This window comes from Flagellimonas lutimaris (assembly GCF_003581615.1).
GTDB lineage: Bacteria > Bacteroidota > Bacteroidia > Flavobacteriales > Flavobacteriaceae > Flagellimonas > Flagellimonas lutimaris.
Genome location: NZ_QXFH01000064.1, coordinates 1 through 202,500, shown reverse-complemented (window position 1 = coordinate 202,500; position 202,500 = coordinate 1). Strand labels below are relative to the sequence as shown.

General features: G+C 40.5%; 165 protein-coding genes, 4 tRNA genes, 2 rRNA genes and 1 pseudogene (1 of these 172 only partly in view). 103 read left to right on the top strand and 69 right to left on the bottom strand.

What is annotated here, in order from left to right; genetic code table 11:
* From D2V08_RS03180 to D2V08_RS03150, 7 genes are all read right to left on the bottom strand, one after another.
* Window positions 1-804 (bottom strand): 23S ribosomal RNA (locus D2V08_RS03180) (it extends 2,016 nt beyond the left edge of the window).
* Window positions 805-974: 170 nt separating this feature from the next.
* Window positions 975-1,051 (bottom strand) — tRNA-Ala (locus tag D2V08_RS03175).
* Window positions 1,052-1,151: 100 nt separating this feature from the next.
* Window positions 1,152-1,225 (bottom strand) — tRNA-Ile (locus D2V08_RS03170).
* 108 nt (window positions 1,226-1,333) lie between these two features.
* Window positions 1,334-2,859, bottom strand: a 16S ribosomal RNA gene (locus D2V08_RS03165).
* Together the 16S and 23S rRNA genes with 2 tRNA genes alongside form the textbook arrangement of a ribosomal RNA operon.
* Before the next feature lie 304 nt (window positions 2,860-3,163).
* Entirely contained in the window at window positions 3,164-5,161 is a 1,998-nt protein-coding gene (locus D2V08_RS03160) for a putative porin (protein WP_245980476.1), read from the bottom strand.
* Window positions 5,162-5,343: 182 nt separating this feature from the next.
* Complete coding sequence (locus tag D2V08_RS03155) at window positions 5,344-6,762, bottom strand: hypothetical protein (protein ID WP_119606654.1); 1,419 nt, start codon at window positions 6,760-6,762, stop codon at window positions 5,344-5,346.
* Window positions 6,763-6,773: 11 nt separating this feature from the next.
* Entirely contained in the window at window positions 6,774-9,587 is a 2,814-nt protein-coding gene (locus D2V08_RS03150) for a TonB-dependent receptor domain-containing protein (protein WP_119606653.1), read from the bottom strand.
* A gap of 234 nt (window positions 9,588-9,821) precedes the next feature.
* Here D2V08_RS03150 and rnhB point away from each other — a divergent pair, with 234 nt between their 5' ends.
* Window positions 9,822-10,418, top strand: coding sequence for a ribonuclease HII (rnhB, locus tag D2V08_RS03145; RefSeq protein WP_119606652.1), 597 nt, complete (start codon window positions 9,822-9,824; stop codon window positions 10,416-10,418).
* A 29-nt stretch (window positions 10,419-10,447) separates the two neighbouring features.
* Entirely contained in the window at window positions 10,448-12,904 is a 2,457-nt protein-coding gene (locus tag D2V08_RS03140) for a ribonuclease HII (RefSeq protein WP_119606651.1), read from the top strand.
* A gap of 52 nt (window positions 12,905-12,956) precedes the next feature.
* On the opposite strand, the gene D2V08_RS03135 is transcribed toward D2V08_RS03140, so the two are convergent.
* The 7 genes from D2V08_RS03135 to D2V08_RS03105 all read right to left on the bottom strand — a co-directional run bounded on the left by D2V08_RS03135 (window position 12,957) and on the right by D2V08_RS03105 (window position 19,355).
* The gene (locus D2V08_RS03135) at window positions 12,957-13,643 is read right to left on the bottom strand and encodes a hypothetical protein (protein ID WP_119606650.1); all 687 of its coding nucleotides are present in this window, start codon (window positions 13,641-13,643) and stop codon (window positions 12,957-12,959) included.
* A 196-nt stretch (window positions 13,644-13,839) separates the two neighbouring features.
* A complete protein-coding gene (locus tag D2V08_RS03130) occupies window positions 13,840-14,733 on the bottom strand; it encodes a hypothetical protein (protein ID WP_119606649.1) in 894 nt (297 codons plus the stop codon).
* Window positions 14,734-15,077: 344 nt separating this feature from the next.
* On the bottom strand, window positions 15,078-16,781 hold the full coding sequence (locus D2V08_RS03125) for a serine hydrolase domain-containing protein (RefSeq protein WP_147374058.1): 1,704 nt from the start codon (window positions 16,779-16,781) through the stop codon (window positions 15,078-15,080).
* Between the two features lie 103 nt (window positions 16,782-16,884).
* Complete coding sequence (locus D2V08_RS03120) at window positions 16,885-17,421, bottom strand: helix-turn-helix domain-containing protein (RefSeq protein ID WP_119606647.1); 537 nt, start codon at window positions 17,419-17,421, stop codon at window positions 16,885-16,887.
* 165 nt (window positions 17,422-17,586) lie between these two features.
* Window positions 17,587-18,303 carry a lipoyl(octanoyl) transferase LipB gene (gene lipB / locus D2V08_RS03115; protein WP_119606646.1) on the bottom strand — a complete coding sequence of 239 codons (717 nt, stop codon included), beginning with the start codon at window positions 18,301-18,303 and terminating at the stop codon, window positions 17,587-17,589.
* 32 nt (window positions 18,304-18,335) lie between these two features.
* On the bottom strand, window positions 18,336-19,073 hold the full coding sequence (locus tag D2V08_RS03110) for a hypothetical protein (protein WP_119606645.1): 738 nt from the start codon (window positions 19,071-19,073) through the stop codon (window positions 18,336-18,338).
* Window positions 19,074-19,199: 126 nt separating this feature from the next.
* Window positions 19,200-19,355, bottom strand: coding sequence for a YqaE/Pmp3 family membrane protein (locus D2V08_RS03105; protein WP_090291467.1), 156 nt, complete (start codon window positions 19,353-19,355; stop codon window positions 19,200-19,202).
* Window positions 19,356-19,447: 92 nt separating this feature from the next.
* On the opposite strand from D2V08_RS03105, the gene D2V08_RS03100 reads away from it, so the two are divergent.
* The 5 genes and pseudogenes from D2V08_RS03100 (at window position 19,448) to D2V08_RS03080 (ending at window position 27,446) form a co-directional block, all read left to right on the top strand.
* On the top strand, window positions 19,448-20,491 hold the full coding sequence (locus D2V08_RS03100; protein WP_147374057.1) for a response regulator transcription factor: 1,044 nt from the start codon (window positions 19,448-19,450) through the stop codon (window positions 20,489-20,491).
* Window positions 20,492-20,590: 99 nt separating this feature from the next.
* Complete coding sequence (locus tag D2V08_RS03095; RefSeq protein ID WP_119606643.1) at window positions 20,591-21,133, top strand: thioredoxin family protein; 543 nt, start codon at window positions 20,591-20,593, stop codon at window positions 21,131-21,133.
* A gap of 65 nt (window positions 21,134-21,198) precedes the next feature.
* A complete protein-coding gene (gene lysS / locus D2V08_RS03090; protein WP_119606663.1) occupies window positions 21,199-22,890 on the top strand; it encodes a lysine--tRNA ligase in 1,692 nt (563 codons plus the stop codon).
* A gap of 160 nt (window positions 22,891-23,050) precedes the next feature.
* Window positions 23,051-25,920: pseudogene (locus D2V08_RS03085) on the top strand (TonB-dependent receptor).
* A gap of 95 nt (window positions 25,921-26,015) precedes the next feature.
* Window positions 26,016-27,446 (top strand): SLC13 family permease, encoded by a 1,431-nt coding sequence (locus tag D2V08_RS03080; RefSeq protein WP_119606642.1) that lies wholly within the window; start codon window positions 26,016-26,018, stop codon window positions 27,444-27,446.
* Between the two features lie 428 nt (window positions 27,447-27,874).
* Here the strand turns inward: D2V08_RS03080 and D2V08_RS03075 are convergent, their stop codons facing one another.
* Window positions 27,875-28,597, bottom strand: a complete 723-nt coding sequence (locus D2V08_RS03075) for a hypothetical protein (protein ID WP_147374056.1) — start codon at window positions 28,595-28,597, stop codon at window positions 27,875-27,877.
* A gap of 265 nt (window positions 28,598-28,862) precedes the next feature.
* Here D2V08_RS03075 and D2V08_RS03070 point away from each other — a divergent pair, with 265 nt between their 5' ends.
* The 7 genes from D2V08_RS03070 (at window position 28,863) to D2V08_RS17190 (ending at window position 35,214) form a co-directional block, all read left to right on the top strand.
* Window positions 28,863-31,364, top strand: coding sequence for a zinc-dependent metalloprotease (locus D2V08_RS03070; protein WP_119606640.1), 2,502 nt, complete (start codon window positions 28,863-28,865; stop codon window positions 31,362-31,364).
* A gap of 162 nt (window positions 31,365-31,526) precedes the next feature.
* Window positions 31,527-31,718: a hypothetical protein gene (locus D2V08_RS03065; RefSeq protein WP_119606639.1), complete on the top strand. Its 192-nt coding sequence runs from the start codon at window positions 31,527-31,529 to the stop codon at window positions 31,716-31,718.
* A 109-nt stretch (window positions 31,719-31,827) separates the two neighbouring features.
* Window positions 31,828-32,277, top strand: a complete 450-nt coding sequence (locus D2V08_RS03060) for a DUF4890 domain-containing protein (RefSeq protein ID WP_119606638.1) — start codon at window positions 31,828-31,830, stop codon at window positions 32,275-32,277.
* A gap of 139 nt (window positions 32,278-32,416) precedes the next feature.
* Window positions 32,417-33,016: a transcriptional regulator gene (locus D2V08_RS03055; protein ID WP_119606637.1), complete on the top strand. Its 600-nt coding sequence runs from the start codon at window positions 32,417-32,419 to the stop codon at window positions 33,014-33,016.
* Entirely contained in the window at window positions 33,013-33,744 is a 732-nt protein-coding gene (locus D2V08_RS03050; RefSeq protein WP_119606636.1) for a DUF3307 domain-containing protein, read from the top strand. Before D2V08_RS03055 ends, D2V08_RS03050 begins: the two co-directional genes overlap by 4 nt.
* A 318-nt stretch (window positions 33,745-34,062) precedes the next feature.
* Entirely contained in the window at window positions 34,063-34,488 is a 426-nt protein-coding gene (locus tag D2V08_RS03045) for an arsenate reductase family protein (protein WP_245980475.1), read from the top strand.
* A 390-nt stretch (window positions 34,489-34,878) separates the two neighbouring features.
* Window positions 34,879-35,214 carry a hypothetical protein gene (locus D2V08_RS17190; protein ID WP_147374055.1) on the top strand — a complete coding sequence of 112 codons (336 nt, stop codon included), beginning with the start codon at window positions 34,879-34,881 and terminating at the stop codon, window positions 35,212-35,214.
* Here D2V08_RS17190 and D2V08_RS03040 read toward each other — a convergent pair.
* The 5 genes from D2V08_RS03040 to D2V08_RS03015 form a co-directional block, all read right to left on the bottom strand.
* Window positions 35,164-35,403 carry a GIY-YIG nuclease family protein gene (locus D2V08_RS03040; RefSeq protein ID WP_119606635.1) on the bottom strand — a complete coding sequence of 80 codons (240 nt, stop codon included), beginning with the start codon at window positions 35,401-35,403 and terminating at the stop codon, window positions 35,164-35,166. The genes D2V08_RS17190 and D2V08_RS03040 overlap by 51 nt on opposite strands.
* 64 nt (window positions 35,404-35,467) lie before the next feature.
* On the bottom strand, window positions 35,468-36,745 hold the full coding sequence (hemL, locus tag D2V08_RS03035; RefSeq protein ID WP_119606634.1) for a glutamate-1-semialdehyde 2,1-aminomutase: 1,278 nt from the start codon (window positions 36,743-36,745) through the stop codon (window positions 35,468-35,470).
* A 428-nt stretch (window positions 36,746-37,173) separates the two neighbouring features.
* On the bottom strand, window positions 37,174-38,010 hold the full coding sequence (locus D2V08_RS03025) for a glucosaminidase domain-containing protein (RefSeq protein ID WP_119606632.1): 837 nt from the start codon (window positions 38,008-38,010) through the stop codon (window positions 37,174-37,176).
* Window positions 38,007-38,885 carry a 1-aminocyclopropane-1-carboxylate deaminase/D-cysteine desulfhydrase gene (locus D2V08_RS03020; protein WP_182835475.1) on the bottom strand — a complete coding sequence of 293 codons (879 nt, stop codon included), beginning with the start codon at window positions 38,883-38,885 and terminating at the stop codon, window positions 38,007-38,009. The genes D2V08_RS03025 and D2V08_RS03020 overlap by 4 nt, the downstream gene beginning before the upstream one ends.
* A gap of 36 nt (window positions 38,886-38,921) precedes the next feature.
* The gene (locus D2V08_RS03015) at window positions 38,922-39,251 is read right to left on the bottom strand and encodes a hypothetical protein (RefSeq protein WP_119606630.1); all 330 of its coding nucleotides are present in this window, start codon (window positions 39,249-39,251) and stop codon (window positions 38,922-38,924) included.
* 175 nt (window positions 39,252-39,426) lie between these two features.
* On the opposite strand from D2V08_RS03015, the gene D2V08_RS17280 reads away from it, so the two are divergent.
* From D2V08_RS17280 to D2V08_RS03005, 3 genes are all read left to right on the top strand, one after another.
* Window positions 39,427-39,588: a C1orf53 family protein gene (locus D2V08_RS17280; RefSeq protein WP_182835471.1), complete on the top strand. Its 162-nt coding sequence runs from the start codon at window positions 39,427-39,429 to the stop codon at window positions 39,586-39,588.
* Window positions 39,589-39,647: 59 nt separating this feature from the next.
* Window positions 39,648-40,223, top strand: coding sequence for a DUF4136 domain-containing protein (locus D2V08_RS03010; RefSeq protein WP_119606629.1), 576 nt, complete (start codon window positions 39,648-39,650; stop codon window positions 40,221-40,223).
* 101 nt (window positions 40,224-40,324) lie between these two features.
* On the top strand, window positions 40,325-42,076 hold the full coding sequence (locus D2V08_RS03005; RefSeq protein WP_119606628.1) for an aromatic amino acid hydroxylase: 1,752 nt from the start codon (window positions 40,325-40,327) through the stop codon (window positions 42,074-42,076).
* On the opposite strand, the gene D2V08_RS03000 is transcribed toward D2V08_RS03005, so the two are convergent.
* Genes D2V08_RS03000 through alaS form a run of 4 tightly spaced genes read right to left on the bottom strand, consistent with a single transcriptional unit; the run spans window position 42,073 to window position 47,989 of the window.
* Complete coding sequence (locus D2V08_RS03000) at window positions 42,073-43,755, bottom strand: M1 family aminopeptidase (protein WP_119606627.1); 1,683 nt, start codon at window positions 43,753-43,755, stop codon at window positions 42,073-42,075. The two genes, D2V08_RS03005 and D2V08_RS03000, sit on opposite strands and share 4 nt — an antisense overlap.
* Before the next feature lie 59 nt (window positions 43,756-43,814).
* Window positions 43,815-44,429, bottom strand: coding sequence for a DUF4230 domain-containing protein (locus tag D2V08_RS02995; RefSeq protein WP_119606626.1), 615 nt, complete (start codon window positions 44,427-44,429; stop codon window positions 43,815-43,817).
* Entirely contained in the window at window positions 44,430-45,377 is a 948-nt protein-coding gene (locus D2V08_RS02990; RefSeq protein WP_119606625.1) for a GSCFA domain-containing protein, read from the bottom strand. It lies immediately after the preceding gene.
* Window positions 45,377-47,989, bottom strand: a complete 2,613-nt coding sequence (gene alaS / locus D2V08_RS02985) for an alanine--tRNA ligase (protein WP_119606624.1) — start codon at window positions 47,987-47,989, stop codon at window positions 45,377-45,379. Before alaS ends, D2V08_RS02990 begins: the two co-directional genes overlap by 1 nt.
* 104 nt (window positions 47,990-48,093) lie before the next feature.
* Here alaS and D2V08_RS02980 point away from each other — a divergent pair, with 104 nt between their 5' ends.
* The 8 genes from D2V08_RS02980 (at window position 48,094) to pbpC (ending at window position 59,907) form a co-directional block, all read left to right on the top strand.
* Window positions 48,094-49,071 carry a M23 family metallopeptidase gene (locus D2V08_RS02980; protein ID WP_119606623.1) on the top strand — a complete coding sequence of 326 codons (978 nt, stop codon included), beginning with the start codon at window positions 48,094-48,096 and terminating at the stop codon, window positions 49,069-49,071.
* On the top strand, window positions 49,071-49,400 hold the full coding sequence (locus D2V08_RS02975) for a MerR family transcriptional regulator (RefSeq protein WP_100816308.1): 330 nt from the start codon (window positions 49,071-49,073) through the stop codon (window positions 49,398-49,400). Before D2V08_RS02980 ends, D2V08_RS02975 begins: the two co-directional genes overlap by 1 nt.
* Before the next feature lie 19 nt (window positions 49,401-49,419).
* Window positions 49,420-50,019 (top strand): LemA family protein, encoded by a 600-nt coding sequence (locus tag D2V08_RS02970; protein ID WP_119606622.1) that lies wholly within the window; start codon window positions 49,420-49,422, stop codon window positions 50,017-50,019.
* A 3-nt stretch (window positions 50,020-50,022) separates the two neighbouring features.
* Window positions 50,023-50,460: a TPM domain-containing protein gene (locus D2V08_RS02965; RefSeq protein ID WP_119606621.1), complete on the top strand. Its 438-nt coding sequence runs from the start codon at window positions 50,023-50,025 to the stop codon at window positions 50,458-50,460.
* Window positions 50,441-51,229 (top strand): TPM domain-containing protein, encoded by a 789-nt coding sequence (locus tag D2V08_RS02960; protein WP_119606620.1) that lies wholly within the window; start codon window positions 50,441-50,443, stop codon window positions 51,227-51,229. The genes D2V08_RS02965 and D2V08_RS02960 overlap by 20 nt, the downstream gene beginning before the upstream one ends.
* Window positions 51,230-51,283: 54 nt before the next feature.
* Window positions 51,284-51,775, top strand: a complete 492-nt coding sequence (locus tag D2V08_RS02955; protein ID WP_119606619.1) for a hypothetical protein — start codon at window positions 51,284-51,286, stop codon at window positions 51,773-51,775.
* Between the two features lie 191 nt (window positions 51,776-51,966).
* Entirely contained in the window at window positions 51,967-57,528 is a 5,562-nt protein-coding gene (locus tag D2V08_RS02950) for an alpha-2-macroglobulin family protein (protein WP_119606618.1), read from the top strand.
* A gap of 6 nt (window positions 57,529-57,534) precedes the next feature.
* Window positions 57,535-59,907: a penicillin-binding protein 1C gene (pbpC, locus tag D2V08_RS02945; RefSeq protein WP_119606617.1), complete on the top strand. Its 2,373-nt coding sequence runs from the start codon at window positions 57,535-57,537 to the stop codon at window positions 59,905-59,907.
* On the opposite strand, the gene der is transcribed toward pbpC, so the two are convergent.
* Complete coding sequence (der, locus tag D2V08_RS02940) at window positions 59,908-61,209, bottom strand: ribosome biogenesis GTPase Der (RefSeq protein WP_119606616.1); 1,302 nt, start codon at window positions 61,207-61,209, stop codon at window positions 59,908-59,910.
* Between the two features lie 76 nt (window positions 61,210-61,285).
* Here der and D2V08_RS02935 point away from each other — a divergent pair, with 76 nt between their 5' ends.
* Window positions 61,286-61,801, top strand: coding sequence for a GTP-binding protein (locus tag D2V08_RS02935; protein ID WP_119606615.1), 516 nt, complete (start codon window positions 61,286-61,288; stop codon window positions 61,799-61,801).
* Here the strand turns inward: D2V08_RS02935 and era are convergent.
* Together era and D2V08_RS02925 are read right to left on the bottom strand one after the other, a co-directional pair.
* Window positions 61,798-62,679: a GTPase Era gene (gene era / locus D2V08_RS02930; protein ID WP_119606661.1), complete on the bottom strand. Its 882-nt coding sequence runs from the start codon at window positions 62,677-62,679 to the stop codon at window positions 61,798-61,800. The two genes, D2V08_RS02935 and era, sit on opposite strands and share 4 nt — an antisense overlap.
* Entirely contained in the window at window positions 62,669-64,033 is a 1,365-nt protein-coding gene (locus D2V08_RS02925) for an alanine/glycine:cation symporter family protein (protein WP_119606614.1), read from the bottom strand. The genes era and D2V08_RS02925 overlap by 11 nt, the downstream gene beginning before the upstream one ends.
* Before the next feature lie 113 nt (window positions 64,034-64,146).
* Here D2V08_RS02925 and D2V08_RS02920 point away from each other — a divergent pair.
* From D2V08_RS02920 to D2V08_RS02875, 9 genes are all read left to right on the top strand, one after another.
* A tRNA-Met gene (locus D2V08_RS02920) sits at window positions 64,147-64,219 on the top strand.
* Window positions 64,220-64,891: 672 nt separating this feature from the next.
* Entirely contained in the window at window positions 64,892-65,734 is an 843-nt protein-coding gene (locus D2V08_RS02915) for a DUF4412 domain-containing protein (RefSeq protein WP_119606613.1), read from the top strand.
* 486 nt (window positions 65,735-66,220) lie between these two features.
* Window positions 66,221-67,741, top strand: coding sequence for a helix-turn-helix domain-containing protein (locus tag D2V08_RS02910; protein WP_119606612.1), 1,521 nt, complete (start codon window positions 66,221-66,223; stop codon window positions 67,739-67,741).
* A gap of 74 nt (window positions 67,742-67,815) precedes the next feature.
* On the top strand, window positions 67,816-68,301 hold the full coding sequence (locus tag D2V08_RS02905) for a helix-turn-helix domain-containing protein (RefSeq protein WP_119606611.1): 486 nt from the start codon (window positions 67,816-67,818) through the stop codon (window positions 68,299-68,301).
* A 370-nt stretch (window positions 68,302-68,671) separates the two neighbouring features.
* Window positions 68,672-71,914 (top strand): SusC/RagA family TonB-linked outer membrane protein, encoded by a 3,243-nt coding sequence (locus D2V08_RS02900; protein ID WP_119606610.1) that lies wholly within the window; start codon window positions 68,672-68,674, stop codon window positions 71,912-71,914.
* 30 nt (window positions 71,915-71,944) lie between these two features.
* Window positions 71,945-73,660 carry a SusD/RagB family nutrient-binding outer membrane lipoprotein gene (locus D2V08_RS02895; protein WP_119606609.1) on the top strand — a complete coding sequence of 572 codons (1,716 nt, stop codon included), beginning with the start codon at window positions 71,945-71,947 and terminating at the stop codon, window positions 73,658-73,660.
* A 23-nt stretch (window positions 73,661-73,683) separates the two neighbouring features.
* Complete coding sequence (locus D2V08_RS02890) at window positions 73,684-74,481, top strand: hypothetical protein (protein ID WP_119606608.1); 798 nt, start codon at window positions 73,684-73,686, stop codon at window positions 74,479-74,481.
* A 327-nt stretch (window positions 74,482-74,808) separates the two neighbouring features.
* Window positions 74,809-76,026 carry an MFS transporter gene (locus D2V08_RS02880; RefSeq protein ID WP_245980474.1) on the top strand — a complete coding sequence of 406 codons (1,218 nt, stop codon included), beginning with the start codon at window positions 74,809-74,811 and terminating at the stop codon, window positions 76,024-76,026.
* Window positions 76,027-76,121: 95 nt separating this feature from the next.
* Window positions 76,122-76,952, top strand: coding sequence for a glycoside hydrolase family 16 protein (locus tag D2V08_RS02875; RefSeq protein ID WP_245980473.1), 831 nt, complete (start codon window positions 76,122-76,124; stop codon window positions 76,950-76,952).
* Window positions 76,953-76,963: 11 nt separating this feature from the next.
* Here D2V08_RS02875 and D2V08_RS02870 read toward each other — a convergent pair whose 3' ends face one another.
* From D2V08_RS02870 to D2V08_RS02845, 6 genes are all read right to left on the bottom strand, one after another.
* A complete protein-coding gene (locus D2V08_RS02870) occupies window positions 76,964-77,146 on the bottom strand; it encodes a CPXCG motif-containing cysteine-rich protein (protein ID WP_119606604.1) in 183 nt (60 codons plus the stop codon).
* Between the two features lie 2 nt (window positions 77,147-77,148).
* Window positions 77,149-78,474 carry a TolC family protein gene (locus tag D2V08_RS02865; RefSeq protein WP_119606603.1) on the bottom strand — a complete coding sequence of 442 codons (1,326 nt, stop codon included), beginning with the start codon at window positions 78,472-78,474 and terminating at the stop codon, window positions 77,149-77,151.
* Entirely contained in the window at window positions 78,474-81,764 is a 3,291-nt protein-coding gene (locus tag D2V08_RS02860; protein WP_119606602.1) for an efflux RND transporter permease subunit, read from the bottom strand. Before D2V08_RS02860 ends, D2V08_RS02865 begins: the two co-directional genes overlap by 1 nt.
* 12 nt (window positions 81,765-81,776) lie before the next feature.
* Window positions 81,777-82,898 (bottom strand): efflux RND transporter periplasmic adaptor subunit, encoded by a 1,122-nt coding sequence (locus D2V08_RS02855; RefSeq protein WP_119606601.1) that lies wholly within the window; start codon window positions 82,896-82,898, stop codon window positions 81,777-81,779.
* 147 nt (window positions 82,899-83,045) lie between these two features.
* On the bottom strand, window positions 83,046-83,933 hold the full coding sequence (locus D2V08_RS02850; RefSeq protein WP_119606600.1) for a leucine-rich repeat domain-containing protein: 888 nt from the start codon (window positions 83,931-83,933) through the stop codon (window positions 83,046-83,048).
* Between the two features lie 137 nt (window positions 83,934-84,070).
* Complete coding sequence (locus D2V08_RS02845) at window positions 84,071-85,984, bottom strand: ABC-F family ATP-binding cassette domain-containing protein (protein ID WP_119606599.1); 1,914 nt, start codon at window positions 85,982-85,984, stop codon at window positions 84,071-84,073.
* Between the two features lie 65 nt (window positions 85,985-86,049).
* Here D2V08_RS02845 and D2V08_RS02840 point away from each other — a divergent pair, with 65 nt between their 5' ends.
* Window positions 86,050-86,451, top strand: coding sequence for a DUF983 domain-containing protein (locus tag D2V08_RS02840; protein WP_119606598.1), 402 nt, complete (start codon window positions 86,050-86,052; stop codon window positions 86,449-86,451).
* On the opposite strand, the gene D2V08_RS02835 is transcribed toward D2V08_RS02840, so the two are convergent.
* The 7 genes from D2V08_RS02835 to topA all read right to left on the bottom strand — a co-directional run bounded on the left by D2V08_RS02835 (window position 86,448) and on the right by topA (window position 96,086).
* The gene (locus D2V08_RS02835; protein WP_119606597.1) at window positions 86,448-87,503 is read right to left on the bottom strand and encodes an NAD(P)/FAD-dependent oxidoreductase; all 1,056 of its coding nucleotides are present in this window, start codon (window positions 87,501-87,503) and stop codon (window positions 86,448-86,450) included. The two genes, D2V08_RS02840 and D2V08_RS02835, sit on opposite strands and share 4 nt — an antisense overlap.
* A gap of 119 nt (window positions 87,504-87,622) precedes the next feature.
* Entirely contained in the window at window positions 87,623-88,525 is a 903-nt protein-coding gene (porN, locus tag D2V08_RS02830) for a type IX secretion system ring subunit PorN/GldN (protein WP_119606596.1), read from the bottom strand.
* Between the two features lie 26 nt (window positions 88,526-88,551).
* Window positions 88,552-90,132 carry a type IX secretion system motor protein PorM/GldM gene (gene porM / locus D2V08_RS02825; RefSeq protein WP_119606595.1) on the bottom strand — a complete coding sequence of 527 codons (1,581 nt, stop codon included), beginning with the start codon at window positions 90,130-90,132 and terminating at the stop codon, window positions 88,552-88,554.
* A gap of 67 nt (window positions 90,133-90,199) precedes the next feature.
* Window positions 90,200-90,856, bottom strand: a complete 657-nt coding sequence (gene porL / locus D2V08_RS02820; protein WP_119606594.1) for a type IX secretion system motor protein PorL/GldL — start codon at window positions 90,854-90,856, stop codon at window positions 90,200-90,202.
* Window positions 90,857-90,942: 86 nt separating this feature from the next.
* Window positions 90,943-92,319, bottom strand: a complete 1,377-nt coding sequence (gene porK, locus D2V08_RS02815; protein WP_119606593.1) for a T9SS ring complex lipoprotein PorK/GldK — start codon at window positions 92,317-92,319, stop codon at window positions 90,943-90,945.
* A 121-nt stretch (window positions 92,320-92,440) separates the two neighbouring features.
* Window positions 92,441-93,598, bottom strand: a complete 1,158-nt coding sequence (locus D2V08_RS02810; RefSeq protein WP_119606592.1) for a formimidoylglutamase — start codon at window positions 93,596-93,598, stop codon at window positions 92,441-92,443.
* Window position 93,599: 1 nt separating this feature from the next.
* Window positions 93,600-96,086: a type I DNA topoisomerase gene (gene topA / locus D2V08_RS02805; protein ID WP_119606591.1), complete on the bottom strand. Its 2,487-nt coding sequence runs from the start codon at window positions 96,084-96,086 to the stop codon at window positions 93,600-93,602.
* 185 nt (window positions 96,087-96,271) lie between these two features.
* Here topA and D2V08_RS02800 point away from each other — a divergent pair, with 185 nt between their 5' ends.
* Window positions 96,272-99,409 (top strand): WD40/YVTN/BNR-like repeat-containing protein, encoded by a 3,138-nt coding sequence (locus D2V08_RS02800; RefSeq protein WP_119606590.1) that lies wholly within the window; start codon window positions 96,272-96,274, stop codon window positions 99,407-99,409.
* A gap of 62 nt (window positions 99,410-99,471) precedes the next feature.
* Here the strand turns inward: D2V08_RS02800 and D2V08_RS02795 are convergent, their stop codons facing one another.
* On the bottom strand, window positions 99,472-100,200 hold the full coding sequence (locus D2V08_RS02795; protein ID WP_119606589.1) for a hypothetical protein: 729 nt from the start codon (window positions 100,198-100,200) through the stop codon (window positions 99,472-99,474).
* 149 nt (window positions 100,201-100,349) lie between these two features.
* Here D2V08_RS02795 and miaB point away from each other — a divergent pair, with 149 nt between their 5' ends.
* The 7 genes from miaB (at window position 100,350) to groL (ending at window position 107,077) form a co-directional block, all read left to right on the top strand.
* Window positions 100,350-101,795: a tRNA (N6-isopentenyl adenosine(37)-C2)-methylthiotransferase MiaB gene (miaB, locus tag D2V08_RS02790; RefSeq protein WP_119606660.1), complete on the top strand. Its 1,446-nt coding sequence runs from the start codon at window positions 100,350-100,352 to the stop codon at window positions 101,793-101,795.
* A 97-nt stretch (window positions 101,796-101,892) separates the two neighbouring features.
* Window positions 101,893-103,173, top strand: coding sequence for a sigma-54 interaction domain-containing protein (locus tag D2V08_RS02785; protein ID WP_119606588.1), 1,281 nt, complete (start codon window positions 101,893-101,895; stop codon window positions 103,171-103,173).
* An 18-nt stretch (window positions 103,174-103,191) separates the two neighbouring features.
* Window positions 103,192-103,713, top strand: a complete 522-nt coding sequence (locus D2V08_RS02780) for an LptE family protein (RefSeq protein WP_439108267.1) — start codon at window positions 103,192-103,194, stop codon at window positions 103,711-103,713.
* Window positions 103,714-103,719: 6 nt separating this feature from the next.
* The gene (locus D2V08_RS02775; RefSeq protein WP_119606587.1) at window positions 103,720-104,637 is read left to right on the top strand and encodes a DUF8458 domain-containing protein; all 918 of its coding nucleotides are present in this window, start codon (window positions 103,720-103,722) and stop codon (window positions 104,635-104,637) included.
* Window positions 104,634-104,996 (top strand): preprotein translocase subunit SecG, encoded by a 363-nt coding sequence (gene secG, locus D2V08_RS02770; protein ID WP_119606586.1) that lies wholly within the window; start codon window positions 104,634-104,636, stop codon window positions 104,994-104,996. Before D2V08_RS02775 ends, secG begins: the two co-directional genes overlap by 4 nt.
* A 144-nt stretch (window positions 104,997-105,140) precedes the next feature.
* Window positions 105,141-105,419, top strand: a complete 279-nt coding sequence (locus D2V08_RS02765) for a co-chaperone GroES (protein ID WP_100816345.1) — start codon at window positions 105,141-105,143, stop codon at window positions 105,417-105,419.
* Window positions 105,420-105,442: 23 nt separating this feature from the next.
* Window positions 105,443-107,077 (top strand): chaperonin GroEL, encoded by a 1,635-nt coding sequence (gene groL, locus D2V08_RS02760; protein ID WP_100816346.1) that lies wholly within the window; start codon window positions 105,443-105,445, stop codon window positions 107,075-107,077.
* Window positions 107,078-107,356: 279 nt separating this feature from the next.
* Here groL and D2V08_RS02755 read toward each other — a convergent pair whose 3' ends face one another.
* From D2V08_RS02755 to D2V08_RS02720, 8 genes are all read right to left on the bottom strand, one after another.
* Window positions 107,357-109,090, bottom strand: a complete 1,734-nt coding sequence (locus tag D2V08_RS02755) for an efflux RND transporter periplasmic adaptor subunit (RefSeq protein WP_119606585.1) — start codon at window positions 109,088-109,090, stop codon at window positions 107,357-107,359.
* A gap of 4 nt (window positions 109,091-109,094) precedes the next feature.
* On the bottom strand, window positions 109,095-109,802 hold the full coding sequence (locus D2V08_RS02750; protein ID WP_119606658.1) for a hypothetical protein: 708 nt from the start codon (window positions 109,800-109,802) through the stop codon (window positions 109,095-109,097).
* 7 nt (window positions 109,803-109,809) lie between these two features.
* The gene (locus D2V08_RS02745) at window positions 109,810-112,308 is read right to left on the bottom strand and encodes a heavy metal translocating P-type ATPase (RefSeq protein WP_119606584.1); all 2,499 of its coding nucleotides are present in this window, start codon (window positions 112,306-112,308) and stop codon (window positions 109,810-109,812) included.
* 67 nt (window positions 112,309-112,375) lie between these two features.
* Window positions 112,376-112,927 carry a helix-turn-helix domain-containing protein gene (locus tag D2V08_RS02740; RefSeq protein WP_119606583.1) on the bottom strand — a complete coding sequence of 184 codons (552 nt, stop codon included), beginning with the start codon at window positions 112,925-112,927 and terminating at the stop codon, window positions 112,376-112,378.
* 23 nt (window positions 112,928-112,950) lie between these two features.
* The gene (locus D2V08_RS02735) at window positions 112,951-113,307 is read right to left on the bottom strand and encodes a heavy metal-binding domain-containing protein (RefSeq protein WP_147374054.1); all 357 of its coding nucleotides are present in this window, start codon (window positions 113,305-113,307) and stop codon (window positions 112,951-112,953) included.
* A gap of 16 nt (window positions 113,308-113,323) precedes the next feature.
* Window positions 113,324-114,544: a TolC family protein gene (locus D2V08_RS02730; RefSeq protein WP_119606581.1), complete on the bottom strand. Its 1,221-nt coding sequence runs from the start codon at window positions 114,542-114,544 to the stop codon at window positions 113,324-113,326.
* Complete coding sequence (locus D2V08_RS02725) at window positions 114,541-118,281, bottom strand: efflux RND transporter permease subunit (RefSeq protein ID WP_119606580.1); 3,741 nt, start codon at window positions 118,279-118,281, stop codon at window positions 114,541-114,543. Before D2V08_RS02725 ends, D2V08_RS02730 begins: the two co-directional genes overlap by 4 nt.
* Before the next feature lie 92 nt (window positions 118,282-118,373).
* On the bottom strand, window positions 118,374-118,766 hold the full coding sequence (locus tag D2V08_RS02720) for an HYC_CC_PP family protein (RefSeq protein WP_119606579.1): 393 nt from the start codon (window positions 118,764-118,766) through the stop codon (window positions 118,374-118,376).
* A gap of 133 nt (window positions 118,767-118,899) precedes the next feature.
* On the opposite strand from D2V08_RS02720, the gene D2V08_RS02715 reads away from it, so the two are divergent.
* The 7 genes from D2V08_RS02715 to rodA all read left to right on the top strand — a co-directional run bounded on the left by D2V08_RS02715 (window position 118,900) and on the right by rodA (window position 126,636).
* Window positions 118,900-119,352 carry an XrtF-associated fRMsr-like GAF protein gene (locus D2V08_RS02715; RefSeq protein WP_119606578.1) on the top strand — a complete coding sequence of 151 codons (453 nt, stop codon included), beginning with the start codon at window positions 118,900-118,902 and terminating at the stop codon, window positions 119,350-119,352.
* Window positions 119,353-119,445: 93 nt separating this feature from the next.
* Window positions 119,446-120,975, top strand: coding sequence for a bifunctional phosphoribosylaminoimidazolecarboxamide formyltransferase/IMP cyclohydrolase (purH, locus tag D2V08_RS02710; protein ID WP_119606577.1), 1,530 nt, complete (start codon window positions 119,446-119,448; stop codon window positions 120,973-120,975).
* Window positions 120,976-121,030: 55 nt separating this feature from the next.
* Window positions 121,031-122,059 (top strand): rod shape-determining protein, encoded by a 1,029-nt coding sequence (locus D2V08_RS02705; RefSeq protein WP_119606576.1) that lies wholly within the window; start codon window positions 121,031-121,033, stop codon window positions 122,057-122,059.
* Window positions 122,060-122,124: 65 nt separating this feature from the next.
* Entirely contained in the window at window positions 122,125-122,937 is an 813-nt protein-coding gene (gene mreC / locus D2V08_RS02700; protein WP_119606575.1) for a rod shape-determining protein MreC, read from the top strand.
* Window positions 122,934-123,440 carry a rod shape-determining protein MreD gene (locus D2V08_RS02695; RefSeq protein ID WP_119606574.1) on the top strand — a complete coding sequence of 169 codons (507 nt, stop codon included), beginning with the start codon at window positions 122,934-122,936 and terminating at the stop codon, window positions 123,438-123,440. Before mreC ends, D2V08_RS02695 begins: the two co-directional genes overlap by 4 nt.
* Before the next feature lie 54 nt (window positions 123,441-123,494).
* Window positions 123,495-125,363 (top strand): peptidoglycan D,D-transpeptidase FtsI family protein, encoded by a 1,869-nt coding sequence (locus tag D2V08_RS02690; protein WP_119606573.1) that lies wholly within the window; start codon window positions 123,495-123,497, stop codon window positions 125,361-125,363.
* Window positions 125,353-126,636 (top strand): rod shape-determining protein RodA, encoded by a 1,284-nt coding sequence (gene rodA, locus D2V08_RS02685; RefSeq protein WP_119606572.1) that lies wholly within the window; start codon window positions 125,353-125,355, stop codon window positions 126,634-126,636. The genes D2V08_RS02690 and rodA overlap by 11 nt, the downstream gene beginning before the upstream one ends.
* Here the strand turns inward: rodA and D2V08_RS02680 are convergent.
* Together D2V08_RS02680 and D2V08_RS02675 are read right to left on the bottom strand one after the other, a co-directional pair.
* Window positions 126,633-127,430 (bottom strand): DNA/RNA non-specific endonuclease, encoded by a 798-nt coding sequence (locus D2V08_RS02680; RefSeq protein ID WP_119606571.1) that lies wholly within the window; start codon window positions 127,428-127,430, stop codon window positions 126,633-126,635. The genes rodA and D2V08_RS02680 overlap by 4 nt on opposite strands.
* 101 nt (window positions 127,431-127,531) lie before the next feature.
* On the bottom strand, window positions 127,532-129,706 hold the full coding sequence (locus D2V08_RS02675; protein WP_119606657.1) for a carboxy terminal-processing peptidase: 2,175 nt from the start codon (window positions 129,704-129,706) through the stop codon (window positions 127,532-127,534).
* 206 nt (window positions 129,707-129,912) lie between these two features.
* On the opposite strand from D2V08_RS02675, the gene surE reads away from it, so the two are divergent.
* Genes surE through D2V08_RS02640 form a run of 7 tightly spaced genes read left to right on the top strand, consistent with a single transcriptional unit; the run spans window position 129,913 to window position 134,607 of the window.
* Window positions 129,913-130,692 carry a 5'/3'-nucleotidase SurE gene (gene surE, locus D2V08_RS02670; protein ID WP_119606570.1) on the top strand — a complete coding sequence of 260 codons (780 nt, stop codon included), beginning with the start codon at window positions 129,913-129,915 and terminating at the stop codon, window positions 130,690-130,692.
* Entirely contained in the window at window positions 130,682-130,969 is a 288-nt protein-coding gene (locus D2V08_RS02665; RefSeq protein ID WP_119606569.1) for a hypothetical protein, read from the top strand. Before surE ends, D2V08_RS02665 begins: the two co-directional genes overlap by 11 nt.
* Window positions 130,970-130,981: 12 nt before the next feature.
* The gene (gene lpxB, locus D2V08_RS02660) at window positions 130,982-132,094 is read left to right on the top strand and encodes a lipid-A-disaccharide synthase (protein ID WP_119606568.1); all 1,113 of its coding nucleotides are present in this window, start codon (window positions 130,982-130,984) and stop codon (window positions 132,092-132,094) included.
* A 33-nt stretch (window positions 132,095-132,127) separates the two neighbouring features.
* Window positions 132,128-132,673: a C40 family peptidase gene (locus tag D2V08_RS02655; RefSeq protein ID WP_119606567.1), complete on the top strand. Its 546-nt coding sequence runs from the start codon at window positions 132,128-132,130 to the stop codon at window positions 132,671-132,673.
* A gap of 19 nt (window positions 132,674-132,692) precedes the next feature.
* Window positions 132,693-133,412 (top strand): DUF4131 domain-containing protein, encoded by a 720-nt coding sequence (locus tag D2V08_RS02650; protein ID WP_182835470.1) that lies wholly within the window; start codon window positions 132,693-132,695, stop codon window positions 133,410-133,412.
* Window positions 133,358-133,678 carry a ComEC/Rec2 family competence protein gene (locus D2V08_RS17550; RefSeq protein WP_245980480.1) on the top strand — a complete coding sequence of 107 codons (321 nt, stop codon included), beginning with the start codon at window positions 133,358-133,360 and terminating at the stop codon, window positions 133,676-133,678. Before D2V08_RS02650 ends, D2V08_RS17550 begins: the two co-directional genes overlap by 55 nt.
* Window positions 133,657-134,607, top strand: coding sequence for a ComEC/Rec2 family competence protein (locus D2V08_RS02640; protein WP_119606564.1), 951 nt, complete (start codon window positions 133,657-133,659; stop codon window positions 134,605-134,607). Before D2V08_RS17550 ends, D2V08_RS02640 begins: the two co-directional genes overlap by 22 nt.
* A 35-nt stretch (window positions 134,608-134,642) precedes the next feature.
* Here the strand turns inward: D2V08_RS02640 and D2V08_RS02635 are convergent, their stop codons facing one another.
* Both D2V08_RS02635 and D2V08_RS02630 read right to left on the bottom strand, forming a co-directional pair.
* Window positions 134,643-136,178 carry a peptide MFS transporter gene (locus D2V08_RS02635; protein WP_119606563.1) on the bottom strand — a complete coding sequence of 512 codons (1,536 nt, stop codon included), beginning with the start codon at window positions 136,176-136,178 and terminating at the stop codon, window positions 134,643-134,645.
* A 24-nt stretch (window positions 136,179-136,202) separates the two neighbouring features.
* Complete coding sequence (locus D2V08_RS02630) at window positions 136,203-138,362, bottom strand: S9 family peptidase (protein ID WP_119606562.1); 2,160 nt, start codon at window positions 138,360-138,362, stop codon at window positions 136,203-136,205.
* Between the two features lie 176 nt (window positions 138,363-138,538).
* On the opposite strand from D2V08_RS02630, the gene D2V08_RS02625 reads away from it, so the two are divergent.
* The 4 genes from D2V08_RS02625 (at window position 138,539) to D2V08_RS02610 (ending at window position 141,479) form a co-directional block, all read left to right on the top strand.
* Window positions 138,539-139,855 carry a hydroxymethylglutaryl-CoA reductase, degradative gene (locus D2V08_RS02625; RefSeq protein ID WP_119606561.1) on the top strand — a complete coding sequence of 439 codons (1,317 nt, stop codon included), beginning with the start codon at window positions 138,539-138,541 and terminating at the stop codon, window positions 139,853-139,855.
* Entirely contained in the window at window positions 139,855-140,763 is a 909-nt protein-coding gene (locus tag D2V08_RS02620; RefSeq protein WP_119606560.1) for a GYDIA family GHMP kinase, read from the top strand. Before D2V08_RS02625 ends, D2V08_RS02620 begins: the two co-directional genes overlap by 1 nt.
* Before the next feature lie 133 nt (window positions 140,764-140,896).
* Window positions 140,897-141,262: a hypothetical protein gene (locus D2V08_RS02615; protein ID WP_119606559.1), complete on the top strand. Its 366-nt coding sequence runs from the start codon at window positions 140,897-140,899 to the stop codon at window positions 141,260-141,262.
* Between the two features lie 25 nt (window positions 141,263-141,287).
* Window positions 141,288-141,479 carry a hypothetical protein gene (locus D2V08_RS02610; RefSeq protein WP_119606558.1) on the top strand — a complete coding sequence of 64 codons (192 nt, stop codon included), beginning with the start codon at window positions 141,288-141,290 and terminating at the stop codon, window positions 141,477-141,479.
* 67 nt (window positions 141,480-141,546) lie between these two features.
* On the opposite strand, the gene D2V08_RS02605 is transcribed toward D2V08_RS02610, so the two are convergent.
* From D2V08_RS02605 to D2V08_RS02575, 7 genes are all read right to left on the bottom strand, one after another.
* Window positions 141,547-143,667, bottom strand: a complete 2,121-nt coding sequence (locus tag D2V08_RS02605; protein ID WP_119606557.1) for a peptidylprolyl isomerase — start codon at window positions 143,665-143,667, stop codon at window positions 141,547-141,549.
* Between the two features lie 84 nt (window positions 143,668-143,751).
* Window positions 143,752-144,981 (bottom strand): hemolysin family protein, encoded by a 1,230-nt coding sequence (locus tag D2V08_RS02600; protein WP_500683413.1) that lies wholly within the window; start codon window positions 144,979-144,981, stop codon window positions 143,752-143,754.
* A gap of 62 nt (window positions 144,982-145,043) precedes the next feature.
* Window positions 145,044-145,247, bottom strand: a complete 204-nt coding sequence (locus D2V08_RS02595; protein WP_119606555.1) for a hypothetical protein — start codon at window positions 145,245-145,247, stop codon at window positions 145,044-145,046.
* Window positions 145,240-145,848: an LPS export ABC transporter periplasmic protein LptC gene (gene lptC, locus D2V08_RS02590; protein ID WP_119606554.1), complete on the bottom strand. Its 609-nt coding sequence runs from the start codon at window positions 145,846-145,848 to the stop codon at window positions 145,240-145,242. Before lptC ends, D2V08_RS02595 begins: the two co-directional genes overlap by 8 nt.
* 1 nt (window position 145,849) lies before the next feature.
* Window positions 145,850-147,220 carry a tetratricopeptide repeat protein gene (locus D2V08_RS02585; protein ID WP_119606553.1) on the bottom strand — a complete coding sequence of 457 codons (1,371 nt, stop codon included), beginning with the start codon at window positions 147,218-147,220 and terminating at the stop codon, window positions 145,850-145,852.
* 103 nt (window positions 147,221-147,323) lie between these two features.
* The gene (bamG, locus tag D2V08_RS02580; protein ID WP_119606552.1) at window positions 147,324-148,589 is read right to left on the bottom strand and encodes a BamG family beta-barrel-assembly machinery protein; all 1,266 of its coding nucleotides are present in this window, start codon (window positions 148,587-148,589) and stop codon (window positions 147,324-147,326) included.
* A complete protein-coding gene (locus D2V08_RS02575) occupies window positions 148,590-149,318 on the bottom strand; it encodes a type III pantothenate kinase (RefSeq protein ID WP_119606551.1) in 729 nt (242 codons plus the stop codon).
* A gap of 102 nt (window positions 149,319-149,420) precedes the next feature.
* Here D2V08_RS02575 and D2V08_RS02570 point away from each other — a divergent pair.
* Window positions 149,421-149,493 (top strand) — tRNA-Phe (locus D2V08_RS02570).
* Window positions 149,494-149,792: 299 nt separating this feature from the next.
* Here D2V08_RS02570 and D2V08_RS02565 read toward each other — a convergent pair.
* Window positions 149,793-150,326 (bottom strand): SRPBCC family protein, encoded by a 534-nt coding sequence (locus D2V08_RS02565; protein WP_147374053.1) that lies wholly within the window; start codon window positions 150,324-150,326, stop codon window positions 149,793-149,795.
* 119 nt (window positions 150,327-150,445) lie between these two features.
* Window positions 150,446-150,682, bottom strand: coding sequence for a helix-turn-helix domain-containing protein (locus tag D2V08_RS02560; RefSeq protein ID WP_119606549.1), 237 nt, complete (start codon window positions 150,680-150,682; stop codon window positions 150,446-150,448).
* 267 nt (window positions 150,683-150,949) lie between these two features.
* On the opposite strand from D2V08_RS02560, the gene D2V08_RS02555 reads away from it, so the two are divergent.
* A complete protein-coding gene (locus D2V08_RS02555) occupies window positions 150,950-151,240 on the top strand; it encodes a hypothetical protein (protein ID WP_119606548.1) in 291 nt (96 codons plus the stop codon).
* 14 nt (window positions 151,241-151,254) lie between these two features.
* Here the strand turns inward: D2V08_RS02555 and D2V08_RS02550 are convergent, their stop codons facing one another.
* Window positions 151,255-152,292, bottom strand: a complete 1,038-nt coding sequence (locus tag D2V08_RS02550) for a helix-turn-helix domain-containing protein (protein WP_119606547.1) — start codon at window positions 152,290-152,292, stop codon at window positions 151,255-151,257.
* A 198-nt stretch (window positions 152,293-152,490) separates the two neighbouring features.
* On the opposite strand from D2V08_RS02550, the gene D2V08_RS02545 reads away from it, so the two are divergent.
* The 6 genes from D2V08_RS02545 (at window position 152,491) to D2V08_RS02520 (ending at window position 156,601) form a co-directional block, all read left to right on the top strand.
* On the top strand, window positions 152,491-153,162 hold the full coding sequence (locus D2V08_RS02545) for an SOS response-associated peptidase family protein (RefSeq protein ID WP_119606546.1): 672 nt from the start codon (window positions 152,491-152,493) through the stop codon (window positions 153,160-153,162).
* A gap of 182 nt (window positions 153,163-153,344) precedes the next feature.
* Window positions 153,345-153,506 (top strand): DUF1328 family protein, encoded by a 162-nt coding sequence (locus tag D2V08_RS02540; protein ID WP_119606545.1) that lies wholly within the window; start codon window positions 153,345-153,347, stop codon window positions 153,504-153,506.
* A 46-nt stretch (window positions 153,507-153,552) separates the two neighbouring features.
* Window positions 153,553-153,792, top strand: coding sequence for a hypothetical protein (locus D2V08_RS02535; protein WP_119606544.1), 240 nt, complete (start codon window positions 153,553-153,555; stop codon window positions 153,790-153,792).
* 140 nt (window positions 153,793-153,932) lie between these two features.
* Window positions 153,933-155,354, top strand: coding sequence for a cardiolipin synthase (gene cls / locus D2V08_RS02530; protein ID WP_119606543.1), 1,422 nt, complete (start codon window positions 153,933-153,935; stop codon window positions 155,352-155,354).
* A gap of 93 nt (window positions 155,355-155,447) precedes the next feature.
* On the top strand, window positions 155,448-155,912 hold the full coding sequence (locus tag D2V08_RS02525) for a hypothetical protein (protein ID WP_119606542.1): 465 nt from the start codon (window positions 155,448-155,450) through the stop codon (window positions 155,910-155,912).
* 122 nt (window positions 155,913-156,034) lie between these two features.
* Window positions 156,035-156,601 (top strand): hypothetical protein, encoded by a 567-nt coding sequence (locus tag D2V08_RS02520; protein ID WP_245980478.1) that lies wholly within the window; start codon window positions 156,035-156,037, stop codon window positions 156,599-156,601.
* Here D2V08_RS02520 and D2V08_RS02515 read toward each other — a convergent pair.
* Both D2V08_RS02515 and D2V08_RS02510 read right to left on the bottom strand, forming a co-directional pair.
* On the bottom strand, window positions 156,596-158,119 hold the full coding sequence (locus D2V08_RS02515; protein ID WP_119606540.1) for a GH3 family acyl-acid amido synthetase: 1,524 nt from the start codon (window positions 158,117-158,119) through the stop codon (window positions 156,596-156,598). The two genes, D2V08_RS02520 and D2V08_RS02515, sit on opposite strands and share 6 nt — an antisense overlap.
* Window positions 158,120-158,210: 91 nt before the next feature.
* Window positions 158,211-158,498, bottom strand: coding sequence for a hypothetical protein (locus D2V08_RS02510; RefSeq protein ID WP_182835468.1), 288 nt, complete (start codon window positions 158,496-158,498; stop codon window positions 158,211-158,213).
* A 307-nt stretch (window positions 158,499-158,805) separates the two neighbouring features.
* Between D2V08_RS02510 and D2V08_RS02505 the strand changes: the two genes are divergently transcribed.
* Complete coding sequence (locus tag D2V08_RS02505) at window positions 158,806-159,033, top strand: hypothetical protein (RefSeq protein WP_119606538.1); 228 nt, start codon at window positions 158,806-158,808, stop codon at window positions 159,031-159,033.
* A 486-nt stretch (window positions 159,034-159,519) separates the two neighbouring features.
* Here the strand turns inward: D2V08_RS02505 and D2V08_RS02500 are convergent, their stop codons facing one another.
* Together D2V08_RS02500 and D2V08_RS02495 are read right to left on the bottom strand one after the other, a co-directional pair.
* Window positions 159,520-161,052: a pyruvate kinase gene (locus tag D2V08_RS02500; RefSeq protein ID WP_182835467.1), complete on the bottom strand. Its 1,533-nt coding sequence runs from the start codon at window positions 161,050-161,052 to the stop codon at window positions 159,520-159,522.
* A gap of 71 nt (window positions 161,053-161,123) precedes the next feature.
* On the bottom strand, window positions 161,124-162,671 hold the full coding sequence (locus tag D2V08_RS02495) for a glycoside hydrolase family 32 protein (RefSeq protein WP_119606536.1): 1,548 nt from the start codon (window positions 162,669-162,671) through the stop codon (window positions 161,124-161,126).
* Window positions 162,672-162,973: 302 nt separating this feature from the next.
* Between D2V08_RS02495 and D2V08_RS02490 the strand changes: the two genes are divergently transcribed.
* The 4 genes from D2V08_RS02490 (at window position 162,974) to arsM (ending at window position 167,600) form a co-directional block, all read left to right on the top strand.
* A complete protein-coding gene (locus tag D2V08_RS02490; protein ID WP_119606535.1) occupies window positions 162,974-165,019 on the top strand; it encodes a response regulator in 2,046 nt (681 codons plus the stop codon).
* 192 nt (window positions 165,020-165,211) lie between these two features.
* Window positions 165,212-165,820 carry a TIGR04282 family arsenosugar biosynthesis glycosyltransferase gene (locus D2V08_RS02485; protein WP_119606534.1) on the top strand — a complete coding sequence of 203 codons (609 nt, stop codon included), beginning with the start codon at window positions 165,212-165,214 and terminating at the stop codon, window positions 165,818-165,820.
* A gap of 2 nt (window positions 165,821-165,822) precedes the next feature.
* Window positions 165,823-166,638 (top strand): purine-nucleoside phosphorylase, encoded by an 816-nt coding sequence (locus D2V08_RS02480; RefSeq protein WP_119606533.1) that lies wholly within the window; start codon window positions 165,823-165,825, stop codon window positions 166,636-166,638.
* Window positions 166,635-167,600: an arsenosugar biosynthesis arsenite methyltransferase ArsM gene (gene arsM, locus D2V08_RS02475; protein ID WP_119606532.1), complete on the top strand. Its 966-nt coding sequence runs from the start codon at window positions 166,635-166,637 to the stop codon at window positions 167,598-167,600. Before D2V08_RS02480 ends, arsM begins: the two co-directional genes overlap by 4 nt.
* A 16-nt stretch (window positions 167,601-167,616) precedes the next feature.
* Here arsM and D2V08_RS02470 read toward each other — a convergent pair whose 3' ends face one another.
* Both D2V08_RS02470 and D2V08_RS02465 read right to left on the bottom strand, forming a co-directional pair.
* Entirely contained in the window at window positions 167,617-168,549 is a 933-nt protein-coding gene (locus D2V08_RS02470) for an N-acetylmuramoyl-L-alanine amidase (RefSeq protein WP_119606531.1), read from the bottom strand.
* A gap of 100 nt (window positions 168,550-168,649) precedes the next feature.
* Window positions 168,650-169,663, bottom strand: coding sequence for a glycoside hydrolase family 113 (locus D2V08_RS02465; protein WP_119606530.1), 1,014 nt, complete (start codon window positions 169,661-169,663; stop codon window positions 168,650-168,652).
* 128 nt (window positions 169,664-169,791) lie between these two features.
* Here D2V08_RS02465 and D2V08_RS02460 point away from each other — a divergent pair, with 128 nt between their 5' ends.
* The 28 genes from D2V08_RS02460 to D2V08_RS02325 all read left to right on the top strand — a co-directional run bounded on the left by D2V08_RS02460 (window position 169,792) and on the right by D2V08_RS02325 (window position 202,165).
* Window positions 169,792-171,141 carry an NAD(P)/FAD-dependent oxidoreductase gene (locus D2V08_RS02460; RefSeq protein WP_119606529.1) on the top strand — a complete coding sequence of 450 codons (1,350 nt, stop codon included), beginning with the start codon at window positions 169,792-169,794 and terminating at the stop codon, window positions 171,139-171,141.
* Between the two features lie 9 nt (window positions 171,142-171,150).
* Window positions 171,151-172,755 (top strand): 4Fe-4S binding protein, encoded by a 1,605-nt coding sequence (locus tag D2V08_RS02455; RefSeq protein WP_119606528.1) that lies wholly within the window; start codon window positions 171,151-171,153, stop codon window positions 172,753-172,755.
* 89 nt (window positions 172,756-172,844) lie between these two features.
* Window positions 172,845-173,534: a glycosyltransferase family 2 protein gene (locus D2V08_RS02450; protein ID WP_119606527.1), complete on the top strand. Its 690-nt coding sequence runs from the start codon at window positions 172,845-172,847 to the stop codon at window positions 173,532-173,534.
* Window positions 173,534-175,018, top strand: coding sequence for a cellulose synthase family protein (locus D2V08_RS02445; protein ID WP_119606526.1), 1,485 nt, complete (start codon window positions 173,534-173,536; stop codon window positions 175,016-175,018). Before D2V08_RS02450 ends, D2V08_RS02445 begins: the two co-directional genes overlap by 1 nt.
* Before the next feature lie 9 nt (window positions 175,019-175,027).
* Window positions 175,028-176,380 (top strand): polyprenol phosphomannose-dependent alpha 1,6 mannosyltransferase MptB, encoded by a 1,353-nt coding sequence (gene mptB, locus D2V08_RS02440; protein ID WP_119606525.1) that lies wholly within the window; start codon window positions 175,028-175,030, stop codon window positions 176,378-176,380.
* Between the two features lie 221 nt (window positions 176,381-176,601).
* Window positions 176,602-177,216 (top strand): GNAT family N-acetyltransferase, encoded by a 615-nt coding sequence (locus tag D2V08_RS02435; protein WP_119606524.1) that lies wholly within the window; start codon window positions 176,602-176,604, stop codon window positions 177,214-177,216.
* Between the two features lie 62 nt (window positions 177,217-177,278).
* Window positions 177,279-178,466, top strand: coding sequence for an argininosuccinate synthase (argG, locus tag D2V08_RS02430; protein ID WP_119606523.1), 1,188 nt, complete (start codon window positions 177,279-177,281; stop codon window positions 178,464-178,466).
* Entirely contained in the window at window positions 178,463-179,437 is a 975-nt protein-coding gene (argC, locus tag D2V08_RS02425) for an N-acetyl-gamma-glutamyl-phosphate reductase (protein ID WP_119606522.1), read from the top strand. The genes argG and argC overlap by 4 nt, the downstream gene beginning before the upstream one ends.
* Before the next feature lie 102 nt (window positions 179,438-179,539).
* Window positions 179,540-180,334: a pyrroline-5-carboxylate reductase gene (gene proC, locus D2V08_RS02420; RefSeq protein WP_119606521.1), complete on the top strand. Its 795-nt coding sequence runs from the start codon at window positions 179,540-179,542 to the stop codon at window positions 180,332-180,334.
* A 2-nt stretch (window positions 180,335-180,336) separates the two neighbouring features.
* Entirely contained in the window at window positions 180,337-181,461 is a 1,125-nt protein-coding gene (locus D2V08_RS02415) for an aspartate aminotransferase family protein (RefSeq protein ID WP_119606520.1), read from the top strand.
* Window positions 181,461-182,399, top strand: coding sequence for a Rossmann-fold NAD(P)-binding domain-containing protein (locus D2V08_RS02410; protein ID WP_119606519.1), 939 nt, complete (start codon window positions 181,461-181,463; stop codon window positions 182,397-182,399). Before D2V08_RS02415 ends, D2V08_RS02410 begins: the two co-directional genes overlap by 1 nt.
* Window positions 182,396-183,142, top strand: a complete 747-nt coding sequence (locus D2V08_RS02405; RefSeq protein WP_119606518.1) for an SDR family NAD(P)-dependent oxidoreductase — start codon at window positions 182,396-182,398, stop codon at window positions 183,140-183,142. The genes D2V08_RS02410 and D2V08_RS02405 overlap by 4 nt, the downstream gene beginning before the upstream one ends.
* Window position 183,143: 1 nt before the next feature.
* Entirely contained in the window at window positions 183,144-183,923 is a 780-nt protein-coding gene (gene argB / locus D2V08_RS02400; protein ID WP_119606517.1) for an acetylglutamate kinase, read from the top strand.
* Window positions 183,920-184,987 (top strand): M20 family metallo-hydrolase, encoded by a 1,068-nt coding sequence (locus D2V08_RS02395; protein ID WP_182835466.1) that lies wholly within the window; start codon window positions 183,920-183,922, stop codon window positions 184,985-184,987. The genes argB and D2V08_RS02395 overlap by 4 nt, the downstream gene beginning before the upstream one ends.
* Before the next feature lie 103 nt (window positions 184,988-185,090).
* Window positions 185,091-186,374 carry an argininosuccinate lyase gene (gene argH, locus D2V08_RS02390; RefSeq protein ID WP_119606516.1) on the top strand — a complete coding sequence of 428 codons (1,284 nt, stop codon included), beginning with the start codon at window positions 185,091-185,093 and terminating at the stop codon, window positions 186,372-186,374.
* A 50-nt stretch (window positions 186,375-186,424) separates the two neighbouring features.
* Complete coding sequence (locus D2V08_RS02385; protein WP_119606515.1) at window positions 186,425-188,020, top strand: M1 family metallopeptidase; 1,596 nt, start codon at window positions 186,425-186,427, stop codon at window positions 188,018-188,020.
* A 12-nt stretch (window positions 188,021-188,032) separates the two neighbouring features.
* A complete protein-coding gene (locus D2V08_RS02380; RefSeq protein ID WP_119606514.1) occupies window positions 188,033-188,833 on the top strand; it encodes a helix-turn-helix domain-containing protein in 801 nt (266 codons plus the stop codon).
* A 71-nt stretch (window positions 188,834-188,904) separates the two neighbouring features.
* Entirely contained in the window at window positions 188,905-190,560 is a 1,656-nt protein-coding gene (locus D2V08_RS02375; RefSeq protein WP_182835465.1) for a serine hydrolase domain-containing protein, read from the top strand.
* Between the two features lie 227 nt (window positions 190,561-190,787).
* Complete coding sequence (locus D2V08_RS02370; protein ID WP_119606512.1) at window positions 190,788-191,918, top strand: NAD(P)/FAD-dependent oxidoreductase; 1,131 nt, start codon at window positions 190,788-190,790, stop codon at window positions 191,916-191,918.
* A complete protein-coding gene (locus D2V08_RS02365; RefSeq protein ID WP_119606511.1) occupies window positions 191,918-192,628 on the top strand; it encodes a methyltransferase domain-containing protein in 711 nt (236 codons plus the stop codon). Before D2V08_RS02370 ends, D2V08_RS02365 begins: the two co-directional genes overlap by 1 nt.
* Window positions 192,629-192,712: 84 nt before the next feature.
* Window positions 192,713-193,765 (top strand): type III polyketide synthase, encoded by a 1,053-nt coding sequence (locus D2V08_RS02360; RefSeq protein ID WP_119606510.1) that lies wholly within the window; start codon window positions 192,713-192,715, stop codon window positions 193,763-193,765.
* 1 nt (window position 193,766) lies between these two features.
* Window positions 193,767-194,561 carry an SDR family oxidoreductase gene (locus D2V08_RS02355; protein WP_119606509.1) on the top strand — a complete coding sequence of 265 codons (795 nt, stop codon included), beginning with the start codon at window positions 193,767-193,769 and terminating at the stop codon, window positions 194,559-194,561.
* A 1-nt stretch (window position 194,562) separates the two neighbouring features.
* Window positions 194,563-195,000: a 3-hydroxyacyl-ACP dehydratase FabZ family protein gene (locus D2V08_RS02350; RefSeq protein WP_119606508.1), complete on the top strand. Its 438-nt coding sequence runs from the start codon at window positions 194,563-194,565 to the stop codon at window positions 194,998-195,000.
* Window positions 195,001-195,278: 278 nt separating this feature from the next.
* Window positions 195,279-197,516: a TonB-dependent receptor gene (locus tag D2V08_RS02345; RefSeq protein WP_147374052.1), complete on the top strand. Its 2,238-nt coding sequence runs from the start codon at window positions 195,279-195,281 to the stop codon at window positions 197,514-197,516.
* A 160-nt stretch (window positions 197,517-197,676) separates the two neighbouring features.
* Complete coding sequence (locus tag D2V08_RS02340; RefSeq protein ID WP_119606506.1) at window positions 197,677-198,951, top strand: beta-ketoacyl-[acyl-carrier-protein] synthase family protein; 1,275 nt, start codon at window positions 197,677-197,679, stop codon at window positions 198,949-198,951.
* A gap of 17 nt (window positions 198,952-198,968) precedes the next feature.
* Entirely contained in the window at window positions 198,969-199,220 is a 252-nt protein-coding gene (locus D2V08_RS02335; RefSeq protein ID WP_119606505.1) for an acyl carrier protein, read from the top strand.
* Window positions 199,220-199,762 carry a 4'-phosphopantetheinyl transferase family protein gene (locus D2V08_RS02330; RefSeq protein ID WP_119606504.1) on the top strand — a complete coding sequence of 181 codons (543 nt, stop codon included), beginning with the start codon at window positions 199,220-199,222 and terminating at the stop codon, window positions 199,760-199,762. The genes D2V08_RS02335 and D2V08_RS02330 overlap by 1 nt, the downstream gene beginning before the upstream one ends.
* A 213-nt stretch (window positions 199,763-199,975) precedes the next feature.
* On the top strand, window positions 199,976-202,165 hold the full coding sequence (locus D2V08_RS02325; RefSeq protein WP_119606503.1) for a DUF5916 domain-containing protein: 2,190 nt from the start codon (window positions 199,976-199,978) through the stop codon (window positions 202,163-202,165).
* Window positions 202,166-202,500 lie beyond the last annotated feature (335 nt).

Here is a 202,500-nt window from a genome sequence, read left to right as displayed (position 1 = left end):
CTACCCACAGGTCATCCCAAGACTTTTCAACGTCAACGGGTTCGGTCCTCCACTATGTGTTACCACAGCTTCAACCTGCCCATGGGTAGATCGCACGGTTTCGCGTCTACTACTACCGACTATGGCGCCCTGTTCAGACTCGCTTTCGCTACGGCTGCGCACCATAAGTGCTTAACCTTGCCGGTAAAAGTAACTCGTAGGCTCATTATGCAAAAGGCACGCCGTCACCAATAAATTGGCTCCGACCGCTTGTAGGCGTATGGTTTCAGGGTCTATTTCACTCCGTTATTCACGGTTCTTTTCACCTTTCCCTCACGGTACTGGTTCACTATCGGTCTCCCAGGAGTATTTAGCCTTGGCGGATGGTCCCGCCGGATTCACACAGGGTTTCACGTGCCCCGCGCTACTCAGGATACCACTATCTTTAACGCTCCTTGCCTGTACCGGGCTATCACCGTCTACGGCCCCTCTTTCCAAAGGGTTCCAGTTCGTCGCGCAAAGAACATTGTGGTCCTACAACCCCGTTATTGCCGGAACAACAACGGTTTGGGCCAGTCCGATTTCGCTCGCCGCTACTCTCGGAATCACTCTTGTTTTCTCTTCCTCCGTCTACTTAGATGTTTCAGTTCAACGGGTTCGCCCACCTTACGGTGTGACTGGCCTTCAACCAGCCGGGTTGCCCCATTCGGACACCCACGGATCAATGCTCATGTGCAGCTCCCCGTGGATTTTCGCAGCTTATCACGTCCTTCATCGCCTCTGAGAGCCTAGGCATTCCCCATACGCCCTTCTTTTGCTTGTCGCACCTGTACCTAAGTACAAATGCCCTCTCGTAATCCTTATATATTCTATTCTACTTCGTGTTTCTTCTTTGACTTCGCAATTACGGTAAAACCGTATCGCTCCGTCCCAATATGTCAATGAACTTTCTGGCACATCGCCTCCGATACAAGATCGGCGGACGACTTTTGCCGTGGTGGAGAATATCGGAGTCGAACCGATGACCTCCTGCGTGCAAGGCAGGCGCTCTAGCCAGCTGAGCTAATCCCCCATTATCAGTTGTCAGTTAACAGTTATCAGTTAACAGTACTATATAACGGTAACCCAACACCTAGAATTTCCTTATTTCAATACCCAATGAACTTCTTTCGTAGTCTCAGGCAGACTCGAACTGCCGACCTCTACATTATCAGTGTAGCGCTCTAACCAGCTGAGCTATGAGACTGTCTTGGCCTTAATTTGCCTGTATATCAAAAAACATATTATAAACGACAGCGCAGAGATAAAACCATCTCGTGCGGGACAAGGATATTCCGGACATCTCTTTCTCTAGAAAGGAGGTGTTCCAGCCGCACCTTCCGGTACGGCTACCTTGTTACGACTTAGCCCTAGTTACCGATTTTGCCCTAGGCCGCTCCTTGCGGTGACGGACTTCAGGCACTCCCGGCTTCCATGGCTTGACGGGCGGTGTGTACAAGGCCCGGGAACGTATTCACCGGATCATGGCTGATATCCGATTACTAGCGATTCCAGCTTCACGGGGTCGAGTTGCAGACCCCGATCCGAACTGTGACCGGTTTTGTAGATCCGCGCCCCCTTGCGGGGTGGCTTCCCTCTGTACCGGCCATTGTAGCACGTGTGTAGCCCAGGACGTAAGGGCCGTGATGATTTGACGTCGTCCCCACCTTCCTCACGGTTTGCACCGGCAGTCCCGTTAGAGTCCCCATCTTTACATGCTGGCAACTAACGGTAGGGGTTGCGCTCGTTATAGGACTTAACCTGACACCTCACGGCACGAGCTGACGACAACCATGCAGCACCTTGCAGGCAGTCCGAAGAAAGGGGTGTCTCCACCCCATGCAGCCTGCATTTAAGCCCTGGTAAGGTTCCTCGCGTATCATCGAATTAAACCACATGCTCCACCGCTTGTGCGGGCCCCCGTCAATTCCTTTGAGTTTCATTCTTGCGAACGTACTCCCCAGGTGGGATACTTATCACTTTCGCTTGGCCACGGAGACCGAAGTCCCCACAGCTAGTATCCATCGTTTACGGCGTGGACTACCGGGGTATCTAATCCCGTTCGCTACCCACGCTTTCGTCCATCAGCGTCAGTACATGGTTGGTCACCTGCCTTCGCGATCGGTGTTCTATGTGATATCTATGCATTTCACCGCTACACCACATGTTCCGGCAACCCCACCATGACTCAAGACCTGCAGTATCAAAGGCAATTTTATGGTTGAGCCACAAACTTTCACCCCTGACTTACAGGCCCGCCTACGGACCCTTTAAACCCAATGATTCCGGATAACGCTCGGACCCTCCGTATTACCGCGGCTGCTGGCACGGAGTTAGCCGGTCCTTATTCTTACGGTACCGTCAGACACCTACACGTAGGTGCGTTTCTTCCCGTATAAAAGCAGTTTACAACCCATAGGGCCGTCATCCTGCACGCGGCATGGCTGGATCAGGCTCCCGCCCATTGTCCAATATTCCTCACTGCTGCCTCCCGTAGGAGTCTGGTCCGTGTCTCAGTACCAGTGTGGGGGATCCCCCTCTCAGGGCCCCTAACCATCGCTGCCTTGGTAAGCCGTTACCTCACCAACTAACTAATGGTACGCATGGCCATCCCTGTCCGATAAATCTTTAATCACCTTATCATGCGATAAAACGATACCATGGGGCATTAATCCAAGTTTCCCTGGGCTATTCCCCTGACAGGGGCAGGTTCCATACGCGTTCCGCACCCGTGCGCCGGTCGTCATCAAAAAAGCAAGCTTTTCTATGTTACCCCTCGACTTGCATGTGTTAGGCCTGCCGCTAGCGTTCATCCTGAGCCAGGATCAAACTCTTCATTGTATTTCCTTGAATGTCTGTCCGACACCCGGAAATCCGAGTCCCCGCATCAAAATGGTTTATTCTTAATTCTACGCTGTCGTTACAATATGTATATGAACTTCTTTACTTTTTTTAAACTCAAAAGGACTCTCTTCTCATCAAATCCCCTCTCGTTAACGCCCTGCCTTATCAGCTAAGCGGGTGCAAATATACGCACCTTATTTTCTTCCCGCAAAATGTTTTTCAATATTTTTTTTGAAAAAAAATCAATTAATTTATAAGTGCTTGTTTTTCAGGTTTTCCTTTCTTTTGTCCTTAACAAATTTTATGAAAAGAAATTCCAGACCAACCCAAATCGGATTACAAAATCGCGATACGGATAATTTGGTGCCGAGTAATAATTAGGTTCTGAAAACATGGAATTCAAGTGCTCCGCTTTTAAATAAATTCTGGTTTGCCTTACTTTGGCATTTATAAAAAAGTCCAATAAAGGATATCCACCAAACTCTTCATTGTTTTGAATAAAGAATTCACCCAATAATGGATTATACGCATTCATATTATAAGAAGTAAAGTATTTAAAGGTAATCCCTGTTTGTATAAACATAGCCTTCTTAAAAACATCACTAGAAAAATACAAGGTGTTTCTCGTAACCACTTGTGGAAGATTGAGCACTTGATTATCCTGAGTAACCTCCTGATACATTACCGTATTCATCAACGCCCATTTGCGATACCTAAGTTCCTTTTCATATTTTACCTTTAGGTGATTTATGGTTCCTGATTCTTGAAATGGTCGTACGAATGCAGTTTCCTGCCCCAAACCTATTTCTTCTTCCGTTGCGGTAGAAGCAAAGTAACTATAATTATCAACGGCACTATACTCCGCCTGCAACTGGCCAAAATTTTTCGAATCGAAGCCAAATTTGATACTTTGTGTCCGAACTTTTTCGAAAGTGTTGTTGTTTTGCCAATTAAAATTTCGATAATCGCTTTGATAAAGTAAAAAATTAAAGTCTGGCATGCGCGAAGACACATGTATACCCCCCGTTACAGCATTGTTGTCATTTAGGCTATACTTGGCAAGGGCATTAAAATTATTACCTGTTAGCTCTCCAGAAACGGTATAATTTACATTTCCTTCCAGATGCAGCGGACCTATTGTATTTGCATAAGTACCCCCAACAGATATTTCCTCTCCTTCTAATTTATTTTGAATAGTATTTTCCTCAGTAATTAGCAGACTATTAAAAAAATAATTATAGTTAAATAGACTTATGTTACCCGACAAGCTACCTAAAGTCCTGTTCGAGAATTCAACACTTCCTTTATTGAACATGGTTTTTAGCCTAGCCCGGTCTTCGATTGGAATTAAAAACGGGTTTTGCCCAAAGGCATCATTCTGGGCCGACTGGTTAAAGTCATAAATCTTGGATTCATAACTAAACTCATGCCCTATGGTCAAAGTGGTCGGATTATTATCAATTGAGTCCTTTTTATGATTGACCAATTTATATCGATGATCGAAGAAATAGCGTTTTCCTAAGATTCTATTATTGGCATTTGTATACAACAAATCTATTTTTGCCCTATCCTGAAAATCTGGCAAATCGCCCTCAAATTGATTTCTATCGAACAGCCCCCCACTTTCTTCACTTTCCATTTCTTGAGCCGCTATATGTCCCCTAATCTGATATCGTCCGTTTTGACCGATGTAATTGAAAGTCGCCCTGAATTTTCCATCTTGGGCTTCTTCATACCTATATTTTCCTAAAGACCTAAAGCCATTATAGGCTATAGACGCATTGAACCTTTTGGAGACGTTAAATGTTAACAAAGCATCCAAGAACTGCCCTTGCTCCATTGTGGTCTTAAACATCAGCTCCGTCATCGGCGTAGGAACATTGTAATAATGAACATCTTCCTTTTCGAAATAACCAGGGTGCTTTGCAGTTGCACCAATTCGCGGATAATAGGGTGCATTGGAAAAGCTTTTACCAAGCTCGTTATAAGGTTGCCCCATGTTAGCAAAAGGCATTAGTTCAAAATCATCTTCACGGATATAGTTGTACTTATATTCCTTTTTGATTGTTAAGGTAGTGTCCAAAAATGTAGTATCTCTGGAATAAGAAACTATTTTATAATCGCGGATACTTACAGAATCCTTTTTGTTGCTATTTGAATCCTTTCTTTTACCCATTTGCTTTTGGGCAATAGAATCCTTCGGAATGGAATCTTTGGATTTCATAAAAAGAGAATCCTTTGACTTAGACTTTAAGGAATCCACCTCTTTTGTTGGCGGCAGCGAATCTTGCTGTGCCATTATTGGTTGATTAAGTAAAAGAAGTAGGGCAACAAATAAAAATCTCATTCCATGATATTGGTTGGGCAAAGGTAAAAGTTTTGTTACTAAAGAAATGTGAAAAGTTAAGACATAAAAAAAACCCCTGCATTATGCAGGGGTTTTACTTGAGAAATAATATTCTATAGAATTATTTTGAAATCTTATTCAAAAGGGACTACAGCATCAGAGCTTTTGTTATCCACCAAGATATCATTTAAATCAATGGCCGTGGTTGCCACACCTGAACCAGGTGTATAATCAATAGCATCCAAATCAGCTACAACCGCAGCAATAAACGGAGGGATTACAGGAACTGTTCCCAGGTCACCTTCATTGATACTCTCATTTAATAAGATTTCGTTTTCATCGATAACCAGCTTCACGCCCATATCAACGAACCTAAGACCTTCAGCAATAAATACTTCTTGTCTTGTTCTGTACAATAGGGATAGTCCAGCGTCGTCATCCTGCATTGCAGCAACATCATCGGCCGTTAGTGAAGTTCCAGAAACTGAAGGAACATCAATTTCACCAGATTGACGATCTAATACCAATCCAGGTCTTCCATTAACAACAATATCAGAGCTATCAGGTCTCGAACCCTCTTCCACTTGACTTCTTTGCTCAATGGCGTCATCAATTGTTCTTATTTCCCTTGTATCTATTAGATCCAACAACGAAGTCAAATTAATCCTCGCAGCAACAATATCATTGTCAGCAAGATTAGCTTCGGCCAAAATCAGATATGCTTCTTCAGCTTTTAGGTAATGCACTGGTGCATCTTGAGAAGTATCCAAAAATGAATACTTTGGGTCAAGAAAGTCCAAGGTTGGCAATGGCTGCAAGTCATCAAACGTCGCTCTTTCATACAACGCGTTCTCAAAAATGTTTGAAGGACCGTTTGCTTCATCGAACAATACAAATCTATCAAAATCACCGCTCAAGGACAAAGCGCTAGTAGCAGCAGCTACAGCTTCACTTTTGTTGCCCAAGTAGTAGTTAGCTCTCGCTTTGGCCAAATGATACTCTGGTTTAGCGCTTATTGCAATGGCAGCGTCAAACGCAGCAATTGCGTTTTGATAGTGTTGTGCCGAAGCAACAGGGACACCTACTGGTTCCGCTGGCAAAGCAGAAAAATACATAGCAGAAAACAAATAGGATAATCCTTCAAAATAGTTGAATTCCGCCTCAGTGGCTGCGTCATAGTTAGGATCACCAGGACCTACCTCGCTCAATCCAAAAATAGCCAATTCCCTAAGGCGCTGAATCTGTCTTTGGGTATCCCTCATATCTGGATCGGTAATTTGAATTTCCAAACCATCCATAAACTGGTTGAAGAAAGTCTGAGTATTTACGTAGTTATCAGATCCCAGCTCAGACAGAACCAAAGTTTCATTAAACACGTTTGCCAACTGTCTTTCCAACCCAGAAAGCCAAATACCAGCCGAGTTTGGTTGACCCACAACCGATGACTCTGAAAGATTGGGGTTTTCTACATCTTTAAAATCCACAACATCACCAAAATCGCCTGTACAGCTTATGGCCAGTATGGTTAAAGAAAATATAATTAATTTTTTCATCATTATTTTTTTTAAAATTCAAATCTTAGTGAAGCAACATAAGTCCTTGGTGCAGATTCTGTACCATAAGCAAAACCGCCACTAGCAAAACCATTTTGAGCAGATATACCAGAACCTGTAGTTTCTGGATCAAAAGTACCTGCCGTCCAGTTAAATGGATTAGTAACAGTAACTCCAAAACGGATATTACTGAACAATGGTTTAGCAATATCACCAAAGTTGTAAGAGGCACCAATGTTTCTCACTTTAAGGAAATCATTGTCAAAAACAAAGAAATTCACATAGTTAAAAGGAGAGGTTGTACCGATAAGTTCTTCCGGAATACCAGTATCATCTGTTCCTCTTAAGTGTCTCAATAGGAAACTTAAATCTGTAATCTTTCCACCAAACTGATAATCAGCAGTAGCAAACAAATTGAAGTCACCCCATGTGTAGTTAAGCCCCATTGAACCAAAGTTCGGAGCAAAAGTATCTCCAAGAGCCGTATTTGGCTCAAAAGCATAAGTGCCATCATCCTGAAGCACAGCTGCAGTACCTCTAAGATAACCTAAGCTCTGTCCTTCTTCCACAACAGAACCTAGTACTGTAAATCCACCCACAACAAATGCCGGAGCTCCTCCAGCATCGGTCACCAAGTTATCGTTGGTGTTATAAGATAAATTAACACTCAAGCTATGCTTTTCGGTTTGAATTGGAGTGGCCGTCAAGGCAAACTCGTAACCTTTGTTTTCCACCTCACCGATGTTTTGGATTTGGTTCAACTGTCCACTGGATGGTGGAGATTGAGGTGTAAACAGAGCATCTTCGGTAGTACCAATATATCTAGTACCGCTCAAGAACAATCTGTTGCTAAAGAATCCTAGTTCGATTCCAAACTCCGTTGTCTTAACTCTCTCGGACACCAATTCGTCGTTACCTGGGTTATCAAAGGTAAACGAAGGTCCCCCTAAGAAAGGGTTCTGTGCAAACGTTCTATCTTGCTCAAAAGGCTGTGCAAAATTGGTAGCCTCACCATAGTTAGCTCTAAACTTAACCGTTGAAAGAAAATCCCTTATTCCTGATTCCCTGTAAAAGTCATGATCGCTCAAGTTATAGGTAATACCAACTTTAGGCAAAAACAATGGGTCTGTATTAGATCCAGAAGCGGTGTTTCTATCCAATCTACCACCAAATTCAAGGAAGGCAACATCATAAATACCAATGTTTTCCAAGAAATAAAGTCCATAGTTGGCATTCTCCAGAACAAAATCAGAAAAAGCTTGCTCAGAGAAGTTGTTCAAAGAACGAGTTCCATCAACACCACCTGAACCATCTAACCTATTCTGTCTATCAGATGTTCTGAAAAATTGCCCCCCCAAGATACTAACGAATGAAAAGTTTTCTGTTTCAGCTCTATGGGTAATGTTCAAATCCGTTGTAAGGGTAAAAGCCGACCTCAACACTCTACTAAGAGCTCCCTGGTCTGTTGTACCTGGAGCAATAGATCCAAGCTCAACCAACAATGCATTGCTCTGAAGCGACTCTTGCACAGTATTCCTGTTATCGATACCAATTGTAGCATTTACTTGCACGTTATCATTGATATCATATATGAATTTGTTGGAGGCAGTCACACGGTTGGTAGTACTTGTAATATCCACCAACTGTCCAATTCTTCTGTATCTATCTTTTTCACTTTGCCAAGCGGCATCATCAAATCCATCGGTATCTCCTCTTGAAGAGCCTTCCAAATTGGAAAAACGAGAAAAACTGGTGTTAGCGTTGTAATCCAAGTTAGACTCAAAATTCACAAAAGAGAAAGAACCTTGATATCTCAACTTCTCAGTTACTTTTGCAGTTAAACCAAAGGTAAATGACCTTCTAGTTTGCTTGTTGATATCGTTGAAGCTGTCATCCGTATACAAGCTACCACCAAAATTATAAGAGAATTTCTCCGAACCTCCATTTAATCCCACTTTGAATTCTTGAGACAAACCTGGCTCAAAAAGAGCTTCCGCAGTTCTATCATATCTCAAGTAATCCGTTGTTCCTTTGATTACACCAATGTTACTTTCAAAATATGCAGAACTTTTACCGTCCTTACCTTTTTTGGTGATAATCTGAATTACACCATTTGCAGCATCCGCACCATATAATGTTGTTGCAGCACCACCTTTAATGTATTCGATTTTTTCAATGGATTCGACAGGAATATCAGCCAATGCAGAAACATTTGCACCACCTGTACCAATTCCCAATTCTGGGTTTGAGTTCAAGTTATCTACACGGATACCATCAATAATGATTACCGGAGTTGCAGATGAAGCTGCCGAAATAGGACCACGTGTTCTAATAATGGCCGCAGTACCTGGCTGACCAGAACTCAATCTAATCTGCGCACTAGGCGTAGTTGATTGCAATAATTGATCGATTTGATTTGCAGGTAACTTGTCTATTTCCTCTGCATCCAATACGTCTACAGTAGTAGAAAGTTTTCTTCTTGCGATACCAGAACCCTGTCCAGTTACAATTACCTCTTCCAAAGCCTGTGCATCTGCTACCATCTGCACATTTAATGTTGTTGAAGCGCCTACAGTTCTCTCAACAGTCTTCTGACCTATATAACTGAAGCGAAGTACTTCACCTTCACTAACTGCAATGGAAAAGTTTCCATCAAAATCCGTTTGTGTTCCATTGGTTGTTCCAACAACCACTATAGATACACCAGGCAACGGCAGACCTGTTTCGTCCGTCACATTACCTGAAACTGTTTTCTCTTGTGCGAAAGAGAAAGACATGCATAACACCAAGAAAGGTGTTAGCATCCATGCTAACTTAGCTCTCATTTATTTCATTTTTTGAATTAGTCCGCACCAAAAATCAGTATAAAAAGTTAATATTCAAAAAAATTAACAACCTTGCAGCTACATATTTAGGGGGGAACAGCTCATTATTTTTAATAATTTTAACACATTATTCTTACGGTAAAGCCCCGTTTATTAGGTATGTAAGAAATTTTTTAACTTTTTATTGATTATTATGTTATTCTACATGTGCGAATTGTTAAAGTTTCATGCTTTATGTTAAAATCGTGTTATCAATCTGTTGATGAGGCCGGAACCGATGAAGCGGGAAGGGGCTGTCTTGCAGGCCCAGTGACCGCCGCTGCTATAATTCTTCCACAAAATTTCCGTAATTCTGTCTTAAACGACTCCAAACAGCTTTCTGAAACAAAACGGACATTATTGAGGCCAATTTTGGAAAAAAACGCTGTTTCCTTCTCAGTTTGTCACGTTTTCCAGGATGAAATCGATGAAATCAACATATTAAACGCCTCTTTCTTGGCCATGCATCGTGCAATAAACCATTTGGAACCCTTGCCGTCTTTTATAATAGTGGACGGTAACCGTTTTAAACCCTATCCGAACATTGAACACGAATGCATTGTAAAAGGGGATGGTAAATATATGAGCATCGCTGCTGCCTCTGTTTTGGCAAAAACGTACCGTGACGAATACATGGAAAAAATCCATGAAGAATTCCCCATGTACAACTGGAAACAGAACAAAGGCTATCCTACCAAGGAGCACCGAGAAGCCATAAAACAATTTGGCCTCACCAAATATCATAGAAAAAGCTTTAGGCAACTCCCCGAACAGTTGACACTGGATATTTAAAAACCCTAACTTTGTGTCAAACTTCAAGAATGAGATTAAAGGCACTTTTTTGTTTACTCCCTATTTTTATAGCATCCTGCACAAAAGAGGTGAAGACCAAAAATTCCCTATTAGAACATTTACCGCCCAACCCTTCACTCGTTTTAAAGATTACGAACCTCACTAATTTTAAAAGTGAGCTCAAAAACAACGCCCTCCTTAAAAACGCGGAGGACTTTTCGAACATCAAGGAAATTTCGGAGAAAATTCAGGGATTGGACTATTTATCCACGGACAAATCCACTGTGCTTGCACTTTACGAAGTTGGCAAGGACAACTACGATTACATTTTGGTAGCCAAAAATGATTCCGGCCTATTCAATGTGGATAGTGTTGCCAACAAAACCGTGGAGACTTTGACCTACGAGGGAACTAATATCACCAAATTCAATCTTGACGGCCTTGAGGTGTATAGCGTGAAAAAAAATAAGGATGTATTGATGAGTTCTTCTATGATGTTGATGGAAAACATCATTAGGGTTAACGACAATAGCCCAACGGATCCCACTTTGGAAAAACTTTACCAAGCAAGCTCCCCTGATAAATCCGCCACACTGTTCATCAATCCAAGTGGCAATGCATCGTTATTATCACTCAAAGAACAAAATGAAACCAGTGGCCCACCTTTCTCTTCATGGGTTTCGTTGGATTTTACAGCCAATTCCGACGAGATTAATCTTGGTGGGGTAGCCATGGCTCCCGATTCCACGAAAAATTTCATCAATCTATTTAAAGGAACTTCTCCCCTAGCCAACAAAACAGCATCATATACCCCGATGAATGCTCAAGCTATACTGTCCTATACTTTTGACGATTACCAGGTCTTTGCAAAAAACCAAAACACCTACTTGGACCGGGTAAAGAAAACCGACTCACTTTTCAACACGGTTGAAGAGGTCGGAGTAATTTATTTGAACAACGAAAAAGTGGTGCTGCTAAAATCTTTTGGCACGGAAAGCCTTTATGATTATTTGGACAGTCACAAAAAAACTTCACAAAACTATCAGGGCAGCGAAATTTTGGAACTCCAGGACCAAAAACTTATTGAAGAAGGTTTTACCCCCTTGGTCAAAAATTTTGAATCCAACTTTTGCACCATTATAGAGAACAGTTTTATTTTTTCAGCAGAAAAGGAAGCGCTGCAAACTATCATAAGCAGTCATAAAAGTTCTTCTTCATTTGATAATAATCAAGGATTCAAAACCGCAAAAGCATCCTTGGCCAGCGAATCCAGTATGTTGTTTGTTTCCAATGCATCGGGTATTGACTTTTTTGCAGAACATGAACTTTCGTCCGATATAGTTGATGACATCAAGAAAAGTGATTTCAAGGAACAAGTTTTTGCATCACAAATGGTAATCGACCATGGTTTCGGTCATTTTAATATTCTGGTTTCCAAAATCGGAAAAAAACAAGAAAAAAATACGGTATCGCCTCTTTTCACTTTGGAGCTGAACACGGATTTGGCAACAGACCCCCAGTTTGTTAAAAACCATAGGACCAAACAACAGGAGATTGTGGTGCAAGACCAGAACAATGTGCTATACCTGATCTCCTCCGACGGAAAAGTGCTTTGGACCAAACAATTGGATGGTCGAATCCAAGGAGAAATCCAACAAGTGGACATTTATAAGAACGGAAAACTACAGCTCGCTTTCTGTACCAACGACCAATTCTTGGTTTTGGACCGTAATGGCGACGTAGTATCTCCATTTAAAATAGATTTTGAGGGTGGAAACCTTAACCCACTGGCCGTTTTTGATTATGATGGAAGCAGGAACTACCGCTTTGTAGTTACCCAAGGCCGAAAAGTTTACATGTACAACAACCAAGCTAAAATTGTTAACGGATTTACTTTTAAAGAAGCTTCAAGCAATATTTTGGGAGCACCGAAACATTTTAGGGTGGGCAACCGAGATTATTTGGTTTTTAAACAGGATAACAGCACGCTTAGAATTTTACATCGTGTAGGGAGCGACAGAATTAAGGTGTCCGAAAAAATAGATTTCTCCAACAACGAAGTATTCCTGTACAAAAACAAGTTTTCGGTCACCAATAAAAAAGGGGTGCTTCATCAAATTGATACCAAAGGCAAGTTGACCGCCACCAATTTCAATCTAAATCCAGACCATGGTTTTTATGCCACAAGCAATACCTTGGTATTTATGGATGATAATATTCTCAGCATTAAAGGAAGAAAAGTGGAATTGGAGCTTGGTGTTTATTCCAAACCTAAAATATTTTACATCTACGACAAAATATATGTGGGCGTAACAGATATTCAGAACCATCAGATCTATTTGTTCGACAGCCAAGCGGAACCTATTCCCAATTTCCCTGTATTCGGTAGTTCTTTGATGGACCTTACCGACATGGATAACGATAGAAAATTGGAATTGGTAGCCAAAGACCAGGATAACTCCTTAATCGTTTATAAAATGAATTAACCTGAAAAATTAGAGCTAAAAAAACCGAGGCTTTCACCTCGGTTTTTTTATCCTATTTTTTCTTATCGTTATGTAAAGGGGAAATCATAATGTGGGCCCTATGCGTTCCCGGGTTCATGATCCAAGGATGGTTTGCTCCTATAGGTTGTTCAGGAAGCCCTGTGGATTCTGCCGTAGCAAATGGCAAATAGACTACATAGCGGTAATGTGCTCCTTCTACCTCAGCGGTTTCGGGGTTGTACAAATCACTTTCGCCATAATAAATATGTAGCGTAGCTCCCGGCTTACCCATATCCAATTGGCCGGATTTAGCTTCTTCCTCCCTAATATCAAAGATTTCAGGTCCTGTTTTTCCCTCAGCTCTCAATTCTCGACCTCTTGCCATAAAAGGCTCTAGGCTTTTGTGATAGCAGGCCGCATTAAATCCAGATTTTTTAGGGTCGTCGACGAGGACAATGAATTCGTTATCTCCTTCCCGAAATGTTACGAATTCACCCGCCATATTATAACCTATGACTTTGCATCCAGCTCTACTTGCTTCTGGAGCGGCCATTAATGATGCAGCGACCAAGGCTTCGTCTGAATCGATGGGAACGTAGTTGGTTTCGACCTCTTCAGCTTTACCCTCCTCAGCAGTTGTCGCAACAACCGAGTCGTTGGCATCTTTCTTGTTTTCGTTGGTATTCTTACAGGAAATCAAAACTCCTGCTAGGGCAATTACTACGAGAAATCTTTTCATGGTATGTTGAATTTAGTTATTGGAATATGAAGACCAAACAGCAGAACTTACTTCATGCTACCGATTTGCGCCCCACATGTACCTTTTTAGTGCAAGTAGTAAGTTATGAAATATTTGGCACTAGATACAAGTAGGGAGTATAAAGGCCAAAATCGACACTCACCCCTGAGTTTTCAATACATTAGTTGTATTCGCCCTATTCTTCAACATAAATTTGCAGTCCATATACTCTTGATTGTGCTATAGACACTTTATCATTTTCGATTGAAAGCATATTCCTTTGGGACAAAAATTCCTTGGCTGTATCCAAATTTTGAACCCTTAAGGTAATCCATTCCACTCCAATATTTTCTTCAGAAGCTTCATAAGATACTACAGGGCCGTTGGAAAGAAACCATTTATGGTCCATATCTAAACCCATGAACCTTTTCCAATCAATTAGTGCATCTTGAGATATTTTCAAATGGATTTCTTTCAATTCAATAATTCCCATGGGATTAGATTTAAATGCCGCATCCAATGCAATGCGTAAGTCTTCCTTACTATTTCCTTTTGTAGTTCTTTCCTTAAAATTATAACCGGGATTGAGGTACTGCCAGAAAGCAATATTAACATTGGACTTTTTACTTAGGGAATCTAAATTGGTTTGCTTCCCAATCGTTAGCTCCGAACCGCCCGAGGCGATATTAAAATTGAACGAAGGTTGGGGGGCAATTTTTGCTTCAAGTAAAGTATTGGAAGTCGAATCTAAGTTTTGAGATTGAAATAGTATTCTATTGTATTTGGCTTGTTCTTTTATATCATCCATTGGGGGATTGACAGATAAAAGTTCCAAAGTTGTATTCCCAAGATAAAAGGCAGCATCGTAAACTACTTTGTTTCCGAAAACATCGAAAGGCTCCCACTCCACTGGCAGCTTTAATGTATCTCGGAGAAAGTTGCTGAAATTATCAACAGCCACCGAGTCTTCGAGATATACTTCAAAAATTGCAATTCCATCTGTAATTGGTTTCTCATGAGTTTTTTCCGGCGTCTGTTTACATGAGAAACAAATAATTGCAATAACTAAATAGAGAATGCCTCTTTTCATTTTTTAACCAACCCCACTTAAATGAATGTGAAAATTAAAAGATATGATTTGCTTTTAAATATTTAATCCTTCGATTGCCAAAACAAGTTTAGCACATATAGTGAAGTTAAAATTTTATTTGGCAAAAGATATTTATAGGAAGCATTAACACTGAAATAAGCACTTACGCATTCGTATTTCTGTTAATAGTTAGGGATATTGCACATCGGTCTAGTATATGAAAAGTAGCGTACTTATATGTGCTACTTTCTATTTTAAAACAAGGATAGCAGAAAAGAACTAACTTTAGATTTAGCTCTTAACTGCTATTTTTTATATACGTCTTAAGTTTGATTCTCTTTAAATTAAATGGCTTTTTCAAACCATACATTTCGAGTACGACCATTTGACATTCTTAAACCCATAACTTTTCCTTTTTCATTTCTTTTTATTTCAACAGTTCCTACAGGCCAATTACCAGAAAAAATATTATTATATAACTGTTCTAGTTTTATTATTCCATGCCTTGCATGTTCGAGGTAAATATTAGATTTGTTATCAATAGAAATTGAATACATAGTTTTTAGTTCTGGACTGTAATAATTTCCAATAAGCGTATTGAAATCATTTGTTTTTATATCTAGATTACTTTGAAGAAAGGTGAAGATTCCGGGTAAATTATTATCAGTTTTAATAATCATTTGATGTGTAATACTATCAAATTTTACGATTGGTTTTATAGATGGGTGATTCATTATAAACGCATGTTTGCTTATTGGTAATAAATGCCATTCGTTTCCTGCTGAACTTGAGTATTGTAAAGTATCATTTTTTATATAAACCTTGCGTCCAGATTTCTCAGAATTACTCCAGTAAATACCTTCAAACTCCTCAAGTTTTTTCTTTGATAAATTAATAAATTTAGCTGGTAATTGGGCAGATGTTGTTGCGGTTTTTGTTAATGAATTATTCTTTTTATTTAATAAAACATCAGAAATCTTGTTTGTTTTAGATCCAATATTACTTCTTGAATAATTACTTAGAATTACAATATTGAGTTGTTCTTCAGGAAAAGTTCTTACTAACGCTCTAAAACCACCAACAGATCCTCCATGTTGTAATACCTTCCTTCCAGAGTATTCTTCAATACGAATCCCAAAACCATAATTGGTTTCAAAACCATTATTTAGTGGTGTCGTGAATAGCAACTTTTTAAACGCTGTCTCCCAATTATTTTGAGGCGTACTAAAATTTTGTAGCCAAATATTTAAATCTTCTATTGTAGAGTGTATATTTCCAGAACCAAAGTAACCCCAATATTCCAAAGCTCTTTCAAATTCTTTTCGCAAATAGTATGATGTAGCATTATTTGGAACAATTTTATTTATAGAAGTTTCTACATATGTGTCTTTCATTCCTATTGGTTTAAAGACATTTTGCTTCATCCATTGGTCAAATTTTAATTGGCTAATATTCTCAATAATTTTAGCTAAAAGAATATATCCAGTATTGCTGTATAAAAATTCTTCGTTAGGTTTAAAGTTAAGTTCTTTTTGATTTTTAATAATTCTATAAACATCATCATTTGTTTCTAGATCTCCGCTTCTCCAGCCAGCTAATCCCAATAAACCATGTAAATCTCTCAATCCGCTTGTATGGTGCAATAAATGACGAATGGTAATGGTTTCACCAAAATTGGGCAATTCAGGAATGTATTTTCTAATATTATCATCAAAAGAGAGTTTGTTTTTTTCTTCTAATAACACAATACCCATAGCTGTGAATTGCTTTGATATCGAGCCAATATTAAAAAGAGTGTTGTTTGTGTTTGGAATGTTGTATTCTACATTAGCTAAACCATAGGATTTTGAAAAAATAGTTTTCCCGTCCTTTGAAACCAATACAGAACCACCTGGATGATTAGATACATTCCAAGAAGTAAAAAGACTATCCATTTTTTTTTGGATTTGTTTTTGACTAGTCTGACCGAAACTATTGAGGACGTGTAATAAAACAATAAACAGGCTTAAAAAATATACTCTTATTTTCATCATTATTTTTTTTTCCAAGATTAAAATGCGAAAGTCAATAATTAACAAAAAAGGTGAAAAAAAAGACCACGCCAATAACCTGTCACGAGGCCGCCAATGGCATGCCAACAGCGGGATTAAGCTAAATAATGCTAAAATTAAGGCTAAAGAAAAGTTGGGTATTTTTGTTTAATTCAGCACTGTTTCTAAGGATAATAAAAGCGTTTGCAAGCACTAGAATTACCATAAATGCGATACCAATATCTCTACCCAGTTCACCTAAATTGATGACATTTCCTATAAGGAATATTGTTAGCCATATTAGTGTCCAGAGAATTTGTATTGTAATTATCTGTTTTGTTAGAGCATTTAATTGCTTTTTGCTTAAAGCAATTATTAGGGGAAAAGCAAAATTCAGAACTGGAATGAATACAACAACTAAAGACGATAAGTTAATTATTTTTACCCATTTTTGGCCAGATTCAGTTATGAGAGGTTTTTGTTTAATCAGATTTGTTTCATCTATATTCAGTGCTTTAGCCAACGCCTTCAAAGTAAAACCTTTGGGGTCTATTCCAGATTCTACTCGCTGAATAGTTCTTACAGAGATTCCTGACTTCTTTGAAAGTTCTTCTTGAGTTAAGTTTTGCTTCTCTCTATGCTCTACTAATTTCGACATATATATTAGTCAACTTTGTGGTTGATGGTATGACACACAACGTTAAAGATATGATTCGTTTTTAAATGAATTATATCGACCGATAAGTGAAGTTAGTTTTTTTCTGGTTAAAATTCCACCCGTAATTGATGTGTCGTGGTTTTGACTTGACCAGAGGAAAATAAGCTATACGTCAACTCTTTCCTTGATTATCTCCGCCTCAAAAAGAACCGTAAAATGTTTCAGAAGCTTTTCTTTTACCTCTTCTATATTCACTTCCTTTTGGCCCAGCTCCACATTTAGGGAGGTAACTGCTTTATCCTTGATGCCACAGGGAATCATCATATCAAAATAACCCAAATCAGTGTTTACATTTAAGGCAAAGCCATGCATGGTCACCCAACGGCTGGCTCGTACACCCATGGCGCAAATTTTTCGAGCAAAAGGAGTGCCCACATCCAACCAAACACCAGTTTCCCCTTCGGAACGTTGTCCCTTGAGGTCATATTCCGCCAGGGTGAGAATTACCATTTCTTCCAAAAAACGAAGATATTTGTGTATGTCTGTAAAGAAATTGTCCAAATCCAAAATGGGGTAGCCCACTACTTGTCCTGGCCCATGGTAGGTAATATCGCCGCCGCGGTTGATTTTATAAAACGTAGCACCTTTTTCTGCTAGTTTTTTTTCATCCACCAACAAATTATTGATGTCGCCACTCTTGCCCAACGTATACACATGAGGGTGTTCCACGAACAAAAAATGGTTGGGAGTTTCAAGGCCCGCATCTTCACGCCGGTTGCGTACTTTGGTGTCCACAATGTTTTTAAAGAGGGCTTCTTGGTAATCCCAAGTTTCCTTGTAATCCTTAAATCCTAAATCCTGAAGGGCAACTTTCTTGTTCATGCCACAAAGATACAAAGCTCCTTAAAGAGAAACTATTTCTCCAATTCCACCTCTAAATCGAGTACAGATGGGTTTTTCATCAAATCCAAGAAGTTGACTTCGTAAATCAAGGTTTTGCCATCTTGGCTAAAAGTCGCCTCTTCTGCTGTGGTGGATTTTATTTTTTTAGGGAAATGATATTTTAAAGTGTAAGTAGAGCCCGAAAGGAACATTTCTGCTCCTTCCAAACTATCCAATTGCTGCTGAAACAGCTCTTGGTCCATTATTTTGGCCTTTCGAGTAAATGTATTCTTCTTGAATGAATAATTTACTTCTGTAGCCTGTTCCGAAGGCTTTATCTGGCCCTGCTGTGGATTGGCATTCGGTCCCAATGCACTTGCATCTTGAAAAGCACTGAAAGCATCGTTTACTTCGTTTACATTTTTAAATTCACTGAACAAATCGAACATCATCACCTTTTTCTCAGGGTCCATCACCATGCGCATATTAAAAGGTTCCAATTTTTTTAGCTTCTCTTGTTCTTCCTTTGGCAATTGAGCAATACTATCTTTTTTCTCCTCTAAAAAATCTTTGAAAGATATGATGGAATCAATCGGTTCCTCGTTGGTCTTGGTCAATTCGTCACCCGCCATATCCATCATCTCGGAACCATCAAAGTTGATGGACAATTTACCAGAACCATCCTCCTTTAAATGGATTTCTTCAGTGAAATTGCATGAGGCCGCCACAAAGATGATAGCAACTATAAGGGCATATTGGATTTTTTTCATGGTGTTTTCTTAATGGTTAATGTGTACTGTAGTCAAAAGTACCATAATCGACCAATATCTAAAACGACAAGGGTGCATTTTGGGCACACAACATTTGGGTAACACCTGTTTTTATTTTTAAACAACTTAATTCGGGTTGTTCAAAATTACCAAAGCGGCAATTACACCGGGCACCCAACCACAAAGGGTAAGTAAAAATACAATTAGAATAGAGCCACATCCCTTACCGATTACGGACAATGGAGGAAATAGAATGGCTAATAACACTCTCCAGAAACTCATGATTATAAGATTTGATTGATGACACTTATAGGTAGTTAAAATGCGTGTTTTGTTACAGAAAACCATTATTTTTAACCAAAATCGACCAAAAAATGCGATTTTTCGTCCTTATCTTACTTTTAATTAACTCATCTGCCCTCTTTGGGCAATACCGCTTTTCTGGGGAAGTTTCTCAAGAAAATGCTGGCAACGCCATTTATTTATCATTGGTAGAGGATTACCGAAAATCGTCTCGAGTGTACCTTAACCAAATTGTTCAGAAATCGGAAGTAGATTCCTTGGGACACTTTTCTTTTGAAGGAAATAATCTAAACAACCAAAATCGCATCTATCGCATCCATTTGGATGGCTGTTCGGACAATACTGGTGCCAATCACTTTTTGGGTCAGTGCAACAACAGTAAAAATGTACTCTTTATCGCTAACAACAAAGATACACTGGTGTTTCCCACCTCTTTTGAAGACCAATCGCTTTGCACTATTAATTCTACCAATCCAAAATCAGGCCTGCTTTTGGAAATTGAAGGTTTAAAAGAGCATATGTCCTACGATTTTGCGGACTACCCTAGTGAGGCCAACAAAAAATTGAATCTGGATAAATGGTTTACCACCATGCACAATTTTGGAAAGGAAACCAATGAACCACTTGCAGAACTTTACATCTATGATTTTTTGTCCGACAAAAGAAACGAAACCTTTAAGTTTTATTTGGAAGACCTCACCAAAAACGATTATTACGAAAACTTATCTGAAAGACTAGGCAACACCTACCCTGATGCGGAATTCGCCCAACAGTACCAAGCTGAAATCACTACAGACAAAGAATTGGCCAGTTTTAACAAGCCAAAATCATCTAAATGGAACCGGACGATAATCGCTCTTTTGGCCGTTTCGCTATTGGGCAATATTCTATTTTTCTTGGGCAAAAAGAGGAAGAACAACACCAAGAATCTGCTTCAAAAACTCACCCCGCAGGAACAAAAAATTGTCAATTTGATTTTAGAAAACAAGACCAATAAGGAGATTGCTTTGGAACTTTTTGTGAGCGTAAGCACCATAAAAACACACATCAACAATCTCTATAAAAAACTGGATATTTCTTCGCGCGAAGAGATGGCAGTTCGCTTCAAAAAATAAATTTCAACCCCCGGACTAGTCCCGATTTCCAACGTATAAAAGTCTGTTCAGCCTTTGATTTTAGTGAATTTGGCCATCAAACCATAAATCAAAGAAATTATGAAACAAGTTTTAACTGCATGGCTTATGCTATGCATTGTTGGTGTTTCGGCACAAGAATTCAACAAGGAAATTACTACCGAAAACGGACTTCAATTCTTAGTGGGCCAAATTAATCTGGAAGGCTTACAATCACAACCCTACAGCAATTGGTTCCAAAACAGGTACAACAACTACCATCCGGACGACACCATGGTTGCGCTATTCAAAGAAAAATTGATGGAATACGACATAAAGCTGTTTTTGGGCACATGGTGTGGCGACAGCAAACGGGAAAGCCCTAAACTCATTAAAATATTGGAAACGGCAGATTTCCCCATGGAGCAACTGGAAATCGTTGCCCTGGATTACCGAAAAGGACGTTACAAAACCAGTCCCACTGGAGAAGAAAAGGGTTTGAACATTATTAAAGTACCAACCATCATCTTCTTTAAAGATGGAAAAGAAGTGAACCGAATTGTTGAAAGTCCCCTGGAAACTTTGGAGCAAGACATCGCCCAAATTGTATTTAAAAAGGACTATGTGCCCAATTATGCATATTAAGTTTGGCCAACGCTAAGGATTTAAAGCGCAAAAGTGTAATTTTGCGCTTTAAATTTTTACAGATTATGCAACTATCGGAACAAGAGATCGTTCGAAGGGAAAAATTGACCAAACTCAGGGAAATGGGCATCAACCCATATCCCGCAGCATTGTATCCTGTTGATGCCACTTCCAAGAGCATCAAGAATGATTTTGAAGAAGGAAAAAAGGTTGTGATTTCCGGTAGATTGATGTCACGAAGAATTCAAGGAAAAGCTTCCTTTGCGGAACTACAGGATAGCGAAGGCCGTATCCAAGTCTACTTTAACCGTGATGAAATTTGCCCGGACGATGATAAAACCTTGTACAACGATGTGTACAAAAAGTTGTTGGACATCGGGGACATCATCGGTATTGAAGGAGAACTTTTCACCACCCAAGTGGGTGAAAAAACCGTGATGGTTAAGAATTTTTCGCTTTTGAGCAAAAGTTTAAAACCATTGCCGCTACCCAAGGTAGATGACGAGGGAAAAGTGTACGATGCCTTCAACGACCCAGAGCTGCGGTACCGTCAGCGGTATGTGGATTTGGTAGTGAACCCGCAGGTAAAGGACACTTTCATCAAAAGAACAAAAATCACCAACAGTATCCGTGAGTTTTATAATCAAAAAGGATATTTGGAGGTTGAGACCCCTATTTTGCAACCTATTCCAGGAGGAGCAGCGGCACGCCCGTTCTTAACGCACCACAATGCATTGAACATTCCGTTGTACCTGCGCATTGCCAACGAACTTTATTTAAAAAGATTGATTGTTGGCGGATTTGACGGTGTCTATGAATTTTCCAAAGATTTCCGGAACGAAGGAATGGACCGCACCCACAATCCAGAGTTTACCGTAATGGAACTTTATGTAGCCTACAAGGATTACAACTGGATGATGGATACCACCGAAAAACTATTGGAAAAAGTGGCCATTGATGCCACAGGAAGTTCCAAAGTAAAAGTGGGTGGCCACGAAATCGAATTTAAAGCGCCGTACCCTAGGGTTCCTATTTTGGACGCTATTAAAATTCATACAGGTTACGATGTGGCGAAAATGGATGAAGACGAACTTCGCGATGTGGCCAAGAAATTGGATATTGAAGTGGATGAGACCATGGGAGTCGGCAAATTGATCGATGAGATTTTTGGTGAAAAATGTGAGCATCACTACATCCAGCCTACCTTCATTATTGATTATCCAAAGGAGATGAGTCCGTTGACCAAAGAACACAGAACCAACCCAAGACTTACCGAGCGTTTTGAGTTGATGGTGAACGGTAAGGAATTGGCCAATGCCTACTCCGAGCTAAATGACCCTATTGACCAGCGTGAGCGTTTTGAAGATCAGCTCAAGCTTTCCGAAAAAGGAGATGATGAAGCGATGTTTATCGACCAAGATTTCTTACGTGCTTTGGAATACGGTATGCCACCTACGTCGGGAATCGGAATCGGAATCGACCGCTTGGTGATGTTAATGACCAACAATTCCTCCATCCAAGAAGTATTGTTCTTTCCGCAAATGCGTCCAGAGAAAAAACAAGTGGAGCTTACAGAAGAGGAAAAAATCATTATGGCCATTCTTAAACCACAAGGTGAAATGCCATTGGCGGACCTAAAAACAAAATCAGGTTTAAGCAATAAAAAATGGGACAAAAGTACCAAGAGTCTAAGTAAGCACGGACTTATAAAAGTGGAAAAAACAGAGGATGCCTTACTTGTAAAGTATACTGGATAAATTAGGTAATTTTGTCCTAACCATACCTAAACCCTTGCATTTGAATTTAAATGCAAGGGTTTTTAGTTTTAAAAAAAGTTCTATCTTTCCACAGTTTTCTTCATAATCCGAAGGAGATTTCCAGCAGCATACCCCAATAATCTTACTAAAACCTATTTAAATGAAAAGAATGAAATTAGCATTCCTTTTTGTGCTGTTGGTATCGTTTGTTAGCCGTGCACAAGAGGTAACCGGAACCGTTTATGACGACCAAAATGCACCCTTACCAGGAGCTTCGGTCCAAGTAAAGGGAACTCAAACAGGAGCCATCACCGATTTTGATGGCAACTACTCGATTGAAGCAAGTCCAGGAGACATTTTAGTGTTTTCGTACGTTGGCTTTAACACCCAAGAAGCAACTGTAACAGGGAGCACGTTGGACGTAACATTACAAGCAGGGCTCGAACTGGAAAATGTAGTGGTCGTCGGTTCTAGAAATCCAAATAGAACAGCAACAGAAAGCACTGTTCCCGTAGATGTCATTGATATAAAAGAACTAAATAATGTTGCTCCACAGGTAAATTTAAATCAGATTTAAATTATGTAGCGCCATCCTTCACGTCCAACACACAAACCATTTCTGATGGTACAGACCACATAGACCCTGCTTCTTTAAGGGGGCTTGGGCCAGACCAAGTATTAGTGTTGATCAATGGGAAACGCAGGCACACTTCTTCGTTAATTAATGTAAACGGTACATTTGGGCGAGGCAGTGTAGGCACAGATTTAAATGCAATTCCTGCAGCAGCAATAAAACGTATCGAGGTGCTTAGAGATGGAGCAGCAGCGCAATATGGTTCCGATGCCATTGCAGGGGTCATCAATATTGTTTTAAATACCACTGTAAATGAATTGACGGCTACCGTAACCAGCGGTGCTAATTTCTCCAAAAATGCAAATGGGCAAACAGGCGGTATAGATGGTGAAACCACAAACTTTGCTGCTAGTTATGGTTTACCCCTTGGCAAAAATGGCGGATATGTCACATTTTCAGGTGATTTTGACGTTCGTCAAGATTATAATCGTATGAAAGAATGGGAAGGCAGTATTTTTAATCTTTACAATACTGTTGAACGTTTTGCCAATCAAGATGGTTATAATCTAGCCAATTTATTGGACGACGATGTTGCAGACGTAATTCAGTATGCAAATCAGGCCAATATTAATTTGAACGGAGCAGCAACCAAAGAAGAACTTCAACCCATTTTGTCTGCAGATAATACCGATGCGGAATTAGCAGCGAGAGGACTGGAAAGAAGCGATTTTAATATGCGCGTGGGTCAATCTGCCCTGCGAGGTGGCAGGTTTTTTACCAACTTCTCTTTACCCTTAGATGATAAGGGCACTGAATTATACTCTTTTGCAGGTATTAGCTCAAGAACCGGTAATTCTGCAGGATTCTACAGACTCCCAAATCAAAGCAGGACATTCACCCCGGCTTATATAAATGGATTTTTACCTGAAATCAATTCTGCGATAAAAGATCATTCTTTTTCTGCTGGCATTAAAGGCATGGTGGGCGATTGGAACGTAGACTTTAGCAATACATACGGGGAAAACTCTTTCTTGTACACCATTGGAAATACCTTTAACGCTTCTTTACAAAGCTCCTCTCCAACTGTTTTTGATGCAGGGGGCTTTTCTTTTAGCCAAAACACCTCCAACTTGGATGTCAATCAGTTTTTTGATGACGTAATGGCTGGTTTAAATGTGGCTTTTGGAGCGGAATATAGAGTAGAAAATTACACCATAGTAGCAGGGGAAGAGGCGTCCTACGCCCAATACACGGCAGATGGCCAGGTAATAACACTTGCTTCACAAGAACCTTCCAGGGATTTCTTTGGAAATGCAAGACCAGGTGGATCTCAGGTTTTTCCAGGTTTTAGCCCAGGCAATGAACTTTCAAGAGGAAGAAGCAGTATTGCAGGATATTTTGATATGGAAGCAGATTTCTCAGAAAGATTTTTGGCAAGTTTTGCAACTAGGTTCGAGGATTATAGCGATTTTGGATCCACCATCAATTTTAAATTGGCGACCCGCTACAAAATTTCAGATAATATAAATATTCGCGCTGCGGCAAACACTGGATTCCGAGCTCCTTCGTTGCATCAAATTAATTTTAATTCTACGTCAACAATTTTTGACCAGAACGGAAATCCACAAGAGGTTGGCACTTTTGCAAATGATAGTAGGGCCGCACAACTTCTGGGCATACCACAACTTAAGGAAGAAACATCCAGTAGTGTCAGTTTAGGATTAACAGCTAAAATTCCTGATGCCAACCTAACTTTTACGGTAGATGGCTATTTTGTTAAAATCAATGACCGGGTGGTTTATACAGGGCAATTTCAAGGGCCTGGAAATGGCACAGAGCTTGACAATTTGTTAGCGCAAGCCAATGCTACCGCCGCATCTTTCTTTGCTAATGCAATCGACACCGAGTCCAAAGGATTGGATGTGGTGATTACTCATAAGGCGCAGCTTGGGGCCAATTGGAGGTTAAAATCCGATTTGGCAGGTACTTTTTCCAAAACAAAACAAGTGGGCGATATTAATGCTTCAGAAGTTTTGGAAAATGCAGGATTGGTAGATACTTATTTTCCGGAAGATAGCAGGGTTTACTTGGAAGAGGCTGTTCCTAGAACTAAAATCAACTTATCCAATAGCTTAACTTCAGACAAGTTAATCGTCTTTTTAAGAAATGTATATTTTGGAGAAGTTACAGAAGCTACTACCAATGTCGATAGACAACAAGTATTCGGCACGCAATTGGTTACTGATTTGTCCATTGGATATAAAGTTACACCTGCTCTTACCTTCACTGTTGGGGCTAACAACTTATTTGACATTTATCCCGATAGAGCAGCTGAGACTCTGGCTGATGGTGGAAATAACAGGAGTGGCGGCCGTTTTGACTGGTCCAGAAGAGCACAACAATTTGGAATTGGAGGCAGGTTTCTTTTTGGAAGAATTAGCTTTTCTTTAAAATAAAGAACCTCCACTTTATAATTTTACATTTTTGGAAGCCCCATCATGGGGCTTCTATATTTTTATGTTTTAACAAAAAAGCATAGCTTAGAACCCTAATGGAGCTAAGCAAAAAAATTGGGCTTGTCTTAGGGCCCTTAGTATTTATTGTATTGAATCTGTTGCCTTTTGAACTTTTGTCGGAAAAAGGTGACCCCGTAATTTCAGTAGCGGCATGGATGCTGATTTGGTGGATTACCGAAGCAGTTTCCATTTCCGTAACAGCATTGTTACCATTGTTGCTCCTACCCATTCTTAAAATACTCCCTATTGCAGAAGTAGGTGCAAATTATGGGAGCCCGATTGTATTTCTCTTCTTTGGCGGATTTGTGATGGCCCTTGCTTTGGAAAAGGTAAACCTACACCGAAGGATTGCCTTGAATATTATAAAACTTACCGGAACCACACCCAACAAGGTGATCTTGGGCTTTATGATTGCCACCGCCACCTTGAGCATGTGGATCAGTAATACGGCCAGTACAGTGGTTATGCTACCCATAGCTATTTCTGTTATCAATCTATTAATTGATGATGAAGACGGCTTTACTAAAAGTGACCAAAATTTTGCACTGAGTGTAATGCTGGGCATTGCTTTTTCGGCAAACGCAGGAGGAATAGCAACTGTTATCGGGACACCCCCAAACTCTGTTTTAATAGGATTACTGGAAAACGAATACAACACCGAAATTTCTTTTCTAAAATGGATGACCATTGGTTTACCGTTCTCTATTATCATGGTTGGGATTTGTTATTTGGTCTTGGTAAAATGGATGTTCCCCAACCGTGATCTAAAATTTACCGCCTCAAAAGATGTTATACATTCCGAACTGGAAAAGTTGGGTCCTACATCAGGTAAAGAAAAAATGGTCCTTGTCATTTTTGCCGTCACCGTATTTCTATGGATTTTTAGGACTCTTATTAATAATATTTTCCCCAATTTGGGAATAACGGATACCATGATCAGTATTTTTGCTGCCGTTGCCCTTTTTGGTATCCCGTACAACATTAAAAACGCAGACTTTATTATCACCTGGAAGGATACCTCTAAACTGGCCTGGGGTATTTTAATCCTTTTCGGCGGAGGGCTTGCTTTGGCCCAGGGAATGTCCACAAGTGGTATTGTGGATATGGTTGCCAACGGAATTGCCCAAAGCGAGATAAGTATTTTGTTCACTGCGGCATTATTGATTTTCCTAATGTTATTTATGACGGAGTTGATGAGCAACGTAGCACTTGTAGCTGTTTTAGCGCCGGTAGTTGCCGGTATTGCCATAGGTCTGGATATTCCAATGCTTCACTTATTGATTCCCGTAACCATCGCAAGTAGCTGTGCTTTTATGCTCCCAATGGCTACACCACCCAATGCTATTGTATTTGCAAGCGGCTATGTGAAGATTCCACAAATGGCCCGTGTTGGAGTAATACTAAATCTTATCGCTGTGGTATTGCTCATTTTAGTGTTTCAGTTTGTGGTTCCATTACTGTTCTAAAACTAAAAATGCCCCTCCGGGCGGAGGGGCATTTTTACAAACTAACTAACTCAAAAAAATGTAAGAAACTAACTTAACTAACGCTACTCGCTTTTAAGCAAGTTGGGCGTAACTCTTTGTTAGGTACAAAGTTATAACCCTTTTTAGGATAAATTATTGTAATTAGTTTTTTGTTAACGTAATGGAGAGAAAAAGAAATCGCACGGATTCAAGGCATTCGATTAAAAACAGTAAAGTAATTTCAGTTAATCACACAAATCATTGAATAATCCGCACATTAAAAAGCATTTTACAAAAAATAGCTCCCTGTAAAAACCAATGTTATTTTTTTGTTAACCAGCCAATTATAGGTTTTTATTAACAAACAAAAACCCCTCGTTGGAGGGGTTTTTATAGCTAACTCAAATAAGTTGTAAAATGAAAACATTTTACTGTATTGATCCAGAATAAGGATCAAAGTTTTCTGGGAGATACTTAGAAGTATCAAAACCCAATTCTATTTCTTCATCTTCCATGTAGTTAACGGAAGTAATTGCGATTACATCAGTGTAAGGATCAAAACCTTCAGGCAATAAATACTTACTATTGATTCCCAATTCAAGTTCAACTTCACTTTTCACATAAGGAATAGCCTTTAAATCCACATACACTTCATAAGGAGAAAAACCTTCTGGCAGATAATCCTTGGTATCAAAACCTAGATCCATATCCTCTTCTTCCATGTAGTTGATAGAATGTACATCCACAACATCGGTATAGGAATTAAAGTCCTCAGGTAAATACGTTTGGGTATCAAAACCTAATGCTAGTTCAACTTTGTTTTCGAGATATATGATGGAATTCAAATCAAAATAGCTTTCGTAAGGATTAAAACCCTCGGGAAGGTAATCGGAGGTATCAAAACCTAAATCTAATTCCGGCTCTTCCTCTATATAGGCTACTTCGTTCAAATTCAACTCATACGATGCATAATCGTTCATCTCCGAAGTTGAATTGTTTAACTCTGCACTAATATTTAATGTGGTTAAACTGTTTTCTAAACTACCCGGTGTCTCGGACTGAACCTCGACCACCTTGGCATTTTGTTGATCGTTTGCTATGGCGGTACTACTTAATAATACACTTCCATAAATTAATAATAACTTGTTCATTTTTTGATTGAATTTTATGATTGATGTTATGCTTATAAGACTATTCAAAAACCAAAACGTTACAGTCTTTAGGATTTTTTTACGAAAATTGAATACTCTCTGAGCCCAGCTATACGGGGCGATACACGCCAAACCATCAGTAAAACGCAGGACTCCCAAAGGTTGGGGCATTCCGTTAAAAAAATGACTGTTAATATTTATTTAACAGTTAATTCTCTCGATTTTTAGGTTCTTTGGATGCTTTAGTTATTCAAACTGACTTATAATGATCAAAAATTTACTACCTCGACTAGTCTTAGTTGTTATTTTATTGGGTGCTTTCCAAACTGCGGAAGCCCAACTTTTCAAAAAGAAGAAAAAAGAAACCGAACAAAAAAAGGAAGACAAGTCCAAACCTGGTGACATTAAACCTTACGATAAGGTAATCACCAAAGATGCAAAAACGGACGAAGGACTTTTTAGCGTACACACCGTTGATGATAAACGCTATTACGAAATTCCTGATTCCTTGTTCAACCGTGAAATGCTCATGGTGAGCAGAATTTCCAAAACTGCCACCGGAATTGGTTTTGGTGGAGGAAAAATCAATACGCAAGTACTGCGTTGGGAGAAAAACAACAAAAAAGTATTGGTGCGTGTGGCTTCTTATGAAAATGTAGCGGCAGATTCATTGCCTGTTCACGAAGCTGTGGTGAACTCCAACTTTGAACCTGTACTCTTTTCTTTTGACATTAAGGCCATCAATAAAAAAGATTCCTTAAACCCGGCAACGGTAATAGAAATAGATCCATTGTTCACTAAAGATGTAAAAGCTCTTGGATTTCCAGATCGTTTCAGAAAAAGATACAAGGTTACCCGTATGGATGGCGACCGAAGTTATATCGAGTCCATTAAAAGTTATCCGCTGAACATTGAGGCGCGTCATGTAAAAACATATTTGTCCAGCGACCCGCCAAGCAATTCCAGCTTGGGGTCCATTTCGTTGGAAATAAATAATTCTATGATCTTGTTGCCCAAAGAACCTATGAAACGTCGTTATTTTGATGAACGTGTGGGTTGGTTCGCCAGAGGTCAAGTAGATTACGGACTTGAGGCCCAAGAAAGCAAAACAGTCACTTACCTTGATCGTTGGAGACTCGAAGTTAAAGATGAGGATATAGAAAAATATAAGGCCGGTGAATTGGTGGAGCCAAAAAAACAAATTGTTTATTATGTAGATCGTGCCACGCCAAAAGAATGGGTGCCCTTTATAAAACAAGGTATTGAAGATTGGCAAGTAGCTTTTGAAGCTGCAGGTTTCAAAAATGCAATTATTGCCAAAGACCCTCCTTCACCCGAAGAAGACCCAGAATGGTCCCCAGAAGATGTTAGGTATTCTGTGGTGCGTTATTTGGCCTCTCCTATTCCAAATGCCAACGGACCTCACGTGAGCGATCCACGGAGTGGTGAAATCTTGGAATCCGATATTAACTGGTACCACAATGTAATGAGTTTGCTACGCGGTTGGTATTTTGTACAAACTGCAGCTATTAATCCTGCTGCGCAAAAAACAGAATTTGAAGAAAAAGTCATGGGCCGTTTGATACGTTTTGTATCATCCCACGAAGTTGGCCACACCTTGGGACTTCCGCACAATATGGGAAGTAGTGTTGCCTACCCTGTGGATTCCTTGCGCTCTGCTAGTTTTACTAAAAAATATGGTACCGCACCATCCATTATGGATTATGCCCGCTTCAACTATGTGGCACAACCAGGAGACGAAGGTGTAGCATTGATGCCAAACATTGGTATTTATGATAAGTATGCCATTAAATGGGGATACAAACCCATTTTGGATAAAGCGGCCAAAGAAGAAAAACCAATCCTAAACAGTTGGATTTTGGAACACGCCGGAGATCCAATGTACCGCTTTGGTCACCAACAAGTGGGCGACATCCACGACCCAAGTTCACAAACCGAAGATTTAGGGGATGATGCCATAAAAGCTAGCTTGTACGGTATTGAAAACCTAAAACGTATTGTTCCCAAATTAATGGAATGGACCACTGAGGATGGTGAGAATTATGACGATTTAGAAACCATGTACGGACATGTAGTTGCGCAATTCCGTAGGTATATGGGACACGTATCCAACAACATTGGAGGTGTTTACGAATATCACAAAACTGCAGACCAAGAAGGGGCTGTATATACCCATGTGAGCAAGGAGCACCAAAAAGATGCCATGAACTTTATGCAGGAACAATTGTTCGAAACCCCTGAATGGTTGATAGACCAAAACATTTTCAATAAAATTGAATATTCCGGATCGGTAGAGCGTATTCGCGCTACCCAAGAACGCTATTTGAACACCATGTTGCAACTGGGCAAATTGGCACGGATTATAGAAAACGAAACCTTGAACGGTGATGAAGCCTATGGTTTGGTAGAAATGATGCGTGATCTTCGTAGAGGAATCTGGTCCGAAACAAGAAGTGGCAGAACCATTGACACTTATAGAAGAAACCTTCAAAAAGCGCACATCGACCGTTTGGAATATTTAATGACGGCGGATAGTCAGCGTAAATTACCTGACTTCGGAGGGTATAGAAAATCCACGCCAATCAACACAAGTCAATCCGATATTCGTTCGGTGGCACGAGCTGAGCTCAACAACTTAAAGAGAGATATTAGAAGTGGTCTTGCCAGGATATCCGACACCATGAGTCGTTACCATTTACAAGACGCCTTGGAGCGTATCGACCTTATCTTGGAGCCCGCGAAATAGGCGCCTTTTTAAATAAAGTACAAATTGCAAAGGTGTAATCGATACGTTTATCGGTTACACCTTGTTTTTTTTACCCTTCACATCTAAACAAAGTCATTTCACAACATATCGCTGAAATTTCCGTTAGGTTTAATTATATTAGTAATCCCAAATCTCAACATCATGACCTACAAGACTAAGAGCTTTATTTACTTTTCCTGTTTCGTGGCAGCCTCCGCACTTTACTATGTAGTGGACCAACACGATGAGTTCCAAGATCAGATCAAATCAGAAACTTACGTCGAAACACAATTCAAAGATGCCGACGATTACACTGATGATACCACAGAAGATTTGGAAGAAGAACGCAAGTAATTTCCCTAAAACACACTTTTACTGTTAAAAGCTTCATAAACTATGTTGCGATGGTTAAACCTTTGGACCAACTACTTGTCCAAGGTATAAATCATTAAAATTTAGAGATATGAAACGATTAGCAGTAGTATTGGTTATGCTGATGAGTATCGGCATGGTCGCTCAGAAAAATAATGGCCCAGGAATGCGCCAAGGTCCTCAAATGGACATGACTGCAGAAGAGATGGCCACCTTGCGAACAAAACACATGACCTTGGTATTGGATCTGACCCAGGCACAGCAGGATAAGGTTTATGTAATTAATTTGGAAAACGCCCAATTTAGAAAAGCAAAATGGGATAATATTAAAGCGCTTAAGGAAAGCGGCGAATGGAAAAGGCCGACTTCCGAGGAACGATTTGCAATGCAAAACGCCCGTTTGGACCGTCAAATTGCAACGCAGGAAAAAATGAAAAAAGTACTGGATGAAAAACAGTACGAGACTTGGAAAACAATGCAGAAAAGCAGAAAAGCCATGCAAGGCAAAAAGAAAATGCAGAAGAGAGGGAGAAGAGGATAGTGTTTTTTGTTGATTTTAAGATGCCGCGCCTGCCATGGTCGCGGCTTCTTTTTTTATCGCTTTTTTAAACGATATTTTGGTTTATCGTCTTTTTTAACGATATTTGTATTAATCGCTTAATTAAACGATAAAATATATAATGATTGCCGTACTTACCGGAGACATCAAAAACTCCAAAGATCATAAAGCCGATATATGGTTGCCCGTTCTAAAACAGGCATTGGACCATTATGGCTCCGAACCTTCCGACTGGGAGATCTATCGGGGCGATAGCTTTCAGTTGCAAACTGCTCCCGAGCAAGCCCTGGAAGCCGCTATCTTCATCAAGGCCAGCATCAAACAAATACGACAATTGGATGTACGGATTGCCATAGGCCTGGGGAAAAAAAACCATACCGCGGCAAAAATTACGGAATCCAATGGCGAAGCTTTTGTACATTCAGGGGAATGTTTTGACCAACTAAAAAAACAGACCTTGGCCCTAAAGTCAAGCTCTTCCCTTTTTGATGAAACCCTGAACACCATGCTACAATTGGCTGCTTTGAGCATGGACAATTGGTTGCCGGCCACCGCTACGGTGGTAAAAACCACCATGGAGCATCCCGAAGCCAACCAAAAGGAACTGGCAAGCCTGTTGGGCAAGTCACAAAGTACGATTAGCGAGGCATTGATCAGGGCAGGATTTGACGAAGTCCAAAAAATGATCCAATTTTACAGAACACAACTCGCCCAATTATGATGCTCTTGGCCCTAAAACTGATACTCGCCCACTTTGTAGGAGACTTTGTGCTTCAACCGGCACATTGGGTAGCCGATAAACTACAAAAGAAAGGCCGGTCCAAATACCTCTACTTTCATATTGGAGTGCATGCACTGGCGCTTTTGCTCCTATTGCAGTTTCAGCATCTGGGTGCCATTGCGGTTATTGTGGTGACGCATTACGGTATCGATTTGGGCAAACTGACCCTTACAAATCCCAAAAACTATCGGTGGCTCTTTGTAGTGGACCAAGTGCTTCACCTGCTGGTACTATTTGGTGTTTTGTATTGGATATCCCCGTTTGCGTTGGATTTCTCAGCGGTTTTTTCTGAAAGCACCTTACTGCTGATTACATTTTTGGCATTCGTTACCTACGTGTGCGGCATCATTATGCGGATGTTGTTGGCCCCTTATATTGATGAAGTCGCCAAGAGCGACGAACCCGGCGAGGGCGGTTCCCTTAAAAATGCCGGCACTTACATTGGCATGTTGGAACGCTTGTTTGTATTCGGGTTTATTTTAATACAACAATGGGCTGCCATTGGACTTTTGATTGCGGCAAAATCCGTATTCCGGTTTGGGGACCTCAACAAGGGCAAAAACCGAAAGCTGACCGAATATGTCCTTATTGGCACACTCTTAAGTTTTGGCCTCGCCATACTATCGGGGATGTTGTATTTGTATCTGGCAGACCTACTTAAAGCCTAAAAAAAGAAACCGTCCCAAAGGGACGGCTCTCTCCGAATAAAAATCTACTTTGTTTAAACACTTTGTACTTATGGCAATTAGCATTGTAGCGTGCCGACACAAATATAGCCAAAAAATATTATTTAGAATTGTTTTAAATTACATAATTTAGTGGTCAGATGCATAACGGGAAATTGTCAAGGCAATCTTTTTTATCTCCTAGCCTTTAATTGAGTTAGTTTAGTTGAAAAGCGTGGCAGATGTTCCGCTTTTTTATCGGCTTTTACGATACAAAAAAATTGGATAGCGTTAAACCCCAATACCCAAAAAGCTTAAGTTGTGAACCCATTACAAGTTAAAATGAAGGATGACATGGGAGTAATAGCTACAAACAACCGAGAAATAAACCTATACTACAACGCCGAGACCAATAAAGGCATGCAGACCTTGGCCTATTTACAATCTTCCGATAAAAAAGTATTGGATGTAGATCTGTCCAAAACCAAGGTAACCGGCACCCAATGGACCGAACTCGCCAAACGTTTGGGCAAGCCTATTAAGGCATTGATCAACACCGAGCACCCCGATTTTATAAACGAATACGGAAAAACCCACAACCTCCAAAGCGACGAAGATTGGCTCAAGGTACTGGAAAACAACCCCAAGGTAGTCACCCAACCGATCTTGGTACATGGGGACAAGGCCATGCAAATTGACACCCCTTCGGAGGTAATGTCATTTCTGGAAGAAGAAGACCAACACTAACTCCCTATCCTTTCACATTTACCTTTCACCCTTCACCTCTACCCTTCACCCCTAATCATCCATTGACCACGTACTTCCCACTTCCCAGTTCCCAGTTCCCAGTTCCCAGTTCCCAGTTCCCAGTTCCCAGTTCCCAGTTCCCAGTTCGTGTTTAAGGAAAACCCCTAGTTTTTTTAAGGTTTTTCCGCAACCAAATTTGTTTGGTAATTGGTAATTTGCTTGGTAGCCCCTCCCCCATGCCTTACAGAAAGTATTTATGTTTTATAAAGAAGTGTAGAAAATCGGACTATATATCCTAATTTGGGAGGATAAGACTTATGCTTTATCCTTAGATGATTGAGCTAACCTTAATAGCGCTTACATTTTAAATAAAAGCCATCGAATATTAAAATGATAGATGTAACTGAGGTTTGGAAAGATGTTCACTCATCAATAGTAAAAATAAAACACCTGAAAGTAGGAAAATCAATTAGTTCAGGAACAGGATTTATTTGTAGAAAGCATCTTATTACAAACAATCATGTTTATGCAAATATAGGAGCAGATAAAATCAAGCTAGAAACAGTATTACAAGATGGATATACAACAAATTTGAAAATAGAATTAACCTATGATGATTTTAGAAAAAGACTTATAGAAGGGATGCCTGAACAATCGTGGGATTTTGCAATTATTTCAATTTCTGACACGCCCTTTTTTCAACTCCTTTTCTCTTGCAATGGCTAATTCCACAACATCAAATTGCTCATAATACAATAGATTATAACCGTTATACTTCCCTGCAAAGGACTTTTTAGCATTTTGACTATCGAAACAATGTTGGGAAAGCCTGTTTTGGATGTTGTTGATCACGCCAATATAAAGCACCGTCTTCTTTTCATTTGTGACAATATAAACGTAATAGGGTGAAAGCATTTTTAAAGATATTCTTTTTCGAAGAATAGATTTCTCAGTCGCTTAGCTTCTTCGAAATGACAGATTAAAACACCTTCGCTACCGCCTCAATCGTCCTATCCAAATCGGCATAGCTGAGGGCATCGTTTAAAAAGTAGCTTTCAAAAGCAGAAGGCGGTAAATACACCCCGTTTTCCAACATCCCATGGAAGTATTTCTTAAAGGTATCGTTATTGCCTTTCGCCGAGCTGGCAAAATCCACCACGGGCTCGTCCGTAAAGTGCACGGAGATCATACTGCCATAACGGTTAATCTGGTGGGTCACTCCCTTTTTGGTCAGTACCATGGCAATGCCCTTGTGGAGATACTCCGTTTTTTCCGCCAAGCTGGTAAAAATTTCAGGTTGGTTGTTTAAGGCCGTCAGCATGGCCAGTCCGGCACTCATGGCCAAAGGGTTTCCGCTCAAGGTACCTGCTTGGTACACGGGTCCTTCGGGTGCCAAATGCGCCATAATTTCGGATCTGGCCGCAAACGCACCTACGGGCAGTCCGCCACCAATTACTTTTCCGAACATCACAATATCGGCATCAATGCCCAAGGCTTCCTGAGCGCCTCCTTTGCCCAGGCGAAAGCCTGTCATTACCTCGTCAAACAACAACAAAATACCCTCTTGGGTGCAAAGTTCGCGCAATCCTTGTATAAATTCTTCCTTAGGGATAATACAGCCCATGTTCCCTGCTACGGGTTCCAAAATAATGGCCGCAATTTTGCCTTTGTTGGCTTCCACCAAGGCTTTTACGCCCTCCAAATCGTTGTAATCGGCCAATAGCGTATCCTTGGCCGTGCCCTGCGTTACCCCAGGGCTGTTGGGGCTGCCAAAAGTAACGGCTCCACTCCCCGCTTGTATCAAAAAAGAGTCGGAGTGGCCGTGATAACAACCCGCAAATTTAATGATCTTCTCCTTGCCCGTGTACCCGCGCGCGAGGCGCACTGCACTCATACAGGCTTCGGTACCGCTGTTCACAAAACGGATTTTATCAATGTTCGGCACCATGGACACCGCCAGTTTGGCGATTTCGGTCTCAATTTCGGTGGGCGTTCCAAAGGAAGTTCCTTTTTTGGCCTTCTCGATTACGGCATCAATCACCGGTTGGTACGCATGCCCCAAAATAAGCGGCCCCCACGAAGCAATAAAGTCAATCAATTGGTTACCGTCTTCATCGTACAGGTAGGAACCTTTGGCCTCCTTGATAAAAATAGGGTCGCCCCCTACCGCTTTAAATGCTCGTACAGGGGAATTTACGCCTCCGGGGATATATTTTTTGGCCTCTGCGAACAAGGCGCTGCTTCGTTGATAGATCATAGTATGTTTTTATTCATGCCATTATGCTGAATTTAGTTCAGCATCTCATCCTAATCGGTCTTAAACCTTTTGAGAACCTGAAACAAGTTCAGGTTGACGTACTCCCCGCAAAGGTAATGAGGATCATTCGTTTTGGGAAATGGTTTTCAGTGAATGCTTATCTGTCATTCCTGCGAAAGCAGGAATCCATTCTGCGCTCTGTGGGTTCCGTATCGCGCTTCGGTAACCTTAAAATTTGAATTACCTAGAATCTAACAATCGAGAATTCCAACCATCTAAAAATCCAACCCATAAAATAGAGATGCTTCGCTCCGCTCAGCATGACAAGTAAGCTTCAAAGCTTGAAGTGTTAAGTACAATTGATTATAAACCAAAAATCCAACCTATAAAAAAGAGATTCTTCGCTCTGCTCAGAATGACATTAAAAACTACTGCGCCCTTCGGATATTGAGCACCTGCCCGATGGAAATAATGTTATCGTTGAGATTGTTGAGACGGCGAAGCTCGCCCACCGAAATATCGTAGCGCTTGGAAATGCCGTACAGCGTATCCCCTTTTCGCACCTCATGGGTAAACACCTCGTATTGTTTGGGTTCGCGCACGGTGGAGAGGCCAGTTTCGACCACTGCTTCATCGTACTTATGCAAATCGTACCGCTCAATAAGCGCGATCAACTTTTGCGGATACTTACGATCGGTGGCATAGCCGGCCTGCCGAAGTCCATGCGCCCATTTTTTATAATCGTCCCGCTTGTAGTTGAACAAAAACGCATAGCGTGAGCGAGTGGACAGGAAAAGACTGTGGTCCCGGAACGAATACATCGGGTGGTTGTACTTACGGAAACATTCGCCCTTGGCGTCATCATCATGAAAATCGAACTCACCCTGCCATCCCGTATGGCATTTGATACCGAAATGGTTGTTGGTCTTGAGCGTTAATTCCCCGCGACCGGAGCCACTTTCCAAAATACCTTGCGCCAAAGTAATACTGGCGGGAATGCCATAGGCGCGCATTTCGTACTGGGCAATCTCGGCAAAGGTCTCGATATAATCCCGGGTATCCGAAATGGGGAAGCGCTCAAAACGTCCGGTGTCTTCCGGCATAGAATAAAGACCGCTATCCGTTTTGGTGTCGCCCTTGCGGTCGGTGTTTTCCGAATTACGAACTACGGGAGCACCCTTCCGATGGGTCGTCCTTCTTTTTTTGGCACCACAGCTAGAGAGCAAAAGTGCCGCTATCAATACATATCCTATTCGCCTGATCATACGTCCAATAACGGTAAATTCTTCTTTTTCAGTACAAGGTTCATGCCTTTTATGCCTTGCAATCCTCCTGTATGTATCGCCAAGATTTGGGTTCCTGGTTCAAAAACATCTTGTTTTATCAGGTCAAAAATACCAAAAAGCATCTTACCCGTGTATATGGGATCCAAAGGGACACCTGTTTTTTGCTTAAAGAGGTTGATAAAAGATACGAGCTGTTGGTCCACTTTGGCGTAACCTCCAAAATGATAATCGGTTATGAGCCGCCAACGGTCGTTATGGACAAAGGTACAAATCTCCTCGCTTAAAAAATCGCCCTTCAATGCTGGGAAACCCAAAACGGTCTGATGAGGCTGGGCAGCATTGATGAGTCCGGCCAAGGTTCCGCCCGTTCCCACTGCGCTGCAGATGTAATCAAACGGTGCATCCGCATCGGTCAATATTTCCGTACAGCCTTTTACCGCCAAATCGTTGGTTCCACCTTCGGGCAATAGATAAAAATCTCCGAACTTTTCCTTCAAATCCTCAATAAACGAAGTGTCATTTTTGAGTCGATACGCACTTCGGGTCACAAAATGGAACTGCATACCGTGTTTATGGGCAAGTTTCAGGGTTGGATTGCTTTGCCATTTGTCCGCCAGCTCTTCACCCCGAATCACACCAATGGTTTTTATACCTTGTTCATGACCCGCATAGGCCGCAGCCGCAATATGATTGGAAAAGGCCCCACCAAAGGTGAGCAAAGTTTCTTTGCCTTGTTTTTTAGCTTCGAGCAGATTGTATTTAAGCTTTCGGTACTTGTTTCCCGAAATAAATGGGTGAATGGTGTCTTCCCTTTTCAGGTAGAGGTGAATACCCTTTTCTCGGAGAAGGGGCATATCTATATGCTGATCGGGTATGTTCAATCCAAAAAATTAACGGGTCAGGTACTGTAAAAAACCAAAGGTTTTGCGTTTGGCAAGATACTGCATATCCTTTTCATTGGCATAGGCCTCACGTTCAAAACTAATGTTCTGATAGGCGCGGTAACTGTCCAGATAAAGTGCGGTACGGAACAACCATTCCGAAATATAGAGCATATAAAAAGGCAATATAAGCAGTTCTCGCTGTTGCTTTAGGTGGATACGCTCGTGGTTGATCAGCACCTCATCGGTCTTAAGGGAATCTTCCTTAAGAATAATGAAAGGCCATAGCGAGAGCCCCACATAATTTTTATAGAAGAAATGTTTAAAGACAAGTATCAAATGGTTGCTGTCATTGGTTGCTTAACAAATATAACTGCAAAAAGTGCTCAAAATTGGACAGTTAGGATAAATCCATCAACATTTTCGGTGAATAACATTGTTTTCAAAATCTTAAAATCTTAGTCGTTGTGCCGTGAAAACCTTAAATTTATATAGTAAAAATGGAAGGCAGCACATGAAAGAACGCATTCCTCTGGAAGAGGGTGATTATTACTTATCGGAACAAGGATATCGGGTATTTACCGAGAAATACCACCTAAAACGCGGTTATTGTTGCGAGAGTGGTTGCCGCCATTGTCCCTATGGATATAATGCCAAAACCAACACCCAAAATTAAGGATTCGGCATAATATTTGTGACTTATTTATTAGACCTCAAGAATTTAAAAAAAGTACTATGAAAAGTTTACAACGTTTTGCTCTGGCCGTCTTCGCCTTTGGCCTGTTAGCCTCCTGTTCTTCTGTACGGGTGATTTCCGATTACGATCAAAAAGCCGACTTCAACAACTATAAAAGCTATGCCTTTTACAAAACGGGCATAGACAAAGCTCAAATCTCGGATTTGGACAAGAAAAGAATTTTAAGGGCCATTGAGGCTGAAATGGGGTCACGTGGATTTGTAAAATCCGATAACCCAGATGTATTGATCAGCATTTTCACCAAAGAGCGTGAACGTGTGGATGTTTATAACAACAACTTCGGCATGGGCTGGGGCTGGGGAGGATTCTATAGCCCATGGGCCTGGGGACCCGGTTGGGGCTGGGGCTACGGCAACAACGTGAGTACCCGCACCGAAGGTTCATTGTACATCGACGTGATCGATGCCAATAAAAAAGAACTGGTATGGCAAGGACGTGGCGTAGGCTCTCTGAACAACACCAAAAACATCGAAAAGAAAGAACAGCGCATAAAGGAATTTGTTTCACATATTCTTAAAGAGTACCCACCCCAAATAGCGGTGGCCTCCAACTAAAATATTAACCGCCCACTGGGCGGTTTTTTATTGCTCTTAACTTTCCTTAAGAGAAAATCCATTCCCTATTTTGTATCTTTAGGTCGCACAAAAATTAACTTATGAGCTACGAATCCAATCCTATACTGGACAAACTACCGAAGCACCTTAAACAATTCATAAAACCCCAAAATTATGAAGAGTACACGGCCATTGACCAAGCGGTTTGGCGGTACGTGATGCGAAAAAATGTGGATTATCTCAGTAAAGTGGCCCATAAATCTTATGTGGATGGATTAAAAAAAACAGGGATTTCCATTGATCATATTCCCAACATGTACGGGATGAACCGCATCCTGAAAGAAATTGGATGGGCCGCTGTTGCGGTGGATGGTTTTATTCCCCCTTCGGCATTTATGGAGTTCCAGGCGTACAACGTGCTCGTTATCGCTTCCGATATTCGTCAGCTTGAAAATATTGAATATACCCCTGCACCCGACATTATTCACGAAGGTGCAGGACATGCACCCATTATTGCCAATCCCGAATACGCCGAGTATTTACGTAGGTTTGGTGAAATTGGCTGCAAGGCCATTTCCAGTGCCAAAGATTACGAATTGTATAATGCTGTGCGTCATCTTTCCATTATTAAAGAAGCGCATGGCACGCCTCAAAATGAAATAGATGAAGCTGAAAAACATATTGAGCACCTCCAGGAAAACATGGGTGAGCCCAGTGAAATGGCCCTGATTCGGAACCTACATTGGTGGACTGTGGAATATGGTTTGATCGGCACCGTGGAAAACCCGAAAATTTATGGCGCAGGACTGCTTTCCTCCATTGGGGAAAGTACCTGGTGCATGACGGACAAGGTAAAAAAGATACCCTACTCCATTGAAGCGGCACATACCGAGTTTGACATCACAAAGCCACAACCACAGCTTTTTGTGACTCCTGATTTTGCCTTTTTGAGTCAGGTTTTGGAAGATTTTGCCAATACCATGGCCGTGAGGACCGGTGGTCTTTCAGGAATAAAAAAATTGATTGGTTCCAAAGCATTGGGAACTATCGAATTAAGCACGGGACTACAAATCTCCGGAGAGTTCAGCAATGTCATCGAAAATGACGGCAAGCCCATTTACATACAAACCACAGGAGGTACGGCACTGGCCTATCGCGAAAAGGAACTGGTTGGCCACAGTACCGATCACCATGCAGAGGGCTTTGGCTCGCCAATTGGTAAGCTGAAAGGCATTAACATTGCCATTGAAAATATGGGGCCGCGCGATCTCAAGGCCTATAAAATTTATGAGGGCGAACAAATTGCTCTGGAGTTTGAAGGAGGTGTTAAGGTTGAAGGAACCATTATCACAGGAACGCGAAACTTAATGGGTGAAATCATCCTCATCACTTTTGAAAATTGCACAGTTACCCACGGTGATAAAGTCTTGTTCCAACCCGAATGGGGATTATACCACATGGCGGTTGGACAAAAAATTGTTTCCGCCTATAATGGCCCGGCAGACTTGAATAGCTTCAACCTTATAAGCCATCAGATTACTGAAACTACCATTAAATCAAAAAAGGACGAAGAAAGACTGCAGTTAGAGCGATTTTATGAGCAAATAAGGCACTTTAGAGAAGGAAAAAACACTACGATTTCCCGAAACAAGGTATTACAAGCGCTCAAAAAAGACCATCCACAAGATTGGCTATTGCCTGTAGAATTGTACGAGCTTGCCAAACAGGACAACAATCAAGAATTTCAGCAAGAGATTTTGGAACACTTGGAAAATATAAAACGGGACAACCCCAAGGTAGGCCACTTAATTGATGATGGCATTGAGCTAGTGGATACCGCTTTGGTAAGTTAGAAGCACAATTTTTTCAAGTTTTCAGGTGTAGGTTTCAACTGTGGCACCTCACCTTTGGTAACTGGATAAAAAGAAATGTTGCGTTCTTCTCCATTTCTCCTTATGCCTAGTTTTACCTCATGCTCTATGTTGCCTTGCCAAATGCTTCGGGAAAATACCTCATCCCCAGCTCGTAACCCTGCTTCCCAAGCTTTGCTGTCTTCGGTAACGCTTTGTATTTCTTTTCGGTCCTCCGTGAATTCAAAACCAAGTTCGTAAATATGGCTTTCGGGGCTATACTCCAAACCAAGTTCTTCAAATAGGGTTACCAAATCAACTTTTTGTCCCTCCTCAATATGTTTTTGAAAAACGGGTTCAAAATCACCATCCCAATACTCATCCATCACACCCATAAAATAATCGTGGGTCAATTTTTGTTCCTTGGTGGTTGCATCCGTATAAATTTGATGCATAACATCATCCAAACTTTGTTTCCCTCTACTTGCTTGTTGAATTTTTTGATCGAGATAAAAAGCAAAAATAGCCCCTCTCCAATACGGAAGTTTGGAATATTCGTAATTGGTCCAAAAGTTATCATAATTGATTTCGGCATTGGGTGCCTCTACAACAGATGAAGCATAAAGATCACGAATGGTCCTGTTCAGCTCCGAAATAAAAAACGAACCATCCAAACCATTGATATTGTTCTTAGCGATATTCTTGTAGGTGTAATACTCCGTAAAACCCTCACTAAACCAATATTGCTCTTCTTCGTTCTCGTTTGTAATTGTGTGCCCAATCCAATTGTGCATCAACTCATGGTTGAACAAATACACCATTTGACCGATGTCCGTTAAATCGTTATTTGAAACCGAAGTGGCAAAGGAATTGGTGAGCCCGGTTCCCTGAAAGCTGCTTCCATTTTCTTGCGGAAAGGGTTGCATGGTTACTGTAAAGTATTCTTGGGAATGGTCGTTCCAAAAATTACGTTGATAGGTCAAGGTTTCTTCCAAAACTTTAAAAACTTCCTCGTCCTTAAATGGAACCCAATCGCCACGGGTGGCCAAGCTAATCTTGTTCCCTTGAATATCCCCATTGAAGATTCTAAAATCACCCCCAACAAAAATGGCGCTTCCAAAAAGCTCTAAATCCATATCCAGTAGAAATTGCTCCTTATTTTGACTGGCAAAACTGTTATGAATGGTGTATTCCTCTGGAAAGGCAGCCCAATCCAAAGCAATGTCCAAATTCTCTTCCACATTTTCGGGCACCATAAACATATTATGGGAAAACACATGAAAATAGTCCTTGTTTATGATAGGGCGGTAAATTTCCCGTGTAGAAATATCTCCTTTAAAATCCTGTTTAAGAAAATACTCAAACTCCAATTCTTTTACATCTTTGGGATGCATTAGTACAATCCTGCCGCTATCCAAATCTTTTTCCACCACTCCCTCAACATTCAACAATTGCATCCTGCCCAAAGAATTATATAGATCGGTCTGTCCCCAAGCTTCATTCGGAAAAGATAAGGTAGTTGTGCCATCGGGATTGGCTTCCAATGTCATTTTGATTTTAAGTTGCGGAATGCTATCCACCACCGCGGGTGCAATGACGTAACTGATATCCGATTCGGGTTTTTGCTGACAGGAAAATAGAAAAGTGGCTAAAAGGGCGGTTAGTAGTACTCTTTTAAACATCGTAATTTTGATTGATTGAATGTATCTAAAAGACGCACAAAATCACGAAATGTGACAGCTTATTCCAAAAAACTTTCCAATTGCTCCGCATTTTCAACAGGAGTGTTGTTATAAACCAAGGTCCATTCCATGGAATTGGTCAGCACTAAAATTCGGGAAAGCTCACTCACCAATCGATTTTCAGCATTCGAACGCAGTGAGGAGGCTTCTATTTTTTTCATCAAGGATACGTTTACATTCCGTTTGATGGCATTGTAATCCTTTGCATTGAATGGGTTTAAGTAATCGGCCGTTACGTCATAATACTCAAAATCGGGACTGATCTTTATCTCTGGTTCAGGAATCTGAATAATTTTAAGGGTCTTGTTTTCCTCATCCACTTCATAGCTGATTTTCGACATGTCGTAGGCAATGGAGACATCGGCATTTACTACTACCAAGGCTTTCTTGTGGGCTGTAATTAAGGGTCCAAACAATTCTTTGGAATCTTTATAATTATAAACTTCGGCAAAATGCCCCTCAGTGACCACCAACTTGGAAACATTTCGCAATTCCTGCTGAATCAACATCGAATTTTCTTCCAGAATTGATTTTTGCTGACGATCATCGGTACACGATTTATAAATCAAAACCGAGGCCAAGGCAATTATTGCTCCAACTAGAACTTTTTTCATTTATTCGAATTTCATGAAAGGATACCTTTCTTGAAGATACGTAATTTTTGTACCGAGCGATGTTTTAAACTTTTGATGCGCTTCTGAATCCGGGTTAAATGGTCGGTGAAGCAAGCCTTTTTGAACAGCATCCACTTCGTGCATAACAGGGTAGATTTTCTTGGAAATCCACACCCATTTGAAGCGCTCCCAAATGTAATCGACGGCCAACTCGTTGGGATGCACCATATCCTTCCCATAAAAGCGATAATCACGGAGTTCGTCCATCATAATTTCGTAGGATGGAAAGTAGGGCACATTGTGCCCATTTATTATTTGGTGCAGAGCGGTAATTAACTGCGCCTTGCTCCGTTGATTCTTTACAAAGCCATCCTTTAAATGACGAACGGGGGAAATGGTAAAAATAATTTGTGCTTTGGGGTTCACTTTTTGAATCAATTTCAAAATATGGTCAAGACTACCCTCGATTTCTCCAAGGCTCAATAGTTTTTTAGTGAACTGCTTTTGTGATACTTTATGGCAATTGGCCACTATTTTTCCTGAAGTCTGATGTTCATAAACCCAAGCCGTTCCCAAGGTGATGATGATGTGGGAAGAAGTTTCCAGACTTTTTTTGGTTTCTTCCAACCTTAGGTTGAGAAGACGTAATAGTTCATCTGAAGATGCTGAACGCAATTCGGAATGGGCATCAAAACAGCGCCAAATACCGTCTTGTTCAAAAATCTCGCTTTGCTGATACATTTTTCTGGCAATGGCTCTTTGAATCAAATTTTCAATGGCCAAGGGATGGAACAATATCCCAAAGGGATTTTGGAATTGCTGAAACTTGAAGTAATCTAGTTTCCTGCCTATATTTTCCACAAAACAAGAACCCAAAAGCACCAACTTACTTTGATAATCGATAGGATTATCGCTGGGCGTTAAGGGTATCCTTGTTTGTAATTCCATTAGGACAGGTATTCCTTGACCTTGTCCAACGCCTCTGGAATTCCAGCAGGATTCTTGCCACCAGCGGTTGCGAAGAACGGTTGTCCACCGCCACCACCTTGGATATATTTGCCCAGTTCGCGGACAATGGTTCCGGCATTCAGGTTTTTTTCGGCTGCCAAACCTTTAGAAATATAGCAAGACAATATCGCTTTTCCATCTTTTTCAGAAGCCAGCAACAAGAACAGATTATCCACTTGACCGCCCATTTCAAAAGCAAGGTCTTTAATGCCACCGGCATCCAAATCTACCTTTTTGGACAAAAATTTAGTTCCGTTCACATCTTCCAGTTCAGCAATCAACTCATTTTTAAGTCCTTTGGCCTTATCCTTCAACAATTGCTCCACTTGCTTTTTCAGAGCAAGGTTTTCTTCTTGCAAACTCGCAACCGATTTTACGGGATCTTGGGAATTTTTCAACATATCCTTGATCTCAAAAAGCATTCGGTTATTGTTGAAATAAAATTCTTTCACGGCATCTGAAGTAATTGCCTCTATTCTACGGATTCCCGCAGCAACTGCTCCTTCAGAAACGATTTTAAAATGCCAGATGTCGGCCGTATTCTTTACATGGGTTCCTCCACAAAGCTCAATGGATTGCCCAAAGCGAATGGTTCGGACGGTATCGCCGTATTTTTCTCCAAAGAGTGCCATTGCACCTTGCTCCATGGCCTCTTTCATGGGAATATTGCGGTTTTCTTCCAAAGGAAGGCGCCCATCGATACGTGCGTTGACAAAATTCTCTACTTCCCTCAATTCTTCAGTAGTCATTTTTGAAAAGTGAGAGAAATCAAATCGTAAATATTTGGAGTGTACCGCGGAACCTTTTTGTTCCACATGAGTTCCCAAGACCTCACGTAAGGCTTGGTGCAATAAATGGGTGGCGGTATGGTTACAAGCCGTCCTCCTGCGCTGCTTTTGGTCCACAACGGCTTTAAAAGCTCCTGATACATCTTTTGGCAACGACTTGGCAAAATGTACGATCTCATTGTTCTCCCGTTTGGTGTCTACAATATAAGTGACATCGCCATTGGGTGCTTCCAAATAACCTTTATCCCCAACTTGTCCGCCACCTTCGGCATAAAACGGGGTAAGATTGAACACCAATTGGTATTGGTCGCCTTCTTTTTTACTGGTCACTTTTCGGTATTTCACCAATTTTACATTGGCTTCGAGAGCATCATAACCGACAAATTCTTGCTCCGTGTCGGTCATCAATACATTCCAGTCGTCTTTGGAAATTTCTGAAGCTGCTCTGGAGCGGTCTTTTTGTGCTTTTAATGCTTTTTCAAACCCTGCTGTATCTAATTGATAACCCTTCTCCTCCAGAATCAGGGAAGTCAAATCTATCGGAAAACCGAAAGTATCATACAGTTCAAAGGCCTTTTCACCTTCAATGGTTTTATCCTTGGATGATTTTATAACCGAATCCAACAACACCAACCCCTGCTCCAAGGTACTCAAGAAAGAACTTTCTTCTTCTTTGATTACATTTTCTATCAATTGGTACTGCTCCTTCAACTTAGGAAAAGCTTTACCCATTTGTTCGCTCAACACCTTCACCAATCTGTAAATAAAGGGTTTGTTGGTATCCAAAAAGGTGAATCCGTAGCGGATGGCCCGGCGCAGGATTCTTCTGATTACATAGCCTGCCCCCGTATTGCTCGGTAATTGTCCATCTGCAATGGAAAAGGCGACTGCCCGTACATGATCGGAAATAACACGGATAGCAATATCGGTTTCTTCATCCTTGCCGTATTTTTTTCCGGTGATGATTTCCACTTCGCGAATCAGCGGAGTAAAAACATCCGTATCGTAATTGGATTGCACCCCTTGAAGTACCATACATAGGCGTTCAAAGCCCATTCCAGTATCTATATGCTTTTCTGGAAGTGGTTCCAGGCTACCGTTCGCCTTTCGGTTGAACTGCATAAAAACCAAGTTCCAGATTTCCACGACTTGTGGATGATCTTGGTTCACAAGTGAAGCTCCGTCCACTTTTTCTTTATCCTCTTTTGAGCGAATATCCACGTGGATTTCGGAACAGGGCCCACAGGGACCTTGATCGCCCATCTCCCAAAAATTGTCCTTTTTGTTCCCTTTGATGATTCGATCTTCGGGCACAATCGCCTTCCACAAATCGTAGGCTTCTTGGTCTAGTAGCAATCCGTCATCTTCGCTGCCTTCAAAAACAGAAACGTAAAGACTGTCTTTATCAATTTTATATACCTCGGTGAGCAATTCCCAAGCCCACAGAATGGCTTCCTTTTTAAAGTAATCCCCAATACTCCAGTTCCCCAACATTTCGAACATGGTGTGGTGGTAGGTGTCTTTCCCCACTTCTTCCAAATCGTTGTGCTTACCACTTACCCGAAGACATTTTTGGGTATCGGTCAATCGTTTGCTCTTGGGCACGGAATTCCCCAAAAAGTACTCCTTAAATTGGTTCATACCGGCATTGGTGAACATCAACGTGGGGTCGTCCTTCATCACCATGGGTGCGGATGGAACAATCTTATGATTCTTTTCTTTAAAAAAGTTTAAAAACTGGTTTCTAACTTCTTGGGATGTCATTGAATTCCTAGGGTTTTCTTAAATTTAACACTTTAAGCAAAACAATTTTTATATTTGTTTGTTCTGTTTAAAATGAGAGAGCAAAAATAGGATAAAATCCATTCATGTCTAAAGTAAAGTACTATTACGATCCGGATACACTTTCTTACAGAAAGATTGAGCCGAAAAAATCCAAAAAATACAGGAATGTTTTCTTGTTCTTGTTGGGCTCTGCACTGTTTGGCTTTCTTGGACTCATCATTCTTTTGAATACACGCTGGGTAAACACGCCCAAGGAACTCTCCCTTGAACGTGAGGTTCGTAATTATGAACTTCAATTTGATATCCTGAGCAGGAAGATGGACCAAATGGAACAAGTTTTAGGTAACATTGAAGATCGGGACAACAATATTTACAGATTATATTTTGAAGCAAATCCGATACCCGAAGAACAGCGAAGAGCTGGTTTTGGTGGTATCAACCGATACAAAGACCTTGAAGGTTTCAATAATTCGGAAATTATTATCGATGCCACCAAGCGATTGGACATCATCCAAAAAGAGATGGTGATACAATCCAAATCATTGGATGAAATTGCCAAATTGGCGGAAGAAAAGGAAAAACTTTTGGCTTCCATTCCCGCTATTCAACCAGTAAGCAATGAAGACCTTACCCGAATGGCCTCTGGTTATGGTTGGCGGTCCGACCCTTTTACCAAAGCTCGTAAAATGCACTGGGGCATGGACTTTACTGCTCCGCGTGGCACTCCTATTTATGCCTCAGGTGATGGAAAAATAGTTCGTGCCGATAACAGGTCCTCCGGATATGGAAAACACGTGCGCATAGATCATGGATATGGCTACATTTCCTTGTACGGGCACATGAGCAAATACAATGTGACCGTTGGCCAAAAAGTAAAAAGGGGCGATCTTATCGGCTTTGTGGGAAGTACGGGACGTTCCGAAGCACCCCATGTACATTATGAAGTGTTCAAGGACGGGGAACGTATCAATCCCATTAACTTCTACTACGGAAGTTTGTCGGCTGAAGAATTTGAGAATATGCTCAGATTGGCCAACCAAGAAAACCAATCACTGGATTAATGCACATAGATCTTCCAGAAAAACGATATTATGGCATTGGCGAAGTAGCCAAGGCCTTTGGAGTGAATACCTCCCTGATTCGTTTTTGGGAAAAAGAGTTTGATGTACTACAGCCCAAAAAAAATGCGAAGGGCAACCGTAAATTTACTCCGCAGGATATCCAAAACCTACAATTGATATATCATTTGGTAAAAGAACGTGGATTTACTTTAGATGGGGCCAAAACGCATTTAAAAGAAGAGAAACAAAAAGCCCTTTCCAATTTTGAAGTGATTCAAAAACTACAAAAAGTGAAGGCCGAGCTCCTGAAAATAAAAGAACAACTATAAACACTAATACCATAGGAAAATGAAAAAATGGTTAATCCCCTTAATTATTGTTGTGGTCATTGTCTTTGGTCTCTACCGATGGGCAGTTGGTTTCAACAACACAGCCGTACAGTATGAAGCTGATGCCAAAACAGCATGGTCCAATGTGGAAAGCTCCTATCAAAGAAGAAACGACCTCATAGGAAATTTGGTTAAAACCGTTCAAGGTGCTGCCGATTTTGAAAGAGGCACTTTGACCGATGTTATCGAGGCGCGCGCCAAGGCAACCTCTACCAATATTGACGCAAACAACATTACTCCGGAACAATTGGCCGAATTTCAACAGGCGCAAACCGGCTTGTCCTCTGCTCTTTCCAGATTATTGGTTACGGTAGAACGATATCCCGAATTAAAGGCCAATCAAAACTTTTTGGAATTGCAATCCCAGTTAGAGGGTACAGAGAACAGAATCAATGTAGCAAGGGACAGGTACAATGAAAAAGTGAATATTTATGATGTTCACACCTCAAAATTCCCTGGAAAAATACTTGCTGGATGGTTTGGTTTTGAGGAAATGCCCAGATATCAAGCAGATCCAGGTTCCGAAAACGCTCCTGATGTGAACTTCGAATTCAACTAGATTATGTCGCACGTAGAGGAGTTTTTAACTGCTGAGGAAGAAAGTGATATTGTTGAGGCCATTGTTGAAGCTGAGAAAAATACTTCTGGCGAAATAAGGGTACACATTGAGGCATCTGCCAAAATTGACCATTTTAGTCGGGCACAGCAGATTTTCCACTTTCTTAAAATGGATAACACCAAAGAAGGCAACGGTGTACTCATCTATGTAGCTGTGGACGACCGAAAATTTGTGATTTACGGGGGGCAAGGTATAGACCGGGTTGTCCCCAAAGGGTTTTGGGACACTACCAAAGACGTAATTGCTTCTCACTTTAAAAAAGGAAATTTTAAACAAGGTATCACCGAAGGCATCCTAATGGCCGGCAATGAACTTGAAGCTCATTTTCCTTGGGACCATGATGACACCAATGAACTGAACGATGCGATATCCAAAGGGTAGTTTTTTACTGGTTTTTTTATGGGCTTCCCTAGCATGGGGACAGTTTACCATACCCGAAAAACCGCAAAAACAAACCAGTGTTTATGACTATGTGAACCTATTATCTCCTTCACAGAGCAGTGCACTGGAACAAAAACTCATTCGATATTCGGACAGTACCTCTACCCAAATTGTTATTGCAATAATAAGTTCAACCGAAGGTGAGAACATCAATTATTTAGGTGCACAATGGGGGCAAAAATGGGGTATTGGACAAGCCGATGAAGACAATGGCGTTCTTGTGCTCCTTGCCAAGGACGATCGAAGAATTGCAATCAACACGGGCTATGGTGTAGAGGGAAGTCTAACCGATTTGATGTCCAAGCGCATTATAGAATCCATAATTATCCCAGAATTTAAAAGAGGCGATTATTATAGTGGATTAGACAAGGGATCGGATGCCATTTTTAAAGTACTTACCGGGGAATTTACCGAAGACCGAACTTTTGGAAATGGGAAACCATTTCCGATTGATGCCATTTTCCCATTAATCATTTTTATCGTTATCATCATCATTTTATGGAGCCGCAAAAATAAAGGTGGCGGACGTAATGGCGGGCGAAGAGGACGTGGACTCGATATTTGGGATATGATCATTCTGAGCAATATGGGTCGTAGCTCTGGCTCTTCCGGTGGTTTTGGAAGCGGAGGCTTCGGCGGAGGCGGAGGTTTTGGTGGAGGCTTCGGTGGAGGCGGTTTTGGGGGCGGTGGTGCCTCTGGTGGATGGTAAATCAGTTACAAAGCAACCTAAACATCATGTTGTCATCTTTTTGGCAAATACGTTATGCCAAAAAATTTCCTTGTATTGTTTATTACGGTTTTGTTTATCTCATGTAAATCGGATGATGATTCCATAGATTTGAATTGTGCTGCAGTACTTTGTGCAGCGGTTGATGACACAATCTATCTTCAATTTCTAAATCCCGAAAATGATGCCGATTTATTGAGCGATGAAAGCATCGATGCCAATCTTATAGAGATTGTCAATCAAAAAAAACAAGAAATAGCATTTACAGTTGAAGAATATCCTAATATGGGAACATTTTTGGCCATTCCTGTTTCAACGGAATCATTCGGACAAAAATCCTTGACAATAGATTTTGATGAAGGTGATTCATTTACAGTGGATTTTGAAACAAGTTTCTCTGAGGGTGGGGAATGTTGCGGTCCCTATACTATTGTAGAACGTTTTGATATAGACAACCACTCTTATGACTTGATGGAACCTTCCCAGCTTCCAGTATTTAGCAAAGTCTATATTACAAACCTCTATTAAAACCTTATAAGCCTAGGGACAATCAATATCTGACCCTTAAAATTACATTCGGGCAAATACAAAAAGAAAACAGCCTTGGGTTTCCATTGATAAACTCAAACCGACCATCCATCAACTTTAAGCTTACCACTGGCTAATTTTAATTATCTTGCTATAGTTCCTTTTTGATAAATTTAAACACTCTCTTCCGCATGTCTCGGTCTTACAAAACACTTCTAATTTCCTTGATGATAGTTATAGTTTCCTGTAAAAAAAAGAATGGTCCATCTGAAACCGATAATCTTTTTAAGTTCAAGGACTACATCAGTTATCACACAAACGGGAACCAAAGTATTTCCAAACCCATTACCATTGCCTTGGCCCAACAACTGGAGCAGTTTGAATTGACTCAAGAATTACCATCAGAGTATTTGGACATTTCACCAAAGGTGGACGGTGATTTAATAATCGAAAATGGCAGAGAGCTTATATTTCAACCTACGGAGTATTTAAAATCCAACACGGAATATACCATCAATTTGAAACTCAACAAACTCTTTGATGATATTGATAGCGAATTTAAAACCTACACCTTCAGCTTTAAGACCATTGCCCCCAACTTTAGAATCAATCTGGGGGATTTACAATCCTACAGCAAAGATTGGCAATACCTCACGGGAACTTTAGATGCTTCGGATATTCTTGATGCATCAAAAATAAATACCGTCCTTTCCGTTCAACAAGGAGACAAAAACATTCCCGTAAAATGGGGCAATACAACTGAAAACGCACAATACTTCAGTTTTAAAATTGACAGTATCTCCAGAAAAACAGATGATAGTAAACTCACGATAAATTGGACAGGAGACCCCTATAATATCGACAACGAAGGCTCGGGGACCTACCCAATTCCGGGTAAAAACAAATTTGTGATTGTTGACGCCAAAACAACATCCGCTCCCAATGCCGTACTTACTTTAAACTTTTCAGAACCCTTAAAACAAGATCAAAACCTAAACGGTCTGGTAACCATTGAAAATGCTGAAAGTGTACGATACGAAATCAATGGAAACGTGCTGAGTGCTTATCCTTCCAACCGAATTTTGGGAGAGGTTCGTGTAAATGCATTTCAAGGTATTAAAAGTGAATATGGTTTTACTCTGAAGAACAACTTTTCCGAACTAGTTTCCTTTGAGCAGCTAAAACCTGCGGTGCGACTTATTACCAAGGGAACCATTTTGCCCAACGCAGCGTCCACACCCATTTATTTTGAAACGGTCAATCTTTCAGCAGTCGAAGTTCGGGTCATCCAAGTGTATGAAAACAACATGTTGCAATACCTACAAAACTACGACCTAACGGAAAATTACAATCCTGATTTCAGGCCTGTGGGTCGAAGAGTGGCTTACAAAGTTATTCCATTGACCGAAGATGGAAAGGAAAATACCAGCTACTGGCAGGCACATGGTTTGGATTTGTCAGAATTAATCAAAATACATCCTGGCTCGTTGTATCGGGTCGAATTCGGTTTTAAGAAGGAACACACCTCTTACGATTGTGGTGATGGTGCAGAAACTGAAGAAGCAAAAACCGAATATGCATTGGAACAAAGTTCTGATGAAGCCTCAGAAGAAGAACGCTATTGGGATAATGAAATCTACAATTACAGAAACTATGATTATAATTGGGAAGAGCGCGACAACCCCTGTCATTCCGCTTACTACAATTACGATAGAATAGCCGCCACCAATCTATTGGGAAGCGATTTGGGACTTATCGTCAAAAAAGGAAGTAACCGTTCCCATCATTTTGCCGTGACCAACTTGCTCACAACCCAACCCGTAGCCGGTGCCAAAATAAAGCTTTACAATTACCAGCAGCAACTAATCGGCGAGACCACTACCGATGCTAAAGGTCTATCCGTTTACGATAGCGACGAGGGCATTGCCTTTGCCGTCGCGGAAAACAACAACAATTTTGCCTACGCCAAACTTGCGGATGGAAACGCATTGTCCCTAAGTAAATTTGATGTTTCCGGGGAGCAGCTGCAAAAAGGTTTACAAGGCTATTTGTATACCGAAAGAGGAGTGCACCGACCAGGCGATGTTATCCATTTAACCTTTGTTTTGGATGATAATGCAAATCCTTTGCCCAAAGGGCACCCCGTAGCATTGGAGGTCAGTGATGCACGAGGAAAGTTGGTACAGCGCAATGTGCTCAAAGAAGGAAGCATTCCCGTTTCGGATGGGTTATATGCCAAAAAAGAAAAGAGTTTCTACTATTTCCCCATTCCAACGCAAGCTGCGGCCCCAACAGGAAATTGGACGGCCAAAGTGATTGTGGGCGGTGCACAATTCAGTAAAACCTTAAAAGTGGCCACGGTAAAGCCCAACCGACTAAAAGTTGACTTCGCTTTTGATAACGAAGTATTGGAAGCAAATTCCTTTATTAGGGGAAAAGCCGAAGTGAAATGGCTGCACGGAGCTCCCGCCCGAAACCTGAAAATTGATATCAATGCCACTTTGAGCCAGACTTCGACCGCCTTTCCAAACTATAAAAATTATATTTTCCAAGACCCTGCTCGCACTTTCAATGAGACTGAACTGCAATGGATTTCATCAAATTTGGATGCCAATGGCGAGTTGGACATCAATAAAAAAATAGAAATTAATGGCAATGCTCCTGGAATGTTGAAGGCAACCTTCACCACCAAGGTTTTTGAAGGTGGTGGAGATTTTTCCATTGATGTGTTCTCCAAAAATTTGGCGCCATTTTCAAATTTTGTGGGACTACGTTCTCCAGAGGCAAAACAATACGGCTCTTTCCTAACCGACGACAACAATACATTTGATGTGGTAACCGTCGATGCCCAAGGAAATCCATCAGGCAACCGAAAACTAAAAGTGCAGGTGTTTAAAATTGAATGGCGCTGGTGGTGGAACCGGGGCTACGACAATTTATCTCGCTATGAAAATGCTACCGTCCACCGACCTTATAAAGAAATGAATATAACTACGGGAAGTAATGGCAAGGCTAATTTCAATATCAATGTTCCCGATGAGCAAGGAGGTCGTTACCTGATTCGTGTTATCGATGAAGTTTCTGGTCACGCCACGGGACGAACGGCCTATTTTTATCGCAATTGGTGGCGAAGACCCGCATCTGCTGATGCCGAGAGTTCCAAAATTCTGATTTTCTCCACCGACAAGGAAAAATACATACTTGGTGAAGAAGCAATTGTCACTTTCCCATCAGATAAGGGTGGACGTGCTTTAGTGAGCATCGAAAATGGAACCGAAGTATTGTCGCAACAATGGATTGAAACCTCTGCCAAAGAAACCAAGGCAACCATTCCCATCACATCGGAAATGGCTCCGAATGCTTATGTGAATATTTCCTTGTTGCAACCGCACAGTCAGATTAAAAATGACCTGCCCATCCGATTGTACGGTGTGGTTCCGCTGTTGGTAGAAAACCCAGCGACCTTTTTGGAACCAGAAATCAGTATGCCCGATGTTTTGGAACCAGAAGAATCTTATAAGGTCACTGTATCCGAAGCCAGCAAAAAACCAATGACCTATTCATTGGCCGTGGTCGACGAAGGGCTTTTGGACCTTACCCGATTTAGCACACCGGATATTCACAGTTCGTTCTATTCCAGACAAGCATTGGGCGTCAAGACTTTTGATATTTTTGATGATGTAATGGGCGCTTATTCTGTAAGTGTCGATAATATTTACGCTATTGGCGGCGGTGGCATTGGCGCGGGCGCCAAAAACCGAAAAGCACAACGATTTAAACCTGTGGTCACTTATTTGGGCCCATTTACCCTGAAGGCTGGAGAAAAAGCATCACACACCATCAATATGCCCAATTATGTAGGTTCGGTGCGGACAATGGTAGTCGCCGGAAATCAAACTAGTGCCTACGGAAATGCAGAAAAAACAACTCCTGTTCGTAAACCTTTGATGGTTTTGACCTCTATTCCAAGAAAATTATCCCCTGGTGAGACCGTGACCATCCCTGTAACTGTTTTTGCGATGGAACCTAAAGTAAAAAACGTAAAGGTTAGTATTGATGCTGGAAATGCATTGGAACCTACCAACGGTACTTCCAAAAACATCACCTTCAATACGGTTGGGGAACAAATCGTGAATTTTGACTTTAAAGTCAATCCAACAACATCTTTCCAAACTATAAAAGTTACCGCTTCAAGTGCAGGTGAAAGTGCCAGTAACGAAACGGAAATTGATGTGGAAAACCCTAACCCTATCACTACCAAAAGTGAATTGTACACGCTCGACCCCAACGGGTCGCAGAACATTTCGATGGAAACTTTTGGAACATCAGGTACGAACGAGGCATTTATTGAGTTTTCCACACTACCCCCGATGGACTTCTCCAAACGGATGGATTATTTGTTGCGCTATCCTCACGGATGTGTAGAACAAACAACTTCGGCTGCATTCCCTCAATTGTTTTTGGCCAATGTGCTCGACATCACCTTTGACAAAAAGAAAGACATCGAGAAAAACATAAAGGCCGCCATCGACAGACTTGGTGATTTTCAAATTCCCAATGGCGGATTGAGCTACTGGCAAGGTTATGGCAATGCCGATGATTGGGGCACTTCCTACGCAGGACATTTTATGTTGGAAGCAAAAAAAGAAGGCTATCAACTACCGTTGACCTTTCTAAGCAATTGGCTCAGATATCAAAAGAATGCCGCACGTCAATGGAGCAATCAGAGCACCTATTACAATAACGATATTTCACAGGCTTATAGATTGTACACGCTGGCATTGGCACAGCAACCCGAACTGGCCGCAATGAACCGTTTACGGGAAACCGAAAACCTTAGCAATGAGGCCAAATGGAGATTGGCAGCCGCTTATGCCTTAGTTGGTAAAAAAGAGGTGGCCCAGGCCATAGCACAAAAGGCCAATATCAACTTTAAGCCCAATAATTACAATTATAGAACCTATGGTTCCGTTTTCAGAAACCGAGCTATGGCATTGGAAACAATGGTGATACTGGGTGATTCCCAACAAAGGGAATTGGCCGTTTCCTTGGCCAAAAACTTGTCGTCCCAAAGATGGTACAGCACCCAAGAAACTGCTTTTGCCCTCTTGGCAATGTCTAAAATGGTAATGAAAAATGGTGGTAGGTCCATCGACCTCACCTTTACCAACAATGGAAAAGAAGTTGCTGTAAAAACGGATAGGGCCATTGCACAGCGAGAACTCTCCGTCACTTCCTTTAAAGAAGAAATTGAGTTGAAAAACAACCAAGTCAACATCATTTATGCTACCCTTACCCAAAATGGAAAATTACCTATTGGTGAGGAATTGGCACAACAACAAAACCTAAGGTTATCGGTAAATTATGTGGATCCATTGGGGAATTCCCTTAATGTAGGTGAACTAAGGCAAGGAACAGAACTTCAGGCACAGGTCACTATTTTTAATAGTTCGGATGATTATATCGACAATATTGCGCTTACCCATATTGTACCTAGCGGATGGGAAATTGTGGATACTTCTTTTGCTGGCGGAAGCGATACGAATACTTCCGAAGCGGATTATGTGGACACCAGAGACGACCGCACCCACTTGTATTTTGATTTGGACGCTAAAAGTTCCAAGGTATTTGCCATCAAATTGAATGCATCTTTCCTGGGGGATTATTATTTACCTGGAGCCCAAACCGAAGCGATGTACGATAACAACTATCAAGCCCGAAACAAAGGACAATGGGTAAGAATAGTTCAGTAAGGTTGAATGAATAAATTTTTATCGCCAGTAAAAAGAATCCTAGTCAACCATAAGATCAAGGTCGGTGTATTTTTCATCATATTGATTTTATGGTTGTTTTGCCTGCCCCAAAATCTCTTCGAAGACCCTACCTCCACAGTTGTGGACAGTTCCGAGGGTGTGCTCATAGGTGCACGTATTGCAGATGATGGTCAATGGCGGTTCCCTCAGATTGATTCCGTTCCCGAACGCTTCAAACAGAGTATTCTACATTTTGAGGATGAGTATTTTTACCAACACCCTGGCTTCAACCCTATTTCCATCATTAAAGCCATTGGGCACAATCTTAATAAAGAGACTCGAAGGGGTGGCAGTACCATCACACAGCAGGTCATCCGTTTGAGCAGAAAAAACCAAAGCAGAACCTATTGGGAAAAACTCATTGAAGTATTTATGGCCACTCGGCTGGAATTTCGGTACTCGAAGGAGGAAATTTTAAAACGCTACGCCTCCCACACACCGTACGGGGGCAATGTGGTGGGTTTGGAGACGGCTGCGTGGCGTTATTTTGGAATTCCTGCACACGAACTAAGCTGGGGACAATCTGCCGCTTTGGCGGTTTTACCCAACGCACCTGCGCTTATTTTCCCTGGAAGAAACGAACAAGCCTTTTTAGACAAACGGAACCGTTTATTGAAGAAATTATGGGAGAAAGAAATTATCGGCCAAACCACTTATGAACTGGCCATTGACGAGCCACTTCCACAAAAGCCTTTTCCTCTTCCAGATCTCGCACCCCATCTTACCGAGCGTATCCGAAACGAGCATCCGGGCGAACGTGTGACCACTTCACTTCAACGGCCATTGCAGCAACGATTGAACCTTTTGGCCGAACGGCATTATCAGCAATTGCAAGGCAATGAAATACATAATCTGGCCATTTTGGTGCTTGATGTGGAAACACGAAAAGTTTTGGGGTATGTAGGGAATTCTCCTTCGGATGAAACACACGCCAACTATGTGGACATCATTACCAAAAAAAGAAGTACCGGTAGCACGTTGAAGCCTTTCCTATTTGCTTCATTGTTGGATGAAGGTCAATTGCTGCCCCATAGCTTAGTGGAGGATGTTCCAACGGTGATCAACGGATATCATCCCCAAAATTTTAATTTGAAACACGTAGGAGCCGTACCTGCCAGCAAAGCGCTTTCCCGTTCGTTGAATGTACCTGCAGTTCGGTTATTACGAGAATATGGGCTTCAAAAATTCTATAACAAATTGTACAAAATGAAAATGAAGTCCTTGGATAGACCTTCATCCTATTATGGACTATCCTTGATTCTCGGTGGTGCCGAAAGTTCCCTTTGGGAAGTCACTTCGACTTATGCCTCTATCGCTTCCAGTTTGAATTATTTTTCAGCTCATTCCAGCACTTACAGAACTAAAGAATTTACAGAAGCTACCTATTTGCAAAATGAGTCCAAAGATTTTGGGGAAGAACAGTTTGACCCATTGGTTTTGGGTGCAGGAGCCATCTTCAGTACTTTTCAATCGATGTACGAGGTCAACCGTCCAGACGGTGATGAAAATTGGCGGTTTTTTGATTCTTCCCAACCCATTGCTTGGAAAACTGGAACCAGTTTTGGTTTTAAAGATGCTTGGGCGGTGGGAGTTACGCCAAAATATGCGATTGGGGTTTGGGCGGGCAATGCCGATGGAGAAGGCAGGCCTGGACTTACAGGAATAACCGCCGCTGCCCCCCTTTTATTTGATGTTTTGGATGCGCTCCCAAACAGTGGTTGGTTCCAAGAACCTTTTGATGACCTTATTGAGATTGAGGTTTGTGAACAAAGTGGATATCGAGCCTCTGTGTATTGCGATGATATCAAAAAAGAATGGGTACCTACCCACGGCATCCGAAGTGCTCCATGTCCTTATCATCAACAGGTATTTTTGGATGCTTCTGAACAATTTAGGGTGAATTCCGAATGTTATCCGTTAGAAGATATGATTGCGAAAAATTGGTTGGTTCTCCCTCCCATTTTGGAATATTACTACACTTCTTCCAATCCAAATTATAAACCTTTACCACCTTATCTGGAGGGTTGCTCGGTTTTGGAAAACAATTTGATGGAATTCATCTATCCAAAAAAAAATGAAACTGTTCTGCTTCCAAAAGATTTGGGCACAAAAACGTCAGAAATTATTTTAAAATTGGCCCATCAACAATCCAATGCCATTATTTATTGGTATCTGGATGAAACTTTTGTGGGCAAGACCGAAAACTTCCACGAGCTCATTTTGAACATCGAATCTGGGGAATATATGCTTACCGCTGTTGATAATCAGGGCAACCGAATTCAGCAGGCAGTAAAAGTAAGGTCAGCTTCGCACGAATAATTATTTCTTCCGCATAAAAATGGTCATCGGAACTCCGGTAAAATCAAAATTCTGCCTGATTTTGTTCTCCAAAAACCGTTTATAAGGATCCTTCACATACTGTGGCAAGTTGCAGAAAAAGGCAAATTGCGGGTATGGGGTGGGCAATTGGGTGCAAAATTTGATCTTCACGTATTTCCCTTTGGTTGAAGGCGGTGGTGTTTTTTCAATAATAGGCAGCATAATATCATTCAACTTTCGGGTTGGAATCCGCTTTGAACGGTTCTTATATACCTCCACGGCAGTTTCTATTGCTTTATAAATACGCTGCTTGTTCATCACCGAAACAAAAAGAATCGGCACGTCTTCAAAAGGTGAAATTATCTCTTTTATTTTGGCCGTGTACTCCTTTACAGAATTGGTTTCCTTTTCGACCAAATCCCATTTATTCACCAAAATCACAATTCCCTTATTGTTACGTTGCGCGAGCCAGAATATATTTTGTACCTGTCCATCAAAACCTCTGGTGGCATCCAACATCACAATACATACATCACAATGTTCTATGGCACGGACGGAACGCATAACAGAGTAAAACTCCAAGTCCTCCTTAACTTTGGCCTTACGTCGAATACCTGCCGTGTCCACCAGATTGAATTCAAATCCAAAACGATCATACTTGGTATCGATACTATCCCGTGTAGTTCCAGCAATATCGGTTACAATGTACCGGTCCTCACCTATCAACGCATTGATAAAGGACGATTTTCCTGCATTGGGTCTTCCCACCACCGCAAAACGAGGCAATTCGCTTTCTTCTTCTTTCTCTTCCGGAAGTACTTTAACAAGGGCATCCAACAATTCTCCCGTACCACTACCATTAATACTCGACAGGGTATAGTATTCGCCCAATCCCAAGGAATAAAATTCCACGGCATCGGCCATACGTTTGCTATTATCAACCTTATTTACGGCCAAAAAGGTAGGTTTATCGACTCTTCGCAACAATTTGGCGACATCTTCATCCATTCCCGTTACGCCAGATTCAACGTCAACCATAAAAATGATGGCATCGGCCTCATCAATGGCCAATTCAACTTGTTTGTCGATTTCCTTTTCGAAAACATCGTCGCTACCTACTACGTAACCACCAGTGTCAATCACGGAAAACTCCTTACCGTTCCAATCGCTTTTTCCGTAATGACGGTCTCGCGTAACACCGCTAACGGCATCCACTATCGCCTCACGGCGCTGAATGAGTCGGTTAAAAAAGGTGGACTTCCCAACATTGGGTCTTCCTACAATGGCTACGATAGCTCCCATCAGGTTTAATTTTTGGCAAAAATACCATTTATTATGAAGAAAAAATGATACCTTTTTCAATCATTTTCAAATGATTATGAGCGACTTGACCAATGAGATAGTTTTACGGCCCCGTTTTCGTGTCTCCCTAAGAACCAATTTGGAGAAGTTAGAAGCCATTTTTGATACCGCTACGGCCAATTCTTTTGTCATCAAAAGGCTGGATGAACACATCTTTATAAAATTTAAAAAGGCCGAAATAACCTTTTGGTCCCCTCAACTTCACTTGGAACTTTCGTCCTACGAGGAAGGTATAAGTAACATTCGTGGTGTCTTTGGACCCAACCCTACCCTATGGACATTTTTTATGTTTCTGCATTTTGGCGTGGGCACCTTATTTATTATTATGGGCATTTTTGCGTATTCCAATTACTCTTTGGGCAAGGATATAACCCTATGGTCAGTTGGGATGTTCTTTTTGGTCGTGATTTGGTTTGCTCTATATGCCTTTGGCCGTTTGGGAAGAGCTAAAGGAAAAGGTCAAATGGAACAATTAAAACAGTTTGTTAGGGATTCCATTGCTCCTTTTGAACGAATTAACGACGAATCTTAGCCGTTGTACCCGAAACGCCTGAGCTGTTGGGAATTGCTGCGCCAGTTCTTGTTCACTTTTACATACAGTTCGATGTGAACCTGCTTCGCAAAGAATTTTTCGAGGTCTTTACGGGCTTCAACCCCTACTTTTTTAATGGCACTACCCTTGTGGCCAATAATAATACCTTTTTGGGTATCGCGCTCCACCATAATTACGGAACGAATGCGGATAATGTCCTCATCCTCCAAAAACTCTTCGGTCTCCACCTCAACGGAATAAGGAATTTCCTTTTTATAGTATAGCAAGATTTTTTCACGAATGGTCTCGTTCACAAAAAAGCGTTCTGGCTTGTCCGTAATTTGATCTTTTGGATAAAATGGAGGTGCTTCGGGCAAGAGTTCCAAAATACGGTTGAACACCTCGGTAACATTAAAGTTTTCCAAAGCGGATATGGGATGGATTTCTGCATTGGGCAGTTGTTCTTGCCAATATTGCATTTGTTCTTCCAACTTCTGCTGGTCGGATGTGTCAATTTTATTGAGAAGCAACAGAACGGGGATCTTGCTGTTCTGTATTTTTTTGAAGAACGATTCGTCCTTAAGTGCCTTCTCTCCTATTTCCACCATATACAACAGCACATCGGCATCTTCAAAGGCAGATTTCACAAAATCCATCATGGAACTTTGCAGTTCGTAGGCTGGCTTTATTATTCCTGGGGTGTCGGAGAGAATCATTTGGAAATCATCTCCATTCACGATGCCCAAAATACGGTGACGGGTGGTCTGTGCCTTGGAGGTGATGATGGACAATTTTTCGCCCACAAAGGCATTCATCAATGTAGATTTACCCACATTGGGATTACCAATAATATTTACAAATCCTGCTTTATGCGCCACCTTTCTTTCTTTTTTCAAAATATTGTTTGGATGCTGCGTTCACCTTTGGTGAAAGGTACAACACAGCAATCATATTGGGTATCACCATCAATGCATATGATAGATCTATCAGATTTTTTACCAATTTTAAAGATGCTATTGCGGCAAAAACTATCATGATGATAAAAAATACATTGTACCATTTTCCGATTTTGGCATTGGTCAAAAATGACAAGCTCTTTACACCGTAATACGAATAGGTGAACAATGTTGACAATGCAAATGCGGCAACAATCACCATCAGCAGTACATCTCCGATGCCGTAAAGGGTTGTTTCAAAAGCGGACATCGTCATAGTGATTCCGCTACCATCCTCAAGGTAAGCACCACTCAAAATAATTACTACTGCGGTAAAGGTACATACTAAAATCGTATCGATGAATGGACCCAACATCGCTACCAATCCTTCTTTGGCGGGCTCATTGTTTCGGGATTGCCCGTGGTACATGGGTGCACTACCCAAACCCGCCTCATTGGAGAACATAGCTCTCCGAACCCCAACAATTACCAAGCCCCAGAATCCCCCTGTAACCATGGTGTCGAAGTTCCAGGCTTCGACCAATATCATTTTTAACGCTGGCCAAACTTCCCCAGCGTGACTTGTCATTACAAAAATGACCGCCAACAGATAAATCCCCACCATAAAAGGAACAATGGCAGATGCTACTTTTGCAATCTTGGAAAGTCCCCCAAAAATTACAATGGATGTGATAATGGCTAGAAAAAATCCTATTCCGAGTTTCCAGTTGTATTCGCTGGTTGCCCAAAGTGTCTTGTGTGGCTCCACCACACCCATAAATGCTTCGGTAAACTGGTTGGCGGTAAATACTCCTAAAAATCCGAACAATCCACAAATACTAAAAAAAATGGCCATGGGCTTTGCCCATTTCCCCATTCCTTTGGTAATATAGAACATGGGGCCTCCCTGCATATGACCTTCTGAATCGGTTCCACGGTACATAATAGCCAAACTACCTGAATAATATTTGATGCCCATCCCCAAAAGTGCAGTCATCCAAATCCAAAACACCACGCCTGGTCCTCCATCATGAATGGCAATGGCCACACCCGATATATTTCCCAGTCCAACTGTAGCAGCTACGGCTGCAGAAAGCGCCTGAAACGAGCTTACATCTCCCTTTGCATTTTTATCATCATATTTTCCGGAAACCACCGCAATGGCATGTCCAAAATGGCGAAAGGGCGCAAATTTGGAATAAAAAGCCAAAAACAGTCCTCCCCCTATAAGCAGGATGAACATGGGCCACTCGGTATATGGCAAAAGAGAGGATATAAAATCGTTGATTGCGTCCATAAGGTAAAAAGGCCGAATTTATGGATTTTGGGCGGGATTGGCGCTAGTGGAAAAGGAATATTAATTTTAGTTTGGAAAAGATGTAAAAAGGGTTGTATATTTGCCGTCCACATCGCGGGGTAGAGCAGTAGGTAGCTCGTCGGGCTCATAACCCGAAGGTCGCTGGTTCGAGTCCAGTCCCCGCTACTAAGAAAGCCATCAGCCTAGGTTGATGGCTTTTTCTTTTGGCGGAAACCTTACCTCAAAAAAGTCAGTTTTTATTTTTATAGGGATCCAAAGATTAAAACGAGCCTTAAAAATACTTGAAAACTCAAGAGCCAAGGTTAATTAGATTGCTTATTCTGTTAACTTCAACACTCCTTCATATTTTATAAAGTGTTTCAAGGAAGTTTACAATAAAATGCTTTTGAAATTTAGTCAATCCATTCATAATCAATAATAAACCATTGTTACATTTCTCCCATCAATCGTTACATTTTTGGTATCACTAATGGGTTTTGGTGCTTAATATTGTATTGTATCTCTGCATGAAAAATTAGTAATGCTTCGAGTAGCCTCTAATCTTACCAAACAAGTACAGTTTTAAACCGTTAACCATGCAATTTTTTTAAGAGTGCATAATATCAGTTTGATTTATGGTGTCTCTTCATATTCTTGAAATTTCGTACAGGGTCACGGTTAATCAAAATATCACCAATAGTACTTACTAGAACCTAACTACTTAAAGCTGGGAGCATGTATTTAGACACCAGTTTGTTTAAAGCAAATTAAAAGTAAAAAAGTTGAACATACTCTCTTGACTCATTAACACATAAATAAGATTAGTGGTTGGGAGAATAAAACTAAAACCTCAAAACAATGAACACTAAGAAAATTATTTATTCGACCTTAATCGTATTATTCATTTCACAAGGGTCGAACGCACAATTTTTTAAGAAATTAAAGAAAAAAGTTTCGGACAGAGTTGAACAAACGGTTACAGACAAAGTTGCAGACAAAGCTGCCAGCAAAGCAAGTAAGGCAATGGACAAAATGCTGGATCCTGAATTCAACAAAAACAGTCCGGTACCAATAGGTGGAGAGGCTGGAAACATGGATGACGTTGCTGATGAATACCAATTTGAGTGGGTGTATAAAATGAAAATCGATGCTGCAAGAGCCAAAAGCGATATGGACATATCATATTACCTAAAAAAAGATGCTCCTTATTGGGGAGCTAAAATGAACCAGGGTATGGAGATGTTCATAATCTATGATATGTCCAAGCTCTTAACTGTCATTTTTATGGAGAACGATGGAAATAAATTTGCTTCGGTCACCAAAATTCCGGAGGACATAGATGTTGAAGAAATGAACGAGGATATGGATATTTCCAATTATACCATGACAGAAATACCAGGAAAAACGGTACTGGGCTATGACTGTAAGGGCTATGTCATGGAAAATGACAAGTACAAGTTTACCCTGTACAATACTTTTGATTCCGAAGTAAGCTTTAGCGATATCTACGGTAAAAGCAATCAAATGCCCAAGGATTTCCAAGTAGATTGGTTAAAAGAGGGGGATAATGAAGGCTTGGTAATGGAGATGATCATGGAAGACAAAGAAGATGGCAAAAACAATATGACCATGACCTGCGTACAATTGGAAGAAATTGAGCAAACCATTAAAAAAGCTGATTACTCCACTTTTGGAAATTAATAGATACAAATTATTAGATGTACAAAAGCCTAATGGATATAAAAAATCTAGCTTTGTTTCTATTGCTAATGCCAATGATCTAATTGGACCATTGACTCTGGGGAGGCAGCAACAGGAATGATGCAACCGAAACTTATCGGTTCCATTGACGAAAAAGGAAATCAAGAAAGTATTTAAGAACAAAGAAGGTAAGATCTACCCCAAGGAGATTGAGTGTTCTTTCATATAAGAGGATTGACACACCCTTTTTTTGGATTTGGTTAACAACTCAAAAAGCTAATCAACACCAAAAGAATTATGTTGCCATGCAATCGCAAAAAGCCAAGAGGACTTTCTTGTTTTTTAACACATTCTTTGAAAATACTTGTTATCCCTTGCTTTCCAAGGGTAAACTTTTATCGGGGCTTACCTACTTTAATAGTTTGTTAACGTTTTTAACAGTTTATTTTCATAAATTGTTGAGGCCTAATTCATCATCAATCAAAAATGAGACAATCTACCAAATATATTGTCTTAATGTTCCTATGGCTAAACTCCATGTTAGCCTTCGGCATTACCTTGAGTAGTGGGTATGCCGGCATACCCACACCCACAGCTGAAACTTTTAAAGATTCCCTGGATTGGGCAGATTACTACTTCAACATTCATAGATTCAAGGAAGCTGTTCCCCTTTATAAAAAGAACTTGGAGGTTTCCAATAAGGGACAGGAAACTCACATCTTAAAAAAGTTGGCTCTTTGTGAAGCCGCTTTAGACCACCCGAAAGAGTCCATTGCCTACATTTACGATTATTTTAATATTGAATTTAAGCCAACCTTTCTGCTTCACGAAGATTTTGATGGTATTAGGGACGAACAAAGTTTTGCGAAATTATCTGGAACAGTATTGCCAAAATTCACGGTATGGTCTACATTCTATTTTTTCGTTTCACTCATTGGTTTTTACGTAACATTCGTATTATTTATAAATAAAAAGATTGACAAACAGGCTAGAATTCTGATAGCCACATTTGTATTTATCCACTCCTTGTTCATTTTAAATATTTGTGTCAATCAAACCAATTACGTATTTGAATTTCCCCATACTTATCTGATGTCAACCTGGTCATCTTTATTATATGGCCCATTACTTTTTCTTTATTTTAAAAGAGTTTCTAAGTCAACCGACCTCAACAAAAAAGACCTTTGGCACTTATTACCCACTGTCGCATTGACCACCTATCTCTTTTTAACAGTTTATGGTTTTTCAGGCTCTTACAAAGTAACCCAAATGCTACAGCGGCTGGAAGAGGGTTTAAACCCAGGTGATTCCACTAAATTATTGCTGCTTGTAGTTTTAAAAGCTATTTCGCTTGGCGTTTATGCATTATTTGTGCATTGGATTCAAACCAAAAACAAAGAGGGATTGAGTAAAAAAACTAGGATTTGGCAAAAAAACATCTATATGATCCATGTAAGCTACGTGGCAATCTATGTGATTTATGGAGGGTTAATTATTGCTGGGATAAACAGTGGTACATTTTACCATGCCCCGATTGTTTTAATGAGTGCAATGGTACTATATGTAGGCTATGCTGCCAATGTTCAACCCGATGTTTTCAGTGGACTCTACTCCTATACAAACCGTTTATTCCCAAAGTATGTTAAGTCAGGACTAACGGACAGTTTATCCAATGAACTCAAGCAAAACCTCAGCGACCTTTTTCAAAATGAGAAATTGTATCGTAATAACGATATAAATCTGGACATGGTAGCCAATAAACTTGACACCACCCGTCACAATGCTTCGCAACTCATTAACGAACACTTCAACATGAGCTTTAGAGAGTTTGTGAATTCCCATCGTATTCAAGAAGCCAAAGAACTTCTTGAAAAAGAAAATGAGCTCAATATTATTGACATTGCTTATGAAGTTGGGTACAACAACAAAGTTTCTTTCAACAAAGCCTTCAAAAAAGACACCCAACTTACCCCCAGTGAATACATCAACAACCTAAACCAAGGGTAAATTCTTATCGGGAACACCTTAAAACAGGGGTTTTATAAGTAACTAGTAGTCATCAATCAAAAATCATCAATCATATGAAACGGCTACTAAAGCAACTCGTTTTTAAGTACATTGGGCAGGAGCACCAGACTACTGACCCCTCAAACAGTCATGAAAAGTACAAGAAGTCTGGATTAACGGAAGAAGAAGCCTTGGCGATTCAAAGTAAAATCAAAAAAGCTTTTGAAGAGGACAAGATCTACAGGAACAATACCATTTGTCTCGACATTCTTTCCGGACATATTAAAGAAAATCGGTACAAAGTTTCACAAGTAATCAATACCTATCTCTCCAAAAACTTTTATTCCTTTTTAAACGAATACAGAATAAAGGAAGCAAAAAAACTGCTGGTTTCAAACCCAACATTAAGTGTAAAGGCCATTATGTATGAAGTAGGTTTCAACAGCAAAAACAGTTTTTATAGCGCATTTAAGAAAATTACCGGGCTAAGCCCCAACGACTATAGAGCTGCCGCAAACATCAGATTCGTTGGGCAACAGCAGGAAATACAAATGGCGTAGCACACCCATTAAATCGCTTAAAGCTATTCACAAAAAGCCTCTTGAAATTCAAGAGGTTTTTTTATGCCACATTATCAAAAGATTATAAAATTAATTCTGAGGTGTTAAAAAGGGTACTTCCCCATGGGCATCCATGTTTTTAAGGTTCTTGCCGTTTAAAAAGTACCTGTTCTACAGCTCATATAGGTTGATTTGTTATGCAATTGTAAAGGTAGGGCGGTGAGAGGCTCTACTTCTTAAAAAGACAAAATCCATTGAGTTTTGTTCACTTCCCAGAAGTATTATTTGAATTAGCTATCATTTTCCTAGCGCCGTCCACCTTTCTCAGTTGCCCTAACTCATTTCAAATTACTAACAAAACTTTATTCGTATGAAAGTAAAGAAACTGTTTGGAGCATTGTTGGCCATGTGTCTATCGATAGCATTTGCCCATGCTCAAGAAAAAACGGTTACCGGAACGGTTACCGACCAAGAAGGGGTACCCTTGCCCGGTGTAAACATTATTGTTAAGGGTACCGTAAAGGGTACGCAATCCGATTTTGACGGTAACTATGCCCTTGAAGCCAGTGTAGGAGATGTTCTTGTATTTTCCTATTTGGGTCAAAGAACGCAAGAAAGAAGTATTGGCGCCGGGAGCACCATTGATGTACAAATGGAAGAAGATGCATCCCAACTGGAGGAGGTAGTAGTAACTGCCCAGGGTATTGTTCGGGAAAAACGGTCTTTGGGATACTCCGTGACCACTGTTGACTCCGAAAAGGTTGAATCCAGACCTGAAGCTGATGTAGCCCGTGTTTTGAACGGAAAGGTTGCAGGGGTTAATATCACCTCCAACAACGGAATGTCCGGTTCGGGTACCAATATTATTATTCGTGGGTACTCTTCAGCCACACAATCCAACCAACCTTTATTTATTGTGGATGGTATTCCTTTTGATTCTGGAACAAACACTCAGAGCAACTTTTTGGATGGAAATACAGAGTCAAGCCGATTTTTGGACCTAGACCCCAACAATATCGAAAGTGTAAGTGTACTTAAAGGATTAAGTGCAACCGTATTGTACGGTAACCGCGGTAGAAACGGGGTAATCCTTATTACTACAAAAGGGGCAGCAACTGGTGATGCTCCATCAAAAACCGAGGTTTCCGTTACACAGTCTGTATTCATGTCGAATGCTGTACTTCCAAAGTTCCAAGACAACTATGGAGGTGGATTCCACCAAGGGTTTGGATATTTCTTTAGTAACTGGGGGCCACGTTTTGACCGAACTGATGATGATGGTGTAGCTAGTGCAGGACAATTTATTCGCACTGGTCCCAACGGTGTTGCCATTCTACAACACCCATTCAACTATATCGCAGACCCAACATTGATTGCTGGTTACGAGGATTTCCTAGATGATGAGTACCCTTATAAACCTTATAACGGTGTTGAAGAGTTCTTTAGAACAGGATATGTATACAGCACATCTGTTAATGTTCGTGGAGGCTCGGAAAAAGTAAACTTCAATGCAAACTATGGCCGTACAGAGGACATAGGGGTTACTCCAGGTAATAAATTGTTGCGTAACAACTTTAGTTTAGGGGGCAATGCCGCCTTATCCAACAATTTTACCGTATCAGGAGTGTTCAACTTTGCAAGAACTGGGTATAAATCCCCTCCAAATGCAGTAAGTACTGGTAGTGGGGCCGCTTTTAATGGTTCTGCAATATTCGGTGACGTACTATATACCCCGAGGAGTGTAGATTTAACCAATATCCCTTTCCAAGCGGCAGACGGAAGGAGCCTTTACTATCGTTCAGGAAACGACATCCAAAACCCTTATTGGACAGTAGCCAATTCAAAAACGTCTCAGGAAACGGATCGTTTTACAGGAAACGTTTCCATGAGCTATGCCATTAACGATTGGATGAACCTTACCTACCGTGTAGGTTTAGATACTTATACTGAGTTAAACTCTTATGGACAGAATAGAGGTGGTGTTGATGGACCAACCTTAGGTATTCTAAGAACAACCTCGGTAAGGAATTCCATTTGGAACCACGACCTTCTCCTGAGTGCAGAAAAAAGTCTTTCAGAAGATTTAAATCTTACTGCAACTTTTGGTGCCAATAGTCGAAGGGACACCTATGCACAAGATGGTATAGAAAGTCAAGGCCAATTGGTTTTTGGAGTGTTGGAACACTATAACTTTACAACTCCATCTTCCGTTAACTCTTTCTCCGGATCCAATTTAAACCAGAATTTTGAAGAAAACCTGGTTGGTGTTTATTTGGATGCCACACTATCCTATAAAGATTTACTTTATTTAAACGTCGTTGGAAGAAACGACTGGTCCTCAACCTTGGAAAGGGAAAACAATTCCTTGTTCTATCCTGGAGCCAGCCTTTCGTTTATCCCAACAACAGCGTTTCCTGCATTACAAGGAAATGTACTGAACTATGCCAAACTTAGATTGGGTTATGGATCCTCCGCAGGCTTCCCTACTCCATTCAACACAAGGGACGTACTTTCATTAGGTGCTAGAACCTTTGTAGATGCCAATGGCAACGTAGTTTCCGGAAATACCGTTTCCGATGTACTGGGTAACAGAGACTTGTCACCAGAAAGAGTACAAGAGTTGGAAATTGGTTTGGACACTAGATTGTTCAACAGGCTCAATTTTAATGTGAGTTTATACCAAAAATCCACTACAGACCTTATCACCAATCGTACTTTGGATAGCTCAACAGGCTTCCGTTCCACTTTTGTGAATATTGGTGAAGTAGAGACCAAAGGGCTCGAAGTAGATTACGATCTTAACCTTTTAAGAGAAAGTGAAGCTGGAATAGGTTTTAACCTTGCCGGTAACTTTACAGCGAGTGAAACTACTGTAACAGACTTGGCAGAAGGAACCAACAATATTCTTTTAACTTTTGCAGTTTCAGGTGAAGCAGCCAACTATGCCGTAGAAGGGCGACCATTTGGTGTATTGTTGGGAAGTACAATTCAAAGAGATGAAAATGGAAACAAAGTAGTAGGTAGCAACGGGCGCTATTTAGTGGACAACAATATCACTGAAATTGGGGATCCAAATCCCGATTGGACCACTGCTCTTATTCCAACAATAACCTTTAAGAACTTCACACTTTCGGCCAATCTACAGTATCGTCATGGCGGCGATGTTTACTCGGTAACCACAGCAGGTTTAATTGGTCGCGGTGTTGTTGATGCAGATGATCCCATCCATAGGGAATCCAATTATGTTCTACCAGGAGTTTTTGCCGATGGCAGCCCTAACAATGTAGCCATCACTGCCACTGAGTTTGGGTTTAACACCTTTTTTGCCGGCGGAATAAACGAAGTAAATATTTTTGACGGTACTACCATCAGGTTGCAAGAAGCTTCCTTAGGATATTCTATTCCAAAGAAAATGTTGGATAAAACACCTTTTGGTAGTTTATCTCTAACACTTTCCGGCTCCAATCTATGGTACAAAGCGGTAAACTTCCCTGATGATGTTCGCTACGACACCAACTCTTCAAGTACAGGTGTTGGTAACGGGCAGGGAATCGATTTCTTTACCGGACCATCAACAAGAAGATATGGTCTTACTGTAAGAGCATCATTTTAATAGCAGCTAACTAGAATCAAAAAATATATTATGAAAAAAATATCAAATATACTCAGTCTTGTAATCGCTGCACTGACAGTTATGCTGGGCTGTGAGACCACTTCCTTGGATGTGGTGGAGAGTCCGAATGCATTAAACCCTTCGCAGGCGAGTGTTGATTTCTTTTTAAATCAAATACAACTCATGACCGCGCAAATCCATTCCGGTGAAGAAGGCCGTAACGAAAATGGCCTTAGCCAATTCGGCATGGAACCTGTAAGAATGCAGCATGGTTTTGGCCCAACCTATCGTGAGAACTATGATCCAGATAATTTTGATAGGGTTTGGGACAATGTTTATGCAAGAGCATTAATCGATATTAGAACTATGAACCCTCTAGCGGAAGAAGCTGGCCAGTTTACCCATGTTGCCATTGGGCAAATTCTGGAAGCCTATATCATGATGTCCATGGTAGATTTCTTTGGAGATGTACCTTATTCTGAAGCTGTTTCAGGTGGTGAAGGAATTTTGAATCCCGCCGTGGATTCGGGAGCGTCCATATACCAAGCAGCAGATCAGCTTTTGGTAGATGCCCTTGCGAACCTCGGCAAAGATGAAACATCATTGCCTTCCGATGACCTATTCTACAATGGGAACGAAAGTAAATGGAGAAAAGTTGCCAATACTATGCGTTTAAAACTTTACTTGCAAACACGCTTGGCCAGTGCGGAAGGTTTTGGGGCATCGGTTTCTACTTCTCGCATCAACGAGTTGATCAGTGGAAACCAATTAATTTTGGATTCTTCCGATGATTTCTTCTTCCAGTGGGGCACCAACAATGCCTCACCAGATAGTAGACATCCCTATTTTGATGCCAACTATGATGGTGCCGGACCAAGTTCGGATTTTTACACCTCCAATTATTACATGAATTTGATGGCCAATCAGTATGGTGAACCTGACCCAAGAATACGGTACTACTTTTACCGACAACAAGAGGATTTTTCAGGTGCCGATGTGATTACCAAAGAATGTGTTACAGAAATATCGTTACCAGCTTGGTGGGACCCAACAGAGCCCTATTGTTTAGTGCCCTCAACCAATGGTTTAAGCGGGTATTGGGGAAGAAACCATTTAGATGATGATGGTATTCCACCAGATGACGCCTTCAGAACATTACATGGCACATATCCTGTTGGGGGACCTTTCGATGATAATTCATATAGAAATGTATCCGGTTCCGGAGCTGTAAGCGAAGGATTGGCAGGAGCAGGTATATCACCCATCCTAATGTCATCCTACACTTATTTCATGTTGGCGGAAGCATCATTGACATTGAACACAACTGGTAATGCCAGAGACTATCTAGAAACAGGAATCAGACAATCCATTGGTACAGTGGTCGATTTTGGTGCATCCCTGGCCAGTGGCTCAGGTTTCGAGCCTAGCACTGCTGACATAGATGCACATGTTGCCGAAATTTTAGCTAGCTATGATGCTGGAGACGATACAGATAAACTTCGCATTATTGTCGAGCAATACTTTATAGCTTTGTGGTGCAACGGAATAGAAGCTTACAACACCTACAGAAGAACTGGTCAACCAGATAATCTAACACCTGCATTTACTACTCCAGATCCAGGAACTTTCCTAAGATCTATGTGGTATTCACAAACCGCAGCGGACAGCAACACGAACATTACACAGAAAAGCGCTCCGAGTACTCCGGTTTTCTGGGACACTAACCCTGAAGGATTCGTTGATTGATTTCTAACTATAAAACAATACAGATGAAAAGTAACTTTAAATATATATTCGGTCTTGTTCTCCTGATCCTGGGAATTGCAGCATGCGAGGACAACGACAAAAACCCGCTCAATGTCTTCGAATTGGAGGATTCAGCTGCTCCGTATGTAAGAATCGTACTGGATGAGACCATTGTGGCCAAAGGTGACCTTGCCTCTTCAAGCCTTTCAGGAACTGTTGATGACGCAAGCGACAATGTTGCCTCTTGGGAGTTGAGCGTGACTTTGGAATCAGGAGGGGTCTCTACCGACACTATATCCTTAACCACAATAACACAGTTCCCAAGTGATATTTCAATACCATATACGGACATAGCAAGTGCTTTGGGCATAACGGTAGATGACATCTCTGGAGGTGATTTTATCCGATTCTTAGGAAAATCCACTGGAGTTGATGGCACTGTAACAACTGCAGAAAACTACAGCTCCACAGTAACTGGGCAACCAGAACAATTACAAGCCTTTAACTTCATTGTACTGGTCAAATGTTCTCCAATTTCTGGAACCACCGTACCAGGAACATGGGTAATTGAAATGCAAGATCTCTTTGGTGATGGATGGGACGGTGCCTTTGTCACTTTCGAAATTGATGGTGTGGCGACCGACTATACTTTTACCGGTGGTGATGCAGCAACATTCAATGTTGATGTACCGGACGGAAGTGAGTTGGTTATTTCGTATACTAGTGGTGCGTTTGAAGAAGAACATGTTTACACCATTGAAACTCCGGATGGCGAAGTGTTAGGACCTTTTGGGCCTAACCCGTCTCCCTGTATCAATTGATTTTTATATATTGTTCAATAAGAAAGGCCCGTTCCAATTGGAACGGGCCTTTCGCTTTATATTAAAAATAGTTCTTGTAAATCGGCATCGGTACTTGTTGTTGAGGATTTCCGAAAAAAACACAGTTTTGGCGTAGTTTAGGGTATGTAAAAAGTAATCTTCAAAACAGCCTTGAACCCAAAATATCTTTTCAAAAGTATTTGTTTCATTTTTTGAATGTATTTGAATTAGTCCAATCCTCAAGGCTGTTTTTTTATTCTTCCATGACAATTCAAAATATAATTTAGCGAATATCCTTGCACCTCTTTCATTTCTTAGGACTTACCTTTGCATCTTAAGAAAACAGACTTGGACAGCACTTCTCGATCAACCAATAAAAAAGCCCTTTTATCACTTGCGATAGGAGGCTTTGGCATAGGACTTACAGAGTTTGTAATCATGGGGATTCTTCCCAATATTGCGGACTCCATGGAAATTTCCATACCTAAAGCCGGCCATTTTATCGCCATTTATGCCTTAGGTGTTGTAATAGGTGCTCCCATAATGGCACGCATCACAAATAACCTAAACCCCAAAAGAACCTTGTTGTTCTTAATGTTATGGTTTACAGTCTTTAATACGCTATCTGCTTTTTCCGGCAACTATTGGGTAATGATGATGTTCCGTTTTTTATCCGGCATGCCACATGGCGCATTTTTTGGTATTGGCGCGGTGGTTTCTGGATATTTGGCTAAACCGGGCAAGGCTGCCCAAGCCATGGCCATTATGTTTTCCGGATTGACCGTTGCCAATATTTTAGGGGTTCCATTGGGCACTTATATTGGACAAGAGTGGCATTGGGGCTATTCGTTTGTACTTGTTGGTATTGCTGGCGTAGCTACATTGTCCAGTCTTTATTTTTGGATGCCCAAAGAGAATCTTGAAGAAATTGATGACCTAGAAGCTAAGAGTAGTTCTCCTGTTCTAAAAAACAAGAAATTATGGGCTTTGATAGCTTTGACCACCATAGGTAGTGGCGGTTTTTTTGCCTGGTACAGCTACATTGCCCCATTGGTTATTTCGGTAACAAAACTACCCGAAGCCAACGTTGGGTATGTTATGATAGTCGCTGGTCTTGGAATGTTCTTTGGTAATTTTTTGGGAGCAAGAATGGTTGAAATCTTCAATCCTGTAAAATCAGTGGTCATAAGCCTGCTTTCTATGACAACTGTGCTAATATTAAATTCCATTTTTGCAAGCAATAGTGTTGCCATATTTGTGCTCAGCTTTATTGTTGGCGTTATCACCTTTTCTATTACTGCACCAATCCAAATAGCTATTATTAAAGCTGCCAAAGGTGCCGAGAAATTAGGCTCTTCCATGAATCAAAGCGCATTTAACATGGGTAATGCCTCGGGCGCCTACTTTGGTGGGTTACCTATGGTCTTTGGTCTTGGGGTTAACTATGCCAGTATAGTAGGTGGTATTCTAGCTTGTATAGGCGCAGGCATTGGAATTACAATTTTATATTCACAAAAAGTACGGGAAAAGAAAGCATTCCAATAACTGCTGAACAGTTTTGCTTCCATGGTTTACTTAACATAAATTCTACTAAAATCATTTTGGTATATTAGTTTTGATAAATGATTAAAATTTAGCTGTTGAGAACTTTCATCTTATTTTTCGTTTTTATTGGGTTGATAAGCCAAGATAAAGCTGTCTTTAACAACCATGATCAGGATACCGAGTATAGGACATTGGTCTTTGCCGATGAATTTGAATACGAGGGTAGACCCAATAACCAAAAATGGCATCACCAAATAATTCCCCCCAATAATGGTAGCTGGTATAATGATGAACTACAACACTATACGGATAGTGAGGAAAATTCATATACAAATAATGGTACGCTAAAAATCAGGGCCATTAAGGAAAAGTACTCTTATCATGGTAGTACAAAAGAATATACCTCGGCAAGGCTGAATTCCAAATTTATCTTTACCTACGGACGCGTAGAGGTTCGCGCAAAATTGCCTAGCACCGCAGGAACTTGGCCAGCAATTTGGACCATGGGTGCCAATGTAAACGAAACGGGCAACTATTTTGGAGATCAATATGGTGAAGTAGGTTGGCCACTCTCCGGAGAAATAGACATTATGGAACAAACTGGATGGGACAAAAACAAAACGATATCCCATTTCCATTGGGGCGACCTAAAAACTAAAGAGTATAGGAACACTGGAGGAGAAGCAACTGTTCCCAATGCATCTAACGAATATCACATTTACGCTATGGAATGGGATAGCGAAAGTATAAAGACCTATGTTGACGATACTTTGGTTTTTGATTTACAAAATACAAAGGACAAACCATACAATCACGGACACTATTTAATTCTGAACATTGCCATAGGTGGAAATCTGGGTGGAGAGTTGCCCGAAACTTTTACCGAAGATATCTTTGAAATTGATTATGTAAGAATTTATCAATAGAGGATGAGGTTCTATTGCCCTAGTTCCTTAACATCAAAATAAGCAAGTTCCTGATTATTAAATTTGGCAGTTGCTTCAATGGGATTGCAGCACACCTCGCAATCTTCTACATAGGTCTGTTGAGATACAGAGACATCCAATAAGAAGGAGATTTCTTCCCAACAGTACGGACATTGAAAAAAATGCTCGTACATAGTTAAAAATCAACGTTGAGCAACTGGCCGCTAATTTGAAGCATTTGTAATTCCGCCAATTTTGCATTGTACTTTGCCTGGCTTTTGGCCAATTCTGCGTTTAACAGATTTAACTGGGCCTGCCTGAATTCAATGGAAGTTACTTGTCCAAGCTTGTAACGCTCATCTGTTCTATTGAAGTTGTTTTGATTGGTCTGCAAGTTTTTCTCCTGTACCTCCAAGACATATAATGCGTTGGTATAACTGTCCCAAGCATTACGTATATCTCGTTCAACCTCTAACTTTATCTGTTTTTTCGCTATTTCCTGATTCTTATAAGCAATTTTTGCATTTTTTATTCCGGTAATGGTAGAACCCCCATCAAATAAATTCCAGGTAAGATTAACCGTTCCTGTTACTCCAGTAGATGTATTTTGAAGTACAAATGCCAATGGACTGTTGTTGTTGGACTCGTTCCAACCATACGTTCCAGTCAAACCAATGGTAGGTAAATAACCGCTTTTGGCCACCCTAATATCGTTAAGGCCCATATTAAGGTCCTTTTCCACAATTTGAAGCCTTACATTGTTTAATTGGGCTTCATTGAACATGCTTTCCATCTGAAGCTCGGGGACAAAATTGACCGTTGTATCGGCGGAAAATTGGGAGGAGAGTTCCCTGTTCAGAATTAAATTCAGGTCTCGCATGGTATTTCTGAGTTGCTGACGTGAATTCAACAAATTGATACTGTCCGTATTAATATCCACTTCTGCATTCAAAACATCGAGACCGGTATTCTGCCCAAACTCAAATTGATACTGGGCCCTTTTAAGCCTATCTTTTGAAATTTCCAAAGCTTGCTCCAAGGTAGCTGTATTCTCTGTAAGGCGGGCAGCTTCATAATAGACCGTAAACAATTGTAGAATGGTATTTTCAATAGTCTGTCTAACCTCAAGTTCTGATTGCTGTGACCTTTCTTTAAAACTTTTATAATTGTAATATCTACCCAATCCATCGAACAGGGTATAGTTTACATTTACCGCAGCATTATACCTTCTAGTCTCGGCTCCTTCCGCTGTGCGCGTATCCCCATTGGCCAAAACACCTTCAGAATTTTGTTTATCAATACTTCCGCTTGCATTTCCTGTTACACTGGGCAAATAGCCTGAATTGAGGATATCGGCATTATTGTCATCAATCAATTTGGTATTACGTGCCACTTGGATATCCAAGTTGTTTTCCAGAACCAAATCAATGGCCTCTTCTTTTGTGAGCATTTGGTCTTGGGCATAAGCCAAAGGACCAAATAACAATAACGTTAGGGATACTGTATAAAAAATGCTTTTCATTATGTGGTCTCTTCTGCTACTTTTGAGGTTTCTTCTCCATTATGAGAAACGTGTTTACTATCGGTTCCGTTTAATGCAACGCTATCCGCTTCCATCTCCTCTTCTTCATGCTGTTCGCGAATAGCTCGTTCCACTTCTTCTTTTGTAACGCTTTCCCCGGTCCACAACCTTTTGGCAAAGACCTTTACATTATTTCCAAAGGATAAAAGCAATGGCAGCATAAGCAATGTCAATAAAGTGGCAAAAGCAATCCCATAAGCAATGGAAATGGCCATAGGTTTAAGGAATTGGGCTTGACGGCTTTTTTCCAAAAGTAAGGGTGCCAAACCGGCTATTGTGGTTACTGAAGTTAAAAATATAGCCCTAAAACGGGAACGACCTGCTTCGTACAATGCATCATCAAATTTCATCCCAGTGCGCAGATTGATGTTGAACTTACCTATGAGCACCAGCCCATCGTTCACCATAATACCAATCAATGCAATGATTCCCAACATGGAAAGAACGTTGATCGGAAAACCATGTATCCAGTGTCCCCATGCCACAGCGGTCAAACTAAATGGCACCATAAAAATTAACAACAATGGTTGACTGAAACTCCTAAAAGTGAAGGCTATGGTTACAAATATGAGAAACAATACAATGGGCCCAACAAAACCTAAGGATCCTATCAACTTGTTGGCTTCCCTATTCTGCCCTTCGTATGAGGGTGATATTGATGGATATTTTGATAAAATATCCGGCAGCACCTCATTTCGTATCCACAACATTGCATCGGTTCCACTAGTGGTCTCGGGATCTGTTAAGTCTGAAGATACTTGAATTTCTCTTCTTCCTTCAAGGTGATTGATGGCTACATCTCCCCTTTCAATGGTATAGGTTGCTATTTCTTTTAATGGAATACGGTCTCCACTCGGTGCCAAAATCCTCATTTCATCCAAATCGGAAATAGAAGATCTATTTTCTCGATCATAACGTACCCAAACCCTAATCTCGTCTTGTCCCCTTTGAAAACGTTGAGCCTGTGCTCCAAAGAATCCGCCTCGGACTTGGTTCATTACCGTACGAAGGTCCAATCCTAGCAAATATGCATTTTCTTTTAACTGTAATCTTATTTCTTTTATACCGGCAGGGTCATTATCGGTAACATCTTTTAGGTTGGCGTTGCTTTCCATAGCCTGCTTGAGTTCTTCCTTGGCAGCTTTTAACTCGGCAATGTTGTTTCCCAACAAGGATACGGAAACCGGACTACCTCCAAAATTACCGCCAGACCCATATATTAAACTTTCCACGCCAATTACAGGACCAACCAGTTCCCTTAGCCTCGTAGTAACCATATCGGAACGAATGCCATCTGGGCGCTCCTCTCCCGGCAAAAGGTTGATTTCTAAACTGGCCGCGGAAGATCCAGGTCCCAAATCCTTGATCATATTTACAAAAAGCATTTTATCCATGCCTTGCAAATACTTATCGGTAAGTTCTTGGTTTACGATATGCGCTTTTTCTTGAATAAGACTTATAATGGAATCCGTTACTTTTTCGTTGGTACCGTTGGGCATGGTAAGCTCAATGGATACTTGATCACTGGCCACCCTAGGGAAGAATGATGTTCTAACAATACCGCCACCAATGGAACCAAAGGTTAAAACCAATGCCATAAAGAACAGGGCAAAAGTCAAAATCTTATAATTCAACATAAAGCGGAGCGCAGGACTATACCATTTGTCCCGCATAAAGTTCATTATCTTATCTCCTATTTTATTGATTACCCTAAGCTCCGCAAAAATTTTGGCTATACTTGTTTTGGGTTCCTTCTTATGACGATGGAGTGCCTTGGAGTGTGCCAAGTGAGCTGGCAATATAATCAAAGCCTCTACCAATGACACCACCAATGTAAGTATCACAATCACGGATACTTCACTGAAAAATTCACCAATGCGGCTATCCAAGAACAAGAATATGGAGAAGGCCAAAACTGTTGTGATAATAGCGGAAATAATCGGTGGAAGTACCTCTATTGTTCCATCCAATGCTGCTTTTACAGGTGATTTTCCATCTTCGTAATGCTGATAAATATTTTCTGCGATCACAATTCCATCATCCACCAAAATACCAATAACAATAATCATCCCGAACAAGGACAATACATTGATCGTTACGTTGAACATGGGGGCAAAAATGAACATTCCCAAAAATGCGATAGGTAGTCCAAAGGCCACCCAAAATGCCAATCTAGTATTTAAAAAGAGGGATAAAAACACCAATACCAAAATCATACCTACGATGGCATTTTCGGTCAAAAGTTCTGTACGCTGTGTCAATGTTATGGATCGATCATCAATTACATCCAGCTGAACATTGGTATATTTTTCATTGAAATCTTTAATGTACTGCCTCACATTCTCAGCGGAGCCCATTAAATCTTCGGTATTGGTACTGGTAATTGTAATGTTAACCGCCAACTGTTCATTAAAATAGGAGGCATTGGGCGTTTCAGAGAACCTATCCCTAATGGTTGCCACATCCTTTAGCCGAATGGCACGCCCTGCCGCATCACCACGAACAACTATATTGGAAAGTTCGTCGCCATAATATGAGCGATTGTTGGCTCGGATAAGATACTCCTCGGTTACGGTTTTGATATTACCTCCGGTAACCAAAATGTTTGCGTTGGAAACCGCTTGCGCAACATCACTAAAGGACAGGTTATAAGCAAGAAGACTGTTCTCATCAACGGCAATCTCGATTTCCTCATCGGGATAACCAGAAACTGAAATTTGAGAAATCCCATCAATTGCCCTCAGGTCATTTTCTATTTGACGGCCAATTTGCTTTAATGTGGCCAAGGGTACATCCTTTCCGCTTACGGCAAAACTTATTGTAGGCCTAACGGGCTGTTGCTTCGCAACAATCAGAGGCTCCATTCCAGTAGGAAAGGTTGGCACCCTATCTACTGCATTTTTGACTTCCAACAGCATAAAGTCAACATTTCTTTCCTTCTCAATCTCTACATTGATTGTACCGCTGTTCTCCCTTGAGGTAGAGGTTACCCTTTCGACCCCTTCAAGCCCTTTTAGGTTATCCTCAATTTTTAGGACGATACCTTCTTCAATTTCTTGCGGTGAAGCCCCTGGGTAGACAATACTGATAGTAATATTCCGCGCTTCGTTAAGCGGAAAAAAGGATGATTTTAAGGAAAGTATCCCCACGACCCCAAAAACAAAAAATGCCAAAATAACGACATTTACTGCCATGTGGTATTTAATAAAATACGAGATGATTTTTCTCATGGCTGAGGAGGTTTAGGATTTACTTTCTTCAAAAACTTTCACCAACATGCCGGCATAGGCACCAGTTAATGGTTTGGCCACTATTACTTCTCCGTCTGGAACATTCTTGAGTACCACAGTCTTATCCGTAAAAAATACAGGCTTTACATCCATTAAATCCAAAATCGAATCCTTTACCACAAAAATTTGGTTGTTTTCCAGCAATAGGGAACGATTAATTTCAATGGCATCAGCCTCTTCTTTGGCTTCGAGCTTAGCTTCGAGGTATTGACCTTCTTTTAAGTTGTCTCCACTTACTTCAATAAATACGGTTATCGTTTGTGAGTTTTGGTCAACACTGGCATTAACCCGAGTTACCTCTCCAACAAAAGTTTGGGTCTTTTCCAAATTGGATAGTTCCACTTTTTTTCCGACTTTCAAAAAGTCTCCATAGGTCTTGCTTACGGAAACCTCCAATTCGTACAATCCTGTATTGATGAACTCACCCAATTTTTGCCCAGACCGGATCAAGGTACCTTCAGTGACCAAAGCTTCTGTCAAAACCCCGGTAAAAGGAGCGGATATGGTATACTTGGACAGGCGCTGCTCCAAATTTTTAACATTATAGTAGTTCGTGATGATTTCCCTACCGGTTATAAAGAATTTTTCCTTTTCCGAATCCATTTTTGGTAGATCGGGAGTAGTTTTTTCCAAATCAAATCCATTTAGGTATTGTTGCCATTTTGGGTAAATCTCAGGATAATCCAACCGTAAATCGGGCATTATGGAAGTAAGTAAATTGTACAGGTTACTTTTAGCCGATTGCACCGAAGCATAGTATTCGCTTGCATCTATTTTGATCAGGGTTTGTCCAGCAGTATACTCTTGTCCAGTTCGGAACAATTTACTGCCAGGTCTAAAAACACCTTGAACCTCTGAGTAAAGTTCTAGGCGCTTTTTTGCCTTAAGGTTTCCATTTGCAGGCACCATAATAGGCACAGTTGTATTTTTAACCGTATCAACAAAAACGGTCTTTACCACCTTTTGGGAAGGCGGCCTTCTATTATCCTTGCTATCGGCAATCACACCTGCAAAGTACAAGGAAGCAAAAATGATAATACCACCGGCAACCGCCGATATAATAAGCTTTCGCATGCGTTAGTTGGTTTAATCACTGCAAATCTATTCTCTACATTTTTTACAATGGTTAAATATTTCATAAAATACATTCTAAACCTGGTCAAATGCAAAAAGGGGACCCCAAACGGCATCCCCATCCAAACAAACTAAAGTAATAACTAACTACTCGTTTTCTTCTTCATCCTCGAATTTGGTATCTGCCATTCGAGTACGTTCAAATTGAATATCTTTAAATCTAGGATTCAAGGACTTATCATCAGTATCCAAAACTAAAAACTGTTGTGTGTTCATGTTATGGAGAACATTGAGAGAATTGAACTGATTATTTTGAAGTTGCAGTATTTCCAAACTTGCCAACTGTCCAAACTCCTCAGGTATTTCACCACCCAATTGGTTGTTGGACAAGACCAACTCTTTTAACTCCACTAAATTTCCTATCTCGGAAGGTATCTCACCCTCCAACCTATTTTCAAAAAGGCCAAGGGCTTTTAAGTTTGAAAGCTTACCTATTGATTTGGGAATTACACCCTTTATATTGTTACTAGAAAGATTTAATTCTTTTAAGTTTTTAAGCTCTCCAAACGTCTCTGGAATAGGACCGCTCAAAAAGTTGTTGAACATGGAAAAAACTTCCAATTCCTTGAAATTACCAACTCCTGTGGGAATTGCTCCCTTGATTCGATTCATCTCCAAACGGAAAATCTTCAAATTGTGGAGTTTGACTATGTCCTTGGGAAGCACGCCTGTAATCTGGTTAAAAGCTAAATTTAAATTGGCAAGATGTTTCAAATTTCCTATACTTTCTGGAAGAACTCCATTCAAATTGTTCATAAACAGTGTTATTCCAACTACATGCCCATCCTTAATTTCTATGCCCTTCCAAGTATTAACTGGGGCATTAAGATCCCATGAAGTATTCCATTCCTTGCCATTGGTACTATTGTATAAATCTACCAATGCAGATTTTTCTTTAGGAGAAACCTGCCCACTGGCAAAGGTTATACCAGCGCAAAACACCAAACAAACGAAAAAAATGGCTGTTCTCATCATTGAATACTTATTTACATGTAAAGAATTTACCTACAAATTACGATAAAGAAGAATTACCTTACAAATATAATCGGTGAACTCACCCTATTATGTTGTGAATTAGCAAGAAAACGTTGTGAAAAATTTGGATTGTTGCTTTATTCCAGTAATTCCAATTCATGGGACAGGTTTTCCCAATCTTCCATTAAGGATTCCAAATCCTTCTTTTTACCCTCGTAATTGTCAAAAAAATCAGGTTTTGCTATCGTAGCATCGTAGTCCATGAGCAAGTCATGATCAATATCGGCAATATCCTTTTCCAGTTTCGAAATCTTCTTTTCGACTCCACTGAGCTTATTTTTTAAGGATTTTTGCTTCTTTTGAGCCTGATAATCATTTTCCTTGGTTTTTACTTGGGGTTTATCTTCTGTTTTTTGATCGCCTTTTTCTACGCTTCGGAAATCTTCCATCTTACGCTGTTCCAGATAGAAATCGATATCTCCCAAATATTCTTTTATTCCACCATCCTTAAACTCGTATACCCTATCGGTCAATCCTTGAAGAAAATCACGGTCATGAGAAACCAGAATCAATGTTCCCTCAAAATTTTGAAGCGCCTGTTTGAGTACATTTTTTGATTTGATGTCCAAATGGTTGGTAGGTTCATCCATTACCAACACATTAAAGGGTTGTAAAAGCATTTTGGCCAAGGCCAATCGATTTCTTTCACCTCCAGAAAGTACTTTTACATACTTATCCACCTCATCTCCCCTAAACAGAAACGACCCTAAAATGTCCCTAACCTTACTCCGATTTTTCTCATTGGCCGCATCAATCATGGTATCCAAGATGGTTTTGTTACCATCCAGATATTCGGCTTGGTTCTGGGCAAAATATCCCAATTGTACATTGTGACCAATTTTTAAGTCCCCCTCATAATCCAGTTCGCCCACCATAATTTTGGCCAAAGTGGTTTTCCCCTGCCCATTTTGACCCACGAAGGCGGTTTTACTTCCACGCTCCACCATAAGGTCAATATCCTCCAATACTTTTTTGGAACCATAGTTTTTTGCAACATGGTCCAACTCGGCAATAATTTTCCCTGGGTTTACAGAAACAGGAAACCGGAGGTTCATCACACTATTGTCCTCTTCATCTACTTCGATACGCTCCATTTTATCCAACTTTTTGATAAGGGACTGTGCCATGGAAGCCTTGCTGGATTTTGCTCTAAACTTTTCAATCAACCTTTCGGTTTGCTGTATTTGTTTTTCTTGGTTTTTTTGGGCACTTAGCTGCTGTTCCTTTATTTCTTTTCGGTGGACCAAGAACTGGGAATAAGGTTTGTTGTAATCGTAAATCCTGCCCAAAGAAATTTCTATGGTACGATTGGTCACATTGTCCAAAAACATTTTATCGTGAGAAACAATCACTACGGCACCGGGAAAATTTCGTAAAAATTGTTCCAACCATATAATCGATTCTATATCCAAGTGGTTTGTAGGCTCATCAAGTAGAAGCACATCGTTGTTCTGAAGCAAAAGCTTAGCCAACTCAATACGCATACGCCATCCTCCGGAAAAGGTATCCGTTAACTTATTGAAGTCCTCTCTTTTAAAACCCAATCCCAGTAACACCTTTTCGGTATCCCCTTGGTAGTTGTATCCACCCAAAATTTCATATCGGTGCGTTACATCATTTAAATCCACCATAAGCTGATGGTAACCCTCGCTTTCATAATCGGTGCGCTCCGCCAAAGCGGTATTGATCTCATCAAGCTTGAGCTCCAATGCCTTAATTTCCGAAAACGCTTGATAGGATTCTTCCAAAACGGTCCTGCCTTCTTCAAAGTCGATATCCTGCTTAAGAAAACCGATCCTTACATCTTTCTCCATTGCTATGGTTCCTTGATCCAAAGGCATTTCCTTGGCGAGAAGTTTAAGCATGGTGGATTTCCCTGCTCCATTCTTTCCAATAAGACCTACTCTATCCCCTCCGTTGAGACGAAACGATATTTCCTCGAACAGATACTCTCCTCCAAAGGCTACTGAAAGATTATGAATGTTTAACATTTTATGTGACCTTGATTACAATACATTAGTTGGCGAATTTATACTTTTGCACAAAAACCCTGCAAATGTTAAAAAAAGGAACCAAAATGTACAGCATTTTAACAGGAAACTGTCCAAGGTGCCAAGAAGAGAGCATGTACGAGAATTCTAATCCCTATGCGCTTTCCAAAATTTTTCACATGCACGAAAGATGCTCCCATTGTGGTTTAAAATATAAAATTGAGCCATCCTTTTTTTATGGCGCCATGTACGTTAGCTATGGCGTTGGTATTGCTTTCGCTGTTGCCGCCTTTGTAATTTCTTTTTTGTTCCTGGGCGCTTCTTTGCCAACCACATTTATTGCGATAGTGGGCACCATGATTGCTTTTATGCCGTTAATTATTCGATTGTCCAGAAACATTTGGATCAATTTCTTTGTTAAATACGACCCTAATGCGGTCCAAAAGCATCAACCTATAAAAGGTTAGTTGCCGTAGTATTTTTTGGTAAATCTTTGGATATCCATTTCGGGGTCCAAGTCGGTTTTGCTTTCAATGTGATCAAACAATTGTTTTGAGGCATATGGCCCAATAAGCACTCCTCTAGAACCAAAGCCATTTAAAACATACATATTTTGATGTTCTGGATGCCCACCCACCAAGGGCCTGCGATCCACCACAGTTGGACGAATACCGGCTACATGGCCAACAACCTTAAAATCACATTTTAAAAAAGTTTTCAGTTTTTCCAAGAGTTCGTTCTTAGACTCCTCTGTGGGGGTATTGGTCTTATCTTTCCATTTATAAGTAGCTCCCACCAAATACATGTCAGATTCCATGGGAATGGTAAACACGGATGATTTAATTACTTTTTCCTCCTTGCATTCGGGTGCATGAATGATCAATAGCTCCCCTTTGGTTCCGTTCAACGGCAAATAGCCAAAATATGGGTTCTGTTTAAGACCATAACCACATGCAAATACAATGTTTTTGGCGGTAATATTTTTATAAGTCACACCTTCATCTGAAATGGAGAGGGCATCGAAATCAAGAGACTCATTTAAAAATTGACCTTTCTTTTCCAAATAGCTTTTATAGGACCTAACCAAAGTACCCGTATCAATCCTCCCTGTATATTTTACCTTTCCAAAACCATGTGGTGCATCAATTTTTGGATTATTGTTCGGCAAAATTTTGGTAGATAGAAAGTAATTCAAATCTGGTCGGTCGGAAGCTTCGAACCACATATTTTGTTCTTCTATAGACGCAAATTTTCGTAGTACTGGAAGTTCATGATCTAATTTAACACCAAGTTTTTCCTCCAAGTGTTGATAGAATGGTTTGGCCAACTCCAACTGCTGTTTGGCTTTCCATGCCATCGTAAATCGCTTCAAAATAACGGGATTGTACAAGCCTCCGGCCACTTGGGAAGCCTGTTGCGACTCATCGGCGATTGCCTTAAAGCTCTTTGCTTTTTCTTCCAGAACTTCACAAAAAGAGATTCCTGCCAAACCCAGACCTACTACTATATAATCCAACATACCGCAAAATTAGGCATCTGATTGATCTCTCAGTCATTAAACCTTCAGTTTAATGCAAAAAAACGCCGCACTATAGGTGCGGCGTTTTGCTATATTGAATTGGAAAATTCTATGAACGATTAATACGCCCACATATCTTGCTCCCTGTCTCGTATGCCCTCTTTGATTCTTTGGGCTTCCAAGAGCTGGAACAATGCATTATCAAAAATATAATCGCTTATTTCGCGATCTTCGTGAACGTTTTCCTCTTTGTAGATAACACCGTTGAAACGACGTGCGTTCAACAACGCATCAAAAGAAATGGGTCTTGAAGAATTACGTTGGTTGTACACCTTGGCATCGTGCAAAATTTTACGTGCCGCCGGAAACCAAACCCAGAACAATTCTACCTTGTTCTGCCCCGGATCTATAGACTCATCATCAATGAAGTTTACATCGGGTGCAACGGGTGCAATTCCCAATAAGCGATACTTAAGCTCTCCTTGACGCTTGTCGAAATACCAGATTCCCTTTATACGATACTCCTCAACATCTGCTGCGGTAAGATCCCTTTTGTTGATAAACTCCGGGGAAACCTGCTCTCCAGCATTTACTTGCTCGTATCCTAGGTCTGTGGTATCCACTTTGCTCAAGGTCGCCGAAAGGTCGGACAATTTTCTCTTTTCAGTAAAGTAGGAGTCTGCATAAACCTCGGTAAGGTTTCCATTTCTGATGTTTTTCATCAAAACGTGGTACAGTGACCTTCTATCCTTTCCAATACCAATGGTATCGGTTGGGTAATACAATGGAAAGTTAACTCGCTCGTCAAGATCAATGATTTCCCATACTGTTTTGGACCAAAGGATATCCCTATCATCCACATAACCGTACTCTAAAGGCTCATCGGCATCTTGCTCTATCTGAGCTTGGGTTTTCTTACCTATATCGTCGGGCAGCTTGGCATTTAAAATATTTGCCTGCGCCATGATTGATACTGGCAACATGCCCAACAATCCAATTAATAATGCGTTTTTCCAATTCATGATCACTTGTATACTTTTTATACTTCTTAGTTTGTAAGCTCAACCACTACAGGAGATACTTTTTTCAACTTGTAGCTCTTGTTGTTTGTAATATAAGCTTGGATATCGAATATCTGGACAGACTCACCTCTACCCGCTCTTTTAAGTGCAGATTTAGCTCTGTTGTCCAATTTGTTTCCATTGACAACTACAGTAGGTTGACCAGGTACTTTGAACTTAAACTGGCTTACAGCAAGGTTCAAGTCAAAATCAAAGTCTTCCAACATAGCACTAACCGTTGCAATTTCAAGGTTGTTCTTAGGCATTTTGATGCTACCAGACTCTCCACGAACAGTACCGCTTGGTCTTGGAATATCCTTAATACGGAACTCATTTTTACTTGAAATCGGCTTACCATCAGGCAATGTTCCAGAAGCGGTAATAGTTACCGATCTTCCTGTACCTGGGTTCATGATATACTGGCTACCGCTTCTTCTGGACAAACCAGGAGCTGAAGCTCTAACCTTGTTATCAGGGATACCAGGAATGGAAATGGTCATTGGGTTAGCAACACCTCGGTAAACCACGTTCATCTTATCTGCGGAGATAACCGCTGCGTTAGGCATAGAAATTGTCGCAAAAGTATTGTTTACTTCTACTGGCACTTCTTCACCATCTTGCATAAAAGTCATGGTACCTTTAACGGTGTGGTCACCAGGTGCACCAGCACTGATCAACATTTTGATACCACCAGCTTCCAATTCGTAGTCTTTACCTTCGGTCAATTTTCTTCCGTCCAAAGTCAATTCTGCAGCTACTGGAGTAGAAGTCTTGTCAGTTTTACTAACAATGATCTTACCATCATACTTTTCACCTGAATAGTATGCCGTTTTAGGAGCAGACAAAGCACTTGCGAAATTGGTCAAGGATACAGCTTCCGTCAATTCACCTTCCAAAAGGGTTTTCAACACTTCCTGCTCAGTAGTTTTGATATCGGCCTGCAATTGGGTCAACTTGGTCAAAGAGGCTACCAATGGGAACCCTTCAAAGTGATAGTTGATCCAATCTTGACGTGTGCCATCGCGCTTCTCAACTTTACCGTCGTCTTTTTTACCATCACTGGTTGCAAAACGAGTTTTAACTGCTGATTTCAATGATTCAAATTCACCTTCTGGCAAAGCATTGACTACGCCTTCACGATAATTATTGATCTGGTCCATGAACTTTTTACCTTCTGGGCCCAAATTGTCGCCCTGAAAGAATTTTTGGTCCAAGTAGTCAGACTTGTCCATAACCACATAGTCTTTTGGATCTTCCAAATCTGCGGTCATTTCTTTTTTCAATCCTTCCAAATAATTGTAGTAAGAATCTGAAAGTTCTTTGATCTGTTGAGCATCTTTATACAGTTCCCCATACTCTTCTTCATTTTCAGAAGCTTTGGTTTCCAAACTAGCAAAAAAGCTAGAGTTGTTGGAGTCCATATTGGTGTTGGAAGTTTCCAGCTTTTCGTTCATTAGTCCGAAAGCGGCAAGTACTTCCTTGCTCATATTAAGTGCCAACATCGCGATGAAGATCAAGTACATAAGGTTGATCATCTTCTGACGTGGTGTTTGTTTTCCTCCTGCCATGTTATTCTAATTAGATTTAATAATTAATTTGATTTGGTTTGTTTTCTGTTGATTTGAAAACCTCTAATTAGACTTTACCACCCATGGCTGTAAGCATACCACCGTATACTCCGTTCAAAGAAGATAGGTTAGTCGCCAAAGACTCCATTTGGTCTTTCAGCGCACCTGCATTCTGCACAACTTCTTCGTTAATAGAAGCTTGTCTGCTTGCGCTTTCCAATTGTACTTTGTACAAGCTGTTCAAAGATTCCATTTGAGCCGCTGCATGAGACAGTTCCTCAGAGTATTTTTTAGTGTGCTGAATAGCATCTGTTGTAGGAGTGATATTCTTGGCGGCACCTTCAAAACTCTTGATACTTTCACCCAAGTTGGAGAAAAGTTCAGAATCGATTTTAGCATCTTTAAGAAGACTATCCAATTTCTTGGAAAGAAGTCCTTCAGCTTCTTGAGCATCCTTAGCTTGTTGTTTTCTGGAAGCATCTGCTTCTCCACCGGCCAATTCCGGGTATACCAAAGACCAATCGAATTCATCATCTACTGGTTCAAATGCAGAGATAGCAAAGATTAATGCTTCAGTTATAAGTCCAACTGCAAGAAGAAGTCCACCTGTAAGTGGTCCAAACTCCCAGTGAAGGATCTTGAACAATGCACCAATAATTACTACCGATGCTCCAAGCCCGTAGGCCATGTTAAACAGCTTTTTTGTTGATTTTGACTGCGCCATAATTCTAGTTTTAATTAAGTTATATAAAAAATAAGTATTTGGTTACTACTCTTACTTGTTTATATAATGTTCTCTCGTTGTTTTTTTTATAATCCGCTTCTTCCGTCGGTAGAATCTTCTTCTCCCATATAATCCTGAACCGTTCTGAATCCGATGTAGCTTCTTGCGGAATCTTGGTATTCATAATCCCTTGTACTAACCTGAAGGAAGTATGCTACATCTTTCCAAGAACCACCGCGAATAACCTTACGCTGATTATCCTGAGAACCAATGTTAGGGTTCATGGTGGATAAGTAATCGTAAGCACCGGCATCAAAGCTAGAGTTTGTCCATTCCGATACGTTACCGGCCATGTTGTACAGATTATAATCGTTGGGTTCAAAAGATTTTGCTTCTACCGTATATAGGGCAGCATCGGCCGCGTAATCCCCACGTTGTGGTTTAAAGTTGGCCATAAAGCATCCCGTGTCACTGATCACATATGGACCACCCCAAGGATATGTACCTCCTTCGATTCCACCTCTGGCGGCATATTCCCATTCGGCTTCAGTAGGCAACCTAAACTGGTTTACGAACTGTTTCCCTCGGCTTTTCTGATCGTCGTTTTTGAATTTGGTCCTCCAGTTACAGAAAGCTTTGGCCTGCATCCAGTTCACCCCTACCACAGGATAATCACTATAGGCGTCGTGCCAGAAATAATCATTGTGCATTGGCTCATTGTAGCTGTATTCAAAATCTCGAATCCACACCGTGGTATCTGGATAAATTTCCAATTCTTCTTGTTTAATGAAATCTTTTCTACTGCCAGATCTTGCTCGGGCAGCAGCTTCAATATCCATCCAGTTGTACTTGTACTTGATTTTGGTAACATCAACACTTCTCAATCCATTGTAACTTTCTTCTTCCGGAAGATAAATGGAGTCCATTACCTCAGCATAGTACTCATCGGGATATTCAGAAGTATCCCATACAAGGTCAACATCTTTGTTCAATGCCCGTCCTTCATAACCTGTCTCTCCAAGACCTGCATAATTATCGAGCATATATTTATCGTATGCCGAAAGTTCTGTCGTATCGGTATCCTTAAAGGCGTACTCACCTATACCCTCATCTTCTGGGCTAATACCTAACTCATCGGCCAAAATGGCCAACCTTGTCCTTACAATGGAATCCTTGACCCACTCCACAAACTGTCGGTACTCACTATTTGTGATTTCCGTATCATCCATATAAAATGAACGAACGGTAACCGTTCTTGTGGGAGCGTTCAATACTTTTGCCTGATCCTCCTCGGCTTTACCCATTACAAAGGCGCCTCGGGGAATCAGCTCCATTCCGTAGGGTTTCTCTGGATGCCACTTTTTTCCCTGGACCCCAACTAGTTCACCTTTTGATCTTGATTTAGAGCCACAACTGGTAAGCAAAAAAACAAGTGCTATAGATGAAAAGAATAGCTTTCTCATACTTTAGGTTAAATTATTCGATTCAAGATTTTTAACTGTACTACACAGATTCATTATTCTCAAAACTGATTTTTGAATGAATTATTGTGTAAAAACAATTAATGGTCAAAAATTAATTTAATTAGTTCAAGCCTTTTCTATAGGCTTTGAACCACCTCTCAGGAATGTTCTGGTTGCAAGCATCCAAATAGTCCTCTTCGGTGCAAGGTAATAACGCCACCGAATTTGATTTAGTATGTTCTGCTAAAATTGTTGGTACTTCTACCCACCATCTTTCTGTGACATGGCTTTTGAAGAAGATCAATTCCTCCGTGTCCGTGGGTACAGTAAACTTTGTGAAGTCTTCGCTCTTTGAGCTTGGGTATTCTTTTATTCTATAACTCAGGCCCTCTATAAAATACCATATGATCTGGGCGATCATCTGGAATGCCTGATGTGAATTTTCCCCTTCGTAGATGCCAAATAAGGAAACTTTATCGCTTATACCTGCATAGCGGGCAATGGCACATATCTCCCTTCCGGTAAAACCATTGGGGGAAAAATTACGGGTCATCCCCATTTCGCTGGCCCGTATAGCCCTTAAATCCAAGCTTACAATATCACTACTGCGCAATACGGGCTCTGCCAATTCTATATTGGTCACTATTTCACCTAACCGATAAGCATCAAAAAAAAGACGCTCCATCAAATCTTTTTCTTCTTGTGCATTGAAATAACTTTGGTATCCAATGTTTGAAAAATTAAAAAGATTGTTTGGTTTGTCGGTGATAATCTTACTCATATATGAATGTGAAGAAATGAGCTCATCGTCCTCACCAAAGTCAAAACGACTATCAATGGATACCAGATTCACCATATTCTTTATTTGATCAAAAGCGCGATAGGTGGGAAAAGTAATATCTTGGGTAAGCCCCAATACTATAGGTATGATATTTTCTTCAAGCAATCCAGCTACAATTTCCTTTACCACAAAATAGGTGTCTTCAACAGTATCGCCCTCTTCTACATCCCCTATATCTATAATATTAGAGTTCCAATTACCCATCATTAACCGGTAGAGTTGGATTCGGACTTCATCCAAATCCAGTTTTTCTGGTTTTTTCTCGAAGGCATTTCTGGATTCCAATACGCCAAAAATGGCTACATCGGCATGGGCGAATACCGGAAGCCCATCCTTTTCCGTGTGCATATGGATATTCTTGCCCAATGCTTGTTCTGGCAACAATTCGGAATGTGCCAATACCTTGTCCTTAACGGGAACCAGAAAATCGAAGGCCATACTATTTCTTAGCTTTTGCTTTTGTCTTGGCTTTTTTCTTTGGTGATTTTTTTTCCAATAGGGCCTGCGCTTCTTCCAAAGTCACTTTTGTGGCATCCACATCTTTGGAAATCTCAACCTTTACCTTACCTTTTATAATATTGTGTCTTCCCCAACGGGCTTTTTCTATCCTGATTTTTTCTTCGGGCCATTCTTGAACAAGCTTCTCCGCTTCTTTTTTCTTTTTGGCCTCGATCAATTCAGCAATATCCCCATCGGAAAGGTCATCAAAGTCATATTTTTTGTTCACATTGATGAACATACCATCCCATTTGATAAAGGGTCCAAACCTGCCTTTACCTTTGGTAACATCTTTTCCTTCGTAGGTAGCAATCGGCGCATCGGCCTTTTGCTTTTCTTTGATCAGTTCAATAGCACGATCCATATCTACATCAAAAGCGCTTTCGCCTTTGGCTAGGGAAATGAATTTTTTTCCAAATCGAACATAAGGACCATAACGACCCACGTTTGCTTCTACTTCCTCGCCTTCGTACACTCCCAATTTTCGTGGAAGCTCAAAAAGCGTCATGGCTTCTTCAAAAGTGATAGTTCCTATGGATTGGTCTGGCAATAAACTGGCAAACTGAGGTTTTTCTTCATCATCCACAGTACCAATTTGCACCATTGGACCAAAACGACCCAATCTTACGGATACTTGCCTGCCCGATTCTGGGTCCGTACCTAAAACACGTTCTCCGCTGGCACGCTCGGCATTTTCTTCGACCTCCAGTACATTGGGATGAAAATCCTTGTAGAAATTTTTCATCATTTCCTGCCAATCTTCATCACCTGAAGCGATTTCATCAAAATCTTCTTCTACCTGAGCAGTAAAGTTGTAATCGAGAATTTGTGTGAAATGGGTTACCAAAAAGTCGTTCACGATCATCCCAATATCGGTCGGAACAATCTTTCCTTTCTCGGAGCCCACCATTTCGCTAAGTTGGTTGTCGGATACTTTTCCATCTTCCAAAACCAACTGTGCATATTTTCGTTCAGAACCTTCAACAATGCCTTTTTCCACATACCCCCTATTTTGAATGGTAGATATGGTAGGTGCATAGGTAGATGGACGACCGATACCTAGTTCCTCCAGTTTTTTTACCAAAGAAGCTTCGGAATAACGATATGGTGGTCTTGAAAATCTTTCGGTGGCGGAAATAAATACATTTTGAAGCGGCTCCCCAACCTGCATGGCCGGAAGCATTCCTTCTTGCTCCTCTCCATCTTCATCATCGGTTCCCTCAAGGTACACTTTAAGAAATCCATCAAACTTCACCACTTCTCCGTTTGCAGAGAATTCTTCGTTGTGGGTGCTTGCTTTTATTTTTACATTGGTACGTTCCAACTGGGCATCGCTCATCTGCGAGGCCAGGGTACGTTTCCATATAAGTTCATATAATTTGGATTGGTCGCGCTCCAATTGTGGCGACTGCAATTTCATATCCGTGGGGCGAATGGCTTCGTGAGCCTCTTGTGCACCTTTGGATTTTCCTGTAAAGTTTCTGGTTTGACTATATTTTTCACCATAGTTGTCCACAATGGCATCTTTTGCAGCTGCTAGCGCTTCGTTGGAAAGATTGACACTATCAGTTCTCATATAGGTAATGAGACCCGCTTCGTAAAGCCTTTGGGCCACTTGCATGGTTCGGCTTACCGAAAAATAGAGCTTCCTTGAGGCTTCCTGCTGCAAGGTGGATGTTGTAAATGGTGCGGCGGGTGATTTCTTTGCTGGCTTTTGGGCCAAATCGGAAACCGAAAAGTCCGCTCCTATATTTTCTTTTAGAAATTTCTCGGCAGCTTCCTTTGTTGGGAATGTTTTGTTCAGCTTGGCTGCAAACGTATTGCCGCCATCTGTTTTGAATTCCGCTTTTATTCGGAAAGATGCTTCCGGGGTAAAACCTTCGATTTCGCGTTCACGCTCCACGATCAAGCGTACCGCAACAGATTGTACCCTACCTGCCGAAAGTCCTGGTTTTATTTTTTTCCAAAGTACTGGTGATAGTTCGTATCCCACCAATCGGTCCAACACCCTACGTGCCTGTTGCGCATTGACCAAGTTATAATTAATATCTCTTGGATTTTCAATCGCCTTTTGGATAGCCGATTTGGTAATAGAGTTAAAAACAATTCGCCTTGTTTTACTTTTATCCAATCCCAACTCCTCTGCCAAGTGCCAAGAAATAGCCTCTCCTTCACGGTCTTCATCACTTGCGAGCCATATAGTTTCAGCTTTTTTTGCCAAGTCCCGAAGTTTTTTTACCAAGGCTTTTTTCTCCTTGTCAACAGTATATTTTGGTTTAAAATCGTTCTCCACATCTACTCCAAGCTCTTTGGATGGAAGGTCGGCAATGTGCCCAAAACTAGACTCTACTTGAAATTCCTTTCCTAGAAATCGTTCAATGGTCTTCGCCTTGGCGGGGGACTCTACAATAACTAAATTCTTTGGCATGCACTGGGTTTTGTCTCAACAAAAGTATATTAAAATTTAAACTTCAGCATTTACTGATATGCTTTTGATATTAAAATCAAAAAAACATCATGCAATTTTGGAAACTCACATTAATAAAATTCTCTAGCAATACTGGGCAAAAAAATTCTTATTTTTAGGGAGACTAACTCGATAACTCAACTGAAATGACCAACCGCATCCTAATCATAGTTCTTGCTTTACTATGTTTTTATCCCGCTAACGCACAACGAAAAAATAAAAAAACCAACACTCCTCAATTTAAGGAATCGCTCTACAAGGGAATGGAATGGAGAATGGTGGGTCCGCACCGAGGAGGCCGGGCCGGAACAGTTACAGGTGTGGCCAACGACCCTAACCTATATTATATGGGTACCGCAGGTGGCGGTGTCTGGAAAACAACAGATGCCGGTAATTCCTGGGAATGTATTTCAGATGGTTACTACGGTGGCTCAATCGGTGCCGTGGCCGTAGCCGAATCCGACCCCAATATTATTTATGTAGGGGAAGGTGAACAAACCTTAAGGGGGAACGTTTCCTCAGGTAAAGGCCTTTGGAAAAGTATGGATGCCGGAGAAACCTGGGAATTCATAGGCCTGAAAGATTCAGAACACATTGCCCGTATACGCATTCACCCTAAAAATCCTGATATTGTTTATGTCGCAGCCATAGGTAATCTATGGAAACCCAACGAAACTCGAGGTGTATTCCGTTCTACGGACGGAGGAAAAAATTGGGAAAAAATTCTTTATGTAAGTGATAAAGCTGGTGCTGGTGACCTGATTATGGACCCGAACAACAGTAGAATTCTTTACGCTGCTACTTGGCAAATGAAAAGAAATGGGTACCGCATGGATAGTGGTGGCCCAGACAGCAAAATGTTTAAAAGCACCGATGGTGGAGACACTTGGAAAGATATTTCAGAAAATTCAGGATTGCCCGGATTTCCTTGGGGAATTGTGGGACTAACGGTGTCGCCTATCGATTCCGACAGGGTATTTGCCATAATCGAGGCCGAAGATGGGGGTGTATTCCGTTCCGATGATGCCGGTGCAACTTGGAAAAAAGTGAATGAGAATAGAGGCCTAAGACAAAGAGCTTGGTATTATAGTAGAATTTATGCGGACACCCAAAACATAGACAAGGTCTGGGTAATGAATGTCAGCTATGGCGTTTCCACGGATGGTGGAAACACTTTCACTTTAAAAAATGCACCCCACGGAGACCATCACGACCTTTGGATAGACCCGAACAATAACCAAAGAATGATTATTGCCGATGATGGTGGTGCTCAAATCTCCAATGATGGCGGAAATAACTGGACCACCTATTACAATCAACCCACGATGCAATTCTATCGAATTGCTACGGATAGTATTTTCCCTTACAGAATATACGGAGCACAGCAGGACAATACCGCCTTGCGTATTTTCCATCGCTCCTCAGGTTCAAGCATCACAGAAAATGATTGGGAGCCCACTGCAGGGGGCGAGAGCGCACACTTGGCACCAGACCCTAAAAACAACCAATTGGTTTACGGTGGAACTTACAAAGGTTATATGAACCGTTTAGACCATACCACAGGACAAACCATCTCCACAAATGTATGGCCCGACAACCCTGCAGGTTCAGGGGCGGAGGTAATGAAGTACCGTTTTAACTGGAACTATCCATTGACTTTTAGCCGACACGACTCGAACGTACTTTATGCGGGTTCCAACTATTTGCATGCCACTACCGACGGGGGACAATCATGGAAAACCATTTCCCCAGAATTGGCAAGAGGCATTCCTGAAACCATTGAGTCTTCTGGTGGACCTATCACCCAGGACAACACGGGAGCAGAATTTTATTCCAATGTTTTTGTGATTACAGAATCCATTCTGGAAAAAGGCGTGATTTGGACCGGTAGTGATGACGGACTTATTCACGTGACACGAGACAATGGCACAACGTGGGAAAATGTAACACCACCCTCCTCCATGTCTCCCAAATTGAATATGATTAACTGCATCGATGCCAGTCCATTTAAACCCGGAACTGTATATGTTGCCGCTACTTCGTACAAGTTTGGAGACTATACCCCTTATTTATACAAAACGGATGATTATGGTAAAACATGGACATTGATCACGGACGGCATTAAGGATAATTATTACACCCGTGCCATTCGTTCCGACAAAGTAAGGGAAGGATTATTGTATGCCGGTACTGAATGGGGCATGTACATTTCGTTTGATGACGGGGACAACTGGACACCGTTCCAATTGAATCTGCCAATTACCGCAATCCGTGACCTTCATGTTAGGGACAATGATTTGATTGCAGCCACCCACGGAAGAAGTTTTTGGATGATCGATGATTTAACTCCGCTTCACCAGCTTTCGGAAGAAGTATCCAACAGTGATTTTTATCTGTACAAGCCCGATATGGCCTACAGAATGCACCAAGCTAGATCTTGGCAAGCACCTAACACCAAATTGGTTGGGGAAAATCATCCTGATGGGGCCATTATCAATTATTATCTGAAAAGTTTAAAAGAAACAGATACCGTCAACATGGAAATTTTGGAAATGGATGGGAGTGTCATTCAAAGCTTTTCCAATCATGCCGAACCCGATAAATTGAACCCGACCTCAACTCAAAAATTGGAGGTTTCCGAAGGAGGCAACAGATTCATCTGGAATATGAGATACCCAGGCTACCAAGAGTTCAAGGGAATGGTATTCTATTCCTCGCCCAACATGGGACCCAAAGCGGTTCCGGGAAACTACAAAGCAAGGCTTACCGTTAATGGAAATTCTGTAGAGCAAACCTTCACCATTGTTAAGGATCCTAGGATTACGCTTGGTCAGAAAGATTTTCAAGATCAATTTGACTTTGTAATGAAGGTTCGCGATCAAGTTAGCCGTGCCAACAATGCCATTATTAATATAAGAAGCATTAAAAAGGATTTGGCTTATTTAAAGGAGAAGACCAAGGACAATGCGGAAATCCAAAAAATGGCCAAGGATTTTGAAACGGGGCTTTCGGTTATTGAGAATAACATCCACATGACTAAAAACCAAAGTAGACAGGATCCCTTGAATTATGGAATAAGAATAAATAACAGGCTGGCATTTTTGATGGTAGACTCGCAACGTGGCGACCAAAAGCCAACAAAGCAAGCCCAGGAGTTTTTTGTCGAGGTGACCAAGGAGCTCGACAAGGAAATCAACGACTTAAATACACTAGTGGAAAAACAAGCTGCTCTGATCAATCAGAAAGTAGATCAAAACCAAATCAAAATGATTTCCACAGAATAAAAGACAAATTCTTTAAAATAAAAAAGCGCCCTTCAAAAAGGGCGCTTTTTTTTAGGTTTTTGTTATGCATCCATGGAAATCCCCACAGCATCTTTATAAATATAGTAAATAGGTATTTTACTAAACATGGCAGTAAATAACACCCCAACCAAACACAATATCACACCTAATTGTGAGACCAATCCAGCCACTAGAACTAAAAGAAAAATCATCAACCAATTTTTATTGCCAAGTGCGAATCCTGATTTTACAATCTCTAGAGCACTAACTTCTTTATCAAAAGCAAAAAATGCCGGGAACAAAGACATGGGCACAATCAAATAGATAATTCCCAGACCACAGGCCAGAATACCTAAAAAGGATAACCCCACCATTATCAGGGAAAGAATCAAAGCTTTGGTCAAATACTCTTTTTTAAAATAAAAAAAATAGTCGTCCTTTCCTGATTCATTTAAATCATACTTTCTACAAATCCTTAAAAAAGCAGCATTTAAGCAAACACCCACAGTCATTACACCAATCGAAGATATCGGCATAATCAACGACATTAATCCTGCAAATGCAGGTGGCATTTTTTGATGGTCAAACGCCTCGGGGTCACTTATCCCCATAGCAATCATAGGCAGGTAAATCATTAAGTAAAAGGGTAAAATGCTAACAAAGGTCAGTACAAGCGTAATGAATCCTTGTAGCCACACTTTTTTAAATAGTTCAACGGAATTATTGAATACGGTCCCAAACTCTACCGGGGCACTTTGATTTATTCTTTGGGAAAGATTGGTGAAATTCATCTGTAAATATGGTTATGTTTTAAGCTTGAAGGTAACACTAACAGGTGATTCCGCAATATATTCTTAAAAAATACTGCCATATTGTCACTAAAATGGAATAAGCACTATCTTTGCACCCCATTGAAACATTTATGATCAAGGATAATACTATAGAAAAAGTAATAGATGAAAGCCAACAAGGGAGTGCCTTGTCGCTTGAAAACAAAGAAAAGAACGGAAGAAAGCTGTACATAGAAAGCTATGGCTGCCAGATGAACTTTTCCGACAGCGAGATTGTAGCGTCCATTTTGGCCAAGGAAGGTTTCAATACCACCCAAAACTTGGATGATGCCGATTTGGTTTTGGTAAACACCTGTTCTATTCGCGAAAAAGCGGAACAAACCGTGCGCAAGCGTCTGGAAAAGTTTAATGCCGTTAAAAGAACCAAACCAAACATGAAAGTTGGGGTTTTGGGCTGTATGGCCGAACGATTGAAAAGCAAATTCCTTGAAGAGGAAAAAATTGTGGACATGGTCGTGGGCCCAGATGCCTACAAAGACCTGCCCAACCTTATCCAAGAAATCGACGAAGGTAGGAATGCCGTAAACGTCATCCTATCCAAAGATGAAACCTATGGCGATGTAGCTCCCGTTCGATTAAATACCAACGGGGTCTCCGCTTTCGTTTCCATTACCCGTGGGTGTGACAACATGTGCACTTTCTGTGTGGTTCCCTTTACCCGTGGAAGAGAACGTAGCCGTGACCCCCAATCCATTTTAGAAGAAGTAAACGACCTTTGGGAAAGGGGCTTCAAAGAAATCACGCTGCTAGGTCAAAATGTAGATAGTTACCTGTGGTACGGCGGGGGATTAAAAAAGGATTTCGACAAGGCTTCGGATATGCAAAAAGCTACCTCCGTAAACTTTGCCGGATTGCTGGAACTGGTAGCGCAGGCTCGGCCCAAAATGCGAATCCGCTTCTCAACGTCCAATCCTCAGGATATGACCTTGGATGTAATCGAGGCCATGGCCAAATACGAAAATATCTGCAAATACATTCACCTTCCAGTACAAAGTGGAAGCAACCGCATCTTAAAGGCAATGAACCGTTTGCATACCCGTGAGGAATATTTTGAGCTGATCGACAACATCCGAAAAATTATTCCAGATTGTGCAATTAGCCAAGATATGATTACTGGCTTTCCAACAGAAACGGAAGAAGATCATCAAGACACTTTAAGTTTAATGGAATACGTGAAGTACGATTTTGGTTTCATGTTCGCTTATTCCGAAAGACCCGGAACATTGGCAGAGCGTAAAATGGAAGATGACATCCCAGAGGCAACCAAGAAAAGACGTCTATCGGAAATCATCGAGGTGCAACAAAAGCACAGTCATTATCGTACCCAACAACATTTGGGAAAAACCCAAGAAATTCTCGTCGAGGGAACTTCGAAAAAATCGGATGCCCACTGGATGGGCCGAAATTCACAGAACACTGTTGCAGTTTTTCCAAAGGAACACTACAAAGTGGGCGACTTTGTGAACGTAAAAATCAACGAATGCACCTCCGCGACTCTTATTGGAGAAGCTGTAGGGTATTCAGAAAATAATTAATAACCTTTTGTCATTCCGCACGAATGCTGAGCGTAGTCAAAGCACAATGCGGAATCCAAAAAAAATAAGATTCCTGCCTTCGTAGGAATGACAACATATGGAAAGTGTACAATCCATAAAACAACGGTTCGAGCTTATCGGAAACGATGTCAAACTCAACCGAGCCATAGAAAAAGCCATACAGGTGGCACCAACAGATATTTCAGTTTTGGTGACTGGTGAAAGCGGTGTAGGAAAGGAATCCATTCCAAAAATTATCCATTCGCTATCACACCGAAAACATGCCAAATACATTGCGGTAAATTGTGGTGCCATTCCAGAGGGAACCATTGACAGTGAATTGTTTGGACACGAAAAAGGGGCCTTTACAGGGGCTACCCAAACCCGTAGTGGTTATTTTGAGGTAGCCGATGGCGGAACAATTTTTTTGGACGAAGTCGGTGAACTTCCATTGACCACCCAAGTTAGATTGCTTCGTGTTTTGGAAAATGGCGAATTCCTAAAAGTGGGGTCATCCCAAGTGCAAAAAACCGATGTTCGCATTGTGGCCGCCACCAACATTAATATGTTCGAGGCCATCAAAAAAGAAAAGTTCAGGGAAGATCTTTATTATAGGTTGAGCACCGTAGAAATTCATTTACCACCACTTCGCGACAGAAGGGAAGATATTCATTTATTGTTCAGAAAATTTGCTTCTGACTTTGGACAGAAATACAAAATGCCCACTATCCGTTTGGAGGATGATGCCATCCAGTTATTACTAAGGTACCGCTGGCCCGGTAACATCCGTCAGTTGAGAAATATAGCAGAACAAGTTTCGGTACTTGAGGAAAAACGGAGTATTTCGGCAGCTACCCTAAACAGTTATTTGCCAGATGCAAGCAGTTCCAATCTGCCCGCCGTAATAGAGCAATCCAAAAAAGAAGGGGACTTTAGCAATGAACGGGAAATTTTGTACAAAGTCCTTTTTGATATGAAAGGTGACTTGAACGACCTTAAAAAACTAACGCTTGAACTTCTCAAGGATAATGATTCAAACAGAGTACAAAGGGAAAATGAAGGTTTGATTCGTAAAATCTATGGGAATCAAGAAAAAGAGGATATAGAGCACGAAGAAAGTTCCACGCCAGAATTGCTTCACCTTCCCGAACCAGTGGTAGAAGCATCGGCACCAAGTCCTGCGCATCAACCACCAGAGGACAGGTATCATTTTGCAGAAGAGATTGAAGAGGAAGAAACCCTATCTTTACAGGAAAAGGAAATTGAATTGATCAAAAAATCATTGGAGCGCAACAAAGGAAAACGAAAAGCTGCTGCCGCCGAGCTTGGAATTTCGGAAAGAACACTCTACAGAAAAATAAAGCAGTACGATCTTTAATAAAAAAGTTTAAAGAGAATGATGATAAAAAAAGGGATAAAGATTGGAGTACTTGGATTGACTTTTTTTCTAACCAGTTGTGGTGCGTATAATTTTTCCGGAGCAGACATTGGAACTGCCGAAAGTTTTCAAGTCAACTTTTTTCAGAACTATGCAGACCAAACCCCTGGATCTACTATCGTTCCCGGACTAGGTCGGGATTTCACCTTGGCCCTTCAGGATATGATCAATAACCTTACAAGCTTATCCCTTACTGGAAGCAATGGCGATTTGATCTATGAAGGGGAAATTGTGGAGTATAAGATTGTTCCCATGACGGCCACGGCAGACCAGCGTACCTCACAAAACCGTCTGACCATGAGTGTAAATGTTCGGTTTTACAACACCACTAAGGATGATGCTGATTTTGAAAAACGGTTTTCTTTCTTTTACGATTTTGATGCCGCAGCTTCATTGCCATCCATACAAGCTGCAGCCCACGAAGAAATTTTTGAACGACTTACCCAGGACATTTTTAATGCGTCCTTGGGAAATTGGTAATATTTTATGAACGTTTCGGATTTTATACAAATTCTTCAAAACTCGAATACCATCTTATCTCCTAAACAAACAAGGGAGTTAGAAGATATCATTGAGGAATACCCTTATTTTCAGGCCGCTCGCGCCCTGCATCTAAAAGGACTCAAAAATCTGGACAGCTATAAGTACAATAATGCCTTAAAGGTAACTGCTGCACATACTTCCGACAGGGATGTGCTTTTCGATTATATAACTTCCAAAAAATTTATTCAAAACAATATTGCAGATACCATTGCAGGGAGAGGTTCCAAGCTTGAAGACCAAGAAGCGGTTTCTGAAGAAATTCAGCCCAACCCAAATACGGCAAGTATGCTTTCCGAATCAAACGAACCTGCACTACCCCAAAACTTGAACGATGCTGAGCAAATTCTGGATCCTAAACTTTTCGAATCTAGAACACCTGAAAAACAAGTTGAAAAAGTTGAGGAACCCAAAAAGGAACCGGATACAGATTTAAATTTGGGAAAACCCATCCCGTTCACCAAAAAAGAAAAACATTCATTTACCGAGTGGCTTCAATTAACATCTACCCCTGAAGAACCCTCAGAGGAGCAAGCTAACGGTTCTGGCCAACCAGAAGAGAATGTAATGGACGAACTGGAACGTAAAAAGAAATTTGAACTCTTGGACAAGTTCATTGAGAATAACCCCAAGATAGTTCCAAAGGAATCCAATCCTAAAGTCAACATAAAAGAGTCTACCAAAATCAACCAAAACGAGTTGATGACGGAGACTTTAGCCAAGGTTTACCTTGAACAGAAAAAGTACAAAAAAGCCATTCAAGCGTTTAAAATATTGAGTTTGAAATATCCAGAAAAAAGTGGTTTCTTTGCAGACCAAATTCAGGCAGTGAAGAAACTGCAGAAAGAAAAAGATAAGAAATGAGCACGTTTGGAATTTTTTTGATACTGATAATTATCGTGTGCCTTTTGTTGGTCTTGGTCATTATGGTCCAGAATCCTAAAGGTGGTGGTTTGTCCTCGTCCTTCGGAGGAAGTGGCAACCAAGTTGTTGGCGGTGTAAAAAAGACCGGAGACTTTCTAGATAAAAGTACTTGGACCCTTGCTACACTATTGATTGTTTTGATATTGGTTTCCAATGTTTCGTTGAAAGGAAACTACAGTCAGGCAGATTCCAAATTACTTCAAGGCGACGATACGGAAATACCAGAAACGATTCCAGAGGAAGTACCTGAACAACTTCCGCCTGCCGACACTACAAGTCCAGTAGACACTATTGGGTAATAAAAAGTGACAAAGCATAGAAAAATGCCAGCTTGAATGACAAGCTGGCATTTTTGTTTTCCAGAATGTCAGTTTTTGTGCATTGGCACAATTTCTGTCCTTTAGATTCAAGAATTTTTAAAACAAACACCTAAAATTTAAAATATGGCTAAAGTAAATATCAAACCATTGGCAGACAGGGTTTTGATTGAGCCTCTACAGGCCGAGACAAAAACTGCCTCCGGTATCATCATCCCGGACAACGCAAAAGAAAAACCACAAAAAGGAACAGTTGTGGCCGTTGGTCCAGGAACCAAAGACGAAAAAGTTACCGTTAAGGAGGGTGATACCGTTCTTTATGGAAAATACGCCGGTACCGAACTTAAATTTGACGGTACCGACTATTTGATGATGCGCGAGAGCGATATTTTGGCAATTGTATAACTAAAAAAATCAACTAGAAAGAAATGGCAAAAGATATTAAGTTTGATATAGATGCACGTGACGGACTGAAAAGGGGCGTTGATAAATTGGCCGAGGCCGTTAAAGTTACCTTGGGACCAAAAGGTAGAAACGTAATCATCAGCAAGTCCTTTGGAGCACCACAAGTAACTAAAGATGGTGTTTCTGTTGCAAAAGAAATTGAATTGGAAGACGCCCTAGAAGATATGGGTGCACAAATGGTGAAGGAAGTTGCTTCCAAAACCAACGACCAAGCGGGTGACGGTACTACTACTGCTACCGTTTTAGCACAAGCGATCGTAAAAGAAGGTCTTAAAAACGTTGCCGCTGGAGCAAATCCAATGGATTTGAAACGTGGAATCGACAAGGCTGTTGAAGCTTTGGTGGCCGATTTGGAAAAACAAACCAAAGAAGTTGGCAACAACTCTGATAAAATCAAACAAGTTGCCTCTATCTCTGCAAACAACGATCAAACCATTGGTGACCTTATCGCCAAGGCATTTGATAAAGTTGGAAAAGAGGGCGTAATCACTGTAGAAGAAGCAAAAGGTACAGATACTTATGTTGACGTAGTTGAAGGTATGCAATTTGACAGAGGATACCTTTCTCCTTACTTCGTGACCGATACCGACAAGATGATCGCTGATTTGGAGAATCCATACATTCTTCTTTTTGACAAGAAAATCTCCAATCTACAGGAAATTCTTCCTATTCTTGAGCCAGTAGCACAATCCGGAAGACCTCTTTTGATTATCGCTGAAGACGTAGAAGGGCAAGCCCTTGCCACTTTGGTAGTAAACAAATTGAGAGGCGGACTTAAGATTGCCGCTGTAAAAGCTCCAGGTTTTGGTGATAGAAGAAAAGCTATGTTGGAAGACATCGCAATCTTAACCGGTGGTACCGTAATCTCTGAAGAAAGAGGGTTCTCTTTGGAAAATGCTTCTTTAGATATGTTAGGTACTGCTGAAACCGTAACCATCGACAAAGACAATACTACAATTGTTAATGGTAACGGAAATGCAGATGACATTAAAGCCCGAGTGAGCCAAATTAAAGCTCAAATCGAGACTACAACATCGGATTACGACAAAGAAAAACTTCAGGAACGTTTGGCCAAATTGGCCGGAGGTGTTGCAGTACTTTATGTAGGCGCAGCTTCTGAAGTAGAAATGAAAGAGAAAAAAGACCGTGTGGATGATGCCTTGCACGCAACCCGTGCCGCTGTAGAGGAAGGTATCGTTGCAGGTGGTGGTGTTGCCTTGGTAAGAGCCAAAAAAGTTCTGGAAAAATTAGCAACCGACTCTTTGGACGAAACTACAGGTGTACAAATCGTAGCCAAAGCTATCGAGTCTCCTTTACGTACTATCGTAGAGAATGCTGGTGGTGAAGGTTCTGTAGTTATTGCTAAAGTATTGGAAGGCAAAAAAGACTATGGTTACGATGCCAAATCCGACCAATATGTGGATATGCTCAAAGCAGGAATTATTGATCCTAAGAAAGTAACACGTATTGCTTTGGAAAATGCAGCTTCAGTGGCTGGTATGATTCTTACCACAGAGTGTGCATTGACCGATATTAAGGAAGATGCTCCTGCAATGCCTCCAATGGGAGGTGGCGGTGGAATGCCAGGCATGATGTAATGTCATCCCATTCGGATTAAAAATAGGAACGCCCCGATTTGCATCGGGGCGTTTTCTTTTTATCCAGTTGAACGGTTCTTCGTAAGAACCTAAAACCAAGTTACTTCTTCTTACCAGTAGCTTGGGCAGTCTTCTTTGCAACAGGCTTTACAGCTTTTGCAGGAGATGACTTTCCATTTGACTTTGCTTGTTTCATCGGTCCATAATTTAAAAACCGAAGTAAATGTATTTCAGATTTGAATCCGCAGATTTTATTTGGCCAAACATTAACTAAAATAGTTAGTCGATAGTCCCCACCACACTGCCACAGGTCAGCATGGCATCTCCATAATAAGGATTGCGTATTTCTTCTTCCAAACTCAGCCAATTGGCTCCTCTATCATTATTGGCCATGGGGCAGTGCTGCACATAAAGTTTAGTGTCCAGCTCCTTCATCTGCTGCCCTATCTGAATCATGTTTTTGGAAAGTTGAACAAATACCTCACGTTGATCTTCCAGATTTCTTTTTGAGGACATTTCTGTTAGCTGTTCTTTCAATTTTGATAGGTGACTTTTGCCCATATCATCCATCTCCAAATCATTTATTTCTGAAGCAATTCCCGCTCCCTTCTGTGCCAAGACTTGTGTTTTTTCTTGGCCGGATGCAACCAAGGCATCCTTCAAATCCAGATAAATATTTAAAAGTTCGTTGAACTTTGATTGTGCCTCTGGGGAAAATTCGATTTTCATAGTACTGTTCATACCTGTATGACTGCCATGACCCATAGCGGAGGTCTCGCCAACGTGATTCATCATGGATTTTTTACCCTGCAATTGGGCTGCGGCATCTACCGTAAAAGTACCTTTGGCCACTACCCAGTCTCCAGATTTTAACCCTGAATTGACATCATAACTTCCATTCCTCAAATTTCCTAGCTCCACCTCCCGCATTTCAAAAATGGCTTCGTTTGGATTTTCCTGCACATATACCAAGGAACGTTTTCCTGTCCACAAAACAGCACTTTCTGGAACGGTCAACGATTCATCTTCAGCATTTGAAACCTCAACTACGGCCTGTACAAACATTCCAGGTTTGAGCAACCCATTTTTGCTGTCAAGTTCTGCACGGACCTCCAAGGTCCTTGTGTTCTTGTTCAATACGGGAGCAACAAAGGATACTTTTGCCGGGAATGCTTCATTAGGGTATGATTTTGTGGTAACCTTCAACGTTTGCCCTTCCTTGAACAAACTCAATTGGTTTTCATACGCATCAAAAATCGCCCAAACCGAATTCAAATTGGCCACTTTTACCAAAGGTGAACCAGTTTTGATGTAATCGCCTTCCTCCACCATAATTTCAGAAACCACACCACTTACATTGGAATACACCGGAAAATTTTCAAGCACTTGTCCCGAGCTTTCAATTTGGTTGATTTGTGCTTCGGACAATTTCCAAAGCTTTAATTTATTGCGAACCGCTTTATATAATTGTGGTTGGGATTCCTTTATATTGGACGCCGTCAACAGTTCTTGTTGAGCCGAAACCAAAGCTGGAGCATAAATAGTAGCCAGTTTTTGGCCTTTTCGGACCTCTTCCCCTTCAAAATTGACAAAGATGTTTTCTATCCTTCCATCAAAATAAGCGGATTGAACCGCATCCGATTTTTGATTGACCGCTACTTTACCCGAAACCTTAACTTGATTTTTCCCTGTTGCTCCTGAACCTACCATAATGGTTTCCACACCAGCCAAAACCATCGCATTTTCGGTCATTTTAATTTGATTCGCCATCAGTCCCGCTCCGCTACTTTCTGCTGGAATAAGGTCCATGCCGCAAATGGGACAAGAACCCGACTCTGGTTGCATAATTTGTGGGTGCATGGAACACGTCCACATTTCCCCCGAAGCAATTTCCGTACTATGGTCATGCTCCGCTCCGTTTGTCGCATCGGTACCGCCTCCAAACAGGAAGTATCCGACCAACAATCCCACCACCACGGCAATTCCGATGTATATGATATTTTCCTTTTTCATCTTATTATTTTTTTCGTTTTACAACCTTTCTCATCGTTGGTGACGAGGTAAACCAAAGCAAAAATCCGCTCAACACGGTAATCAATCCCAATAGGGAGAAAGCACGAAGCACAGTCGTATTAAAATCGTCCCTACTTTCATAATCCATGGTATGAGTCATCCAAAGAAAGTCGAACCACCTCCAGTTTCGATGTCGCACCGTTTGAAAAGATCCGTCGGCCACCGATACATAAGCCTTTATATTTTCGGGTGAATCATACGAAATCACATAAGCGGGGAGTTTCTTTTCCCGATACTCGTGATGCTTATCGGTTTCATCAATGACCTCAACCCCTTCAACTTTTAATTCTGGTGACATTTGACGTTTCGCAACAGCTAAGGCTTCTACTTCCGAAACACCTTCTTTTAAGCTGCCATTTTTCGCATCAACCAAAAATTCATTGTTAATCCAGTAGTAGGGTTTGCCCGCTATTTCCTTTAGGCTCAACGAACTTATTTTAGATGGAATATTGATTTGTGAAAGCCCAATGAGTCCATCAAAAGCAACGGGTTCATAATCCATGTTTCTAAAATGGCCCCCATGAATTTCGTCAATATCCGTCCAGCTGAAGTAGAGTCCACTTACTGTCCACATAATGAATTGAAGGCCCAAAAATATTCCCAAATACCTATGGGCTTTTCTAATCTTAACCGCTGTTGTTCGTTTTACCATTTTATTTTTAGTCGATTGATTTAGTTCGTAATCGTAATGCATTGGTTATCACCGACACGGAGCTAAAGCTCATGGCCAAAGCGGCAATCATGGGCGAAAGCAAAATCCCAAAGAAGGGATAGAGTACACCAGCGGCCACTGGAACACCAATGGTATTGTATATCAATGCAAAAAATAGGTTTTGTTTTATGTTTTTCATTACGGTCTCACTAAGATTCCGTGCTTTTACTATACCGTGCAGGTCACCTTTCACTAAGGTTATCATAGCACTTTCAATGGCCACATCGGTTCCTGTGCCCATGGCAATACCCAAGTCGCTTTTTGCCAAGGCTGGGGCATCATTTATTCCATCACCCGCCATTGCAACAACTTTTCCTTCACTCTGCAAGCGTTCAACTTCTTTCATTTTATCCTCGGGCAAGGTCTCGGCTTTAAAATCATCCAGATGCAACTCATTGGCCACCGCTTTAGCCGTCGTGGTATTGTCGCCCGTAAGCATTATTACCTTTATTCCCTTATCCTGAATAGCCTTGATGGCCTTGGCACTTGTCTCCTTTATTTTATCCCCAATGGCTACAAAACCATGACATTTACCATCAATGGCCAAATAGGAGACCGTTTTGCCTTTTTCTTGCGCTTTTTTGACCTTTTCCTTCATCTCATCAGAGATTTCAACATTGGCCTTTTCCATCAATTTGATGTTCCCCAAATGAATTTCCGAATCCTTGATTTTACCTTCAACACCCATTCCCGTCACAGCATTGAAAGATTCCGTCTTCAGAATATTGACATTCTTTTCTTTGCCATAATTTACGGTAGCTTGTGCCAAAGGGTGCTCGCTATTGGCATTTACCGATACTATATATTGTAGCAATTCTTCTTTTGAATAATCATCCGAAAACACCTCCAAATGGTCAAAAGTGGGCTTGCCTTCGGTAATGGTTCCTGTTTTATCAATGATCAGGGTGTCTACATCCACCATTTTTTCTAAGGCTTCCGCATTTTTAATCAAGACTCCATTTTGGGCACCTTTTCCTACCCCTACCATTACGGACATGGGTGTGGCGAGACCAAGTGCACAAGGGCACGCAATGATCAATACGGCAATAGCATTGATCAAGGCATAAACATAGGTTGGCTCTGGACCCCAAATAGCCCAAACAGCAAAAGTCAAAATTGAAATAATCACAACCGTCGGCACAAAATAGGCGGATACTTTATCAGCTAAATTTTGAATGGGTGCGCGGCTTCGACTGGCATCATTCACCATCTGGATAATTTGTGAAAGCAAAGTGTCGCTACCCACTTTTTCGGCCTTCATCAAAAAGGTTTGATTCCCATTGATGGTTCCACTGCTCACTTTGTCATCCACTGTTTTTTCAACTGGAATGGGCTCTCCTGTAATCATCGATTCATCCACCGAAGTGTCTCCTTCTGTAATGATACCGTCAACAGGGATTTTTTCTCCGGGTTTCACACGTAGCATATCACCTTTTTCAATAGCGTCAATGCTGACCTCAACTTCTTCTCCATTCACAACTTTAATAGCCTTGTTGGGAGCCAGTTTCAATAATTCCTTTACCGCATTATTGGTTTTGCTGTGGGCCCTGGCCTCCAACAATTGCCCTAAAAGCACCAATGTAAGGATTACCGTGGCCGCCTCAAAATACACATGCACGGCACCTGTTTCCCCCTTGAACTGGTCGGGAAAAAATCCTGGGAACAATAATCCAAGTACACTAAAAACAAATGCCACACCCGCACCGATACCAATGAGGGTGAACATGTTCAGGTTCCATGTTTTGATACTTCGATAAGCTCTTTCAAAAAACATCCAGGTAGCATAAAAAACCACGGGAAGCGATAGGGCAAACTGAACCCAATTCCAATATTTTGGCTCCATTAGCTCATGCAACGGATTATTGGGAATCATATCGCTCATGGCAATCAGGAAAATGGGCAATGTGAACGCAAGGGCAATCCAAAACTTTTTGAGCAGTTTTTTATAGGTTTTTTCCTCTGCGCTGGCTTCCGGTTCTTTGGGCACTAAATCCATTCCACATTTTGGGCAAGAACCCGGACCATCCTCCAACACTTCGGGGTGCATAGGACAGGTCCATTGTTGTTTGGAGTTTACAGAGGTATTTTGCTCCTCCACCAAATCCATCCCACAAACAGGACAATCGCCAGGTTTATCGTAGGTTTTGTCTCCCTCGCATTGCATTGGGCAATAAAAAGTGCCATTTCCATTGGAAACAGGTTTCTTCTCTTCTTTCCTTGGTTTATGATGATGGCCTTCAGTATGAATGCCGTAACCGCCCCCATCTTTTTCTAAAGCTTCCTGAAACTTTTTGATTGGAATGTGTTCCTCCATCTCAATCACGGCTTCGGCTTTTTCCAGATTCACCTCAACAGCATTGACCCCCTCCACTTTGGAAAGGGTTCCTTCTACATGATTTCTACAGCCATTACAGCTCATTCCGTGTATGTGATAGGTATGTTTCATCTTGTTTGTTTTTTATTCAAAACTAGCTGAAAACCAGCTGTAAGCTTTTCACAATTCTGGATATCTTTTATACAATTTGATCTAAAGGCCTCCGATTCCAATCTTGCACTTTTCGGTATTCACTCATGGACATCCCTGTTATGGATTTAAACTGTTTGGCCAAATGACTACTGCTCTTATAGTTCAAATCATAAGCTATTTCAGAAAATGTCTTGTTCTCCATCTGGATTTCTTCCTTTACCCGCTCAATCTTCAAGAGGATAAAGTATTTTTCAATGGTCAGGCCTTCCTTGGCACTGAACATTTTACTGAGCACCGAATAATCTTTGTTCATTTTTTCTGACAGGTATTTCGAGAGATTTTGATGCATATCGTCTTTCAAAGCATTGATCAAGTGTTTTTTAATGTCAGCTATATAGCTATCATTTACATCTTCAATCAATTCAAAACCATTTTTGACCAAAATCTCCCGAATACGCTCCATTTGTTTTTGTGCCCCATCAGAAAATTGGACTTCTCCCAAATCCATATGTACCACCTCGATGTTCGCATTCTGAAACTCCTGTTTCAAAACGTCTTTGCATCTATCGCAAACCATATTTTTTACTTTAATCCGCATCGCTGGTACAATTCAAATCTTTATTAATTGTGGGTATGTCCGTCGGCCATGTGCTCCTCGTTCAATACATAGGTCATCCCGCAAACTGGGCATTTACCCTCTTCATCACTTCCACTACCCTCGCAATGCATTGGGCAAACATATTTGGAGGTATATTCCTTGCCTTCCATTTTTGCGGTTTCCATACCTTCCATGTCATGCCCTTCATGATTCATCTTTTCCATGTCGTGACCTTCATGATCCATCTTTTCCATGTCATGGTCCATGGTTTCCTCCGTAGAAGTTTCTTTTGCTTCCTCGGTTTTTCCCTTGCACGATACCGTAAGTACCAATACTGAAGCGAATGCGATTCCGATAATAGTTCTAATGTTTGTTCTCATTTTTGACATTTTAAATTTACTTGTTAATTAAATAATTGATGATGGCTGATTGTAGATAATACAACTGCACCGATTGTATTTGATTTGTCTGAAATTTTAATTGTAACTCCTGAATGTCCAACACATCGTTAAAGTCGATGGTCCCGGTTTCATAGTTTTTGATTAGGATTTCCTCAGCATCCCTAGCCTGTTTTAGGTTTTTTGCTTGGGTTTGATGCGCAATACGAGCTTGGTTCCATTGAGAAATGGCATTGGCATAGGCATTTTCCAATACGTTCAGCCGCTCCTCTTTTTGCAGTTCAATCTCTTTTTGACGAAGCTCGTTTTGTTTGGTGGTTGATCTAAACTTATTATTGAAAATAGGTACAGAAAAAGTGACCATCGGCATTACAATATCCTTTCCATTATCGCTAAAAACCATATCATCCCGTTCTGAAACAGGTATATAATCCAACCCTATCCCAAAACTTGGAGCGTTTGCTTTTTGATTCAGCAATTCAGATTGGGTGACCGATTCATACAATTGATCATATTTAAGCAACTCAGGGTTAAGGCTCAAATCCTCCTTATTAAAAATTGGGTCATCAACAGGAATGTCCATTTCATCCACCACCTCAACTCCAACACTTTCATCTCGATGCAGTAAATTATTGAAGACAGCTTGCTCTGCTAGATAGGTTTGCTCCAGCACTTCCTTCTGCTGTTGCAGTTCATTTTGACGAATTTGAAGTTTCAAAACATCAACCGCAGAAGCCTTACCCACCTCAACAGAGGTCAAAGCCAAGGTCTCATAGGTTTTTAGCAGTTCTATATTTTCCTTCAATACTTTCTGTTTGGCTTGAACCCCATACAATTTGTAATAGGACTGCGCTACGGACAAGGCCAATTTTCGTTTGGCAATCACAATTTCTGCATACTCGGTCTCTGCCATGGAGCTGGCATAATTTTCACGGGTTGTGATGGTACCGAACCAAGGCAACATCTGCGACACTGAAAACTTGGCACGTTGAGCGCCTGTCCTGGTTTCTGGTTCGCTCACAAAATACCCAGCACCAATGGTGGTATTGGGTAAAGTGTTCACCTCGTTCACCTTTTCCTTTGCGATGTTATAGCGGAGTTCCAAGGCTTGGATCTTGGGACTGTTCAATTCAGCTTCCCGCAAATAATCCTCCAAGGACTGAGCGTTTACCCCAAAAGCTGCTAAAGCAAATACTATGTATATAAATCTCTTTTTCATCGGTTTTGCATTTTAAGTTGCAACTCACTTTTCCAACTGTATAGCACGGGAACCACAAACAATGTGATCAATGCAATCAACATCCCTCCAAAACTTGGAATGGCCATCGGAATCATAATATCACTCCCTCTTCCTGTACTGGTAAGCACCGGCAAAAGTGCCAAAATAGTGGTCGCCGTGGTCATCAAACATGGTCTGATGCGCTTTTCCCCCGCCTCCAACACCGAGGCACGGATGCTTTTTAAATTGTTGGGTTTGTTTTTATCAAAAGTTTGGGTAAGGTAGGTGGCCATCACTACTCCATCATCCGTGGCAATTCCGAACAAAGCAATAAAACCGACCCAAACAGCCACACTTAAGTTAATCGTATGCATTTGGAAAAGGTCACGCAGGTTTTCACCCATAAAACTGAAGTTTAGGAACCAATCCTGACCATAGAACCAAATCATTAAAAAGCCACCCGCAAAGGCTACTGTAATTCCAGAAAAAACCATTAGGGAAGTAGCAACCGACCTAAACTGAAAGTAAAGGATCAAAAAAATAATCAATAGGGCCAATGGAACTACCAGGGACAACGTTTTCTCAGCACGCAACTGGTTCTCATAGGTCCCTGTAAATTGATAACTAATGCCTTTGGGCACAACCAACTCACCGCCATCTATTTTTTCCTGAATCTTGGCTTGGGCATTTTCCACCACATCAACCTCGGCAAAACCATCTTGCTTATCAAAAAGCACATAGCCCACCAAAAAGGTATCCTCGCTCTTAATGGCCTGCGGTCCCTGCTGGTAACGGACAGTTACCAGCTCACTTAAGGGAACGGGACTTCCTTTTTGCACGGGAACATAAATGTTCCCTATATCGGTAGGGTTTTCTCGAAGCTCTCTTGGGTAGCGAACCCGAACACCGTAACGCTCCCTTCCTTCCACGGTTTGTGTCAATGCCATCCCACCAAGGGCAACCTCAAGGATTTGCTGCACATCTTCGATAACCAGACCGTAACGCACCAATTTTTCACGGTCAATATCAATGAGGAGATAGGGCTTCCCAACAATTCGGTCCGCAAAAACAGCTTCATCTTTAACCCCTGCAGCTTCTTTTAAAATAGGTTCGAGTTGAAGGCCAAAGTCCTCAATTTCTTTTAAATCCTGGCCTTTCACTTTAATTCCCATCGGAGCTCGCATTCCTGTTTGAAGCATCACCAGACGCGTTTCAATGGGTTGCAGTTTTGGTGCGGAAGTGACCCCTGGCAATTTGGTCACCTTTACAATTTCATTCCAAATATCATCTGGATTTTTAATCTCGGGACGCCAGTTACGGAAGTATTCACCATCAGTATCAGGAATTAAAAGACTACGATCTATCCTCAATGGTTCGCTCACGTGGTTTTCAGCATACTTTTGTTCGTTGCTCACATCCAAATTCGGATTGGCAAGTACTTTTCCGTTACTCAACTCGAAATAGCCATCGGAATTTACCTTGAAACGTTGCGGACTTCCAGCATCATTTTTCTCATATTCTGAGCGGTATTGAATAATATTCTCATACATTGATAGCGGTGCAGGGTCCAACGCGGATTCGGTTCTACCTGCTTTTCCCACTACGGTTTGAATCTCGGGAACGGTGGCAGCGGCCATATCCAATTGCTGCAATACCCTCTTGTTTTCTTCCACTCCCGCATGCGGCAAAGAAGTCGGCATCAATAAAAACGAGCCTTCGTTGAGTGATGGCATAAATTCCTCTCCTGTGTTGCGCATGATCATAAATCCGAAGACCACGATTAATGAAGGAATTGAGAGAAACAACAATTTATGCTCCAATGCCCAGGTCAAAATACGGCTGTAGTATTGTCTGAAGAGGTAAAATACTCCCAATAAAACACCACAAATCAAGCCAACAAAAAGTAGGTTGATGGCAATACTACGATCAAAGCCCAAGGGTCTCCAATAGGTGGCCAACAAGAAAATGATCGCAGCAACGCAGATACCCACGTTAAGCATCCCCGCTTGTTTCTCCTCCAGAATTTTTCTCAATTCTAGAATTCCAGAAACACCAAAAGCTATCAATGCCAAGCCCAACCAATATCCGAATCCAATAGCAACCAAACCCAAGGAAATCAAAAAGCCATTCCGGATATACTTGAATAGTTGATTTGGGCTTCTCTTTCTAAAAATGATGGCAGCAAAAGGCGGAATCAGAAAGAGCGCTACAATAATGGATGCCGTCAATGCCATCGTTTTGGTAAAAGCCAATGGGCGGAAGAGTTTTCCTTCGGCACCGACCATAGTGAAAACGGGAATAAAACTGATGATCGTGGTCAGTACGGCGGTTAAAATCGCACCTGAAACTTCGGAAGTGGCATTGTAGACCACCTCATTTATGGACAAGTTTTCATTGTTTTCGTCCATATGTCGAATAATATTCTCGGAGAGAATGACACCGACATCGACCATGGTCCCAATGGCAATGGCTATTCCTGAAAGTGCCACGATGTTGGCATCTACTCCGAATATTTTCATGGCGATGAAAACCATGAGAACGGCAATGGGCAACAAACCAGAAATTAGAATAGAGGCCCGAAGGTTGAACACCATAACCACAATGACCAAAATGGTGATGAGAATTTCCAGCGTCAAGGCTTCATTTAGGGTTCCCAGAGTTTCTTGAATGAGTTCAGTTCTATCATAAAAGGGAACAATGGTAAGTTGCGAAGTGGTCCCATCTTTGAAAACTTTAGATGGAAGTCCCGCACTCAACTCTTTTATTTGATCTTTTACATTATTGATGACCTCCAACGGATTGGCTCCGTATCGGGCCACAACCACACCACCAACTACTTCGGCTCCTTCCTTGTCCAAAATTCCGCGACGAACCGCAGGCCCCAAAGAAACTCGGGCCACATCCTGCACACGAATGGAGGTGTAATCCGTTGCAGTCACTACTGCATTTTTGATATCGTCCAAAGATTTGATGTAGCCAAGTCCACGAACTAAGTATTCCGCTTTGTTGATTTCCAAGGTCTGGGCACCAATATCCCGATTACTTTGCTTTACGGCTTTGACTACTTGGTCCAACCCCACGTTGTACTGTTTCATCAGTTCGGGATCTACATCTATTTGATATTCCTGTACAAATCCACCGATAGAGGCTACTTCAGATACTCCAGATGCGGAGGACAATGCGTATTTTACATAGTAATCCTGCACGCTTCTCAGTTCTTGCAAATCCCATCCACCAGTTACATTACCGTCTTTATCACGACCTTCCAAGGTGTACCAAAAGATCTGGCCCAAAGCAGTAGCATCGGGTCCCAAAGCAGGGTTTACACCATCTGGCAATAGATTGTTGGGAAGCGAATTCAGTTTTTCCAAAATACGGCTGCGGCTCCAGTAGAACTCTACATCCTCTTCGAAAATGATATAGATGCTCGAAAACCCGAACATGGAAGAGCTTCGGATCGTCTTTACCCCTGGAATACCCAATAAGGAAGTTGTTAAGGGGTAAGTTATCTGATCCTCGATATCCTGCGGGGAACGTCCAGGCCATTTGGTGAACACTATTTGTTGGTTTTCGCCGATATCGGGAATGGCATCTACTGCCACGGGATTGGTGGGCAAAACACCCCCGGTATCCCAATTAAAGGGCGTGCTCACAACACCCCAAGCCATAAAAACCAGCAGCAGCAATACGGCTACCAATTTATTTTCTATTAAAAATTTGATGCTTTTGTTCAGCATAAAGGTTTGATTTAAACATTAGATCGACTCAAAAAAGTGTATAAACCCAGTTGCCCAACCAATTGGGTCGGGTACATTCAATCTATGTTAAATCAAATAAGGAAAGTCTGGTCCAGAACCTGTACATCCCGTATCAATGGAGGTGGGTTGTACTCACTGAAGGGAGTAGGTTCATCAGAACCAATTTCGAAAAGTAGAAAATAGGTATGGACAAAGCTTACCAAGAAGACTTGCTGGTCCAAACTAAAGTTTTCAAATGAAATTTTTAGATCATCCTGACCTTGAACGGTAAAAGATTCATCGTCACAACAGGATTTTTCCTTGTCCATATCCATGTCCATACCGCAATCGTCCGCATGGGCAAACAAGGAAATATCCATCACCCGGCCCATACAAATATGCTTGTCCACCGTCCAAGAAACCGTGGAAGCCAAGACCAAAAGGGCCATTAATGAGGATAGTATTTGATGAAAAACCTGTTTCATTTGACTACAAAACTACAAAATATTAACATTTATTGTTTTGCTTAACAGAACTTTATCTGTTTTTAGCCTGTAAGCTTCTTTTCTTTTGTCGAACAAATTCAGTATTCAATACATTTGCAAAAAAAATTACCTCATGCTAAAATCATTGGAACCCAAAGTACTTGAAATCGTAAAAGACGAAAACAAATCGATTGATGCCCGTTTGGGGGAAATCTGTGAACTTTTGCGCAGCAATGTCGACCATTACGACTGGGTCGGGTTCTATTTTAAAAATGGGGATAAGAATGAATTGAAATTGGGACCCTACGCTGGCGCTCCCACCGACCACACCATCATACCCTTTGGAAAAGGTATTTGCGGTCAGGTTGCGTTAAGCAACGAGAACTTTGTGGTGCCCGATGTGGCCGCTCAGGATAATTATATCGCCTGCAGCATTGCCGTGAAAGCAGAGATTGTTGTTCCCCTGTTCATCAATGGGGAAAATGTGGGGCAAATTGACATTGATTCCAACACTCCGGACCCATTTAAGGATGAAGATGAGCGTTTTTTGGAATTCATCAATGCCGAAGTGGCCAAAATTTTGTAAAATTTCTGACATTTTGTTGATAAACCGTTCTGCTTTTTAGCTTCAAAAAAAGTATTTTTGTGCGCTTAATAAATTGATTCTAAGACACAGAAGATGACTGCTAAAAAAGCCTCCGCCGCATTAATTTCCGTATTTCACAAAGATGGGCTGGAACCCATCGTAAAAAAATTGGATGAACTTGGTATAACCCTTTATTCAACAGGGGGAACCGAAAAATTTATCCGTGATTTAGGAATAAATGTCGTTCCAGTTGAAGATGTGACCAGCTACCCATCTATTTTGGGCGGACGTGTAAAAACATTGCATCCCAAGGTTTTTGGAGGAATCTTGAACAGGCAGGACAACGATAGCGATGTGTCCCAAATGAAGGAATTTGAGATTCCGCAGTTGGATATTGTTATCGTAGATCTTTACCCATTTGAAAAAACCGTTGCTAGTGGTGCATCGGAACAAGATATTATCGAGAAAATTGATATTGGTGGAATTTCACTGATCAGAGCTGCTGCCAAAAATTTCAAGGATGTGCTTTGTGTGTCATCCATGGAGGATTACGAAGACTTTTTGAACGTGATTTCGGAAGGAAACGGAACCACAACCCTGGAAGACCGTAAACGTTTTGCGGCCAAGGCCTTCAATATTTCATCACATTACGATACGGCCATCTTTAATTACTTCAACAAGGAGAAAGAAGAGACCGTGTTGAAAATCAGCGAGACCAAAGGTAAGGTGTTGCGCTATGGTGAAAATCCGCACCAAAAAGGATTCTTCTTTGGTGATTTTGATGCGATGTTCTCCAAACTACACGGCAAGGAACTATCCTACAACAACCTATTGGATGTTGATGCAGCCGTAAACTTAATGGGCGAATTTAAAAATGACGACCCAACTTTTGCTATCTTAAAACATAATAATGCTTGTGGCTTGGCCACACGAAGCAATATTCATCAAGCGTATGTGGATGCATTGGCGGGTGATCCAGTTTCTGCATTTGGTGGTATTTTGATTTCCAACGTTGAAATTGATAAGCCTACGGCCGAAGAAATTCATAAACTGTTCTGCGAAGTAGTGATTGCTCCCAGCTATGCTGATGATGCTTTGGAAATCTTGAAAGGCAAAAAGAACAGAATCATTCTTATCCAAAATGAAACTGAATTGCCAGACACTTTGGTGAGAACTTGCTTGAACGGTATATTGGTTCAGGATAAGGATTCCAAAACCGACAGTAAAGAAGATCTAAAATCGGCAACGGACAAAAAACCAACTTCAGAGGAAATTGAAGATTTGATTTTTGCCTCCAAATTGTGCAAGCACACCAAAAGTAATACCATTGTTTTGGCCAAGAACAAGCAATTGTGCGCCAGCGGAACAGGGCAGACTTCACGTGTTGATGCTTTGAACCAAGCTATCCACAAAGCAAAGTCTTTCGAATTTGACTTGGATGGTGCGGTAATGGCCAGCGATGCATTCTTCCCATTCCCAGATTGTGTGGAGATTGCGGACAAAGCGGGCATTAAAAGTGTTATACAACCAGGAGGTTCTATCAAGGATCAATTGAGCATTGATTACTGCAATGAAAATGGATTGGCAATGGTGATGACTGGCACTAGGCATTTTAAACATTAATTTTAGTACTTTAGCCGATAATTTTTACCGTTAATCAGAAAAACAAACGATTTCTATGGGATTTTTTGATTTCATGACCGAGGAGATAGCCATCGACCTTGGTACTGCAAATACCCTGATCATCCACATGGACAAAGTGGTGGTCGACAGTCCTTCCATTGTGGCAAGGGACCGAGTTACAGGGAAAATTATCGCGGTTGGTCGCGAAGCCAATATGATGCAGGGGAAGACCCATGAAAACATCAAAACCATACGACCGTTAAAAGACGGGGTAATCGCCGACTTCGATGCTTCCGAGAAGATGATGAACATGATGATCAAGAGTATTCCGGCATTGAAGAAAAAATGGTTCCCTCCCGCACTTCGAATGGTGATTTGTATCCCTTCCGGTATTACAGAAGTGGAGATGCGTGCTGTCCGCGAGTCTGCCGAACGCGTTAATGGTAAAGAAGTATACTTGATTCATGAACCCATGGCTGCCGCCATTGGTATCGGACTGGACATTATGCAGCCTAAAGGGAATATGATCGTTGATATAGGTGGCGGTACAACGGAGATTGCAGTTATTGCTTTGGGTGGCATTGTTTGTGACAAATCGGTGAAAATTGCAGGTGATGTTTTCACAAACGACATTATTTATTACATGCGCACACAGCATAACCTATATGTTGGTGAAAGTACTGCGGAAGCCATAAAAATAGAAATTGGTTCGGCCACAGAAGATTTGAAATCCCCTCCGGAGGATAAGTCCATTCAAGGTCGTGATCTTTTGACAGGAAAACCAAAACAGGTCCATGTTTCCTACCGAGAAATTGCAAAAGCTTTGGACAAAAGTATTCTTAGGGTGGAAGATGCGGTTATGGAAACCTTATCCCAAACGCCACCAGAGCTTGCTGCCGATATTTACAACACAGGCATATACTTGGCAGGTGGTGGTTCCATGCTCCGCGGTTTGGACAGAAGGCTTTCCCAAAAAACCGATTTACCTGTATACATCGCCGAAGATCCTTTGAGAGCAGTGGTAAGAGGTACAGGTATTGCACTTAAAAACTTGGAACGTTATAAAAGTATTTTAATAAAATAGACCTGTATTTTCAACAGTTCTATTAACTTCAAGGAGTTCAAAAACCTTCTTAACGGTACGATTGCATGCAACGCATCATCAATTTTGTTTTACGCTATCGAAATGCATTTTTGTATGCGTTTTTTGCGTTTATCGCCTTGGTGATGACCTTTCGTTCGCATTCCTACCATCAATCCAAATTTTTTAATTCATCCCGATGGGTGACCGGAAGCATTTATGGTGCTGGGTCGGATGTATCGTCCTATTTCAATCTGCAAGAAGAAAACCAAAGGTTGACCGAGGAAAATCAGAGGTTACGGAAAATGTTGTTTAATTCTCAAGAGGATAGTATACAACCGTTGGATTCAACCTTGGCAGTATACGAAGTTTTAAACGCCAGACTCATCAAAAACAGTTTTACCTCTCCCCGCAATTATATTACAATTGACAAGGGAGAAGAGGATGGGGTCCATCAAGATATGGGAGTAATAACCACTGACGGTATTTTGGGCATTGTGGAAAATGTATCCAAAAATTTTGCTACGGTTCAAAGTGTACTCAACACCAAATCCAACATCAATGCAAAAATTAAGGGCACTGAATATTTTGGATCGTTGGTTTGGGATACAAAAGATTATACCGAGGTACAATTGATCGATATTGCCAGATTGGTTCCATTGGTTGTGGGAGATACCATAGTTACAGGGGGAATGTCCAGTATTTTTCCCGAGAACGTACCAATCGGAACCATTAAAAAATATGACCTTAATGCGTCCAAAAGCTTTTACAATATTGATGTTGAACTGTTTAGCGATATGGCCAACATCAAAAATGTGTATCTCATAGAAAACAAGGACAAAGAAGAAATTCAAGAACTAGAGGCAAGAACCATAGAATGAATAATACCGTTATCATAAATATTCTCCGGTTTGCGTTGTTGGTCCTCACACAGGTTCTCATTTTCAACAATCTTAATTTCTTGGGTTTCATCAACCCGATGGTATATGTGATTTTCTTCTATTGGTACCCGATCAAAGGAAATAGAGCCATTTTTATGCTTACCGCTTTTTTATTGGGGTTAGTTATCGACATCTTCTCCGACAACCTTGCATTACATGCTTTAGCATCGGTAACGGTGGCCTATGCTAGACCTGCAGTTATGCGATTTTGTTTTGGAGTGAACTATGATTTCCAAAATTTCAGCTTTAAAAACACCACCAAGGTTCAGCGAATCACCTTTTTGGCCATAATTGTTTTAATTCACCATCTGATATTCTTCTCTTTTGAAATTTTAAGTATCACCCATATCCTGTTAATTTTGAAGAAAGTTTTTGCCACAGGCATTGTAACTTTAATACTTTGTATATTATTCAGTTCACTATTTAGTCCGAAAAGCGAATAAATACGTATTTTTTATCGTTGGTATATATATTGGGCCCACGAATTTAGGTTGTTCATGAAAAAACTATTGCTTTCATCCGTTGTTGTTCTAATAGGGTTTACCTTTATAGGTAGGCTTTCCTATTTACAATTGTTCAGGTTTTCAGCGGATCAAATATTGGATGATCCTGCCATTAAAAAAGTCTATGACTATCCTGAAAGAGGTTATATCTACGACAGGGACGGTAAGCTTTTGGTAGGGAATCAACCTGCATACGACGTAATGGTCATCCCAAGGGAGGTGAAACCTTTGGACACTTTGGAATTCTGTAGCTTATTAGGGATCGACAAACCTGAGTTTCTTTCTAAAATGGAAAAAGCGAGAAGATATTCTCCTCGTTTACCTTCTGTTTTGGTACCTCAACTTTCCAAAGAGGATTATGCCAAGCTACAGGAAAAAATGCGCCACTTTACAGGCTTTTATATTCAGAAGCGTTCATTGCGTTACTACAATACTAAAAGTGCCGCTAATGTGCTTGGGTATATTAGTGAGGTAAACGAATGGGACCTTCAAAACAACCCATACTACGTTGCTGGTGAGCTAAAGGGTCGAACGGGTATTGAAAAACAGTACGAGGAAACCTTAAGAGGTCGAAAAGGTGTAAAACATATTCAAAAAGACCGCTTTAACAGGGATATTGGCCCCTACAAAGACGGTAAATTGGATACGCTGCCCCAACAAGGCAAAGAAATACATATTACTTTGGACAAAGTACTCCAGGAATATGGTGAAAAATTAATGCACGGTAAAAGAGGTGGCATTGTAGCCATTGAACCGAAATCAGGCGAAATTTTGACCATGATTTCTGGCCCTACCTACGACCCCGCCCTGTTAGTTGGAAGAAAACGCTCGAAAAACTACAGTAAACTCCATTACGATACTATTTCTAAACCCACTTGGGACCGTTCCATTTTGGCCCAGCCATCACCTGGCTCACCATTTAAAACCTTAAATGCCCTGATTGGTCTTCAAGAAGGGGTTATTGATACCAAAACCAAATTTAGGTGCTACCATGGCTTTTATGTGGGCAACACGCTTAGAGGATGTCACTGTGGTGGAGGTGTGAGAGATTTGAATTCCGGCATTTATCAATCATGCAACGCCTATTTTGCCGGGGTTTTCCGTAAAATTTTTGACAAATATGAGACCACGGATGAAGGTATGGATGTTTGGGAAAAACACATGAAAAGCTTTGGTCTTGGAGATTTTCTTGGAACTGACCTTCCTACAGGGGCCCCAGGAAGAATTCCAGATGTGGCCTATTACGATAAATGGTACGGGGATGGCAGATGGGCGGCATCCACTATCATATCCAACGCCATAGGTCAAGGAGAAATTGCCGCCACACCTTTACAGTTGGCCAATATGACAGCTGCAATTGCCAATCGAGGATATTTTTACACACCACATATCATTAAGAGTGTTGGGAACAATGGCAATATTGATCCCAAATACACAGAACCTCGCTATACCACAATCGATAGAAAATACTTTGAGCCTGTGATTGAGGGCATGGCCAATGTGTACAATTATGGAACCGCAAGATGGGTTCAGATTCCAGATATTGAAATTGCTGGTAAAACGGGCACTGTTGAAAATTATATAAGGGTTGATGGTGAACGTATGCAACTAACGGACCACTCCGTTTTTGTTGCTTTTGCCCCTGTAGAAAATCCGCAAATTGCCTTGGCTGTTTATATAGAAAATGGATACTACGGTTCACGTTACGCAGGGCATATCGCCTCGCTTTTGATAGAAAAATACATTAAGGGTGAGATTACACGAAAAGATCTGGAAAAAAGAATGTTGGAAAAAACGTTGGAACACGAGTACGCAAAACCATACAGTGGTGAACCTTTCAAGATAAACGAATATGTCTGGTAAAGGACTTTTTGGAAGGTTGGATTGGATTACGGTAATCCTCTACGCCCTTTTGGTCTTTATTGGATGGATCAATATTTACTCAACATCCGTAGGGGAAGGACATACTTCTATTTTTGACTTTTCCACACTCTACGGAAAACAGCTTTTTTTTATTGGTCTGGCAGCATTGGGCATCATCTTCGTACTCTTTGTGGAATCCCATTTTTTTGAACGCTTCGCCTCCATTTTTTATATCGTTTCCATTGTTTTGCTAATGGGGTTGTTTGTATTCGGCAAGACCATAGCAGGAGCAACATCTTGGTATGATCTTGGGTTTTTCAACCTACAACCTTCTGAATTGGCCAAAGTTGGCACTGCTTTAGCCCTAGCCAAGTTTTTAAGTGATATTCAGACCGATATACGCACAGGAAGGCATCAACTCTATGCCCTAGTAATCATCTTATTACCGGCATTGTTGATATTACCCCAACCTGACCCTGGAAGTTCCCTTATTTATTTTTCGCTATTTTTTGTACTGTTCAGGGAAGGGTTTCCAATTTATTATCTAGGGATACTCATTTTTGCGGTCGTACTATTTGCCACCACTTTAATGTTCGGGACCGTATGGGTCGCCATTGGACTGATTATTCTCGCCCTGCTGATATATACCTTCAAAAAAGCCTCGGTAAAAGTTCCTGTACTACCTGTACTTGGTGTAATCGTTATTTCCACACTCTTTTCGCTATCCGTGAACTTTGTTTTTGAAAATGTATTTGAACAACGCCACCGAGACCGTTTTGCCTTATGGCTGAGTTTGGAAAAGGATGAAGAAAAACTGGATGAAATCCGAAAGACCATTGGATATAATACCTATCAATCTGAAAAAGCCATCGAATCCGGTGGGTTCATAGGAAAAGGATTCCTGGAGGGCACTCGGACCAAAGGAGATTTTGTACCAGAGCAGCACACCGATTATATTTTTAGTTCGGTCGGTGAAGAGTGGGGCTTTTTGGGAACATCTGCAGTGATTCTGTTGTTTTCACTATTTTTTTTAAGGCTCATCTATATCGCAGAGCGACAGAAAAGTGACTTTAGCCGAATGTACGGTTATGGTGTGATTTCCATATTGGTTTTCCACTACTTCATCAACATTGGAATGGTGATTGGACTATTACCAACTATTGGAGTGCCTTTGCCTTTTTTTAGTTACGGTGGTTCCGGATTAATATTTTTTACCATGCTTTTGTTCATCTTCTTGAAATTGGACTCCAACCGATTAAAGGACGGTATTTAAAATTTCCAATCCGAGGAATTCACTTGAGATTCAAGTTTGGCCTGCCATGCCTCAAGTTGCTTTTCAAAAAAATCAATGCCTGTTTTTTTCTCAATTTCATCGACAGAAACCAAAAAGTTCTCTAAGGGTTCTTGACTTTCTTTGGCTGGAATCAAAAATGCAAGCACCTGCGATTCTTCGGCACTGCTTCTCAATATAATTTTATAAAAAGTACGGGGCACATCTACATCTTCGTCCCCAATTTCAATTAGGCCATTTTCCAAAACACCGCCTGTCACCACCATTAAATCGCCATATTTTTTGCACCAATAGCGTACCTTCTGTTCCAATCGGTTCCAAATCCCTGCATTAAAATATTTATCCTGTGGGCTAATGTTACTCGTATAAAATGTTTCATTATATGCCTGTTCGGAAAAACGCCGGTCTCCTGCCGGACATAAATGCCCTCTATCGTATCCAGACCCCCTATAATTTCTCCAGTCAGCGGATTTAGTTCTCACCTTTGGGTCTTCTATAAAATAAGGTCGTTGTCGATCATCATAAGTGAGATATTCTTTTTTTAGGGTGTATGCTACCCACTCGGGCTGTTCATGTGGTTCACTATATGAGAGTGTGTAATAATTATGTTCCACTATTTCTCCAGTTGTAGAGCTAGGCAAAAAAAACGATTCCACTAAATCCACACTGGAACCATCGGTATTGGAGTATGTGGCCGGAGTATAAAAATTTTCAAACAGCCAAAACCCGATTATACATAGTGTTATGAGTACGACATATATTGTCCTATTTTTCATTGAACTAATTGTTGATTTGAAAACTTTGGCGCTAAAGTTGCATAAAAAAAGCCAACTCACAAGAGTCGGCTTTATTAAGAATTATTTTATTAATGACCAGACTATCCTTTAACGCTGGCCAATTTATTCTCTTCTTTTTTAATATTGTTTTTATGAAGATCCTTTAGCACATTTACCGCTTCTTCCACGTAAATATCACGGGCCAAATTCTTGTGCCATCTATCTCTTTTCTCTCTGAGAACAGAATCTTGAGTAAATAACTCTGTCTCATACTGCAAAGAACCAAAAGATAATCTAGAGTCGTAATCTTTAAGACTTTTGAATCTTTCTGAACGCTTTTTGGCTTCTTGCTCTTTACTAACATAATCATCGTACTTGAGAGAAATCAAGTTTTCATCTTGTTGCTCTTTCAACCACTTGGCATTTTCCTCAATAAGCTTGATCTGTTCATTCTTTGCCATTCGTTCTTTGCTGTTTTTTACAGCATCATCTAAATCGATATATCCGTCCCAAACTTTGTAATCGGCCGGGGTTATCTTATCCCATCCAAGTGGGTTTTGCTGATCGCGTTCACCCAAATCAATATAACTGTAACGGTCTGGAACCACAATGTCACTCTTAACACCTTCCAATTGTGTTGAGCCTCCATTGATTCTATAAAATTTTTGGGTAGTTAATTTAATGGCTCCCAAGTCTCCATGCTCGTTTCCTCTTACAATGTTATCCAAAGGAATTACATTTTGAACGGTTCCCTTTCCGAAAGTTTGCTTGCTTCCAATGATTACCGCTCTTTTATAATCTTGCATGGCAGCAGCCAATATTTCTGATGCGGATGCCGATAGTTCATTAACCAAGATAACCAAAGGTCCATCCCATTGAACACGCTCATCCTTATCCTCGTGAACTTCTTTGCGCTGGCCCGAAGATCTTACTTGAACGATAGGACCATCCTTTATGAACAATCCTGCCATTTCCACGACAGTTTTTAAAGATCCACCTCCGTTATCTCTTAAATCCAATATAATTCCTTCTGTACCGGCTTCTTTAAGTCGTTCCAATTCCTTGGCAACATCTGTCGCAGCATTTCTTTCGGTATAATCTTCAAAATCCACATAGAATTTAGGAAGGTCTATCAAACCATATTTTTGGTCACCGGCATCTATTGTGGCAGATTTTGCGTAGGACTCTTCCAATTCTACAACGTCTCTAGTTATGGAAACAGTTTCAATGGTTCCATCCACTTTTCTAACTGTAAGCTCAACTATAGTTCCCTTTGGACCTTTGATCAACTTGATAGCATCATCCAATCGCATACCAACGATATCGATTGGCTCTTCATCTTTTTGACCTACTTTTAAAATTTGATCTCCTACTTCTAGACTTTGGTCTCTCCATACGGGACCGCCGGAAATAATTTCCACGATTTTAGCACCTTCAGGCTTTTTCTGCAATCTCGCACCGATACCTTCAAACTTACCGGACATACCGATATCAAATTTTTCTTTTTCTTCTGGTGCAAAATAGAATGTGTGGGGGTCAAACTCCTCCACAATGGTATTCAAATATTGTACAAACCAGTCCTTACGTTCCAAGTCTTCTACAAAATCGAAAAACTCATCTAAAGTGTTTTTGGTTATTTCTCTTGCCTCTTCTTCAGTAGCTACTTTATCCACAGCGCTTGGGATATCATTGAAGGATAAAACTGGTTTTGAATCCAAGCTTGATTCTTCTTCATTTGAATCAGAAATTATGTTGTCTATTTTATTATCAAATACATTCAAAGTATTGTACTTCAGCTGTTTCCTCCAACGTTCTTTCAATTCTTTTTTACTGGAAGCAAACTCTTGTTTGTCGTAATCAATCTCTATGGTTTCGTCAACAGTATAATCAAACGACTGGGAAAGCACCTCTTTGTATATCTCCTTGGCCTCGTCCATACGTACCATTAAACGTTGATACACCGTATTAAAAAAAGTAATATCAGTATTTCTGATCTCATCATCGATCATAAACCTGTATTTTTCAAATTCTCTGATGTCACTTTGGAGAAAATACCTTTTTGTAGGGTCAACAATGTCGATAAAATCATCAAAAACGTTGGAGCTAAAGTTGTCATTAATATCTTTGGGCTCATAATGGCCTCTTTCCAATACATAGGAAATCAGTTCCAACAAAAATTTATCCTTATCATCATTATCAAAAGACTTATTGGTAAAACTACAGGAGGCTACCGCCACTAGAATAACCAAAAGTGCTAAGATGAAATTCTTTTTCATAAATATGCTTTTTTTTTCTGGAGCGAAATAATCTGACCTCATACTGTCAAATCTACATTACGTCATCCGTCGTTTCTACTTGTATGAATTCCCTAAGATACAGAAAAAACCGTGCCAGTCCTTTCTGCTGGATTTAATTTTTTGTTAAACGCCAAGCGTTTCATATCCTTATGAAAAACGTATTTTTATGGCATTAATTATCCAGAATGGAAAAACCACTGATACTTGTCACCAATGATGATGGAATTACCGCTCCAGGACTTAGAGCATTAATACGCACCATGAAGGAACTTGGTGATGTTGTGGTAGTGGCTCCCGATAGTCCCCAAAGTGGTATGGGGCATGCCATTACGGTTGACAGCACCTTATTTTCCAAAAAGGTAGTCGTGGACCATAAAGAAGGTGCTCCGAGCGAGTATAGCTGCAGCGGCACCCCAGCTGATTGCGTGAAACTGGCCCTTCGGGTAATTCTGGACCGAAGACCAGATATTTGCATAAGTGGGATTAACCACGGGTCCAATTCATCCATAAATGTGATTTATTCTGGAACTATGAGTGCCGCAATCGAAGCCGGCATTGAAGGTATTCCCGCCATTGGTTTTTCTTTATGCGACTATTCTTGGGATGCCAATTTTGAACCGGCACTTGGAAACATCAAAAAAATTGTTTCAGAAGCCTTGACCAATGGGATTCCAAAGGGCATTGTATTGAATGTAAACATTCCCAAAACGGAAACAGCACCTAAAGGCGTTAAAATATGTAGACAAGCGCGCGGCAATTGGAAAGAAAAGTTTGATAAACGAACAAGTCCATCAGGGAAGGATTATTATTGGCTTACCGGAAAATTTGAACTTTTGGACAAAGGTGAAGACACGGACGAATGGGCCTTGGAGCATGGATACATCTCAGTAGTTCCGACCCAATTCGACCTTACGGCACACCACGCAATACCACAAATTAATAATTGGAACTTACATGAACAATAAGAAAGAAATCATTATAGGATTTATCGTAGGACTCATTGCAAATACCTTTGGCACCTTGCTTTACATTCTGCTATTTTCTGATTTAGGTATCGTGGACACTTTTAACGCAGCCATTGATCAAGGGCATATTGGCAGCCTATTGGCACTGGGTGCTATTTTAAATTTGGTAGCGTTTTTCGGGTTTTTACGGATAAAGAGAGACCAACGCGCCAAGGGCGTTATGTTAGCGACTTTGGTTACCGCTTTGGTCATATTATTATATAAAGTGATGGCTTAGTTTTAGACTTCAATGAAATATTATATCATAGCAGGTGAAGCATCGGGGGACCTACATGGTTCCAACTTGATAAAAGCCCTCAAAAAAGAGGATACCTCAGCGGAGATTCGTTGTTGGGGCGGAGATTTGATGCAACAAGCCGGTGGGGATTTGGCCAAGCATTATAAGGACATGGCCTTTATGGGTTTTTTGGAAGTACTTATGAACATTCCAACCATCTTCAAAAACATTTCGTATTGCAAAGAAGATATCCAAAACTTCAATCCAGATGTAATTATTTTTATTGATTTTTCGGGTTTCAATCTTAGGATTGCCAAATGGGCCAAAGAAAACGGTTTTAAGACCAATTACTACATTTCGCCCCAAATTTGGGCTTCTAGGGAAGGTCGAATCAAAAAAATAAAACGGGATATTGACAACATGTATGTAATCCTTCCTTTTGAAAAGGAGTTTTACGAGAAAAAACATGATTATCCCGTTCAGTTTGTTGGCCATCCTTTAATCGATGCCATAGAAAACACCCCACTTCAGGATAATGAAACCTTTAGAAAAGAAAACGGACTGGATCCTGCCAAACCTATTATTGCCTTGCTGCCCGGGAGCAGGAAACAAGAAGTGCAAAAAATGTTGGAGGTGATGCTTTCGGTAAAAAAAGATTTTCCCGATTACCAATTCGTGATTGCGGGAGCCCCGAGTCTTCCCGATGAGTTTTACATCCCGTTTCTTAAAGGCGACAAGGTGGAGTATGTTTCCAACAAAACCTATACACTTTTAAAGCATTCCCATGCTGCCTTGGTCACCAGCGGAACGGCCACTTTGGAAACTGCCCTTTTTGGCATTCCTCAAGTGGTGTGCTACAAAGGAAATTGGATTTCCTATCAGATCGCGAAGCGCATCATCACTTTGGATTACATTTCACTAGTCAACTTAATTATGAAAAGAGAAGTTGTTAAAGAATTGATTCAAAATGATTTATCAACAAAAAATCTTAAGAAAGAACTTTCCAAAATCGTAGATGGAGCCGAGCGGGAGCGTATATTGTCCGACTACAAATTGTTGAAAGAAAAACTGGGAGGAAAAGGCGCCAGTCAATTGGCGGCAAAATTAATTGTGAAAAATGCGTAGTTTTATCTTCCAAGAATGTAAATCTATTCTTGGATGTTACGAAAAACCATAATCTTACTGTTGCTTTTTACCATCGCCGCTTGTGGCCCAGGTAAAAAACGACGCACCTACAGCAAGACCCGAACCATTACGGTAGAGGGGTCCACCACCGACACCTCCCCTAAACGAAAACCCAAAAAAGAGGGGCGTAAAAATGCTAAAGCAAGCGAAATAATTTCTACTGCATTAACTTTTTCAGGAACCCGTTATAAATACGGGGGAACCACTAAAAAGGGCATGGACTGCTCCGGATTGGTCTATGTTTCCTTAAAGGAAAATGACATTATGTTCCCACGGACTTCCTACCAAATGGCCTTGGAAGGTGAAAAAATTAGGGTAAACCATGTAGAAAAAGGAGATCTTCTTTTTTTTAAGACCAGTAAAACGGGCAGACGCATCAACCACGTAGGATTGGTGGTCGACGTAAATGGAGATGACATCAAATTTATTCACGCCACAACCTCACGCGGCGTGCTGGTATCCTCGTTACGGGAAGGATACTGGAACAGCGCTTTTGTAAAGGCCATGCGCATCCTGTAAAGTGCGCCAACTTAATTTTGTGTCCGTAAAACTCACACTGTGTGTTATTTTGGGCATTGTCATCGGCTTTTATTTTGAAGTAGCTCCATTTTTGCCCTTAATTACCATGCTCGTATTGCTACCTGTAGTTTATTTGGTCAGCAAAAAGCAACAACGAAAAGGGTTCCCGTATTTTGAGGTGCTTACTTCGTTCATCACCATTTGCTTGAACATAAGCATGCCAAACCACCACACCAAACAAGACCTCAACCAAGAAAAGGTGTGGCAGTTAAAAGTAAACGAAGTCCTTAAACCAAACACCTACTCCCACCGATATATTACCCAAATTATTGCCGGGGACAATGAGATGGCATCTGGAAAATTGCTTTTCAGTCTTTCGGTGGATTCCACTTTGAAAGAATTACAAGTTGATGATGAGTTCTTGATCTATGCGAAACCTGATGGTATTCGGCCTCCATTAAATCTATACCAATTTGATTACCGAAGTTATCTTGAAAAGCAGGGAATTCAACATCAAATCAAAACCAATTACACTTCCATTGTAAAAAAGGATAGTACATCAAAAACCTTATTCGGTATTGCTTCAAATTTTAGGGAGCATATCATTTCCAAATTAGAACAGAAGGACTTCGGAACGGAAGAAACGGGCGTTATCCAAGCGTTGCTTTTGGAAAACGCGACGACATTTCCGAGAACACCTATAACAACTACAAAAATGCAGGCGCCGTCCATATTCTAGCTGTTTCTGGGCTTCATGCGGGCATTATCCTCTTTATTCTAGAATTTATGTTATCTCCAGTAAAGCTTTTACCTAAAGGTAAAAACCTAAAGTTGATAATAGTTGTGCTACTGCTTTGGAGTTATGCTTTTATCGCGGAGCTCTCCCCTTCCATCGTCCGTGCGGTTACCATGTTTTCTTTTGTGGCCAACGCCCTATATCTCTTAACCGCCCAACCAGTTCCTTCAACATTATTGCGCTATCCATGTTGTTCATTTTGCTGGTGAAGCCTTTGTTTTTGTTTCAGATGGGGTTCCAGATGAGTTATGCTGCGTTATTTGTCATTGTCTGGGTCTATCCCAAGCTGCAAAAACTTTGGTTCCCGGATAATTTCATCATTCGTAAAACTTGGCAATTGTTGTCGATGAGTGTTGCGGCACAATTGGGTGTGCTACCTATAAGTTTGTTTTATTTTCATCAGTTTCCAGCCCTGCTTTTCATTTCTAACCTACTTGTAATTCCCTTTTTAGGGTTGATATTGGGCTTCGGAATCTTGGTCATCATTTTGGCTTTGGTCGATTTCTTGCCAAAATTTATGGTCGACAGTTTTAATTGGGTCATTAAAATGATGAATTCCATAGTGAGTTGGGTCGCGCAGCAAGAAGGCTTCATTATTAAAAATATTCCTTTTGATTCGGTTCAGCTGCTATTGGGATATCTCATTATTATTGCATCGGTGGTTTTCCTATCCAAACCCAAATGGAAAGTAGCTCTAGTGCTGTTTGGCAGAATCATCGCCTTTCAAAGCTGGATTATCTGGAACCAGTTTCAAGTGCGTCAAAACGAAACCATTATACTTGCACACCGTTCCAGCAATACAATTTTGTTGCATCAATTGGGGGATTCACTTTCCATAATCACTTTGGATAGCACTAATATTGGAAACATTTCTTCTAATTATGCTGTGGCCGAAAGGGTTCAAAAGATGGACACATCAATATTGAAGAATAGTTACCTCATTGGGGATAAGAAATTATTTATTGTGGACAGCTTGGCCATTCTTCCTTTGGAAGAGCATCCAGATTATTTATTGCTCACCCAATCTCCAAAACTCAATCTAGAACAGTTGTTGGATTCCATTAAACCCATAAAGATATTTGCTGACGGAAGTAATTATCCTAGTTTAAAAAGAAATCCACTTCCACTACACCGGTGAAAAGGGATTTTATGTTTTTGATTTTTAAAAAATCCCTAGTGGACCTTACCCATCAATCTCTTAATCAATGGCGAAGCTAAAATCACCAAAACACCAGCTCCCAAAGCATATTTGGCGATAAGCATGAAACCATCCGTATAAATGGTAAGTGTGCTAAATCCACTTATATCAGCATCTGTACTTTCTATAGCCAATTGTTTACCGATAAATCCAACGACCTGAAATGCAAATGCGGACGAAAGGAACCATACCCCCATCATAAAGGCAACAATGCGCTTTGGTGATAGGTCTGTAATTTTTGACAATCCTACGGGAGACATGAACAATTCCCCTACCGACAACAAGAAATACATCAACAATAGATAGGTGAAGGGAACAAAACCGTTTTCATTGGCGCTTGCTCCACTTACGGCCAAGGCATAAAAGCTGATTCCCGCAAACAAAAGTCCCATTCCAAACTTGTAAGGGGTTCTTGGGTTGAGTTTCTTTTTGGACAGCCATTGCCACATTAAAGAAATAGGAATGGCCAAAATAATAATCCACATGGAGTTCAATGAATTGGTCTGGGAAGCGGACATGATGCCCTCCAAATCTACATTTCGAGCAGCAAATAATGTGATGACACTACCTGAAAGTTCATGAAAGCCCCAAAAAATGGTCATAAAAAAGGTAATCAGTACAGCTACAAACAATTTTTTACGTTCATCGACAGTAGCTTTATACATGATGTAACCCAAATAAACCAATATGGACAATCCTATCAATTTAAAAATTACGTTAACGATATTCTGGTCGTCAAAGAAAGTTCCTTCCGCTCCCAATGCTTTATATGCAGACAATAAATAGGCTATCACCGGAACCGAAGCGAATGCCAAAACTGGAACCAAGGTTCCTTGTTTTAGGCCGAATACCTTTTTATCAATGTTTCCATTTTCCGGCGGTAGTCCCTTATCTCCAAAAACTCCTTTTTTAATACCGCTCCAAAAAACAAGCAACCCTGTAAGCATACCTATTCCCGCTAGTCCAAATCCGTAGTGCCAACCATATTTGGCTGCCAAGAAACCGCACAACAATGGAGCTACCCAACCGCCTATGTTTATTCCCATATAAAAAATGGTGAATCCAGAATCTTTTCTGGGGTCTCCATCCTTATAAAGTGAACCAACAAATGTTGATATGTTTGGCTTGAAGAAACCGTTACCAGCTATAATCAGTGAAAGGGCTATAAAAAAAGTAATGTGATTCTCTATGGCCAACACAAAATGTCCTAACGACATCAAGATTCCTCCCAAAAAAATGGATTTTCGCATTCCTAAAATACTATCCGAAATACGTCCACCTATTACGGTTGAGGCGTAAACCAAAGAACCATAAGAAGAATATACCGCCGCAGTGGCATAATCCCGTTCCATTAAGGCCTCGAAAATAACTTCCACCATGTAGAGCGTAAGTAGGGCCCGCATTCCATAAAAACTGAAACGCTCCCATAACTCTGCAAAAAAGAGGTAAAACAATCCTCTCGGATGTCCAAATAACTGCTTTTCACTTTCTGGTTTGGATACTTCTGACATAACGGATCTGTATTGGTTTAAATTCTAAAGATTTTCTTTAACGAAATTGGTCATTTTGGTATAAAGATGCAATCGAGTATTGCCACCATAAATACCATGGTTTTTATCTGGATAAATTGCCCAATCGAATTGTTTATTGGCCTGTACCAGCGCTTCGATCATTCGCATGGTGTTCTGTACATGCACATTATCATCGCCCGAACCGTGCACCAACAAATATTTGCCTTTCAACAATTCTGGGTAGTTGAACGGTGAGTTATCATCATACCCTGTTGGGTTCTCTTGTGGGGTCTGCATATAGCGCTCCGTGTAAACAGTGTCGTAAAAACGCCATGAGGTCACTGGAGCTACCGCAATGGCCATTTCAAAAGTATCATTGCCTTTCAACAAGCAGTTGGTAGACATAAAGCCACCATAACTCCATCCCCAAATACCAGTTCGGTTTTCATCAATATAAGAACGCTCGCTCAATTTTTTGGCTGCCGCAATCTGGTCTTCCACCTCGTATTTGCCCAATTCCTTTTGGGTAACTTTTTTAAAATCACGCCCCTTTAAGCCGGTTCCCCTACCATCTACACAGGCAACAATATAACCCTGCGATGCCAAATGCTGGTGCCAATAATCGTTGCTGCCCATCCATCTATTGGCCACTTGTTGTGAGCCGGGTCCGCTGTACTGGAACATGAACAATGGATATTTTTTGTTGGGATCAAAATCGGCTGGTTTGATCATGTACATATTGAGATCATACCCATTTACATTGATCGTCGAGAACTCTTTGGGAGCAATCTCGTACCCATCCAATTTGTTCAGCAAGGCTGAGTTATCCTTGATCTCCTTCACCAATTTACCATCGGAAGCTTTATGCAAGGTAAATTTGTACGGAGTAGTCGCACTTGAATATGTGTTGATATAGTAGGTAAAATCACTACTGAATGCAGCAGCATTTGTTCCCTCTTCCGCAGAAAGCGCCTTCTTGCGTTTTCCTTTGGTAGAAATACTGTAAACTCCCCTGTTGATGGAACCATTTTCTACGGACTGATAAAAAATACGGTCGTGTTTTTCATCATAACCATAGTAACGGGTCACCTCCCAAGGACCTTCGGTTATTTGATTTTTAAGCTTCCCATCTCTCCCATATAGATAAAGGTGGTTAAAACCGTTTGCTTCGCTTGTCCAGATAAAACTATCATCATCCAAAAAGGTAAGGTCATCATCAACATCCACATAGGCTTTGTCGGTTTCTTCCAATAAAACAGAAACCGAATTATCCTTTGCGTTCACCGCGTGCAGCTTCAAATCGTTCTGGTGTCGGTTCAATGTTTGGACGCTCAAATTATCGGGATTATGCATCCATTTAATCCGTGGAATGTAATATGGGTCATTCAAATCCACATCGGATATACTTCCCGAAGTCACATCCAACATATGCAATGTTACCTTGGAATTCTTCTCCCCTGCTTTTGGGTATTTAAACTCATATTGATATGGATAAAGTCCAGTTCCGTAAAAATCCATGGAAAAATGTGGGACCTCGGTCTCATCAAACCTTAGAAATGCGATTTTTGTTCCATCGCTGTTCCACTCAAAAGCACGTACAAAGCCAAATTCTTCTTCATACACCCAATCGGTTACGCCATTAATGATGGTGCCTTTGTTCCCATCGGCAGTGATTTGTTTGGTGGTTCTGTCCGCCAAGTCTAAAACATACAGATTGTTCTCCAAAACATAGGCCACTTTGTTTCCATCAGGGGAAAGCGTTGGCTCCTGAATTTTGGTCTCGGCGATTTTTACCAATTCTTTTGAGGCGATATCATACACATAATAGATACCCAGACGGGAACGTCTAAAAATAGGTTCTACTTCTGTTGCCAATAACACTTGAGATTCATCTTCACTAAATGTGTAGGAAGAAAAATATGGAATGGCATCGGATGAAGCCACAATGGTTTCCACTTTTTGCAAGGTTTCATAATCGTACTTGTCCAAACTACTGGAACGTGGTGAACGTGTTGTATTTAAAATGGTGTATTGTGTACCGTTGTTCATGGACCGGAGAACGTCCATGTATTCTGTCCTGAATTCTCCTCCCCAAATTTCTTCAAGGGTTATTTTTTTCTTTTGTGCTGTGGAAAAAGTAAAAACTCCCAAAAGGAAAAGGAATAGAAAAGACTGTTTGTTCATGTAGTAAAAAATTGATTAAAAACTCCCAAGTTTACTAATATTTATCGGAAAAATAAATTTTGATGTTGCGTTTGCAACAAATTTTAACCTTTGGGCAACCGCTAATCTTTCAAAATAACCGTGCCTCTCGCCTAAATGGTCAATATCCGTATATTTGAAAGCTTTAACCCAGCTTTATGAAGACTCCCGTTCAAGGATTTTCCAAACTCTCCAAAACTGAAAAAATAGATTGGATAGCCACTAATTGCACCAAGGACCCAAAAAATACCAAAAGGTTATTGGAACAGTATTGGAATGCTAACCCTAAAGTGCAAAAATTGCACGATGAGTTTATAGAGAACACCATATCCAATTACTATCTGCCCTTTGCCATTGCACCCAATTTTTTGATCAATGGGGACTATTTGGCCATTCCCATGGCCATAGAGGAAAGCTCGGTGGTCGCTGCGGCTAGCAAAGCTGCCAAATTTTGGTTGGAGCGTGGTGGTTTTAAAACAGAAATTCTTGGTACCGAAAAAGTAGGGCAGGTTCACTTTATTTATAAAGGTGATAAAGAAAAACTATCTGGTTTCTTCAATTTTGTAAAACCTGAGTTGCTTAAAAGTGTTGCTTCCATTACCCAAAACATGGAAAAACGTGGGGGAGGCATCAATAATATCGAGTTAAGGGATTTAAGCGGTAAAATTGAAGGTTACCATCAGCTCCATTGCACTTTTGAGACACTGGATGCCATGGGAGCCAATTTTGTCAATTCCTGTTTAGAGCAATTCGCCAAGACTTTAAAAGAGCAAGCGCTTTCTTTTGATCCTTTTACCGATGAGGAGAAAAACATCGAGATAGTGATGAGCATTTTATCCAACTACGTTCCCAATTGTTTGGTAAAAGCGGAAGTTAGTTGCTCTGTTTCAGACTTGGGCAATGCGGATATGCCCCCTGAAAAGTTTGCAGAAAAGTTTATACAGGCCGTAAACATTGCCAAAGTTGAACCGTACCGAGCCGTTACCCACAACAAGGGCATTATGAACGGCATTGATGCCGTGGTCCTCGCCACCGGGAATGATTTTAGGGCAGTTGAGGCTGGTGTACATGCATATGCGGCGAAAGAAGGGCAATATTCCAGTTTGACGCATGCCAAAATCGAAGATGGTATTTTCAAGTTTTGGATTGAGGTCCCTCTGGCCTTGGGCACCGTAGGAGGATTGACTTCCTTGCATCCTTTAGTGAAACTTGCTTTGGAAATTCTTCAAAATCCAACAGCAAAAGAATTGATGCAGATTGTTGCAGTAGCTGGATTGGCCCAGAATTTTGCAGCAGTCCGTAGTCTTGTTACAACGGGCATTCAAAAAGGCCACATGAAGATGCACTTGTTGAACATGCTCAACCAAATGGGAGCCACCGAAACCGAAAAACAGCAACTAGTTACCTATTTTAAGGACCAAACCGTAACCAATGCCTCGGTAAAAGAAGCGTTGGAAAAAATTAAATCAGAATAATGGAAAAGGAGTTTTACAGCAATGGCAAGTTATTACTTTCAGGCGAGTACGCTATTTTGGATGGAGCATTGGGACTAGCCATTCCCACTAGCTATGGGCAATCGCTCCATGTAACTCCGACCTCATCTGGTTTTTTGGAATGGTCCAGTTTTGATGAAAACAAAAATATTTGGTTCTCCGCAAAATTTGACCTGGCCAACTTAAATGTGGTTTCGACAACTGACGAAACAGTGGCCAAAACCTTGGTCACACTACTTTTAGAGGCCAATACCCAAAATCCATTATTATTGACCGATAGTGATGGCTTCCAGATAGAAACACATTTAACTTTTCCAAAAGTCTGGGGGTTGGGCACATCATCAACCCTTATTAACAATTTGGCCCAGTGGGCGCGAGTAGATGCCTATCAACTTTTATGGAACGCTTTTGGCGGAAGTGGTTACGATATTGCCTGTGCACAACATAACTCACCCATAACATATCAACTCAAAGACGGCGAGCCCAATGTTGAGGAAATTAATTTTGTTCCCAATTTTAAGAACTCACTGTTTTTTGTACATCTCAACCAAAAGCAAAGTAGCAAAGAAGCCATTGCCAACTACAGAGAGCAACCGTTTGACAAGTCCGAACTTGTAAAAAGTATTTCCAGTATTACTCAAAAAATGATAGATGCATCCACCTTATCCGGTTTTGAGGTATTAATGGAGGAGCATGAAGCTTTGCTCTCGGAAGCATTGCATTTAAAACCCATCAAGCAACAACTTTTTCCAGACTATTTTGGGATGATAAAAAGCCTTGGTGCTTGGGGAGGTGATTTTGTATTGGCCACAGGTGATGACAAAACTATATCTTATTTTAAATCCAAGGGGTACCAAACGATTATTCCCTATTCCAAGATGGTGCTTTAGGCTTTTCTGAAGTATATACCAATATTTAAAATACCATATCCGTAAACTGAAACAGGGCATTCGTCAAATCAGCCCAATACCTAGGGTACATTTACTCTACGTTTGGGATCTATTCATCAAACTATTTTGAAAAATGGTCCGAATCCATAAAAACATAGTGGGTAAATCCTTTGTGGGAATATTTTTTCTAACCACTTCTTCCGCATTCTGTCAAATAGATATAGAGGTAAATAGTAGACTCGACAACTTTATGAATGAAAGTCTTGAAATCAGTTACAACAAAATCACTTCTACATCGGTCACGAGTACACTTAAATATGAAGTGTTCCACATAATCCAAGAAACAAAAAACATATATGATGAAAAGGAAAAAATTGTGAATGAATTTATTGTGATTGACAATGGACAACAAGTAAAACGGTTTGAACGCATTAAAAGCAATACAAACTTCCCAGAACTAAGGAGTTATATCCGAGAGGGCTTTGTATTGGACCAATAGACCGCTCCGCAGTTTCAAACCCTTTTTGGATTATATCTATCCTATTGCAGAATGGAAACCGCACAAAAGGGAATTCTTTTTTAAAAATGGCAAATGGTACTTTCTTAGAGATGCCTATTTCAGGTCAAAACAGGGTTTTGAAATCTCCGTCGACTCAAAAGGAAAAATTATGGATATCTGCTATAAAATGAAATGGGATGAATCCGAAAGCAAATAATTTCTACTTGCTTCAATAAAAAAAGCATCCTTTTAGGATGCTTTTTTTATCATTTCTATTACTATATCTAATAGAATATAGCTCTATTATCCTCTATCTCAGCTTTATCTTTCAATGCATTATAAACTGCTCCATTTACCCTGGCAGAGGCACTGGTCTGCAAGTTTTGTGCATAGGTACTATAGTTATCAATATCGGCTGCTTCTGTTTTGTTGGTTACTTTAAGCATATAAACACCTGTGTTTCCTTCAATCAAATCGGAGGTCCCATCCTTGTCCAAAGTAAAGGCTGTTCCCACCACCAATGGCTCTCTGCCTGCTCCTGGTATGGTCGGAGAGGACAAAGTTACCGCAGAGGCAGTGCTAACACTTACATTATTATCCGATGCAATGGCGTCCAAAGCTTTCCCCTGATTGGCAGCTATAATCTGTTTTGCCTTAAGTTCTTTTCGAATTGCAGGCAAAGCAGTTGCAGAAGCATTTTCAGGAGCCATAAGTCCTTTTTTATACTTCTTGGTCAACTGCACCACTGCATAACCATTATTTACACTAAAGCGCCTAATGTCACCAACACTGGTATCATCGTTAAATGCCCATTGTACAACGCTACGTTGAGAACCAAGGCCAGGAAGATTTTCTTCCATTTCCTTGATTTTGTTAACAGGTCTTACCGTATAGTTGCTTTCTTTTGCAATGTCACCAAAGTTTTCTGGCTCTGCATCCAAAACAGCCATTTCATATTTTGTGGCATCGGTAAACAACGTATTTATTGTTTCTTCCGATGGCTCCACTTCTCTGTCCAGTGTGGCCACTTGAATCACATCTTGCTTATCATCTACTTTGATTACGTGGTATCCGAACTGGGTCTCCACCAAACCAACTGTTCCAGTTGGGTTTCCGAAACAGAAATCGTTGAACTCATCGGCCATTACACCTTCTTGGAAATATCCCAAATCTCCTCCACGAGGTGCAGAGGGTCCATCAGAATTTTCCCTCGCCAAGACAGTGAATACAACATCTTCTTTTTTAGCTTCTGCCAATAATCTATTAGCCTCTGCTTCTGCTTCTTCTTTAGTTCTTGTAATAGCTGGGTTAGCTCTTTCTGCTCCCTCCCAAGTTATTAAAATGTGACTTGCTTTTACGGTTCCATTTGCTTTTCTGTCCATAATCTTGGACACTTTATAGGAATCCCCATCCTTGTAAGGCCCATAAATTTCACCAACCTCCATAGCCATAAGCGTATCGGCTGCAACAGAAGGAAGATCTCTTTTTGCCTTATATATGGTATCGAATTTAGAATCGGAGTACCTATCCAGAAATGCCGCCATATCGTTGGTATTTCTAAAACCAAGAATGGTATCGTTTGCGTCTTTTGTCTCTGAATACTCAACAGTATCATCCAAAAGAGCAGTAATTTCTTCTTTTACATTACTATCATCTTCAGCAGATGGTTTTTCCTCAAAGTAAACAAACCGTATGTCACGAGCCTTTTCTTGTTTGAACTTGGCTTTGTGGTTGTTTATGTAAGATTGGATATCACTTTTGGAAACTTCAATGGTACTGTCCGGAATTGAAGTGTAAGGGATACGAACGTACTGCATGTCCACTTTATCGTTGGACATATCATAATCAAGTTCACCTTCTGTAAGGGTTGTGGTAACACCACCTTTTACCAGGTTGAAGTACATACGTTCCTTAGCAGCTTGAATTATGGATTTTTCATCCTGCAACCAAGCATCGTAACGCAAAGGATCGTTTGCTCTCCAATCAGCAATGGCACTTTTAAAGACTTCTTCGTTGAATATTCCGTTCTCATCTTGAAAATCAGGAATCTGTGCATATCCTGATGTTCTTACAAAATCAATAATCTGATCGCTTTCCACATCTATCCCCAAATCCTCGAACTGTTGGTTTAAAATGGTTGTTCTAACCTCTTGGTCGTACACCATGTTCACCAACTGTGTAGAAGTAACAGTGGGGCCATATCTTCTGGAGGCTGTTTCTACCTGAGCCCTAAATTCTTCGATGGGAATATTCTCTCCATTTACCTCAGCAACCGAGGAGCCTACTTTTCCACCAGAAAAATTATTACTGCTGAACACTCCCGATATTACAAATGCGAACAACGCCAAACCAATTATTAGAATTAGAACTGTTGTTCGTTTTCTAATATTCTCTAATATTGCCATTTTATTGCTTGTTTTCTTTAAATTCAGTGGGCGAAAATACCACTTTCTTTTCAAATAGGAAAGCTAAAAAAGGGGCGGAAATTATTAATCTTCAGTATGAACGCTCACACTTACCAAATCTATTTTGGTGTTGGACACCTCCAAAATTTTAAAGGTAAAATTGTTCACGGTCACTTCTGAATCTTGTTCCGGAATTTCCCCTGTCTGGTTTACAATCAATCCTCCTAAGGTTTCATACTCTTCCCCTTCTGGAAGCTCCAGTTTATAGTTTTCATTAATGTAATCAACCTCCATACGGGCCGAAAACTTATATTCATTTTCACTTATTTGCTCTTCGTGCAAATCGGTCGAATCATGCTCATCCTCAATTTCCCCAAAAAGTTCCTCTATAATGTCCTCAACGGTTAAAATACCAGATGTACCCCCATATTCATCCAAAACAACGGACATACTTTTACGCTTTTTGGTCAGTACATTCAAAATATCTTGAATGAGCATGGTCTCGGGCACAAACTCTACCGGAAGCAAAATACTTTTTATTGTCTTGGGTTTCTTGAACAATTCGTACGAGTGGACATACCCTATGATCTCATCGATACTTTCCTTGAAAACCAAGATTTTGGAATAGCCGGTTTCTGTAAATAATTTCGTCAAGTTCTTTGGGGTCTCGTTTAATTCCACAGCAGTAATCTCTGTTCGTGGAACCATCACTTCCCTGGCTTTTACCGCAGAAAATTCCAGTGCGTTCTGAAATATCTGAATTTCAGAATCCAAATCGTCCTCTTCCTCTACCGTTTCCATTTGTTCCGTGATATAATCACCAAGCTCCAATTTGGTAAAGGATAATTGGACCTCGTCTCCATCGGTTTTAAAGAAAACCCTCAAAATAAAATCAGAGACTTTGATTACAAACCAGGATATAAGTGAGAAGAGTAGATAAAAGAAATATGCGGGTACGGCAAAAATCTTTAAAAGCGTATTGGAATATATCTGAAAAAATACCTTTGGCAAAAATTCAGCTGTCAATAGAATCACCAAAGTTGAAATTACGGTTTGGGAAAGCATGCTGAAATCCGTCAACAAGGCATTTATAAACTGAGAATTAGTTGGTAAGAGCCCCTGAAACCAGTCCATGAGCACATCACCCATAAACAGACCATAAATTACCAAGGCGATGTTATTGCCAATAAGCATGGTGGCAATAAACTTTGAAGGTCTATCTGTGAGCAAGGTGAGTACCTTGGCCAAAAAACCTTCTTGTTTTTTCTCGATTTCTATATGAATCCTATTGGCGGAAACGAAGGCAATCTCCATTCCCGAAAAAAATGCTGAAAACAGCAAGGAAAGAACTATAATGATGAGGGAGTAGTCCAATGCTATTGTTGATTATCCTTTTTTCGCTGTTCAAAACGTTTCCGATATCTTCTCCTAAAAACGAACATGGCAATAGACACTACTGCGAAGAAGATAAAAATGTAGGTGTCCTTTGGGTTTATGCTCCAAAGTGTGGCGATCTTATAAATGGAAATGGCCGCTACGGCCAAGTATAGGTATTCTGTATATCTTAAAATCTTAATCATCCTGTTCTTCTTTAATCGTCATTAGGCCATAAGTCTTGTGGGCCTTAAAAAAACTAAAATCCTTATTAAAATCCATTCCCTCGCCATCCATTACGGTTCCATCTTCAGGGTTTGTGTATGTAAAAGATGCTTCGGTAAAAATCCAATTGTTCTTTCTATCAAAATATAACTGGTCTGTCTCCAATTTTTTTCCATCATGGGTCTCTACAACCACATTCCCTTGCAAATCTATCAAATTGGTCTGTGAATACACAATACCGTAATCGGCAACAATTACACTTTTTTGGTTTTTTTCATCATAAAAATCAACCTGAAGCCCTTTTGGGAAGGTACGGAATTTAAATATTTGATTGTCAAAGTCTTCAGATAATGGACTGGTGAGAACCGCGATTACCCTGGATGTTGCCGAATCCTGAGTGCTCATTGCTTCAACAGTCTCTGTATAGGTCAACGTGAAGTTTTGGGCAACACCTTGCGGAAACAGTGGTTTTACGGCTTCTTCACCCACTCTTTCGTAATCGTCACCACAGGATATAAAAAGGATTGCCACGGTAAAAACCGTGGCAAAGCTCTTTAAAATATTTTTTGATGTTTGCTTCACACTATAGGTTAGGCACTTTAACACTACCTCCTACCCAACAGCTAAAAGAAATAGATTGACCAGCTTTTCCTGAACTGAAAATCATCTCTTTTGATGGGGCTTTGGCATTGTAGCTGGCTGCTGTTTGACTGGCACGGCCACTCAAGGCAGGATCAACCCTTCCAGCTTTTCTTGCCATATCGGCAGCTTTCCAATAAATTGCTCTCTTTTCGAATGGAGTGCTACCACAAGCATTGGCGCTAGTCGCATAAAGGTTGGCAATCAACAAATATGCTTTACCATTAGCTGGGTTTGCATCAATGGCCTTAAGTGCATAGCTTCTTGCTTGGGACTTGCTGCTTCTTCTTACTGTAGTTGCAATTTTATAAAGGATGTCAGACTTCTTGTAAGAATCTGTTTCCAACTCTACTGCCTTGTTAAAGTCAGCAAGAGCACCATTCATGTCTCCAGATTTTTGCTTCAATACACCTCCGTACATATATGCATCTGCGGATGGATCCAGAGACAATTGAGCTTCGAACAATTTTCTAAACATTGGATCGTCCGTACATTCTTTGGAGAACATTCTTCCCACTGCACGCTTAACCCACTTTACATCACCTTTCTTTTCCTCAAAGCTCTTTTCATATAATGGAATAAGGTTATCGCAATCTGCAAGTGCACCCAATTTGGAGTCCACACTACTGGCAACTTTACCGTAAGATTCGGAGTTTACCGTAGCAACCCTTAGCATTCTTTTTTCTTTGGATGTCAATGTACCTAAAGAGTCTTTTGGAAGAAGTTTAGTTACCACACCGGTCAACTTCTTGTTTTCCTCTTCAATTTTACCTGTAACATCATCGTATGTGGTAAATACAGCTTGAAGGTCCTGCTTACCGGCTCCGTGCAAATCTACCAAGCTTGAGAAGTACAAGTACAAAGCTCTAGGGTTTTTAAAATTGGCTTGGTCTTCCTTAAAAGCCTTGTCCAACATACTGAACAGTTCCTCATCGGAAGCCATTTTGTTCTCGTACATCAATAATGCTTTATCTATGGCAACACCAGCTTTACTATACTTGGTAGGGAAATATTTTAAGCTGTTATCATACAACGTCAATAAATCTTGAATATAACCGTCTTTTTCAGCTCCAGTTGAGCTTTCAACCTTGGCTTTCAAAATTCTTTCCCCGTAGGAGAAATTTGCCTTGTTGATATCTGGGCAACTTTCATAGACCATTTTCCATGGTTCGTAAGCTGCATCATAATTTTTCACCTTTACGTGTTCTGCATAAATAGACAGATTGGTCATACACTCGGGGTTCTGCGCTTGTGCCATACTTAATCCCGCCAACATCGTGACCATTATCATTGTTAAGTAGTGTCTCTTTTTCATCTTACTAATTTTAAAGCTGTTAAAGTACAAATTTTCATTAAAAAATCCTCTTGCCGGACCTTCTATGGGTGGTTATTTATCAATTTTTCAAAAAAAAGGGCTATCAATTTATTTTTCGCTGCTGAAACCATCTATCATTTAATGATAAGCCTATATTGACTTTGAAATAATTTTCCTCTATCAGGTTTGCATCGGTTGTTCCACGTTTTCCCAATTCAAATCCTAGGTTAAGATTGGAGAAAGATGTTCCCAACGGTAATCCCAATCCAAAAGTTATGCCAAAGTTATTTATTTCTTTATCGTTCACTACCAATCCACTTACATCATAACGTAATCCAGCTCGATAAGTAATTCTTTTATAATACCCCGAAAGTGAACGATAATCGGGCACCCAGTATCCTCCAAAAGCGTAGGTATTGGCATCCGTATAGTCCACATTTTCTAAACCAAGGAACCTATTGTCAAAATCGCTTAATTGCTGAAAACTGTACTCTGCCCCCAAAAACCACTTTTTGTTCTCCCCGAAGCCAAGACCTAACGTTGTTCTGGTAGGCACCTTTAACTCGGTGTCCCTCAAGTTGGAAGCGTCCAAATCAACATCTACAACCTCCACGTTGTTCCCACTTGATAGGGAAAAGGAACCTAGGGTCTGTGTATTTTTTGAAACTAAGTTACCTTGAGTATTCACCAATACAGATGCGTAGAGGGTATATTTATCTTTAATAGTGGGATTATAGTTCAGGGCATAGTTAAAATCGTACCCATTTATTTTAGATTCACGATTGTCCAAAGTTCCGAACTGCACTCCTTCAACACTTTGAATTCTTTCATACTCCAAAGTTCCAAAGTTGAAATTGGCCGTAACTCCCAGACTAAGATTCTTTATGGGTTCAAAACCAATGGATGCATACAATCTATTCAGTCCCCCTTCACCATTAAAAAAATTGGTGACCTCTGCCCCTTGTCCATTAGTGGAATTGGAATTTAAACTGTAACCAACGGATGAGTAGGGCATTAAACCAAAACCAAAACCAGCGTTTTTTGCCAATGGAAAACCAATGGAAAGATAATCCAAGTTGGTCACCGAAATGTTTTGTTCTTCGTTCCAATCCTTAAGTCTATATTGCTTATGGGAAATTCCCGCAGAATACGCCGTTAATCTAAGTTTGGAGTAGGCTGCAGGATTGGACAAATTGATATGGATACTATCTCCATACATACTTATACCGCCCATCATTTGGTTATCCACCGACCCGTTGTTCCTGTGGTCGCCAATTCCAAAATAAGAATATGGCGAAATAGTTCCGTTTTGTGCGAACAGACCATGGGCGGTCACGCAGAAAAAAACGATCAGAATTTTTTTAATCATTCAGTTTGTGTTGTATTCCAGTAGGCAATTTAGCCCCTCCAAGAGAAATTTGGAGTTCGCAAATATGGTGTTTTTTAGCCTTTTGGCAAAAAAATGGGAGTCCCCGCCTGTTAAAATAACTGTTAAATCTTGAAAACGAGATTGATATTGGTCGATTACCCCGTCCACTTCCTGTGTTACACCATTAATTACACCACTGTGGATACACGATTCTGTTGAGTTACCAATAAAATCTAAAAGCTCAGTTGGATTGAGCAAAGGTAAACCGGCCGTTTGGTTGTGCATGGCATTGTATCTCATCTTAACTCCTGGTGAAATTGCCCCACCTATGTACTCACCAAAATTATTTACCATCTCATAGGTGATACAAGTACCTGCATCAATTACCAAAGTATTGCCTCTTGGATTATGGTGATAGGCCGCTGCAGCCAAAGCCAACCTATCCACGCCCAAGGTCTGGGGGGTAGCGTAACTATTTTTGAAAGGGACTTTTGAATTGTTCGTAAGCACATGTACTTTGCAAAAAAGGGCGACCACATCCCTTTCTTTTCTGTCCAATTTACCTACCGAAGATAATATGGCATTGTTGATTTGTGGGTATTTCTCGAACAACTCCTTTATTTTGGATAGAAACAATCCAGATTCAAAACTATGGTCGTGGATTATCCTTCCGTTCTCAAAAACAGCATATTTGATCCGTGTATTCCCTATGTCGATCACCAGATTCATATTACAAAGATCGGTAATTGAAAAAAATCAAAACCTTTTTTTCGGGTTTTTGTTTGTATATCCTAATTTTGAAATTATATTTGCACCCGCTTAATAAAGCTTGGTACCTTAGCTCAGTTGGTAGAGCAACGGACTGAAAATCCGTGTGTCCCTGGTTCGATTCCTGGAGGTACCACAAAAAAACCCGCAAACTTTGTTTGTGGGTTTTTTGTTTTTATTTTCTTCTTCTTATTCGAAATTAGCCTACTACCTCAACGTCTTTTTACTGTTTTTGAACTTACTCGGGCTCAACGGTCAGCGGCATATACAGTGCCGCTGTACGGGTATTCTAAATTAGGTTATTTGGTTTTACTTTTCAAATATTTACTTTATTATAAGCAGGGTTAGCGGCATTGAATATGACCGCATGTTGTGGGTAGTGGTTTATTTATCCTGCCTTATTATTCTGCTATATCAATATTTTATTAGTCAAGATTACTCTAAATAATTCTTCAGTTTATTTAGAGACATTTCATTTCCTTGAATAAAGAATTTGAGCAAATCAATCCATTGTTGTTCATTTTTATAGCCAATTCCATAAATGGTTAATTTTGTCTGGTTTTCACTCAACTTATGAAAGTCAACGATACTATATAAATTCTTTTCTTCACCTATCATAAATTCCGGAAAGTTCTCATTTAACTCTGCCTGCATTGTGATTAATTCATAAGGAATATAATTTAGTATGTGATTTACAATTGTTCCCTTGTCGCCAATAGAAGCTGTTGAATCGTAATGTGATTTAATAGTTCCATTAATTCTAAAGTCCATTTCTACAATTGGAGTCACCCATCCTTTCCATCCTTCAGGAGTTGTATAGGCATTCCAAACTTTCTCAATAGAGGTATTTATCACGACTTCTTGTTTAAGCATCAATTCACCTGAAGGCAGAGTGTCCGTTTGACTTGTTGCCTGTCCATAAGTGAGATTAACCAAAAGAAGAATTAATAGAGTAAAAAAGTATTTCATAATCTGTTCTTTATTAGGCACTAGTATCTTTTTCCATTACCCACAACTTGTTTATATGGATGTAAAATACATCTATATACACCCAAAATAGGTATAAAACCGATGATCGGGGTGATTTATTATTTAAAATTAAAAAGCTCCTCCACACTAATTTCAAGTGCTTTGGCTAGTAATTTCAAATTGGATATTGTAGTGTTTACCTCGCCATTTTCAATACGCCACACTTGATTTTTGGATAATCCGGCGATGGCCTCCAGTTTGGTCTGCGACAAATTCCGCTCTTCACGTAAAGCTCTCAGATTCATTCCAAAATCTCGTATAAACAACTTCTCTTCGAGGCTTAATTTATTTCGCATGTCTCAAGTTGCACTATATATAGAAATAAATCTCCCCTATATATAGGGTTAACTCAAAAAACCATCATATCTTTATATCCCTTCTTAACCTATTCCAATGTTAAAAAACCCAAATCCTAGCCCCATACAATCAGTTAAAGACATTCTTCACCAAACCTCCATCGCTTCGTTGCAGATCACCTTTGCCACCCTTGAAATCCGAAACCACCAAAACAGGCAGTTCCTTAACCAAGTAGAGCGGCGGCAGTGCCGCATTGTCCTTCAAAAATGCCTTGCAGCAATGTAGCCGAAATAACGGTGGTGGATAATATGGTGTTTCGTTTTTCCTTTCAATTCCGCATTCCCGATACAGCAGCGGAGTTCCATAACTTGGAAATGCTCTCCCTGCCCCGCCCCTTGGACCGTGGTAGACTGTGTGTGGATAAAGAAAAATATGGCTACTTTAGGATAGATGCCCCGGACCCTTCGCTCTGTGTGGAGGTTACGCATGTGTACCAAGGCATATGTAAGCTAGAACGGTTCTGCACGCCCCTTTGTGGCAAACCTGTCGGGATGTAAGGTAATTATAATCCCTAACCCACCACTTGAGCACTTTTTTTGCTGTTTTTGAATTCACTGGGGCTTAAGCCAAATTTTTCCTTAAAGATTTTGGAAAAGTAGCTTCTACTGGTAAACCCGATGGAATAGACTACTTCGGAGATATTCATTTCTGTGGTTGCAATATAATCGCGTGCCAGTTCCAGTCTGGCATTCCTAATGTACTCGGTCACCGTTTTATTGTACAACAATTTAAACCCTTCTTGAAGCTTTGCCTGGGTAAGTCCGGTTTCTGTCGAAATCTCTTCCAAAGAAAAATCCTTGGCAATGTTTTTCTCTATTTTTTTCGCATAGCTGCGAATCTTTTTCAACTCCCTTTTCAACAAACTGGTTTGGGGCCGTTTGTTCATCACCTCCTTGTTGTGCTGCATCATGTGCATGGAGAGTATTTGATACACATAACCCTCTATCATCATAATACGGACCATTCCCTTCGCCTTGATTTTTTTAATGGAAGTCATCACCTCGGCAATTTTTAAGTTGTAAGAACCGTAATATGCAAACACCTTTTCGTGGTCGGTATCCAAGAATACTTTGTACAACTGTTTGTTGAGTTCCTCTCCCTGATTCAATCTTTTGCGCAAAAAGGGCTTTCTGCGCACTTGTATCACCGTTTGGCTAATTTTCACGTCCTTTGGAAAGTACCTATCCGTAATACCTCCATCACGATTTGTTAAAATAACAGACTGGAATTGTTCCATGATCTTGATATCGTCTTTGGGCTGATACCCAAACTTATGCCCGCAATAGCCCTCCAAACAATAATAAAAACTAATGGGGTTAAAGTCAGAAGTGTCCACCTGGATCAAAACTTCATCAAAAAAAGTAATGTCAAGTTCCAATAAACTTACCCCCCAATCAAAGGTGATAAAACGAATACTGCCATTCGCTTTGTCATTGGAAACATTCAACGTATACTGCCCCCATCGCTCCTCAATTTCGCCTCCAATTACATTTTTTATTTGCTCAACCGATTCAGCGGTGTCTTGAGCGTCTACTTTAACTTTAATCATTAAAATGTCTCCCTACCTTTTGTTCAACTATTGGTCTTACCTTATAAAGATAGAATTTGTGGGCAAGTGGACAACCATACCTGCAAACCTTTATCATAGTTTTAGTAAAAAAATTATCAAAAGCAACACGATTAAATTGGTTTGAGTTAAGATTTTCATCTGATTTATGGTTACTTGAATTCCAGATTCAAGAAGATTATGATTTACAAACTTTCAAATATCGCGGAGACAGCAGAGATAGAAGAGGAGTTTGGAATTCCCTTCAGGTATCCAAATTTGTACAGACCAAACCCTGTTATCAATGGTTTTCACGAAACCAACCTCAGCGTGGTGACCATGGAAAACAAAAGCGAAATCACTTTTGCTATTTGGGGACTTATGCCCCATGACTTTAAAGAAGACTGGCATATTTTCCAGCACAACTCAAATACCTTAAATGTTCAGATGGAAGAACTGAAAAGCATAGCTTGGATGCAGGATTCCTTTAAACAGAGGCGCTGCCTGATCATTGTAACAGGTTTTTACACCCATCATCTGGAAAATGGCAACACTCTTAGTTACCATATATACCAAGCCTCGAAAAAGCCATTCTACCTTGCAGGCACATATAACATTTTGAATGATGGCTTTTTATGCACGGCATTAATGGTAAGTAAAACCGACCCATTTGTTTCCAGTTATCACAACATCAGCAATCTAGCACCTGTTATTATCTCCAAAGAAAAGGCAGGAACATGGTTAGACAAAAAATCTGCTGTTGATGACTTGAAAGAAATCATTCAAAATCCCAAAAAAATACCCTTAGAAGCCAAGCAAATGACCAGCGAGTTTTTTGTAAATAATTTGACCCCAAACAACCGTACGGCATAATTATTTGTGGGACCAGCACATTAAAGACACGATATACCCCTATTTAAAGGGCTTCATACCATTTATATTTTCTATTGAGTCAACATAAAAAGGATAAGCGGCAAGCTTCCGAACCAAAACAAACGACATTTGTAATGTACTGATTAAGAGATGATCAGGCACTAACCTAAAACACTACTATTATGTTACGCTGGACAGTCACCTTTATAATATTGGCCATTGTTGCCGGTATATTTGGTTTTGGAGGTATTGCTGCAGGAGCTGCGAGTATAGCCAAAATCCTTTTCTTCATATTCATTGTATTGTTTATCATTTCATTGATAACGGGAAGAAAAAAATTATAAGTCAAGAGACACTAAAACGAAATCAATAACTAAAAACAGAAAACACATGAAAAAGTCAATAAGTTTATTTACGATGTTTATAGCAATGGTACTTACCTTAAGTATGACCAGTTGCAGAGAAACAAAAGAAGATAAGGCCGAAGAGGCCATAGAAGAAGTAAAAGATGGTGTGGAAGATGCAGCCGATGACGTGGAAGATGCGGCAGAAGATGTTGGGGACGATATTGAAGATGCCGCCGATGACGTGGAAGATGAAGTCGAGGATGCCACTGATAGCGATTCCTAACAAATTTCACCATCACACAATTTAACTCTGGTAAGTTTTTGCCAGAGTTTTTTTGTTGCCCTTGGTCGCAATTATAACCCAAAGGAATAAATGTCTCATTATTCGTTCATAACTTAGAGCATAAAACACCAACATTTTTTTTGAAGACCTTACTCACCATAATATATATTTTGACTTCCGTTTGGGCCATTGGTGCCATCATCTACCATGGCAGAAGACCATCGCGTTCCATAAGTTGGGCCTTGGCCATTATAACCCTGCCCCTATTGGGAGCCGTGCTCTATTATCTTTTTGGAATGAACCGCCGAAAATTCAAGTTCTTCAACCCCAAGGAGTTTGAAAAACGGAAAAACTATGGTTTTCAACAAATTCCATCACAAGAAGATTTTAAGTCCGATTTTGATGTCGACATAAGAAAAAGAAGGCTCTGCAAACTTATTGAGGCCAGTTCCAATACTACTGCGACCCATGGAAATAAGGTAACCACCCTCCAAGATGGCGGTGAAACCTTCAATGTACTGTTTAAAGCGATGGAAAAAGCGGAAAAGTTCATCCATATGCAGTATTATATTTTGGAAAGAGGAAGCCTCTTGGACAAAATGCTGGAGCTTTTTGAAAGAAAAATTAAAGAAGGTGTAGAAGTCCGTATTATTTATGATTCCTTGGGAAGTTACCAATTACGCGGTCGTCCCAGAAAAAAGTTTGAGGATATCGGGGTAAAAATCTATCCCATAATGCCTATTCGGTTAAAAAACCTTCTTTTTTCTCTCAATTTTAGGAACCATCGGAAAATTGTAATCATAGACAACAATGTTGCATTTACCGGTGGTGTAAATGTATCCGACAAGTACATCAAACGGGAGAATGGCCTTGGCAAATGGAAGGATACCCACCTAAAACTAGAAGGACCTATTGTAAACGATTTGCACATGGTTTTCCTAAAAGATTATTTTTTTTCCAGCAAAAAGGAAGATTTTCATATCTCCGATTACCTTTCTAAGCAAGAGAAGGCTGGAAATATTGATGCACAGGTAGTAGCAGGAGGTCCAGATTCCAAGCACCCCACCATTATGCAGCAATATATTGGCATGATGACCCAAGCCGAACATTCCATACGTATCGCAAATCCCTATTTTGTTCCTGGTGAGGCTTTTTTGCAAAGTTTAAAAATTGTAGCCCTCCAGGGTGTGGACATCAGTCTTTTGGTACCGAAAAAATCGGACTCCAAAGCAGCCAAGTTTGCCATGTTTTCGCATTTTGAAGAATTGCTGAAAGTAGGGGTCAAAATTTACTTGCGAGAAGACTTTTCACACAGTAAAATTATGATAGTCGATAACGATTTGGTCTCTATCGGCTCCGGAAACTTTGATATTCGAAGCTTTGAGCTCAACTACGAGACCAATGTTCTTATTTACAACAAAAAAGTGAATTCCGAAATGACCGAGGAGTTCCAAAAGGTTTGTCAAAAAGCTAATCTGGTAACTCTGGAACGCTTCCAGAACCGGACCCTTTGGCAAAAATTTCTTGAAGGACTCTTCAAATTCCTTAAGCCCCTGCTCTAAAAGGGATCCATTTTCTATTTGAATCAATCATTAATTGATTTGCGGTAAGCCGATCATAGGCCAAAACTATCTTTGTATCAAAATAAAACCATCATGAAGAACATAATTTTAATTCTATTTTTAATCGGAACAACAACCATGTGTGCCCAGAGCATTTCAAAAAATGCATTAGGTATTCGAGTGGGTGACAACGATGGATTTGGAGGTGAAGTTTCCTATCAAAGATATCTACACGAGAACAACAGATTAGAATTTGACCTGGGTTGGAGAGATTCCAATAATGTTGAAGCCTTTAAATTAGTTGGCCTGTACCAATGGGTGATGCCCATAGATGGAGGATTTAATTGGTATGTTGGTGCCGGTGGTGGAATAGGGTCTTTTGATGCCGGTGAGAACGATGGGTCTTTTGCACTAATTGCTGGTGACCTAGGTATTGAATATAACTTTGAAATTCCCCTGCTTATATCGCTGGACATGAGACCCGAGATTGGTTTCAACGACAATTATTCCGACGACCTTGACCTAGATATTGCCCTAGGACTCCGATACCAGTTCTAAATAAAGTACAATCACATCAAAAAGGGCAAATAATTATTTGCCCTTTTTTTAACCCCAATATTTTGAAGCAAAGAATAAAACTACTTCTCCTACTATCTATATCCCTAATATTAATAACTACTATAGTGACAGAACCCAAAAATAAGATTCCAGAAAACATAAAAAGTGAGGTGGACATAGCGTTACATCATTTTCCTGAGCTCGAGGGGATTTCTATTGAGTTCAAGTTTAAAAAGAACATTAAAAAATCGGTTATGCTGGCCCAACCCACCTGGAGCGGTTTGCTTAAACCGAAGAATAAACGGAGCTATAAAATTCTGATCAGTGAAAAGTTTAAGATTTCTGGAGCGGAGTTTAAGACATTGGATGTGCCCAGAGATGTTCTGATTGGTTGGATTGGACATGAGCTAGGTCACGTTATGGACTATCAACAGCGTAGCAACCTCAACTTAATAGGCTTTGGGATTCGTTATGTGTTACTGAAAGAGTTTGTAAAAAAAGCAGAGCGTGCAGCAGACTCCTTTGCTGTTTCGCGAGGAATGTCCGAGTATATTTTAAAAACAAAACGGTTTATCCTAAACCATTCCAAGATTGATGAAGTTTACAAGGCCCGTATCAAACAGTATTACCTATCTCCTGATGAAATTATGGAAATGGTAAAGGAACAAGAAAACAGCAGTTTGTTATGATTGCTCCGACACGAAATCTTCCCATTCCTTAAAGCGATCTTCGCCCATCACTCTCTCCATTTTTACCTGCCCACCCTTTTTCTTGTTGGCGCCGCTCCAATCCGCAAACATTTGTTGCGACACAAAATTCACCTTTACACCTTCCAAAGCTTTGCTTCGGGCTACTTTGTAATTTTTATTGGCTTCTTTTAGATAATTATCTAGAGCGGCTGCGGTTTTTTCTTCATCCAAAGTCTTATCCGACCCCAGATACCACGAATGGTAGAATCCGTCATCAAAACGTTTGGCGCAAAGCGTATACTCTGGCACTTTTATGTTCAATTCTTCCTCCAAATGCTTCACGGCATCGTTCAACTTGTTTACAGAAAGTTGAGAACCTACCGTATTCAAGAAAAACTTGGTACGTCCGGTAATTTTTATTTCTGCTCTTTCCACATCGGTAAAAGCAATGGTGTCGCCAATAATGTAACGCCATGCACCGGACACAGTGGATATAATAAGAACATAATCTACATCTTCTTCAACCTCATCGAGGGTAACGGATGGTGCGTCATCGGTCAAGGAACCATCTTGGTTTACATACTCGGGTTCAAAGGGCACAAACTCAAAATAGATGCCATTATCCGTAATCAATTTCATGGAAGTAGTCTGCGGCCTTACTTGGCAAGCAATAAATCCCTCAGAAGCCAAATAGGTATCTATTATCTGAATGGGATGTCCCAAGAGGGCATTAAAACTTTTTTCGTAGGGGTCAAAGGCCACTCCGCCTGAGGTATAGGCTTGTAAATTGGGCCATATCTCGTGAATATTGTCCACATTGTGATAATCGATTACTTTTTTCAGCATCAACTCCATCCAAGAGGGAATACCGCTCAAAGCTCCAATATCCCAATTTTTGGCATTCTTGGCTATGGATAGGACCCGTTCGTCCCAGTCATCAATTTTGGCGATTTCGTCACCGGGCTTGTAGTACTTTTTAAACCAAAAAGGAATGTTACCGGCACTTATTCCGCTTATTTCACCTTCCCTTTTTCCATCTCTTTCCTGCAGGTTTGTAGAGCTTCCCAACATCATGATTTCTTTTTCAAAAAAATCTGCGGGCATATCAAAGTTACTCATGGCAAATACCTGCTGCCTTCCAGCGCGTGTGATGGAATCCAACATATCTTTGGTCACCGGTATTCTTTTGGATTCTTTACCTGTTGTTCCAGATGATAACGCAAAAAAATCCGGGCTACCTGGCCAAGTAACATCAGGCTCGCCTTCAATGGTTTTACTCCACCACTCTTCAGTAATTTTATTGTAATCGTGATAAGGTATCGCCTTGGAAAATGCCTTCGGAATGTTATGAGATTCCAAAATGGAAACAAAATCATATTGCTTTCCAAATTGTGTATCCCTGGCTTTGTTTAATAATTCTTGAAGAACTTTCTTTTGCTCATCAACTGGACTCGGTTCCTTGCTCAGGGCATCTCTTGCCTCAATAACTCCTTTTATAATATTTCCTATGATTGCCATTTTGGGTAATTTATTTATTCAAATTTACCCATATCCCAATGGTAAGATTTACTCAATCCATTTTTAGATTGACTTAAATGATCTTAAAGATTTATGGCTTCAAGCAGAGATGAAGACACTTTGGAAACTTTTTAGCCTTAGGTTGCTCCAAGTTGTTTGCTATTTTAGAAAAGAGAGGCTCAGGGGTTTCTTCGTGAACTGAAACATAACCGTTGGATGAATTGATTTCAATTACGACCAAAGAAAGGTAATCCATGAGGTGTTCGGCTTCTTTAATTAGTATTTTTACCACCTGAAGACGAACCGCATATTCTAAACTGATTCTGCGCTCATGGTCCGATGTGCCTTTACCTCCTAAATTATTCCAGATTAATTCCAAGTCCAAATTTTATACAAAAATAGCCTAAATAATGTTTGATTAACAATTAATAAACGTTCATTTAACATAAATACAGGCCGTGAACTTTTTCATTCCAGAATTGAATTTCCGAGAGGGATGAACACGTTATCAACCACATAGACTTAATTAAAGAGAAACATACTCCATTTCTTTAGATTTTTATAAGACTTGTTGGTTTTAACTTCTTAATGTTTTCATAAATATGGAAATCAAATGGTTCCATAGGCAAAAAATATCAAACTAACTCTTATATTTAGCCGATTGCGAATAATTTTAAAAACAAAAAATGACCCAAGAGTTAATTGAAAAGGCGGAAGAGTTTGAAAAAAGGCCGATGAGCCATATGTCCACCAGTGATAGGGTTAAAGCCTCAAGAGAAGCAAAGAGTTTAATCCTCTCTATCAACGAGATTTATAAAAAGACCAAGGATTCCAAATTAATGGAAACCATGAAGAACATAACTGCTAAAAAGCGAAAAATTGAAAAACGATTAAAGGGTACCCCTTTAGTTTAATTTCTACTATTTACACCTTTTATGGAAGGGTGTTGTTTCTTATTTAAAACAAACATCCTTCCAATAAGTCCTTAGTCCCCCAATCCACCACAAAACACAAGCCACTGTAATTCAGCGAAAAAACCTTAGTCGCTCAGTAGTTTATTGACCAAAAACACATCTTTTCCAATTACATAAGTTTTACGACCAATTATATCCAATTTAGTGCAACCAATAAAAATTTGGATGGCAGTTGGGCTTGTTTCATATAATTTAGGGTGCAGTTTTAAACTCAACTAAAACAAGAAACACTCAGAAAAATGAACACTATAGACGCAAAACTAGGATACCTGTTTTGGTATGTTGTAATTGCACTATCCATTTACTCTCTTTTAAGCAGTATCTATTTATACATTAATTAAGCTATACTAAACACTAGCACACTAATCACAATCTCCAATAGTGAATTATGTATCTCAATGGGGCTCCTTTAAAAGGAGCCCTTTTTTATTTCCATTCCATTCTGGGTAGTAACACCTCTTTTTTATTGTGCGAACTTTCCACGTTGAGCAGAACTTCGTCCAAAAATGATATGGCCTCATTAATATGAGGGCCCTTGTTCAACATTACGCACTCCGCCTGTACGGATGACGTTATATCCGTAATCTCCGACCTCGATGGCATTCCTTTTTTGGCCAGGCCCTCCAAAACTTGCGTGGCCCAAACTACAGGAATGTGTGCTGCACTACAGAATGATAAAATACCCTCCTGCACCATTCCCATGTTTTTCCATCCCACTTCCAGTGCCAAATCGCCCCTAGCGATCATAACTCCTAAATGTTTACGTTGCATTGCGGTAACAAGAATGGGTATTAGATTCTTATAGGCCAAATTGGTCTCAATTTTTAAAATAACGCCCAGATCTTCATCTGCTCCCAAATTTTTCAATTCTGACAGTAGGTCGTTCACATCTTTGGCATCATTTACATAAGAGTAGTTTACAATATCTGCATGCTCAATCACAAACTGCAAGTCCTCCCTATCTTTGTCGGTTAGGCCGGAAATCCCTAGGTCAAGGGTTGGAAAGTTTATCCCTTTTTCTCCTTTTAATTTTGCACCACCCTCTTTGGCACGTGTAATTTTTACCTGAAAAGATTCCGGCCCAGTTTCCATAATCTCACCTTCAATTTTGCCATCATCAAATAAAATAGGGGCTCCTTTTTCTACGCGATTCACTATATGGGGAGGAACGCAACGTATTCTTGCAGGTTTCATCAACTCTTCCTTATTACTATATCCTATCAGGGAGGAACTATTTTCTTTGCCTGTAACGATTAGCACATCTCCCTTATGCAATCTAATGAATTGATTTATCCTCTTTCTTGAGGCTTTTTTTCCCTTTATCCGAGTACCCAAATCAATTTTCCCTGTTCTGACTTTCGCCCCGGCCAAATCCATTGCTACCTTAACCGATGTGGAACATTCTTCGGCTGCTTTGCGAACATTGTTAATTATGGCTTGCCAAACTTCGGGACCATCGTGCGCACAATTTACTCGAGCACAATCCATTCCATTTTTAACCATGTTCAGCACCAAATTGTAATTGGTTGCGGCTTCCGTTGGTTGGGTAACCATAACACGGACACGTCGTAATTTATCGGATTCACCAAAAAGTTCGTTCGTATGCTTCTTTAATATTTGTGTTCCCTCACCAATAGATAAAAACTCATTCTTGGTCAAATCAGGGGCTCCACCCAATAAGGTATTCACAATTATTTTTAGGTTGATTAGGCTTCCCAAAATATTCCCTTCGGCATTGGCGAGGCGGGTAAAACCCAATTCCTTAAGCCCTTTTTGCATTTTCCTAGCATCAAAGCTTCGGAAGGCGGCATAATGAATCAAGTTTTTTGCACTTTCCCTATAAATGGGACATACGCTTTCCATCAATTCGCCTTTATCTAAATCTTGTTGTTGAATTAAATCAATAACATGATCTATTTGTAAAGCCATTTTTTGAAGCTGTTCCTGTGTAACGCCCATGTCCGTCATTTACGACAAAGATCACATTGAAACCGCTTAAAAAAACTGATATTGGTCAGACTGGCCCATCTTTACCATATGGATTTTATTTCCTTTATGGATTGAATAATGATTGGCTCACTTCCATCCTCATTATTGATGATCAATGTATTATAAGGGCTTGTTGGAAATAGTTGTTCTGTAATGGAAAGCATTCCTTGGTCCACAAACAATTCCATAGATGACCAGTCCATCAATATTTTGAATTGATGTGGTCCTTCCTTGAAACTTTTCAATGGCGCCACATGTTTTTTAGCCCCGAAATCTTCTTGAAAATCAACTTTTCCCGATAAAGTTCTATCCACTGTTAAAGTCTGATTTTTTGAATCAACATCCAATACAAGAACTTCATCCAATTCATTTTTAAAGAGTAATTGAAAATTCTTAGCAGCCGTTTTCAGCCGAACCTCTGATTGATTGAGTCCCTCTACTTGCAGCGTATCGGTTGTAGCAGCAGCTACTTCAACTTGATTGACGAAGGTGGAGCTGGTCAAATCACCCATTTTGTCAATTGGGTAATTGGCCAAAAAGTAATCATCTTCAACTTTATGCAAGGATAATTTTCGGGGCACCGTCATAGCACTTCTCCATTTCTTGGTAGGCGTATCCCGGGCGTAATCCCAGTTGCTCATCCATCCTATAAAAACACGCTCCCCTTCCGGAACATGGTTATAAGTCACTCCTGCGTAATTATCTGTTCCGTAATCAAGCCATTTAGGATTCTTTTGATTGGAAGTAAAAGTTGTACCATCAAAATCGCCTACAAAATATTGGGTTCCACTACCACCATTTGGGGCTCCGGGGTTAATACTAATGATCAAGACCCATTTTTCCCCATCGGAACCCTCTACTTGCAAGGGAAAAAGATCTGGACATTCCCACACTCCCCCATGGGCACCTTGCGATTTACCAAAATCGCTCAAATATATCCACTCCTTTAAGTTTTTGGAACTATAAAATTTGGCATGGTCCCCGGCTACCAAGGTCAAAATCCAACTGTCAGACGGCTCATGCCAAAATACTTTGGGATCTCTAAAATTTTTAATGCCATCGTTCAAAATCACAGGATTGTTCTTATATTTTTCCCAAGTGTCCCCATTGTCCAAACTATAGGCAATACCTTGGGTCTGAAAATCCTTTCTACCAGCCTTCTCCCCTTCCATGGAATGATAAGTGAATATGGCCACCAAAGGTGTTTTTCCTTCCTTACCAAAACCCGAGGTGTTTTTTTTATCAACTACGGCGCTGCCAGAAAAAATAAGACCATGCTCATCTGGATACAGTGCTATTGGCTTGTGTTCCCAACGCACCAAATCTTTACTTATCGCATGGCCCCAGTGCATAGGCCCCCATACAATGTCTTCTGGGTAGTATTGATAAAATAGGTGGTATACTCCCTCGTTATAAACCAATCCATTCGGATCGTTCATCCATTTTTCTTCTGGGGAGAAATGAAACTGTGGTCGGTATTCCTCTTGATATCTTAACCTTTCTTCAGGTTGATTTTGCACCTCCTTTTGGTCCTTTTTGCAAGCGACAACTGCAATTATAATTGAGCAACTAATGATCAATTTATTCATGTCTTTGATTTAGAATGACTTTTCAAGATAAATAAATTTTAACTCTTACTTCACTATGCACAAGTTTCTCTGTGTCTTAACTGGGAATGCTCAAGATAAAAAATACCATAGTCCACCACATTTTTCTTACAAAGAGGGTATTGGATACAATTTTTTTATTGAAAAAGTGTTAACAACTTAAATGAATGTTGTATTTTCTTACTCTTCTTGTTTTCTAACAATCAAAAAGTGACAAGGTTCATTGGTTTGAATTTATGGTTTGAAAAAGTATTAATAATAAGCCCCCGATTTAGATACTTGGTATGTCGTTGAAATTTTCAAAAAAAGAATTAATATTTCCCATTGCTGTATTTGCAGTTTTTATCACCATTGTTTTCCTTTTATGGAATAAGTCACTCAAAACCCAAAAGTCAACATTTATACGCGAAATCCAGACCACTGGTAGCCTCCGGGCCAAAGAATTTTTCTCCTTGGTAAAATACGATGTTAAATCCTTGGAGAATTTAAAACAGCGAATCGAAATGACCAATGGGTCATATTTTCAATATTGGGAGAAAGATGCCCATCTCATTTTAGAACAAAACCCATCTTTTAAATTTGTGGAGTGGCTGGATACCTTAATGACTGTTAAAATGATAACTCCTTTGGAGGCCAATAGAACAGCAGTTGGGCTAGACCTTTCCAAACACCCAAGATATCCAGAATGGAGAAACCACGTAAGAGATTCATCTACAAATATTTCACCATGGACAAAGCTACACCAAGGAGGTAATGCCTTTTTGGTGGATGCACCTGTATATTTTGAAGGGAAATTTAGGGGGTCGGTTACCGCCGGAATGGATTTTACCACACCCTTCAATGAATTGGTGGCAGATTTGGATAAGTATGCCATAGAGGTCATAGACGAAAGAGGAACCATCTTTTACTCCAAAAACAATCCAAACACAAGTGGTATAGGGAAAGAGTTTATATTCACTACCAGCTTTGTGGTCGATACCCTGGACGGGCAAAAATGGACATTCTCCTTAATGCCTTCCCATTTGGATTTTTTGGCAGAAAGAAAAGAGGCAACCTACGTATATTTGATCTTTGGACTTTTACTGTCTTTTCTTACCAGTTTACTTGTTTATTTTTATCAGTCCTCCAGGGGAAAAAACAAGTACCTGGGTCATGCAAACATTAAACTTAAAGTACTCAACAAATCCTTAAAGAAAGAACAGGTAAGGGCTGAGAAGTCGTCCAAGGCCAAAACAGAGTTCATTTCCAACATGAGCCATGAAATAAGAACTCCATTAAACGCCATTATAGGGTTCATTGAAGTATTAAAATTGTCCGAAATACATAGTTCTTTAAAAGAATATCTGTCACTAATGGACATTTCCTCAAAAAAATTGCTTCTGTTGGTAAATGACATTCTTGAAATCGATAAAATAGAATCTGGCAAAACCACTTTTAGAAAAGATATTTTTTCTCCATTACATGAGTTGAAAAACATCATCAGAATATATCAGCGTACTGCAGAAGAAAAGGGGCTCAATATATCCTTGGACTCAACTGTCAATAGCGATCTAGAAGCCGTTGGGGATATTGGAAAATATGGACAGATCATTACAAATATTTTAAGGAACTCCTTAAAATTCACCGAAAAAGGTGGAATAACGGTATCCTACGATGAAAACATTGTCAATAATGAATTGGCCATTGATATTGCCATAAAAGATACCGGCATAGGGATTCCAAAAAACAAATTAAAAACCATATTCGACAGGTTTACCCAAGTAGATATCGGAAAAGCAAAACGACATGAAGGCAGTGGTCTTGGTCTCTACATCACCTATAAACTTGTGGATCTCTTGGGAGGAAAAATTGGAGTGACCAGTCAAGAAAATGTGGGAACGGAATTTCATTTATCCCTTAAATTCCCCTTGTCAGAAACTAAAAGCAAAACGAGCACCACCAATTCTGAATCAATCGATTTAAGTGGTTGCAAAGTTCTAATAGTGGATGATAACAGGGTAAATGTAATGGTCCTGAAAAAAACACTGGAAAAACTAGGGGTGCAATCTGAATCTGTATCCGATGGCCTCGAAGCGTTAAACACCGTGCAGAACAACTGTTACGATTTAGTATTTATGGATATTCATATGCCCAAAATGGATGGTTTAAGCGCCACAAGGGAAATAAGGAAATTCAACAAAGATATTGGCATAATTGGTCTTTCTGCAGATGTGACCAAAGAGGCAATTGATGAAGCCAAAGGCGTTGGTATGAACGAGTATTTTACCAAACCCATTTCGTTCGACAAGCTCCGCAAACACTTGCCCAATTATCTTGTTAAAATATCTTGATTTTTAACTGAAAAATTAAAAATTCCTGTTTCTTCAATGTCCAAAATCTTTATGGTGGTATATTTGAAAGGATAAACAAAGGACATACTGTGTATAAATACAATTAAGATTAAAAATCACTCAACCACAGTAAGTATTGGAACAACTTTTTGACCTATGCTTTAAAAGTGTCCTCGGCCAAAACAGTAATCGTTGAATAATAGCCTACTTTTAATCCTTACCCGTAACCCCGAACTTGGTAAATGCAAGACCCGACTAGCTGCTAAAGTTGGCGATAGAGCTGCTTTGGATATCTATCAATTTCTTTTGGACCATACCGTATCTTTCACAAAAGACCTCGAAGTGGAAAAATGGGTGTATTATTCCGAGGAGATTTGGAAAAATGATATTTGGCCCAACAAAATATATCGAAAAGAGCTTCAGAAAGGGCAAGATTTAGGAGAGCGGATGCTAAATGCCTTCAAGGAAGGGTTCCAAGCTGGTTTTGATAATATTATTATTATTGGTAGTGATATGTTTCATCTCGACCAATCCGATTTGGAGGAAGCTTTTTCCAAACTAGAAGACAATGATTATGTTGTGGGACCTGCCGAAGACGGAGGATATTATCTTTTGGGAATGAAGTCATTGAATGAAAAATTATTCCAAAATAAAACCTGGGGAACGGATACTGTTCTATCGGACACTTTAAAAGATTTAAAATCTGATGAAGTCGCTCTTTTGGATGAAAAGAATGATGTGGACTATTACGAAGATATTAAAGACATTAAGGCTTTTGAGCCATTTTTAAAACATATATAGAAATGACACAAAAACAACTCGACGAATCGGTCGAATACTTGAAAAAACGAGGGTTTGAAACTCCAGAAATAGGTATAGTACTGGGCACTGGTTTGGGCCAACTTATAGACAGTATAGAAAACCCCATTGAAGCTCACTACAACCACATACCATACTTTCCTTTGGCCACCGTGGAATTCCATACGGGCAAACTGATTTACGGAACTATCGAAGGTAAAAAAGCCGTGGTGATGCAAGGTCGTTTTCATCTTTACGAAGGCTATGATTTTTTGGACATCACCTACCCCATAAGAGTAATGCATCAACTTGGGATAACACAATTGTTCGTATCCAATGCTGCAGGAGCTATTAATCTTAACTTCAAAAAGGGTGACATCATGTTGATCGAAGATCATATCAATCTGCAAGGTGGGTCTCCCCTAGCTTTCAAAAATGTAGGAGAGTTTGGTGACAGATTTGTGGATATGAGTGAACCTTATGATGTCGAAATGTGCAAAAAAATTGAAGCCATTGCAACCCGAGAAAATATTTCACTTCAAAAAGGGGTGTATGCCTCGGTAGTTGGACCACAACTGGAAACCAAGGCCGAATATCGCATGCTGAAAATTATGGGCGCCGATGCCGTGGGTATGAGTACGGTACCAGAAGTAATTGTTGCCAATCATTTACGACTACCTATTGTAGCGGTATCTGTTTTAACCGATGAATGCGATCCGGACAACCTGGAACCCGTTGAAGTTCAGGAGATTTTGAAAATTGCAGGACAGGCGGAACCCAAAATGATCAAACTGTTTAAAGAATTAATCAAAGAACTATGAGCTATTTAGAAGCGACCCAAGACCTATATAAAGAAGCTGCCCTAACTCCAGATGTTGGGCTTTGCTGTACCACCAATCCTATTTGGCAATTCCCTGGGCTTTCCATTCCCAAGATTATGCAAGAGATGAACTATGGTTGTGGCAGCACCGTATCTGCACAGGACTTGGTTAACAACCCCAATATTCTGTACGTAGGAGTGGGTGGTGGTATGGAACTACTTCAGTTCTCCTATTTTTCAAGACAAAAAGGAGGGGTCATCGGTGTAGATTCAGTGGGTGAAATGTTGGAAGCTTCCCGAAAAAACTTCAAAATAGCCGAAGAGGAGAATGATTGGTTCAACAGTGAGTATGTAAACTTGGTAAAAGGTGATGCCTTAAATCTACCCGTAGAAGATGAAAGCATTGATGTGGCGGCACAAAACTGCCTCTTTAACATCTTTAAAATAGAAGACCTAAAGAAAGCGGTTTCCGAAATGTATCGCGTTTTGAAACCTTATGGTCGATTGGTAATGAGCGATCCTATTTGCGAACAGCCCATGAGCGAAGAACTTCGTAATGATGATCGACTGAGAGCCTTATGCTTGAGTGGAAGTATTCCATTGAAAGATTACATAAAAGTGTTGACCGATGCCGGGTTTGGCACCATCGAGATTCGCGGGAAACGATCTTACAGGGTTTTGTCGCCCAATCATTACCCTACGGACGAACTCATCCATATTGAATCCATTGAAATTGCGGCCATAAAAGATCCGATGCCCGAAGATGGACCATGTGTTTTTACTGGGAAAACAGCCATTTATTTTGGTAATGAAGAGTATTTTGATGATAAAAAAGGACATGTGCTACAGCAAAACCAACCCTTAGCGGTTTGTGATAAAACAGCAGCAGCCTTGGCAAACGCTTCGGATGAAATTTATATCAGCGAAAGCACCTATCATTACAATGGCGGTGGATGTTGTTAGGCTTCGTTTGATTAAATCAGTTCTCAAACTCTAGATCAACGTAATCGTTCATAATCCCATTACTGATCAAGTTGGCAAATTCTTTTTTGTTTGATCTTAGAGAAATTTTATTGCCTGAGGCATTGGAAGCATTTTCCATGGTAAGCAAGCTTATGGCAGGAAGAATATTTCTAGCCAAGTAGAGACTATTTTTATCTTCGAAAATTAAGCTAGCTTTCTCGAAGGACTTGTTGGAAATACTTTTTTCCTTAAATACACTCTGAATGTTTTGGGCAAACCGTTGCCCTTGAGTGCTTTTGTTATAATGGTATACGGCTACATCCATATTATCCTTTCCAGTAATATTTTTGGCACGTATAACCAATACTCGCTGATATTTTCCAGTGTTCTGTATATAGCGCTTATTGATTACTTTGATATAGTCCCCCATTGGGTTCTCAGTAGACAGGGTGTCCCCAATCACATCTTTGGACACCTCATCATCCATCAGGTATACCTTGGCTCCATGAACCATTAACTCCGCTGCCAAGCGTTGGGTAATATTGTTTACAAAATTTTTATCCTGTTCCGTAGCGTTTTCAGTAATCAGGTAGTAAATAGCATCTTTGAGCTTATCACTCTTAAGGGACATTTGGGCGAGTTCTTTATCAAAAATGGGTTCTTCAACATCTTTTACGGCTTCAACCAATACTCCGGTTTTTTTAAATGAATCATCGGCATAAGGTATTTTGTACTTTTCACCTAGCTTTAAGGCACTGCCTTTTTTGATCTTGTCCGAGTTCAATTCTAAAAATTCGCCGTAGTGCTTGGCTGGGTCCAATCCTTGTTTGCGGAGCAGGGAAAAAATACCATCTCCCTGTTCTGCAACTGCGGAATAGTATTTATCCTCTTGCGCAAAAATGAATGCACAGGCCCACACCCAAAATAGAAGGGTTAATCGTGATTTCATTACTGATTATTTTTTGGGAGGGGTGTATTACAAAGATGGCGAAAAATCAAACACGATGACACCTATTTAAGAGAAATTTTCCCACATTTTTTTAACAACTTTAAAAACTTGATTTCTTCACTTGGGCATATTGTCTTCGGATAACAGATTCGGCAGGTTTGTTTTGAGGAGTAAACCTGTTGTCCGTATGGCCTCCAACTTGATCGTGCTGCATAAACCACTTCCACACGAAGCCACCCGCAAACCAGTCTTCATGCCAAAATTCATCAAAGATTACCTGGGTAGCATCGGCTTGTGCCTTAAGGTTTACTTCCATTTGGTTTCGGTCCACCAACCAGGGTTTTTTACCTGTGTAATCCATGCTTCGGTATCCAAACTCCGTAAATAAGATAGGTTTGTCAACTTGATTTGACAGCTCCCGCATTTTGGTTTTCCATGGCTGCCAGCCCTCCCTAAGTGTCTGGATGGTTGGGTTTTCTTTTTCACACAGTGGAAAATAGGCATTCACACCAATATAATCCAATTGTGACCAAAACGGCGTTTTCGCATATTCGTCCCAGTTGGCGGCATAGGTGAGGGTACCATGATACACTTGTTTTACCTTTTGGATAAGACTGGCCCAAAATTCAGGTCGTTCGTTTACGAAGGTTTTTAACTCTGTTCCAATGCAGAAAATATCACTTTGGGTTTCTTCCGCCAGTTCTGCATATAATAGAATAAATTTTTCATAAGATGCTTCCAACTTCTTCCAATCCCCTTCAGTTGGCATCTTCAAATTGCCTGTAAATTCGCCTCTAAAAATCCATATTTGAGGCTTTACCATAACCATCACTCCATTTTGATGGAGTTTTTCGATATACTGTTTCGCCCCTTCCCTTCGCTCTCCGAACCATTGCCGGTCTGTATTGAAAAACAATTCAGGTGAGTTTGTCCCATTGATGAAGCCAAAGGGCATTATGGCCGCATAATTGGCCTGAATATCTAGTACAGGGTCAATATGTTGTTGCGACAATTCTTCTCGAGATGAGACAAAACTGATGCCATTGACTTTGGCTAACTTGCTGCTACTACAAGAGGTAAGAATAAACGTCCATAAAAAAACTAACTTCTTCATAATGATTGTGGCTACCCCTAAAATAATAAATTTAAAACATCATTTAGCTTACAAATTCTTATTAAATTTCCTTTTACTGTTAAGTTTTTTCAATAAACCTCGACACATTAAACAATTAAAGCCAACCCATGGAACATATTGTCATCATTGGAAATGGAATAGCCGGAGTTACCGCTGCTAGGCATATCCGAAAACTCTCCGATAAAAAAATCTCCATTGTCTCTGCCGAAAGCAAGTATTTCTTTTCAAGAACCGCTTTGATGTACGTATACATGGGCCACATGAAATTTGAACATACTCAACCCTACGAAAACCACTTTTGGAAGAAAAACAGAATTGAATTGGTAGAGGGGTATGTTACTAAGGTAAATACTCAAGAAAAAATTATTCAAATTGATGGGGCACCAGACCTTAACTATGACAAACTTATTATTGCCACAGGATCCAAACCCAATAAATTTGGATGGCCTGGTCAAGATTTAGATGGGGTCCAAGGACTCTATTCCAAACAAGACTTGGAACTTTTAGAAGAAAACGCCCCAAATAATAAGGTCTGCAAACGCGCTGTAATTGTTGGTGGTGGGTTGATTGGCATAGAACTGGCAGAAATGCTTCGCACTCGGAATATACCAGTTACTTTTTTAGTTCGAGAAACCAGTTTTTGGAACGGTGTGCTGCCCAAAGGCGAATCCGAAATGATCAACGAGCATATCCGAGAACATCATATTGATCTTCGCTTGGGTACTTCGCTCAAAGAAATCAACGCTGATGGGAATGGAAAAGTGAAATCCGTGACCATTGCCGAAACAGGTGAAAAAATTGAGTGTAACCTTGTAGGATTAACGGCTGGAGTTACCCCTAATATCGATTTCCTGAAAGAATCAGGTATTGAATTGGGTCGTGGAGTTAAAGTAAATCGATTTTTGGAGACCAATGTTGAAGATATTTATGCCATTGGTGATTGTGCTGAACAGCATGAAGCCATTGGAAATCGCCGACCTGTAGAAGCGGTTTGGTATACGGGCCGTATGATGGGCGAAGCCCTTGCCCAAACCATTTGCGGCAACAGAATGGAATACAATCCAGGGCATTGGTTCAACTCTGCCAAATTTCTGGATATTGAATACCAAACCTATGGTTGGGTATTTTCGGAAAGAAGAAAAAAGGACATGGAGGCCCATTTTCATTGGCGGCACCCAAAAGAAAAAATCTGCATTACCATAGCTTTTGATAAAAGTTCAGAAGTGCTTTTGGGCATCAACACCTTCGGCATCCGCTTACGACACGAAATCTTTGACCGTTGGCTCAGCGAAAAAAGAGCTATTGATTTTGTGATGGAACATCTTATCGACGCCAATTTTGACCCTGAGTTTTATAAAAAATTTGAATCACAGATTGTATCGAAATACAATTCCGATTTTGGAAAGTCCATCAAGCTGAAAAAGAAAAACCTAAAACGCATCTTCCAGATTGCCTAACCTATAATTATGAGCACGTACGACAAAAGTATGGCCCTTACCGGGGAACCACCAAAAAGCTTGAGCATCAGTCAAAAAATTGCAACGCTACTTGGATTGTCAGGATTGGGAATTCTCCTATTGGCAATATTCAATGTTAACTTTCCGAATAAATCGTTATGGTTAACCCTATCACTTTCAGCAATCGCAATAGGCATTATTTGGTTTTCGTGGGACGCATACACCAATAAGCTACCTGGAATAAAAAACGATGGGGTTTGGTTTAAATCCATTTCCAGTCGTGGTTTATGGGGCTGGGTGGCAGGTCTATCATTGACAGGGTTTTATATTGTGCTCTATTTTTATCCGGAGTACCTTGGATTGGTCAGCGATGGAAACAACAAAGGTTTAATTGCCCTTTTTGACCCTCTCAGTATATTATTGAACGGTAATCCAGCAAGCCAATGGTTTGTTTACGGTACACTCTACACGGTGGCCATATTGGCCTTTGGAATAAAATTCCTTTGGAAATACCGTCATAATCGATACGAAAGATTGCGCACCGTAAGCGTTATGTTTTTTCAAACTGCCTTTGCATTCATCATCCCAGAATTAATGGCTCGTTTAAATGGACATGAAGTTTTGAACGGAGGAAGCCTTCCTTATTACGACCTCAAAAATATATGGCCCCTTAATTATTACAATTTTGAAAGCTATCGTATCAAAGCCTTTTTAAGCTCCGGAGATATAGGTTTTGCCTTGCTTATTTTTGCTATTCTATCCATATTCGTTATCACTCCTATCCTTACCTATAAATATGGAAAAAGATGGTATTGCTCTTGGGTCTGTGGCTGTGGTGGACTTGCCGAAACAGCAGGGGATTCTTTTAGACAATTGAGTGACAAATCCATCAAGGCTTGGAAAATTGAACGTTGGGTGGTGCATAGCGTAGTGGTTTTTGTAACCTTGATGACCACAGCAGTAATTTACTCCTATTTGGGAACCGATACCAGTAAATATTGGTTGACGAAAAGTGCTTTTTTAATTGGCGTTGCAGTTTTGCTCACCTTGGTTTTTGGTTGGGTGATGATTTTTAAACGCGAACAACTCCAGAAAGATGCACAATATGGAGCCATTGGATATTTTGTGATTATTATTGCCCTAATCGGTTTTCACTTTTTTAGTGGTGAAGGACAAGTGTTCCTTTTTAAATCTGAAACATTACGTAAATCCTATTCATTTTTGATTGGAAGTATCTTTTCTGGGGTAATTGGGACAGGGTTTTACCCCATTTTCGGAAGTAGGGTCTGGTGCCGGTTTGGTTGTCCCATGGCCGCCATTCTTGGTTTTCAGCAGAAACTTTTCTCCAAATTCAGAATTACAACCAACGGAGGACAATGCATTTCCTGCGGAAATTGTTCCACGTACTGCGAAATGGGTATCGATGTACGTGCCTACGCGCAAAAAGGAGAAAACATTGTTCGTGCAAGCTGTGTTGGATGCGGTATATGCTCAGCCGTGTGTCCTAGGGGCGTCCTCAAATTGGAGAACGGTCCGCTTGAAGGTAGAATAGACAGCAATCAAGTACTGTTGGGCAATGATGTAGACCTAATGACCCTCGTAAACAAGAAGTAAACTATCCTTCTCTTTGAAAAATTAAAAGTGGAATCCAAGGAAAATTTTAGTTTTGCCAACTTAAACACTAACTAAAATTATTCCTGCCAATGGCGAGTATTAAAGTTATAATCCCAGCAATCAACGAAGGAGATTCCATTGGTTTGGTAGTTTCGGAAATACCAGAACACGTATCCGAAATTGTGGTCGTGGACAACGGTTCCTCGGACGATACTGTAGCAAATGCAAAAAAAGCAGGGGCAACTGTAATCGCTGAAAACCGCAAGGGCTATGGGTTTGCCTGTTTAAAAGGATTAAAATACATATCCGAACAATCCAAAACACCCGATATCATCGTATTTATCGACGGAGACTATTCAGATTATCCGGAAGAATTGGATAAGATTGTCGCCCCAATTTTGGAAAATGATATTGATTTTGTGGTTGGAGCGCGAAAAAAAACACTTCGCGAACCAGGTTCCATGACTCCACAACAAGTTTTTGGAAACAATTTGGCCACATTTTTAATGCGATTGTTTTTCAGGTCAAAATTTACGGATTTAGGACCTTTTAGGGCGATAAAATATGAAAAGCTCAAAGAATTGGAAATGCAGGATACAACTTATGGGTGGACTGTGGAAATGCAATTGAAAATTTTGAGAAAAAAAATGTCATATATCGAAGTACCAGTACGTTACAAACGAAGAATTGGCATCTCAAAAGTATCAGGTACGGTAAAAGGTACTATATTTGCGGGCATAAAAATATTGGGTTGGATCTTTAAATACAGTTTAAAATAATGGGACTTGCTATTGCTTACATCATCATTGCTATTTACAGTTTCGCCTTACTGTTGATTTTCTTCTACAGCCTCGCGCAATTGAATCTTTTGGTAAACTATCTTGGTTACAAAAAAAGAAATGAAGAAGCCCCAAAATTCAACCTGCTCGATCCCAAAGAAATTCCATTTGTAACCATTCAGCTTCCCATCTACAACGAGGAGTATGTAATGGAGCGTTTGTTGGAGAACATTGCCAAAATAGAATATCCAAAAAGTAAATTGGAAATCCAAGTGTTGGATGACTCCACGGATGATTCGGTTATAGAAACGGCCCAAAGGGTCAAAGAACTTCATGAAACTGGTTTGGACATTCAGCACATTCGCAGGGAAAACCGAAAAGGATTTAAGGCTGGAGCTCTTAAAGAAGGTTTGGAAATCGCAAAAGGTGACTTTATCGCCATTTTTGATGCAGATTTCCTTCCCGAGGCAGATTGGCTCAAAAAGACCGTTCCTTACTTCAAGGATGAAGAAATTGGTGTTGTGCAAACCCGTTGGGGACATATCAACAGAGATTACTCCACCCTTACTCGTATTCAAGCCTTTGCTTTGGATGCCCACTTTACCTTAGAGCAAGTAGGAAGAAATTCCAAAGGACACTTTATCAACTTTAACGGTACAGCAGGTATTTGGAGAAAGGAATGCATTTTTGATGCAGGAAATTGGGAAGGTGACACCCTTACCGAAGATTTGGATTTGAGCTACCGTGCCCAATTGAAAAATTGGAAATTCAAATATTTGGAAGATGTAGAAACCCCAGCTGAGCTTCCCGTGGTAATTAGTGCAGCCCGTTCGCAACAATTTCGTTGGAACAAAGGTGGAGCCGAAAACTTTAGAAAAACAGTTTGGAGTGTCATAACTTCCAAAAACATACCTTTTAAAACGAAATTTCACGGTGTAATGCATTTGTTGAACAGCTCAATGTTCCTATGCGTGTTCACCGTAGCTTTGTTGAGCATCCCAATGCTCTACATCAAAAACACTTACGGACATTTAGGTTGGGTTTTTGAAGTGACCAGCTTCTTCATTTTAAGTACCATTATCCTATTTGTGTGTTATTGGTTTACCTACAAGAGTATTCAGGGCAGTAGTTTTGATAATTTTGTGGACTATATTAAACTCTTCTTTACCTTCTTCTCCGTGGCATTGGGCTTCTCTTTGCACAATAGCGTAGCTGTTTTAGAAGGACATTTGGGAAAACGAAGTGAATTTGTTCGAACTCCAAAGTTCAACATCAATAGTATTAAAGACACCTGGAAGGGCAATAAATATTTGACCACCAAATTATCACCCAACATGATCTTGGAGTTTGCCTTAATGATCTATTTCCTATTTGGAATGTACAGTGCGATACCGTTGAACGACTACGGATTGTTCCCATTCCACTTAATGTTGTTCCTAGGTTTCGGATTTGTATTCTTTAAATCCTTAACTTCCAAGGCCTAATCCATACACATGCAATCTTATTGGCGGCTGCATAGATATCCGATATTTTTTGCTGTCGCTTGTATTTTATTCTATTGGAGCTTTGCTTACAACTTGGTCCGTACGGATTTTGTAAAGTTGTTGATGCTTTTTGTAGCACTCTTTTTCTTGTGCTACAAACTTATCCAGTTCGAAAAATGGAACTTCAAGTTCCTTTTGATTGTCGGAATCCTGTTTCGGTTGGTATTTTTGATTGCAGAACCTAACCTTTCACAAGATTTTTACCGATTTATTTGGGATGGCGAACTCATCAAAAACGGCATCAATCCTTATTTGTTCACACCTGACCAAATCATGGAGCAGGGTACGGTGTCCTTTGCCAGCATGAATGAGCTCCATGAAGGCATGGGTGCTCTAAACGCTCGGCACTACAGCAACTACCCCCCGGTAAACCAAATTCTTTTCGCACTCGCTTCAATTTTAGGTGGAGGAAGCGTTATGGGTTCCATGATTGTCATGCGTTTAACCGTAATCTTGGCAGACTTGGGTGTACTGTATTTCGGAAGAAAGCTGCTACAGCACCTGAACAAGGCCAACCATATGGCTTTTTGGTACTTTTTAAATCCATTGGTCATTATTGAACTCACCGGCAACCTCCATTTTGAAGGAGTAATGCTTTTCTTTTTTGTGTGGGCCTTGTACCTCATATCAACAAACAAGTGGTTATGGGCAACACCCATTTATGCCATTTCTATTATGGTAAAATTGATGCCCGTACTATTTTTACCCATCTTTGTAAGATATTTTGGTTTTAAAAAAAGTGTTGTTTTTTACACCCTTATAATATTGGGATGTGCAGCCCTACTACTACCATTTTACTCTCCTGTTTTTATCGATAATTATGCTGAGACCGTCGGTCTGTGGTTTTCAAATTTCGAGTTCAATGCCAGCATTTACAATGTGGTAAAAAAGATTGGCGTCACCTATTACGAAGCCAAACCATGGGAACTTATCGATTCTTATGGTTCCATGCTCAAAAAAGCAGTTATTGTTATTGTATTGCTAATTGCATTCCTAAGGAAAAACGGCAAATTGGAGGATGTCATTACCTCCATAGTGTTTGCGCTTGCCACTTATTATTTTCTATCAAGTACCGTTCACCCTTGGTATGTGGTATTCTTGTTAGGCTTTGCCATCTTTACTAATTATAGATTCCCTTTGGTATGGTCTTGCACCATTATTCTGAGCTACTATGCCTATTCCAATCCCGACTACAAGGAAAATCTGTGGTTACTGGCCATTGAATACATTTTGGTAATTGGCTTCTTTATTTATGAAATGATAGGTAACAGGCCAAAAAAGTTATATTTCTTCAAAAAATAATTCCAACCTCAGTCTAATTCGAATTTATTTGTACATTAGCCTCAGAATGAAAGGACAACTGTACATATTATCTACTTTGAGCATCACTGCTCCCATCAGTCCGTTTACTCCCCGCCGTCGTCGCCCGTAAGGGTGCAACATAACTATTGGAAATAGGTGAGTCCATTTCCGCAAAATCTCCAAATACTTTTTTTCAATTTTTTACAGAACAATCGCTTGCAATGGAAATTGTTGTTGCTAACGAATCACATTTTAAATACGCACAAATCATAAGTGATACCATCACCGATTCGGCCAAAGTCCGAGGTACAGGTATCGCCAGACGTACGCCGGAATACATCATAAAACGTCTCCAAAATGGTAATGCCATTATAGCTTTGGATGGAGATAAGTTTGCCGGATTCTGCTATATCGAAGTCTGGGGAAACAAGGACTTTGTGGCCAACTCTGGATTGATTGTGCATCCCGATTATAGAAATCAAGGACTTGCCAAGAAAATCAAGAAAGCAGTTTTTGACCTATCACGAAAAAAATTCCCTGATGCCAAGATTTTTGGTATCACTACAGGGCTGGCAGTAATGAAGATGAACTACGAACTCGGCTATAAACCTGTTACCTTTTCCGAACTTACGGACGACCCTGAGTTCTGGAAAGGCTGTCAAACCTGCAAGAATTTTGACATTCTAACACGTACCGACAGAAAAATGTGCCTCTGCACAGGAATGTTGCACGACCCAAAAGCACAAAAACAAGAACCTGAAAAAATCAACAAAAAGGCCTTCAAAAGACTCAAAAGCATAAAAGAAAGCCTTTTTCTTAAAAAGAAAGATAAATAAACGTCCATTCGAGCGTAGTCGAGAACGCTCCGTATGACAACTATATTTAAAGAATCAAAAAAATGGAAAAATTAGTTATAGCCTACAGCGGCGGATTGGATACCTCATATTGTGCAAAATACCTTTCGCAAGAAGAGGGTTTTGAAGTACACGCCGTTAGTGTAAACACAGGAGGTTTTAGCAAAGCTGAAATCGATGAAATTGAAGAAAAAGCACTTGCTCTGGGTGCCACCTCTTATACCTCCATCGATGCCGTTTCCACCTTTTATAACAAGGTGGTAAAATACCTCATCTTCGGAAATGTGCTTAGAAATAACACTTATCCACTTTCGGTAAGTGCGGAACGAATTGTGCAGGCCATCGAGATTGTGAACCATGCCAAAAAAATTGGGGCCAAATACATTGCCCACGGAAGTACAGGTGCAGGTAACGACCAAGTAAGATTTGATATGATTTTTCAAATCTTGGCTCCCGAAATTCAAATCATCACCCCTATCAGGGATAAAAAATTGGCAAGGGAAGAAGAAATCAACTACCTGCAACAAAACGGAATCGACTATCCATGGGAAAAGGCAAAATATTCTATCAATAGAGGATTGTGGGGAACATCTGTAGGAGGTGACGAAACTTTGACCTCTCACCTGTCCTTACCTGAAAGTGCTTACCCAAGTCAATTGGAAAAAGAATTACCCAAAGAATTAAAGTTGACCTTTAAAAATGGTGAGCTGGTTGCTTTGGATGGAGAACAGGACAGCCCTGTGGCGAACATCGAAAAATTATCCGCCATTGCCTCCAAATATGCAATCGGAAGGGATATTCACGTTGGCGATACCATTATTGGAATTAAAGGAAGGGTAGGTTTTGAAGCTGCTGCTCCCTTGATCATTATAAAAGCGCACCATTTGTTGGAAAAGCACACTTTGAGCAAATGGCAACAATACCAAAAAGAGCAAATGGGCAACTTTTATGGGATGTTGTTGCACGAAGGAAACTATTTGGACGAGGTCATGCGAAACATCGAAGCCTTTTTGACAGATACCCAGAAACATGTGTCGGGAGATGTGTTTGTTACCTTGCACCCCTACCGATTTGAATTGAACGGAATCTCTTCCAAGCACGATTTGATGAACGCTTCCTTTGGAAGTTATGGTGAAATGAATAAAGGTTGGACGGCCGATGAGGCCAAAGGTTTCATCAAGATTTTGTCCAACTCCGGAAAAATTGCAAACCACGTAAACCAAGATTCATGATCAAGGCAGGAATCATAGGAGGCTCGGGGTACACGGGCGGAGAACTGATTAGGCTCTTGCTCAATCATCCCCAGACCGAAATCGATTTTGTGTACAGCACCACGAGGGCTGGCAAGCCGATTACCTCTGCCCATCAAGATTTGTTGGGACAAACAGAATTGAAGTTTACAGGCGAGGTAAATCCAGAAGTGGATGTTGTTTTTCTTTGCTTGGGACACGGTAATTCCACCTCATTTTTGAAAGAAAACACTTTTGGTGAAAACACAAAAGTTATCGACCTAAGCAACGATTTCAGGTTGCAAAACGATGCTGATTTTGATGGAAAACACTTTGTGTATGGTCTTCCAGAACTGAATAGAGCAGAGATACAATCGGCCAATTCGATTGCAAACCCAGGTTGTTTTGCCACTGCCATCCAATTGGGATTATTCCCTTTGGCAAAAGCAGGTTTGTTGAACGATGGTGTTCATATCAATGCCGTTACCGGAAGTACCGGTGCTGGAGTTGGCCTATCCGCCACTTCACATTTTAGCTGGAGGAATAATAACGTATCCTGGTACAAACCGTTTACCCATCAACATTTGGGAGAAATCGGTGAAAGTTTAGGCTCTTTCGGTAACTCGGTAGGGAAATTATTTTTCTTGCCAAACCGAGGAAACTTTACCCGAGGAATTTTGGCCACCGCTTACACTAAGTACAATGGCACTTTGGAAGAAGCAAAGGAGTTATACAACGCTTTTTACACTGATGCTGCTTTCACCCATTTATCGGATGAAGCATTGCATTTAAAACAAGTGGTGAATACCAACCAATGCCACATCCATTTGCACAAACACGATGACCTCCTTTTGATTACCTCTGCCATTGATAATCTATTGAAAGGGGCATCTGGGCAAGCGGTACAAAATATGAATTTGATGTTCGGTTTCCCGGAAACCGAAGGTCTGTTGTTAAAAGCCGGAGTATTTTAAAACAGGTGCTCTGAGCGGAGTCGAAGGGTACAAATAATTCAGATTCCTGCAGGAGTTTATGCTGAGTATAGCGAAGTGCAGGAATGACAAATAAAACAACAAATGAAAATAGCCATCATAGGAGCGGGAAATTTGGGACTGGCCATTGCCAAAGGCATTTTGCATAGCAATGGAGCCACTACCATGTACCTCACCAAACGGAACACTGAATCCATCAAGGAATTTGAAAAATACGGAAACGTAACGGTCACTTCCGATAACCAAGAAGCCGTTAAAAATTCGGACATCCTTGTTTTTGCGGTACAACCGGGGCATTTTGCTTCCATTTTGGAAGAAACCAAAGAACTGCTCACCGAAAAACACGTGGTGATCAGTACCATTACAGGATTCGGTATTTCAAAAATTGAAGAAACCATCGGTTCGGACAAGTTCATCATCCGAAGTATGCCCAATACGGCCATTTCGGTAGGTAAATCCATGACATGCATCTGCAGCAACGAACTTGGAAAAAAACGGGTTGATCTGGCCAAGGCCATTTTTAATCGTATGGGCCATACTATGGAAATTCCTGAGGAACAAATGCAAGCTGCAACAGTAATCTGCGCTAGTGGAATTGCCTTTTGGATGCGATTGATTCGTGCCACGACACAAGGTGCCATTCAATTGGGGTTTGATGCAAAAGAAGCTCAAGAATTGGCCATGCATACCTGTAACGGAGCCGCAAGTCTGTTAATCGAATCAGGCAGTCATCCCGAAGAAGAAATAGATCGGGTAACCACACCTAAAGGATGTACCATAGAAGGCTTGAACGAAATGGAACACCAAGGCCTGAGCTCATCATTGATCAGGGGAATTGTATCCTCATTTGAAAAAATCAGTCAAATCAGAAAAGGATAAAAATGAAATTATTTGACGTATACCCACTTTATGATGTCACTCCCGTAAAGGCTAAAGGCATTGAGCTTTGGGATGATAAAGGAGAAAAATACTTGGATTTTTATGGAGGACACGCCGTAATTTCCATTGGCCACACACATCCACATTACGTAAAACGAATCAAGGAGCAATTGGACAATATGGCATTTTACAGCAATTCTGTCCAAAATCCGTTGCAAAAGGAGTTGGCCAAAAAATTAGGAGAAATGTCAGGCTGCGAGGACTACGACCTTTTTATGTGCAATTCAGGGGCGGAAGCCAATGAAAATGCCTTAAAGATGGCATCTTTTCACACAGGAAAATCCAAAGTAATCGCTTTCACCAATAGTTTTCATGGGAGAACCTCAGCCGCCGTTGCCGCCACGGACAACCCTAGCATCAATGCTCCAATCAACAAACAACAAAAGGTTACTTTCTTACCATTGAACGATAAGGAAGCTTTTGAAAAAGCAATTGTCTCTGATGAATATTGCGCTGTAATTTTGGAAGCCATTCAAGGAGTAGGTGGATTGGACGAACCTACCACAGAATTCTTCCAGTACATTGCTGAAAAATGTAAAGAAAACAATGTGGTTCTTATTGCCGATGAAGTACAATCAGGCTACGGACGAAGTGGTAAATTCTTCGCTTTTCAGCATCATGGAATCAAACCTGATATCATTTCTATTGCCAAGGGCATGGGGAATGGATTCCCAGTTGGCGGCATATTGATTCACGAATCGTTTAAACCCTCTTATGGGCTTTTGGGAACCACCTTTGGGGGAAACCACTTGGCCTGTGCAGCATGTCTTGCGGTTCTGGAAGTTTTGGATGATGAAAATTTGACGGAGAACGCCGCTGAACTCGGTGTTTATTTTAAGGAAAAAGCTGCGGAGATTCCAGAAATCAAAAACATAAAAGGAAAAGGATTGATGATTGGTTTGGAGTTTGACTTTGAAATCGCCGCCCTCAGAAAAAAAATGATAGTGGAGCAACACATGTTCACAGGAAGTGCAAAAAACAAAAAATTGTTGCGGTTCTTGCCTGCATTGAACATCAGCAAAGAAGACATAGACCTATTTTTTGAAGCGCTGAAAAAAGCATTATAATGAAGCATTATTTAACAGTCAACGATATAGAATCCCTCCCCGATTGGGTGGAAGAAGCAATAACCCTAAAAAAAGACCCTTATCAGTTTGAAGATTTGGGCAAACGAAAAACAATCTGTTTGTTGTTTTTCAACAATAGTCTTAGGACACGTTTGAGCACGCAAAAAGCAGCCATGAACTTGGGCATGGAAGTAATGATCATGAATTTCGGAAACGAAGGTTGGGCTTTGGAATATGGGGATGGAACGGTAATGGACCAGGGCACCTCGGAACACATCAAAGAAGCCGCACAAGTGGTTTCCCAATACTGCGACGTTGTTGCTATTAGAGCATTTGCGGGATTAGTGGATAAAGAAAAAGACGAAGCGGAAGAAGTAATTAATGGTTTTGCCAAACATGCTTCGATTCCGGTCGTAAATATGGAAAGTTCAGTGGGTCACCCACTTCAAGCTCTGGCAGATGCCATAACTTTGAAAGAGAACGAAACAAAAAAGAAACCCAAAGTCGTGCTTTCTTGGGCCCCTCATCCAAAAGCGTTACCACATGCGGTGGCCAATTCATTTATACAGATGATGAAGTTACAGGAGGCTGATTTTGTTATTACCCATCCCGAGGGATATGAACTTAATCCAGAATTGACCCAAGGATGCCAAATTGAATGCGACCAAGACAAAGCATTCGAGGATGCCGATTTCGTATACGTAAAAAATTGGAGCAGCTATTCCGATTATGGGAAGGTTTTGAACAAGGACAAAAATTGGACGATTACAAAAGAAAAATTGGGAAATGCCAAGTTTATGCACTGTCTCCCTGTTCGTAGAAATATGATAGTTGAGGATGCTGTTTTGGACAGTGAACAATCCTTGGTCGTGGAACAAGCAAAAAATAGGGTTTTCTCAGCTCAAATTGTATTGAAGAAAATATTGGAAAACAAATGAAACTAAAGGATAAGGTCTGTATTGTGACCGGAGCAACAAGCGGAATGGGAAAGGCCATTGCCAAAGGGCTTTCCTCCGAAGGTGCTAAGTTGATACTCTCTGGCAGAAACCAAGAAAGAGGAATGGCTTTGGAAGAAGGTCTGGATAATGCCGTGTTCATTTCAGGAGATATTACCGACCCATCTTACAACAAAAAATTGGTCGATACCGCCATTGAAACTTTTGGCAAATTGGATATCCTGTCGTTGAATGCTGGTATTCTTGGATTAGGAAATGTTCAAGAACTATCCATTGAGTCCTGGCAAAAAACCATCAACACTAATTTGAGCTCCATATTTTATCTTTGCAAATATGCGCTCCCCTTCTTACTAAAAGAATCCCAAGGCAACATTTTGATCAATGCCTCAATCGCCGCCTTTAAGAGTTTCCCAAATCACCCAGCTTATTGTGCTTCAAAAGCGGCATCCGTAGCCCTAATGAAGCAAATGGCAGTGGACTATGCACCAAAAATTAGAGTGAATGCCATTTGTCCGGGTCCGGTTGACACCCCTTTATTATGGGAATCCGCCAAGGCATTTGAACATCCAGAAACTGCTGTTGAGGATGCCAAAAACGCTACATTGTTAAAAAGGTTGGGGACACCTGAAGATATTACTAAACTTGTGCTTTTTTTGGTTTCTGATGATAGTTCATGGATTACCGGAACCACAGTTACCATTGATGGGGGAATTATAAATACATAGAATGAAACAAAAATTATCCATAGTAAAAATAGGAGGTAACCTAATTGAAGATGCCCAAGGGTTTAAACATGTTTTAGACCTTTTCTCCAAAATGGACGGAAACAAAATTTTGGTGCACGGAGGAGGAAGGAAAGCCACGGAATTAGCAAATCAATTGGGGATAGAATCCAAAATGGTGAACGGAAGACGTATCACCAATGCAGAAACTCTGGACATTGCCCTAATGATCTATGGTGGATTAGTAAGCAAAAAAATAGTGGCCCAATTACAAGCATTGGGAACCGACGCCATTGGAATGAGCGGTGCCGATGCCGATGCCATCCGAGCACATAAAAGACCCAAAAAAAATGTTGATTTTGGCTATGTAGGCGATGTGGATGTGGTAAACACTTACGGTATTCTTAAATTATTGCAAGCAGGTTTTACACCAATATTTTGTGCCCTTACCCACGATGGCAAAGGACAAATGCTGAACACCAACGCCGACACCATTGCAGCGGAACTGGCCATAGCCATGTCCGACCAATTTGAAACAACACTTTACTATTGTTTTGAGAAAAAAGGAGTGCTTCAGGATATTAACGATGAAAACTCTGTGATTCAGCATATCGACTCAAAAGGTTATGATGAACTTTTGGCCTATGGCATTATTGCAGATGGAATGCTTCCCAAAATGCATAACTGCTTTTATGCTTTACGCAACGAGGTATCTAAAGTTTGCGTAGGAAATACCAATATGCTTGAAGCAAATAATTCAGATTATACCACACTTACCTTATGAAAATAACTCAGGATATTTTAACGGAGAAAGCGATTGAACTACTAAAAAAGCTCATTAGTATTCCTTCTTTTTCGGGCGAAGAGGATAAAACAGGGAATGCCATTGAAGATTTTCTACAGGAGTTTGGTGTTAAAATCCAAAGACAGCACAATAACATTTATGCTTTCAATAAATATTTTGATGAAAGCAAGCCCACCTTGTTGCTTAACTCTCACCACGATACGGTAAAACCGAACAGTGCATACACCAAAGACCCTTTTGATGCCCATGTTGAAGACGGCAAACTGTATGGTCTTGGGAGTAATGATGCAGGTGGATGTTTGGTATCGCTTTTGGCCACTTTTGTTCATTTTTATGAGAAAGAAAACCTAAGTCATAATATAATTATGGCAGCTACTGGTGAAGAAGAGGATGCAGGTGAAAAAAGTATCCGAGCATTGCTACCCATCCTTCCAAAAATTGATGTGGCCATTGTAGGCGAACCCACATTAATGGATTTGGCCATTGCCGAAAAAGGTTTGGTGGTTTTTGATGCCGTAGTGGACGGAACTCCCTCGCATGCTGCTCACCCCAACGATAATAATTCCATATACAACACCATTGAAGTGCTCCAATGGCTCAAAAATTATTCTTTTGATAAAGTTTCTGATGCTTTGGGCGAAGTAAAATTAACAACTACTCAAATCAACGCAGGGAACCAGCACAACGTGGTGCCAGGCCATGTGGATTTGGTGATTGATGTTCGAGTTAATGATTGTTATAGCAATCAGGAAATAGCAGATATTTTGCAAAAAGAAGCGCCTTGCAAAATGACACCTCGTTCTTTACGATTGAACTCATCATGCATAGATCCTGACCATGATTTGGTGAAAAGTGGATTGGCCTTGGGTAGAAAAACTTATGGCTCCCCTACCTTGTCCGATCAAGCCGCATTGTCTTGTCAATCGGTTAAATTAGGTCCAGGTGACAGCACTCGTTCGCATTCAGCCAACGAATTTATTTTTGTAAATGAAATTGAAGAAGGAATAGATATTTACATCAAAACCCTAACGGGATTTTTATAATAAACAATTAAGTTCTTGAAATGTTCCCTGAGCGTAGTCGAAGGGACAATCGAGAACGACTTAATAAGATTCCCATCTTCATGGGAATGACAAAAAGAATAATATGAAACTCTGGGATAAAGGATTCAGCACCGATAAAAAAATAGACCATTTCACCGTTGGCAACGACCGCGAACTGGATTTGGTATTGGCAAAATATGATGTGATTGCCTCCAAGGCCCATGCAAAAATGTTGGGCAAGGTAGGACTGGTTTCTGAAGACGAAGCCAAAGACCTTGTAAAAACATTAGATGCCATTGCCAAGGATATTGAAAAGGGAAATTTTACCATTGAGGACGATTTTGAGGACATGCACTCCAAAATTGAGTTTATGTTGACCGAAAAATTGGGAGATACTGGTAAAAAAATTCATTCCGCACGTTCCAGAAACGATCAGGTTTTAGTGGCCATGCAATTGTTCCTTAAAGATGAGTTGACCGAAATTAAAACTCAGGTAAAAACACTGTTTGACTTATTAATGAAACTAGCGGACAAACACAAAAATGTATTATTGCCCGGATATACCCACCTGCAAATCGCGATGCCTTCCTCTTTTGGACTCTGGTTTTCCGCCTATGCCGAGAGTTTGGTGGATGATCTGTACTTTGTACAGGCCGCCCATAAAGTTGCCGACCAAAATCCACTGGGAAGTGCAGCGGGTTATGGAAGTTCTTTCCCTATTGACAGGAGTTTTACCACTGCCGAAATGGATTTTGCCACCCAAAAATATAATGTGGTTGCCGCCCAAATGGGGCGTGGAAAAGTAGAAAAAGCCACTGCCTTCGGAATTTCGAGCGTTGCCGCTACCCTATCCAAAATGGCGATGGATATTTGTCTGTACATGAGCCAGAATTTTGATTTCATCTCATTCCCCAACGAACTCACTACGGGAAGCAGCATTATGCCCCACAAGAAAAACCCAGATGTTTTCGAATTGATCAGAGCCAAATGCAATAAAATTCAAGCAGTGCCCAACCAATTGATCATGATCATGAATAATTTGCCCAGTGGTTACCACAGAGATCTTCAATTGGTGAAGGAAGTTATTGTTCCCGCTTTGCAGGATATGCACGCCTGTTTGGAGATGATGACCTTCAGCCTAAAAGAAATCAAGGTGAACAAATCCATTTTGGACGACCCCAAATACGATTACCTTTTTAGCGTGGACACTTTGAACGAGCTCGTAAAAAGTGGCATGCCCTTCCGCGATGCCTACAAAACCATGGGTAAGGCCATTGAAAATGGCAATTTTAAACCAAAACGGGATATTGAACACACTCACGAAGGCAGTTTGGGCAATTTGTGTTTGGAGCAGATAAAAGAAAAAATGGAAAAGGTTTTGGCCTAAAATGGATAAATTGGGTGAAAATTTAAGCCCAAGGCTTTCAACTTGAATTTATGTCCATCAGAATTTTACTCAGCTTTTTTCTAGTCGTTACTTTTTCCAATTTTTCGTTTTCACAGGATGTGTATGCGAAAAATGAATCCGTCGATATCCAAAACTATGTTTTTGGTCTTCATTTAAATGATGCATCCAACGAAATTAAAGGAGAAGCCCAAATTACCGTTCAGTTTAAAGAAAATGTAGTTCCTTTTTCCTTGGACCTCATCCAAAAATCTGGCAAATTTGGCATGGAAGTGACCGAGGTGTTGGAAAACGATGCTCAGGCCAACTACACCTATATCAACAACAAAATCAATATTATTCCAAAGACATCTTCAGATTCCATCCAAACCTATACTATCAAATATCAAGGTGTTCCAAAAAGAGGCTTGGTCATTGATACCACAAAATTTGGCAAACGCTCCTTTTTTGGTGACAATTGGCCCAACTTGGCGAGACATTGGCTTCCAACTGTGGATCATCCCTATGATAAGGCGAGCGTGGAGTTTCAAATCACCGCTCCAGATCAGTATGATGTGGTAGCAACAGGCAAAAAAGTAGAAGAAAGCAATCTGGAAAACGGTTATAAACTTACCATTTACAAAGAACCTGCTCCGGTAGCCACTAAAGTGATGACCATTGGGGTTACCGAGTTTGCTTCGCGATTGGTGGACAACATTGACGGCATCGAGGTTTCCGCATGGGTGTATCCACAAAACCGTTTGGACGGATTTGGAGATTATACGGTAGCTGGAAATGTGCTCGAATATTTTATTGATCATATTGGGCCGTATTCCTATGCCAAACTGGCCAATATGCAGGCCAAAACCCAATGGGGCGGACTGGAAAATGCGGGTACTATAGCCTATTTTGAAAATTCAGTTACAGGCAACAAAACCGTAGAGCCCTTGATTGCCCACGAAATTGCCCACCAATGGTTCGGAAATTCTGCCACAGAGAAAAGTTGGAACCATGTTTGGCTCAGTGAAGGCTTCGCCACCTATTTCTGTATTTTGTATTTGGAAAGTGTGTATGGCGATGAGCGCAGAAAAGAGGAACTGGCCATCGACAAACAGCAAATATTTGACTATTACCGAAAAAATCCTGCCCCCATTGTGGATCTCAATATAAAAGACCCCATGAAGGTGTTAAGCACCAACACCTACCAAAAAGGAGGATGGGTATTGAACATGCTTCGTTACAAATTGGGTGATGGTGTGTTTTGGGAAGGCATCCGAAACTATTACGCTACGTATCAAAACAGCAATGTACTTACCGATGATTTTCGGCATGTGATGGAACAGGTCTCAGGAGAGGATTTGGAATCATTTTTTCAACAATGGCTGTTTGTAAAGGGACATCCGCAATTGAAATGGAACTGGGATTATAGCTACGGAAAGGTCAACCTAAAAGTACAACAACTACAAGACCATCACGTATTTGAATTTCCTTTGGAAATAGGTCTAGTGAAAGATGGTAAAATGACCATCAAAACAATCGAGGTGACCCAGCGTAACCAAAATATCGCAATCGAAACCAAGGACCAACCCGATTCCATTGTTTTGGACCCGAACGAATGGACGTTGTTCGAGGATATGGGTAAATTGTAAGCTGAATAAATAATGGACAAGCTAGAACCCGGCGAGTATTACGGAACACATTACCAAAAATCGGCTTTCAATAACTTTATTGTTACCGATACCGAGTATACCGAGGAGAAGGTTGATTGGCATTATCACGAGAATCCATATTTCACGTATCTGCTCCAGGGCAAATTGTTTGAATCCAATAAAAAAGAATCCTATTATTTAGCACCTGGAAATTTGTTGTTCCATAACTGGCAAGATGCACATTATAATATAAAACCCGCCGAATTTACACGAGGTTTTCATATTGAAATGAACGAAGATTGGTTTTCAAACTTTGACATTGAAATAACCAATTTTGAAGGGAGTCTCAACTTAAAGAACCCCATAATCAAAAACTCAATGAACCAAATTTTCATTGAGAGTAAAATAAACGACCCCTATTCAAATTTGAGTATTGACAGTCATTTGATTGCCATTTTCAACGCTATAAAAAGTGGAAAAGAAGAAAGTTTACAAAAACCTGCTTGGGTAAATCGATTAAAAGAATTGTTGCTTGAGGAACAAATTGATCATTCCTTAAAAAGTTTAAGTTCAAAGTTGGAGATTCATCCAGTGCATCTTTCAAGGGAATTTAACCGGTATTTTGGAACAAGTCTTGGCAACTACATTCGATTGGTAAAACTGAACAAAGCATTTTGCCTGCTTGCTTCAAACAAGTTTTCAATGACAGAAATTTGTTATCAATGTGGTTTCTACGACCAGAGCCATTTCATCTCAAACTTTAAACGGGTTTATCGCTCCACCCCAACAGCGTTGTTGAGAAAAATTAGCTGATGTTAATTTTATACAATTTTGCAGCTATATATAATTTCATCTTTGCTTCTTCATCAAAAATCAATCAAAAAATGAAAATTAAAAGCATCACCACCCTATTTTTCGCACTTATTTCATTTACCCTTTTTAGCCAAAACATGGCCGATTATACTGGAGGTTGGGAAGGAAAACTCAATACTCCAAAGGTATTCAACCTTAAGGTTGCTATAGAAAATCTGGATTCTGAAAATCCCGTTTTCAAAATTTACAACAACAGAAATATTGTTGATCAAACGTTTGAAAAAACAAGTAACCCAGAATTAAAAATCTCTTTTTCGGGGAATCATTTTTTTGAAGGTACAGTATCGGAAAACGGAAAGGAAATCAATGGCTTTATTAAGTCCGGGTTACTTCTTTATCACATAAAACTTGTCAAATCGAAGGGCAATACGTTTACGGGAATTTGGAATCCATTGATGGTGGATGAATTGAAATCACTCGATTTCTATTTGAGTGTGGAAAATGGAAAAGGTAATGATTATCAAGCGTATCCATTTTTTGGTGACAATCGTTTTACGGGAACTTGGTGTTCTAATTTTAAAAAAGAGAATGATGTTATTTCTTTTAACGATTTTAAAACCGGACTTCAGTTTAAAGGAGAGCTATTTGAAAATGGTATTCGCTTAGAGGTTCTTTTAGGGGAGAATTTGCTCACTGAGATAGTCCTCCAAAAATCTACAACCGATTGGAACATGGGTGGCTTTGTCAGTCCGAAGAAAGCTTCCACCCTAGAGCTTACCGAAATGGAAAAACATATTGCTAAGGACTCATTCCCGAACACCCATTCCGTTTTAATTTCAAAAGAAGGAAAACTGGTTTATGAAAACTATTTTCACGGTTACAACGAGAATATTCCGCACGATATGCGTTCCGCATCCAAGAGCATTTCATCTGCCATAGTAGGAATCGCAAAGGATGAATTGTTATTTGCGACCGTAGAGCAATCCATCTTCGATTTTCTACCTGAAAAATATCAGTATCTAAAAGACAGTTTAAAATCCAAAATAGATATTCAAAGCCTTTTAACAATGAGCTCCGGATTAGATGCCGATGATTATACCCGAGAAAGAACCTCATTGGCATCTGAGAACCATTATCAGCCGACCGGTGATTGGGTGAAAACAGTGTTAGAAGCCCCTATGATGAACACCCCAAATACAGAGGCCAATTATGGTTCGGCGAATCCATTTTTACTTGGCATTGCGATGGATTCTGTTGTTTCTGGCCCCTTGGAACTGTTTATGGACCAACATCTTTTTCAAAAACTTGACGTCTCAAATTACATCATACAAACAGATTTGCAAGGCACCCCCTATTTTGGCGGCGGAATGTATTTGACACCAAAAGACATGTTGAAATTTGGCGAACTATATCTTGCCAAGGGAAAATGGAAAGGAAGACGTATTGTTTCCAAAAAATGGGTTGCCAACTCGTTTAAGGAATATCGCCATTTAGAAAATGTGCCAGATAAAAATGGATATGGTTATTTGTGGTGGCACCATACCTATCAAGTCAATGGTGAAAGCATAAATTCCATTGAGGCCAGAGGGGCTGGCGGGCAATACATTTTTGTGGTTCCTGAGTTAAAAACGGTGGCGGTTATAACCTCCGGAAACTTTAGGAACGGAAAAACACAACAACCCGAATTGATTTTTGAAAAGAGTATTCTGCCTTATCTCAAAAAATGAATCCATAATGTCATGGAAGTATATTTCTTCCAAATTGATATATTTCAAAAAAAAACTAGGTTCGAACACCTGGTCCAAATCCATTTCTTGCAAAATTAACAGTAACTTTAATTGCAACAGGAATAGATATCAGAGACAAGCATCTTTTATAAAAAGAGTATCTAAACCTCAAGAACCATAAATACTTCATATTCACTAGTGGAGTAGTTCATTATCAATATTTATAAATGACGAGCCAACAATTTGATGTGATAATTATCGGCGGTGGTTTGTCCGGTTTGACCAGTGCCATTGATTTGGCACAAAACCATTTCTGCGTGCTCCTCATTGAAAAAAACAGCTTTCCCAAACACAAGGTCTGTGGTGAATATGTCTCAAACGAAGTTTTACCTTATTTGAATTACTTGGGATTTGATCCTTTTGAATTTGGAGCAAAGCGAATCTCCAATTTTGAACTTACTACACACAACAACAAAACCATTAGGGCCAAATTACCGCTGGGCGGATTCGGGATTAGCCGCTACGAAATGGACTTTCAACTCTATAAGTTGGCATTAAGCAATGGTGTTTCAATAATTAAGGATACTGTTGTTGATGTATCATTTAAGCAAGATGTTTTTCACGTTCAAACCAAATCAGGTCAAAGCTTTACTTCAAAAATCACTATGGGTGCCTTTGGGAAACGATCTAATTTGGACACTACGTTGCAGCGTTCGTTTATCACCAAAAAGTCTCCTTACCTAGGTGTAAAAGTACATATGTCAGGTGATTTTCCTCAAAACAAGGTCGCTCTTCACAATTTTAAAGGGGGATATTGCGGTGCGTCCAAGGTTGAGAACAACCACATTAATTTATGTTACATCACCAATTATAATGCATTTAAACGCTATAAGGACATTGATGCCTTTCAAAATGAGGTGCTTTTCAAAAATTCTGCTTTAAGGGAGTTGTTTAAAAAATCCAATGCTGAGTTTGATAAACCACTGACCATCAGTCAAATTTCGTTTGCGACCAAAAATCCAGTTGAAAACCATATGATCATGAGCGGTGATTCGGCAGGAATGATTCATCCCTTATGCGGAAACGGAATGGCTATGGCCATAAGAAGTGCCCAATTAGCATCAGGACTTATTATTGACTATCTTCAAAACAAAATACATACACGAGCGGAATTGGAGCGAAAGTATGCCAAAGCTTGGAACAAAACCTTCAGCCTTAGATTAAAGGTAGGCCATGGCATTGCCTATTTATTCCGGCAAGATTGGTTGGCACCAAAATTACTGGTAGTTTTAAGGAAGATTCCTTTTTTAATTCCATTAATCATTAGAATGACCCACGGTAAACCCATGAAAATTTAATGAGTTTATTTGTAAACACCACATATAGAAGTAATGCTATGGAACTAATGGATGATTTTTCCATGAAGGGCGAATTACTTAGGGACGCCTTGGATAAACTAGGTAAAATAAACAAGTGGCTTGGTGGAAATCACGTGACCTTGGATGGCCTGCGCCAATTGCTAAAAAATCAACCCAAGGATAAAGCGTATACCATTGTGGATTTAGGTTGTGGCCATGGAGATATCTTAAGGTTGATTGCGGATTTTGGAAGAAAAAAAAACTATTCCTTTAACCTTATCGGCATCGATGCGAACCAAGATGCTATTGACTATGCCGTAGAGCTATCCGAAAATTATGATGAATTGACATTTAAAAGGCTGGATGTCTTTTCCCAAGAATTTCAAAATCTAGAATACGATATTGTACTTTCAACTTTGTTTTTACATCATTTGAATCAAGATGAAATTCATACTCTTTTAACGACCATAGTTTCAAAAGCAAAGCTGGGCATGGTCATTAATGATTTACACCGTAGCAGGATGGCTTATGGATTGTTTAGATTGTTGGGACTGGTCATTTCCAATCATATGATAGTTCAAGATGGATTGACCTCTATATTAAGGGCATTTAAGCGAAAAGAATTGGACGGCGTTTCCAAACAACTCAACCTTAAATCACAAATTAATTGGAAATGGGCATTCCGCTACCAATGGCTAATAAGGATTTGATTTAGAAAAAAATGTCACGCTGAGCTTGTCGAAGCGTCTCGAAATAGGAAATAAAAAAGATTCCTGCCTACGCAGGAAATTAATATGGCAGTACGGATAACATCAGTTGCAAAGCAACTTCCAAAATATACCAGAGAGACCAAAGACATTTTACCCTACGTAGCGCTTTGGCTCGATGGGCAAGAAGAACGTTTTAAGCGTAAAGTCCTCAAGATTTTCGAGAATGCGGCTGTTGACAAACGCTATTCCATAATGAGCCCCGAAGAGGTGTTTTTAAAAACCTCTTTCGAAGAAAAAAATGACATCTACGCCAAAGAATCCATAAAACTGGCAGAAAAAAGCTTGTTGAAAGCTTTGGATAAAGCCAATTTGGAACCAACGGATTTGGACTACATCATCACGGTGAGTTGTACCGGTATCATGATACCTTCTTTGGATGCTTATTTGATCAACAGTCTAAAGTTAAAACGGGATATTGTTCGGTTGCCAGTAACCGAGATGGGATGTGCAGCAGGAGTTTCGGGAATATTATATGCAAAGAATTTTTTAAAGGCAAACCCTAATAAACGCGCAGTTGTTATCGCTGTAGAATCACCGACAGCAACGTTTCAGCTCGATGATTACTCGATGGTCAATATAGTGAGTGCTGCGATTTTCGGGGATGGTTGCGCCAGTGTCATCCTATCATCTTACGAAGATGAAACTGGTCCGGAAATTAAGGACGAAGCCATGTATCATTTCTATGATGCAGAGCATATGATGGGATTTAAATTAAGGAATACGGGACTGCAAATGGTTTTGGACCAATCCGTTCCGCAGACCATTGCTGATCACTTTCCTGATATTATCCATCCTTTTTTAGAAAAAAATGGTCTCACCATTGAAGATGTTGATCATTTAGTGTTTCATCCAGGAGGCAAGAAAATTGTCCAAACGGTTGAGGATCTATTTGGTGCTCTTGGTAAAAATATAAACGATACAAAAGAGGTCTTGAGGCTATACGGCAATATGAGCAGTGCCACAGTACTTTATGTTTTAGAACGATTTATGGACCGGAAATTACCAAAAGGGGATAAAGGCATTATGCTCAGTTTTGGTCCTGGTTTTTCTGCTCAGAGAATATTATTGGAGTGGTAATATGAAAGAATTTGAAGATAAAAATTATTGGGCCTTGGTACTTGGTGGCAGCAGTGGTCTAGGTTTGGCAACAGCAAAAAAATTGGCCAAACATGGCATGAACATTTGTATTGTACATCGCAATCCTAGAATGCAAGAAGAAGCTATATCCAAGGAATTTAAAACGATAGCGCAAGAAGGTGTACAATTCAAGGCTTTTAACAGCGATGCATTCAAACATCAGAAAAGAGAGGCCATAATACAAGAGTTAAAATTAATTTTAGGGACTCATCAAAAAATACGAACATTGGTACACAGCGTTGCGAAAGGCAATCTCAAACCTATGGTTTCAGACGGAAAAACTGAACTAAAGCACGATGATTTCATATTGACCATACAGGCCATGGGGATTAGTTTGTACGACTGGACCAAATCAATTTTTGAAGCAAAACTGTTTGCAGAAGATGCACGAATACTAAGTTTTACCAGCGAAGGCAATTCCAAAGCATGGCAGAGTTATGCCGCCGTTTCGGCAGCCAAGGTAACGCTAGAGGCCATTAGCAGAAACATGGCATTGGAATTTGCACCATATGGAATCAAGGCCAATTGCATTCAAGCTGGGGTAACGGATACCGCATCATTGCGCATGATTCCCGGTAGCGAACAAATTATAAAACACACATTAAAACGAAATCCAAATAAACGATTGACCACTCCAGAGGACGTGGCCAACGTGGTTTATTTGTTAACAAAGGACGAAGCCTCATGGATAACGGGAACTGTGATTCCGGTGGATGGGGGAGAACATTTGGTTTAAAATGAAGGCATCGGAAATCATAGCGCTATTACCTTATCAAAGACCATTTTTGTTCGTTGATGATATTGATTCAGTTACTGAAAACAAGATTATAGGGCACTATACATTTAAAAGCGATGAGTTTTTCTATCAAGGCCATTTTAAGGATAACCCGGTTACTCCAGGAGTCATACTTACGGAATGTATGGCACAAATAGGCTTGGTCTGTTTAGGGGTTTATCTGGTGAAAGACGAATTAACGAAGTCCCAAAAACCACAAATAGCTTTGACCTCCCATCAAATGGATTTTTACTTGCCGGTTTTGCCCAGCCAAAAAGTCATTGTGCATTCCGAAAAGGAGGTATTTCGATTTAATAAATTGAAATGTAAGGTAAAAATGCTCAACGAAAAGGAACAGCTTGTGGCAAGAGGGACGATTTCGGGAATGTTGAAAATTTAGCGCAGCGGGTAATTTCCAAGCAACCGAATTAATAGAAAATTCCTACATTTATAAAATGTTCAAAAAAACATTTTTAAACAAAGTATTTAACCTAAAAAAAATCAGTGCGCTTGCTACTTTTTAGTATTGATACATCACGAATTCGGCTAGCGATATTCTTGATTTCAACTTCATTTTTTTGCTTAAAGTGCTATGGACAAGTAAGTCCAGCAGAAAAAAAGGCCACCAAAGCTTTTCAAGAATATTTCGACTTACAAAGAGAAACCCTCTTTTTACACTTGAATAAGAGCACATATGTAACGGGAGAGGAAATTTGGTTCAAAGCCTATATATACAATAAGCGGGAAAAGCTTCCATTCGAAGAAACTACCAATCTATATGTTGGACTCTATGATAGTATTGGCAGGCAGTTGACAAAGAAAATCTTCAGAGCGTCAAAAGGGTATGCCGATGGACACATTGAGTTAGATTCTACGTTGAATTCAGGAAATTATTACATAAAGGCAAGTACCAATTGGATGCGAAACTTTAAGGATGACGGTGCCTATGTCCAGAACATAAAAATATATCAACAGGGAGAATCCATTTCCCCTCGGATTTCTGGAAAAAGTGATTACGATCTACAGTTTTTGCCAGAGGGGGGCAGGCTGATTTCGGGCATTAAAAACAATATTGGTGTCAAATGCGTAGACATTGATGGTTACGGAGCAAAATTCATTAAGGGCATTGTCAAAGACTCAGAGAATAAGTTGGTGAACATAATCGAACCTACTGCTTCAGGTATGACCAGTTTTGTTTTGGAACCGAAAAATGGTTTAACGTATTCTGCGGAAATAACTTTTGAAAACGGAAGCGTAAAAACCTTCCCTTTACCTTTAAGCACAGATGAAGGCTACAATGTTAATTTGGTTGATAGGGACTCAACCAACCTCCAATTGACCTTTGGACGGGGCAGTACAACCAAACTTGAAAAAGCTCAAGAGGATTTAATCCTATGGGTATCAAAGGACGGACTTGTAAAAAAGCTCGATATCCAATTTGCCAAAGGTGAAGATTACAGTCTGGTAACAATTGATAAGGAAAGCCTATTCAAAGGAATGAACGTATTGACGTTGCTCGATCAGCATGGGAGACCTATACTCGAACGACTTTACTTCAACCACAAAACCGTAAGTTCAGGAACCATTGAAATCAGTGATGCTGAAATTCTAAAGGATTCGATAGCAATCACCTTGAAAGGTAAATTTGATAAAAGCAAGCATATACAACTCAGTATATCGGTACTTCCCAAAGCAACCATGGCCTACGATCATGATCAAAACATACTTAGTACATTTCTCCTTAGTCCGTATCTCAAAGGTCACATAGAAAATCCTTCCTATTACTTTAAGGAAGTGACTAAAAGTAAAATAAAGGAACTTGATGTATTGCTACTGACCCAAGGATGGAGCAAATATGATTGGGAGGAATTGTATGGTGGGCCGATTCAAATTGAATTTCCGTTTGAGAGGGGTATCGAACTTTTCGGAAAAATACAGTCCGAGATAAAAAGTGGGGATAAGCTTATGGTGTATCCATTTGAAGATTTTCAAGGGTCAGCGATTGCTCTTCATGCCGATTCAACTGAATTTAGCATCAAAGGACTATTCCCGACAAAGGGGCAGGCTATTAGGCTTTCAATATTGGACGATAGGGGCAGTATAAAAAAACCAAAGATGTATCTCTCCGCTAGAAGCAATATGGTTACGGACAGGCTGGCGAATATACCGGGCGAAGTAAGACCTAACAATTGGGCGGATAACAATGTAGGGACATCACAACCCATCAATTTATTTCAGGATGATGAACCAGTTGAACTGGACGAAGTAACCGTTTCTGCCGAAAAAAATAAAAGAAGGTTTACCACGCCCTTTGTGTTCGAAAATAAGCTTACAAAAGTTACCGATAAAACCGCAAAAATGTATCCCGGTGTGCTGGATTTGCTGCGGAATAATGGTTTTTCAGTTATTATAAGTTACGAACCTAAGTTCGATAGGGTACAGATAAAATCACTCCGAAACAGAAAATATCCAGTAATTTATATAGATGACGTGCGGCTTATGGATTTGGACAGATTACTGTATGATTACCCCTTGTCACGTTTGGACAGCTATTATATCAGTAGATCAGGCGATGGGGAAAGTGGTGCTGCAGGAGGTGTAATCAGAATATACACAAAGGAAAGTGATCAGCTGGAGGACACTAGCGCTGCCAAAACCCCCAAGGATAGAATACTTGTTTACAATACTCCACTGGGGTTTGAGTCTGTAAAAAGCTATTATTCCCCAAAATATGGGACCTCTGGAAATACATTCCAGAATTTTGGAGTGGTCCATTGGGTTTCGAGCATGTCTTTGAGGGGCAACGAATCCAAGACATTTAAAGTTCCAAAAACCGATGCCCAAGGGATAACACTGTTCATCGAAGGCATGGGGAAAAACGGGACATTGATTTCCACGACCCTGACCATACCTTAAAAACCAATCGAGGAAACATTTTTTATTGATTTGGATTTTGGTAAATAGTATCAATTTCGAAATCAAGACATTTTTAAATCGTAGCTTGAGGCCTAAATTATAGGCAATTGCTCGACTAAAAGTTCCACTGAGCTTGTCTAATCCGAATCAATTTTCAAAAATGAAGAACAGGGTAGTCATCACAGGAATGGGAGTAGTTGCACCAAACGGTGTGGGCATTGCACAATTCACGGAAGCTTTGAAAAATGGGGCTTCTGGTATCTCGTTCCATCCGCAATTAAAGGAACTCAACTTTTCTTGCCAAATAGGTGGTACGCCAACCATAACGGATGAATTGCAATCCAACTATTTTACGCAATTGCAATTAAGAGGCTTTAATAGTTCCGGTATATTATATGGTTGTATTGCTGGTATTGATGCGTGGAAAGATGCCGGATTTGATATGAATCCAGAGAGCCAGCTGGATTACGACTCAGGGCTTATTTTTGGAACGGGAACATCAGGGGTCGAAAAATTTAGGGAAGCCATTTACAAGCTCGATGACGGAGATGTAAGGCGGTTGGGCAGCACGGTTGTTTTACAGACCATGTCCAGTGGCATAAGTGCCTATTTAAGCGGTATGCTTGGGCTAGGCAATCAGGTCACTACAAATTCATCGGCCTGCACAACAGGCACTGAAGCCGTTTTAATGGGATACGACCGTATTGCCCACGGAAAGGCAAAACGTATGCTCGTAGGTAGTTGTAGCGATCACGGGCCCTACGTTTGGGGAGGCTTTGACGCCATGCGCGTTATGACCTACAAACACAACGACGAACCAGAAAAAGGCTCTAGGCCCATGAGTGCCAGGGCATCCGGTTTTGTGCCCGGAAGTGGTGCGGGAGCCATGGTTTTGGAATCTTTGGAATCTGCAACGAAACGTGGGGCAACGATTTATGCTGAGGTTCTGGGCGGTGAAATCAATTCCGGCGGCCAACGTCAGGGAGGTACCTTAACTGCACCAAATCCGGAAGCTGTACAACGATGCATAACGAATGCCCTAAAGAATTCATCGATGAGCCCCGATGAAATAGATGCCATCAATGGGCACCTTACGGCCACCTCCAAAGATACTTTGGAAATTGAAAACTGGACCAAGGCATTGGGAAGAAGTGGTGAAGATTTTCCTTTCATCAATTCAACCAAATCATTGATAGGACATTGTTTGGCCGCTGCGGGATCAATTGAATGTATTGCAAGTGTCATTCAAATTAATGAACAATTTATAGCACCAAGCATCAATTGCGAAGATTTTCATGACGACATCAAGGAATTGATATCCATTTCCAAAGTCCCGACCCAATCCCTAAATTACAATGTTGATGTAGTAGCGAAAGCAAGTTTTGGTTTTGGAGATGTAAATGCCTGTGTTTTATTTAAGCGATTTATACCGTAACTTACATTTTAAAAAAAATGAAGAAAGAACAATTGATCGCCAAATTAAAACCTATAATTGAACCTTATGTTCAAGATGAGGAAGCTTTCAAAAATTTATCCGAAGACACAGATTTTGTGAAGGATCTACAAATAAACTCTGCAAATCTTGTGGACATTATTTTAGATATTGAGGACGAATTTGATATCCGATTGGAGAATGAGGATATGGAGCAAATGCTGGATGTGAAATCCGCCATGAACATCGTCACTTCCAAATTTAAAAATTAATGGTCGGTAATGACATTGTTGATCTTGCCGAAGCGAGACATGCTTCAAATTGGCAACGGCCACGGTTCTTAAACAAACTTTTTTCGGAATCGGAACAAGGGTGTATCCAAGATGCCGCAAATCCATTTCGGATGGTCTGGCGATTATGGAGCATAAAGGAGGCATCTTACAAACTATACACACAACTAAACCCTGCTCGTTTTTATAATCCCAAGGCATTTGAATGTGCTATTGAAAATTCTTCAGCAATTGTAAAATTCAGCGATTTCCGGTGTTTTGTAGAAACCAGGGAGACCTCAAATTATATCATCTCCGAAGCAAGACTGCATACACAAAAATGGAGTTCCAAAGTGGTAAGATTTAAGAACATAGATCAACAAGACCAAAGTGAAGAACTAAAACGAAGGCTGCTTCATTTTGTTTCTGGATCATATCAGTTAAAAAAGAATGAAATGGGTGTTCCCATTTTGACCAATGGAAAAGACCGGCTCAATGTCAGTTTGACCCATCATGGAAGCTATGGTGCCTTTGTAATAGGATAATGTAAGTTATCAGTCCTATGGCCAAACCAGATTTCATATTCCAATCGATAAGTGCAAAATCAAAAACATTTCACTCCACTTTTGTTTGTAAGTCAAAAGACTAAAAAACGCTAACTATATCATAATCTAAATATACATTCTTTTACATATCCAGTTTTTGATTCATTGTTAAAAATGAAAGTAAATCATTACTTTTGCTGCACTAAACAAACAATGATTATCCGAGCCTTTTCAACCCCCGTTCTCATAGCTTTTGCTATGTTCTTTTGCGCATTTTCGTATGCCCAAAAGAAAAATGCCGATTACAAAATCCATCTGTTCAAAACCAGTGAAACCTTTACCATAGATGGTAAGGGAGACGAGGCAACATGGCAAAAAGCAGAAGCTGCCAATGACTTTTTTATGGTATTGCCCATGGACGACCGCAAGGCCACCCAGCCCTCCGAGGTGAAAATGGCCTATGATGACAAACGGCTTTACCTTTTGGCCACCTTTTTTAAAACGCCCGGAAACACCTATGTCGTGGAATCGCTACGAAGGGATTTCTCCTTTGGAGGGAACGATAATTTTCTTTTGTTCATGGACCCGTTCAATAACCAGACCACGGGTTTTAGCTTTGGGGCCAATGCGTATGGCGCGCAGTGGGATGGCACCATGTCCAATGGGGGCAGCATAGACCTTAATTGGGACAGTAAATGGGTTTCGGAGGTTCAGAACCATGAAGACAAATGGGTCGTGGAAATGGCGATTCCCTTTAAATCCATCCGATACGAAAAAGATGTGACCGAGTGGGGCGTCAATTTTTCGAGATTGGACCTGAGCACGAACGAAAAATCGAGCTGGACCCCTATTCCAAGACAGTTTCCTACGGCATCCTTGGCTTACACGGGAACAATGGTTTGGGACAATCCTCCACCCAAACAGGGGCTCAACTACTCTCTTATTCCCTATGTGTTGGGTACGGTGGGCAATTCGAGTATTGATGATATTACCTATGATAATGAATTTAAGGTGGGAGGTGATGTAAAATTGGGACTTACCTCATCTTTGAATTTAGATTTGACCTTAAATCCCGATTTTTCACAGGTTGAAGCAGACAGACAAGTGGCCAACTTAACCCGGTTTGAGCTCTTTTTTCCTGAAAGACGACAGTTTTTCCTTGAAAATGCCGACCTCTTTGCCAGTTTTGGATACGATGAGATACGTCCGTTCTTTTCACGACGAATTGGTTTGGGCGTACCCATTATTGCAGGTGCCCGTGTGAGCGGTAACCTGAATCGCAACCTTCGTTTGGGGGTGATGGATATGCAGACCGAAAAAGTGGACGAAACTGGCTTGCCCAGTCAAAACTTTGCAGTGCTCTCGTTACAACAAAAGGTGTTCTCGCGTTCCAATATTGGGTTAATGTTCGTGAACAAGGAATCGTTGGACTATAATGCCTTGGCCGATAGCCTTAAAACGGAATACACCAAATTCAACCGAAACCTTGGGTTAGAATACAATTTAGCCTCCGCAGACAACAAGTATAATGGTAAGGTGTTTATGCTCAAATCCTTTGGTCCCGATTCATCATACAACGGCTTTGCACAAGGAGCCCATTTGGAATATAGGAGCAGAAGATGGAATTGGCGGGCACAACAGGAATATATCTCAGAAAACTTCACCTCCGAAGTGGGTTTTGTACCACGTAACAACTATATTAAGTTAGAAGGTTCCATAGGACATCTGTTTCTTCCCGCAAGTGAAAAGGTGGTGAGTCATGGCCCAAAATATAGAGGTTTTTACTACTTTGACCCAAGCATGAACTCCACGGATTATGTATCTATTTTGGGCTACGAGCTAAACTTTATAAATCGAAGTTCTTTAGGAGTTGATGTATTTAACGAATATGTACAACTTTTAGCCCCTTTTGACCCTACCAATACGGGCAAGGAAGAATTGGCTGCCGGTACACGACACCATTGGAACGGGGTTTATTTGCAATACAATTCCCGTCCTAAAAGTCTGTTTACGTATAATATGACAACCCGTTTGGGACGCTACTTTTCTGGAGGCTACCGAACCAATATAAATGCACAATTGGGCTATCGTTTTCAACCCTACGTGAGTTTGGGTGCCAACCTTAGCTACAACAATTTGGATTTGCCCGACCCATGGTACACTACCGATTTTTGGTTGGTGGGCACCGAGGCGGACATTACCTTTACCAATAAACTGTTTTGGAACACCTTGTTTCAGTACAACGAACAGAGCAACAATTTTGGTATCAACTCCAGGTTGCAATGGCGCTACGCCCCTGCCTCCGACCTGTTTCTGGTTTTTAATAACAATGAACAATTATCACCACTCGAGGGCAATTTATGGTCCTTGACGTTGAAGTTTACTTATTGGTTTAATCGGTAACTATTAGAAAAACATCTTCAAGTTTGAGCTCGTCAATTACGTTATATTTTTTTATCTGGACTCCAGTGGCTCCATTTATTGGTCGGTATAATTCGTTTAAAACGAGTCATAATCTTTAAACTTTAGTTCCATTAAGTCCTTTAATTTCTTTAGGTGTTCCATAGCCAACAAGGATAGGAGTAGAAAATAACTCAGTAAATTTGGGTTATTACAATTTACTCTAAAAAGCATAAAAGAACTTTGGCTACGTAGGGTTATAAAAACTAAAATCTACTATTTTAGTTGAACAACCGTTGGGAAAAATGCCTGCGGCCGCTCGGCCAGTACCGCAAGCG

What these genes read in the sequence shown, in the direction of transcription:
- D2V08_RS03160 (WP_245980476.1), bottom strand. Translation starts at nt 5,161, where the DNA reads ATGGCACAGCAAGATTCGCTGCCGCCAACAAAAGAGGTGGATTCCTTA.
- D2V08_RS03155 (WP_119606654.1), bottom strand. Translation starts at nt 6,762, where the DNA reads ATGAAAAAATTAATTATATTTTCTTTAACCATACTGGCCATAAGCTGT.
- D2V08_RS03150 (WP_119606653.1), bottom strand. Translation starts at nt 9,587, where the DNA reads ATGAGAGCTAAGTTAGCATGGATGCTAACACCTTTCTTGGTGTTATGC.
- rnhB (WP_119606652.1), top strand. Translation starts at nt 9,822, where the DNA reads ATGTTAAAATCGTGTTATCAATCTGTTGATGAGGCCGGAACCGATGAA.
- D2V08_RS03140 (WP_119606651.1), top strand. Translation starts at nt 10,448, where the DNA reads ATGAGATTAAAGGCACTTTTTTGTTTACTCCCTATTTTTATAGCATCC.
- D2V08_RS03135 (WP_119606650.1), bottom strand. Translation starts at nt 13,643, where the DNA reads ATGAAAAGATTTCTCGTAGTAATTGCCCTAGCAGGAGTTTTGATTTCC.
- D2V08_RS03130 (WP_119606649.1), bottom strand. Translation starts at nt 14,733, where the DNA reads ATGAAAAGAGGCATTCTCTATTTAGTTATTGCAATTATTTGTTTCTCA.
- D2V08_RS03120 (WP_119606647.1), bottom strand. Translation starts at nt 17,421, where the DNA reads ATGTCGAAATTAGTAGAGCATAGAGAGAAGCAAAACTTAACTCAAGAA.
- lipB (WP_119606646.1), bottom strand. Translation starts at nt 18,303, where the DNA reads ATGAACAAGAAAGTTGCCCTTCAGGATTTAGGATTTAAGGATTACAAG.
- D2V08_RS03110 (WP_119606645.1), bottom strand. Translation starts at nt 19,073, where the DNA reads ATGAAAAAAATCCAATATGCCCTTATAGTTGCTATCATCTTTGTGGCG.
- D2V08_RS03105 (WP_090291467.1), bottom strand. Translation starts at nt 19,355, where the DNA reads ATGAGTTTCTGGAGAGTGTTATTAGCCATTCTATTTCCTCCATTGTCC.
- D2V08_RS03100 (WP_147374057.1), top strand. Translation starts at nt 19,448, where the DNA reads ATGCGATTTTTCGTCCTTATCTTACTTTTAATTAACTCATCTGCCCTC.
- D2V08_RS03095 (WP_119606643.1), top strand. Translation starts at nt 20,591, where the DNA reads ATGAAACAAGTTTTAACTGCATGGCTTATGCTATGCATTGTTGGTGTT.
- lysS (WP_119606663.1), top strand. Translation starts at nt 21,199, where the DNA reads ATGCAACTATCGGAACAAGAGATCGTTCGAAGGGAAAAATTGACCAAA.
- D2V08_RS03080 (WP_119606642.1), top strand. Translation starts at nt 26,016, where the DNA reads ATGGAGCTAAGCAAAAAAATTGGGCTTGTCTTAGGGCCCTTAGTATTT.
- D2V08_RS03075 (WP_147374056.1), bottom strand. Translation starts at nt 28,597, where the DNA reads ATGAACAAGTTATTATTAATTTATGGAAGTGTATTATTAAGTAGTACC.
- D2V08_RS03070 (WP_119606640.1), top strand. Translation starts at nt 28,863, where the DNA reads ATGATCAAAAATTTACTACCTCGACTAGTCTTAGTTGTTATTTTATTG.
- D2V08_RS03065 (WP_119606639.1), top strand. Translation starts at nt 31,527, where the DNA reads ATGACCTACAAGACTAAGAGCTTTATTTACTTTTCCTGTTTCGTGGCA.
- D2V08_RS03060 (WP_119606638.1), top strand. Translation starts at nt 31,828, where the DNA reads ATGAAACGATTAGCAGTAGTATTGGTTATGCTGATGAGTATCGGCATG.
- D2V08_RS03055 (WP_119606637.1), top strand. Translation starts at nt 32,417, where the DNA reads ATGATTGCCGTACTTACCGGAGACATCAAAAACTCCAAAGATCATAAA.
- D2V08_RS03050 (WP_119606636.1), top strand. Translation starts at nt 33,013, where the DNA reads ATGATGCTCTTGGCCCTAAAACTGATACTCGCCCACTTTGTAGGAGAC.
- D2V08_RS17190 (WP_147374055.1), top strand. Translation starts at nt 34,879, where the DNA reads ATGATAGATGTAACTGAGGTTTGGAAAGATGTTCACTCATCAATAGTA.
- D2V08_RS03040 (WP_119606635.1), bottom strand. Translation starts at nt 35,403, where the DNA reads ATGCTTTCACCCTATTACGTTTATATTGTCACAAATGAAAAGAAGACG.
- hemL (WP_119606634.1), bottom strand. Translation starts at nt 36,745, where the DNA reads ATGATCTATCAACGAAGCAGCGCCTTGTTCGCAGAGGCCAAAAAATAT.
- D2V08_RS03025 (WP_119606632.1), bottom strand. Translation starts at nt 38,010, where the DNA reads ATGATCAGGCGAATAGGATATGTATTGATAGCGGCACTTTTGCTCTCT.
- D2V08_RS03020 (WP_182835475.1), bottom strand. Translation starts at nt 38,885, where the DNA reads ATGCCCCTTCTCCGAGAAAAGGGTATTCACCTCTACCTGAAAAGGGAA.
- D2V08_RS17280 (WP_182835471.1), top strand. Translation starts at nt 39,427, where the DNA reads ATGAAAGAACGCATTCCTCTGGAAGAGGGTGATTATTACTTATCGGAA.
- D2V08_RS03010 (WP_119606629.1), top strand. Translation starts at nt 39,648, where the DNA reads ATGAAAAGTTTACAACGTTTTGCTCTGGCCGTCTTCGCCTTTGGCCTG.
- D2V08_RS03005 (WP_119606628.1), top strand. Translation starts at nt 40,325, where the DNA reads ATGAGCTACGAATCCAATCCTATACTGGACAAACTACCGAAGCACCTT.
- D2V08_RS03000 (WP_119606627.1), bottom strand. Translation starts at nt 43,755, where the DNA reads ATGTTTAAAAGAGTACTACTAACCGCCCTTTTAGCCACTTTTCTATTT.
- D2V08_RS02995 (WP_119606626.1), bottom strand. Translation starts at nt 44,429, where the DNA reads ATGAAAAAAGTTCTAGTTGGAGCAATAATTGCCTTGGCCTCGGTTTTG.
- D2V08_RS02990 (WP_119606625.1), bottom strand. Translation starts at nt 45,377, where the DNA reads ATGGAATTACAAACAAGGATACCCTTAACGCCCAGCGATAATCCTATC.
- alaS (WP_119606624.1), bottom strand. Translation starts at nt 47,989, where the DNA reads ATGACATCCCAAGAAGTTAGAAACCAGTTTTTAAACTTTTTTAAAGAA.
- D2V08_RS02980 (WP_119606623.1), top strand. Translation starts at nt 48,094, where the DNA reads ATGTCTAAAGTAAAGTACTATTACGATCCGGATACACTTTCTTACAGA.
- D2V08_RS02975 (WP_100816308.1), top strand. Translation starts at nt 49,071, where the DNA reads ATGCACATAGATCTTCCAGAAAAACGATATTATGGCATTGGCGAAGTA.
- D2V08_RS02970 (WP_119606622.1), top strand. Translation starts at nt 49,420, where the DNA reads ATGAAAAAATGGTTAATCCCCTTAATTATTGTTGTGGTCATTGTCTTT.
- D2V08_RS02965 (WP_119606621.1), top strand. Translation starts at nt 50,023, where the DNA reads ATGTCGCACGTAGAGGAGTTTTTAACTGCTGAGGAAGAAAGTGATATT.
- D2V08_RS02960 (WP_119606620.1), top strand. Translation starts at nt 50,441, where the DNA reads ATGCGATATCCAAAGGGTAGTTTTTTACTGGTTTTTTTATGGGCTTCC.
- D2V08_RS02955 (WP_119606619.1), top strand. Translation starts at nt 51,284, where the DNA reads ATGCCAAAAAATTTCCTTGTATTGTTTATTACGGTTTTGTTTATCTCA.
- D2V08_RS02950 (WP_119606618.1), top strand. Translation starts at nt 51,967, where the DNA reads ATGTCTCGGTCTTACAAAACACTTCTAATTTCCTTGATGATAGTTATA.
- pbpC (WP_119606617.1), top strand. Translation starts at nt 57,535, where the DNA reads ATGAATAAATTTTTATCGCCAGTAAAAAGAATCCTAGTCAACCATAAG.
- der (WP_119606616.1), bottom strand. Translation starts at nt 61,209, where the DNA reads ATGGGAGCTATCGTAGCCATTGTAGGAAGACCCAATGTTGGGAAGTCC.
- D2V08_RS02935 (WP_119606615.1), top strand. Translation starts at nt 61,286, where the DNA reads ATGAGCGACTTGACCAATGAGATAGTTTTACGGCCCCGTTTTCGTGTC.
- D2V08_RS02925 (WP_119606614.1), bottom strand. Translation starts at nt 64,033, where the DNA reads ATGGACGCAATCAACGATTTTATATCCTCTCTTTTGCCATATACCGAG.
- D2V08_RS02915 (WP_119606613.1), top strand. Translation starts at nt 64,892, where the DNA reads ATGAACACTAAGAAAATTATTTATTCGACCTTAATCGTATTATTCATT.
- D2V08_RS02910 (WP_119606612.1), top strand. Translation starts at nt 66,221, where the DNA reads ATGAGACAATCTACCAAATATATTGTCTTAATGTTCCTATGGCTAAAC.
- D2V08_RS02905 (WP_119606611.1), top strand. Translation starts at nt 67,816, where the DNA reads ATGAAACGGCTACTAAAGCAACTCGTTTTTAAGTACATTGGGCAGGAG.
- D2V08_RS02900 (WP_119606610.1), top strand. Translation starts at nt 68,672, where the DNA reads ATGAAAGTAAAGAAACTGTTTGGAGCATTGTTGGCCATGTGTCTATCG.
- D2V08_RS02895 (WP_119606609.1), top strand. Translation starts at nt 71,945, where the DNA reads ATGAAAAAAATATCAAATATACTCAGTCTTGTAATCGCTGCACTGACA.
- D2V08_RS02890 (WP_119606608.1), top strand. Translation starts at nt 73,684, where the DNA reads ATGAAAAGTAACTTTAAATATATATTCGGTCTTGTTCTCCTGATCCTG.
- D2V08_RS02870 (WP_119606604.1), bottom strand. Translation starts at nt 77,146, where the DNA reads ATGTACGAGCATTTTTTTCAATGTCCGTACTGTTGGGAAGAAATCTCC.
- D2V08_RS02865 (WP_119606603.1), bottom strand. Translation starts at nt 78,474, where the DNA reads ATGAAAAGCATTTTTTATACAGTATCCCTAACGTTATTGTTATTTGGT.
- D2V08_RS02860 (WP_119606602.1), bottom strand. Translation starts at nt 81,764, where the DNA reads ATGAGAAAAATCATCTCGTATTTTATTAAATACCACATGGCAGTAAAT.
- D2V08_RS02855 (WP_119606601.1), bottom strand. Translation starts at nt 82,898, where the DNA reads ATGCGAAAGCTTATTATATCGGCGGTTGCCGGTGGTATTATCATTTTT.
- D2V08_RS02850 (WP_119606600.1), bottom strand. Translation starts at nt 83,933, where the DNA reads ATGATGAGAACAGCCATTTTTTTCGTTTGTTTGGTGTTTTGCGCTGGT.
- D2V08_RS02845 (WP_119606599.1), bottom strand. Translation starts at nt 85,984, where the DNA reads ATGTTAAACATTCATAATCTTTCAGTAGCCTTTGGAGGAGAGTATCTG.
- D2V08_RS02840 (WP_119606598.1), top strand. Translation starts at nt 86,050, where the DNA reads ATGTTAAAAAAAGGAACCAAAATGTACAGCATTTTAACAGGAAACTGT.
- D2V08_RS02835 (WP_119606597.1), bottom strand. Translation starts at nt 87,503, where the DNA reads ATGTTGGATTATATAGTAGTAGGTCTGGGTTTGGCAGGAATCTCTTTT.
- porN (WP_119606596.1), bottom strand. Translation starts at nt 88,525, where the DNA reads ATGAATTGGAAAAACGCATTATTAATTGGATTGTTGGGCATGTTGCCA.
- porM (WP_119606595.1), bottom strand. Translation starts at nt 90,132, where the DNA reads ATGGCAGGAGGAAAACAAACACCACGTCAGAAGATGATCAACCTTATG.
- porL (WP_119606594.1), bottom strand. Translation starts at nt 90,856, where the DNA reads ATGGCGCAGTCAAAATCAACAAAAAAGCTGTTTAACATGGCCTACGGG.
- porK (WP_119606593.1), bottom strand. Translation starts at nt 92,319, where the DNA reads ATGAGAAAGCTATTCTTTTCATCTATAGCACTTGTTTTTTTGCTTACC.
- D2V08_RS02810 (WP_119606592.1), bottom strand. Translation starts at nt 93,598, where the DNA reads ATGGCCTTCGATTTTCTGGTTCCCGTTAAGGACAAGGTATTGGCACAT.
- topA (WP_119606591.1), bottom strand. Translation starts at nt 96,086, where the DNA reads ATGCCAAAGAATTTAGTTATTGTAGAGTCCCCCGCCAAGGCGAAGACC.
- D2V08_RS02800 (WP_119606590.1), top strand. Translation starts at nt 96,272, where the DNA reads ATGACCAACCGCATCCTAATCATAGTTCTTGCTTTACTATGTTTTTAT.
- D2V08_RS02795 (WP_119606589.1), bottom strand. Translation starts at nt 100,200, where the DNA reads ATGAATTTCACCAATCTTTCCCAAAGAATAAATCAAAGTGCCCCGGTA.
- D2V08_RS02785 (WP_119606588.1), top strand. Translation starts at nt 101,893, where the DNA reads ATGGAAAGTGTACAATCCATAAAACAACGGTTCGAGCTTATCGGAAAC.
- D2V08_RS02780 (WP_439108267.1), top strand. Translation starts at nt 103,192, where the DNA reads ATGATGATAAAAAAAGGGATAAAGATTGGAGTACTTGGATTGACTTTT.
- D2V08_RS02775 (WP_119606587.1), top strand. Translation starts at nt 103,720, where the DNA reads ATGAACGTTTCGGATTTTATACAAATTCTTCAAAACTCGAATACCATC.
- secG (WP_119606586.1), top strand. Translation starts at nt 104,634, where the DNA reads ATGAGCACGTTTGGAATTTTTTTGATACTGATAATTATCGTGTGCCTT.
- D2V08_RS02765 (WP_100816345.1), top strand. Translation starts at nt 105,141, where the DNA reads ATGGCTAAAGTAAATATCAAACCATTGGCAGACAGGGTTTTGATTGAG.
- groL (WP_100816346.1), top strand. Translation starts at nt 105,443, where the DNA reads ATGGCAAAAGATATTAAGTTTGATATAGATGCACGTGACGGACTGAAA.
- D2V08_RS02755 (WP_119606585.1), bottom strand. Translation starts at nt 109,090, where the DNA reads ATGAAAAAGGAAAATATCATATACATCGGAATTGCCGTGGTGGTGGGA.
- D2V08_RS02750 (WP_119606658.1), bottom strand. Translation starts at nt 109,802, where the DNA reads ATGGTAAAACGAACAACAGCGGTTAAGATTAGAAAAGCCCATAGGTAT.
- D2V08_RS02745 (WP_119606584.1), bottom strand. Translation starts at nt 112,308, where the DNA reads ATGAAACATACCTATCACATACACGGAATGAGCTGTAATGGCTGTAGA.
- D2V08_RS02740 (WP_119606583.1), bottom strand. Translation starts at nt 112,927, where the DNA reads ATGCGGATTAAAGTAAAAAATATGGTTTGCGATAGATGCAAAGACGTT.
- D2V08_RS02735 (WP_147374054.1), bottom strand. Translation starts at nt 113,307, where the DNA reads ATGAGAACAAACATTAGAACTATTATCGGAATCGCATTCGCTTCAGTA.
- D2V08_RS02730 (WP_119606581.1), bottom strand. Translation starts at nt 114,544, where the DNA reads ATGAAAAAGAGATTTATATACATAGTATTTGCTTTAGCAGCTTTTGGG.
- D2V08_RS02725 (WP_119606580.1), bottom strand. Translation starts at nt 118,281, where the DNA reads ATGCTGAACAAAAGCATCAAATTTTTAATAGAAAATAAATTGGTAGCC.
- D2V08_RS02720 (WP_119606579.1), bottom strand. Translation starts at nt 118,766, where the DNA reads ATGAAACAGGTTTTTCATCAAATACTATCCTCATTAATGGCCCTTTTG.
- D2V08_RS02715 (WP_119606578.1), top strand. Translation starts at nt 118,900, where the DNA reads ATGCTAAAATCATTGGAACCCAAAGTACTTGAAATCGTAAAAGACGAA.
- purH (WP_119606577.1), top strand. Translation starts at nt 119,446, where the DNA reads ATGACTGCTAAAAAAGCCTCCGCCGCATTAATTTCCGTATTTCACAAA.
- D2V08_RS02705 (WP_119606576.1), top strand. Translation starts at nt 121,031, where the DNA reads ATGGGATTTTTTGATTTCATGACCGAGGAGATAGCCATCGACCTTGGT.
- mreC (WP_119606575.1), top strand. Translation starts at nt 122,125, where the DNA reads ATGCAACGCATCATCAATTTTGTTTTACGCTATCGAAATGCATTTTTG.
- D2V08_RS02695 (WP_119606574.1), top strand. Translation starts at nt 122,934, where the DNA reads ATGAATAATACCGTTATCATAAATATTCTCCGGTTTGCGTTGTTGGTC.
- D2V08_RS02690 (WP_119606573.1), top strand. Translation starts at nt 123,495, where the DNA reads ATGAAAAAACTATTGCTTTCATCCGTTGTTGTTCTAATAGGGTTTACC.
- rodA (WP_119606572.1), top strand. Translation starts at nt 125,353, where the DNA reads ATGTCTGGTAAAGGACTTTTTGGAAGGTTGGATTGGATTACGGTAATC.
- D2V08_RS02680 (WP_119606571.1), bottom strand. Translation starts at nt 127,430, where the DNA reads ATGAAAAATAGGACAATATATGTCGTACTCATAACACTATGTATAATC.
- D2V08_RS02675 (WP_119606657.1), bottom strand. Translation starts at nt 129,706, where the DNA reads ATGAAAAAGAATTTCATCTTAGCACTTTTGGTTATTCTAGTGGCGGTA.
- surE (WP_119606570.1), top strand. Translation starts at nt 129,913, where the DNA reads ATGGAAAAACCACTGATACTTGTCACCAATGATGATGGAATTACCGCT.
- D2V08_RS02665 (WP_119606569.1), top strand. Translation starts at nt 130,682, where the DNA reads ATGAACAATAAGAAAGAAATCATTATAGGATTTATCGTAGGACTCATT.
- lpxB (WP_119606568.1), top strand. Translation starts at nt 130,982, where the DNA reads ATGAAATATTATATCATAGCAGGTGAAGCATCGGGGGACCTACATGGT.
- D2V08_RS02655 (WP_119606567.1), top strand. Translation starts at nt 132,128, where the DNA reads ATGTTACGAAAAACCATAATCTTACTGTTGCTTTTTACCATCGCCGCT.
- D2V08_RS02640 (WP_119606564.1), top strand. Translation starts at nt 133,657, where the DNA reads ATGTTGTTCATTTTGCTGGTGAAGCCTTTGTTTTTGTTTCAGATGGGG.
- D2V08_RS02635 (WP_119606563.1), bottom strand. Translation starts at nt 136,178, where the DNA reads ATGTCAGAAGTATCCAAACCAGAAAGTGAAAAGCAGTTATTTGGACAT.
- D2V08_RS02630 (WP_119606562.1), bottom strand. Translation starts at nt 138,362, where the DNA reads ATGAACAAACAGTCTTTTCTATTCCTTTTCCTTTTGGGAGTTTTTACT.
- D2V08_RS02625 (WP_119606561.1), top strand. Translation starts at nt 138,539, where the DNA reads ATGAAGACTCCCGTTCAAGGATTTTCCAAACTCTCCAAAACTGAAAAA.
- D2V08_RS02620 (WP_119606560.1), top strand. Translation starts at nt 139,855, where the DNA reads ATGGAAAAGGAGTTTTACAGCAATGGCAAGTTATTACTTTCAGGCGAG.
- D2V08_RS02615 (WP_119606559.1), top strand. Translation starts at nt 140,897, where the DNA reads ATGGTCCGAATCCATAAAAACATAGTGGGTAAATCCTTTGTGGGAATA.
- D2V08_RS02605 (WP_119606557.1), bottom strand. Translation starts at nt 143,667, where the DNA reads ATGGCAATATTAGAGAATATTAGAAAACGAACAACAGTTCTAATTCTA.
- D2V08_RS02600 (WP_500683413.1), bottom strand. Translation starts at nt 144,981, where the DNA reads ATGGAGATTGCCTTCGTTTCCGCCAATAGGATTCATATAGAAATCGAG.
- D2V08_RS02595 (WP_119606555.1), bottom strand. Translation starts at nt 145,247, where the DNA reads ATGATTAAGATTTTAAGATATACAGAATACCTATACTTGGCCGTAGCG.
- D2V08_RS02585 (WP_119606553.1), bottom strand. Translation starts at nt 147,220, where the DNA reads ATGAAAAAGAGACACTACTTAACAATGATAATGGTCACGATGTTGGCG.
- bamG (WP_119606552.1), bottom strand. Translation starts at nt 148,589, where the DNA reads ATGATTAAAAAAATTCTGATCGTTTTTTTCTGCGTGACCGCCCATGGT.
- D2V08_RS02575 (WP_119606551.1), bottom strand. Translation starts at nt 149,318, where the DNA reads ATGAATCTGGTGATCGACATAGGGAATACACGGATCAAATATGCTGTT.
- D2V08_RS02565 (WP_147374053.1), bottom strand. Translation starts at nt 150,326, where the DNA reads ATGAAATACTTTTTTACTCTATTAATTCTTCTTTTGGTTAATCTCACT.
- D2V08_RS02560 (WP_119606549.1), bottom strand. Translation starts at nt 150,682, where the DNA reads ATGCGAAATAAATTAAGCCTCGAAGAGAAGTTGTTTATACGAGATTTT.
- D2V08_RS02555 (WP_119606548.1), top strand. Translation starts at nt 150,950, where the DNA reads ATGCCTTGCAGCAATGTAGCCGAAATAACGGTGGTGGATAATATGGTG.
- D2V08_RS02550 (WP_119606547.1), bottom strand. Translation starts at nt 152,292, where the DNA reads ATGATTAAAGTTAAAGTAGACGCTCAAGACACCGCTGAATCGGTTGAG.
- D2V08_RS02545 (WP_119606546.1), top strand. Translation starts at nt 152,491, where the DNA reads ATGATTTACAAACTTTCAAATATCGCGGAGACAGCAGAGATAGAAGAG.
- D2V08_RS02540 (WP_119606545.1), top strand. Translation starts at nt 153,345, where the DNA reads ATGTTACGCTGGACAGTCACCTTTATAATATTGGCCATTGTTGCCGGT.
- D2V08_RS02535 (WP_119606544.1), top strand. Translation starts at nt 153,553, where the DNA reads ATGAAAAAGTCAATAAGTTTATTTACGATGTTTATAGCAATGGTACTT.
- D2V08_RS02525 (WP_119606542.1), top strand. Translation starts at nt 155,448, where the DNA reads ATGAAGAACATAATTTTAATTCTATTTTTAATCGGAACAACAACCATG.
- D2V08_RS02515 (WP_119606540.1), bottom strand. Translation starts at nt 158,119, where the DNA reads ATGGCAATCATAGGAAATATTATAAAAGGAGTTATTGAGGCAAGAGAT.
- D2V08_RS02505 (WP_119606538.1), top strand. Translation starts at nt 158,806, where the DNA reads ATGACCCAAGAGTTAATTGAAAAGGCGGAAGAGTTTGAAAAAAGGCCG.
- D2V08_RS02500 (WP_182835467.1), bottom strand. Translation starts at nt 161,052, where the DNA reads ATGGGCGTTACACAGGAACAGCTTCAAAAAATGGCTTTACAAATAGAT.
- D2V08_RS02495 (WP_119606536.1), bottom strand. Translation starts at nt 162,671, where the DNA reads ATGAATAAATTGATCATTAGTTGCTCAATTATAATTGCAGTTGTCGCT.
- D2V08_RS02490 (WP_119606535.1), top strand. Translation starts at nt 162,974, where the DNA reads ATGTCGTTGAAATTTTCAAAAAAAGAATTAATATTTCCCATTGCTGTA.
- D2V08_RS02480 (WP_119606533.1), top strand. Translation starts at nt 165,823, where the DNA reads ATGACACAAAAACAACTCGACGAATCGGTCGAATACTTGAAAAAACGA.
- arsM (WP_119606532.1), top strand. Translation starts at nt 166,635, where the DNA reads ATGAGCTATTTAGAAGCGACCCAAGACCTATATAAAGAAGCTGCCCTA.
- D2V08_RS02470 (WP_119606531.1), bottom strand. Translation starts at nt 168,549, where the DNA reads ATGAAATCACGATTAACCCTTCTATTTTGGGTGTGGGCCTGTGCATTC.
- D2V08_RS02465 (WP_119606530.1), bottom strand. Translation starts at nt 169,663, where the DNA reads ATGAAGAAGTTAGTTTTTTTATGGACGTTTATTCTTACCTCTTGTAGT.
- D2V08_RS02460 (WP_119606529.1), top strand. Translation starts at nt 169,792, where the DNA reads ATGGAACATATTGTCATCATTGGAAATGGAATAGCCGGAGTTACCGCT.
- D2V08_RS02455 (WP_119606528.1), top strand. Translation starts at nt 171,151, where the DNA reads ATGAGCACGTACGACAAAAGTATGGCCCTTACCGGGGAACCACCAAAA.
- D2V08_RS02450 (WP_119606527.1), top strand. Translation starts at nt 172,845, where the DNA reads ATGGCGAGTATTAAAGTTATAATCCCAGCAATCAACGAAGGAGATTCC.
- D2V08_RS02445 (WP_119606526.1), top strand. Translation starts at nt 173,534, where the DNA reads ATGGGACTTGCTATTGCTTACATCATCATTGCTATTTACAGTTTCGCC.
- mptB (WP_119606525.1), top strand. Translation starts at nt 175,028, where the DNA reads ATGCAATCTTATTGGCGGCTGCATAGATATCCGATATTTTTTGCTGTC.
- D2V08_RS02435 (WP_119606524.1), top strand. Translation starts at nt 176,602, where the DNA reads ATGGAAATTGTTGTTGCTAACGAATCACATTTTAAATACGCACAAATC.
- argG (WP_119606523.1), top strand. Translation starts at nt 177,279, where the DNA reads ATGGAAAAATTAGTTATAGCCTACAGCGGCGGATTGGATACCTCATAT.
- argC (WP_119606522.1), top strand. Translation starts at nt 178,463, where the DNA reads ATGATCAAGGCAGGAATCATAGGAGGCTCGGGGTACACGGGCGGAGAA.
- proC (WP_119606521.1), top strand. Translation starts at nt 179,540, where the DNA reads ATGAAAATAGCCATCATAGGAGCGGGAAATTTGGGACTGGCCATTGCC.
- D2V08_RS02415 (WP_119606520.1), top strand. Translation starts at nt 180,337, where the DNA reads ATGAAATTATTTGACGTATACCCACTTTATGATGTCACTCCCGTAAAG.
- D2V08_RS02410 (WP_119606519.1), top strand. Translation starts at nt 181,461, where the DNA reads ATGAAGCATTATTTAACAGTCAACGATATAGAATCCCTCCCCGATTGG.
- D2V08_RS02405 (WP_119606518.1), top strand. Translation starts at nt 182,396, where the DNA reads ATGAAACTAAAGGATAAGGTCTGTATTGTGACCGGAGCAACAAGCGGA.
- argB (WP_119606517.1), top strand. Translation starts at nt 183,144, where the DNA reads ATGAAACAAAAATTATCCATAGTAAAAATAGGAGGTAACCTAATTGAA.
- D2V08_RS02395 (WP_182835466.1), top strand. Translation starts at nt 183,920, where the DNA reads ATGAAAATAACTCAGGATATTTTAACGGAGAAAGCGATTGAACTACTA.
- argH (WP_119606516.1), top strand. Translation starts at nt 185,091, where the DNA reads ATGAAACTCTGGGATAAAGGATTCAGCACCGATAAAAAAATAGACCAT.
- D2V08_RS02385 (WP_119606515.1), top strand. Translation starts at nt 186,425, where the DNA reads ATGTCCATCAGAATTTTACTCAGCTTTTTTCTAGTCGTTACTTTTTCC.
- D2V08_RS02380 (WP_119606514.1), top strand. Translation starts at nt 188,033, where the DNA reads ATGGACAAGCTAGAACCCGGCGAGTATTACGGAACACATTACCAAAAA.
- D2V08_RS02375 (WP_182835465.1), top strand. Translation starts at nt 188,905, where the DNA reads ATGAAAATTAAAAGCATCACCACCCTATTTTTCGCACTTATTTCATTT.
- D2V08_RS02370 (WP_119606512.1), top strand. Translation starts at nt 190,788, where the DNA reads ATGACGAGCCAACAATTTGATGTGATAATTATCGGCGGTGGTTTGTCC.
- D2V08_RS02365 (WP_119606511.1), top strand. Translation starts at nt 191,918, where the DNA reads ATGAGTTTATTTGTAAACACCACATATAGAAGTAATGCTATGGAACTA.
- D2V08_RS02360 (WP_119606510.1), top strand. Translation starts at nt 192,713, where the DNA reads ATGGCAGTACGGATAACATCAGTTGCAAAGCAACTTCCAAAATATACC.
- D2V08_RS02355 (WP_119606509.1), top strand. Translation starts at nt 193,767, where the DNA reads ATGAAAGAATTTGAAGATAAAAATTATTGGGCCTTGGTACTTGGTGGC.
- D2V08_RS02350 (WP_119606508.1), top strand. Translation starts at nt 194,563, where the DNA reads ATGAAGGCATCGGAAATCATAGCGCTATTACCTTATCAAAGACCATTT.
- D2V08_RS02340 (WP_119606506.1), top strand. Translation starts at nt 197,677, where the DNA reads ATGAAGAACAGGGTAGTCATCACAGGAATGGGAGTAGTTGCACCAAAC.
- D2V08_RS02335 (WP_119606505.1), top strand. Translation starts at nt 198,969, where the DNA reads ATGAAGAAAGAACAATTGATCGCCAAATTAAAACCTATAATTGAACCT.
- D2V08_RS02330 (WP_119606504.1), top strand. Translation starts at nt 199,220, where the DNA reads ATGGTCGGTAATGACATTGTTGATCTTGCCGAAGCGAGACATGCTTCA.
- D2V08_RS02325 (WP_119606503.1), top strand. Translation starts at nt 199,976, where the DNA reads ATGATTATCCGAGCCTTTTCAACCCCCGTTCTCATAGCTTTTGCTATG.